The organism is Pseudomonas sp. SWRI111 (assembly GCF_014268555.1).
Taxonomy (GTDB): domain Bacteria; phylum Pseudomonadota; class Gammaproteobacteria; order Pseudomonadales; family Pseudomonadaceae; genus Aquipseudomonas; species Aquipseudomonas hamedanensis.
In genome coordinates this window covers 1-230,686 of the sequence record NZ_JABWQQ010000003.1, presented here as the reverse complement: position 1 = coordinate 230,686, position 230,686 = coordinate 1, and the positions used below count along the sequence as shown (strand labels likewise).

Here is a 230,686-nt window from a genome sequence, read left to right as displayed (position 1 = left end):
GGCCGAAGAGCACGGTCAAAACCCGGCGCTGGTCGAGCGCGCGGCACAGATGCGTCACGCCTTCGACTGGGTGCCGGTGCGATTGCTCGCGGCGAGCCTGGCCCTAGTCGGCAACTTTGTCGCGGTCAGCCGGGTGATGCTGCATGAACTGCTCAACTGGAACATCAGCGCGGCGCAGCTGATAAACAAGGTCGGCCTGGCGGCCGGAGAAATCCCGCCACCGGTGGCCGGTCCGGAAGGCATCACCACCCTCGATTGCCTGTGGGAATTGCTGCTGCGCGCGGCGGTGCTGTGGTATGCCGGGTTTGCCCTGTGGACTGTTCTGGTTCACTGATTACATCAAGATCAAAAGATCGCAGCCTTCGGCAGCTCCTACAATGGGAACGCATTTCCCTGTAGGAGCTGCCGAAGGCTGCGATCTTTTCGCTCTTGACGGTGGGGATCACTGCATTGCCATTAACCTTAAGTTACAAAACCTCCCTTCGATTTGAGCTATACAGAGATAGCGCCCGATAGTGGCTATCTGCTGTCGCCCTGCGCCTGCCAATAAAAACAAGAAAAACCAAGGGAGACTCCCCGTGAAGAGCTTGCTCTATCCCGCCGTCTCGCTGATGAACCGTCTGAGCTTCGGCATGAAGTTCAGCCTGATCAGCGTGCTGTTTCTGGTGCCGATGCTGGTGACCAATTTCTATCTGGTGCGCGACTCCTATCGCGAATTTCAAGGCACCCGCGTCGAACTGCAGAGTCTCGACCTGCTGGGCAGCAGCCTGAGCCTGCGCCGGGATCTGGAAACCTTGAACAATCTGGTACAGATCGACGTCACCCTCGGTCAATCCGGCAAGGCGGGTGATGTCGAGGCGCAGATCGGCACGCTCGAACAAGCCCTGTTGGCACGCCTGCAAGGGCTGACAGCAATGACCGAGGACCCTGAACAGATCAAAGTGTTCGACGCCAAGCGCGATGAGATGATTGCTGCGTTCAAGGCCCAGCAGGCGGAAAGCTCGCTGCAAAGCAAAAGCGCCTTGATCGGCAAGCTACTGGCCAGCGCGCAGATTTTCAGCCAGATCATCACCAGCCAGGCCGGCTTGAGCCGAGACAACCAGAGTGACATCCGTCAACTCAGCGAACTGCTGACCCTGGTGACGCCGACGGTCACACAAACCCTCGGCGAAGGTCGCGCCATGGGCTCGTATTCGTTGGGGCAGGGCTTTCTCAACAGCGCATCGAGTACCCGTTTTGATGAACTGTTGGCGCAGATTGAAAAACTCCAGGCCGAGTACGCCTTGAAACTGCACGACGCCCTCGGTTCCAGCAGCGCAGCGCGCGACACCCTCAGCGCACACGCCGACAGCAGCAAGGCCTCGCTCAAGCAAGCGAGCGAGCTGTTCGAAGAGCAAGTGGTCATGGCCGACACTCTCGATGCGCCGTGGCAGGCGTTCTACGATCAGGTCACGGTGCTGATCGACAAGACTTATCAGCTCAACGAAGCGACCCTGAAATTCCTCGACCGCCAATTGCAGCAACGCCTGTCGCAGAACCGCACGCACATGATTCTGCAGGCGTCTGCACTGTCGGTAGTGTTCGTGCTGATTTTTTATCTCTACGGCGGTTTCTACGCCTCGACCCGCACCACCCTGAAAAGCCTTGGCGCGATGATGGACAAAGTGGCGGCGGGGGACATGACGGTCAACTTCAAGGCCAGCAGTCGTGACGAACTGGGTGAGCTGGGCGAGGTGTTCAACGGCACGGTGAAGAAAATTCACGACCTGATCGAGCGGGTGGGCCAGACCGTCGGCGAGGTCGAGCGTCAGGCAGGGCAGGTCGAAGTGGTGTCGGCGCAAAGCAACCTGGCCGTTGCCGGGCAGCGCACGCAGATCGAGCAAGTGGCGACGGCGATGAACCAGATGTCAGCGACGTCGCTGGAGGTCGCGCGCAGCGCCGCCGCGGCGGTGAACAGCGCCCACAGCGTCAACGACGAGACCCTCAGCGGTCGCGGTCTGGTGCAATCGCAACAAGGCAGCATTGCCGCACTGGCCAGCGAGATCGATCAGTCGGTGCTGGTGATCAATCAGCTTGCCAGCGACAGCCAGTCGATCAGCCGCGTGCTCGAAGTGATCAAGAGCATCGCTGAGCAAACCAACCTGCTGGCGCTCAACGCCGCGATCGAAGCGGCCCGGGCCGGTGAGCAGGGACGCGGTTTTGCCGTGGTCGCCGACGAAGTGCGCACCCTGGCCAAACGCACTCAGCAATCGACCGAAGAGATTGAGCAGATGATCGCCAAATTGCATGGCGGTGTCAGCGCGGCGGTGAAGGCCATGGGCGTCAGTCATCAGATGGCCAACGGCACGGTGGGGCAATCGGAAAAGGTGCAGCAGGCGCTGGAAAACATTCTTGGCGCCGTGGGCATGATCGTCGATCAGAACCAGCAGATCGCCGCTGCGGTGGAGCAGCAAACCGCGGTGGCCCATGACATCGATCAGAACATTGTCGAAATCAACCGCGCCGGCGAGCGCACCGCGCAGGGGGCACACCAGACCGAAGATGCGAGCCGCGCATTGTCGGTGCAGGTGGTTGAACTCAAACAGCTGATCAGCGCGTTTCGCGTCTAAGTCCCACACAAATCCCTTGTAGGAGTGAGCCTGCTCGCGATAGCGGTCTGTCTGAAAAAATATCGGTAACTGACACACCGCTATCGCGAGCAGGCTCACTCCTACAAGGGCATCGGTTACCAGCCGAAGACTTCGCAGCAGTTGGCGGTGCTGGCAGCGGCGAGTTGTTCAGGAGTGATATTCATCAACTCAGCCAGCGCTGCGCAAATCGCCGGCAAATGCGCCGGGCTGTTGCGCTGGCCGGGGAACATCGCGGGCGCCATGTCCGGCGAGTCGGTTTCCAGCACCACTGACGCCAGCGGCAGTTCAGGCAAGACCCGATGCATACGCAACGCCTGCGGCCAGGTCGGTGCGCCGCCAAGACCCAGTTTGAAACCGAGCTTGATGTATTCCCGCGCTTCCTCGCGACTGCCGGCGAAGGCGTGGATGATCCCGGCGCGTTTGAGCTTGAAGCGTTTGAGCGTGGCAATCACCGCCGCGTGGCTGCGGCGCACATGGATCAGCGGCGGCAGCTCAAAGTCCGCCGCCAATTGCAGTTGCGCCTCGAAGAGCGCCTGCTGCCGCTCGCGGTCCAGGGTTTCGATGAAGTAATCCAGGCCAATCTCGCCCACCGCGCACAACTGCCGATGACCGCGCAGCCGTGTCAGCCAATCACCGAGCGCGTTTAAATCGTCGGGGCGATGCTGATCGAGAAACACCGGGTGCAAACCGAATGCGGCATACAAATCCGGATCGCTTTGCGCCAGATCCCACACCCGTTGCCAGTTATCCTCATACACGCCCAGCACGACGATGCGCCGCACGCCGAGGGCGCGACTTTCGGCGAGCAACTCTGCGCGATCGGCGTCGAAGTCGGGAAAGTCGAGGTGGGTGTGACTGTCGATCAGCTCCACGATTCAGTCCTGATGAATACGCTGCTTGAACGTACGGGCGATGGCCTGCACGCCGGGTTTGTAGTGCGACTGCTCGACGGCGGCGAGCGCCAGTTCAAGCGCCTTGTCGGCGATCAACTGGTGTTGCTGAGCCATGGCGTTGACCGGCAGCGGCAGGAAGTCCAGCAACTGCGTGTCGCCAAAGGTGCCGAGGCGCAGCGGGCGGGACTTCAGCGGGAAGTCATGCAGCGCATCGAACACGCCTTGCAGCAGCACGTAGGACGTGGTCACCAGCGCATCCGGCAAATGCCCCAGACGCTGCAAGAGTTCTTCCATCAATTGCTTGCCGCACTCGCGACTGAACGACTCGGCGTGTTCGACCAGCACTTCGCCTTTGAAGTCGCTGAGCGCTTCGCGGAAACCGGCCGCACGTTCCTGGCTGATGCTCAGCTCGGGGCGGGCACCGAGCAGCACGATCTGCTTGAGCTGCGGGTCGAGCAGACTTTGCGTCAGGTGCAGGCTGGCCTCGCGGTCGTCGCTGATCACCGAACAGAAGTGCTCAGGCTCCATGACCCGGTCAATGGCGATGATTGGCAGTCCCTTGTCTTGCAACTGACGGTAACTGTCATCGCCAGCGGGCAGGCAACTGGCGACGATCAGCGCATCGCAACGACGGGCGCGGAACAGTTGCAGCAACTGCCGCTCGCTGTCCGGCGCATCGTCGGAACTGGCGATCAGCAATTGATAACCGCGCGCCCGTGCGCCTTGCTCCAGCAGCTTGGCGATCCGCGCGTAACTGGGGTTTTCCAGATCCGGCAGGATAAAACCCAGCGTGCGCGTGTGCCGGCTGCGCAGGCCGGCGGCTTGCGGATTGGGCGTGAAGCCATGCAAATCGACCACCGCGCGCACGCGCTCGACGGTCGCATTGCTGATGCGTTGCTGTTCGGCCTTGCCGTTGATGACGTAGCTGGCGGTGGTGACGGACACGCCGGCCAACCGTGCGATATCACTGAGTTTCAACCCGGGATTTCCTTGTTTTTTCGAGCATGCCGCGAGATTTTCGCCAATCCTACCCGATTAGGGCAGGCGACTTATGGCCTACGCGCATCCGACAAGTTGGACTTCAAGGATGGGACATTATCGAGTAACGTGCCGATCAATCTAGATTAAACGTTTCAGCAAGCGTATTTTCTACGTTTCGGACGCTTTTGGCCGGTCCTGCCGTGAAACCGCCAAAACTGCCGCTGAAAAGCGCGGCAGAGCGCCTAAGCTGTGACCATTCAAAACAATACCTGGCGTTGAACTGCGCCAAAAAGGAGATCGCATGCTCGAGCTCACTATAGAGCAGATATCCATGGGCCAGTCGGCCGTGGATAAACCCGCCGCCCTGCAATTGCTCGCCAGCCATCTGGTCGCCGACGGTCTGGTCGCCGATGGCTACCTCGCCGGCCTGCAGGCCCGGGAAGCCCAGGGCTCGACCTTTCTCGGTCAAGGCATCGCCATTCCCCACGGCACCCCGCAAACCCGCGATCAGGTGTTCGCCACCGGTGTGCGCCTGATGCAGTTTCCCGACGGCGTCGATTGGGGCGATGGCCAGATCGTTTATCTGGCGATCGGCATCGCGGCCAAATCCGACGAACACCTGCGCCTGCTGCAACTGCTGACCCGCGCCCTCGGCGAGACCGATCTGGGCCAGGCCCTGCGTCGCGCCAGTTCCCCCGAAGCGCTGCTGAAACTGCTGCAAGGCGCGCCGCAGGAACTCGCACTGGACGCTCAAATGATCGGCCTCGGTGTCTCGGCCGACGATTTCGAAGAGCTGGTCTGGCGTGGCGCGCGTCTGCTGCGACAGGCCGATTGCGTGAGCAACGGGTTTGCCGGCGTGTTGCAGCAAGTCGAAGCGCTGCCACTGGGCGATGGCCTGTGGTGGTTGCACAGCGAGCAAACCGTGAAACGCCCCGGTCTGGCGTTCGTCACCCCGGACAAACCGATGCGCTACCTCGGTCAACCGCTCAGCGGTCTGTTCTGTCTGGCGAGTCTGGGCGAAGCGCATCAGGCATTGCTTGAGCGTTTGTGTGCGCTGTTGATCGAAGGTCGCGGCCATGAACTGGGCCGCGCCACCAGCAGTCGCAAAGTCCTCGAAGTGCTTGGCGGCGAGTTGCCCGCCGACTGGCCGAGCGCGCGCATCGCGCTGGCCAACGCCCATGGTTTGCATGCGCGCCCGGCGAAGATTCTGGCGCAACTGGCGAAAAGCTTTGACGGCGAAATTCGCGTGCGCATCGTCGACAGCCAGGACAGCGCCGTGTCGGTGAAAAGCCTGAGCAAACTGTTGAGCCTCGGCGCCCGGCGCGGTCAGGTGTTGGAGTTGATCGCCGAACCCAGCATCGCCTCCGACGCCTTGCCAGCCCTGCTCGCGGCAATTGAAGAAGGCCTTGGTGAAGAAGTCGAGCCGCTGCCGGCCGTGAGTCAGCAGCGCGAAGTCATTGCCGATATCGCCGAAGTGCTGGTCGCCCCAGCCTCCGGTAGCCAGTTGCAAGCGATCCCGGCAGCCCCCGGCATCGCCATCGGCCCGGCGCATATTCAGGTGCAGCAAACCATTGATTACCCGTTGCGTGGCGAGTCCGCCGCGATCGAGCGCGAGCGTCTCAAGCAAGCGCTGAGCGACGTACGCCGCGACATTCAGGGCTTGATCGAACGGAGCAAGGCCAAAGCGATTCGCGAAATCTTCATCACCCACCAGGAGATGCTCGACGACCCGGATCTGACCGACGAAGTCGACACCCGCCTCAAGCAAGGCGAAAGCGCTGAGGCGGCGTGGATGGCGGTGATCGAAGCGGCGGCGAAACAACAGGAATCGCTGCAGGACGCCTTGCTCGCCGAGCGCGCGGCGGATCTGCGTGATATCGGCCGTCGTGTGCTGGCGCAGTTGTGTGGCGTACAAACCGCGAGCGAGCCTGAGCAACCTTACATTCTGGTGATGGACGAAGTCGGTCCGTCCGATGTGGCGCGGCTCGATCCGGCGCGTGTCGCCGGGATTCTCACCGCGCGCGGTGGTGCCACCGCGCACAGCGCCATTGTTGCGCGCGCCCTCGGTATTCCGGCATTGGTCGGCGCGGGTGCGGCGGTGCTTTTGCTCGAACCGGGCACGCCGCTGCTGCTCGATGGCCAACGCGGCCGTTTGCATGTCGATGCAGATGCCGCGACATTGCAACGCGCTGCCGAGGAACGCGACACTCGTGAACAACGCCTGAAAATCGCCGCCGAACAACGCCATCAACCGGCACACACCACCGACGGCCACGCCGTCGAAGTGTTCGCCAACATCGGCGAAAGCGCCGGCGTGACCAGTGCGGTGGAGCAGGGCGCCGAAGGCATCGGCCTGCTGCGCACCGAACTGATTTTCATGGCCCACCCGCAAGCGCCGGATGAGGCGACCCAAGAAGCTGAATACCGTCGCGTCCTCGATGGTCTGGCCGGGCGACCGCTGGTGGTGCGCACGCTGGACGTTGGTGGCGACAAGCCGTTGCCGTATTGGCCGATCGCCAAGGAGGAAAACCCGTTCCTCGGCGTGCGCGGTATTCGCCTGACCTTGCAGCGTCCGCAAATCATGGAAGCGCAGTTGCGTGCCTTGCTGCGCTCGGCCGACAACCGTCCGCTGCGGATCATGTTCCCGATGGTCGGCAGCGTTGATGAATGGCGTCAGGCCCGTGATATGACCGAGCGTCTGCGTCTGGAAATTCCGGTCGCTGATCTGCAACTGGGGATCATGATCGAAGTGCCGTCAGCCGCATTGCTTGCGCCGGTACTGGCCAAGGAAGTCGACTTCTTCAGCGTCGGCACCAACGACCTGACCCAATACACCCTGGCCATCGATCGTGGTCATCCAACGCTGTCTGCACAAGCGGACGGCTTGCATCCGGCGGTGCTGCAACTGATCGACATCACCGTGCGCGCGGCCCATGCCCATGGCAAGTGGGTCGGTGTCTGCGGCGAACTGGCGGCCGATCCGCTGGCGGTGCCGGTGCTGGTCGGCCTCGGTGTCGACGAGCTGAGCGTGTCCGGTCGCAGCATTGCCGAAGTCAAGGCGCGCATCCGCGAACTCAGCCTGACCCAGGCGCAAACCCTTGCTCAACAGGCCTTGGCCGTGGGCAGCGCCAACGAAGTGCGCGCATTAGTGGAGGCCCTGTAATGGCCAGGATTCTTACTCTGACCCTCAACCCGGCGCTCGACCTCACCGTCGAGCTGGCGCGGCTGGACGCCGGTCAGGTCAATCGCAGCGACGAGATGCACACCCATGCCGCCGGCAAGGGCGTGAACGTCGCGCAGGTGCTGGCCGACCTCGGCCATCAAGTCACCGTCAGCGGCTTTCTCGGTGAGGACAACCTGCAAGCCTTCGAAACCCTGTTTGCCAAACGCGGTTTTGTCGATGCGTTTATTCGCGTGCCGGGCGAGACCCGCAGCAACATCAAAGTCGCCGAGCACGACGGACGCATCACCGACATCAATGGTCCTGGGCCCAACGTTGACGCGGCGGCGCAGCAGGCGTTGCTCGATCGCCTCTTGCAGATCGCACCGGGGCACGATGCGGTGGTGGTCGCCGGCAGCTTGCCGCGCGGCGTCAGTGCGCAATGGTTGCGTGCGTTGATCGAAAAGTTGAATGAGCTTGGCTTGAAAGTCGCCCTCGACTCCAGCGGCGAAGCCTTGCGCGCCGCGTTGCAGGCCCGCCCCTGGCTGATCAAGCCGAACACCGAGGAACTGGCCGATGCGCTCGGTTGCGAAGTGGTTTCGCCGACCGCCGAAGCGCAAGCCGCTGCACGCTTGCATGCGCAGGGCATCGAGCACGTGGTGATTTCCCACGGCGCCGACGGGGTGAACTGGTTCAGTGTCGGCTCGGCTTTGCATGCCTCGCCGCCGAAAGTCAGCGTCGCCAGCACAGTCGGTGCCGGTGACTCGTTGCTGGCCGGCATGCTCCACGGGTTGCTCAGTGCCGACACACCCGAGCAGACCCTGCGCACGGCCACGGCGATTGCCGCGATGGCGGTGACCCAGATCGGTTTCGGCATCAACGACGCCGCGCACCTGGCGCAGCTCGAACAGGGTGTGCGCGTACGCCCCCTGACAGAACAATAAGAGGGTTTGTCATGAAGTTAGCCATTGTTACGGCTTGCCCCAACGGCATGGTCACCAGTGTCCTGTGCGCGCGTCTGCTCGATGCGGCGGCGCAGCGTCAGGGCTGGAGCACCAGCGTGGAAGTGGTCGATCCGGCGCACCCGGAACGTGAATTGTCGGCGGCGACGATCGAAGCCGCCGAGTGGGTATTGCTGGTGAGTACGGGGACGGTGGACATGACCCGCTTCGTCGGCAAGCGGGTGTTCCAGATTGCGCCGGCGCAGGCGTTGCAGGAGGTCGAAGCGGTGCTGCGGCGGGGCGCTGAAGAAGCTGAAGTCTACGTCGCCAGCGAAGTCGAACCGGCGATTGATACGCCGCGTGCGCCGCGCATCGTCGCCGTTACGGCATGCCCGACGGGTGTCGCGCACACCTTCATGGCTGCCGAGGCTTTGCAGCAGACCGCCAAGCGCCTGGGTTATGAATTGCAGGTTGAAACCCAAGGCTCGGTCGGCGCGAAAACTCCGCTCAGCGCAGCGGCCATCGCTGAAGCCGACGTCGTGCTGCTGGCGGCGGATATCGACGTCGCCACCGAGCGTTTTGCCGGCAAGAAAATCTATCGCTGCGGCACCGGGATTGCACTCAAGCAGTCCGAAGCCACGTTGAAAAAAGCCTTGGCCGAAGGTGCTGTGGAAAGCGCAGCAAGCGACGGCAAGGCCCCGGCCAAGTCAGAAAAAACCGGCATCTACAAACACCTGCTGACCGGTGTGTCGTACATGCTGCCGATGGTCGTGGCCGGTGGTCTGCTGATCGCATTGTCGTTCGTCTTCGGCATCACTGCCTACAAGGAAGAAGGCACGTTGGCGGCGGCGCTGATGCAGATCGGCGGGGAAACCGCGTTCAAACTGATGGTGCCGCTGCTGGCCGGTTACATCGCCTATTCGATTGCCGACCGTCCGGGCCTCGCGCCGGGGATGATCGGCGGGTTGCTGGCAGGCACCCTGGGCGCCGGGTTCATCGGCGGGATCATTGCCGGTTTCATCGCCGGTTACGCCGCCAAAGCCATCGCCCGCTATGTGAAATTGCCGCAGAGTCTGGAAGCGCTGAAACCGATTCTGATCATTCCGTTGCTCGCCAGTCTGGTCACTGGTCTGGTGATGATTTACGTGGTCGGCAAACCGGTCGCTGGCATGCTTGCCGCACTCACGCAGTTCCTCGACAGCATGGGCACCACCAACGCGATTCTGCTCGGCGTGTTGCTTGGCGGGATGATGTGTGTGGACCTTGGCGGGCCGATCAACAAGGCGGCCTATGCATTCTCGGTGGGGCTGCTGGCCTCGCAGAGTTACGCACCGATGGCCGCGACCATGGCCGCCGGCATGGTGCCGCCGATTGGTTTGGGCATTGCCACGTTTATCGCGCGGCGCAAGTTTGCCCAGACTGAGCGCGAGGCCGGCAAGGCGGCCTTCGTGCTGGGCCTGTGCTTCATTTCCGAAGGAGCGATTCCGTTTGCCGCGAAAGATCCGCTGCGGGTGATTCCGGCGAGCATCGCCGGCGGTGCGCTGACCGGTGCACTGTCGATGTACTTCGGCTGCAAGCTGATGGCGCCGCACGGTGGACTGTTTGTGCTGGCCATTCCGAATGCGATCAACCATGCGCTGTTGTACCTGCTGGCAATTGTCGCAGGGAGCCTGGTGACGGCGGTGGTGTATGCGCTGCTCAAGCGGCCTGAGACTGTCGAGCTGGCAGTCGAACCCGTCAACGCCTGACAACGCCATCTCCCTGTAGGAGTGAGCCTGCTCGCGATAGCGGTGTGTCAGTTAGCATTGATGTTACTGACCCACCGCTATCGCGAGCAGGCTCACTCCTACATTTGAATTGCGGTGTGGCCGATGTCATGGCGGTTTCACACAGCCATGCTTAAGTTTTCCCTTTTGCAGGGAGAACACCATGAGCGATTTCAACCTCGGGCGCCGTCGCGTCGTGCAAGCCGTCGGTGCCGGTCTGTTGCTGCCGGGGCTGGCGCCGGCAGTGATTGCCTCGGTCAAGGATCGCCCGCAACTCACCGACGGCGTGCAGTCCGGCGACCTGCTCGGCGACCGCGCGATGATCTGGAGCCGCAGCGACCGCCCGGCACGGATGGTGGTCGAATGGGACACCCGCAGCCTGTTCGGCAACCCGCGTCGTCTCGTCTCGGCCCTGGCCGATGCCCGCACTGATTTCACCGCCCGCGTCGAACTCAGCGGCCTGCCCGCCGACCAGGCAATTTTCTATCGCGTGCACTTCGAAGACGCGCAAAGCGGCGTTCCCAGCGAGCCATGGTTCGGTCATCTGCGCAGCGTGCCAACGTCAAAGCGTGACTTGCGTTTTGTCTGGAGCGGCGACACCGTCGGCCAAGGCTTCGGCATCAATCCGGACATCGGCGGCATGCGCATCTACGAAGCCATGCGCCTGCGCCTGCCGGACTTCTTTATCCACAGCGGCGACACGATCTACGCCGACGGCCCGGTGCCGGCACAGCTCACCACCGAAAACGGGCGTATCTGGCGCAACATCACCAGCGAAGCCAAGAGCAAAGTCGCGCAGACCCTCGATGACTATCGTGGCAATTACCGCTACAACCTGATGGACGAAAACGTCCGACTCTTCAATGCCCAGGTGCCGCAGATCTGGCAGTGGGACGACCACGAAGTGGTCAACAACTGGTCGCCGGGCAAGCAGCTCGACGAGCGCTATCAGGAGAAAGATATCCACAAGCTGGTTGGCCGTGCGCGACAGGCCTGGCTCGAATATGCACCGATGCGTTTACAGGCGGCGGACGGTGGCGGGCGAATTTATCGCAAGCTGAGTTACGGGCCGATGCTTGATGTGTTTGTGCTGGATATGCGTAGCTATCGTGAGGCCAACGATGACAACCTGGGTGCGGCAAAGCCGTTCCTGGGACGTGAGCAACTGGACTGGCTCAAGCGTGAGTTGAAAGCGTCGAAGGCGCAGTGGAAAGTCATTGCGGCGGACATGCCCATCGGCCTTGGCGTGCCGGACGGCGAGGTCAGTCCGGGTGTTGCGCGTTGGGAAGCGGTGGCCAACGGCGACCCCGGTCCGGCGCAGGGGCGTGAATTGGAAATCGCCGAACTGCTTGGCTATCTGCGGGCACAGCAGGTGCGTAATTTCGTCTTTCTCACGGCGGATGTGCACTACTGCGCCGCGCATCACTATCACCCGGATCGCGCGGCGTTTCAGGATTTCGAACCGTTCTGGGAATTCGTCGCGGGGCCATTGAACGCAGGTAGTTTCGGGCCGAATCCGCTGGACAAGACGTTTGGGCCTGAGGTGGTTTTCGAGAAAGCGCCTGCCGAACAAAACACCTCGCCGTTTGCCGGGTTTCAGTTTTTTGGCGAGGTGAATATTGAAGGGCAGAGCGGCGAGATGAGTGTGGTGTTGCGGGATCTGGATGGGGTGGCGGTGTTCGAACAGAAACTACAACCGGTCTGAACGCCGCGCCCTCTGTGGGAGCGAGCTTGCTCGCGAAAGCGGTGTGTCAGTTGATAGATATACCGACTGACACGACCCCTTCGCGAGCAAGCTCGCTCCCACAGTTGGGTGTGAATAATGTCAGTAAACGTCGCGGCGATAGCGGCCCTGTTCGATCAGACGTTCGACTTCAGCGCTGCCGAGGATGTCGGTGAGTGCCTGGTCCACGCCTGAGGCCATCCCTTGAAGGCTGCCGCAGATATAGATGACGGCACCATCAGCCAGCCATTGCTTGAGCTCATCCGCCGACTCACGCAAGCGATCCTGCACATAAACCTTCTCGGCCTGATCCCGCGAGAACGCCAGGTCCAGCCGTGCCAGATCACCGTTGATCAACCACTCCTCCAGTTCGGCGCGGCAGAGGAAATCGTGTTCGCGATTGCGCTCGCCAAACAGCAGCCACTGGCGCTGCTGGCCGTCGGCAATGCGTGCTTTGAGCAAGCTGCGCAAACCCGCCAGACCGGTGCCGTTGCCCAGCAGAATCATCGGCAGCGGCTCGTTCGGTAGATGGAAACCACTGTTGCGTCGCACGCGCAGGCTGATACTGCCGCCCACTGGCGCATGCTCGGTGAGCCAGCCAGAGCCGACGCCGAGGCTGCCGTCGCTGTGCTGTTCCTGGCGCACGATCAGCTCCAGCACGCCATCGGCGGCGATTGAGGCGATCGAATATTCGCGCATGGCCAGCGGCACCATCGCATCGACCAGCGCTTGCGCATGCAGGCCGACCAGATGCGCGCGGTGTTCCGGTAGCTGGCGCGAGGCCAGGGCCACTTCCAGCGGCTCGTCGAGGCCGTTGACCTTGACGATGGTCTCGCCTCGGATGCCGAGGCCGTCGAGGAAATGTTCGATGGCCCACGGACAGTTGCGCGGCAGCACTTCGACCAGATCGCCGGCCAGCCAACTGCTGGTGTCCGGCGCTTTTAGACCGAGCAGGTAAACCGGCGCACCGCTGCTGTCGGGGTTCATCAGTTCGCGGCGCAGCAGCGTCCAGTTGGCGTAGCTGGGCGCTTGCCAGGTTTCGGCCGGTGCTTGGCCAGTGAGCTGGCCGAGTTGCGTCTGCCAGTGGCGCAGGGCGTAGGGATCGCCGCTGTCGACTTCCACCGGAGCAAACAGCGACTTGCCACCGTGTTCGCTTAGCCACTGGTGCAGGCGTTTGGCGAAGCCGCAGAAGTGCTGATACTGACGATCGCCAAGACCCAGCACCGCATAATTCAGGCTGTCGAGCGCAGAGGCCTTACCGAGAACCTTGCGCTCAAAACCGCGCGCACTGTCCGGCGCTTCGCCGTCACCGAAGGTGCTGACCACAAACAAGGCGTTGCTCGAATCACGCAAATCCTGCTCGCTGACATTGGCCAGCGGCTGCACCTTCACCGGCAACCCGGCGGCCTGCAATTGGCCGGCGGTCTGCCACGCCAGTTGCTCGGCGAAACCGCTTTGGCTGGCGAAGCCGATCAGCCACGCCGAAGCCTCGCTGGCCGGTTGTTCAAGACCTTTTCGTGCGTCCTTGATGTGCTTTTTCTTGCGCCGACGGTCGAGATACAGCAGCCATCCGGTGATGAAGAACAGCGGCATGCACACCGCTGCCAGCGTGACGATGATGCGTCCGACCAGACCGAAATAGCTGCCGACGTGCAGCGCATAAATGCTGGTCAGCAGTTGTGCCTTGAAGCTTTTTTCCGCATAGCGATCAACGCGTTTGACCACGCCGGTTGCCGGGTCGAGGGTGATCTGGTTCAGCGCGCGGTCGTGGGGCGAACTGTCGAGCAGATAGAACACCGTCGCCGGTTGGCCGGCCACCGCCGGCATGCGAATGTTGTACGCGGCCAGGCCGGGGCCGGCGGCGCTGTAGATGCTGCTCCACATCGCTGCGTAGTCGGCCGTCGGCGCCGGGCCTTCCGGCGCCGGGCCGCGACCGCCGCGCACGCGCTCATTTTGCGGCGCGTCGGAAAGCAGCCGGGTCAGGCCCTTGTTGTACCACTCGTACGACCACGACAACCCGGTCAAGGCCAGCAGCAGATACACCAGCAGACACCAGGTACCGGCCACCGAGTGCAGGTCCCAATTGAACGCGCGACCCTTCTTTTTCCAATCCAGCGTCAGCCACACGCGCCAGCTGTTCCACTGACGTGGCCAACGCAGATACAAACCGGAAAGGCAGAAGAACAGCAGCATCAGGGTGCAGGCGCCAGTGATGTTGCGCCCGGTATCACCCATCGCCAGAAAGCGGTGCAGTTGCAGCATCAGGCCGAAAAAGTCCTGACCGGTGGCGTCGCCCTTGAACTCGGCGGTGTACGGATCGAAGTAGCGCATCTCGCCACGCCGTTCACCCTTGGGCGGGGTGAAGAACACCCGCGCGGCGTGGCCGCTGTCGGTCTCGACCCAGAGCATCGCGACTTTCTTGCCGGATGCGGCTTCGATGCGTTCTACCAGTTCAACCGGCGGCAGGACCCCGGCGACCTGTTTTTCCACCTGCAGCACTGACGGATTGAGCGCCCGCAGGATTTCGTCCTGAAAGGAATAGGCTGCGCCGGTGATGCCCATCAGGGCCAGCACCAGGCCTGCGGTGATGCCAAAAAACCAGTGCAACTGGAACAGGGTTTTCTTCAACACGTCACTCGCCGTCCGTTCGGAAATTGTCATCACGGCGCGCATTATGCCGTGGGTTATCGAGAAGCGTTCTTTCTTACGCACAAAAGCCCCGTTCAATTGAATGAACGGGGCCGGAGCTGTTGAACCTATCTCCTGTGGGAGCGAGCTTGCTCGCGAATGCAATGGATCAGTGACATTGATGCTGACTGACCCACCGCTTTCGCGAGCAAGCTCGCTCCCACAGGTTTCCAAAGCGATCAGAAGTGGAAATTGGTGCTCAACAGCGCCGTCCGGCCCGCCGCCTGGTTGGCGAAGTGGGTCGAGAAGGCTTTGTCGTAATAGGTTTCGTCGGTCAGGTTTTGCACGTTGAGTTGCAGGTCGACGTTCTTCGTCAGCTTGTAGGCTGCCATTGCGTCGTAACGCACATACGAGTCGACCATGGTGGTGTTTGCCGTACTGCCGTAGACGTCGTCGACATAGAACGCGCCACCACCGATGGTCAGCTTCGGCGTGACCTGATAGGTGGTCCACAGGCTGGCGCTGTTTTTCGGTGTGTTCGGCAGGTCGTTGCCGTCGTTGGCGCGACCGAACGGGCCACCATCAACCTGCTCGCTGTCCATGAACGCGTAACCGGCAAACACCTGCCATTTATCGGTGAGCTTGCCGCTGGCCGACAGTTCGAAGCCTTGCACGCGGGTCTTGCCGGCGTTCTCGTACGAGCTTGTGTCGACCTGCACGCGGGCGTTTTCTTTCTCGGTGCGGAAGATGTCAGCGGTCAGCGACAGGCGATCGTTGAGCAGATCCCACTTGGTGCCGATCTCGTAGTTCTTGGTGGTTTCCGGCTCCATGTCGCTGCTCAGCAGGTTGCCGCTGCGATCCGGTGTACCGCCCAACGGGTTGCCTTCCTGGCCTTCGCCGAGGGTGTTGCCCGGCGGGGTCGCGGAGGTGGCGTAGGAGGCATAGATGCTGCCGTTTTCCGCCGGCTTGTACACCACGCCGAACTGACCTGTAACGAACTCGCTGGTGTCATCGCCCTTGGAGGTGGTGCGGCCGGCGGCGTTGTAGGTTTTGTAATCGGTATCGAAATGGTCGTAACGCAGGCCCATGTTCACCAGCCACTGCTCGGACAACTCCAGCGTGTCGAACACGTACAGCGCGTAAGTGTCGGCCTGAGTGTCGGTGCCGGCGTAGTTGCGCGAGATCGCACCGTTCCACGGATCGTTCGGGTTCGGGTTCGACAGCGAGGTGCAGTTGTAACCGCTCGGCGCGCCGATCAGGCCCGGGTTGCAGTTGGTGGTCACAGCGCCGGTGCGCGGCGTGGTGTCAGTGTTGACGTTGTACGAGGATTTCTCGCTCTGCTCGCGGGTGTATTCGACACCGGTGGAGAAGCTGTTCTTGAAGCCGGCCACGTAGAAGGTGCCGAACAGGTCGGTCTGGTTGGTGGTGGTCTCGGTGTTGCTCACCCGAGTATTGGCGCGACGCCAGACGCTGCCGTTGTTGACGTTGCCCTTGCTGTCGTCCGGCTGAGTGAGGATGTAATCCTGCATGCTGGTGCCGTGGCGCAGAGTGTTCTTGATCGTCAGCGCGTCGTTCAGGTCATGCTCGATGGCGAACGTCGCGGTGTCGGTGCGGCCCTTGCGGAAGTCGCGGTCCAGACCGTAGAAGTTCTCATGGTCACCGCCGGCGTACGGCTTGTCCGGATTGGACTTGGTGCGCGGGTTCGACAGCGTATACGGAATGCCCGAATCCGGAGTGTCGTTGCTTTCCAGGTGGTAGTAATCGAGGTTGACGCGGGTGTCGGTGCCCAGGCCGAACGCCAGAGACGGTGCGATACCCCAGCGGTCGTAGTCGACCTTGTCGCGACCGGCGACGTTGCTCTCGTGGCTCATCAGGTTGAGGCGGCCGGCAGCGCTGTCGCTGAACTGATAATTGCCGTCGAGGGTGTAGCGCTGGGTCTGGTCGGAGCCGTAGGTGAAGCCGCCGTCGAACGAGTTGCCCAAGTGGGCCTTCTTGCTCACCAGGTTGATGCTGCCGCCGGCTGCGCCACGGCCGCCAATGGCCGAGTTCGGACCTTTGCTGACTTCGATGTTTTCGACGGCGAAGATCTCGCGGCTCTGCGCACCGGTGTCGCGCACGCCGTCTAGGTAGGTGTCGCCCTGGGCGTCGAAGCCGCGAATGAACGGACGGTCGCCCTGCGGGTTGCCGCCTTCACCGGCGCCGAAAGTGATGCCCGGCACGGTGCGCAGCGCGTCCTGCATGTTCAGGGCGCCGGTGTCTTTGAGCACCTGTTGTGGAATCACGGTGACCGAGCGCGGCGTGTCAACCAGCGGGGCGGTGTACTTGGGCGAGGAGGCTTTTTCGACCTGATAGGACGTCGGGTCCTGAGCTTCGCCGGTGATGGCGGTAGCGTCCAGGGCGATGGCATTGCCGGAAGCTTTGCTCTCGGTTTTTTCCGCAGCGAATACCATCTGGCCAGCGGACCCGGCGGTGATTGCCACACCGATCGCAGAAGCGAGCAGACGTGGTGAACTGACCGGTAATTGAGCGTGTAGACGTGCCATTTTTATTCCCCTCCCCAAGGATTTGAGGCGGCGGAATATAGGGTAAACAGGTATTCGTATCAATTGCGAAACATTGCTAACTGCACTGAATTTACATTCTTTACAATTTCACCTTACGGTTTTTGCCCTTTCGTTCGTCTCCCGGGTTTTACACAGCCAATAAGAATCAATACCATTGGCGACTCTTTGCCATCAGGTGACATTGCCATGCTGCTGCACATCCCCGGACTGTTCGCAAAAGAAGAGGTGCAGCGCATTCGCCAGGCTCTGGAGCAGGCGGATTGGGCCGATGGCAAAATCACTGCGGGCTTTCAATCGGCCAAGGCCAAGCACAATCTGCAACTGCCTGAAGGCCATCCACTGGCCAAGGAAATCGGCGCGGCAATGCTTGAGCGGCTTTGGAAGAATCCGTTGTTCATGTCTGCCGCGCTGCCGCACAAAGTGTTTCCGCCGTTAGTCAACTGTTACACCGCGGGGGGCAGTTTCGATTTCCATATCGACAACGCCGTGCGCCAGCCCAAGGGCAGCATCGAGCGGGTGCGCACTGATCTGTCGGCGACACTGTTTTTCAGCGAGCCGGAGGATTACGACGGCGGTGAGCTGGAAATTCAGGACACCTACGGCACGCAACGGGTGAAGCTGCCGGCCGGCGACATGGTGTTGTACCCCGGCACCAGTTTGCACAAGGTCAACGCCGTCACCCGTGGCGCGCGTTATGCCTCGTTTTTCTGGACGCAAAGTCTGGTGCGCGAAGACAGCCAACGCGCGTTGCTGTTCGAGATGGACAGTGCGATTCAGCAACTGACTCAGGACGTTCCCGATCACCCTTCGTTGATTCGCCTGACCGGCACGTATCACAACCTGCTACGGCGTTGGGTCGAGGTATGACTTTCCAGTTACGCCGCGAAGAAATCCTTGATGCAGCCGGGCTGGCGGCGATGCTTGAAGAAAGCCCCGCCCGCGCCGCGCAGGCGATTTTGCTCGCGGCGGGCGAGGGCGAAGTGGAAGCGCAGGCCTTGCTTGGACAGATTCTGCTCGACGGCCATGGGATCGCACAGGATCAACCCTTGGCACTGCGCTGGTTCGGCATCGCCGCCGGACGCGGGCATCTGATGGCGCGCAACATGCTTGGGCGCTGTCATGAGCATGGCTGGGGTTGCGCGGCGGATGCCTCGGTTGCCGCGCAGCATTATCGAATCGCCGCGCAGGCCGGGCTGGATTGGGCGATGTACAACCTCGCCAATCTGCTCGCGACCGGGCGCGGTGTGACGGTGGATTATCGGCAGGCGCTGGCGTTGTATCGGCGCGCGGCTAAGTTGGGCCATGCGAAATCGATGAATCTGCTCGGGCGCTATCTGGAGGAAGGGCAAGTGTGTCCGGCCGATCCTGCTGCGGCGCGCGACTGGTATCGGCGCTCGGCTGAGGCTGGGGATTTTCGTGGGCAGTTCAGTTATGCGGCGGTGTTGGCGGGCGAGGGGAGTATCGATGAGGCCGTTCTCTGGCTTGAGAAGGCCCTGGCCGGCGGTAATCTGAATTTCCTGCGAGTAGCTAGCCAGACGCTCGCTGATGCGACAGATCCGATGATCCAAGCCCTGGCGACCCGATATCAGTTGCGTGCAGATGAACTGAGCCGCACCGCATAACCCTGTGGGAGCGGGCTTGCTCGCGAAGGCGCTGGGTCATTGCAGACGATGCTGACTGACACGACGCTTTCGCGAGCAAGCCCGCTCCCACAAAGGGATCTTCATGTGTCCATCACATACAAAAAAGCCCATGACACGTCATGGGCTTTTGACTTGCAGCCAGCAGCTTGAAGCTCGAAGCTGCTTCTTAAACGTAAAACGACTTCAACGGCGGAAACCCGTTGAACTCGACCGCGCTGTAACTGGTGGTGTACGCACCGGTCGACAGCCAGTACAGACGATCACCGATCGCCAGGTTCAGCGGCAAGCCGTACTTGTAGTTCTCGTACATGATGTCGGCGCTGTCGCAGGTCGGGCCGGCGATCACGACTTCTTCCATCTCGCCTTTTTTCTCGGTCCAGATCGGGAACTTGATCGCTTCGTCCATGGTTTCGATCAGGCCGGAGAACTTGCCCACATCGGTATACACCCAGCGCTCGACGGCGGTGCGCGACTTACGCGCAACCAGCACCACTTCGCTGACCAGAATACCGGCGTTGGCGATCAACGAACGGCCCGGCTCCAGGATGATTTCCGGCAAGTCATCTCCGAAGTCTTCTTTGAGGAAACGGATGATTTCCTCGGCGTAGGTTTCCAGGCTGTTGGTGCGGGTGATGTAGTTGGCCGGGAAGCCACCGCCCATGTTGATCAGCTTCAGGTGGATGCCGTCTTCTTCTTTCAAGCGCTCGAAGATCACTTTGACCTTGGCGATCGCCGCGTCCCAGACGCTGATGTCGCGCTGTTGCGAGCCGACGTGGAACGAGATGCCGTACGGCACCAGGCCCAAGTCACGGGCGAGGATCAGCAGGTCCATGGCCATGTCGGTCTGGCAACCGAACTTGCGCGACAGCGGCCAGTCAGCGGTGGTCGAGCCTTCGGTGAGGATGCGCACGTAGACTTTCGAACCCGGTGCCGCCTTGGCGATGTTACGCAGGTCGGCTTCGGAGTCTGTGGAGAACAGACGCACGCCCTTCTCATAGAAGTAGCGGATGTCCTTGGATTTCTTGATGGTGTTGCCGTAGCTGATACGGTCAGCGCTGACGCCGCGATCCATTACTTTGTCCAGCTCGTAGATCGAGGCGATGTCGAAGCTCGAACCTTTGTCTTTGAGCAGGTCGATGATCTCGACGGCCGGGTTGGCCTTGACCGCGTAGTAGACCTTGGCGAATTCGAAACCGGCGCGCAGGTCATCGTAGGCCTGGGCGATCATCGCGGTGTCGATCACCACGAACGGGGTTTCCTGTTTGTCGGCGAACGCCTTCATTTTGTCAAAAGTGGCGCGCGCGAAATAATCTTCGACGTTGATCGACATGCTGGGAGCTCCTATGGGCAAACTCTAAAAAACAATGGGTGCAAATGAACGCCCTCCGTATCCCCACTTTGGTTCGCCTACTTCCCAAGGCATGTCGCCGAAAGCAAAAAGGCCACGGGAATGAAGCTTCCCTTGGCCTTGCTGTCTCGTCGTCAGTACTTGAGCCGGATGGATCGTTTCCAGCATGGACGTTCGGCGCGAACTTTAGGGCGTGAGGGGCCTGAGATCAACTAAAAATGTCGCGTTTCTGCACGCTTCTGACGTGCGTCACGGATATCACTCTTTGTAGCCGACCGAGATGACGGGAAGATGTTCCCGGAGAATTTGCCGGTGTTAAATATGCCTGCACGTTCAAGGCTGTTGTCAGCCAAGTTGCTGATAAGTGTGATAGCGGCAACATCGGCGATGTTGGCGGCGAGGGAGGGTGGCGCAGGGGATTTTGGAAGGAGCAAGGCGTGAATCTGTACGGCTTTTACGGGGTCGATTGTTGAGATTCTTTGCCACCTTGTGAATATCAAAATTTCACACCGATCCCTGTAGGAGTGAGCCTGCTCGCGATAGCTTTTTCCCAGACAACATATCCGTCGGCCGGGGTTACGCCATCGCGAGCAGGCTCACTCCTACAGGGGATTGCATTTCAATCCGGCAATAATGGGTTAAGCGATCACCGCCTCAGCCGGCGAGACGATATTGGTCTTCATCCCCCGCGAACGCCCCGAGCTCAGGTAAGCCGCGATCGACTCCTGCGTCACCTCGCCAAGGAACACCCGCTCGGCATCCATCACCGGCAGCCAGGAACGGTTGAACTCGTACATGCGCGACAACAGGATGCGCAGGTGCTCGTCGTACGCCGCCGTGGCGTTGAACTCGCGCAGGAATTGCGCGCAGGTGCCGGTCTGGCGGTGCAGGTCGCGACGGCGCACGTAACCCAGTGCCTTGTTCTCGGCGCAGGTGACCACCACATAGCGGCGATCGTGCTCATCCATCAATTCCAGCGCATCGGCAACCGGGGTTTCCGGGCTGACCGACGGCGCGTTGTCCGCGGCGTCTTCGGCCTTCACCAGCAGAAGGCGCTTGAGGGTGCTGTCCTGACCGACGAAGTTGCTGACGAAGTCGTCCGCCGGATGCGCGAGCAGGGTGTCGGGATGATCAATCTGCAGCAGTTTACCAGCGCGGAAGATTGCGATCTTGTCGCCCAGTTTGATGGCTTCGTCGATGTCGTGGCTGACCATGATCACGGTCTTGTTCAGCGCCCGCTGCATCTCGAAAAACTCGTTCTGGATCATCTCGCGGTTGATCGGGTCGACGGCGCCGAACGGCTCGTCCATCAATAGCAGCGGGGCGTCGGCCGCCAGGGCGCGGATCACACCGATACGCTGTTGCTGGCCGCCGGACAACTCGCGTGGATAGCGATGCAGATACTGCTTGGGTTCCAGCTTGATCATGCTCATCAGCTCGCGGGCGCGGTCGTGGCATTTCTGTTTGTCCCAGCCGAGCAGTTTCGGCACGACGACGATGTTCTCTTCGATGGTCATGTTCGGGAACAGACCGATCTGCTGGATCACGTAGCCGATGTTGCGACGCAGGGTCACTTCGTCCAGATCGGTGGTGTCTTCGCCATTGATCAGGATCTTGCCCGAGGTCGGTTTGATCAGGCGGTTGATCATTTTCAGCGTGGTGCTTTTGCCGCAACCCGATGGCCCGAGGAACACGCAGATCTCGCCTTCATTGACGGTCAGGCTTACCGAGTCCACGGCTTTGACATCTTTGCCGTTGCTTTGGAAAGTTTTGCTGAGGTTTTGAAGTTCGATCATTTGAGGAGTCCTGTGTAGGGGGTGTTCGCCGCAAATGGCGGGCGCGTTGGAGCTGTGATGCCGCCGGGCAAGGCGTGGGACGCAGGAAATGTCGTTTCCTTTTCAAGTCCCACAACGCAGCCCGGCGGCATCACAGCTCCAACCCGGAGGGCCGCGCCCCACAAAGCGCAATACGTCGTTACTCGTCGTTCATTTGAAGAAACCAAATCTCTCTCCTCGCGCCTAGTCTTGCGCTTTGTGGGGCGGCGGCGCGCCCGCCATTTGCGGCGAACACCCCCTACTGGTCAACGAGCGTTGCAGCCATTGGAGAAACAGGTCGGCGAAGATCGCCAGAAGACTGACCAGCAGCGCGCCGACGATGAGCATCGACATGTCACTGCGGCTGATGGAGGCGAGGATCAACACGCCGAGGCCGCCGGCACCGATGGTGGCGGCGATGGTCATCACGCCGATGTTCATCACCACGGCGGTGCGCACGCCAGCGAGGATCACCGGCACCGCGATCGGCAGCTCAACCATGCGCAGGCGCTGGCCGAAGGTCATGCCGATGCCGCGCGCGGCTTCGCGGATGCCCGGCTCAACGCCGGTCAGGGCGAGGTAGGTGTTGCGCATGATCGGCAGCAGCGAATAAAGGAACACGGCGGTGATTGCCGGCAGCGGCCCGAGGCCTTGGCCGAACTTGGAGTAAAACGGCAGCAGCAGGCCGAACAGGGCAATCGACGGCACGGTCAGCAGCACTGTGGCGCTGGCTTGCAAAGGACCTGCGAGGCTGGGAAAGCGCGTCATCAAAATGCCCAGCGGCACGCCGATGACAATCGCCAGAGTCACGGCGATGCCGACCAGAGTGATGTGCTGCCAGGTCAGGTGCAGCACCTGCTGCCAGTCGAGATGGGAAAAGGCGTTCAGAAATTCCATGACTTCTCCTCTCTTAATTCAGTGGATGCTGGCGCAGGAAATCGGCGGCAACGGACGATGGGCTTTCATGATCGACATCGACCCGCGCGTTGAGCTGGCGCATGGTTTCGTCGTCGAACAGTTCGGCCAGCGGCTTCAGTTGTTCGGCCAGTTTCGGGTTGGCGTCCAGCGTGGCCTGACGCACCACGGGAGCTGCGGTGTAGTCGGGGAAGTAGTGCTTGTCGTCTTCCAGCAACTTCAGACCGAAGGCATTGAGACGACCGTCGGTGGTGTAGACCAGGCCGGCAAACACCTGGCCGTTACGCAGCGCGGTGTAGACCAGGCCGGCGTCCATCTGGCGGATGTTCTTGCGGGTCAGGTTCATGTCGTAGAGATCAACCATGCCGATCAGACCGTCGGAGCGGTTGGCGAACTCGGTGTCCAGCGCCACCAGGTGATTGGTCTTGGCCTCGGCGCGCAGCACTTGGTTGAGCTGGCTGATGTTGCCGATCTGCGGATATTGCTCAGCGACTTTTTTCGGCAGGGCGAGGGCATAGGTGTTGCTGAATTTCGACGGGGTCAGCCAGATCAGGCCTTTTTTCGCGTCGAGTTCCTTGACCCGGGCGTAGGACTGCGCGCTGTCGAGTTTTTCCGTGACATGGTTGTAGGCCACCAGCGACACGCCGGTGTATTCCCAGAGCAGGTCCAGTTGCCCGCTTTCGTGGGCGCTGCGGGCGAGGTTGCTGCCCAGGCCGCCGGTAATCTGCGCGTCGTAGCCTTTGCTGCGCAGGTACTGTGCGGTGATTTCGGCGAGCAGGGTTTGTTCGGTGAATACCCGGGCGCCGAGGCGAATGAGCGGTTTTTCAGCGGCTTGGGCGATGCCTGCGAACAGCAGGACGCAGCCCGCTATCAATCCCAAAGGCAAGCTAAATCGTTTCATAAATATTCCTTCGCAAGAGCCTTAAGACGGGCGCAAACCGCGTTCCAGCCAGAGACGGCTGGCGAGGGTGACGACGCCATCGAGCAACAACGCCAACAGCGCGGTGCACGCGGCGCCGAGCAGCAGTTGCGGCTGATTGTTCAGGGCGATGCCGGGGAAGATCAGGCTGCCAAGGCTGTTGGCGCCGATCAGGAACGCCAGCGGTGCGGTGCCGACGTTGATTGCCAGTGCGACACGCACGCCGCCGACGATGATCGGCACGGCGTTGGGCAATTCGACTTTCCAAAGTACCTGACGCGGGGTCATGCCGATGCCGACGGCCGCTTCTTTCAGCGATCCTTGGACATTTTTCAGCCCTTCGTAGGTGTTGCGCACAATCGGCAGCAGGGAGGCGAGGAACAGGGCGAAGATCGCCGGGCCACTGCCGATGCCGAGAATGCCCAGCGCGATCGCGAGCACGGCCAGCGGTGGCACGGTGTTGCCGATATTGAAGATCTGCATGAAGCGTTCGGCGCGGCCGACCATGGTCGGGCGGCTGAGGAAGATGCCGGCGGGGAGGCCCACGACAAGGGCGGCCAGCATGGAAGCGAGGACAAGAATCAGATGAGCTTGCAGGTAAAACAACAAATCGTCGCGGTAGTGTTCGATCGTGTTGACGCCGATCCAGTGGACCAGCAGGGCCAGGAGCGCGATCACCACCGCACCTCCCATCAGCCCTTTGCCATAGCGGATAGCCACAGGCGGACTCCTTTTTTTGTAGTCGGCGAGCGCAGTCCCGAGTGGCATGCCAAGCCTTGGCTGCCGGGAAAGTCATTCGCGAAAAGTAGCCGTTTTTCAGCACCGGCCAAGCGGCGTGAAAGCGAGCCATGAGCGCAGCCTCGTCAGGCTAACTTGCTGATTTTTCAGCCCCTGACGAAAGTTCGTAACAGGGGATGGACGTCTCCGTGCTTTAAAAGGTTCCCATCTGCGGCAGCATTTGGCCACCCTTAATGTGCTCAACGGTTCGGTTATTGCAGCGAGTTGGGCTATAATCGCGGCCCTTTTTTGAATCACCGCCAGGCGATTTCCCATGACCCAACAGGCCGCCGAAGTCGCGAAACGCCGCACTTTCGCCATTATTTCCCACCCCGATGCCGGTAAAACCACGATCACCGAAAAGCTCCTGTTGATGGGCAAGGCGATTGCAGTGGCCGGTACGGTGAAATCCCGTAAATCCGATCGCCATGCGACCTCCGACTGGATGGAGATGGAGAAGCAGCGGGGTATTTCCATTACCACGTCGGTCATGCAGTTCCCCTATCGCGAACACATGATCAACCTGCTCGACACCCCGGGCCACGAAGACTTCTCCGAAGACACCTACCGCACCCTGACGGCGGTGGACTCGGCCTTGATGGTGCTCGATGGCGGTAAAGGTGTAGAGCCACGGACCATCGCGCTGATGGACGTCTGCCGTCTGCGTGATACGCCGATCGTCAGCTTCATCAACAAACTCGACCGTGACATCCGCGACCCGATCGAACTGCTCGACGAAATCGAAGCCGTCCTGAAGATCAAGGCCGCGCCGATCACCTGGCCGATTGGTTGCTACCGTGACTTCAAGGGTGTGTACCACCTGGCCGATGACTACATCATCGTCTACACCGCCGGTCACGGTCACGAACGCACCGAAACCAAGATCATCGAGAAGCTCGATTCGGACGAGGCGCGCGCGCACCTGGGCGACGAGTACGAGCGCTTCATCGAACAGCTGGAACTGGTGCAGGGCGCCTGCCACGAGTTCAACCAGCAGGAATTCCTCGACGGTCAGCTGACCCCGGTGTTCTTCGGTACTGCGCTGGGCAACTTTGGTGTCGATCATGTGCTGGATGCCGTGGTGGATTGGGCGCCGCGCCCATTGGCCCGGGTCGCCAACGAGCGCACCGTCGAGCCGGTGGAAGAGAAGTTCTCGGGCTTCATCTTCAAGATCCAGGCGAACATGGACCCGAAACACCGCGACCGCATTGCCTTCATGCGTATCTGCTCGGGCAAGTACGAGAAAGGCATGAAGATGCGCCACGTGCGCACCGGCAAGGACTTGCGCATCGGCGATGCCCTGACGTTCTTCTCGTCCGAACGTGAACAGCTCGAAGAAGCCTTTGCCGGCGACATTATCGGCTTGCACAACCACGGCACCATTCAGATCGGTGACACCTTCAGCGAAGGCGAAGCGCTGAGTTTCACCGGCATCCCGCACTTCGCCCCGGAACTGTTCCGTCGCGTGCGTTTGCGTGATCCGCTGAAGTCCAAGCAACTGCGTCAGGGTCTGCAGCAGTTGGCCGAAGAGGGCGCGACGCAGGTGTTCTTCCCGGAGCGCAGCAACGACATCATTCTCGGCGCCGTCGGTGTGCTGCAGTTCGATGTGGTCGCCAGTCGTTTGAAAGAGGAATACAAGGTTGAATGCTCGTATGAGCCAATCACTGTGTATTCCGCGCGTTGGATCGAGTGCAGCGACAAGAAGAAGCTTGAGGAGTTTTCCAACAAGGCGGTGGAGAACCTGGCGCTGGATGGCGGGGGGCATTTGACCTATCTGGCGCCGACGCGGGTGAATCTGGCGTTGATGGAAGAGCGCTGGCCGGATGTGAAATTCCGTGCGACGCGGGAACATCATTAAGGTTTGAGTTGTTTTTCTGAAAGCCCCTGAGGTGTAGGCCTTGGGGGCTTTTTTATGGGCGGCCGGTTTTGGTCTTGGCCTTTGGGCCGACCATAGCCTTTCCCATAACGTGCGCTGGGTTAGAGAACAATACGTCGCTTGAAATCCATTTTGGAGACACGACATGCGCACATGTCGTCGTCAGCGACATGAGATCAAAACGTGTCGTCAAAATCTCAAAAAAGCGACACGTAGGGCGCACATGTTTACACTGACGCCATAAAGGGGGCGCATACAGGTGTCCTTACCTTAAATGTTTATCCCAAGGATCAGGCCCTTCATCCATGACCATACACGCACTTCCTTGGACGGCGGACAAGCCGTATAACCAACTTCCGACCTTACCACCCAAAGCAGAGCTGGAGACTCGGGCAGTGCTCAAGCGCTGCATCGAGGCCCGCACAGCGCTTGCGGAGTTGAAACAGGCAGCCGAGCTCATTCCGAACCAAACGGTGTTGATCAACACCATCCCATTGCTGGAAGCGAAGGACAGCTCAGAAATCGAAAGCATAGTCACCACCACGGATTTGCTCTTTCAGCACGCCCAGGATGGCGAAAATCACGCTGACCCCGCTACTAAAGAAGCTCTGCGCTATCGCAAGGCTCTCCATCATGGTTACCAGTCTTTGGCCGAACGCCCACTTTCCACTGGTACGGCAGTCGAGATTTGTCGCACTCTCAAAGGTGTGGATATGGACATACGCCGTGTGCCCGGTACTCAGTTAGCCAACGACCGTACAGGCGAGATCATCTACACGCCTCCCGAAGGCGAAGATCACCTGCGTGATCTGCTCGCTAATTGGGAGCGCTTCCTGCACAACGAGACGGATCTGGATCCACTGGTGCGTATGGCCGTTGGGCATTACCAGTTCGAGGCGATTCACCCGTTTACCGATGGCAACGGCCGTACCGGACGAGTGCTCAATACTCTGTACCTCATTCAAGAAGGTTTGCTGAACCTGCCGATCCTCTACCTCAGCCGTTACATCATCGCGCACCGCGCCGACTACTATCGATTGCTGCTCGATGTCACCCGCGAGCAAGCATGGGAACCCTGGCTGCTTTACATGCTCAGCGCTGTGGAGGAAACCGCCCGCTGGACCAGCGCCAAAATCGCCGCCATCCGCAGCCTGTCCGAGCACACCACCCAGTTTGTTCGAGAGCAACTACCAAAAACATATTCCCGCGAGCTGGTGGACGTCATTTTCGAGCAACCCTACTGCCGCATCAGCAACGTCGTTGATAAACAGATTGCCCAGCGTCAAGCCGCCTCCCGCTACCTCAAAGAGCTGGTCGCCATTGGCGTTCTGCAAGAAGTGCAGGTCGGTAAGGAAAAGCTGTTCATCCATCCCAAACTGATGCAATTACTGATTCGCGACAGCAACGACTTCAGGGCCTATGCCCTATAACGTCGTTGCGTCTCCAGGCAGTTGCGTCAGGGCCTGCAGCAGTTGGCGCAAGAGGGCGCGACGCGGGTACACAGCCTTCCGAAGTCGCCCATGGAGCAAGAGCAAGAGCGGTACTCGAGCTTGCGCTCATTGTGTGTAGGAGCTGCCGAAGGCTGCGATCTTTTGATTTTGCTGTTCTGTGGGCGCGAGCCTGCTCGCGAAGACGGGCTCCTGGCCGACGCCTATCTACCTGTTGTACTCAATTCCTGTGGGAGCTGGCTTGCCAGCGAAGGCGGCCTGGCAGCCGACCGTTTTGCAGCTGAGTGCACTCGGTCGATCTGAGTTGCCGGTTGTAGGGCAAATCCTTTTTTCGTGGTTTTGGTGTGCTCTGTGCGACAACCGTTGCTCTGACCGTTAGTGTTTCAGTCCCCTGCAAGTCGTTTGAAGAGGTCAATGGAGTGACAAGTCGACTAAACCACCTGCTACGCCTCAAAGGCTATTTCACCCCCATGGCCTGGGTCCTCGCGGCCTTGTTGTTCATCAATCGTCTCAGCGCCATGGTCAAGCTGTTCATGGCGTTGTACCTGCGTCAGGAGTTGGGGCTGGCGATTGAAACCGTCGGCTGGTTGCTCTCGGCCTACGGCGCAGGGTTGCTGGTCGGTTCGATGCTTGGCGGCTGGCTCAGTGATCATGTGCGCACGGCGCGGCTGACGGCGGGGTTGTTTTTCGTTTCGGTGTGGGTGCTGATGCTGTTGGGGCTGGTCACGAAAGTGCCGTGGCTCGGCGGTCTGTTGTTGCTCAGTGGTGTTATCGACGGGGCGATTCGTACGCTGCATCAACGCTTGATCATGGAGTATTGCGAGGTCGCGCAGCGTTCCCGCGCGCAAGCGCTGAGCCGGGTCGCGCGCAACCTGGGCATGGCGGCTGCCGGGGTGGCGGGTGGGGTGTTGGCGCAGGCGGATTTTCGCTGGGTGTTTTTCGCCAGTGCGGCGATGACGATGCTGGCGTTGCTGTGGTTTGTGCGTACGACTTGGCGGCGGCCAGTGCTGGTGCTTGAAGAAAAATCCGTCGATGGCTCAAGCGTGCCGTATCGCGACAAGCCGTTCCTGTGGTTGCTGGCGGCGACGGCCGTATTGGGCATCGCTTTTGACACGGTCTACAGCACGCTGGGCAATTATCTGCGTGATTACTACCACTTGAGCACCGAAGCGATCGGCTGGCAGTTCGGGCTCAATGCGCTGCTGGTGATCGCGTTGCAGATCCCGCTGTCGCATTCAGTCGAGCGCTGGGGCTCGCGTTGGCAGATGCTCGTCGGCAGTGTGCTGTTGGCCTGTGGGCTGGGCATGTTGCCGTTCGGTTCCGGGTTGGCTTTCGTCTGTTTGTCGACGCTGATCTGGACGCTGGGCGAAGCGTTGTTCATGCCGCCATTGAACGTGCTGGCGATGCAGTTTGCCCAGAGCGGCAAGAGTGGTCAGTACTTCGGGTTGTTCTTCATGAGTTGGAGCGCCAGCGCGCTGTTGTCGCCGGTGCTCAGCGGTCAGCTCTATGGTCAGTTTGGCGGGCACAGTGTCTGGCTGATGAGTGCGCTGTTGGTGCTGATCTCCATCCCGCTGACCTGGCAGGCCACGCGTGGCACTTAGCTGTTTCGGTTATTGGCGTTATTCGAAAGCAGTCTGTCCATCGATGGCATTTCTGCCTGCTCGTTCGCGTCCTAAGTGGTGAGCCGGGCGGATCGCAACTAGATTTCATGCGAAGCCAGTCCGGCAAGCACGTCATAGCGCAACAGGATGGAGTGGGCCATGAAAAGCAGAATGCTACGGGTTTTGATGTTGTTGAAAGTGATGGTGATGCTGTCCCTCGGCACCGCAACGGCCTGGGCCGAGTGCGAGGACCACGATTCGCAGGCGTTTAATGGGCAAGTCGGGCACAGCGGTGTGATGCTCGCCAAGTCCGAATCGGAGCCAGGGGATCAGGGGCAGGGTGGCAGTGCCGATGATGACGACACGATGACCGATGATCCGGACTCGGATGAAGAAGGCGATAGCCAGACGTAGATAACCGGCGAAAGAAAACCCCTTCTGCCTCGATTGATGCGCAATCAAGGTGGAAGGGGTTCTGGTTGAAGCCTGAATCCCTGAATCAACTCAAATCCCCTGTAGGAGTGAGCCTGCTCGCGATGGCGGTGTGTCAGTCGTTGAAAATGTTGACTGAATGACCGCTATCGCGAGCAGGCTCACTCCTACAGTGGGTTTTGCGTACGCCTGAGGATTTGCTTACGCCGCGCCATCCAGGAACTGCTCGGCGTAGTGGCAAGCCACTTGCCGATTATCCAGCTCACGCAGCAGCGGCTCTTCCGTGCTGCAACGCTCGGTCGCGTACGGGCAGCGCTTGTGAAAAGCGCAGCCCGGTGGCGGGTTCAGCGGGTTGGGCAGTTCGCCGACGATCTTGATTTTCGGCTTGTTCGGGTCCGGGTGAATGGTCGGGGTCGCCGACAGCAGCGCCTGGGTGTAAGGATGCAGCGGGCGCTCGTAGATGGCGTTTTTCGGGCCGAGTTCTACCGGGCGACCGAGGTACATCACCATCACGTCATCGGCGACGTGCTGCACCACCGCGAGGTTGTGCGAGATGAACACGTACGCAGTGTTGAATTCCTGCTGCAGGTCCATGAACAGGTTCAGCACCTGGGCCTGAATCGACACGTCCAGCGCCGAGGTCGGTTCGTCCGCCACCAGCACTTTCGGTTGCAGCATCATCGCGCGGGCCAGGGCGATACGCTGACGCTGACCGCCGGAGAACATGTGCGGATAACGCTGGTAGTGCTCGGGACGCAAGCCGACCTGCTTCATCATCGCTTGGACTTTCTCGCGACGTTCAGTGGCCGACACCTTGGTGTTGATCAACAGCGGCTCGGCCAGTTGATCACCGACTTTCTGCCGAGGGTTCAACGAGGCGTACGGACTCTGAAACACCATCTGCACGTCTTTGCGCAGTTGCTTGCGTTGGGCCTTGTCGGCACCGGCGACTTCCTGGCCGGCGATTTGCAGCGAACCGGACGACGGCTCTTCGATCAGTGTCAGCGCACGGGCGAGGGTGGATTTGCCGCAGCCCGACTCACCTACAACGGCGAGGGTCTTGCCGGCCTCCAGTTCGAACGACACGCCGTTAAGTGCACGCACGGTCGCGTGGCCCTTGAACAGGCCACGGGAGACTTCGTAGTGACGGGTCAGGTCGCGGGCGGTAAGTACGACGGCCATTACGCCACCTCCTGGTTCAGCGGATAGAAGCAGCGCGCGAGGCTGTTGCTTTTCGGATCGAGGCCTGGACGCTGGGTACGGCAATTGTCTTGCACGTACGGGCAGCGCGGCGACAACAGGCAGCCCTGCGGACGGTCGTAGCGGCCCGGGACGATGCCCGGCAAGGTCGCCAGGCGTGAGGCGCCGAGGCTGTGCTCGGGAATCGCCTTGAGCAGCGCTTCGCTGTACGGGTGCGCCGGGATGTCGAACAGTTGCGGCACCTGGCCGACTTCAACCGCCTGGCCCGCGTACATGACGCAGACGCGCTGGGCGGTTTCCGCGACGACGGCGAGGTCGTGAGTGATCAGCACCAGACCCATGTTCTGCTCTTTCTGCAACGCCAGCAGCAGGTCCATGATCTGCGCCTGAATCGTCACGTCGAGTGCGGTGGTCGGTTCGTCGGCGATCAGCAGTTTCGGCTCGCCGGCAATTGCCATGGCGATCGCAACGCGTTGGCTCATGCCACCGGAAAGTTGATGCGGGTAGGCGTCCATACGGCTGGCAGCGCCCGGGATTTCAACTTTTTCCAGCAGTTCGATCGCACGCTTGCGCGCTTGCTTGCCGGACATTTTCAGGTGCAGACGCAGCACTTCCTCGATCTGGAAGCCGACGGTGTAGCTCGGGTTCAGCGCGGTCATCGGGTCCTGGAAAACCATCGACAGGTCTTTGCCGACGATTTGCCGACGCTGACGGTTGCTCAGTTTGAGCATGTCCTTGCCGTCGAAGCTGAGCGAGTCGGCGGTAACGATGCCGGGATGCTCGATCAGGCCCATCAGCGCCATCATGGTCACGGATTTACCCGAACCCGACTCGCCAACGATGGCCAGCACTTCGCCCTTGTCGACTTTGAGGTCGAGACCGTCGACAACCGGCGTGGCGGTCTTGTCGCCGAAGCGAACGTTGAGATTCTTGATTTCCAACAGTGACATGTGAATCTCCTCAGGCGGCGTTCTTGAGTTTCGGGTCTAGCGCATCGCGCAGGCCGTCGCCCATCAAGTTGATTGCCAGCACGCTGAGCAAAATGGTCAAACCAGGCAGACTTACCACCCACCAGGCGCGTTCGATGTAGTCGCGGGCAGAGGCCAGCATGGTGCCCCACTCCGGGGTTGGCGGTTGTACGCCGAGGCCGAGGAAGCCCAGAGCAGCGGCGTCGAGAATCGCCGAAGAGAAGCTCAGGGTCGCCTGCACGATCAGCGGCGCCATGCAGTTGGGCAGCACGGTGATGAACATCAAACGTGGCAGACCGGCACCGGCCAGACGCGCGGCGGTGACGTAGTCACGGTTCAGTTCGCCCATCACGGCGGCACGGGTCAGACGCACATAGGACGGCAGCGAAACCACGGCAATCGCGATCACGGTGTTGATCAGGCCAGGGCCGAGGATGGCGACGATCGCCACCGCCAGCAGCAGCGACGGCAGGGCCAGCATGATGTCCATCAGACGCATGATGGTCGGGCCGATCATCTTCGGGAAGAAACCGGCGAACAGACCCAGCAGGATCCCCGGGATCAGCGACATCACCACCGACGACAAGCCGATCAGCAGCGACAGGCGCGAACCCTGGATCAGACGCGACAGCAGATCGCGGCCCAGTTCATCGGTGCCGAGCAGGAACTGCATCTGCCCGCCTTCGAGCCACGCCGGCGGCGTCAGCAGGAAGTCACGGTATTGCTCGCTCGGGTTATGCGGCGCGACCCACGGCGCGAAAATCGCGCAGAAGACGATCAGCAGCATAAACAGCAGGCCGGCCACTGCGCCCTTGTTCTTGGAGAACGCTTGCCAGAATTCTTTGTACGGCGACGGGTACAGCAGGCTTTGATCCACGGCGGACGTGGCGGTGGCTACTGAGGAAGTTGGAGTGCTCATGGGTATTGACCTCAGCGCTGATGACGGATGCGTGGGTTGGCAAAGCCGTAGAGGATGTCCACCACGAAGTTGACCAGAATCACCAGGCAGGCGATTAACAGGATGCCGTTTTGCACCACCGGATAGTCCCGGGCGCCGATGGCTTCGATCAGCCATTTGCCGATGCCCGGCCAGGAGAAGATGGTTTCGGTCAGGACCGCACCGGCCAGCAATGTGCCGACTTGCAGGCCGACCACGGTCAGCACCGGAATCAGCGCGTTACGCAGACCGTGCACGAAGACCACGCGCGATGGCGACAGGCCTTTGGCCTTGGCGGTGCGGATGTAGTCCTCACGCAGCACTTCGAGCATCGATGAACGGGTCATCCGCGCGATCACCGCCAGCGGAATGGTGCCGAGCACGATAGCAGGCAGAATCAAGTGATGCAGCGCATCGAAGAACGCGCCGGTGTCATCGGCCAGCAGCGTGTCGATCAGCATGAAACCAGTACGCGGCTCGATGTCGTAGAGCAGGTCGATCCGGCCGGAAACCGGGGTCCAGCCCAGGCTTACCGAGAAAAACATGATGAGGATCAGGCCCCACCAGAAGATCGGCATCGAATAGCCCGCCAGGGAGATGCCCATCACCCCGTGGTCGAACAGCGAGCCTCGCTTGAGTGCCGCGATCACCCCGGCCAGAAGGCCCAGAATGCCGGCGAACAGCAGGGCGGCCATGGACAGTTCCAGGGTCGCCGGGAAGAGGGAGGTGAACTCGGTCCACACGCTTTCACGGGTGCGCAGGGATTCGCCGAGGTCGCCCTGAGCCAGTTTGCCGATGTAATCCAGATACTGGGCATACAACGGCTTGTTCAGTCCCAGGCGTTCCATTGCCTGAGCGTGCATTTCGGGGTCGACCCGACGTTCGCCCATCATCACTTCCACGGGGTCGCCAGGAATCATGCGAATCAACGCGAAAGTCAGCAAGGTGATGCCGAAGAACGTGGGGATCAACAACCCCAGTCGGCGGGCAATAAAACTAAACATCTTGTGTGGTACCTCATCAGCCGGTTAGGCGTACGCGGTGGCCCTGGGGTCAGGGCCACCACGCGTTTCTTATCTACTTCACCTGGGTGGTGGCGAAGTTATTGGTGGTGAGAGGGCTGATGTAATAACCCTCTACGTTATTGCGCATTGCGGTAAACATCCGAGTATGGGCCATGCTGATCCATGGCTGATCCTGATTAAACAGCACCTGGGCCTGTTCGTAGAGTGCGGCGCGTTCGGCCGGATCTACTTTAGCCCGTGCTTCATCCAGCAGTGCCTGGAATTTCTCGTTGCACCAGCGTGCGTAGTTTTCGCCGTTCTTGGCGGCCTCGCAACTGAGCATAGGCGTCAGGAAGTTGTCCGGGTCACCATTGTCGCCGGCCCATCCGGCCGAGACCATATCGTGCTCGCCGGCCTTGGCGCGTTTAAGCATCTCGCCCCATTCCATCACGCGGATGTCGATCTTGATCCCGACTTTCGCCAGGTCAGCCTGCATCATCTGCGCGCCGAGCATCGGGTTGGGGTTGGTCGGGCCGCCGCCGTTACGGGTAAACAGGGTGAACGTGGTGCCTTCCGGAACCCCGGCTTCCTTGAGCAAGGCGCGTGCCTTGTCGAGGTCGCGTGGCGGGTTTTTCAGGTCGTGGTTGTAGCCCAGCAAGGTCGGCGGGTAGGGGTTGACCGCCACCGAAGCGTTGCCCTTGCCGAACAACGCGTTGACGTAGGCTTCCTTGTCGAACGCGATGTCGATGGCCTTACGCACGCGCACGTCGCTCATGTACTTGTGCTGAGTGTTCATGGCGATGTACGACACGGTCATCGCGTCCAGCTCGTCGACTTTCAACTTGCTGTCTTTCTTGATGCTCGGAATGTCATCGGGCTTGGGATACAGCGCGATCTGGCACTCGTTGGCCTTGAGTTTCTGCAGGCGCACGTTGTTGTCGGTGGCGATGGCCAGAATCAGCGCATCGGCCGGTGGCTTGCCACGGAAGTAGTCCGGGTTGGCCTTGAAACGCACTTGCGCATCCTTGGCGTAGCGCTGGAAGACAAACGGGCCGGTGCCGATCGGTTTGTTGTTGAGGTCGCCGGTCTTGTTGGCCTTGAGCAACTGGTCGGCGTACTCGGCCGGATAGATCGCGGTGAACGGCATGGCGACGTCGGCCAGGAATGGCGCTTCACGACGGGTCAGGGTGAATTTGACGGTGTAGTCGTCAACCTTTTCCACGTTTTTCAGCAGTTCCTTGAAGCCCATGCTTTCAAAGTACGGGAAGCCCACGCTCGACAGTTTGTGCCACGGGTGATTGGGGTCCAGTTGACGCTGGAAGCTCCAGAGCACGTCGTCGGCGTTCATCTCGCGGGTCGGCTTGAAATAATCGGTGGTGTGAAACTTGACGCCTTTGCGCAGGTGGAACGTGTACGTCAGACCGTCATCGCTGATTTCCCAGGACTCGGCCAGCGCAGGCACCACGTCGGTGGTGCCTGGCTTGAAGTCGACCAGACGGTTGAACACGGTCTCGGCCGCCGCGTCGGCGGTGACTGCAGTTGTGTACTGGACCACATCGAAGCCTTCCGGACTGGCTTCGGTGCAGACCACCAAGGGTTTGGCCGAGACGCCCATGGCGGCGCTCAGCAACGCAGCCGCGATGGCCGCACGTAGGGGAAGCATTTTCATCGATAACCCTCTGCAATCGGTTGAAGACAAAAAACCGAACGGCCGACTCATCATGAGTCAGCCGCCGGTTGGCGTTTTTACAGAATGTTGAACGGGATGGTGGTCACGAGACGGAACTCGTTGATGCTGCCGTCAGCCTGGTTTTCGCTGGCACGGTGAGCGGTGTAGGTGCCGCGAATGGTCGTGGCCTTGAGCGGGCCGCTCTGTACCGCGTAGGTTGCACCGACGCCGTATTCATAGTGGTGCTCGCCGTCCATTGCCTGCACGCCGTCGTAGCCGCCACCCTTGTAGTGAGTGCCGTCGATGCCCCAGCCGCGCGCCTGGTAGATGTTGAATTTCAGGCCTGGCACGCCGTACTCGGCCATGTTGAGGCCGTAGGACACCTGGAAGGATTTCTCGTTCGGGCCGTTGAAGTCCGAGAGCAGGGAGTTGGCCAGGTAGATACCGTTGGTTTCGTGCAGGTAGTCGAAGTACTCGTTACCGTTCACTTCCTGGTAGGAGAAGGTCACGGTGTGCGCCTGATGCGTCAGGCCGAACGACAGCGAGTAAGTGTCGTTGTCGATGTCGCCCAGCAGCTTTTTGCCTTCGTCGACGGTTTTGTAGTAGTTCAGGCCGGTGGTCAGGCTCAGCACCGAGCTGTCGCCCAGCACATGGGTGGCGCCGAAGTAGTATTGGTTCCACAGGTCTTCGGCCTGGGTGCCCCACAGGCTGGTCGTCAGGCTGGCGAACGGCTGGTAGGAAATACCGGCAGTGTTGACGTGATCGGCTTCGGCATTGATGTCGCCGTATTCGGAGCGGAACTTGCTCAGGCTTTCTTCGGTACGTGGCGAAACGCGGTCGAAGGTGGCGACGTCGAACGCCAGGTTGTTCAGCTCTTCGCTGTGGATCGCAATACCTTCGAAGCTCGATGGCAGCGGACGGTTACCGATCACATCGACCTGCGGGCTGCTGAAGTTCATGCGGCCGGCGGTCAGTGTGGTGTTGGAAATGCGCGCCTTGACGTTGGCCAGGCCCAGTTTGCTCCACTGGCCTACTGCGTCACCGCCTTCACGGGTCAGGGTCCGGTTGTTGCCTGCGCCTGGACGAGTGCCCGGAGCGCCGCCGTTGTTGGCGGCGAGGTTTTCGCGGTCACGCTCCAGCGCGATCGCGTTGTAAGCCGCCACTTCAGTGCTGAAACCAACAGTACCTTCGGTGAAGCCCGAGTTGTACTTGACGATCGTGCCTTGAACCCAGTTGATGCGGCGATCGGTTTCGGTGGACTGGCCGTTCTTGCGGTAAGCGAACTTGCCGCCGCGCTTGAGTTGTTCGTTGGCGTACCAGTTACGGGTCGAACCGCTGATCGATTGCCCTTCGAGGAAACCGGTGGCTTCGGCCTGGGCGCTCTTCTCGTTGACGGTCACTGGAGTGAACGCCTGGCTTTGGGTTTCCGCATAAGCCGTGGCGGTAATGCTGCTGATGGCCAGGGCCAGTATCGCGGTGCTGCTCAGTTTCATGGGTGAAGCTCCTTTACTTTCTTTTTATCCCGGCTTTTTTTGGTATGCCGGTTATTGGTTTAGAACTCGTTCACACATCGCAAACGTTTGCAAAAAGCCGGATTGGCGAATTTCGGCAAAGCGCTTGCGTGGGGGGAGTAGACGGCTCCCCCCAGCGTTGCGGCTAATCGGTTGGTTTAATCGATACTGACACCCGAGAACACGTTGCGGCCGAACGGGCTGACTTTGAACCCTTCGACTTTGGCGCTTAACGGCTGGTTGACCGTCGAGTGAGCGACAGGCGTGATCGGCACTTGCTGTTTAAGCAATTGCTGGGCCTGTTTATAAAGCACGGTGCGCTGGTCGCGATCGGTGACGACCTTGGCTTCTTTGATCAGCTTGTCGTAAGCCGGATCGCACCACATGGAGTAGTTGTTGCCGCCAATGGCATCGCAGCTGTACAGCGTGCCCAGCCAGTTGTCCGGATCCCCATTGTCGCCGGTCCAGCCGATCAGGCTGATGTCGTGCTCGCCGTTCTTGGTGCGCTTGATGTACTCGCCCCATTCGTAGCTGACAATCTTCACTTTCAGACCGATTTTGGCCCAGTCGGACTGGAGCATTTCGGCCATCAGTTTGGCGTTCGGGTTGTACGGACGCTGCACCGGCATCGCCCACAGGGTGATTTCGGTGCCTTCTTTCACACCGGCAGCCTTGAGCAGCTCCTTGGCTTTTTCCGGGTTGTAGGCGGCGTCCTTGATCGTGTCGTCGTAGGACCACTGGGTCGGCGGCATGGCGTTGACGGCCAGTTGGCCGGCGCCTTGATATACAGCGTTGAGGATCCCCTGTTTATTCACCGCCATGTCCAGCGCCTGACGCACTTCCAATTGATCGAAAGGCTTGTGGCGCACGTTGTAGGCGATGTAGCCGAGGTTGAAGCCCGGCTTGGAAATCAGTTGCAGCTTCGGATCGGCCTTTAGCGCTTCTACATCGGCAGGGCGCGGGTGCAGGGTGATCTGGCACTCGTTGGCCTTGAGCTTCTGCACGCGCACCGAGGCATCGGTGTTGATTGCGAAAATCAGGTTCTTCAGCTTGACCCGGCTCGGGTCCCAGTACTCGCTGTTGCCGGTGTAACGGATGTTCGAGTCTTTCTGGTAGCTCTTGAAGACGAATGGCCCGGTGCCAATCGGCTTCTGGTTGATGTCGCTCGGCTTGCCTTCGGTCAGCAGTTTGTCGGCGTATTCGGCGGACAGAATCGAGGCGAAGCTCATGGCGATGTTCTGGATAAACGCGGCGTCAACACTGTTGAGTGTGAACTCCACGGTCAGCGGCCCGGTTTTCTCGACCTTGGCGATGTTCTTGTTCAGACTCATCCCGTTGAAGTACGGAAATTCGGTGGGATAGGCCTTACGGAACGGGTGCTGCGCGTCGAGCATGCGATTAAACGTAAACAGTACGTCGTCGGCGTTGAAATCGCGGCTCGGCTTGAAGTAAGGGGTTGTATGAAATTTCACGCCTTCACGCAGGTGAAAGGTGTATTTCAGGCCATCTTCGGAAATATCCCATTGGGTCGCCAGGCCGGGTACGACATTGGTCGCGCCTTTTTCGAACTCGACCAGGCGGTTGTACAGCGGTTCGGCGGCGTCGTTGTCGGTGGCCGTCGTGTATTGCGCGGTATCGAAACCCGCCGGGCTGCCTTCGGAACAGAACACCAGACTGTTGCTGGCGGCGTAACTGGCGGACGTGGCGGCCAACAGGCCGGCGCCCAGCAATGCGGAAAAAACCAAGGTATGGCGCATGACGCTCCCTCTTTTTTTAGTGTTGTGCAATGCGCCGCGGTCTCCATCCAGAGACGTTGTGGTCGCATCGAGCTCAATCCAATACGTACGGCAAAACCGATAGCCCACGCAGCCACTGGTCAGTAAGCGACGGTAGGGACCGTACTACTGGCAGTAAATGCGTAATTGCCTGAATACTCGTAGGAAAAGGCGACACGTTCTATGCGATGCAGTTATCTGCAACAGAAGTTGGTGTAGGCAATTTCCTAATTCACGGCAGGTAAAACAACGGCGACGTCAGAAACGTCGCCGTTGCAGTGCCTTATTTGCTGACGCTGACGCCGTAGAAGGAGTTCAAGCCGAACGGGCTGATCTTGAAGTCCTGCACGTTGGCGCGCATGGGTTGATACACCGTCGAGTGAGCGATAGGTGTCATTGGAACTGCATCTTTGAGGACGTGTTGCGCCTGTTTGTACAGCTCGGTGCGCTTGCCCTGGTCGGTGGTACGTTTGGCTTCTTTCACCAGGCCGTCGAACTTCTTGTCGCACCACTTGGAGAAGTTGTTGCCGCTCAGCGAGTCGCAGCCGAACAACACGTTGAGCCAGTTGTCCGGGTCACCATTGTCACCGCTCCAGCCAATGATCATGGCCTGGTTCTCGCCACCTTTGGAGCGCTTGATGTACTCGCCCCATTCGTAGCTGGTGATCTTCACTTTCAGACCGATCTGGGCCCAGTCGGACTGGAGCATTTCGGCCATCAGTTTGGCGTTCGGGTTGTACGGACGCTGGACCGGCATCGCCCACAGGACGATCTCGGTGCCTTCCTTGACGCCAGCTTCCTTGAGCAGCTGTTTGGCTTTCTCAGGGTCGTACTTGGTGTCTTTGATGGTGGTGTCGTAGGACCACTGGGTCGGCGGCATGGCGTTGACGGCCAGTTGGCCGGCGCCCTGGTAAACCGAATCGATGATCTGCGGCTTGTTCACGGCCATGTCCAGCGCCTGGCGTACACGCAGGTCAGCCAGCGGGTTTGGCTCGTTGCTGCCCTTGACCTTGTCCATCACGTTGTAGGCGATGTAGCCGAGGTTGAAACCGGCCTGGTCAGGCATCTTCAGCGACTTGTCTTCTTTCAGCGCTTTCAGATCGGCCGGACGCGGGAACAGGGTGACCTGGCACTCGTTCTTTTTCAGCTTCTGGATACGCACCGACGGGTCGGTGGTGATGGCGAAGATCAGGTTGTCGATCTTCACGTCATCCGGCTTCCAGTAATCCTTGTTGCCGGTGTAACGGATGTTCGAGTCTTTCTGGTAGCTCTTGAACACGAACGGACCAGTGCCGATCGGCTTCTGGTTGATGTCGGCGGCTTTGCCATCCTTGAGCAACTGGGCAGCGTACTCGGCGGACTGCACCGAGGCGAAGCTCATGGCCAGGTTCTGGATGAACGCGGCGTCGACTTCTTTCAGGGTGAACTTGACGGTGTGGTCGTCGACTTTATCGATCTTGGTGATGTTGGTGTCCATCCCCATGTCGGTGAAGTACGGGAATTCGGTCGGGTACGCCTTACGGAACGGGTCGTCCTTGTTGATCATGCGGTTGAACGTAAACAGCACGTCGTCGGCGTTGAATTCACGAGTCGGCTTGAAATACGGAGTGGTGTGGAACTTGACGCCTTCGCGCAGGTGGAAGGTGTAAGTCAGGCCATCGTCGGAAATGTCCCATTTGGTCGCCAGGCCAGGAATCACGGCGGTGCCGCCGCGCTCGAACTGGGTCAGGCGGTTGAACATGGTTTCGGCTGAGGCGTCGAAGTCGGTTCCGGTGGTGTACTGGCCTGGGTCGAATCCGGCCGGGCTCCCTTCGGAGCAGAACACCAGGTTAGTCGCAGCGGCTGCGAAGGGTGCGGAGGCTAACAAGCCTGCGCCGACTAGAAACGGAATGACCGCGTGTTTAAGCATGTTGGCCTCATGATTTGTTGTCATTTTTTAGTTGTGAGGTACGACCTCGTGAGTCGTGCCTGCGGATACTTATGCAGGCCCCATACCCAATGCAAGATCCAGAGCGGTCGGCGGCGTTAAACGGTGGCACGAACGTACCTTAATGTCGCATCCGTATAACTTTTGACGCATTTGACCGTTTGCGGGTGGTTTTTGCGGTGCATTCGTGGCACCAAAGTGGTGCGCCGGTCACGTTGTGTGCGCTGGGCTGGGGCTTGGTGTTACTTATTTATACCGTTCGGTAGGGGCGGGCTTGAGGGGTTTCCGGGGTTGGCTGGGGTGGGGTGGTTTGGGGCGCGGGATTGGCGAGTTTTACTTGGTGCAACTGGGTGTTTCGATTGGTGGCACCTTTGGGGCTTGGCGGCCTTTGGGCCGACCAGGCTCTTGGGGGTTTGGGGTGAATATCCGTTGCTTCGGTAGCGGCTGCTGGCGGTTTCGCCCTTACGGCGACTCACTTTTTTTCAAACGCCAAAAAAAGTAAGCAAAAAACGCTTGCTCCTGCGTTCGGCCCTCGCAGGCTCGGGTTCCTTCGCTGCGGGATTGATCCGGGCGCAGCGGCTCCGGTTTGCTTCGCTGCACCTCCTTCCGCTGTGTACGACTGCGTCGTACGGTCGCTGCGCTCCCACGCCCGGATCAATCCCTCCGCTCAGCCTTCCGAAGTCGCCCGTGGATCAAAAGCAAGATCAAAAGCACGCGAGCTAACGCTCATTGTTGAGTGGGGCGGCTTCGCCGCGGGCAGCTACGCTGCTTTGCTTTTCTGTGGGAGCGAGCCTGCTCGCGAAGGCGGCCTGACAGCCGACCTGATTTTGGTGATGTACTCGATCCCATTGTAGGAGTGAGCCTGCTCGCGATGAGGCCCTTTCAGGCAACCGATGACTTGGGATTGTTTAAATCCGATGCGAAATTACCCGAACCTTCCCACAAGGTTTTCAGGTTGTCCGTCGGACGTCCGCTCTCTAGGCTTGGGTTGTCGCTGAAGTCTCAGCGATCGGGTGTGAGAACCCGGAAAATTAGTGATTCAGTGCGCATGTCCGCATAATTGCCGCCAGCTCTTCAGTTGTCTGCAATTGCGTTATGGCGGCTGTGTGCGGGCAGACTTCGGTCTGGCCGGTTTTCCTATTTTTCCGGTTTCTCACCCCGCACATAGCTGCCACCCACTTCGCCGCGTGAGAAACAGCAGGTGATGGCGTTCATTTAGCAAAGTAGGGCTATCCAATGACCAAACCAGTCCCCGATCCACCCCTAGAATCCGCAACTCCCCTAGAAGAAGCCATCCGCGCCGACGATCAGGCGAAAAACCGCGAAGCCATAAAGCGTGCCCTCGATTTCTATCTCTGCCCTCCACCCAGCAAACCCCATCCACCCAGCACAATGTTCGTGATCCAGCCAGACATCGACACCGAAAGCTTGCTGGCCCATGCCTGTGAATCCCTCGCTTCAGCCAACACGCTGGCCAGCGATTTCGCCGATCAGCTCGGTCGCCCGCAGCGCAATACGGCGCTGGCGATTCAGCAGATCATCATGTTGGCGGAGCTGGCAGTGAACCGGGCGCTGGATCGGGTTGATCCGCATACCTGAGCGGATACTGCGTCATCGTTTTTCGCGAGCAGGCTCACTCCTACAGGGGAATGCATTCCAAATTGTAGGAGTGAGCCTGCTCGCGAAGGCGATTGACCAATCACCACAAGTCCCAGGCACAAAAAAAACCGGCAACCATCTACTGATTGCCGGTCCTTCATTCAGCCAAATTCAAATCACTGCATCAGCACTTCAATCGAACCATCAGCGGTCATGCTGACCTGGCTGGTGCCCGCTTCAACTTCCGGAGTGACCGGTGCGGAGTCCATCGCTGCCGCTTTCATCATCATCGGCGCACGCAGATACGGTTGTGGATAACCGTTGCTGTTGAGGTTCAGGTTGACGATCTTGTAGCCCTTGCCGCCCAAGGCGTCGGTGGCCAGTTGCGCGCGGGCCTTGAAGGCGGTGACGGCTTCTTTGAGCAACTGGTCTTCGCTGGCTTTGCGGGTCGGGTCGGCGATGGCGAAGTCCATGCCGCCCATTTTCAGGTCGGTCAGCAGCTCGCCGGTGAGTTTGGACAGGGCGGCGAAGTCGGTGCTTTCCAGGCGCAGTTCGGCGCGTTCGCGCCAGCCAGTGATTTTCTGGCCCTTGGTGTCGTAGATCGGGTAGCTGTTGCGGCTGCCGGTGCGCAGGGTGATGTCTTTGACTTGCTTGGCCTGGGCGGTTGCCTTGTTCATGGTGGTGCTGATGGCGGCGGCGAGTTTGGCCGGGTCGGTGTTTTGCTCTTCGGTGTAGAGCGTCACGATCATCTGGTCGCGGGCCACTTCCTGGCTGACTTCGGCGCGCAGGGAAATCTGGTTGTAATGCAGCTCATCGGCGGCCAGGGCCGGAAGGCTGGCGACGCTGCCGACGGTCAGGGCGAGGAGGGCGGCGCTGCGGCGAAAGGTGTGCATGAAGGCTCCTTGAATGAGGCGCAGGTGTCGGGTCGGGCCTGCGTGAACCATCAGACTCTAGCTTTTATGATCCGGTTCGCCCAGTTACAACTTCTATACAGATGCCGCGGCCCACCGCAGAACCTGAGTCGAATGAGCTTTTGTGGCGAGGGGATCTATCCCCGTTCGGCTGCGCAGCAGTCGCAAATCCGGCTGATGCGGTATGTCTGATTAAATGAGGTCGCATGATTTGGGGCGGCTCCGCCACCCAGCGGGGATAAATCCCCTCGCCACGCTTGATCTCCGATAGCCCTCGGAATTTTCTTCAACTCAGATGAATTCTCCATCGTCGCCATGTGGTCGTTTGCCGCACTTTCGCCTCTCACGCCCGCGCCTTGGTTATACTCCGTGCGATCCGCCTGGAGCGCTCATCAGGAGAGCTCATGCTCGCCCCCGTACAACTGACTTCCGCCACTCGCCAGAATCTCTGGCGGCTGACTTTCATCCGCACCCTGGTGCTCGCCGCGCAGGCCGGGTCCGTGGGCCTGGCCTACTGGCTGCAATTGTTGCCGTTGCCGTGGGTGCAATTGGCGATGACCCTGGGCTGTTCGATTCTGCTGTGCGCGTTCACCGCCGTGCGGCTGCGCACGTCGTGGCCGGTGACCGAGCTTGAATACGCGCTGCAACTGGCCTGCGATCTGGTGATCCACAGTGCGCTGCTGTATTTCTCCGGCGGTTCGACCAATCCCTTCGTTTCTTATTATCTGGTGCCGCTGACCATCGCGGCGGTGACGCTGCCGTGGCGTTATTCGGTGATCCTGTCGGGTATCGCGCTGGCGTTGTACACCGTGATGCTGACGCGGTTTTACCCACTGGAAACCTTGCCGGTCGCCCGTGAGAATCTGCAGATCTATGGCATGTGGCTGAGCTTCGCGCTGGCCGCTGCGGTGATCACGTTTTTCGCCGCGCGCATGGCCGAAGAGCTGCGCCGGCAGGAAGAATTGCGCGCGATTCGTCGAGAGGAAGGTCTGCGTGATCAGCAGTTGCTTGCCGTTGCGACCCAGGCCGCCGGTGCGGCGCATGAGCTGGGTACGCCGCTGGCGACCATGAGCGTGTTGCTCAAGGAAATGCAGCAGGACCACCCGGACCCGCTGTTGCAGGACGACCTGAAAGTGCTGCAGGATCAGGTCAAGCTGTGCAAGGAAACCTTGCAGCAACTGGTCCGCGCCGCCGAGGCCAACCGACGTCTGGCTGTGGAAATGCAGGACGTGACTGACTGGCTCGACGAAGCGCTGAACCGCTGGCACTTGATGCGCCCGGAGGCCAGTTACCGCTTCCAGCGTCTCGGTCAGGGCACCGTGCCGCGCATGGCGCCGCCGCCGGATCTGACCCAGGCCTTGCTGAATCTATTGAACAACGCCGCCGATGCTTGCCCGGAGAATCTTCAGGTCACGCTCGACTGGGATTCGGAAACCCTGACCATCAGTATCCGTGACCACGGCGCCGGTGTGCCGCTGGCCATTGCCGAGCAGATCGGCAAACCGTTTTTTACCACCAAGGGCAAAGGTTTCGGCCTGGGCCTGTTTTTGAGCAAGGCCAGCGTGACACGCGCCGGCGGCTCAGTGAAACTCTATAGTCATGAGGAAGGCGGCACGCTCACCGAGCTGCGCCTGCCTCACGGCGCCCGAGGAGACCAACATGAGTGACGAAATCCAAGTCGAAGGCGAAGAACTGCCGCACCTGCTGCTGGTCGACGACGACGCGACCTTCACCCGCGTCATGGCCCGCGCCATGGCCCGCCGTGGCTTTCGCGTCAGCACTGCCGGTTCCGCCGAAGAAGGCCTGACCATTGCCCAGGCCGACCTGCCTGATTACGCCGCGCTGGACCTGAAAATGGACGGCGACTCGGGTTTGGTGCTGCTGCCCAAGCTGCTGGAACTTGATCCGGAAATGCGCGTGGTGATTCTCACCGGTTATTCGAGCATTGCCACTGCGGTCGAGGCGATCAAGCGCGGCGCCTGCAATTATCTGTGCAAACCGGCCGATGCCGACGACGTGCTGGCCGCGTTGCTCTCCGAACACGCCGACCTCGACAGTCTGGTGCCGGAAAACCCGATGTCGGTCGATCGCCTCCAGTGGGAACACATCCAGCGCGTGCTCACCGAGCATGAAGGCAACATCTCCGCCACGGCGCGTGCGCTGGGCATGCATCGCCGCACCTTGCAGCGCAAACTGCAGAAGCGCCCGGTTCGTCGCTGAACCTGCGCTGAACGACTATCGCCAGCCCTCGCGATGACACGCACCGATCATCTATGATCGGTGCGTGTCTGTTGTTTTCTTTATCGAGCCTTATTCATGAATCAGAACGCTGAATATTCCGCGGTCAACGATGCTGTGCGCGGGCAGTTTTTTCGCAAGGTGTGGGCGATCATCACGCCGTACTGGCGCAGTGAAGAGAAGGGCATGGCCTGGACGCTGCTGATTGCAGTGATCGCGCTCTCGCTGCTCAGCGTGGGGATCTCGGTGTGGTTCAACACTTGGTACAAGGATTTTTACAACGCTCTGCAAAAGAAGGACGAAGCGGCGTTCTGGCAATTGATTCTGTATTTCTGCGGCATCGCGGCCGTGGCGATTATCGGTGCCGTGTACAGGCTTTATCTGACCCAGATGCTGACGATTCGCTGGCGCGCCTGGCTCACCGAAAAGCATTTCTCTCGTTGGCTCGCCGACAAGAATTACTACCAACTGGAGCAGGGCGGTTATACCGATAACCCGGACCAGCGGATTTCCGAAGATTTAAACAACTTCACGTCCAACACCCTTGAGCTGGGTATCGGGCTGCTGCGCAATATCGTCAGCCTGGTATCGTTCTCGATCATTCTCTGGGGCGTTTCGGGCAGCATCGAAGTCTATGGCATCACCATTCCCGGTTACATGTTCTGGTGTGTGTTGGTGTATGCGGTGGTGGGTAGCTGGCTGACGCATTTGATCGGTCGCCGCTTGATCGGCCTGAACAACCAACAACAACGTTTCGAAGCAGACCTGCGTTTCTCCATGGTGCGGATTCGCGAAAATGCCGAAAGCATCGCGTTGTACAACGGCGAGCCGAACGAAAACCGACGGTTGAGCGCCCGTTTTGGCAACGTCTGGCACAATTTCTGGGACATCATGAAGGTGTCCAAGCGCTTGACCTTTTTTACTGCCGGTTACAGTCAGGCGGCGATCATTTTCCCGTTTATCGTTGCCTCGCCGCGTTACCTTGCCGGCAAGATCGAACTCGGTGAACTGATGCAGATCAGCTCGGCATTCGGCAACGTTCAGGAGAGTTTCAGCTGGTTCATCAGTGCGTACCAGAGCCTCGCCTCCTGGCGCGCCACCTGCGATCGTCTGTTGAGTTTCCGTCAGGCCATGACTGACAACGAGCAGCGCACCCCGGCCATCGACGTGCAGAATCAGGGCAGCGAATTGCAGGTGCACAATCTCGGCCTGGACCTGGCCGATGGGCGTCATCTGCTGACCGATGCAGACATGACCGTGGAGCCGGGCGAGCGGGTGATGCTTAGCGGTCGGTCCGGCAGCGGAAAATCGACATTGCTGCGGGCGATGGGCCACTTGTGGCCAGCGGGGCACGGCAACATCCGTTTGCCGGCCGCACGTTATCTGTTCTTGCCGCAGAAACCCTATCTGCCGATTGGCACCCTGCGTGAAGCATTGAGTTATCCACAGTCCGGCGACATCTACGCGCCGGAGCGTTATGCACAGGTACTGGAGACCTGCCGCTTGCCGCATCTGGTTGCGCGGCTCGACGAAGCCAATCACTGGCAGCGCATGCTTTCGCCCGGTGAACAACAACGTCTGGCCTTCGCCCGCGCGCTGTTGTTTGCGCCGCAATGGCTGTACATGGATGAAGCGACTTCGGCGATGGATGAGGAAGACGAGGCGACGTTGTATCAGGCGTTGATCGATCAGATTCCCGGGTTGAGCATTGTCAGCGTCGGCCATCGAAGCAGTTTGAAACGATTCCATCCGCGGCATGTGAGGATCGACAGCGGGCGTCTGGTGGAGCAACCCGTGACTGCCTGACACCCACACAACCCCCTGTAGGAGTGAGCCTGCTCGCGATAGCGTCGGCATATTCAACATTGATGTGACTGACAGAACGCCATCGCGAGCAGGCTCACTCCTACAAAGGGCGATGTGATCTGAGCAGTGATCGTACAACCCGCTTGAGCTATGATGGCCCCAAGCCGAACTTTCGAGACAAGATGCAGACCATGGAAAAGCTGATGGACACCCCGCGCCTCCCCCGCAAGCGCCGCAGCCTCGCCCAGGAATTGGTGACGGTGCTGAGCGAGCAGATCCGCGATGGCCTGCTCAAGCGCGGCGACAAATTGCCGACCGAGTCGGCAATCATGGAAGCCCATGGCGTCAGCCGCACCGTGGTGCGTGAGGCGATTTCCCGTCTGCAGGCGGCGGGACAAGTGGAAACCCGCCACGGCATCGGCACTTTTGTCCTCGACACGCCCAGCCCGAGCGGTTTCCGCATCGATCCGGCCACCGTTGTCACCCTGCGTGATGTGCTGGCGATTCTCGAATTGCGCATCAGCCTCGAAGTTGAATCCGCCGGCCTCGCCGCGCAACGCCGCACGCCTGAGCAACTGGCAACCATGCGCGCCGCCCTCGACGCGCTGAACGAAAGCGCCTCGCATGCCAGTGATGCGGTGTCGTCAGACTTCGCTTTCCATCTGGAAATCGCATTGTCCACCGGCAACCGTTACTTCACCGACATCATGACCCACCTGGGCACCAGCATCATTCCGCGTACACGGCTTAACTCGGCGCGACTGGCTCACGATGACCAGCAGCACTACATGGGGCGCCTGAGCCGTGAGCACGAAGAAATCTACGACGCAATTGCCCGTCAGGATTCCGATGCAGCGCGGGCGGCGATGCGGTTGCACCTGACCAATAGCCGCGAAAGACTGCGCCAGGCCCATGAAGAGGCTCAGGCGCAGGGTTAACAGAGTAATTTTTTATTCCACTACGGACAGTTCATGAGCGAGCGATGTCACTACGGTGCCCTCTTTGGTTATCACGATATAGAACAAGCTCACCTTTGCTGTTGCCAAATGTTCTTCGAAGAAACTCTTGGGGAGGGCTAACTCAAGAATTTGTGGAGGGGTGCTGATTTCTCCAGACGCCGTAAAAATAGCTTCGCCCATCGTCGCAAAGAGATGCACTTTTCCTGTAGGAAAGTGCGACTCAACTGCAATGATCTGAGCGGTAACCACATCATTCGTGATAACACTGAGCTTCAGTTGATTGGCTATCGCTTCTTTGACGATGGGCGCGGTCAGCGCTTTTTTTTGAGCATTCATATTTATGTTCCTTCTCGAAAAAGATCCATGAGCTGCCTGAACCGTGAGCACGAAGAGATCTACGACGCAATTGCCCGTCAGGATTCCGATGCAGCGCGGGCGGCGATGCGGTTGCACCTGACCAATAGCCGCGAAAGACTGCGCCAGGCCCGTGAAGAGGCGCAGGCGCAGGGGTGACGGGTAATTATCGTTCGAGGTGGACCTTCAGTTCTTTGGAGATTCCGATCAACTGATCAAATCGTGCCACGACGTAGTGAAGCTCGGCGGTGGCATTTGGAACGAGATTCTTCTCAAAAACCTCTTTAGGGATAGCGAAAACCAATGGCCACAGCGGCTCGGTGGTCAACGTGAATCTGTATTCCCAGGCGTTCCCGGTAGAAGTTTTTACCTTCAGCGTGATTGCGTCGCCGGTCTGCGCATTGTCGTAGCCGTCTACGCTACCGTTCGCGATCTTATCCAGGCTGCTAACCTTCAGTACTCCCTTCTCGGCGTCCAACAGAGCAGGTGGCAGCAATGTTGTTTGTGTCATGGTCAAGTCCTTTTCACAGTCCAGTTAAACCGTCGAAAAAGCGCAGGTTGTCGCCTTACGCTGGCGGAGCCGGTTTATGCACTCCAGGAAACATTAACGCCGGGTTAGGCGCTCTGGAGCACCTGTAAGAAATACCAGTCCCGACGAGCGGTGCGCTTGTAACACGTGCTCACCTGGCGGCCAATTCAACAGACGGCTACGAAACTCAGCTTTCAACCCGCAACCTCAACGCCTGCGAATACGGCTCCATACTCGACTCATCTGCAAACTTGTAACGCAATTCAACCTCCCTGTTCAGGTACGGGCGCAGCGCCTCCTTGGGGACCTGCAATTCGATTCCGGTGAGTTTCTCCATCTCATCTTCAGCGTCGTCCCAGGCGCCGGTATCCACTTCTTCACCTTGCCATTCCGGCTCTTCCGGATCGTCGCCCAGAATCGCGTAGACGCTCCAGTTCGCCGCAAAATCGCTGGAGTCCGGCACCTGCACGGTGAGGATGTCTGGCAATTGCGAGAGCTGGAGCGTCACGCAATCGTCCTGCGAAGGGGCGACGTGGGTGAGGGTGGGGGCGGCTAAATGCATCGACATATCGGCTTCCTTTGAAAGGTCCGCCACGATCCTTCGTGGCAGTCGCCGTACTTTACGAGCAGCTCGGCCGGCGATGATTAAACGAATCCAGACCAGATATTTCTGCCAGCGAAAGCGTCAAGCACGGGCCTTGCGACGATTTCCGAAACTACAAAAGACGATCCTGTCAGACAAAAAATCGCCACCAACGATGAAATGCAGTTGACGGTAATTTTTTAAGTTGTACGATGACCTACAACTTCGGCGAAGGCTGAACGGTCCACTCACAATAAAACGTTGCTACCAGGGTGTTCGAATAATGAATCCACAAGAACTGAAGTCCATCCTCTCTGCCGGCCTGCTGTCTTTCCCGGTGACCGATTTCAACGCGCAGGGCGATTTCAACCGCGCGGGCTACATCAAACGCCTGGAATGGCTGGCTCCGTATGGCGCTTCAGCATTGTTCGCCGCCGGTGGCACCGGTGAGTTCTTCTCCCTGGCCGCCAGCGAATACTCGGAAATCATCAAGACCGCCGTCGACACCTGCGCCACCAGCGTGCCAATCCTCGCCGGCGTTGGCGGTTCGACCCGTCAGGCCATCGAATACGCTCAGGAAGCCGAGCGTCTGGGCGCCAAAGGCCTGCTGTTGCTGCCGCACTACCTGACCGAAGCGAGCCAGGACGGTGTTGCCGCTCACGTTGAAGCCGTGTGCAAATCGGTGAAGATCGGTGTGGTCGTCTACAACCGTAACGTTTGCCGCCTCACCGCGCCGCTGCTGGAACGTCTGGCCGAGCGCTGCCCGAACCTGATCGGCTACAAGGACGGCCTGGGCGATATCGAGTTGATGGTGTCGATCCGTCGCCGCCTCGGTGATCGCTTCAGCTACCTGGGTGGTCTGCCGACCGCCGAAGTCTACGCCGCTGCCTACAAGGCGCTGGGCGTGCCGGTCTACTCCTCGGCGGTGTTCAACTTCATTCCGAAAACCGCGATGGACTTCTACCACGCGATCGCTCGTGAGGATCACGCCACCGTCGGCAAGATCATCGACGACTTCTTCCTGCCGTACCTGGACATCCGCAACCGCAAGGCCGGTTACGCCGTGAGCATCGTCAAGGCCGGTGCAAAAATCGCCGGCTATGACGCAGGTCCAGTGCGTGCGCCGCTGACCGACCTGACCGGCGAAGAGTACGAAATGCTCGCCGCGCTGATCGACAAGCAAGGCGCGCAATAAACGAGAAGAACGAAGCCGCTGAGCAATCAGCGGCTTTTTGCGTAAAGGCTTTAGAGTTGAGGGCTGCCCTGTGACAACTGCAAAACGCTACGACAACTTCATCAACGGCGAATGGGTCGCCGGTGCCGACTATTCGGCCAACATCAACCCGTCGGAACTGAGCGACAACATCGGCGACTACGCCAAGGCTGACCTGACTCAGGTCAACGCCGCCATCGACGCCGCCCGCGCGGCGTTCCCGGCCTGGTCGACCTCGGGTATTCAGGCCCGTCACGATTCGCTGGACAAGGTCGGCACGGAAATCCTCGCCCGTCGCGAAGAGCTCGGCACGCTGCTGGCCCGCGAAGAAGGCAAGACCCTGCCGGAAGCGATTGGCGAAGTGACCCGCGCCGGCAATATTTTCAAATTCTTCGCCGGTGAATGCCTGCGTCTGTCCGGTGACTACGTGCCGTCGGTGCGCCCGGGCGTCAACGTTGAAGTCACTCGCGAAGCGCTGGGCGTGGTCGGTCTGATCACCCCGTGGAACTTCCCGATTGCCATCCCGGCGTGGAAAATCGCCCCGGCCCTGGCTTACGGCAACTGCGTCGTGCTGAAACCTGCCGACCTGGTCCCGGGCTGCGCCTGGGCACTGGCTGAAATCATCTCCCGTGCAGGCTTCCCGGCCGGTGTGTTCAACCTGGTGATGGGCAGCGGTCGTGTGGTTGGCGATGCCCTGGTGCAGAGCCCGAAAGTCGATGGCATCAGCTTCACCGGTTCCGTCGGCGTTGGTCGGCAGATCGCGGTCAACTGCGTTTCGCGCCAGGCCAAAGTACAGCTGGAGATGGGCGGCAAGAATCCGCAGATCATTCTCGACGACGCCGACCTCAAGCAAGCGGTCGAGCTGTCGGTGCAGAGCGCGTTCTACTCCACCGGCCAGCGTTGCACGGCGTCGAGCCGACTGATCGTCACCGCCGGCATTCACGACAAGTTCGTCGAGGCCATGGCCGAGCGCATGAAGTCGATCAAAGTCGGCCACGCGCTGAAAGCCGGCACCGACATCGGTCCGGTGGTGTCCCAGGCGCAGCTTGAGCAGGACATGAAGTACATCGACATCGGCCAGTCCGAAGGTGCTCGTCTGGTCAGCGGCGGCGGTGTGGTGACGTGCGATACCGAAGGCTACTTCCTCGCGCCAACCCTGTTCGCTGACAGTGAAGCATCGATGCGCATCAGCCGCGAAGAGATTTTCGGCCCGGTGGCCAACGTTGTTCGCGTGGCCGATTACGAAGCCGCGCTGGCGATGGCCAACGACACCGAATTTGGCCTGTCGGCCGGCATCGCCACCACTTCGTTGAAGTACGCCAACCACTTCAAGCGCCACTCCCAGGCCGGGATGGTGATGGTCAACCTGCCGACCGCCGGTGTGGATTACCACGTACCGTTCGGTGGCCGTAAAGGCTCATCCTATGGCTCCCGCGAGCAGGGCCGCTATGCGCAAGAGTTCTACACGGTCGTGAAGACCAGTTACATCGGTTCCTGATCTGTGGGAGCTTGCCTGCAAGCGATGGCATCACTGCGGTGTGACTGACAAACCGAAGTGATGCCATCGCCGGCAGGCCAGCTCCCACAAAAGCAAGACCAAAGAAGCTTCACCCCGCATAAAAATAATCAGTGGGAGTACATCTGCATGCAATCCTCCAAGCCGACTCACGTCCGCTATTTGATCCTGCTCATGCTGTTTCTGGTGACCACGATCAACTACGCCGACCGTGCCACGATCGCCATTGCCGGCTCCAGCCTGCAAAAAGATCTGGGCATTGACGCCGTCACCCTCGGCTACATCTTTTCCGCATTCGGTTGGGCCTACGTCGCCGGGCAAATTCCCGGTGGCTGGCTGCTCGATCGTTTCGGCTCGAAAAAAGTCTATGCCCTGAGCATTTTCACCTGGTCGCTGTTCACCGTGCTGCAAGGCTTCGTCGGTGAATTCGGCATGTCCACAGCGGTGGTTGCGCTGTTCATGCTGCGCTTCCTCGTGGGCCTGGCCGAAGCGCCATCGTTCCCCGGCAACGCGCGGATTGTTGCCGCGTGGTTCCCGACCGCTGAGCGCGGCACCGCTTCGGCGATCTTCAACTCGGCGCAATACTTTGCCACCGTGTTGTTCGCGCCGCTGATGGGCTGGATCGTCTACAGCTTCGGCTGGGAGCACGTGTTCATCGTCATGGGTATCCTCGGCATCATCTTCTCGCTGGTCTGGCTGAAAGTCATCTACAGCCCGCGCGAACACCCGCGCATCAACGACGCCGAGTTCAAGCACATTGCTGACAACGGCGGCATGGTCGACATGGATCAGAAAGGCAAAAAGTCCGACGGCCCGAAATGGGACTACATCCGCCAGTTGCTGACCAATCGCATGATGCTCGGCGTGTATCTGGGCCAGTACTGCATCAACGGCATCACCTATTTCTTCCTGACCTGGTTCCCGGTGTACCTGGTGCAAGAGCGTGGCATGACCATTCTCAAGGCCGGTTTCATCGCTTCGTTGCCGGCGATCTGCGGCTTTATCGGCGGCGTGCTCGGCGGGGTGATTTCCGACTATCTGCTGCGCAAAGGCCACTCGCTGACCTTCGCTCGCAAGGCGCCGATCATTGCCGGTCTGCTGGTTTCGAGCAGCATCGTCGCGTGCAACTATGTTGACGTGGAATGGATGGTCGTCGGTTTCATGGCCCTGGCCTTCTTCGGCAAAGGCGTTGGCGCACTGGGCTGGGCAGTGGTCTCCGACACTTCGCCGAAACAGATCGCTGGTCTGAGCGGCGGGCTGTTCAATACCTTCGGCAACATCGCTTCGATCACCACGCCGATCGTGATTGGCTACATCATCAGCTCCACCGGTTCGTTCAAATGGGCGCTGGTGTTTGTCGGTGCCAACGCACTGGTCGCGGTGTTCAGCTATCTGGTCATCGTCGGCCCGATCAAACGTGTGGTGCTCAAAGAGCCGCCAGCCAAGGGCGGTAATGAAGTCACCGGCAATTTGTCTCAAGCGCATTCCTGAGGAGCGGCGTCATGCAGTTGATTGAACATTCCGACTCGCCGCGCTACATCCGCCTGCACGAGCGGGATAACGTTGTGGTGGTGGTCAACGATCAGGGCGTACCGGCCGGTACCGAGTTTGCCGATGGCCTGGTGACGCTGGATTTTGTCCCGCAGAGCCACAAGGTCAATCTCGAGGATATCGCCGAAGGTGGCCCGGTGATTCGCTACGGGCAGATCATTGGCTACGCGTTGCAGCCGATCCCTCGCGGCAGTTGGGTCAAGGAAGATCAACTGCGCATGCCGACCGCGCCGCCGCTGGACAGCTTGCCGCTGTGCACCGATGTGCCGGCCGCGCAGGCTCCGCTGGAAGGTTTTACGTTCGAGGGTTATCGCAACGCCGACGGCACGGTCGGCACGCGCAACATTCTCGGTATCACCACGACCGTGCAGTGCGTCACCGGCGTGCTCGATCACGCGGTCAAGCGCATCAAGGAAGAGCTGCTGCCCAAGTATCCGCACGTCGACGACGTGGTCGCGCTGACCCACAGTTATGGCTGTGGCGTGGCGATCACCGCCACCGACGCCTACATCCCGATTCGTACCGTGCGCAATTTGGCGCGCAACCCGAACCTGGGCGGCGAAGCGCTGGTAATCAGTCTGGGCTGCGAGAAATTACAGGCCGGACAAGTGATGCACGAGGACGACGCGTCGGTGGATCTCAGCGATCCGTGGCTTTACCGCTTGCAGGATTCCAGTCACGGCTTCACCGAAATGATCGAGCAGATCATGCAGCTGGCCGAAGTGCGCCTGAAGAAGCTCGACCAGCGCCGCCGCGAAACCGTGCCGGCGTCAGAGCTGATTCTGGGCATGCAGTGCGGCGGCAGTGATGCGTTCTCTGGCATCACCGCCAACCCGGCGCTGGGTTATGCCTCTGATTTGCTCCTGCGCGCGGGGGCGACGGTGATGTTTTCCGAAGTCACCGAAGTGCGCGATGCGATCTATTTGCTGACCTCACGGGCACAGACGCAAACCGTTGCCGAGGAACTGGTGCGCGAAATGGACTGGTACGACCGTTACCTGGCCAAGGGCGAAGCGGATCGCAGCGCCAACACCACGCCGGGCAACAAAAAGGGCGGCTTGTCGAATATTGTCGAGAAGTCGCTAGGCTCGATCGTCAAATCCGGCAGCAGCGCGATCAACGGCGTGCTCGGCCCGGGCGAGCGTTTCAAGCAGAAGGGGCTGATTTTCTGTGCGACGCCTGCGAGTGATTTTGTCTGCGGCACCCTGCAACTGGCGGCAGGAATGAACCTGCACGTGTTCACCACCGGGCGTGGCACGCCTTACGGGCTGGCCATGGCGCCGGTGGTGAAGGTTTCGACGCGGACTGAACTGGCGCAGCGCTGGCCGGACCTGATCGATATCGACGCCGGGCGCATCGCCACCGGGCGCGCGACCATCGAGGAACTGGGCTGGGAGTTGTTTCACTATTACCTGGACGTTGCCAGTGGCAAGCAACAGACCTGGGCGGAGAAGCACAAGCTGCATAACGACATCACCTTGTTCAACCCGGCGCCGATTACCTGAGACTGTGGCGAGGGAGCTTGCTCCCGCTGGACTGCGTGGCAGTCCCGTCTTTTGGGGCCGCTTTGCGCCCCAGCGGGAGCAAGCTCCCTCGCCACAGGTGTTCATCCCGCACTCGGGTGGGAACGATCAGGGTGAAAGTGGCTTATCATTAGCCTACTAATGACGCTCACCCAAGGCTCCCCGGCATGCTGGCAATCTTCCTCGAAACCCTGAACATCACCGCGCCGGTGTTTGCCATGCTGTTTCTCGGTGTGCTGCTCAAGCGCATCGACTGGATCAACGACAACTTCATTCACACGGCCTCGTCGCTGGTGTTCAACGTCACCATGCCGGCGCTGTTGTTTCTGGGCATCCTGCATGCCGATCTGCACGCCGCGCTGCAACCGTCCCTGCTGATTTACTTTTCCCTCGCCACACTGGTGAGCTTTGCCGTGGCTTGGGGCTGGGCGATTTTCAAGTGTCCGCGTGAAGATCGCGGCATTTATACCCAGGGGGCGTTTCGTGGCAATAACGGCGTGATTGGTCTGGCGCTGGCCGCGAGCATGTACGGCGATTACGGGATCTCCCTCGGGGCGATTCTCGCGGCGCTGGTGATCCTGTTTTACAACACGCTGTCGACCATTGTGCTGGCGGTGTACAGCCCGGTGATCAAGTCCGATCCGTGGAGCATTTGCAAAAGCGTGTTCAGCAACCCGCTGATCATCAGCGTGATTGCGGCGGCGCCGTTTGCTTATTTCAAGATCGGCTTGCCGGGTTGGCTGGAAACTTCCGGCCAGTATCTGGCACAGACCACCTTGCCGCTGGCGCTGATTTGCATCGGCGGCACGCTGTCGCTGGCGGCGTTGCGCAAGAGCGGCAAGATGGCGCTCAGTTCCAGTCTGGTGAAAATGGTCGGTCTGCCGTTGCTGGCGACGCTCGGCGCATGGTTGTGGGGCTTTCGCGGCGCGGAGCTGGGGATTCTGTTTCTCTACTTTGGCAGCCCGACGGCAGCGGCGAGCTTCGTCATGGCCCGGGCGGCGCAAGGCAATCATGAGCTGGCAGCGGCGATTATCGTGATGACCACATTGATGGCGGCGATTACCACCAATGTCGGGATCTTTGTGTTGCAGTGGGGTGGGTGGATCTGACTGTGGGATTTGTAGGGAATGGACCGGCCCCATCGCGAGCAGGCTCACTCCTACATTTGGAATGCGTTCTCCTTGTAGGAGTGAGCCTGCTCGCGATAGCTATTTCAGCCGCGCCGAATCATTCCGGTTTCTGGTAGCTGTCGATCACTTCCTGCGCCGCGCGAAACGCATCGATCGCCGCCGGCACCCCGGCATACACCGCGCAATGCAGCAGCGCCTCGCGAATTTCTTCCACCGTGCAGCCATTGTTCAGTGCGCCGCGCACGTGACCCTTCAATTCCTGCGGGCACTTCAACGCGGTCAGCGCTGCCAGCGTAATCAGGCTGCGGGTCTTCAGCGGCAGGCCGTCGCGGTTCCACACCCCGCCCCAGGCATGCTCATTGACGAAATCCTGCAACGGCTGGGTGAACTCGGTGGCGTTGCCCAAGGCTCGGTCAACAAACGCATCGCCCATTACCTGGCGGCGGATTTCAACCCCGGACTGCTTCGCTTCGGTCATGGCATATCCCTCTTGTGGTGCTGGCGGCGCCAGGCGCGTATCGACGTGAACAGCAGAAACATCAACAGCGGCGGCAAGACATAAAACAGCATCAGCCGCTCAAGCTTGCCAGCCAGCGGCATGCCGGTGGTGAACGACACCACGTGCAGCCCGTAGACCAGATACAGACCGAGCAGCAGCAAGCCTTCGGCGCGGGTCACGCGGTAGCCGGAATAGAACACCGGCAGGCACAGCGCGGCCACGCCGAGCATCACCGGCAGATCGAAATCCAGCGCATTGGGTGACACCGACAGCGGCATGGGCGCGATCAATGCGGTGAGGCCGAGCACACCCAGCAAGTTGAACAGGTTGGCACCGATCACGTTGCCCACGGCGATATCCCGTTGCCCGCGCAACGCCGCGATCAGCGAAGTGGCCAGTTCCGGCAGGGACGTGCCGACCGCCACCACCGTCAGGCCGATCACCCGTTCCGAAAGCCCCAGGTCGGTTGCCACGGCCACGGCAGCGCCGAGCAACAAATGTCCCGCAAACACCAGCATGGCGAGGCCGCCAAGGATCATCAGCGCGCTGATCAACCAGGATTGCTGCGCATTCTGCGGTCGTTCGGTGTGGGGGCGGGCCGAGTGCCGCGACTGGCGAAACAGCAAACCGAGGTACAGCGTCAAGGCGCCAAGCAACAGAAGGCCGTCGAAGCGTCCGATGTCTTTGTTCCACGCCAGGACGAACACCAGCAGGCTGGCGCCGATCATCAGCGGAATATCGAGGCGTACCAATTGCCGGGACACGCGCAGCGGAATGACCAGCGCGGAGAGGCCGAGGGTCACGAGGATATTGAAGATGCTGCTGCCGACCACACTGCCGACCGCAATATCAGGGTTATTCGCCATCGCCGCTTGCAGGCTGACCGCCATTTGCGGCGCACTGCTGCCGAGGGCAACGATGGTCAGGCCGATGATCAGCGGGCGCACATGCAGACGTGCGGCCAGACGCACGGCAGCGCGCACCATCAACTCGGCGCCAATGATCAACAGACACAGGCCGCTGAGCAATTCGATGACGTTGATCAGCGGTAAATCGGCTAATCCGAAAATGGTCGGCGCTCCATCAGTCGAGGGCCTGCACGCGAACCCGTGCGGTGCCGCTGCGCAGCATGCCGATCTGGTCGGCGGCTTCGCGGGACAGGTCGATGATGCGCCCGCGCGTGTGCGGGCCGCGATCGTTGATGCGGACCACGACGGACTCATCGTTTTTCAGGTTGGTGACCTTCACCCGTGTGCCGAACGGCAGTTGGCGGTGGGCGGCGGTCAGGGAATGCTGGTTGAACGCTTCGCCGCTGGCGGTGCGTTTCCCGTGGTGCCTGGCTCCGTAATAGGAGGCGACGCCGGTCTGGTCGTAACCGTGCGGGTCGATGGTGTCGGTGCTGGCGCAACCGGCCAGCAAGGCGAGCAGGGCGCTGCTCAGGAACAGACGCTTCATTCAAAGGTATCCCGGATCAAATGTAGGAGTGACCTGTGGCGAGGGGATTTATCCCCGTTGGACTGCGCAGCAGTCCCAAAACTGAGAACTCGGTTTATCTGGTGCAAATCAAGCTCAGCAATTGGGGCCGCTTCGCGGCCCAACGGGGATAAATCCCCTCGCCACAGGTCACTCCTACAGGGGATGGAGCCAGGCTTTGGATCTGGCTCCATTTTGTGGTCAGCCTTCGAGCTTGCTTTTCAGCAGTTCGTTCACCTGCTGCGGGTTGGCCTTGCCTTTGGAGGCTTTCATAGCCTGGCCGACAAAGAAGCCGAACATCTTGCCGCGTTTGGCTTCGTCAGCCGCGCGGTACTGTTCGACCTGCTCGGCGTTGGCCGCGAGCATTTCGTCGAGTACGGCGGAGATCGCGCCCGTGTCAGTGACCTGCTTGAGGCCGCGCTTTTCGATGATCTCGTCAGCGCTGCCTTCGCCGTTGGCCATCGCTTCGAACACAACCTTGGCGATCTTACCGGAGATGGTGTTGTCCTTGATGCGCTGCAACATGCCGCCCAGTTGCTCGGCGGACACTGGCGATTCCTCGATGTCCAGGCCTTGCTTGTTGAGCAGGCTGCCCAACTCGACCATCACCCAGTTCGCCGCCAGTTTCGCGTCGCCACCAATGGCCGCGACTTTCTCGAAGTAATCCGCCTGCTCACGGCTGGTCGCCAACACGTTGGCGTCGTAGGCCGACAGACCGAACTGGCTCTGGAAACGCTCGCGCTTTTGCGGTGGCAGTTCCGGCAGAGTTGCACGCACCTCGCCGAGGAACGACTCTTCGATGACCACCGGCAGCAAGTCCGGATCGGGGAAGTAACGGTAGTCGTTGGCTTCCTCTTTCGAACGCATCGGACGGGTCTCGTCCTTGTTCGGATCGTACAGACGGGTTTGCTGAATGACTTTGCCGCCGTCTTCGATCAGCTCGATCTGCCGCTGGATTTCGGAGTTGATCGCCTTCTCGATGAAGCGGAACGAGTTGACGTTCTTGATCTCGCAGCGCGTACCGAACTCGGCCTGGCCCTTCGGACGGATCGACACGTTGCAGTCGCAACGCAGCGAGCCTTCGGCCATGTTGCCGTCGCAGATGCCCAGGTAGCGCACCAGCGCGTGGATTGCCTTGACGTAAGCCACGGCTTCCTTGGCGCTGCGCATGTCCGGCTCGGAGACGATTTCCAGCAGCGGCGTGCCGGCGCGGTTCAGGTCGATGCCTGTGGCACCGTTGAATTCTTCGTGCAGGCTCTTGCCGGCGTCTTCTTCCAGGTGCGCGCGGGTGATGCCGACGCGTTTGACCGTGCCGTCTTCCAGCGCGATGTCCAGGTGGCCCTTGCCGACGATCGGCAGTTCCATCTGGCTGATCTGGTAGCCCTTCGGCAGGTCCGGATAGAAATAGTTTTTACGGGCAAACACGTTGTGCTGGCCGATCTCGGCGTCAATCGCCAGACCGAACATCACCGCCATCCGCACGGCTTCCTGGTTGAGCACCGGCAGCACGCCCGGCATGCCCAGGTCGATCAGGCTGGCCTGGGTGTTCGGCTCGGAACCGAAGGTGGTGGAACTACCGGAAAAGATTTTCGACCGGGTGGTGAGCTGAGTGTGAATCTCCAGCCCGATCACGACTTCCCATTGCATGTGTGTCTCCTCAGAAGCCGGTTGGGGTGCGAGTGTGCCAGTCGGTATTCAGCTGGTACTGGTGCGCAACATTAAGCAAACGGCCTTCCTGGAAGTACGGTGCGAGCAATTGCACGCCCACCGGCAGACCGTCGACAAAACCGGCCGGCATCGACAGGCCCGGCAGGCCGGCGAGGTTGGCGGTGATGGTGTAGACGTCTTCCAGATAGGCAGCGACCGGGTCGCTGTTCTTCGCGCCGAGCTTCCAGGCCGGGTTCGGCGTGGTCGGGCCGAGGATGATGTCGACCTCATTGAAGGCCGCCATGAAGTCGTTTTTCACCAGACGACGGATCTTCTGCGCTTTCAGGTAGTAGGCGTCGTAATAACCGGCGGACAGTGCGTAGGCACCGACCATGATCCGGCGCTGTACTTCGGCACCGAAGCCTTCGCCTCGGGAGCGCTTGTACAGGTCGATCAGGTTTGCCGGGTTCTCGCAGCGATGGCCAAAACGCACGCCGTCGAAACGCGACAGGTTGGAAGACGCTTCTGCCGGGGCGATCACGTAGTACGCCGGAATCGCGTGCTGCATGTTCGGCAGGCTTATTTCCTTGATCACCGCACCGAGCTTCTGCAACTGCTGGATGCTGTTCTGGATCAACTCGGCGATGCGCGGGTCGAGACCGGCGCTGAAGTATTCCTTCGGCACGCCGATGCGCAGGCCTTGCAGCGAATCGCCGAGGCTGGCGGAGTAATCCGGCACCGGCTCATCGATGCTAGTCGAATCGTTCGGGTCGAAGCCGGCCATGCCTTGCAGCAGGATCGCGCAGTCTTCGGCAGTGCGCGCCAACGGGCCGCCCTGATCGAGGCTGGACGCGTAGGCAATCATGCCCCAGCGCGAAACGCGACCGTAGGTCGGCTTCAGGCCGGTGAGGTTGGTGAAGGCGGCTGGCTGGCGGATCGAGCCGCCGGTGTCGGTGGCGGTCGCGGCAGGCAACAGACGCGCGGCCACAGCCGCCGCCGAACCACCGGACGAACCGCCCGGTACGTGTTCCAGGTTCCACGGGTTTTTCACCGCGCCGTACCAGCTCGACTCGTTGGCCGAACCCATGGCGAATTCGTCCATGTTGGTCTTGCCCAGGGTCACGGCGCCGGCGGCGGCGAGTTTCGCCACCACGGTGGCGTCGTACGGTGCCTTGAAGTTGTCGAGCATCTTCGAGCCGCAGCTGGTGCGAATGCCCTGGGTGCAGAACAGGTCTTTGTGGGCGATCGGCGCGCCGAGCAGGGCGCCGCTCTCACCGCTGGCCCGGCGCGCATCGGCGGCTTTCGCCTGCTCGAGGGCCAGCTCTTCGGTGAGGCTGATGAAACTGTTGAGCTGCGGATCGAGCTGGGTAATACGCGCCAGCAGGACTTTGGTCAGCTCTTCGGAGGAAAACTTTTTATCGGCGAGACCGCGGGCGATCTCGGCCAGAGTCATTTGATGCATTGCAGGCTCTTTCCCTTTAGTCGATGACTTTCGGAACCAGGTACAGGCCGTTTTCGACCGCTGGTGCGATGGACTGGTAGGCCTCGCGGTTATTCGTCTCGGTCACGACGTCGGCACGCAGGCGCTGACTGGCTTCCAGAGGGTGGGCCAAAGGCTCGATACCGTCGGTATTGACGGCCTGCATCTCGTCGACCAGCCCGAGAATGCTGTTGAGGGCGGAAGTAATGTGTGGAAGATCGGCATCGTTGAGGCCAAGGCAGGCCAGGTGCGCGATTTTTTCCACGTCGGAGCGTTCTAGCGCCATCGGGATTCTCCAGTGGAAAACAGAACGGACGGCGTCCGTGTGTTAGATTGTCGGAACACTACCGCACTTCTACGGTCATAAGGCCGCGATTGTGGGGCTTGGTGCACAGAAAAGCGGCCAATTTAACATATTGGCGCCTTGCCCAAAATCCCTGTCGTTGTTAGAGTTTGCCGCACTTTTTTACCCACGCGTTGCCTAGGGTCCCTTTCCCATGTTCAAGAAACTGCGTGGCATGTTTTCCAGCGATCTTTCCATTGACCTGGGCACTGCCAACACCCTTATTTACGTGCGCGAGCGCGGTATCGTCCTGAATGAGCCATCGGTTGTGGCCATTCGGACACACGGTAACCAGAAAAGTGTCGTCGCTGTCGGCACCGAGGCCAAGCGCATGCTCGGCCGTACGCCGGGCAACATTGCTGCCATTCGTCCGATGAAGGACGGCGTGATCGCCGACTTCAGCGTCTGCGAAAAGATGCTGCAGTACTTTATCAACAAGGTTCATGAAAACAGCTTTCTGCAGCCCAGCCCTCGTGTGCTGATCTGCGTTCCCTGCAAGTCCACCCAGGTTGAGCGTCGTGCCATCCGTGAATCGGCCCTTGGCGCCGGTGCCCGTGAAGTGTTCCTGATCGAAGAGCCAATGGCCGCTGCGATCGGTGCCGGTCTGCCGGTTGAAGAAGCCCGCGGTTCGATGGTCGTGGACATCGGTGGTGGTACCACCGAAATCGCCCTGATCTCCCTCAACGGTGTGGTCTACGCCGAATCCGTACGTGTGGGCGGCGACCGTTTCGACGAAGCGATCATCACTTACGTGCGTCGCAACTACGGCAGCCTGATCGGTGAATCCACCGCTGAGCGCATCAAGCAGGAAATCGGTACGGCCTACCCGGGCGGCGAAGTGCGCGAAGTCGATGTTCGCGGTCGCAACCTGGCCGAAGGCGTTCCACGTGCATTCACCCTGAACTCCAACGAAGTGCTGGAAGCTCTGCAAGAGTCGCTGGCCACCATCGTTCAGGCCGTGAAGAGCGCGCTGGAGCAGTCGCCGCCGGAACTGGCTTCCGACATCGCCGAGCGCGGCCTGGTGCTGACCGGTGGTGGCGCGCTGCTGCGTGACCTCGACAAGTTGCTGGCTCAGGAAACCGGTCTGCCGGTGATCGTTGCCGAAGATCCGCTGACCTGTGTGGCTCGCGGCGGTGGCCGTGCGCTGGAAATGATGGATAAGCACACCATGGATCTGCTTTCCAGCGAGTAATTCGTTGGTTGCAATACGTGGGTGAACGCACAGGCAGCACTTTGCAGTGCTGCCTGTTGGCGTTTATCTTCTGTCAGTCTTCATCCAGGCCGGTTTGATGCCGTATGAATAAACAGAACATTTGCCTGGGAGGAGCGGCTTATTAAACCGCTTTTCGCCAAGGGCCCTTCGTTGGGCGTGCGCCTGTTGGTGCTGGCCGTGCTGTCGGTCGCGCTGATGGTGGTCGATGCGCGTTTCGACCTGCTCAAGCCCGCGCGCAAGCAAGCGTCGCTGGTGCTCATGGATGCCTACTGGATCACTGACCTGCCCGGCCGGTTGTGGGAAGGGGTCGCCAGTCAGTTCGGCAGCCGCACCGAGCTCGTCGCCGAAAACGAAAAACTCAAGACCGAGAACCTGCTGTTGCAGGGGCGCATGCAAAAGCTCGCGGCCCTGACCGAGCAGAACGTTCGGCTGCGCGAGTTGCTCAATTCCTCCGCACTGGTCAACGAAAAGGTCGAAGTGGCCGAGTTGATCGGCATGGACCCCAACCCTTTCACCCATCGCATCATCATCAACAAAGGTGAGCGCGACGGCGTGGTGCTCGGCCAGCCGGTGCTCGATGCACGCGGGCTGATGGGCCAGGTGGTTGAATTGATGCCATACACCTCACGTGTCCTGTTGTTGACCGACACCACCCACAGCATTCCCGTGCAGGTCAACCGCAACGGTCTGCGCGCGATTGCCAGCGGCACCGGCAACCCGGAGCGTCTGGAATTGCGCCATGTCGCTGACACGGCGGACATCAAGGAAGGCGATCTGCTGGTCAGCTCCGGCCTCGGCCAGCGCTTTCCGGCCGGTTATCCGGTGGCCACGGTCAAGGAAGTCATCCACGATTCCGGCCAACCGTTCGCCATCGTCCGCGCCGTGCCAACCGCCGCCCTGAACCGCAGCCGCTATCTGCTGCTGGTGTTCAGCGACAGCCGTACCGCCGAAGAGCGCGCCAATGACGCCGCCCAGGCCCAGGAAGCGCTCGACGCGCATGGTGGCGGTCCGATGTTGCCGGCCAGTGTGCCGAAACCGCTGATCATGCCCGCGACGCCGTCGACAGCACCAGCTCCTGCCGCCGAAGCCGCAGCGCCCGCAGTCACACCCGCCGCTGCCAAACCACCGGCAGCCAGCAAACCACCGGCGAAACCGCCAGCGACTACCGGGGGACGAGAATAATGGTCGGCGCGAAAAAATCCGGAAACGGCTGGATGATCTGGCTGACGTTCTTCGTCGGCATCCTGCTCAGCGTTTCACCGCTGCCGATCTTCATGGAAATCCTCCGCCCGCTGTGGCTGGCCCTGCTCGTGACCTTTTGGGCGCTGTACATGCCGCACACGGTTGGCATGGTCACCGCATTCTGTCTGGGGCTGGCCGAAGACGTGCTGCAGGGCGACCTGCTCGGGCAGAACGCGCTGATCCTGACCCTGATCACCTTCCTCGTCCTGTCACTGCAACAGCGTCTGCGCATGTTTCCGATGTGGCAGCAGTGTCTGGTGATCCTTGTGATCTTCGGCCTCGCGCAACTGGCGCAACTGTGGCTAAGCGCCTTGACCGGCAATCGCCAGCCAACCCTGGCGCTGGTCCTGCCGGCGCTGGTCAGTGCCTTGCTCTGGCCGTGGGTCAGCTTCGCCCTACGCGGAATGTGCCGACGCTACAGAATCTATTGAACCGGTGAGGCAGGGCACTGAACAGGGAGATGGTTTGATGAAACTGCTTTACCTCGCCTCCGGATCGCCACGTCGCCGTGAACTGCTCGCGCAGATCGGCGTGCGGTTCACCGCCATCAGCGCGGACATCGACGAAACCCCGCTTCCTGACGAATCGCCCTCGGCCTATGTCGAACGCCTCGCGCGTGGCAAGGCTGAGGCCGGACGCCGCGCGGTCGTCGCCGACCAGCCGTTTTGTGTACTGGGGGCCGATACCGCAGTGGTGCTCGACGGCAAAATTCTCGGCAAACCGGTGGACGAAGCCGACGCATGCGCCATGCTGATGATGTTGTCCGGCAACGAGCACGAAGTGCTGACTGCCATCGCCATTGTCGAAGGCGAGCGCTGCGAGTCGCGGGTGGTGCGCAGTCGTGTGCGCTTTCGCCCGATCAGCCGCGATGAGGCCGCCGCCTACTGGGTCAGCGGCGAACCGCGCGACAAGGCCGGCGGCTACGGCATTCAGGGCCTCGGCGCGGTGTTTGTCGCCGGACTCGATGGCAGCTATTCGGCCGTGGTCGGCCTGCCGCTGTGCGAAACCTCTGAGGTGCTGGGCCATTTCGGCATACCCTGTTGGCAAAACCTGAACACGCCCTGAGCGTCGTACGAATCCAGATGCGGCCACTATCGTGAACATGCCTGAACGAGATCCTGCCATGAGTGAAGAGATTCTGATCAACATCACGCCGATGGAGTCGCGCGTGGCAGTGGTCGAAAACGGTGTGCTGCAAGAAGTCCACGTCGAGCGCACGCAAAAACGCGGAATAGTCGGCAACATTTATAAAGGCAAGATCGTCCGGGTACTGCCGGGCATGCAGGCAGCGTTCGTCGACATCGGCCTGGACCGCGCCGCGTTTATTCACGCCGCTGAAATTTCCTTGCGTGAAGGGCCGGCGGTGGAAAGCATCAGCTCGCTGGTGCACGAGGGCCAGAGCCTGGTGGTACAAGTCACCAAGGACCCGATCGGCTCCAAAGGTGCGCGTCTGACGACGCAGCTGTCGATTCCCTCGCGCTATCTGGTGTACATGCCGCGCACCGCGCACGTCGGGATTTCGCTGAAGATCGAAGACGAAGCCGAGCGCGAACGCCTCAAGCAGGTGGTCAGCGATTGCGTGGCAAAAGAAGGCATCAAGGAGGCCGGCGGCTTCATTCTGCGCACCGCCGCCGAGGGCGCGGGCGCTGACGAGATCCTCATGGACATCCGCTACCTGCGCCGCCTGTGGGATCAGATCAACGAACAGATCAAGACCATTGCCGCGCCGAGCGTGATATACGAAGACCTCGGCCTGGCCCTGCGTACCCTGCGCGATCTGGTCAATCCGAAAATCGAGAAAATCCGCATCGATTCCCGGGAAACCTTCCAGAAAACCACGCAGTTCGTCGCCGAACTGATGCCGGAAATCGCCGATCGTCTGGAACACTACCCGGGCGAACGGCCAATCTTCGACCTGTATGGCGTCGAAGACGAAATCCAGCGCGCGCTGGAACGCAAGGTACCGCTGAAATCCGGCGGCTATCTGGTGATCGACCCGGCGGAAGCCATGACCACCATCGACGTGAACACGGGCGCCTTCGTCGGCCATCGCAATCTCGAAGAAACCATTTTCAAGACCAACCTCGAAGCGGCCACGGCGATTGCCCGGCAGATGCGCCTGCGCAATCTGGGCGGGATCATCATCATCGACTTCATCGACATGGAAGATGAAGAACATCAGCGGCAAGTGTTGCGCACCCTGGAAAAACAGCTGGAGCGTGATCACGCCAAGACCAACATCATCGGCATCACCGAGTTGGGTTTGGTGCAGATGACGCGCAAGCGCACCCGCGAAAGCCTCGAACAAGTGCTCTGCGAACCGTGCAGCAGTTGTCAGGGACGGGGCAAATTGAAGACCGCCGAAACCATCTGTTACGAGATCTTCCGCGAGATTCTGCGCGAGGCGCGGGCCTATCAGGCCGAGGGTTATCGGGTGCTGGCCAACCAGAAAGTGGTCGATCGCCTGCTCGACGAAGAGTCCGGTAACGTCGCCGAGCTTGAAGGCTTCATCGGTCGCACCATACGCTTCCAGGTAGAAACCATGTATTCCCAGGAACAATATGACGTGGTGCTGCTCTGAAGCCCTGCGTCACCTTTCATTCAACGCGGCTGGCCTCAGCTTTTCGCAGTATTTTTGCCATGGGAGCCAACTGACATGGAGCGTCTGACACGCATTTTGGCCGCACTCACCCGTTGGGGGCTGGGCCTGTGCGCGTTGGTTCTGGTGTTGATGGCTCTGTACGTCAGTCTGGGCCGCGAGCTGACCCCACTGGTGGCCGAATACCGCGCCGATCTTGAAGACAAGGCCAGCGCCGCCCTCGGTATGCCGTTGCAGATTGGCGAGCTGGAAGGCAACTGGAGCGGTTTCGCGCCGATCCTGCTGGCCCATGACGTGATGGTCGGCGACGGCGCCAACGCGTTGCGGCTGGACCGCGTGCGGGTGGTGCCGGACCTGTGGGCCAGTGTGCTGGCCCGCGAAGTACGCCTCGCGCATATCGAACTCAACGGCCTGAAGATCAGCCTCAAGGAAGCCGAAGACGGTAGCTGGGCACTGGAAGGCCTGCCGGTGCAGAAGGATCAGCCGTTCGATCCGGTCCAGTTGTTCCAGCGTTCGCAGATGATCAAACAATTGTCGGTGCTCGACAGCCAGGTCACTTTGCAACCGCTCGATCACCCGCCAATGACGCTGACTTATGTCGGGCTGAATCTGCACACCGGCGCCAGCCGCCAACGTCTCGATGCCCGTTTGACCCTGCCTGACGGCCAGCCTGTCGCGCTGAACCTGCGCACGCGGATTCGTCCCGATCAATGGCAGAACAGCGCCATCGAGGCATACGCCAGTCTGCCGCAGAGCGACTGGTCCAAGTGGTTGCCCGAGCGTCTGACACAACAGTGGAATTTTTCCCGGATCAAGGCCGGCGGTGAGTTGTGGGTCAATTGGGCCGAAGGCGCCCTGCAAAGCGCCGCGCTACGCCTGAATGCACCGCAAGTCACCGGTGCCTACGCCGAGCGCAAACCGATCCAGATCGACAATCTGGCGCTGAATGCGTATTACCAGAACAGCCCCAAAGGCGCGACGATCACCCTCGACTCGCTGGCGATGAGCTTCGGTGAAACCCGCTGGGAGTCCCGCGTTCAGGTACAACAGACCCGGGCGAGCGACACGGTTGAAGAGCTTTGGCATTTGCAGGCCGACCGCCTCGACCTGACGCCGATCACGCCGCTGCTCAATGCGCTGGGACCGTTGCCACAGGGTGTCGCCACGGCGGTTGAGCGCTTGAAGGTGACCGGCGGCTTGCGCAATGTCCTGCTGGATTTCCGCCCGAACGCCACCGACGGCAACAAATTCGGCTTTGCCGCCAACCTGGATAACGTCGGTTTCGACGCCTACCACGGTGCGCCAGCGGCGCGAAATGTCAGTGGCAGCCTCGCCGGCAATCTCGACGGCGGCGAGCTGCGCCTGGACAGCAAGGATTTTGTCCTGCACCTCGACCCGATTTTCGCCAAGCCGTGGCAATACCTGCAGGCCAATGCGCGGCTGACCTGGAAGCTCGACAAGGACGGTTTTACCCTGATCGCGCCCTACCTGAAAGTGCTGGGCGAGGAGGGCAAGATTGCCGGCGACTTCCTGATTCGCCTGCACTTCGACCATAGCCAGGAAGACTACATGGACCTGCGCGTCGGCCTGGTCGAGGGCGACGGTCGCTACACGGCCAAATACCTGCCCGCCGTGTTGAGCCCGGCGCTGGATCAATGGCTGCGCACGGCGATTCTCAAGGGCGCGGTGGATCAGGGTTTCTTCCAGTATCAGGGATCACTGAGCAAGAATGCCGGTGAGGCCGACCGCAGCATCAGCCTGTTCTTCAAGGTGCATGACGCCGAGCTGGCGTTCCAGCCGGGCTGGCCGCACGTGAGCAAGGTCAGCGGTGACGTGTTCATTGAAGACAGCGGCGTGCGCATCTGGGCCAGCAAGGGCCAGTTGCTCGATACGCAAGTCAGCGATGTCTTCGTCAATATTCCCCACGTGCCCGCCGGGCAGAACACGCACCTGCGGCTCGATGGCGCATTCGCCGGTGGTCTGGGCGACGGTTTGAAAATTCTTCAGGAAGCGCCGATCGGTACGGCCGAAACCTTTGCCGGCTGGGAAGGCGCCGGTGATCTGAGCGGCAAGCTCAAACTGGACGTTCCGCTGGCCAAGGGCGATCAGCCGAAAATTCTCGTTGATTTCAAGACCGCCAACGCACGACTGAAGCTGGCCGAGCCGACGCTGGAGCTGACCCAGCTCAAGGGCGATTTTCGCTTCGACAGCGCCAAAGGCTTGAGCGGGCAGAACATCACCGCGCGGGCTTTCGACAAGCCGGTGAGCGCGCAGATTTTTGCCGACGGCAGCCCCAACAAGCTCAGGACCCGCGTCGCAGCGTCGGGGCAGGTTGAAGTCAAGAAACTCACCGACTGGCTTGGCGTGACGCAGCCGTTGCCGGTGTCGGGGACGATTCCGTATCAGTTGCAATTGACCCTCGACGGCGCCGACAGCCAGTTGATGGTCAATTCCAGCCTCAAGGGCGTGGCAGTGGATCTGCCTGCGCCGTTCGGCATGGCCGCCGATGTCGGGCGCGACACCGTGTTCCGCATGACCTTGCAGGGCCAGGAGCGGCGTTATTGGGTCAGCTACGATCAACTCGCCAGTTTCACCTTCGCCGCGCCGCCGGCCAGTTTTGCCGACGGTCGGGGCGAGTTGTTCCTCGGTGCCGGCGAGGCGCTGCTGCCGGGATCCAGAGGCCTGCGCATACGTGGCGTGCTGTCGGAACTCGACGTCGCGCCGTGGCAGGACGTGCTGAATAAATACGCCGGACAGGATGTCGGTGGCAGCGCCAACAAGCTACTCAGCAGTGCGGACTTCAAGGTTGGCAAGCTGACCGCGTTCGGCACCACGCTGGATCAGGCTTCGGTGCTGCTCAATCGCAAGCCGGCAGCCTGGAACCTGGCGCTCGACAGTCAGCAAGCCAAAGGCACGGCCAGCCTGCCGGACGCCAAGGGCGTGCCGATTGCAGTGAACCTGCAATACGTCAAGCTGTCCGCCCCCGACCCGGCGGTGCAGGCCGACGAAAACGCGCCTGACCCGCTGGCCTCGGTCGATCCGACGAAAATTCCGGCACTGGATATCACCCTCAACCAACTGTTCCTCGGCCCGGATCTGGTCGGTGGCTGGTCACTGAAAGTGCGGCCGACCGCCAAAGGCATCGCCCTGAACAACCTCGACATGGGCCTCAAAGGCATCCTGTTGCAAGGCAATGGTGGCTGGGAAGGCGCGCCGGGATCGACCAGCAGTTGGTACAAGGGCCGCATTGGCGGCAAGAACCTCGCTGACGTGCTCAAGGGCTGGGGTTTCGCACCGAGCGTGACCAGTGAAGAATTCCACATGGACGTCGATGGCCGCTGGCCGGGCTCGCCGGCGTGGCTGGCGACCAAGCGCTTCTCCGGCACTCTGGATGCCTCGCTGAACAAGGGCCAGTTCGTTGAAGTGGAGGGCGGCGCTCAGGCGCTGCGGGTGTTCGGCCTGCTCAACTTCAATTCGATCGGCCGGCGTCTGCGCCTGGACTTCTCCGACCTGTTCGGCAAGGGCTTGAGCTATGACCGGGTCAAAGGTCTGCTGGTGGCGAATAACGGCGTCTATGTGACGCGAGAACCGATTCGCCTGACCGGCCCTTCGAGCAATCTTGAGCTGGACGGCACACTGGATCTGGTGGGTGACAAGGTGGATGCGAAATTGCTGGTGACCTTGCCGGTGACCAACAACCTGCCGATCGCCGCGCTGATCGTCGGCGCACCGGCGGTCGGCGGTGCGTTGTTCCTGATCGACAAGCTGATCGGTGACCGCGTGGCACGCTTCGCCAGTGTGAAGTACACCGTCAAAGGCCCATGGAAAGAGCCGAAAATCACCTTCGACAAGCCTTTTTGAACGGCCCGGCCTTGAAGCGATGGAGTAGCATGGCCACCTACCTCTTTGGGAGTTCGCCATGTCTTTAGCGGTGATTCAAATGGTCAGCCAGAGTGACGTGCTGGCCAATCTGGCTCAGGCCCGGCGCCTGCTTGAACAGGCGGCCGCTGGCGGGGCGAAGCTCGCGGTACTGCCGGAAAACTTCGCCGCCATGGGCCGTCGCGACGTCGCCGATATCGGCCGCGCCGAAGCCTTGGGCGAAGGGCCGATCCTGCCATGGTTGAAACAGACCGCCCGCGACCTCACCTTATGGATAGTCGCCGGCACATTGCCGTTGCCGCCGCTGGGGCAACCCACGGCCAAGGCCAATGCCTGCTCGCTGTTGATCAACGAACACGGCGAGATCGTCGCGCGCTATGACAAGCTGCATCTGTTCGACGTCGACGTGGCGGACAATCGCGGCCGTTACCGCGAATCCGATGACTATGCTTATGGCAGCAATGTAGTGGTGGCGGACACGCCGGTGGGTCGCGTCGGACTGACGGTGTGTTACGACTTGCGCTTCCCGGAGCTGTACAGCGAATTGCGTGCCGCCGGTGCCGAATTGATTACCGCACCGTCGGCGTTTACTGCCGTGACCGGCGCCGCGCATTGGGATGTGCTGATTCGCGCGCGTGCCATCGAGACTCAATGTTATGTGCTGGCGGCCGCACAGGGCGGAACCCACCCGGGACCGCGCGAAACCTTCGGTCATGCGGCAATTGTCGACCCGTGGGGGCGCGTGCTGGCCCAACAGGATCAAGGCGAAGCGGTGTTGTTGGCCGCTCGCGACAGCGATGAACAGGCGTCCATTCGGGCGCGCATGCCGGTGACGCGTCATCGGCGGTTTTTCTCGCAGGGCGCCCAGCGACCTGCTTCAGAACACGAATTTAAGGCGTAAACCTATGAGCGAGTTGTTGTCCTCAGTCAGTGATCATCTATTGGCGCCCGGTGGCGTGACGATCGAGAGCCTGCAAGGTGTGCTCGGCGATCTCGCCGGCCCTGGCATCGATGCCGCCGATCTGTATTTCCAGGGGCAGATTTCCGAATCGTGGTCGCTGGAAGACGGCATCGTCAAGGAAGGCAGCTTCAACCTTGACCAGGGCGTTGGCGTGCGCGCGCAGTCCGGTGAAAAAACCGGTTTTGCCTACAGCAACGCGATCACCCTCGAAGCCCTCGGCGCTGCGGCCCGCGCGGCGCGCTCGATCTCCCGCGCCGGGCAGAACGGCACCGTGCAGGCGTTCAGCACCCAGGATGTCGCGCAACTGTATGCGCCGGACAACCCGCTGGAAGTGCTGAGCCGGGCCGAAAAAGTCGAATTGCTCAAGCGCATCGACGTCGCCACGCGCGCGCTCGATCCGCGCATTCAACAAGTCAGCGTGAGCATGGCCGGTGTCTGGGAACGGATTCTGGTGGCATCTACCGACGGTGGCCTGGCCGCCGATGTGCGACCGCTGGTGCGTTTCAACGTCAGTGTCATCGTCGAGCAGAACGGCCGTCGCGAGCGTGGCGGACATGGCGGCGGCGGACGTACCGATTACCGTTATTTCCTCGCCGAGGACCGCGCGATGGGCTATGCCCGGGAAGCGTTGCGTCAGGCGCTGGTCAATCTGGAAGCGATCCCGGCGCCGGCCGGTACGCTGCCGGTGGTACTGGGTTCAGGCTGGTCCGGCGTGCTGCTGCACGAGGCGGTCGGTCACGGTCTGGAAGGCGATTTCAACCGCAAGGGCAGCTCCGCCTACAGCGGGCGCATGGGCGAAATGGTTGCCTCGAAACTCTGCACTATCGTTGATGATGGCACGTTGAGCGGGCGTCGCGGTTCGCTGAGTGTCGACGACGAAGGCACCCCGACCGAGTGCACCACGCTGATCGAAAACGGTGTGCTCAAGGGTTACATGCAGGACAAGCTCAATGCCCGTCTGATGGGGGTGGCGCGCACCGGTAACGGTCGCCGCGAATCCTACGCGCACCTGCCGATGCCACGGATGACAAACACTTACATGCTCGGCGGCGAAAGCGATCCGGCGGAAATCATTGCTTCGGTGAAGAAAGGCATCTACTGCGCCAATCTCGGCGGCGGTCAGGTCGACATCACCAGCGGCAAGTTCGTGTTCTCCACCAGCGAGGCCTACCTGATCGAGGACGGCAAAATCACCGCGCCGGTCAAAGGCGCGACGTTGATCGGCAACGGCCCCGAGGCGATGAGCCGGGTGTCGATGGTCGGTAATGATCTGGCGCTGGACAGCGGTGTGGGCACGTGCGGCAAGGATGGGCAGTCGGTGCCGGTGGGTGTCGGTCAGCCAACGCTGAAAATCGATGCGATCACCGTGGGTGGCACGGGCGCATAAGAGGACGTGGAGCTTCGGGTGGCGCGCAGGGCGGCCACCCGGTGGCGAATATCAACGCAGGCCGCGTTGTGTATCGTCCAGCTCGCGGATGTATTTGAAGATCTTGCGGCTGGAAGCAGGAGGTTTGTTTTGCGCAACCTCGTGCTGGGCCTGGCGGATCAGGGAGCGTAGCTGTTGACGGTCGGCGTCCGGGTACTCGACGACGAATTTCTCCAGCACGGCGTCATCGCCCGCGATCAGGCGGTCACGCCAGCGTTCCAGATTATGGAAACGCTCGTTGTACTGGCGAGTGGAGGCATCGAGTTGATCGAGCAACGTCAGAATCGCGTCCGTGTCCTGGTCGCGCATCAGTTTGCCGATGAACTGCAAATGCCGTTTACGCGCAATGTTCGCGGTGTGCTTGGGCGCATCGGCCAATGCCCGACGCAAAGCGTCGGTCAACGGCAGTTTTGCCTGCAAGTCGGGCTTGAGTGTGGTCAGGCGCTCGCCAAGGTCAACCAGAGCATGCAGCTCGCGTTTGACCTGAGATTTGCTTTTTTCTCCCGTATCGAGGGAGTCGTCGTAAGAATCAACCATGGTGGCAGTCCGCAAAGAAACGCCGCCATGATAACCAGTCGGGGGCCGCTTGTCCGGCCCGGTCGCTCGATGACCCCAGCCGAAAGCAGAATTTGAGTGGAGATGAGCATGAGTGCAGTTCAAAGCGTCGGCCCGCAGGCATTGCCGGCACTGCAGGAACAGGTCGAGCAGATCATCGCCGAAGCCAAGCGCCAGGGCGCCAGCGCCTGTGAAGTTGCGGTGTCGCTGGAGCAGGGCCTGTCGACTTCGGTGCGTCAGCGCGAGGTCGAAACGGTCGAATTCAACCGCGATCAGGGCTTTGGCATCACCTTGTACGTCGGCCAGCGCAAAGGCTCGGCGAGCACCTCGGCCACCGGGCCAGAGGCGATTCGTGAAACGGTCGCGGCGGCACTGGCGATCGCCAGGCACACCTCCGAGGACGAAGCGTCAGGCCTTGCCGATGCGGCATTGATGGCCAAAGACATCAAGGATTTCGACCTGTTCCACGAGTGGGATATCACCCCGGAGCAAGCCATCGAGAAGGCCTTGCTCTGCGAGGCGGCGGCTTTTGATGCCGATGCGCGGATCAAGAACGCCGACGGCACCACGCTCAGCACCCATCAGGGTTGCCGTGTTTATGGCAACAGCCACGGTTTCATCGGTGGTTACGCATCGACGCGGCACAGCCTCAGTTGCGTGATGATCGCCGAAGCCGACGGCCAGATGCAGCGTGATTACTGGTACGACGTCAGCCGTCAGGGCAGCTTGCTCGCCGATCCGGTGAGCATCGGCCAGCGTGCCGCGCAGCGAGCAGCGAGCCGTCTGGGCGCGCGCCCGGTGCCGACTTGCGAAGTGCCAGTGCTGTTTTCCGCTGAACTGGCGGGCGGTTTGTTCGGCAGTTTCCTGTCGGCAGTATCGGGCGGCAGCCTGTATCGCAAATCTTCATTTCTGGAAGGCTCGCTGGGGCAGAAGCTGTTCCCGGAATGGTTGACCATCGACGAACGCCCGCACCTGATGCGCGCCATGGGCAGCGCTTCCTATGACGGCGACGGCCTGGCGACCTATGCCAAACCGTTCGTCGAAAAAGGTGAGTTGGTGTCTTACATCCTGGGTACGTACTCCGGACGCAAACTGGGCATGCCGAGCACCGCCAACGCGGGCGGCGTGCACAACCTGTTCGTTACCCATGGCGATGAAGATCAGGCAGCGCTGTTGAAACGCATGGGCCGTGGATTGCTGGTCACCGAGTTGATGGGGCATGGCCTGAATATGGTCACCGGCGACTATTCGCGCGGGGCGGCGGGTTTTTGGGTCGAAAACGGCGAAATCCAGTTCGCGGTGCAGGAAGTGACCATCGCCGGCAACATGCGCGACATGTTCAAGCAGATTGTCGCGGTGGGGAATGATCTGGAACTGCGCAGCAACATCCGCACCGGTTCGGTGTTGATCGAGCGGATGACTGTCGCGGGCAGTTAAGCCCGGCCGTTACACAAATAAGGCGCGCCACCTCAACGGGTGGTGCGCCTTTTTTTATGCTTGCACAAACCTCCTGTGGGAGCGGGCTTGCTCGCGAATGCGGTCTTTCAGTCACAACATCTCTGGCTGACACACTGCATTCGCGAGCAAGCCCGCTCCCACAAGGTTGCGTGCATGCAGGCTTGTTTTGGTTCTCATTATCATATAATAATGAATCTCATCTCCGCACGAGTCCCGGATCATGAGTTCTGCCTTGCACGAGCAGCCCTACCTCGAAAGCTGGCGCTGGATGAGTCGCCAGATCCGTTGCGCATTGAATCCTGACGAGCCACGCCTGATCGAACACTACCTTGCCGAAGGGCGCTATTTGTCCTGTTGCACGGCAACCTCGCCCTGGACCGTCGCCGGAACTTCTTTCCGTCTGTTGCTCGATACCGCCACTGATGTGGCCTTGCCGTGGCACTGGCGCAGCCTCTGCCTCGATCAGGCCTGGCGGCCGTTGCGTGACATGGAGCGCTTGGCGCTTTGCCAATGCCGCCTCCAGCGCTGGCAGCGCTACACCTGGCAACTCGCAACATGCGAGTTGCAACCCTCGATCCCTCTTACTGAATTGCTGCAAGGACACTCGCATGACCAAGACACGTATTGAGCGCGACAGCATGGGCGAACTGCAGGTGCCGGTCGACGCGCTCTACGGCGCGCAAACCCAGCGCGCGGTGAATAACTTCCCGATCAGCGGCAAGCCGATGCCGCGCCAGTTCGTCCGCGCACTGATTCTGGCCAAAGCCGCTGCCGCTCGCGCCAACGTCGAGTTGAACCAGATCAGCGCGGCGCAAGGCAAAGCCATCAGCGATGCCGCGCAAGGACTGCTCGCAGGCAATTTCATGCAGCATTTCCCGGTGGATATTTTCCAGACCGGTTCCGGCACCAGCTCGAACATGAACGCCAATGAAGTGATCGCTACGCTGGCCAGCCGTCTGCTTGGCGAGTCGATCAATGCCAACGACCACGTCAACTGCGGCCAGAGCAGCAACGACATCATCCCGACCACCATCCATGTCAGCGCCGCGCTGGCCTTGCATGAACAATTACTGCCGGCGCTGCTGCATCTTGTGCAAGTCATTGAGCACAAGGCCGGGCAAGTGCATCACCACGTCAAGACCGGCCGCACGCATTTGATGGACGCGATGCCAGTGCGCATGAGTCAGGTGCTTAATGGCTGGGCGCAGCAGCTCAAGGCCAATATCGGTCATTTGCAGGATTTGTTGCCCAGCCTGCAATCGCTGGCGCAGGGCGGTACGGCGGTCGGCACCGGGGTCAATGCGCACCCTGAATTCGCGGCGCGTTTCAGCCGGCATTTGAGCCAACTGACCGACGTGCAATTTACCCCGGGCAAGGATCTGTTCGCGCTGATCGGCTCGCAGGACACCGCCGTCGCCGTTTCCGGTCAGCTCAAGGCCTGCGCCGTGACGCTGATGAAGATCGCCAACGACCTGCGCTGGATGAACTCCGGCCCGCTCGCCGGTCTCGGCGAAATCGAGCTCGAAGCCCTGCAACCCGGCTCGTCGATCATGCCGGGCAAGGTCAATCCGGTGATACCGGAAGCCACGGCCATGGTCGCTGCGCAGGTGATCGGCAACGATTCGGTGATCACCGTCGCCGGTCAGTCGGGCAACTTCGAACTCAATGTGATGCTGCCGATCATCGCCGACAACCTGCTGAGCAGCATTGAGCTGCTGGCCAATGCCAGCCGCCTGCTCGGTGACAAGGCCATCGCCAGCTTCAAAGTCAACGAGGCGCGCCTCAAGGAAGCGCTGTCGCGTAATCCGATTCTGGTGACTGCGCTCAATCCGATCATCGGCTACCAGAAAGCCGCCGAAATCGCCAAGCAGGCCTACAGGGAAGGTCGCGCGGTGATCGACGTCGCGCTGGAACACACCGACCTGTCACGCCGCCAGCTGGAAGAGTTGCTCAACCCCGAGAAACTCACCGCCGGCGGCGTGTAAATCCCGCAACCGCTTTGGAGATTCATCATGGAGCACTGGAAACGCACGATCGAACGGGCCAATCGCTGCTTCATGCTGGGCGAGTTGATCGATGCCCGCGAGGCTTACCTGCAAGCCCTGGCCCTGGCGCAAGTGTTGTTCGAACGCTGGGCGGACGCCGACGAAGCGGTGGCGGCCTGCGTCGTCTCTCATCACAACCTCGCCGATTTGCACCTGCGCCTGAATCAACCGGAGGAGAGCGCCGAGTATCTGTGCGCCATCCACCAACGGTTATTGCAGACCATGCAGGATGAACGCTTGCGCCCGGCCCTGCGTGAAGCGGCGTTGCGCCAGAGCAGCAAGACCTACGTCGAACTGCTGAATTTCATCAGCGAGCACGGCGAATACCCGCGCACCCAGCGTCTGCTGCACCCGGACACCGGCAATGCACGTCGCGCCTCAGCCCCTCACCACCATGGAGTCCATTGAAATGGCTTTTACCTTGCCTGCCTTGCCTTACGCCTACGATGCCCTCGAACCGCACATCGATGCGCAAACCATGGAAATCCACTACACCAAGCATCACCAGACCTACATCAACAACCTTAACGCCGCCGTGGAAGGCACCGAGTTTGCCGAGTGGCCAGTGGAAAAACTTGTCGCCAGTGTGCAGCAGTTGCCGGAAAAGCTTCGCGCAGCGGTGATCAATCAGGGCGGCGGTCACGCCAACCATTCGCTGTTCTGGGAAGTGATGGTGCCCAACGGCGGCGGCGAGCCCGACGGTGCTTTGGCCAAAGCCATTGATGAACAACTGGGCGGACTCGACCGTTTCAAGGAAGCGTTCACCAAAGCCGCGCTGACCCGTTTCGGCAGCGGCTGGGCCTGGCTCAGCGTGACCCCGGAGAAAAAGCTGATCGTGGAAAGCAGCGGCAATCAGGACAGTCCATTGATGAACGGCAACACGCCGATTCTCGGTCTCGATGTCTGGGAACACGCTTATTACCTGCGGTACCAGAATCGCCGTCCGGAATACATCAATGCGTTTTACAACGTGATCAATTGGCCTGAAGTCGCTGCGCGCTACCAGGCCGCACTGGCCTGAGTTTCCGATAACAACAATCCAAGGCTGACTATGGGCACTGAGACACTGGCGATCACAAGTGGGCGTATGTTTCGTTACGCCGTGGGATCGCTGTTGCTGTTGGCGGGCATGACCTTGCTGGTCGGGCACGGGCTGCAATGGCTGGATCTTGCGCCGAGACTGTCCAGAGCCTTGCAGGGTGGTGCGATCTGCGCCCTCGGCACGGCGCTCGGGGCGGTCCCGGTGCTGGTGATCCGGCGCATGCCGCAAGCGCTCAGCGACACCTTGCTGGGGTTCGGTGCCGGGGTCATGCTGGCGGCGACAGCGTTCTCGCTGATCGTGCCGGGCATCGCCGCTGCTGAAAGTCTGGGCCTGACTCCGTGGACGGCCAGCGGACTGATCTGTATCGGCATTTTGCTGGGGGCGCTCGGTCTGTACCTGGTTGATCGCAGACTGTCGGGGGCTTCGCCGCAAATGCTCATCGGCACGCTGGAGCATCCGGTGATTCCACCGCGGATCTGGCTGTTCGTGTTCGCCATCATCGCGCACAACATTCCGGAAGGCATGGCGGTCGGTGTGTCTGCTGGCGGCGGTATGCCGGAAGCGGACAGCCTGGCGATGGGTATCGCCTTGCAGGATGTGCCGGAGGGGTTGGTGATTGCGTTGGTGCTGGCCGGGGCGGGGATGTCGCGTGTCAGGGCATTCCTGATCGGCGCGGCGTCAGGTCTGGTCGAACCGGTGTTCGCAGTGTTGTGTGCCTGGCTGGTGAGTCTGGCGCAAGTGCTGTTGCCTCTGGGATTGGCACTGGCGGCGGGGGCGATGTTGCTGGTGGTCACTCACGAAGTCATCCCGGAGTCGCGCCGTCATGGTCATGACAGGCTGGCGAGTCTCGGTTTGTTGATCGGGTTTTGTCTGATGATGGTCATGGATACGGCGTTGGGTTGAGCTGTGGTGTGGGAGCTTGCTCCCGCCGGGCTGCGAAGCGGCCCCGCTGGATTTTTTCCAGCTGCACCGCACTGACGACTGCTGCGCAGCCGAGCGGGAGCAAGCTCCCTCGCCACAGGGTCACTCGCCTTCGTCGAAGTAGTTGTTGATCAGCTCTACCAAGGCGTCCATGGCTTCCTGGGCTTGCTCGCCCTCGGTGCTCAAATGGATTTTGGTGCCCTTGCCCGCCGCCAGCATCATCATTGCCATAATGCTTTTACCGTCCACTGTGCTCTCGGGCGTGCGGCCCACTCTTATCGTCGTGTTCGGAAATTTGCCGGCAACGCCGACGAACTTGGCCGACGCTCGGGCGTGCAGCCCCAATTTGTTGATGATTTCGATTTCACGAGCAGGCATCGCGGTGTGAATCCTTTAGGTGAGGTCGCGGTGGCGAACCTGGACGTTCTTCAAGGTTTTTTGCAGGGCCTGACCCAGGCGTTCGGTCAGGTAGACAGAGCGGTGGTGCCCGCCGGTGCAGCCAATAGCAACGGTGACGTAGGCGCGATTGCTCGCGGCGAAACGCGGCAGCCACTTGTGCAGGTAGGCGAAGATGTCCTGATACATTTCCTCGACATCCGGCTGTTCCGCCAGGTACTCGGCCACCGGCGCGTCGAGACCGGACTGCTCGCGCAGCTCCGGTTTCCAGTACGGGTTGGGCAGGCAGCGCACATCAAAGACCAGGTCGGCGTCGACCGGCATGCCGCGCTTGAAGCCAAACGACTCGACCAGAAACGCCGTACCCGGCTCCGGCTGGTTCAGCAGACGCAACTTGATGGTGTCGCGCAACTGATAGAGGTTCAGATGCGTGGTGTTGATCTTCAAGTCAGCCAGATCGGCAATCGGGCCGAGCAGGGCGCTTTCATCCTTGATCGCCTCGGCCAGCGAACGGTCGGCGTTGCTCAGCGGGTGACGACGGCGCGTTTCGGAGAAACGCTTGAGCAGGGTTTCTTCGTCGGCATCCAGATACAGCACATCGCACTGAATGTGCTTGCTCCGGGCATCTTCGAGCAGTTCAGGGAAGCGCGACAGGTGGCTCGGCAGGTTGCGCGCATCGATCGATACGGCCACCAGCGGCTGTGCCAGTTCGGTGTGGATCAGCGCGCGTTCGGCCAGTTCCGGCAGCAGGCCAGCCGGCAGGTTATCAATGCAGTAATAGCCGTTGTCCTCGAGGACATTCAGGGCGGTACTTTTACCCGAGCCCGAACGGCCGCTGACGATGATCAAACGCATGATTAGTGCCCGTTCTGCTCGTCCAGGACGACCTGGTACAGCGCTTCGTTGCTTGGCGCGCTGCGCAGTCTGTCGCGCACTTCCTTGCGATCGAGCATGCTGGCGATCTGGCGCAGCAATTCCAGGTGTGCATCGGTCGCAGCTTCCGGTACCAGCAACACGAACAGCAGGTCCACCGGGGCGCCATCGATGGCGTCGAAATCAATCGGGGCTTCAAGGTGCATCAGCGCGCTGATCGGCGACTGGCAACCCTTGAGGCGGCAGTGGGGAATGGCGATGCCGTTGCCAAAACCGGTGGAGCCGAGTTTTTCACGGGCAACCAGGGCCTCGAAGACATCCTGCATCGCCAGATCCGGCACTTCGCGGTGGATCAGGTTGGCAATCTGTTCGAGGGCTTTTTTCTTGCTGCCGCCCGGCGCGCTCACTTGGGAGCGGCCGGGGGTCAGGATGGTTTCAAGTCGGATCATGGGATAGGGGGGTTAACGACCGGTAGCGCCCTGGAGGAGGCTCTGGGTCTTTTCCTTATGCTTTTTGAGTTGGCGATCCAGCTTGTCGGTCAGCAGGTCAATCGCGGCATACATGTCTGTGTGCTCTGCGTTGGCAACTACTTCTCCGCCGGGTATATGCAGTGTGGCTTCGATCTTCTGCAGCAGTTTTTCGACGCACATCGTGACTTGCACGTTGGTGATTTTGTCGAAATGCCTCTCCAGTCGGTCAAGTTTCTCACCGATGTAGGTGCGCAGGGGGTCGGTCACTTCCAGTTGGTGTCCACTGATGTTGACTTGCATACAGCTTCTCCTTCGTTGCCAGTGCATAAAGCGGCAGGCCGAAAAGCCTGCCACTGGAACGCTGTAACGTGGCTTACATCAACCGTTTGCGCTCGCTCGAAGGCGCGATCCCGAGGGATTCGCGGTACTTGGCGACCGTGCGGCGAGCCACCTGAATGCCTTGTGCCTCCAGTAAACCAGCGATCTTGCTGTCGCTCAACGGCTTTTTCTGATTTTCCGCGGCAACCAGTTTTTTAATGATCGCGCGGATCGCCGTGGACGAGCATTCGCCGCCTTCGGAGGTGCTGACGTGGCTGGAGAAAAAGTATTTCAGTTCATAAATACCGCGTGGGGTATGCATGAATTTCTGCGTGGTCACCCGGGAAATCGTCGATTCATGCATGCCTACGGCTTCGGCGATGTCATGCAGGACCAGCGGCTTCATCGCTTCGTCGCCATATTCCAGGAAGCCGCGTTGGTGCTCGACAATCTGCGTGGCCACTTTCATCAGGGTTTCGTTGCGGCTTTGCAGGCTCTTGATGAACCAGCGCGCTTCCTGCAACTGATTGCGCATGAAGGTGTTGTCGGCGCTGGTGTCGGCGCGCTTGACGAAGCCGGCGTACTGGGCGTTGACCCGCAGACGCGGTACGGATTCCTGATTCAGCTCGACCAGCCAGCGTTCGTTGTCCTTGCGCACGATAACATCGGGGATGACGTACTCGGCTTCGGTGGACTCGATCTGCGAGCCCGGACGCGGATTAAGGCTCTGCACCAGTTCGATGACCTGGCGCAGCTCATCTTCCTTGAGCTTCATGCGGCGCATCAACTGGCTGTAATCGCGGCTGCCCAGCAGGTCGATGTAATCGGTGACCAGACGTTTGGCCTCGGCCAGCCACGGCGTCCGGGCCGGCAACTGACGCAGCTGCAGCAGCAGGCACTCGCTGAGGTTGCGGGCGCCGATGCCGGCGGGTTCGAACTGCTGGATGCGGTGCAGGACGGCTTCGATTTCGTCCAGCTCGATGTCCAGTTCCGGGTCGAATGCTTCAAGGATCTCGTCGAGGGTTTCGTCGAGATAGCCCTGATTGTTGATGCAATCGATCAGCGTCACGGCGATCAGCCGGTCGGTGTCGGACATCGGCGCGAGATTCAGTTGCCACAGCAGATGGCTTTGCAGGCTTTCGCCAACCGATGTGCGGGTGGTGAAATCCCACTCGTCGTCATCGCTGCTGGGCAGGCTGCTGGCGCTGGTCTGGTAGACGTCTTCCCAGGCGGTATCGACCGGAAGTTCGTTAGGGATGCGCTCGTTCCATTCGCCTTCCTCGAGGTTATCCACCGTCGGGGCGGCTTCCTGGTAGGACGGTTCCTGAATTTCGGCGGGCTTTTGTTCGGTGCTGTCGGCCAGCGGGTCGGAATTGTCGAAGTCGTCGCCTTCTTCCTGGCGTTCGAGCATCGGATTGGATTCCAGGGCCTCCTGGATTTCCTGTTGCAGATCCAGGGTGGACAATTGGAGCAGGCGGATGGCCTGTTGCAGCTGCGGTGTCATCGTCAGCTGCTGGCCCATTCTCAAGACTAGCGATGGTTTCATGGCAGGGGCTTAACACCTTATTCGCCGGCGCTATGCGCCATCCACTACAGGGCGCCGGAGCGCCAAACTTAAGCAAATTATATGCCTGAAACTGAAGTGTTTGCCTAGAGCGCTGTAACAATTAAAGCGTATTAAATCCTGCTTGAATCGATACGGCGCCCGGGCGGCTCACCCGGCACTGTCGCTTACAGGCGGAATTCGTGACCCAGATACACTTCCTTGACCAGATCGTTGGCCAGAATGGTTTGCGCATCGCCTTCAGCGATCAGTTGGCCATCGTTGACGATATAGGCGGTTTCGCAGATATCGAGGGTCTCGCGGACGTTGTGGTCGGTGATCAGCACACCGATGCCCTTGGCCTTGAGATGGTGAATGATCTGCTTGATGTCGCCGACCGAGATCGGGTCGACACCGGCGAACGGTTCGTCGAGCAGGATAAATTTCGGCGCGGTGGCCAGGGCGCGTGCGATTTCCACCCGGCGACGCTCACCACCGGACAGGCTCATGCCGAGGTTGTCGCGAATGTGGCTGATGTGGAATTCCTGCAGCAGGCTTTCCAGCTCCTTGCGACGGCCGGCCTTGTCGAGTTCCTGACGGGTCTCGAGAATCGCCATGATGTTGTCGGCCACCGACAGTTTGCGGAAGATCGACGCTTCTTGCGGCAGATAGCCGATACCGGCCTTGGCGCGACCGTGCATTGGCTGGTGACTGACGTCCAGATCATCGATCAGCACGCGGCCCTGATCGGCCTGCACCAGGCCGACGATCATGTAAAAGCATGTCGTCTTGCCGGCGCCGTTCGGACCGAGCAAGCCGACGATCTGGCCGCTGTCGATCGACAGACTGACGTCACGCACGACCTGACGGCTTTTATAGGCCTTGGCCAGGTGCTGAGCTTTCAGAGTTGCCATTACTGGGTTTTCTCGTCGGTTTTCTTCTTCGGCTGGATCACCATGTCGATGCGCGGACGCGCTTCGGTGACTTTGCTGCCCGTGGCGCGACCGGCGCTGGCGAGTTTCTTCACGGTGTCGTAGACGATTTTCTCGCCCTGAGTAACGTTGCCGTCCTTGTCGACGACCTTGGCCTTGTCGATCAGCACGACGCGGTTTTGCTGGGCGTGGTACTGAATCGTCACGCCGTAGCCTTGTACCGGTTTGGTGTCGCCCTGGGTTTGCAACTGTTCGAAGTAAGCCAGGTTGCCCACGGAGGTCACAACGTCGATGTCGCCATTCGGCGCGCGAGTCATGGTCACCGTGTTGCCTTTGACGATCATCGAACCCTGAGTAATGATCACGTCACCTTTATAGGTGGCAATGCCATTCTTGTCGTCCAGTTGGGCGTCGTCGGCCTGAATGCGGATCGGTTGCTGCTGATCGTTCGGCAGGGACCAGGCGCTCACGCTTCCCAGTGCTGCGCCCAGACTGAGCAAAATAGGGAGGGTTTTAACGAGCCTCATACTGTCCTCTTACGTTCGATTGCAGGTGTATCCTGCTTTCCTTCAGGTACGCTTTCATTCCGACGCCAGTCGATACACCGCCAGCGCCCTCGATTCTAACGGGTTGCGCGGTCTGCGCATATTCTTGCTGCGGGAACACGGTCATGCGGGTGCTGGTGATCAGGGTGCCGCGATTTTTCTCATCGGTACGCTGTACGCGCACCGAGTCGATCAATTCCACTTCGGTACCGCCCGAATTCACTTCGCCGCGCTCACTGGTCACGTGCCATGGGAAGTCGGTGCCGCGATACATGTTCAAGTCCGGTCTGGTGACCAGAGTGACGTCGGTGGCCTTGACGTGCTCGGCCTTGTCGGAGGTCATCTCGTACTGCACTTTGCCGTCCGGCAGATACTGAATGGTGTGCGTGTTGGTCGCGTACCAGTCGATTGGATTTTCGGCGGTCGACACCGGCGGCTTGTCGAGAAAGCGCTCCGGGCTGATATTCCAATAGCCGACCGCAGCGAAGATCGCAGCGATGCAGCCGAACAGCAGGAAGTTGCGAAACTTTTTGCTAAACATGGTCAGGCTCACAGGTACGCGGCGTTGGCCGCATCGAGGCGGCCCTGGGCGCGCAGGATCAATTCGCAGAACTCGCGGGCGGCACCTTCGCCGCCGCGGGCGCGGGTCACGCCGTGGGCATGTTCGCGGACGAAATCGGCAGCGTTGGCAACGGCCATGCCCAGGCCCACGCGGCGGATCACCGGCAGGTCAGGCAGATCGTCACCGAGGTAGGCGACCTGTTCATAGCTTAGGCCCAGTTGCGCCAGCAGGCCGTCGAGAACGACCAGTTTGTCCTCGCGCCCCTGAAACAGATGAGGGATACCGAGGTTTTTTGCGCGGCGCTCGACCACCGGGGTTTTGCGGCCACTGATGATAGCCGTCTGCACGCCGGCATTCATCAGCATTTTGATGCCCTGGCCGTCGAGGGTGTTGAACGTCTTGAACTCGCTGCCGTCTTCGAGGAAATACAAACGTCCGTCGGTAAGGACGCCATCGACGTCGAAGACTGCCAGTTTGATCGCTTTGCCGCGTTGCAGCAGATCGTTGCTCATTACATGACTCCTGCGCGCAGCAGATCGGAGAGGTTGAAGGCGCCGATCGGGCGATCCTCCTCGTCGACGACTACCAGGGCGTTGATTCGATGGTCTTCCATGATTTTCAGGGCTTCGGCGGCGAGCATCTCGGGCCGGGCGGTCTTGCCGTGCGCGGTCATCACCTGGTCAATGGTGGCGCTGCGGATATCGATGGCGCGATCCAGGGTGCGACGCAAGTCGCCGTCGGTGAAGATCCCGGCGAGCTTGCCGTCGGCTTCAAGGATGACGGTCATGCCGAGGCCCTTGCGGGTCATCTCCATCAGCGCGTCCTTGAGCAAAGTGCCGCGTTGCACTTGCGGCAGCTCCTGTCCGGCGTGCATGACGTTTTCCACTTTCAGCAGCAGACGACGCCCAAGCGCTCCGCCCGGATGAGAGAAGGCGAAGTCTTCAGCGGTAAAGCCGCGCGCCTCCAGCAGCGCAACCGCGAGGGCATCGCCCATGACCAGCGCTGCCGTCGTCGAAGAGGTCGGCGCCAGGTTCAGCGGGCAGGCTTCGTGCTCGACGTGGACGTTGAGATTGACCTCGGCGGCCTTCGCCAGCGGCGACTGCGGGTTGCCGGTGAGGCTGATCAACTGGATGCCCAGGCGTTTGATCAGGGGCAGCAAGGTCACGATTTCATTGGTCGAGCCGGAGTTCGACAGGGCCAGGATCACGTCGTCGCGAGTGATCATGCCCATGTCGCCGTGGCTGGCTTCGGCCGGGTGCACGAAAAACGCCGGGGTGCCGGTGCTGGCCAGGGTGGCGGCAATCTTGTTGCCGATGTGCCCCGATTTGCCCATGCCGACCACGACCACACGCCCCTTGCTGGCCAGAATCATCTCGCAGGCGCGCACGAAATCGGCGTCGATATGGGGCATCAAGCCTTGGACGGCTTCCACTTCGAGGCGGATGGTGCGTTGTGCCGATTGAATCAGGTCGCGGGTTTTGCTCATGTCAGGAATCGTTTAGCCCGATGAAAAGGCGGCGATTATAGCGGTTTAGTTGCAAAGCCTCACGCAAGTTCGTCGTGCTTTGTCATTACTCGTTACCAAAACCCTCTAAAAGTAGCGGCGACCCTCTCATGTCGCTGATCTGCGAGGGGTTCAGGCTTGGGCGCTTGGCCTTTGCAGTGATATAGTTCGCCGCCAGTTCGGCCTGCCCGGGATGTAGGTGCTTTCCACTGAAAGCCTGGCATCCAAGTGAGAGGCTGCATCGCAAGGAGTTTAGATGAGTGCCGATAACGCCTACGCGGTCGAGCTGAAGGGAGTTTCCTTCAAGCGCGGTGCGCGCAGCATTTTCAATAACGTCGATATTCGCATCCCGCGCGGCAAAGTCACCGGCATCATGGGGCCTTCCGGGTGTGGCAAGACCACGCTGTTGCGCATGATGGGCGCGCAGTTGCGCCCGTCCAGCGGCGAAGTCTGGGTCAACGGCCAGAACCTGCCGACGCTGTCGCGCAGTGATCTGTTCGATGCGCGCAAGCACATGGGCGTGCTGTTTCAGAGCGGCGCGCTGTTTACCGATCTCGATGTCTTCGAGAACGTGGCGTTCCCCCTGCGTGTGCATACCCAACTGCCGGAAGACATGATTCGCGACATCGTTCTGCTCAAGTTGCAGGCGGTGGGTTTGCGTGGCGCCATCGATTTGATGCCCGATGAACTGTCCGGCGGTATGAAGCGCCGTGTGGCACTGGCGCGTGCCATCGCGCTGGACCCGCAGATTCTCATGTACGACGAGCCCTTTGTCGGCCAGGACCCCATCGCCATGGGCGTGCTGGTGCGCCTGATCCGTCTGCTCAACGATGCGCTGGGGATTACCAGTATCGTGGTCTCCCACGACCTGGCAGAAACCGCGAGCATCGCCGACTACATCTATGTCGTGGGCGACGGCCAGGTGCTGGGGCAGGGCACGCCGGACGAGTTGATGAACTCGCAAGAGCCGCGCATTCGTCAGTTCATGACCGGCGACCCCGATGGCCCGGTGCCGTATCACTTTCCAGCGACGGATTACCGCGCAGATCTTCTGGGGAAGCGCTGATGCGCAGAATTTCATTGATAGAACGCGTGCGCCGGTTTGGCGAAGCGGCGATCGACGCCGTTGCGGTGTTTGGTCGTGCGACCTTGTTCCTGTTTCATGCCTTGCTGGGTCGCGGCGGCATCAGCGGCGGTTTTGGCCTGCTGGTCAAGCAGCTGCATTCGGTAGGCGTCATGTCGCTGGTGATCATCGTGGTCTCCGGCATCTTTATCGGCATGGTCCTGGCCCTGCAGGGCTTCAGTATTTTGTCGAGCTATGGTTCCGAGCAGGCGGTGGGGCAGATGGTCGCCCTGACGCTGTTGCGCGAGCTGGGTCCGGTGGTCACAGCGTTGCTGTTTGCCGGGCGCGCCGGTTCGGCGCTGACAGCCGAAATTGGCAACATGAAGTCCACCGAGCAGTTGTCCAGCCTGGAAATGATCGGTGTCGATCCGCTCAAGTACATCATCGCCCCGCGGCTGTGGGCCGGTTTCATTTCCCTGCCAGTGCTGGCGATGATCTTCAGTGTGGTGGGCATCTGGGGCGGTTCGTGGGTGGCCGTCGACTGGCTGGGCGTGTATGAAGGCTCCTACTGGGCGAACATGCAGAACAGCGTGAACTTCGTCGACGACGTGCTCAACGGCGTGATCAAAAGCATCGTTTTCGCCTTTGTCGTGACCTGGATCGCCGTATTTCAAGGCTATGACTGTGAGCCCACTTCCGAGGGGATCAGTCGTGCCACTACCAAGACCGTGGTGTTTGCCTCGCTGGCAGTGCTCGGCCTGGACTTTATTCTGACCGCTTTGATGTTTGGAGATTTCTGATGCAAAACCGCACCCTGGAAATCGGTGTCGGCCTGTTCCTGCTGGCAGGGATCCTGGCTTTGCTGCTGCTCGCCTTGCGGGTCAGTGGCCTGTCTGCGACTTCGTCCACCGACACTTATAAACTGTATGCCTATTTCGACAATATCGCCGGTTTGACGGTCAGAGCCAAAGTGACCATGGCCGGTGTGACCATCGGCAAGGTCACGGCGATCGATCTGGATCGCGACAGCTTTACCGGTCGGGTCACCCTGCAAGTGGATAAAAAGGTCGACAACCTGCCGGTTGATTCCACAGCGTCTATCCTGACCGCGGGTCTGCTGGGCGAGAAGTACATCGGTATCAGTGTCGGCGGCGAAGACACTCAGTTGAAGGATGGCGGAACCATCCACGACACGCAGTCGTCACTGGTACTGGAAGACCTGATCGGTAAATTCCTGCTCAATACCGTTAGCAAAGACGCCAAATGAGGAGCTTTTGAATGATCTCTATCTTGCGACGTGGCCTGTTGGTGTTGCTCGCGGCACTGCCGTTGATGGCTAACGCTGCGCCGGGACAATCGGCACATGATCTGATTCAGGACACGACGAACCGGATGCTTGCCGATTTGCAGGCCAACAAAGAGAAATACAAGCAGGATCCACAGGACTTCTACACCGCGCTGAACAACATCGTCGGCCCTGTGGTAGATGCCGAAGGCATTTCCAAGAGCATCATGACCGTGAAGTATTCGCGCAAGGCGACGCCCGAGCAGATGCAGCGCTTTCAGGAAAACTTCAAGCGTGGCCTGTTCCAGTTCTACGGCAACGCGCTGCTTGAGTACAACAACCAGGGCATCACCGTCGATCCTGCCAAGGACGAGTCGGGCGATCGGACCAGCGTCAACATGACCGTCAAGGGCAGCAATGGCGCGATCTATCCAGTGCAATACACGCTGGAGAAGATCGGCGGCGAGTGGAAACTGCGCAACGTGATCATCAATGGCATCAACATTGGCAAGCTGTTCCGTGATCAGTTTGCCGACGCGATGCAGCGCAATGGCAACGACCTCGACAAGACGATCAACGGTTGGGCCGGTGAAGTGGCCAAGGCCAAGCAGGAAACCGACAAAGCTGCTGCGAAGCCAGCGCAATGAGTGAGGCGGCAGTGCGTATGAGTGATGTCGACGAGCTTGTGCTCAGTGGCGTGCTGGATTATCGCACCGGCCCCGACTTGCGCAAGCAAGGGCAGGCGTTGATCAAGTCCAGCAAGGCGACGGCGCTGGTGATCGATTGCTCGGCAGTGAAGAAGTCCAGCAGCGTCGGCCTGTCGTTGCTGCTGTGCTTCATGCGCGATGCACAGGCGGCCGGCAAAGCTGTCAGCATCCGCGCAATGCCGGAAGACATGCGCGAAATCGCTCAGGTCAGTGAGCTGACCGAACTGTTGGCGCACCCCTGAACGCACATCTATTAAAAGCCCCCCGTCAGAGTCCTGCGTTGCGGGGTTCGCAGGCGCGGGGCTTTTTTGTATGATGTCCGACCCGTGCGCACAGGGCGCCGATTGAGGTTGAGCATGCAGGCCAACGAAGTAAAGAGCTTCCTTGAAGAAAAGCTGGCAGACGGCTTTCCACAAGTGCAGGTTGAAGTTGAAGGCGAAGGCTGCAACTTTCAGCTGAACGTGATTAGCGATGAACTGGCGGCGTTGAGCCCGGTCAAGCGTCAGCAGAGCATCTATGCCCATTTGAACCCATGGATCGCTGATGGCAGCATCCATGCGGTCACTATGAAATTTTTCAGCCGCGCGGCCTGGGCCGAGCGCACCTGAGCCCTAGGGCGTCGAGATACTAATGGATAAATTGATTATTACCGGTGGCGCTCGCCTTGATGGCGAGATCCGCATTTCCGGCGCGAAAAACTCCGCCCTGCCGATCCTGGCCGCCACCCTGCTGTGCGATGGCCCGGTGACCGTTGCCAATCTGCCGCACCTGCACGACATCACCACCATGATCGAGCTGTTCGGTCGTATGGGCATCGAGCCGGTCATCGACGAGAAACTCAGCGTCGAAATCGACCCGCGCACCATCAAAACCCTGATCGCACCGTACGAACTGGTGAAAACCATGCGTGCGTCGATCCTCGTACTGGGGCCGATGGTCGCGCGTTTCGGTGAAGCCGAAGTCGCACTGCCTGGCGGTTGCGCCATCGGTTCGCGTCCGGTCGACCTGCACATCCGTGGTCTGGAAGCGATGGGCGCGATCATCGACGTCGAAGGCGGCTACATCAAGGCCAAGGCGCCTGAAGGCGGCCTGCGCGGTGCGCACTTCTTCTTCGATACCGTCAGTGTGACCGGTACCGAGAACATCATGATGGCCGCCGCTCTGGCCAAAGGCCGCAGCGTGCTGCAGAACGCCGCCCGTGAGCCTGAAGTGGTCGACCTGGCAAACTTCCTCAACGCCATGGGCGCCAAGGTTTCCGGTGCCGGCACCGACACCATCACCATCGATGGCGTCGAGCGTCTGGGTTCGGCTTTCTATAAAGTCATGCCTGACCGTATCGAAACCGGTACCTACCTGGTCGCCGCCGCCGTGACCGGTGGCCGCGTCAAGGTCAAGGACACCGATCCGACCATTCTCGAAGCCGTGCTGGAAAAACTCCGTGAAGCCGGCGCAGAAATCACCTGCGGTGAAGACTGGATCGAGCTGAACATGCACGGCAAGCGTCCGAAAGCCGTGAACGTGCGCACCGCGCCGTACCCGGCGTTCCCGACTGACATGCAGGCGCAGTTCATCTCGCTCAACGCCATTGCCGAAGGCACCGGTGCAGTGATCGAGACGATCTTCGAAAACCGTTTCATGCACGTGTACGAGCTGCACCGCATGGGCGCCAAGATCCAGGTCGAAGGCAACACCGCGATCGTCACCGGCACCGAGATCCTCAAGGGCGCGCCAGTGATGGCTACCGACCTGCGGGCTTCGGCCAGTCTGGTGATCTCGGCACTGATGGCCGAAGGCGACACGCTGATCGACCGCATCTACCACATCGACCGTGGTTACGAGTGCATCGAAGAAAAACTGCAGATGCTGGGCGCCAAGATCCGTCGCGTTCCGGGCTGATTGCTGCATTGGGACACAGGGACGTGTCCGCTGAGTTTTCGAGTCGAGCCGGTTACCGGCTCGATGTGTGTCCGGCGCCGATTGCGACCGGGCATGAGTACCTTGATAAGGACTGACGTTTCCCATGTTGACCATCGCACTGTCCAAGGGCCGCATCCTTGACGACACCCTGCCGCTTCTCGCCGAAGCGGGCATCGTGCCGACCGAGAATCCGGACAAGAGCCGCAAGTTGATCATCCCCACGACCCAGGACGACGTGCGTCTGCTGATCGTGCGCGCCACCGATGTGCCGACCTATGTCGAGCATGGCGCGGCCGACCTTGGCGTTGCCGGCAAGGACGTGTTGATGGAATACAGCGGCCAGGGCCTGTACGAGCCGCTGGACCTGCAGATCGCCCAGTGCAAGCTGATGACCGCTGGCAAGATCGGCGCGGTCGAGCCCAAGGGCCGTCTGCGCGTGGCGACCAAGTTCGTTAATGTCGCCAAGCGTTACTACGCCGAGCAGGGCCGTCAGGTCGACATCATCAAGCTTTACGGTTCGATGGAGCTGGCCCCGCTGATCGGTCTGGCCGACAAGATCATCGACGTGGTCGACACCGGCAATACCCTGCGCGCCAATGGCCTGGAACCTCAGGAACTGATCGCCACGATCAGCTCGCGCCTGGTGGTCAACAAGGCTTCGATGAAGATGCAGCACGCCCGAATCCAGGCGTTGATCGACACCCTGCGCAACGCAGTGGAGTCTCGACACCGCGGCTGATTCACCTGCGCGGCCCGAGGCCGCGCCGTCTATCCGCCTCATAGCCAGAATTCTCAGGTGCCCAAGCGGATCGAATGCCAGTATCGGGCGCCTGAGTTATTTGCCATTCCTATGAGGCTCTCGCTATGACCGCACCGACTGCAATTCGCCGACTCAACGCTGCTGACCCGGATTTCGCGCATCATCTGGATCATCTGCTGAGCTGGGAAAGTGTGTCTGACGACTCGGTCAATCAGCGCGTGCTGGACATCATCAAGGCGGTGCGCGAGCGCGGTGACGCGGCGCTGGTCGAATTCACTCAGAAGTTCGACGGTCTGGAAGTGGCGTCGATGGCTGATTTGATCCTGCCGCGCGAGCGCCTCGAACTGGCGCTGACCCGGATCACGGTCGAACAGCGCGAGGCTTTGGAAAAAGCCGCAGCACGGGTGCGCAGCTACCACGAAAAACAGAAGCAGGATTCCTGGAGCTACACCGAAGCCGACGGCACGGTGCTGGGCCAGAAGGTCACACCGCTGGATCGCGCGGGTCTTTACGTGCCAGGCGGAAAGGCATCGTATCCGTCGTCAGTGTTGATGAACGCGATTCCGGCCAAGGTCGCTGGCGTGACCGAAGTTGTCATGGTCGTGCCAACGCCGCGCGGTGAAATCAACGAACTGGTGCTGGCCGCTGCCTGCATCGCCGGGGTTGACCGCGTGTTCACCATCGGTGGCGCGCAAGCGGTTGCCGCATTGGCTTACGGCACCGAGAGCGTGCCGAAAGTGGACAAGGTGGTTGGCCCGGGCAATATCTATGTCGCCACCGCCAAGCGCCACGTGTTCGGTCAGGTCGGCATCGACATGATCGCCGGACCTTCGGAAATCCTCGTGGTGTGCGACGGCCAGACCGATCCGGACTGGATCGCCATGGACTTGTTTTCCCAGGCCGAGCACGACGAAGACGCTCAGGCGATTCTGGTCAGTCCGGACGCCGAGTTCCTCGACAAGGTCGCCGCCAGCATCGACAAACTGCTGCCGACCATGGATCGCGCGACCATCATCGAAACCTCGATCAATGGCCGTGGTGCGCTGATCCAGGTAAATGACATGGCTCAGGCCATTGAAGTCGCCAATCGCATTGCCCCGGAACACCTGGAATTGTCGGTCGCCGATCCACAGGCCTGGCTGCCGCAAATCCGCCACGCCGGTGCGATCTTCATGGGCCGCCACACCTCCGAGGCACTGGGCGACTACTGCGCCGGTCCGAACCACGTGCTGCCGACTTCCGGCACCGCGCGCTTCTCCTCGCCGCTGGGCGTGTATGACTTCCAGAAACGTTCATCGATCATCTTCTGCTCCGAGGCCGGGGCTTCGGAGCTGGGTAAAACCGCCTCCGTGCTCGCCCGTGGCGAATCGCTGAGCGCTCATGCGCGCAGCGCCGAATACCGCATCAAAGACCAAGACTTTTTGAAAGGGCAGGGGGAGTGAGCATGAGTAAATTCTGGAGCCCGTTCGTCAAGGATCTGGTGCCGTATGTGCCGGGCGAACAGCCGAAGCTGACCCGACTGGTCAAGCTCAACACCAACGAAAATCCCTACGGTCCGTCGCCAAAAGCACTGGCGGCGATGCAGGCCGAACTCAACGACAACTTGCGTCTGTACCCGGATCCGAACAGTGATCTGTTGAAGAACGCTGTGGCCAACTATTACGGCGTACAGACCAATCAGGTGTTCCTCGGCAACGGTTCGGACGAAGTGCTCGCGCACATCTTCCACGGGTTGCTGCAACACGATCAGCCGCTGTTGTTCCCGGACATCAGCTACAGCTTTTATCCCGTCTATTGCGGTCTGTACGGGATCGAATTCGACGCGGTGCCGCTGGATGCGCAATTCCAGATCAACCCGGCCGACTACACCAAACCGAATGGCGGGATCATCTTCCCCAACCCGAACGCCCCGACCGGTTGCCTGCTGGCGCTGGAGGCGGTAGAGCAAATCCTCAAGGCCAGCCCGGATTCGGTGGTGGTCGTTGACGAAGCGTATATCGACTTCGGCGGTGAGACGGCCATCAGTCTGGTGGATCGTTACCCGAACCTGCTGGTGACCCAGACCCTGTCCAAGTCCCGTTCACTGGCGGGCCTGCGTGTTGGTCTGGCAGTGGGGCATCCGGATCTGATCGAAGCGCTGGAACGGATCAAGAACAGCTTCAACTCCTATCCGCTGGATCGTCTGGCGAATGTCGGGGCGGCGGCAGCGTTTGAAGATCGCGCCTACTTCGACAAGACCTGCCGTCTGGTCATCGAGCACCGTGAATGGGTGGTCGGGCAGTTGCAGGCCAAGGGCTTCGAAGTGCTGCCCTCTGCGGCGAACTTCATCTTTGCCCGCCATCCGCAGCATGACGCGGCAGGGCTGGCGGCCAAGCTGCGCGAGCAGGGCGTGATCGTGCGCCACTTCAAACACGAGCGGATCGCGCAGTTCCTGCGGATCTCGATCGGTACGCCGGAGCAGAATCAGGCGCTGATCGACGGCCTTGGGGATCTCTGACCAGCTCTGCTTTCTGTAGGAGTGAGCCTGCTCGCGATTGCGCCGGGTCAGCCAACATCAATGTTGAATGTCCCTCCGCTATCGCGAGCAGGCTCACTCCTACAGGGGATTTGTAGCGTTTATTCGTGATGCGGCTCGCCCAAGAATGTCAGCGAACTGAACAACCCACGACTGTCCACATCCACATTGTCCTTCACCGGCACCTCGACCTGCGCCGCAATCACATTCAACCCTTCATTCCTCACCAGCACTTGCGCACGCCCATCCTTGTCCGTCTCGGTGCTCAGCGTGTTCGGCGCGCTGCGATAGTCGCCAATCAACTTCACCCCGGCCGCCGGTTTGCCATCGAGCAATACTCGCACCGGCAACGATTTGCCTGGCCCTACAGTCAGCGGATCGACCTCCGGCAGGATCAGCAGTTTGATCTGATCAAGCTTCGGCAGCTTCGCCCCCGGCTGATAGATCGCCAGGCTGTATTTGAAGGTTTGCGTAGCCTCGGTGGCGCCGGGCACTTTGCTGCGTCCTTCGTTGACCCATTTTTTGTCCGCCGTCTGCGACCACATGCCATTGTTCAGTGCCACGGCCATCACCGCCGGTGGCTTTAACGGTTTCAGCCGTGCGTGATCGGCCAGACGCTCGACGCTGACCGGGATCATCTTGCCGCCCGCGTCATACGCCCAGGCGCCACTGATTTTCTGCGCCTTGAACGCGTTGTCTTCGGCGCCGTGACCGTAGACCACTTCGGTATTGCCGCGGCGTTGTTCGGTCCACAGGCCATGGGCCGAGGCGTGGCCGGCGAACAAAGCGGCGAGGATCATGAGGGTTTTGCCGTAGTGCATGGGGACGTCCTTTTACAGGTTGAGTGTCAGGCTGACGGTGAAGTTGCGCGGCTCGCCGGGGTTGACCCAGTAGTTGCTGTAGGCGCGCTCGTAGTATTTCTCGTCGAAGATATTGTTCAGGTTCAGGCCGACCGTGACGTTGTCGCTGGCCTTGTAATGGGCGAGCAAGTCCACGGTTTGATAGGCAGGCAATTCGAAGTCGCTACCGGACTCGCCCGAGCGATCGCCTACATAGGTGAACGCTGCGCCGACATCTGAGCCGCGCAGATGGCCATCCTGAAATTCATAAACACCGAGCAGACTGCCGCTGCGTTTGGCCACGCCGAGGATGCGGCTGCCAGTGGGAATGCTCGCATCGCCCTTGGTGACTTCGGCGTCGATGTAAGCGAAGGCGCCGATCACCCGCACGGCGTCGGTCACCTGGCCGGTGATTTGCCAATCGAACCCCTGACTGCGGGCCTTGCCCATGGCGCGGCTGGTGTCGGTTCCCGGATCAAGGGCAAGGACGTTTTCCTTGTCGATGTGGAAAAAGGCGAGGGTGCTGCTTACACGCTCGTCGAACAGCTCGTTCTTGATGCCGACTTCGTAACCGACGCCTTCTTCCGGGTCGAAGGATTTCCCGGAGGCATCCAGGCCGTTGTTCGGTTTGAATGAGGTCGAGGCGTTGGCGAAGAGGCCGGTGTTCGGCGTCAGTTGATAGAGCAGGCCGGCGCGTTGAGTGAGAGCATCGTGACGCTGCTGGCTTTTGGCGTTACGGCTGTGATCGTCGATGCGCTGATCGAAATGCTCGAAGCGCGCGCCGACCATGCCGCGCAGTTTGTCGGTAAAGATGATCTGGTCCTGCAGGTTCAGCGCATGACTTTCGACGTGCTCGAAGAAGTCGGTGCCTGAGCGAGCGCCGTTGGGTTTCGGCTGACCGTAAATCGGCTTATAGATGTCGATGGCGTAGGGGCCGCCAGCAATAGTGGTGACGCGCTCGTCCTTGCGGTAATTCTCGTACTCGGTGCCAACCAGCAATTCATGCTGCCAAGGCCCAAGGTCGAACAGCCCGCGCAGTTCCAGTTGGGTGATGCTGTCGTGCCAACTCGTATCGCGTTCACGCAAGCGGCGGTTGACCGTGTGGCCGTCGGCGTTCAGCGCCCGTTGTTCCGACGCATCGCCCCAGAGTTTGCCTTCCTTGTAATGGCTGGCCAGGCGCAATTTCCAGCTGTCGTTCAGATGGTGTTCAAGGGTGGCCTGGAGCAGGTTGTTGTGGTTGTCGATGTCGCCGTCGTTGGGCTCGCCGAGGAAGGTCGAACGCGAGACACCGCTCCATTTATTGTTCGGCGCGACGATGCCGCGATCGAATGTCGAGCTGTGACGGACGATTTCACTTTCTACCAACAGCGACGTGTCCGGGTTCAACTGCCAACTGATCGACGGCGCAACGAATACGCGCTTGGCGTCGACGTGATCGCGGAAGCTGTTGTTGTCCTCGACGGCGAGGTTGATGCGCGAGAGCACATTGCCCTGTCCATCGAGAGGCGTATTGACGTCCAGCGCGGTGCGATAGCGATCCCAACTGCCAGCGCTGGTTTGCAGGGTGGTGAAGGCTTCGGGTTGGGGTTTCTTGGTCACGATGTTTACCGTGCCGCCCGGATCACCGCGGCCATACAGGCTGGCGGCCGGGCCTTTGAGCACCTCGATGCGCTCGATGTTGGCCGCGTCAGGGGTACTGGGATAGCCGCGATTGGCGCTGAAGCCGTCCTTGTAGAACTCCGACGTGGTAAAGCCACGCACGCTGTATTCGTAAAGCGTCAGGCCGCCGAAATTGTTCTGTTTCGATACGCCGCCAGCAAAATCCAGCGCGCGCTCCACGCTGGTGCTGCCCAGGTCGTTGAGGACGCTGGCCGGCACCACGCTGATGGCTTGTGGGATGTCGCGAATCGCCGTGTCGGTTTTGGTCGCGCTGGCGGAGCGCGTCGCACGATAGCCTTTGACTGGACCGGTGGGCGATTCGTAGTCGGAGGTGACGCTGATGGCGTCGAGCTCCAGCGGCTGCGGCTCATCGGCGAAGGCGGGATCGCAGAGCAAACCCAGGGTCAGGCCCAGCAGTGAGGCCTTTTTGCGAGACGACATGTTATGTTGTTCCAATTGCCATAATTGAAACAATATAACATGCCCGTTGAGAATGTCTGTTATTCACGCCACTGGCGCGAATACATTTTTATTCTTCTTTTTCTTTCACCGGAGCGGGCGGTGGACGCAGGCCGATTTCAGCGGTCAGCTTCAGCTCTTTGCCGTTGCGCATCACCTGAATCGTGACTTTGTCGGTCGGTTTGATCCGCGCGACCTGGTTCATCGAACGGCGGCCATCGCCGGCCGGTTCGCCATCGATACTCAGAATCACATCGCCCAGCTGCAACCCGGCTTTCTGCGCCGGGCCATCGCGGAAAATCCCCGCGACGACAATGCCCGGACGTCCGGACAAGCCAAACGACTCGGCCAGTTCCTGGGTCAGCGGTTGCACTTCGATGCCCAGCCAGCCACGAATCACCTGGCCGTGCTCAATGATCGACTTCATCACCTCCATCGCCAGTTTTACCGGAATGGCAAAACCGATGCCTTGCGAGCCGCCGGACTTGGAAAAGATCGCCGTGTTGATGCCGGTGAGGTTGCCGTTGGCATCGACCAGTGCACCGCCGGAATTGCCCGGGTTGATCGCCGCGTCGGTCTGGATGAAGTCTTCGTAGTTGTTCAGGCCCAACTGGTTGCGCCCGGTGGCGCTGATAATGCCCATGGTAACGGTCTGGCCGACGCCGAACGGGTTACCGATGGCCAGAGCCACGTCGCCGATACGGATGCTGTCGGAGCGGCCGACGGTGATTGCCGGCAGGTTTTTCAGGTCGATTTTCAGGACGGCAAGGTCGGTCTCGGGGTCGCTGCCGATGACCCGGGCCAGGGTTTCCCGGCCATCCTTCAATGCCACGACGATCTGGTCGGCGCCGCTGGTGACGTGGTTGTTGGTCAGGATGTAGCCTTCCGGGCTCATGATCACACCGGAGCCGAGGCTGGATTCCATGCGCTTCTGCTTGGGCGAGTTGTCGCCGAAGAAGCGCCGGAATTGCGGATCCTCAAACAAAGGATGTGCCGGTTTGTTGATGACCTTGGTGGTGTACAGGTTGACCACCGACGGTGCCGCGATGCTCACCGCGTCGGCATAGGACACCGGGCCCTGCTGCACGATGGTGGTTTGCGGGGCCTGCTGCAGGTTGACGTCAAGGCTCGGCAGCCCGACCCACTCGGGGTAACGCTGAATAATCAACAGAGCGATAAGCACACCGGCCAACAGTGGCCAGCCGAAAAAACGCAGCGCCTTGAGCATTAAGCACGTCCTGGAAAGGTTGCAGGCGGGGTCAGACCGCCCATAATGTCGCGCATTATACGAGGCCGCGCGCGCCTCTGAACGGGATATTTAGGAGTCTTTCATGGCCGTCGCCCTCAGCACCCTCGTCGCAGAAGCCGACCGTTACCTTGGCAGCGCCAAAATCGCCGATTATTGCCCCAACGGCCTGCAGGTCGAGGGCCGCCCGCAGGTGATGCGCATCGTCAGCGGTGTCACCGCCAGCCAGGCATTGCTCGACGCGGCGGTCGAGGCGGGCGCCGATCTGGTGCTGGTGCATCACGGCTATTTCTGGAAGGGCGAGAACCCGTGCATCACCGGCATGAAACAGCGCCGGCTGAAAACCCTGCTCAAGCACGACATCAGTCTGCTCGCCTACCATTTGCCGCTGGATCTGCACCCGGACGTCGGCAATAACGTGCAGCTGGCACGCCAACTGGACATCACGGTTGAAGGGCCGCTGGACCCGGACAATCTGAAAATCGTCGGTCTGGTCGGCTCCTTGACCGAACCGATGACCGCGCGCGATTTTGCCCGCAAGGTGCAAGACATCATGGGCCGTGAGCCGCTGCTGATCGAAGGCAGCGGCATGATTCGCCGGGTCGGCTGGTGCACAGGCGGTGGCCAGGGGTATATCGATCAAGGCGTGGCGGCAGGCGTCGATCTGTTCATCAGTGGCGAGGCCTCCGAGCAGACCTTTCACAGCGCGCGGGAAAACGACATCAGCTTCATCGCTGCCGGCCATCACGCCACCGAACGTTATGGCGTGCAGGCGCTGGGCGATTACCTGGCAAAACGCTTCGCCCTCGAACACATCTTCATCGATTGCCCGAATCCGATCTGAACGCATCATAAATCCCTGTGGGAGCGAGCCTGCTCGCGAAGGCGTCAGACCTTCAATGCAAAGGTGCCTGACACACCGCTTTCGCGAGCAGGCTCGCTCCCACATTCGGCCCTGGCGGGCCGAACTGGCAGGCATATTCATATGCCCTTTCGTTCTAGTTGGCGTCCTGATTAGAAGAGGTCGCTGTGCTAGGATTCCCCGCTCGAACACGGCCCGCTGGCCGTTCATAAGAAAGCTTTCGTGAGTAGCCATGGTCGACAAACTGACGCATCTGAAACAGCTGGAGGCGGAAAGCATCCACATCATCCGCGAGGTGGCCGCCGAGTTCGACAACCCGGTGATGCTGTACTCCATCGGTAAAGACTCCGCCGTGATGCTGCACCTGGCACGCAAGGCGTTCTTCCCGGGCAAACTGCCGTTTCCGGTGATGCACGTCGACACCCGCTGGAAATTCCAGGAAATGTACAAGTTCCGCGACAAGATGGTCGAGGAACTGGGCCTGGACCTGATCACCCACATCAACCCCGATGGCGTGGCGCAGAACATCAACCCATTCACCCACGGCAGCGCCAAGCACACCGACATCATGAAAACCGAGGGCCTGAAACAGGCACTCGACAAGCATGGTTTTGACGCAGCGTTCGGCGGCGCCCGTCGCGATGAAGAGAAGTCCCGCGCCAAAGAGCGTGTGTACTCGTTCCGCGACAGCAAGCACCGCTGGGACCCGAAAAACCAGCGTCCCGAGCTGTGGAACGTCTACAACGGCAAGGTCAACAAGGGCGAATCCATCCGTGTGTTCCCGTTGTCGAACTGGACCGAACTGGACATCTGGCAGTACATCTACCTCGAAGGTATTCCGATCGTGCCGCTGTACTTCGCCGCCGAACGCGAAGTGATCGAGAAGAACGGCACGCTGATCATGATTGACGACGAGCGCATCCTCGAGCACCTGTCTGATGAAGACAAAGCGCGCATCGTCAAAAAGAAAGTGCGGTTCCGCACCCTTGGCTGCTACCCGTTGACGGGCGCGGTGGAGTCCGAGGCCGAAAGCCTGACGGACATCATTCAGGAAATGCTCCTGACGCGAACTTCCGAGCGCCAGGGCCGGGTCATCGACCACGATGGCGCAGGCTCGATGGAAGACAAAAAACGTCAGGGTTATTTCTAAGGGGCTGTCATGTCGCACGTATCTGATTTGATCAGCGAGGACATCCTCGCCTACCTGGGCCAGCACGAACGTAAAGAGCTGCTGCGCTTTTTGACCTGCGGTAACGTCGATGACGGCAAGAGCACCCTGATCGGGCGCCTGCTGCACGACTCGAAGATGATCTACGAGGATCACCTCGAAGCGATTACCCGCGACTCGAAGAAAGTCGGCACCACCGGTGACGACATCGACCTGGCTTTGCTGGTCGATGGCCTGCAGGCCGAGCGTGAGCAGGGCATCACCATTGATGTTGCCTACCGCTATTTCTCCACCGCCAAGCGCAAATTCATCATCGCCGACACCCCCGGCCATGAGCAGTACACCCGCAACATGGCCACGGGTGCGTCCACCTGTGACCTGGCGATCATTCTGGTCGACGCCCGTTACGGCGTGCAGACCCAGACCCGTCGTCACAGCTTCATCGCTTCGTTGCTGGGGATCAAACACATCGTCGTCGCCATCAACAAGATGGACCTGAAAGACTTCGACGAAGGCGTGTTCGAGTCCATCAAGGCCGACTACCTGAAGTTCGCCGAAGGCTTGAAAATGAAGCCGACCAGCATGCACTTCGTGCCGATGTCTGCCCTCAAGGGCGACAACGTGGTGAACAAGTCCGAGCGCTCGCCGTGGTACACCGGCCAGTCGCTGATGGAAATTCTGGAGACTGTGGAAGTCGCCGGCGACCGCAACTTCACCGACCTGCGTTTCCCGGTGCAGTACGTCAACCGCCCGAACCTGAACTTCCGTGGTTTCGCCGGCACCCTGGCCAGCGGCATCGTGCACAAGGGCGACGAAGTCGTCGTGCTGCCGTCGGGCAAAAGCAGCCGCGTGAAGTCCATCGTCACCTTCGAAGGTGAGCTGGAGCACGCAGGCCCCGGTCAAGCCGTAACGCTGACCATGGAAGACGAAATCGACATCTCCCGTGGCGATCTGTTGGTGCATGCCGATAACGTGCCGCCGGTCACCGACAGCTTCGAAGCGATGCTGGTGTGGATGGCTGAAGAGCCAATGCTGCCGGGCAAGAAATACGACATCAAACGCGCCACCAGTTACGTGCCAGGCTCAATCGCCAGCATCGTCAACAAGGTCGACGTCAACACCTTGGAAGAAGGCCCGGCGAGCGCATTGCAGCTCAACGAAATCGGCAAGGTGAAGATCGCGCTCGACGCGCCGATTGCTCTCGACGGTTACGAAAGCAACCGCACCACCGGCGCGTTCATCGTCATCGATCGTTTGACCAACGGCACCGTTGGCGCCGGCATGATCGTCGCCCAGCCTGTGACGCATGGCACCGCCACGCACCACGGCAAACTGGCCCACGTTGCGACTGAAGAACGTGCCCAGCGCTTCGGCCAGCAACCGGCGACCGTGCTGTTCAGCGGTCTGTCGGGCGCGGGTAAAAGCACGCTGGCTTATGCGGTCGAGCGCAAGCTGTTCGACATGGGCCGTGCGGTGTTTGTGCTGGACGGACAGAACCTGCGTCAGGATCTCAACAAAGGTTTGCCGCAGGATCGTGCCGGTCGCACCGAGAACTGGCGTCGTGCGGCGCACGTGGCGCGTCAGTTCAACGAAGCGGGCCTGCTGACCCTGGCCGCGTTCGTTGCGCCAAGTGCCGAAGGTCGCGAGCAGGCCAAGGAGCTGATTGGCAAGGATCGCTTGCTGACGGTCTACGTGCAGGCATCGCCAAGCGTGTGCGCCGAGCGTGATCCGCAAGGTCTGTACGCCGCTGGTGGCGACAACATTCCGGGCGAATCCTTCCCGTACGACGTGCCGCTGAATGCCGATCTGGTGATCGACACGCAGTCGCTGAGTGTGGAAGAAAGCGTCAAGCAAGTGCTGGAACTGCTGCGTCAGCGTGGCGCCATTTAAGCGATAAAGCAGCGACAAGCTTCTAGCTGCCAGCTGCAAGAAAAAGCCCGCCGATGAGCAATCATCGGCGGGCTTTTTATTTCAGGCCAACGCGGTCAAAACTGTGGGAGCGGGCTTGCTCGCGAATGCGGTGTGTCAGTTCATATTGAGGCTGACTGATCCACCGCCTTCGCGAGCAAGCCCGCTCCCACAGGGTTAATGTTTGGTTGGGAATTCGCGGTGCATTTGTTCGAGCAACGCATCCTTGTCCAGCCACAGCTGATTGATCCAGCCCTGAAACTGCAAACGGTACTCGCCGTCCTGGTCGTAGTTCTTGCCGATGAAGGCCGGCGGGATTTTGATTTCTTCAAAATGCACCACCACATCGCGCACGTTGCCGCACAGCAGATCCCAGAACCCCGGACGCCCGGCCGGGTAGTGAATCGTCACATTGACGATCGACTCCAGCTGCTCGCCCATCGCATCCAGCACAAAGGCGATCCCGCCGGCCTTGGGCTTGAGCAGGTATTTGAACGGCGACTGCTGCTGCGCATGTTTACCCTCGGTAAAACGCGTGCCTTCGACGAAGTTGAAAATCCCCACCGGGTTATGGCGAAACTTCGCGCAAGTCTTGCGTGTGGTTTCCAGATCCTTGCCTTTCTTTTCCGGGTGCTTTTCCAGATACGCCTTGGAATAGCGCTTCATGAATGGAAAGCCCAACGCCCACCACGCCAGACCGATCACCGGCACCCAGATCAGCTCTTGTTTGAGAAAGAACTTCAACGGCTGAATGCGCCGGTTGAGCACGTATTGCAGGACCAGAATATCCACCCAGCTCTGATGGTTGCTGGTGATCAGGTACGAGTGCTGATAGTCGAGACCTTGCAGGCCGCTGACGTGCCAGCGCGTGCGCCGTACCAGATTCATCCAGCCCTTGTTATTGCTGATCCACGCTTCGTGGGTGTGGCTCATCAGCCAACCGGCAATGCGCTGAGTCAAAGCAAATGGCAGCGCTTTGACCAGCGCCACACAGAACAGAAATGAACACAGCGCAATGGTGTTCAGCGCCAACAGCAGCGAGGCGATCACGCCGCGCAGCGGTGCAGGGAGAAAGTCCAGCATTTACACATCCATAGGTCGGTTGGCGGCTTGAATCGCCGTGAGGGCGATGGTGTAGACGATGTCATCGACTTGCGCACCGCGCGGCAAATCGTTCACCGGCTTGCGCAGGCCTTGCAGCATCGGCCCGAGGCTGACGCAATCGGCGCTGCGCTGTACAGCTTTGTGCGTGGTGTTGCCGGTGTTCAGATCGGGGAACACGAATACCGTAGCGCGTCCGGCGACCTGACTGTTCGGCGCCAGTTGTCGGGCGACATCGGCGTTGGCGGCGGCGTCGTACTGCAACGGGCCGTCGATCAGCAACGAGTGCTGTTGCTCGTGGGCCAGCAGGGTGGCTTCGCGGACCTTTTCGACTTCTTCGCCGCTGGCCGAGTCGCCGCTGGAGTAGCTGATCATCGCCACCCGCGGGGTGATACCGAAGGCTGCCGCCGAGTCGGCGCTTTGCAGGGCGATTTCCGCCAGTTCCGCAGCGCTCGGGTGCGGATTCATCACACAGTCGCCGTAGACCAGCACTTCTTCGGGAAAGAGCATGAAAAACACCGACGACACCAGCGTGCAGCCCGGTGCGGTCTTGATCAGTTGCAGGGCCGGGCGGATGGTGTTGGCGGTGGTGTTGATCACCCCCGACACCAGGCCATCGACCTCATCCAGCGCGAGCATCATGGTGCCGATCACCACGGTGTCTTCCAGTTGCTGCTCGGCCATCGGCGCATTGAGGCTCTTGGTCTTGCGCAGGGCGACCATCGGCTCGACGTAGCGCTCGCGGATGTGATCCGGATCGAGAATTTCCAGCCCCGGCGGCAACACGATGCCTTGCGCGCGCGCCACCGCTTCGACGTCTGCAGGTTTTGCCAGCAACACGCAACGGGCGATCCCGCGTTCCTGACAGATCGCTGCTGCTTGCACGGTAAACGGTTCGCTGCCTTCGGGTAGAACGATGCGTTTGTTCGCCGCCTGCGCGCGCTGGATCAATTGATAGCGGAACACCGCTGGCGACAGGCGCATTTCCCGCGGTGTGCCACAGCGCTGGTGCAGCCAGTTGGCGTCGAGGTGGCTGGCGACGAAGTCGGTGATGATTTCTGCGCGCTCGCGGTCGTCGATCGGGATTTCCTTGTTCAAACCGTTGAGCAGGTTGGCGGTGTCGTAAGAACCGGTGCTCACCGACAGCACCGGCAAACCGGCCTGCAAGGCGCCACGGCACAAGTCCATGATGCGCGGATCGGGCAGGGTGTCGCTGGTCAGCAGCAGGCCGGCCAGCGGCACGCCGTTGATCGCCGCGAGACTGACAGCAAGGATGATGTCGTCGCGATCACCCGGGGTCACCACCAGCACGCCCGGTTTGAGCAGTTCGACGGTGTTGCGCATGGTGCGTGCACAAATGATGATTTTGCTCATGCGCCGGGTTTCGTAATCGCCGGCATTGAGCACCTGCGCGCCCATCAGGTCGGCGACATCGCGGGTGCGCGGCGCATTGAGTTCCGGCTGGAACGGAATGCAGCCGAGCAGACGAAAATCGCCACTGCGCAGCAACGGCGAATGCTCCTTCAGGCGCGCGGCGAACTCGTCCATGCTCTCCTCGGTCTTGACCTTGTTGAGGATTACGCCGAGGACTTTCGGATCTTTCGGGCCACCAAACAATTGCGCCTGCAGTTCGACGCGTCCGGAGAGTTCGGCGAGCACTTCGTTTTCCGGCGCCGAGACCAGAATCACTTCGGCATCGAGGCTCTTGGCCAGGTGCAGATTGACCCGCGCGGCGTAGCTGGCGCTGCGGGTTGGCACCATGCCTTCGACCACCAGCACGTCCTTGCCGACGGCGGCCTGTTGATACAGTGCGATGATTTCCTCGAGCAGTTCGTCGAGCTGACCGTCGCCGAGCATTCGCTCTACATGCGCCAGACCCAACGGTTGCGGCGGTTTCAGGCCGTGGGTGCGCGCCACCAGTTCGGTGGAGCGCTCAGGGCCGGTGTCGCCCGGGTGCGGCTGGGCGATCGGTTTGAAGAAGCCGACTTTAAGCCCGGCTCGCTCCAGTGTGCGCACCAGCCCGAGGCTGATGGAGGTCAGGCCCACACCAAAATCGGTGGGTGCGATAAAAAAAGTTTGCATGGGAATTCTCTATGCAAGGGCGTCAGCCTATGTCTGGCGGACTACCGAAATTCAGTCGCCAAGGTTATCGCTAACCGAGCCTTGTGCGCACCAACCGCAGGCAAAGGGTTGGCCTATTTTTTCAATACGTTGCGCCGGATCCAGGACCCAGGCGCGCGATTGCCAGGGCGGCTGGTGACGCAGGTGCTGGGTGTGGCCGCAGGAAAGCTCGGCGACCCAGTGACCTTCCTCGTCCTGATGAAAGCCGGTGATGGTCGAAACCCGTTTGTCCGGGTTGTGGTCGCTTTCACGCGATTGCTTCGCTAAACTTGGCCTTTCTATATTCTTATGCAAAAGGTCTCGCCCCATGCTGATCGCCGCCAATAAGGCTGTCTCCATCGACTATACCCTGACCAACGACGCTGGTGAGGTCATCGACAGCTCCGCCGGCGGCGCTCCGCTGGTCTACCTGCAAGGCGCAGGCAACATCATCCCGGGTCTGGAAAAAGCCCTCGAAGGCAAAGCTGTCGGTGACGAGCTGAAAGTTGCCGTTGAGCCGGAAGACGCTTACGGCGAATACGCCGCGGAACTGGTCAGCACCCTGAGCCGCAGCATGTTCGAAGGCGTTGACGAGCTGGAAGTCGGCATGCAATTCCACGCGTCGGCGCCCGATGGCCAGATGCAAATCGTGACCATTCGTGACCTGGACGGCGATGATGTCACCGTCGACGGCAACCACCCGCTGGCCGGTCAGCGCCTGAACTTCGACGTAAAAATCGTCGATATTCGTGACGCCAGCCAGGAAGAAATCGCTCATGGTCACGTCCATGGCGAAGGTGGCCATCACCACTGATTTTCTGCGCTAAGCTTCGAGTACTGGAGAGGCGCCCGTGGGCGCCTTTTTAGTCCGCGGCTGTCCTTGGTGGCCCCGCCAAGTGGCTGTTTCGAGTAGAACACGAGAATCCTGGAGTTCGGTATGAGTGCTTTTCACGACCTTAAGCTGACAGCCCTGGATGGACAGGAGCTACCGCTGTCGCCGTTCAAGGGCCAAGTCGTGCTGGTGGTCAACGTCGCCTCCAAGTGCGGCTTGACCCCACAGTACGCGGCGCTCGAAAACCTGTATCAGCAGTTCAAAGCCAAGGGCTTCAGTGTGCTGGGCCTGCCGTGCAACCAGTTTGCCGGCCAGGAGCCGGGCACTGAACAGGAAATTCAGGATTTCTGCAGCCTCAACTATGGCGTGACGTTTCCGTTGTCGAGCAAGCTTGAAGTCAATGGCCACGAGCGCCATCAGTTGTACCGCCTGCTGGCAGGAGAGGGCGCCGAGTTCCCCGGTGACATCACCTGGAATTTCGAGAAATTCCTGCTCGGCAAGGATGGTCGGGTACTGGCGCGATTCTCGCCGCGCACGGCGCCGGATGATCCGAGCGTGATTGCCGCGATCGAAAAAGCGTTGGCCTGAAGCAGGATCAAGAGATCGTCCGATCGCGGCCCGAGCCTTCGGACGATCTTTTGCCTTTGATCTTTTAACCCTTAATCACCCCAATCAATAATGCTGTTCAGCGTCTTCGACTCTCCATATTATCTTCGTCATAAAGTCCTCTCTGTGGAGCCTCGCCGATGCCCGTTCAAGCCCTGTTCAAACCGTTCCACCTCGGTGCCCTCGAACTGCCGACCCGTGTGGTCATGGCGCCAATGACCCGTTCGTTTTCCCCTGGCGGCGTACCGAATTCAAAAGTCATTGAATACTATCGTCGTCGCGCAGCGGCCGGTGTCGGCCTGATCATCACCGAAGGCACCACGGTCGGCCATATCGCCTCCAACGGCTACCCGAACGTGCCGCAGTTTTTCGGTGAAGCGCCGCTGGCAGGCTGGAAAAAAGTCGTCGACGCGGTCCACGCTGAAGGCGGCAAGATCGTCCCGCAACTGTGGCACGTCGGCAGCGTGCGCCGCCTCGGCACCGAGCCGGACGCCAGCGTTCCGGGCTACGGTCCGTCGGAAAAGCTCAAGGATGGTCAGGTCGTGGTGCATGGCATGAGCAAACAAGACATCCAGGACGTGATTGCCGCGTTCGCCCAAGCTGCCAAAGCTGCGCAAGACATCGGCATGGATGGCGTGGAAATCCATGGCGCCCACGGTTATCTGGTCGACCAGTTCTTCTGGGAAGGCAGCAATCAGCGTACCGATGAGTACGGCGGCAGTCTGGCCAACCGCTCGCGTTTCGCCATCGAATTGATTCACGCGGTACGTGCGGCAGTCGGCGAAGGTTTTCCGATCATCTTCCGCTTTTCGCAATGGAAGCAGCAGGATTACACCGCGCGTCTGGTACACACTCCTGAAGCGTTGGGTGAATTCCTCAAGCCGCTGTCTGACGCAGGTGTGGATATTTTCCACTGCTCGACGCGACGTTTCTGGGAGCCGGAGTTCGACGGCTCCGAACTCAATCTGGCGGGCTGGACGCGTAAGCTGACCGGCAAACCGACCATCACCGTCGGCAGCGTGGGCCTGGATGGCGAGTTCCTGCAGTTCATGGTCAACACCGACAAGGTTGCGCAGCCGGCGAGTCTGGAGAATCTGCTGGAACGGCTGAACAAGGAAGAATTCGATCTGGTGGCGGTGGGGCGCGCGTTGCTGGTCGACCCGGACTGGGCGCAGAAAGTTCGCGAAGGGCGTGAGCAGGATATTTTGCCGTTCAGCCGTGAGGCGTTGATGACCCTGGTTTAAGCGGCGCTTTCATTGATGCTATCGCGAGCAGGCTCACTCCTACAATTGGAATGCGTTTCCCTTGTAGGAGTGAGCCTGCTCGCGATAGCGGTCTCCAAGCCAGCCATGACTCAGGGCAATGTCTGCGCATTCGGCACTACCAGCTCCCCCTGACAAGCCCCCCGCAAATACCGTTCAAATTGCTCGATAATTGCCGCCCAGCCCTGCCGGCTGCCATGCTGTCGCGCATTCAGCCGCACACAACGCAACCGCTCATCTTCCTCCAGCAACCACGCCGCCGCCTCGCAAAAAGCCTGCTCATCGCCGGGCATCGCTGATACGCCGTTGTAGCCATGGCGGATATGCTGCGCCGCCGCGGCCTGGTCATAGGCCACCACACCCAACCCCGAGGCCAAGGCTTCCAGCACCACGTTGCCAAAGGTTTCCGTCAGGCTCGGAAACACAAACACATCTCCAGAGGCATAGTGCGCCGCCAGGGCTTCGCCACGCTGGGCCCCGCAGAAAATAGCCTCGGGCAGGTCCTTTTCCAACGCTGTGCGCTGTGGACCGTCGCCCACCACAATCAGCTTCAGATTGCGCTGTGGATAAGTCTGGCGAAGTTTTTCGAAACAGCGTTTGAGCAGACCGAGGTTTTTCTCCGGTGCGAGTCGTCCTACGTGAATCACGGCTATATCGCGTTCAGCCAGCCCCCATTGCTGACGGAGTGCGTTCAGCCGTTTGCTGGGGTGAAACAACTGGCTGTCCACACCGCGGGATAGCAGGGCGAGTCGCTCAAAATGCCGGCGTTCCAGCTCCAGGCGTTGGCTGACACTTGGCACTAGCGTCAACGCCGAACGATTGTGAAACCAGCGCAGGTAATGCGTGAGCATCCGTGTCAGTAAACCGAGGCCGTATTGGCTGGTGTATTGCTGGAAATTGGTATGAAAACCGCTGACCACCGCAATGCCCAGGCGTCGTGCCGCCCGCAGCGCCGACAACCCCAGCGGACCCTCGGTGGCGATGTACAGCACATCCGGGCGCTGATGCTTCCAACGCCGCAGCAGTTTATGCATCGATGACTGGCCCCATTGCAGGCCGGGATACCCCGGCAATGGCCAGCCGCGACACAGCAACAATTCGTCATCGCTACGTTGCTGATCGCCGGCCTGACGCGGGCGCACCAGGTCAACCTGATGCCCGCGCGCGCGCAGTCCATCGCACAAGCGGCCAAGGGTATTGGCCACGCCGTTGATTTCCGGTGGGAAGGTTTCGCTGATCAGGGTGATGTGTAGAGCTGTCGTCATGACCTCAGTGTCGGCTGAGGCCATGTCGACGATGTGACGGTTGGATGATGGATTTGTGACTGGGTCAGTTTTGCGTAACGAGGTTCTCCGCCCCACGCTCACGCACCCAGAACAACGTCGCCCCGGCGACCGCCGCCGGCATCATCAGGATGTTGACCACAGGAATCAGCAACACCAGATACACGCTGCCGCCGAAACTCATGCTCTGCCAGCGCTTTTGCCGCAGCCAGGCGAGCATCTCGTTCCAGCCCAGTTTATGGTTGTCCGCCGGGTAGTCGATGTACTGGATCGCCATCATCCATACGCCGAACAGCAGCCATAGCGGCGCGGCGATGATATTGACCACGGGAATGAACGAAAGGATGAACAGGCCGATCGCCCGCGGCAGGAAATAGCCAAGCTTGCGCATTTCCCGGGCGAATGTACGCGGAACCATGGCGATCAGCTCGCCCCAACTGAACGCCGGGAAGTCGTCGGTGCCACGCACCACCACTTCGACTTTTTCCGCAAGGAAGCCATTGAACGGTGCGGCAATGATATTGGCGAGCAAGGTGAAGCTGAAAAACACCATCAGCACCACCAGCACCACGAACAACGGCCAGAGGATGTAGCTGAGGAAGCTCAGCCATTCGGGCAGTGACGGCATCAGCGTGTCGACCCACAGACTGAACTGATGGCCGGCCAGATAGATCAAACCGACAAACAGCACCAGATTGATCGCCAGCGGCAACAGCACGAACAGGCGCAGGCCTGGGCTGAGAACCAGTTTGAGGCCTTCGCGCAGGTATTGCGGGCCGGAAAGAACGGGGGCGGGCATAAGGTGCTCCGAGCAAGGGAAAACGCGCCGACCTTACCGGCTTTGCAGCGGTGGTGAAAGCGCGGCAGATTAATCGACATGCACTGTAACAAAGACGTCCATCAGGTCAGTCGCTCGGCATAGAGACCACCTATGAGCTGGATTGTTAAACCGTATTTCCTTAATCTTGCCCCCCTCGATACGCTGCACCCAACTTTTTACAGGACTGTCGAGTTCAAGCCTTCCCCAAGGTCATCCACGGTCCTTTTTTATTCCCGCCGGCAGTCCGGCGATCCGTGCCCGTTTTTCGGCCCGGTCAACAGGAGCAGGTCATGTCTGAAGTCCGTCATTCGCGAGTGATTATTCTCGGTTCCGGCCCTGCCGGTTACAGCGCTGCGGTCTACGCGGCCCGTGCCAACCTCAAGCCATTGCTGATCACCGGCATGCAGGCCGGCGGTCAACTGACCACCACGACCGAAGTCGATAACTGGCCGGGCGACGTGCACGGTCTGACCGGTCCGGTGCTGATGGAGCGGATGCGCGAGCACGCCGAGCGTTTCGAAACCGAGATCGTTTTCGATCACATCAACGCTGTGGATTTCGCTGCCAAGCCGTACACCTTGACCGGTGACAGCGCCGTCTACACCTGCGACGCGCTGATCATCGCTACCGGTGCCAGCGCCCGTTACCTGGGCCTGCCTTCGGAAGAAGCGTTCATGGGCAAGGGTGTGTCGGCCTGCGCGACCTGCGACGGTTTCTTCTACCGCAACAAGCCGGTAGCGGTGGTGGGCGGCGGCAACACCGCGGTTGAGGAAGCACTGTATCTGGCCAACATCGCCAGCACCGTAACGCTGGTTCACCGTCGCGAAACCTTCCGTGCCGAGAAGATCCTCATCGACAAGCTCAACGCCCGCGTGGCCGAAGGCAAGATCATCCTCAAGTTGAACGCCAACCTGGACGAAGTCCTCGGCGACAACATGGGCGTGACCGGTGCGCGTCTGCGCAACAACGATGGCAGCTTCGACGAAATCAAGGTCGACGGTGTGTTCATCGCCATCGGTCACACCCCGAACACCTCGCTGTTCGAAGGCCAGTTGACGCTCAAAGACGGTTATCTGGTGGTGCAGGGCGGCCGTGAAGGCAACGCCACTGCCACTAGCGTCGAAGGTGTCTTCGCGGCCGGTGACGTGGCTGACCACGTTTACCGTCAGGCCATCACCTCGGCGGGCGCCGGCTGCATGGCGGCACTCGATACCGAGCGTTACCTGGACGGTTTGCAGAACGCTACGTTCTAAATCGCAGGCACAAAAAAACCGGCCAGAGAATGGCCGGTTTTTTTGTGCCCGTTATCCGGGCCTCCACAACTCGAAATGTGGGAGCGGGCTTGCGTTGCTGCAGAGGTTAGCGGCGGGTCAGCGGCTGGCCTTCAAGTTTCACACCGGCCAGGCCGTGTTTGATCAGCGCGCGAATATTGCCGTGATCGTTGCCCGCAGGCGTTGCGACGACCGAGCGGTAATGCTCGCCGAATGCCAGCAGCGCTTCTTCATCACTCAAGCCTTCCAGCAGCGCCAGGCCGAGCGTCTTGCATGAGCCTTCATTCTGCCCGGCGGCATTTTCCACGCCACCGTTGTTGAAGGCCTGCGGCTGATAGTCGTAACCGGCGGCGATGAACGCGAGGGTGTCGGCAAAAGCGTGTTCGCCGCTCTTCAGGCTGGCCCGCAGGATGTTCAGATCAGTCATGGGTTTTTTCCTTTGGCGAACGCCGCTTGTTGTTCGGCGCTGGCTTCTTGCTGATATTGCGCTTTCCACTCGGCGTATGGCATGCCGTAAACGACTTCGCGGGCGTCATCAAGGCTGACCTCGATCTGACGCTCATCGGCTTCGGCCTTGTACCACTTGGACAGGCAGTTGCGGCAGAAGCCGGCGAGGTTCATCAGGTCGATGTTCTGCACATCCTTGCGGCTGTCCAGGTGGGCGACCAGCCGGCGGAAGGCGGCGGCTTCGAGTTCGAGGCGTTGTTGCTCGGTCATAGGGGTCTCTGCGAGACAGCTTCAAGCGGCGCGCTTCAAGCTGCAAGATGGGGTGACAGTGAGCGAAGTTTACAGCTTGCGGCTTGAAGCTTGAAGCTTAGCGGCTTGCCGCGAGCGTTATCGAGACCGACTCGGCGAAACGCAGCGCGTGCGGTTTGTCGACTTCGACTTCGGCGTACAGCACCGAGTCGTTGGTCATCACCAGATCGAGCAGTTCCTGGGTCAGACGCTCGAGCAGCGCGAAGCGGTTGCCCTCGACATGGGCGATGATCGCCTTGGTGATGGTGCGGTAATTCAGCGCATGGTCGATGTCGTTGTCACGCACCGCTTCCTGCGCGGCATACAGAATGGTCAGGTTGATCAGCACATCCTGTTTGTTGAGGATCTCATCCTCGTTGATCCCGATAAAGGTGCGCAAGCGCAAATCCTTGACCCGGATGCGTGCCATTCCTGGTTGAAGTTGTGGCATTTACTTGCTCCGTCCAATCAATTGCAGAAACTCCTGGCGGGTGGTGCTCGAGTCGCGGAAGGCGCCGAGCATGACCGAGGTGTTCATGGTCGAATTCTGTTTTTCGACACCGCGCATCATCATGCACATGTGTCTGGCTTCAATGACCACCGCGACGCCGGCGGCATCGGTGACCTGCTGCACCGCATCGGCTATTTGCCGGGTGAGGTTTTCCTGAATCTGCAGGCGCCGGGCGAACATGTCTACCAGTCGGGCGATCTTCGACAATCCCAGCACCTTGCCTGTTGGAATATAAGCCACATGGGCCTTGCCGATGAAGGGCAGCAAGTGATGTTCGCACAATGAGTACAACTCGATGTCGGCGACGATGATCATTTCATCGCTGTCAGAAGCAAACAGCGCACCATTGACGATGGTTTCGACGCTCTGTTCGTAACCGTGACACAGGTACTGCATGGCCCTGGCCGCGCGCACCGGTGTATCGAGCAACCCTTCTCGGTCGGGATCTTCACCGAGGCCGATCAAAATGTCGCGGTAATGTTCGGGCAGGGAGCGGTTCATGGACAGCCTCGCAGCAGGACGTTATTTGACGTGCCGCCCGCCGTTGACGGTCAGGGTCGTGCCGGTGACGTAGGGGTTGTCGAGCAGATAACGCAAGCTCTGGTAGATCACTTCGCTGCCGGGCTCGATCCCCAGCGCCGATTTGGCCAGGGCCTTGGCGCGGTACGCCGCATCGTCGTCGGCATTGAACAATAGCAGGGCCGGGGAGATCCCGTTGACCTTGATCGCCGGCGCATAGCGGGCGGCAAAAGACAGCGTCAGGCTGTCCAGCCCGGCTTTGCTGGCGCAGTAGCCGATGTGTTTGCTGCTGCCTTTGCGCGTGACGTCATCACTGATATGGACGATGTCGGCGGGCGCCGAGCGCCGTAGCATGTCGGCGCAGTGCAGGTTGATCAAATATGGCGCGAGCATGTGCACATTGAACAGCCGAGCAAAGGCCTGGGCCTCGTTGCCCGGGGTTTCGGCCAGCCATTCGGAGGCGTTGTGCACGATGGCGCGCAGGCTGTCGGTGTGCGATTGCAGTTCGGTGATAAAGGCGAGGATACCGGCTTCACTGGAGAAGTCTGCGAACAGGCCGATGGCGCCCAGGTCGCGCAGCGCTTGCACGCCGGGGCGTTCCGTGCGGTAGGTGAAAATCACGCGGCGGCCGTCTTCGAGCAAGCGCTGGGCACAATGCAACCCGACACGCTGGCCGGCACCGGTGATGAGGATCGGGGCTACGCAATCAGGCATGAACAGCTCGCATCGCAGGGGGAGCAAAAACTATAACAGCGGCGTGAGCGGTATACCTATTACTGGTGATACCACCTGCGTGTGGAGCGAGCCTGCTCGCGAAAGCGCTGCATCAGTCGATATCCAGGTTGGACGACGGTCAGCATTCGCGAGCAGGCTCGCTCCCACCAAGGATCAGCGGTTTTGCGTAGACGGTGTCACCGGCAACGGCCGTGTCGGGGGGCTGTTCAACCAGTTCGCCAGCAAGCGCGTCGACAGCGGAATAAAGAGGTAAACCATCAGCGGTGTCAGGCATGCTGTACTGATCAGCACACGGGGCAGCAAGCTCAGTTCGGCGAGTAATGGCCCGAGGATAAAATTGAACAACAGCGACACCGGAAAAAAGGCCAGCCAGATCGCCACGGCCTGTTTCCAGCGCGGTGGCCGCTGGCCCGCGGCGCCGAACCAGCCCTCGATACCGCTGACGCGGTGTTCCTGCGGATGGGCGAACAGATCGCTGCCACGGCTCAACCAGGCGGTGCGCGATGCCGAATGCTCCCAGGCATGCAGCGTCTGCTCGTCGACAAAGCGAAAAATAATCTGGAATTCGTTATCGCCCGGTGGTGGCGCAAGTACGCCGGAGCCCAGGTAACCGGGAAAGTCAGTGGCCAGTTGTTCACCTTCGCGCAGCCAGGCGATCAGATCCTGATAGCGGCCATCGGCGACGCGACGGGCTACCATTAGCGTGACGGGGGCAGTAGACATTGTGTATCTCCATGTTTCGGTGCTCCGCTCCGGGTAGGAGTTTCGCCTGACGCAGGGCCGGGGTAGAGGTCTGCGCTTTTCGACAAGCAAGGATTATTCCTGTTTTTGCCGATTAAACCAGCGGCTTTCGTCGCATTTAAGCACTTGAATGTCGATAGGACATGGAGGGTAGAATGGGATCCAATCGAGCCGACATGGAAGTTGAGTGCCCTATGCCTGTCATCACGGACGCAAGCCCTGCTTTACAGGTGTCTGCTGCGGTCGAACGCGCAGATCTGTTCCCCATCCGTGAGGTCGCGCGGCTGACCGGCGTCAACCCGGTAACCTTGCGCGCTTGGGAGCGGCGCTATGGATTGATCCAGCCGACGCGCACCGAAAGTGGTCATCGGCTGTATTCGATGGCCGATATCGAGCGTGTTCGCAGCATCGTCGACTGGATCGATCGCGGTGTTGCCGTGAGCAAAGTCGGCAAGATTCTGGCCCGGACCGAGCCGCTTAAAGTGCTGGCGCACCTCATCTCCGACGACCTGGTACAGGCCGATTATCGGCAATGGCAGGAGCAGATCCAGCAGGCGGTCAGCGCATTCGACGATCAGCAGCTGGATCGGGTCTACGGGCAGATCTTCTCTTCCTACGCACTGTCGGTGGTGTTTCAGGAGATTCTGATGCCTTTGTGGCGGCAATTGCTGCAACGTCAGGATGCGTTCGGACAAACCAGTGAGTGGCTGTTCTTCGATGGCTTCCTGCGGGTGCGGGTGCTGCAACGGATTGTCATGCTGCGCGGCTCTCAGCCACGGCGGATCATCGTCAGCGCACTGGCCGGGCAATGTCGTGAACTGGAGTTGCTGGTGGCCGCGCTGTTTCTCAGCGGCAACGATTGCGGCGTACGCCTGCTGCCCACCGGCCAGCCGTTCGATGAGCTGACGCTGGTCTGCGAAAAGGTCCGTCCTGAAGCACTGGTCGTGTTTTCAAACCACGCGCCCGGCACCGAATTGCCGCGGCGCCTGAAACGGCTGGCGCTGAGCCTCGATTGTCAGTTGATGCTGGCGGGCGACGCGTCGGATCTGGCGCAGGAGAGCCTGGCCGGATCCTCTATTGCGTGCCTGGGGAACGAAGGGACGACCATGCGGCAGCGCATGCTGCAGTTTCTGGCCGGGACGCTGGATACCTGACGCTCAGGCGTGCAGGGCCGGATGCGTCAGGCGATGTTGCTGCAGGATGTACTGACGCAGGCGCTCGGTTTCATCGGTGTCGGTCTGGCTCAATTCGTAGGCGTAGAAACCGTTTTCGGTTTCCCGTTCGAAATTGCCGCGCAATGAAATCCGCTCGTAACCCGAAGGACTGAACCACAGCGCAAAATGCTTGGGTGGTTTGGTCTTGTTGCGCACTTCCAGCAGCACGCCTTTGTGCGAAACCTCGTGGACCCACAACGTGCCGGGTTGTCCCTTGACGTTCTCCAGGGCGACCGGCTCTTCGAGCACCAGCCGCCAAGGCCGCACCATTGGACCATCTTCGTAAATACTCGGCACGCCGAGGCGCAGGTGCAACGCGTGGAATTCGTCTTCGACCAGATGCAAGGGGAAGGTCATCTGCTGGTTTTCGAAGCTGGCCTGGATAGTCACCTGCTCATGAGCGGCCAGACGCGTGAGCAGGTCGCGGATCTGCGAACCACCGTTAACCAGCAGACTCGACGTTGCATCCCGCACATTCAGTTGCGGGTTGTGCTGCATGGTCTGGATGAAGTCCAGCTCATCCTGGGTCAGGAGGGCGTCGCGTTGCATGGCGTGCTCGAAAGGTATAATTACAAAGTCATTGGTGATTGTAGTTAATGACCGTTAGTTCGCGGTTTTGTTTGCGCCGTTCGTCGCTTTGACCGCTGCCAGTTCGGCTTCCAGAGCCGCGACCTGGGCTTCGAGCTGAGCCACTCGTTGCTGAGCCTTGACCTGAACCGTTACATCCTTTTGCACCCCGACAAAATAAGTCTGCCCGTCGTCCGCGTTTTTTACCGTCGAAAGCGACAGCTCGTTCCAGAACGGCGTGCCATCCTTACGGTAGTTACGCAGGATTTCCCGACATGCGCCTCCCTCGCGCAGGGTGTCGCGAATCAGGCTCAGATTGTCCTGGTCACGGTCTCCGGCCTGGAGAAACCGGCAGTCCTGATAAAGGATCTCTTCGCTGGTGTAGCCGGTCAGACGCTCGAATGCCGGATTGACGTAAATCAGAATGTTGTCCTGTTCGCCTTCCTTTTCCGCCACCACGATCCCGTCGTTCGATGCGTTTATTACCATTTGCAGCAAGCTGGCATTAATCATCCTTGAAGCCCTTTGCGAGTTATTGTCGGCTGCATTCTAGAAGAACCTTCGGTGCTGTCTACTGGCTATCGTCGCTTGTTGAGATTCGATCGCAGCGCAGCGCGTCAGACTGTTACTATCGGCGCTCTTTTTTTCAGTTTCAGGATCAGATTGATGAAAGTCGCCATCCTCTCCGGTTCGGTCTACGGCACCGCCGAAGAAGTCGCTCGCCACGCCCAGAACCTGCTGAAAGCCGCTGGCTTTGAAACCTTCTACAATTCGCGCGCCACGCTGGCCGATATTGACGCGTTCGGCCCTGAAGCTTTCCTCGCCGTGACCTCGACCACAGGCATGGGCGAGCTGCCAGACAACCTGCAACCCTTGTATTCGGCTATCCGCGATCAATTGCCCGCTGCGTGGCGCGGCTTGCCGGGGGCGGTGATTGCCCTCGGTGATGCCAGTTATGGCGACACCTTCTGTGGCGGTGGCGAGCAGATACGTGAACTGTTCGCTGAACTGGGGGTGCGCGAAGTGCAAGAAATGCTGCGCATCGACGCCAGTGAAAGTGTTACCCCGGAAACCGATGCCGAGCCTTGGCTGGCAAAACTGATCGACACACTCAAGGGCTGATTGCGATATTCAACAGGCGTCAAAAAGCGCCTGCTCACTCGGTTTACAGCAGATTCGCTGGCGTCGATGCTTTGACAGGACGCCAGCGGTTTGCACCGCTGACTCGTTCAGTCATCAAGCTGGCTGCGAATGCAACTACGCGATGGCCTGCGTCTGACTAGACTGCTGACACCAGCAGAACAAGAAGAACGCAGAGGTGCACACAGTGAGCGTAGCCCCCGTCCCGTCGTCCCTTGATGTCAAAGACCAGGTCAGTGCTGCTGAGTGGCAGACCCGTGTTGATCTCGCCGCCTGTTATCGGCTGGTCGCCCTGCATGGCTGGGACGACCTGATCTTCACGCACATATCCGCCAAGGTGCCGGGCACCGAAGATTTCCTGATCAATCCGTTCGGTCTTATGTTTCATGAGATCACCGCCTCAAGCCTGGTGAAAATCGACCAGGCCGGCAACAAACTCATGGCCAGCCCCTACGAAATCAACCCCGCCGGCTACACCATCCACAGTGCGGTACATGAGGTTCGGCACGACGTCGTCTGTGTCTTGCATACCCATACCGCGTCCGGTGTCGCGGTGTCGGCGCAACAGCAGGGCGTGTTGCCGATCAGCCAGCAATCATTATTCGTGCTGTCGAGCCTGGCCTACCACGCCTACGAAGGAGTGGCGCTGAACCATGAAGAGAAGGCGCGGCTGCAAGCTGATCTTGGCGATAACAATTTTCTGATGCTGCACAACCACGGTCTGCTGACCTGTGGTGGCACCATCGCCGACACTTTCCTGATGATGTTCACCTTTCAGCGCGCCTGCGACATCCAGGTCATGGCGCAGTCAGGCGGTGCGCAGCTGATTGCCATCGAACCGCAGATTCTTGCGGGCGCCAAGGCGATGATTGCCGGCGTGACCAAAAGCGCTCAAGGCATGGGCGGCGCGCTGGCCTGGCCGGCGCTGCTGCGCAAACTCGATAAACAAGACCCCGGATATAAACTCTGATGCCTCTTGCCGAGATTCCTCTGTGTGTCTGGCGTAAACGCAGCCGGACGTTTGTCTTTCAGGGCCAGCCGATCCGTTACTGGGTGGCCGGGCAGGGCGAGCCGCTGCTGCTGATCCATGGCTTTCCGACTGCCAGTTGGGATTGGCATTACCTGTGGCAACCGCTGGCCCAGCGCTATCGGGTGATCGCCTGCGACATGCTCGGTTTCGGTGATTCGGCCAAACCGCTCAATCACCGCTACAGCCTGCTGGAACAGGCCGATCTGCAGCAGGCATTACTCAGCCATTTGCAGGTCGAGCAACCGGTGCATGTCCTTGCCCATGACTACGGTGACAGCGTCGCGCAGGAACTGCTCGCGCGGCACTACGAGGCGCGAATCGTCGTCGCCAGTTGCGTGTTTCTCAACGGCGGTCTGTTTCCGGAAACCCATCGCCCATTGTTGATGCAAAAACTGCTGCTAAGCCCGCTGGGCTGGCTACTGGGCCGCGCGTTCAGTCGCGAGGCCCTGGTCAAAGGTTTTCAGCGAATATTCGGCCCGCAGAGCCAGCCGAGCGAAAGCGAACTGGACGATTTCTGGAGTCTGGTCGACAGCAACCGCGGGCCACGCATCATGCACAAACTGATTACCTATATCCCCGAACGCCGGGTGCAGCGCGAGCGCTGGGTGGCCGCCATGCAGCGCGGGGATGTTCCCCTGCGCGTGGTCGATGGTGCGGTCGACCCGATCTCCGGCGTGCACATGGTGGAGCGTTATCACGAGCTGATCCCTGACGCGGACACGGTAGTGTTACCGGGCATTGGCCACTATCCGCAGATCGAAGCGCCGGTGCAGGTACTCGAGCACTATCTGGCGTTTCGCAGCCATCTTGTATTGCCACCGCGCAAAGTCGCTTGTTCGTGATAATGCCGTGAGGACTCTGGATCATCCCCCTGCCTTATCGTGCACCATTCAGCCTCAGTCGTATTCGTTGTGACCCGAAGCGCGGTGCCTGACACTCGGGATCATTATCCCTTGGCCAGCTGGAGTTGCCGCGATGAACGAGCCTGTGCGTTTCGAAGATAAAGTCGTGATTGTCACCGGAGCCGGTGGCGGACTCGGACGTGCTCACGCGTTGTTGTTCGCAAAACAGGGCGCCCGGGTGTTGGTCAATGACCTCGGCGGCTCGACTCAGGGCGAAGGCGCCAACGCGTCTGCTGCCGACCGCGTTGTCGCCGAAATTCGCGCCGCGGGAGGCACTGCCGAAGCCAACCATGACTCGGTCACCGACGGCGACAAACTGGTGCAGAACGCTCTCGATGCGTTCGGCCGCGTCGACGTGGTGGTCAACAACGCCGGGATCCTGCGCGACAAATCGTTTCACAAGATGGAGGACACGGATTGGGATCTGGTCTATCGCGTGCACGTCGAAGGCGCCTACAAAGTCACCCGTGCTGCCTGGCCGCATTTGCGCGAGCAAAACTACGGTCGGGTGATTTTCACTGCATCAACTTCGGGCATCTACGGCAACTTCGGTCAGTCCAACTACGGCATGGCGAAGCTCGGGCTGTACGGTTTGACGCGCACATTGGCAATTGAAGGTCGCAAGAACAACATCCTCGTCAACGCCATTGCCCCAACGGGCGGCACGCGCATGACCGAAGGCCTGATCCCGCCGCAAGTGTTCGAGCAACTGAAGCCGGAGCTGGTCAGTCCACTCGTAGTTTACCTGGCGAGTGAGCAATGTCAGGAAACGTCCGGGTTGTTCGAAGTCGGCGGGGGGTGGATGGGCAAAGTGCGCTGGGAGCGCAGCCTCGGCGCCGGGTTTGATCCGCGCGAGGGGTTTTCACCGGAAGATGTGGCAGCGCACTGGCAGCAGATTTGTGACTTCGAAGGGGCGGCGCATCCGCAGGACAATATTGAGGCGTTGAAGGAAATGATGGCGAATTTGCAGAAGTATTCGCTCTAGGTATCAAACCACCCGGCTAATGAAGTGATAGTCGGGTGGATTTTTCTGTTTTAGTCGTAGCGTTTATCCGTCATGAACGCCGGCGGTGTCCAATTAGGACCTTTGATGGTTTTCCCGTTTTCATCGTAGGACAAGACGCCATTTCTGAACAGCGATTGGTATGTGTCTATAAATACACGATGGGTAACAGTGTCTTTGCAGTATTGCGCATACATTTGATCGATGCGCATGGTGTGAAAACACAGTGCAAAGAGTGAAATGACGTCCGCAATCGGTTCGTTCTTTACGATTCTCTCGACAGTATTCATTGACCGAAATTCCTCATTTCATTTTCATATTCTCGTTGCACTTGGGTACTCATCGCGCTAATTGCTCGTTCGCTGTAGAGCAGGGCTAACTCGCTTCCGAGTTTGTAGTCCTCGAGAGTTGCTGTATGTGCGTTATTCCATATTGGAGATTCATTAGAGGGGGATGCATCGTCGCTGTAACCGAAAGCCCTGTATCGCTCCAGTTCTCTGATCTCATGGGTGTAGTAACGCAGATCAGTGTCAGTGAAACTCAGGTCTCCCTTCAAAATTTTCTCTAGGCGGTCAATCATGATGTCGTTCGCGTCCGATTGGTTGAGCCTTGCTACGTGTAACTTCACAGCATTGATTCCAGATTGGGTGACGGTCGCTCCCCTCCAGTCCAGATCGAGTATTGGCCCACCGGATTGCTCTGGGTTGTAAATACGGCCGCTGTATTTTCCTTTTACATAAGCTCCTTCATAAGGGTCGCTGAACACCACATACAACGGCGCAATCCCCGAGTCATCGGGAAACACGATGATGAATCTTTCCCAGCCTTCAACCAGAATCGGATTCAGATCCAGCCGGCCTTCAAGTGGAACAATCGGAGCACCTGAATAGGCAGGAGAGTCGGTGTCGACCATGGGGGACTCGGTCGAGCTGTCCCCCGGTGAGGTGGCCGGTGTCCAAGTCAGAAAGTCCGTCGGCGAATGCGGTAGCGCGAGTTCATACACGTCGTTGAGCAAGTCGTAAGCCGCGTTCAGAACCAGCACACTTGAGCGAATATGAAAATTGTCGCTCGAGGCCACGAACACTTCCGCGCCAGTACCGCTTGGCCTTACGCCCAGACCCACGGCCATTTCCAGTGCGCCTTGGCGATCGGCTATTTCGCGCAGTGTTTGCGCAGACTCCGATGACAGTTCGGAAAATGGCACGCTCACGACAAACCGCTCGCCGTTGCCCAGGCGTGATGGCATCAGCACCGCCGCGAAGCCAATCAGCACCGGACTGCCGAACAGTGCGGCTCCCGTCGCGGTGACAGTCATTAACGCCGTGCGCATTGCGGTGAGAATGGCGGAGGACGTTGCCGGACTGAGGCGAATGGCGGCTGAGGCGAAGGAGAACGCCGGAGCGGTGGAAACCACTGGTCCTGACGCCGGGTACACCTGTTGCATTTCGGCGGGATGAAGGCTTTGCTGCTGAGTCGCGTCGATGCGCTGTTCCATTTCAGTCTGAAGACGACTCTGTTCTGCGGCAGACGCCTGTGCTGCGGCTGCAGCCCGGGCCTCCGCTTCTGCCTGCGCTGCTTTCAAGGCAGCTGTTCGTACTTTTTCCTGAGCTTCAGCTTCAGCATTGATTCGTGCCGTTTCGGCAGCGGCACGCGCCTGCTCGGCAGCCAGGCGCCGTTGCTCCGCCAGTGCAGCCAGCCGTACCTGCTCACGTGCACGGATTTCTGTCTGTTCCTGCTCAAGGCGTGCAGCTTCGACGAGGTCTTTCTGGCGTTTCTGTTCAGCGGCTATGCGCGCTTGCTCGGCTGCCACGCGCTGTTGCTCCGCGAGTGCAGCCAGCCGAGCCTGCTCCCGCGCGCGGATTTCTGCTTGTTCCCGCTGACGACGTGCAGCTTCGGCGATGTCTCTCTGGCGTTGCTGCTCGGCGGCGATTCGCGCTTGCTCGGCAGCCTGGCGCGCGGCCTCTGCCGCAGCGGCCTGGGCATGGTCGTTGGCTTGCACGGCAGCCAGCCAGTTGTGCACGTTGACTTGCTGCTCGTGCAAAAGCGCCAGTTGCCGGGTCAGCAGTTTTGCTTGCAGGGCTGCGCGGTAGGATTGTTTCCACAGGGTCATGCCCGGCCCGTCGGGCCTTAGGGTTTTATCAATAACCAGTGCGCGGGAAAGGAATTGATCGGCGCTTTTATTGGTAGGGTCGCTTCCATAAAAACTGTGGGACAGGTGGGTCTGATGTTGCAGTTCCGCGCTTTTACGCTGGATAAGTTTGTTGCGCACGCCAAGCTCGCGGATTATCGCGGCCGCCGGTGGCAGTGGATGAGTCGACTCCTCCTGGCGTGTCGCGGCTAATTGCGCTTCAAGGGTCTGGGGGATCTGGGCAGTACTGGTCTGGAATTCTCTTTCCAAAATGCCGATGTGACTTTGCAGGATCGGTTGATAACGCGCGGAGTTGCGGGTTGTACTAAAAGTGCCGTTGTAACGATGGCTACCTATTGAAGGCCTCGCGGGAATAATGTGGTCCGGTGCGATAGCTGTCGTGTGAACAGGTTCAGTTAATTCCCACGGCGGAGGCTTTTGCATATTCATATCCTTTTGAATGTGCGTGACAGATGCGCAGAACGCGATGATCCATTGCTGGTTTATAAGCGCCATCAGCGGATAGTTGATGCGTTTCAAGTTACAACAGATCCGCAGGTAACGAATCCGAGAAAGTTGTCAGTAAGAGGGAGTTGGTTTGAAGGTGCTTTCGCTGTTTTTTAACAGCGAGCTAATTGTTCTTCGGCAAGAAGAGAAATATCTGATAGTGGTCTCGGAAACGTTGTAGGACCAAAGTTTCCATATTTTCAGAAGGCATAAAAAAGGCCGCTGCAAACGCAGCGGCCAAAGTAAGACGTTGGATCAAGGAGCTACAAATCAACGTCAGTGAACAGCGGGCGACAAAGCGAAATCATCGATTCATCTGAAATCTGTCAGCGGCGGCTTGAGTTACGCAAAGGCCAGCGCTTCGTGCTTTTCGGCTTACCCGTGAAAGCGCGCCCAGAATACGGTCTCAGTCCTGTAGGAAAAATACCGATTCCGGACATGCACTGTTACGGGGCATGCAACAGTCCGCCGGCCCCGGACTGCACCATGGACCTGACTGATGATTGTGCATCCAGCCGGTCCATGGACGGCGCAATGGCGCGCCTTGGCAGGGCATTCATCCTTTCGAGCGACAACGCGAATACCTCCTTGGTGCGCTTATCGACCTGACCGCCCGGCAGTAGGGTGGGGCCTTCTGTCACTCACCGGGGAAGACGCATGACAAAAACAACAATGCGCGCCATCTTCACACCGCAGGCGCTGGCAGCCGCGGTGACGCTGGGCTGCTGCTCCCAGGCGCACGCGGTTGCATTCAATATCGGCGAAATCGAGGGGACGTTCGACTCGTCGCTGTCGATCGGGGCCAGTTGGGGCATGCGCGATGCCGACAAGTCGCTGGTCGGCACGGTCAACGGTGGCACCGGGCAATCTTCGACCGGTGATGACGGACGCTTGAACTTCAAGAAGGGCGAAACCTTCTCGAAGATCTTCAAGGGCATTCACGACCTTGAATTGAAATACGGCGATACCGGCGTATTCATACGTGGCAAGTACTGGTACGACTTCGAACTCAAGGACGAAGATCGCGAGTTCAAACAGATCAGCGACAGCGGCCGCAAGGAGGGCGCCAAGTCCTCTGGCGCGCAGATTCTTGATGCCTTCGTCTACCACAACTACACCATCGCCGATTTGCCGGGCACGGTGCGTGCCGGCAAGCAGGTGGTGAGCTGGGGCGAAAGTACCTTCATCGGCAACTCCATCAACAGCATCAACCCGATCGACGTTTCCGCATTCCGTCGCCCGGGTGCCGAGATCAAGGAAGGTCTGATCCCGGTAAACATGCTGTTTGGTTCACAGAGCCTCACCGACAAACTGTCCATCGAAGGTTTCTACCAACTGGAGTGGGACCAGACTGTCCTCGACAACTGCGGCACCTTCTTCGGCGTTGACGTGGCGGCGGACGGCTGCAACAACGGCTATACCGTCGGCAATCCGGCCATTGCCCCGCTGGTGCCGTTGACCACCGCGTTCGGCCAGGGCATTCAGGTCACCCGTGAGGGCGTGGTGATTCCCCGTGGCGGCGATCGTGATGCGCGTGATTCCGGGCAGTGGGGCACGGCGCTGCGCTGGCTTGGCGAAGACACCGAGTACGGCCTCTATTTCATGAATTACCACAGCCGCACACCAAACGTGGGCACCACCACCGCGGGCCTTTCGACCCTGGCGGCGCTGCCGCGCATGGTCGGCATCGCCAACGGCCTGGCGCCGGGCAGCGGTGCCGGTCTGGCGCAGAGTGTGATGCTCGGGCGCGGCAGCTACTACCTCGACTACCCGGAAGACATTCGCCTGTATGGCGCCAGTTTCTCCACCACGCTGCCGACCGGCACCGCGTGGACCGGCGAGATCAGCTACCGCCCCAACGCACCGGTGCAGGTCAGCACCAACGACCTGACCCTGGCGCTGCTCAATCCGATTGCCGGCGGCACGGCGTCGCCACTGGCCACCGCGCCAGGTGCTGACAACAAGGGCTATCGCCGCAAAGAAGTGACGCAAGTGCAGAGTACCCTGACGCACTTCTTCGATCAGGTCCTGGGCGCCGAACGCCTGACTGTCGTCGGCGAAGCGGCGGTGGTGCATGTCGGTGGCCTGGAGTCGCGCAGCAATCTGCGTTACGGCCGCGACTCGGTGTACGGCCAGTACGGGTTCGGCGGCGACACTGACGGTTTCGTGACCTCGACGTCGTGGGGCTACCGCGCCCGCGCCATCCTCGATTACGCCAACGTGATTGGCGGGATCAACCTCAAACCCAACCTGTCCTGGTCGCACGATGTCGCCGGCTATGGCCCCAACGGCCTGTTCAACGAAGGCGCGAAAGCGATCAGCGCCGGGATCGATGCCGACTACCGCAACACCTACACCGCGAGCCTCAGTTACACCGATTTCTTCGGCGGCGATTACAACGTCCTTGAAGACCGTGACTTCGTGGCCCTGAGCTTCGGCGTGAACTTCTGATCTGCCCGAGAAGGATGACTGCAATGCGCAAAATGATTCTGCAATGCGGGGTGTTGGCCCTGAGTCTGCTGGCGGCCAATGTGATGGCGGCGGTGTCGCCGGACGAAGCGAACAGACTCGGCACCAGCCTGACCCCGCTGGGTGCCGAGAAGGCCGGCAACGCTGACGGCTCGATTCCCGCGTGGACCGGGGGTATCCCGAAAAACGCCGGCGCGGTGGACAGCAAAGGCTTTCTCGCCGACCCGTTCGCCAATGAAAAACCACTGTTCACTATCACCGCAGCGAACGTCGATCAGTACAAAAGCAAGCTCTCCGATGGCCAGGTGGCGATGTTCAAGCGCTACCCCGAAACCTACAAGATCCCGGTCTACCCGAGCCACCGTACTGTCGCCGTGCCGCCGGAAATCAATGAATCGGCCAAGCGCAGTGCACTGAATGTGACCACCATCAACGACGGCAACGGCTTGGCCAATTTCACCGGCAACCGCTACTACGCCTTCCCGATTCCGAAGAATGGCGTCGAGGTGCTGTGGAACCACATTACCCGTTATCACGGCGGCAACCTGCGCCGGATCATCACCCAGGTCACGCCACAGACCAACGGCAGCTACACACCGATCCGCTTCGAAGAAGAGATCGCCGTGCCGCAACTGATGAAGGAAATCGACCCGGAAAAAGCCGCCAATGTGCTGACGTTCTTCAAACAGTCGGTGACCGCGCCGGCGCGCCTGGCGGGCAACGTGTTGCTGGTGCACGAAACCCTCGATCAGGTGAAGGAGCCACGGCTGGCCTGGATCTACAACGCCGGCCAGCGCCGGGTACGCCGTGCGCCGCAGGTAGCGTATGACGGGCCGGGTACGGCGGCGGACGGTCTGCGCACGTCGGACAACTTCGATATGTTCTCCGGCGCGCCGGATCGCTATGACTGGAAACTGGTCGGCAAGAAGGAAATGTACATCCCGTACAACAGCTACAAGCTCGACTCGCCGAAGCTCAAGTACGACGACATCGTCAAGGCCGGGCACATCAATCAGGACCTGACACGCTATGAGTTGCACCGCGTGTGGGAAGTGATCGGTACGGTCAAGCCCAACGAGCGGCATATCTACGCCAAGCGCCACATGTACATCGACGAGGACAGCTGGCAGGTCGCACTTGTCGACCACTACGACGGGCGCGGCCAGCTGTGGCGAGTAGCAGAAGGGCATGCTCAGTTCTATTACGATCACCAGACGCCGGCCTACACCCTTGAAGCGCTCTACGACATCATTGCCGGCCGCTACATTGCCCTGGGCATGAAGAACGAAGAGAAGCACAGCTTCGAATTCGGCTTCGAAGCCAAGGCCGCCGATTACACACCTTCGGCGTTGCGCGCCGAGGGCGTGAGGTAACTGCTCTGCGACGAAGCTACAACAAGGCGACCGCACGGTCGCCTTTTTTATGGCCGTCAATCAGCGCGCTGAATACTCGTCAACAAGGGCCGTGGAGAGGGCTAGGGTGATCGCACAACGATAAGAAGGCTGACGCGATGACCGCCATGACTCCGTGCCTGGATCGCCCCGGATTTCTCCCCAGGCTTGCTTCCCATCATCAGCCGCGCGCGCGTCTGTGCCAGCCATTGCTTGAGTCGCAGGCACGGGTCCGGCTGATTTGCGCGCCCGCCGGCAGCGGCAAAACCGCGCTACTCACCGAGTGCCTGCTTATGGCCCCGGCAGGCTGCGAGACGATCTGGTTACCGTTGGCCGGCGTGGCGCTCAGCCGTACAGAATTCTGCCAGCGACTGACCCGCGCGCTCGGGCTGAGTGAAGACCTTGGCGAGGCGCAACTATTGGCGACGCTGGCGGCGTGGTCCAGGCCCGCCTGGCTGTTTATTGACGACTACAGCCGTCTGCCGAATCCGGCGCTGGATGCTCTGCTTGATCTGCTACTGACGGCCAGCAGCGCGGCGCTGACCTTCTGGATCAGCAGCCGGCGTCGACCACAGTGCAACTGGCCGCGCCTGTTGCTGGATGACGAACTATACGAATGCGAGCGCGCCAGCCTGGCCCTGACACACGATGAAGTTACCTCGGTGTTGCACCACTTGCCGCCAGAGCAGGCTGCCCGCGTCGCGGCCGGTATTCTCCAGAGCACCGGCGGCTGGTGCGCCGGTGCGCGCATGGCGCTGCTGCAAAAGTGCGACTGGGCGCAACACCTTCAGCCCCGGCAGCGTGTCGATACATTGCTCGATTATCTGCAACACGAACTTTTCGCCAGTCTGACGCCGGAGCAAGCCGAAGCATGGCGTGTGCTGGCTCATTTGCCGCGCTTCAACGCGCCGCTGTGTGAACATTTGTTTGGCGCCGGAGAGGGCGCGCAGCTGCTGCACGATCTGCAAGTGCTCGGATGTTTTATCGAACCCTGGCACGAGGCGGGTGACTGGCTGCAGGTGTTCCCCCCATTGTCGCGAATCATGCAGGCGTCGCATTGGCCGTGCGCGCGCTCCTGGCATCGGCGAACCTGCCAATGGTTGACCGCGGCGCGGGATTGGCGGGCGGCCTTCGAGCAGGCGTTGCTGGCCGAAGAATACGAGACTGCCGTGAGCGTGTCGCAGCACCTGAGCTGTGAAGACCTGTTTGAAGACCAGACGGTTGTCCTGTTGTTGCGATTACATGAGCACCAGAGCCAGGAGCTGACGCTGATGACCCCGCACTTGATCGGGCTGGTCACTGGCGCCTTGCTCTTTGCCGGTCGTTTCGAACAGGCCGCACACTGCATGGCTCACCTTTCACGCTTCCTGCCACAGCCTGCGGCGCAGCTGGAACAGCAACTGCTGGCGCGCTGGCAGGCGCAACAAGGGTGGCTTTTGCACCTGCAAGGGCGTATGGCAGCGGCGCGCGCCTGCTTTCAGGAGGCGTTGGCCGCGCTGGCGCCCGATGCCTGGCAGGCGCGTGTGTTGTGCCTGTCGGGAATGACTCAGCAAGCATTACTGTGCGGTGAACTTGATCAGGCCCATGCCATCAACCGCGAGGCCTTGTGCCTGGCGCGTGCTCAGGGTTCCTTGCTGTTCGAGGCGGTGCTTGAACTTGACCATGCGCAATGGCTTGAACAGCGCGGAGCCCCTGTGCGGGCTGAAAGCCTACTCATGGATATCGAGCAGCTACTGCGTCAGCGCAGGGTTGTCCCCACGCCGTTGCTTGGCCGCATTGCTTTACGGCGAGGGCGGCTGGCGCTGTGCATGGGGCGCGAAGAGCGGGCTGCGCAGTTGTTCACCCAAGGCCTTGAAGACTGCTTGCGCAGTGCCGACAAGCGCGTGTTGTATGGTTATCTGGGCCAGGCCCAATTGGCAGGTAATCGCGGCGATTACGCCGGTGCGTTCGAACGTTTGCGTGAGGCCGAGAGGGTCATGCAGCAGCGACAGATTCCCGATACGGTCTATCGCGGCGTCGTGCTGCAAATCAGTAGCCAGTTCTGGTTGCAGCAAGGCCGACCGCAGCTGGCGCATGAGGCGTTGGCACGGCTGCTACGGCATTACCGCGGTCCGTCTGCGCTCCAGGCGCCACCCGCGACGTTCGAGCTGATCACCCGTGTCGAATACCTGTTGGCCTGCGCCAGTGCGCAATTGAATCCAGACGAAGACGCTCTCCCGACTCTGGAACGGTTATTGGAGCAGGCCCAGGCCAAGGGCTTGCTGACCATGGAAACGGAATTACTGCTGGCCGCTGTGCAACTGGCAGAGTTGAACGGCGATAGCGCCTTGGCGCAACAGGCATTGCAGCGGGCTCGAATGCTGGTTGAGCGCTGTCATTTGCATCAAGCCATGCGCGAATGGCAGTTACGCCGAGGCAGTGCTGGCACAGAGTCCGTCACGGCTGTTGCGGCGCCGCAGTCCGAGAGCAGTAAGCTGGCGCCGTGCCTGAGTCGCCGTGAGTGCGAAGTACTGATGTTGATTGCCCAAGGCGCATCGAATCAGCAAGTTGCAGAGCAACTTTTCATTTCCTTACATACAGTCAAGACCCACGCCCGGCGAATCAACGGGAAGTTGGGTGTGGAACGCCGGACCCAGGCGGTGGCGAAAGCAAAAGCCATGGGCATACTGGATTGAGATTGTTTGAAGTTAGTAGTCAGTAGTAATGAAAGGCTGTATGTCTTTTTGTTGTGCATGCTTTGTAAAGTATTTGGGCTTCTTGCTAATTAAAAAAATCATTACCTTGCAACTATCTGCAGTGGCTGCAAACGCAGCTCTGGATAGTAAGGCAGGATATTGCATGCGTAAGTTATTCAAAAGTTTAATGCGTGACACAGTAGGTGATCAAGTCACGTGGACAGAGGAGTGGGAGAAGGCAAGCCGGGCAAAGGCCGAACTTTTTGCAATTATCGACGCGATGCCGAGCGTGCACGATATCTTGCGTAATATGCTTGAAGCGGAATTGAAACGCTTGGGTAAAACGGTTGATATCGATAAGGTATATATCAATACGGACCCTGCTTTTGCGCCCAGTGATAACCGTCCGTCGGGCTCTCTTTGGCAGGTGACGCTTTATTGCGTGGACAATAATGTTACCCCCGGCTACATCATGGGCGGTGACGGGGTATTTGTGCTGCCGGACACGTTGGACAATCAATTCAAAGTCAGCGGGCTCACTATTTTTGTTGTCGAAGATCTGATCGCGGCAGTGACTGCCGGACTGGAAAAAACGCTGCGAGCCGAGATCGGGAAGTTTTGGGCGGCAGCGGTTAAATCCATACGCTCTGAAGCGCTATCGCTGACCAACAAGCAGGCGTTCATTCAGGCGTACGCTTCGGTGGCAAGTGCAGAGCTATCGCTGTCGGTCATGGCGAACAATTTCGATGCCCACTGGGGCGAGCGATTCGCTTCTCTGCTCGACGCGGAGACAGGCCGCGGGATGTTTGAAGTCAGCCTGCAACCACGACAGGATTATCTCGATTCGCTCCAGCCCTGTTTCGTTCTCGACAACGCTGAGCGCTCGGATGCAGAGATGAAGCTGCTCAACGAGTCGACTTGCTACCTCATGCACACGCCTGAGAACGGCTTTGAGTTTTTTGAGAAAAATACCGACTTGCATCGCCAGCTTCAGGCTCGATTGTCCTTGCAAAGCAACCAGATCAACTACCCAAAAGCCATGCAGAATCCTCATGCCTACTGTGTTGAGGTTCATCTCAAAGGTCAGTTGGAGAGCGTATCGTTACTTTCCAATAGCCGTGATCAACTGGAAACCACGCTGACTTCCGTGCTGCAGGATAATCAAGGCATGCAGGTGCTGCGTTACGGTATCAACACTCGCTTTTATTTGCTGTGGGCGGCTTTGAAACGGACGGAGTGGCCGCTTTGGCTGAAGCAAGCGAACGCTGATATACAAGTGCGCTACACCGAACTTGAGGCATCGAAAGATCAATACCTGGTGGATTATCAAAGCGCATCCGAGGCATGCTTTTCGTTTAAAGATTATGTGCTGCGTACGTTTTCGGAGTGGGCCGACAGGGTGCTTGGTGAACAACTGGACCCGCAATCCATCACCGTGCGGAGCTCGTACACCCTGCAGGTCGCAGGCCGCACCATTGACCACGAAGAAACCCGAACGCTGACCGAGTTCATTGTTTTCGGTCTGCATGATAACGGTTATCGCGCCAGTCTCAGCATCACAGGCGTACCCAGCGCAAGCCGGCTGACGCCCGCTGCGCTTGAGCAATGGTTGGTGCAGCGCAATCTGCGTCTGGATTTTGTCAGCGATCTTGCATCGTCTCCTTCTGTTGCATATCAGCAAGCCTATCGTGATTATTTCTTCGGTCAGATGCAGTTCGAGTTGTTTGTTGCTCGACACTCAGGTGACCTTACCGACACTGACGCCAGGATTATTGCCCGGGCAATGGCCAGTGATTCGTCGGTTGCCATTCGCGGATTGAAAATCAGGCTACAAGCGCCAGCCTTGAAAGATGTACTTGTTTTCACCGCAGAAGGGTACTCGGGGTGTCTGCTGTTCTTGCGCAGTCCCGAAGGTCCGTTCAAGCTGCACAAGTTCGCCGACGTTTTTGCCATGAACCGCTGGATTGAGGCTGCGTTGTCCGCAAGCCGCGAATACGCAGCATTATTGGTTCACCCGGAGTATTTGCATGACGCAGGCGTCTTGCTCAATGGCACCGGCGCTAAACTGAGCTATCGGTACGAACTGGATACCACACTGGCCAATCTCGACCTCGATGCCAAAACACCATTGGTTGATTATGTAAACGTCGCTTACCGGGCCGAGGTTGCCCAACACAAGGCAATTGCGCCGACAGGTTATCGGGCGCTGGGGTTTCAAGGTCGCATGCGCTATTCCCGGTTGACCACTGAACTCAAGGCTCTTTCAACCGTCGATGCACGAGACAACGGTTTTCCATCGTTCGAGCAGTTCACCCATGATGCAGTGAAAGCTCAGATTGAAGAAATTTTGCGCACTCGTGGGAGCGACGTTACTGTTGATCCTGATCGGATTATTGTTCAGACCGAAACGTTTCGTAAGAGCGTTACCGATCTCTTGCTTGAAGGAATCGCGTTTGAGGCGGTCGCTCCCGCCTACGAAACCAAATACAGCCCGAAATATTATTTGCTGAGTAATCACCCGGCGGTGGACAAGCTGGATATTCGTGATCTGTCTTCGCTGTCGAAAACCTTTCGACCCGGCGATAGATATACAGCGATGCTGAAAGAAAAGTTCCAGAACAAGGCGCATCCTGACTACGTATTCATACGTGCTGTACATGCTCGGAAAATCCGCTGTGAAATGCACCTGAATGCAGTCGCCGATTTTGTTGGCGGCAAGTTATCGTCCGAGATTTTTTCTGCTGTTCAGCAGGTGATCGATAGCCTGAAAGAGAGCGGCGCTTATCAGCCGATTGCGAACGATATCTCTGAAGGCGACGTGGGTTTATATAAATTCAACATCGGTTCGCTCGGTTTGACGACGGCTTGGGATCGCACGGTAGGAGGCGTTTATATATTCCGCGTGAAACGGACCTCGGGCTTTATGAACTTGCTCTATACACCCGACGCGCCAGATCTTGTCAGTTTCCGGCCAATCGCAGAATTCGTTCCCTCGATTCGCTTTCGACTCGGACCATTCAGGGAGTATTACAGCAAGCGAATATTGCTCACCGATCAGAAGGTGATCAACGACTATTTCGACAACCTTGTCGCAACCGTGGACAGCAAACCGCAGATCGGGACGCAGAATCGCGCGAAGCTGCCGGATCTCTACACCTTCCATGATGAGCGGGTGCGGCGGGTATTGAGTGATATCGACGAGCGCACTACCAGTTTGAATGAATTGATTGCCGGTCTTGTCTACGACAATCTATTGAAGGCTGCGAATATCGTCAGTTTGCTGGTGCCTCCGGTGGGAACGGTTGTAGTCGCCGTCCAGATGATGAAAAGCATCTATGACGCCTCGCAGTCGCACAGGCGAGGTGATTATGCCGCTGCACTGGGGCATGTAAAAGAAACCCTGACCGGACTGTTGACGCTGGGCAAGGCAGCGGCGGCGGGTGCGCCCGTCAAAGAAATTACCCATGCACAACGCTCGTTTCTCAGTCTGTTTGAAGACGCGCGCACGGTCGCCGAACTGGTTACCTATTACACTGGCCAGGAAGAACCCAAGGAGATGTTGATCGAGTTCTTCAAGACATTAATGGAGGGCGCCGAGTACGGGCTGAGTAAAACAACGGTGCGTTGATCGTTACTGAGCACTTACGCGCTCGTTTACTCATTCGATACGCTGCTGTTCATACCCCATTCGCCAACTTACGGCCCGCGTCGCCGCCAGTAACCGCTGCGCCGCCGGGCCGTTTTCGTCGGCGTGAAACAGCGAGGTCGGGCCGACGATGGTCAGCACGGCGGCGATCTGCCCGACCGCGTTGAACACCGGTGCCGAGAGCGCATCCACACCCGGCATCAACAAACCATGCACATGATGCAGACCGCGTTCGCGGATCTGCTGACACAGCGCTGTATAGGCTTTTTCGTCTTTGAGCGGATGTTGCTCAACGCTGGTCTCCTGCTCGCGCAGTTCATCGGTTTCCCGGTGCGGCAGGTAAGCACTGAACACCAGCCCCGTGGAAGAACTGAGCAACGGCAGCACCGACCCCAACTGCGTCACTACCGTCACTGCGCGCACCGCCGGTTCGATGTGCACAACGGTTGCGCCCTGATTGCCCCACACCGCGAGGAAGCAGGTTTCGTTGAGTTCATCGCGCAGATCGGACAAGGGCAGGGCGGCGACTTTCAACACGTCCATGCTATTGAGTGCGGCCAGACCCACGCGCAGCGCCTCGCGGCCGAGACCGTAGTGGTTGGTGGCGGCGTTTTGCTCGGCAAAACCCGAGGCAATCAACGCCTGCAAATAGCGATGCACCTTGCTCGCCGGCATCTGTACGTGTTCGGCCAGGCGCGACAGCGAAGTGGACGGCGACAACTCGGCCAGGGCCTTGAGGATGTCGGTGCCGACTTCGGCGGAGCGGACTTTCTGTTTGCCGTTGCTGTCGCTGGTTTTTTCCATGGTGCTGGCGGGTTCCGGTTCGAATGGGCGTCTTTATAGCTTGACGCTGGATAGCGAGCAAATTACGTTATGCGTAATCAAATTACGATAATAACAACCCCGGCGTGCCGAAACCTCTGAGCCAGAGCGATGGGCCACTGCCGACTCCCTGTTCAGGAGGCTCCATGAACCTCGATTCAACCGCGCAGGGCCTGGCTTATCAGTCCGGCTTCGGCAACGAATTCAGCACTGAAGCGTTGCCCGGCGCGCTGCCCGTTGGCCAGAACTCCCCGCAAAAAGCTCCTTACGGTCTCTACACCGAACTGTTCTCCGGCACCGCATTCACCATGGCCCGCAGCGAAGCGCGGCGCACCTGGATGTACCGGATCCAGCCGTCGGCCAATCACCCGGCATTCGTCAAACTGGAGCGGCAACTGGCGGGAGGGCCGTTGGGTGAAGTGACCCCCAATCGTCTGCGCTGGAATGCGCTGGACATCCCTGCCGCGCCAACCGATTTTGTCGACGGCCTGGTGAGCATGGCCGCTAACGCCAGCGCCGAAAAACCGTCCGGCATCAGCATCTACAGCTATACCGCCAATCGATCGATGGAGCGGGTGTTTTTCAACGCTGACGGTGAAATGCTGTTGGTGCCACAACTGGGTCGTCTGCGCATCGCCACCGAACTGGGTGTGCTGGAGGTAGCGCCGCTGGAAATCGCCGTGCTGCCACGCGGGCTGAAATTTCGTATCGAACTGCTCGACCCGCACGCGCGCGGCTACGTCGCCGAAAACCACGGTGCACCGCTGCGCCTGCCGGATCTGGGGCCGATCGGCAGTAATGGCCTGGCCAATCCGCGGGACTTCCTGACGCCGATCGCGGCCTACGAAAACCTCCAGCAACCGACCACCCTGGTGCAGAAATTCCTCGGCCAGCTATGGGCCACCGAACTCAATCATTCGCCACTGAACGTGGTCGCCTGGCACGGCAACAACGTGCCGTACAAATACGATCTGCGCCGTTTCAACACCATCGGCACGGTCAGTTTCGATCACCCGGACCCGTCGATCTTCACCGTGCTGACGTCGCCGACCAGCGTGCACGGTCTGGCCAATCTCGACTTCGTGATCTTCCCGCCGCGCTGGATGGTCGCCGAAAACACCTTCCGGCCGCCGTGGTTCCACCGCAACCTGATGAACGAATTCATGGGCCTGATTCAGGGCGAGTACGACGCCAAGGCCGAAGGTTTCGTGCCCGGTGGCGCCTCGCTGCACAGCTGCATGAGTGCGCATGGCCCGGACGGCGAAACCTGCACCAAAGCAATCAATGCCGAGCTCAAGCCCACGAAGATCGACAACACCATGGCCTTCATGTTCGAGACCAGCCAGGTGCTGCGCCCAAGCCGCTTCGCCCTCGACTGCCCACAACTGCAACCCGATTACGACGCCTGCTGGGCCACGCTGCCCGCCACGTTCGACCCGACCCGGAGATAACCCATGACTCAGCCTTCCATTACCCGCAGTTGGGTCGCTTCGGCCAACGGCCACAGTGACTTCCCGTTGCAGAACCTGCCGCTGGGGGTGTTCAGCATCAACGATTCGGCGCCGCGCGCGGGCGTGGCGATTGGCGAACATATCTTCGATCTGCAAGTAGCGCTCGAGGCCGGTCTGTTCGATGGCGTTGCGCGCAGCGCCGTCGAAGCCATGCGCGGAGGGCAGTTGAACGCGTTCTTCGAACTGGGCCGTGCGGCGCGTGTTGCTCTGCGCTCGCGCCTGCTCGAACTGTTCAGCGAAGGCAGTACCCTGCGTGGCAACATCGAAGCACAAGGCGCGAAACTTCTGCCGCTGGCTGCCGATTGCCAGATGCACCTGCCGGCCCGGATCAGCGATTACACCGACTTCTACGTTGGTATCGAGCACGCGCAGAACGTCGGCAAACTGTTCCGCCCGGACAATCCCCTGCTGCCCAATTACAAGCACGTGCCGATCGGTTATCACGGTCGGGCCTCCACCGTGCGAGCCTCCGGCACCGCGGTGCGTCGACCGAAAGGCCAGACCCTGCCGGCCGGCCAGAACGAGCCGACTTTCGGCCCCTGCGCGCGCCTGGACTACGAGCTGGAGCTGGGCATCTGGATCGGCCCGGGCAACGAGATGGGCGAGCCGATCGCCATCGGCGATGCGGCCGAGCACATTGCCGGTTTCTGCCTGCTCAACGATTGGTCGGCCCGCGACATCCAGGCCTGGGAGTACCAGCCGCTGGGGCCGTTCCTGTCGAAGAGTTTCATCACCAGTGTCTCGCCATGGGTGGTCACGGCCGAAGCGCTGGAGCCATTCCGCACGGCGCAGCCGGCGCGCCCCGAGGGCGATCCGCAGCCGCTGCCCTACCTGTTCGACAAGCGTGATCAGGACGGTGGCGCCTTCGACATCGAACTGGAAGTGCTGCTGCTCACCGAAGCCATGCGCGAGCAAAATCTGCCGGCCCATCGCCTGACCCTCAGTAACACTCGCTACATGTACTGGACTGTCGCGCAAATGGTCGCGCATCACAGCGTCAACGGATGCCAGTTGCAGGCCGGCGACCTGTTTGGCTCGGGTACCTTGTCCGGCCCTGAAAACGGTCAGTTCGGCAGCCTGCTGGAAATCACCGAGGGCGGTAAAAAGCCTATCGACTTGGCCTCCGGCGAGGTGCGCAAATTCCTTGAAGACGGTGACGAAATCATCCTGCGCGCGCGTTGCGCCCGCGACGGTCATGCCTCGATCGGCTTCGGCGAATGCCGTGGCACCGTGATCGCGGCGCGCTGAAGGAGCCGCTCATGGATCTCTATACCTACTACCGCTCGACCTCGTCGTACCGGGTGCGAATCGCGCTGGCGCTCAAGGGCCTTGATTATCAGGCGTTGCCGATCAACCTGATCGCGCCGCCGGGTGGCGAGCATCGGCAAGCGGCGTACCTGGCGATCAATCCACAGGGCCGGGTGCCCGCCTTGCGCAGCGATGACGGCGAATTGCTGATCCAGTCACCGGCGATCATCGAGTACCTGGAGGAGCGTTATCCACAGGTGCCGTTGTTGCCGGACGATCTGGTGGCGCGTGCGCAGGTGCGCGGTGTCGCGGCGGTGATCGGCTGCGACGTGCACCCGCTGCATAACGTCAGCGTGCTCAATCGCCTGCGTCAGTCAGGGCACGACGAAGCGCAGGTGACGGCGTGGATCGACCACTGGATTGCCCAAGGGCTGGCGACGGTGGAGCAATTGATCGGTGATAGCGGTTTCTGTTTCGGCGAGTGGCCGTGCGTGGCGGATGTGTACCTGATCCCGCAGTTGTATGCGGCTGAGCGGTTTAATGTCAGCCTCGACCATTATCCGAAAATCCGCGGGGTCGCCGCGCTCGCGGCCGAACACCCTGCGTTCATCAAGGCCCATCCCGCCAACCAACCTGACACCCCGAGATAACCCTGTTGGAGATAACCCTGCAGGAGATAACCCTGTTGAGGATAACCCTGTGGGAGCGAGCCTGCTCGCGAAGAACGCTAACGCGGTCTGCCAGTCAGACCGAGGCGTCCGCTTCGCGAGCAGGCTCGCTCCCACATTGATTTAGGTTGGGGCCCACAACAGTATTTCAGTGGACGACGGAGTTGGGCGGCAGGTGGCCGAGTCGTTCGGTCAGGCGCAGGCGCTGGATCGGATCGTCACTGAGCAGCAACGCATGCTCCAGGTCGAAGCGTTCGGCATTCGGGCAATCAAGGCGTTGATACAGACTCGCCCGGGCCAGATAGTCGGCGGCAGTGGCGTCGCCGAGTTCGAGTACGCGCTCGGCGTCGATCAGGGCGGCGATGAAGTTATCGTGGGTCAGGTGCAGCTGGCGCAGGTTGCGCGACAGACGCTGGAGCATCTGCACCGGTGTCGCGGTCAGCAGGTGCTCGGCTTTTAGTTGCAGGTTCGGCCCGTACTGGCGCTGCAACAGTTCACGACAGTCATTGGGGTACAGGCGGCGCCCACCGCAGGGATCGAGCAGGTGATCGGCACCGGGTACGCGCAGCAGGAAATGCCCGGGAAAGTTGACCCCGACCAGCGGTATTTCCAGGCCGCGGGCCAATTCCAGCGCAATCAGCGCCAATGCCAACGGCTGGCCACGTTGCGTCTCTAACACGCGATGCACCAGCGCCGCCTGTGGGCGCAGCGGCAGGAAGTCGTCCTGAGCAAATCCCAGATCGACCATGCGGCGCAGCAGCGGTTGCGCCAGTTCGCTGACCGGCAGCATTGGCAACCCGTAACTGATCCGTTGGTGCAGTGCCTTGAACGCTTGCAGCAGTGCTTGCGGTTCCACCGCTTTGTCGTGCTCGGCGGCGATCCACAGCGCGGCTTCCAGCAGCGCCGGCGGCGAACGGTGCAGACACTCGAAAAAACCTTGGCGCGGACTCATCGAAATCTCCCTCGAATGCCTCGTTTTAGCCCCGTCCGTGGCGTTCGTCCAGTCGCCGGCGGCGTGGCATGCCGGATATGCCGCAAAGGCAGTTTGTGCAGGGTCGCTTATTCCGGCGCGCTCCAGCAATTTTCAGGGGCAAGCCTATACTGGCGTTCTACAAGAAGTGATTCGGGAGCCCGATGATGTTCGCTCTCATGCAAAGCACTCGCCTGGAATCGCTGCACCTGAGCGTGGACCCGGTCTCCGGGTTGAAGGCGGTCATTGCCATCCATAACAGCCGTCTCGGGCCAGCCCTGGGCGGATGTCGTTACCTTGCCTATCCCGATGACGAATCAGCCGTCGAGGACGCCATTCGCCTGGCCAAAGGCATGAGCTATAAAGCGGCGTTGGCCGGTCTGGCACAGGGCGGCGGAGTCGCGGTGATTGTGCGCCCGGTCCATGTAGAAAACCGTGGAGCGTTGTTCGAAGCATTCGGCCGTTGCATCGACCAGCTCGATGGCCGTTACATTACCGCCATCGACAGCGGCACCTCGGTGGCCGACATGGATTGCATCGCCCAACAGACGCAACACGTCACCAGCACCACTTCTGCGGGCGACCCTGCGCCCCACGCGGCGATGGGCGTGTTCACCGGCATTCGCGCCACGGCCATGGCGCGGCTGGGCAGCGATAATCTCGAAGGGTTGCGCGTGGCCATCCAGGGCCTGGGTAATGTCGGCTATGCGCTGGCCGAGCAACTGCACGCGGCCGGGGCCGAGCTGCTGGTCAGCGACATCGACCACGGCAAGGTGCAATTGGCGATGGAGCAACTCAACGCCCACCCGATTGCCAATGATGCGCTGCTCAGCACACCCTGCGACATTCTCGCGCCCTGCGGCCTGGGCGGTGTGCTCAACAGCCACACAGTCGCGCAACTGCGCTGCTCGGCCGTGGCCGGCTCGGCGAACAATCAACTTTCGCATCTTGATGTGGCTGACCAACTGGAGCGGCGCGGCATTCTCTATGCGCCGGATTACGTGATCAATGCCGGCGGCCTGATCTACGTCTCGCTGAAACATCGCGGTGAAGAATTGCCGACCATTACCGCGCACCTGTCGAAAATCAGTTCGCGATTGACCGAAGTCTTCGCCCACGCGCAAGCAGAAAAGCGTTCGCCGGCGCGGGTGGCGGATGAGTTGGCCGAGAAGGTTTTGTATCGATAAATGTCAGGCATCAAAAAGGCCCTGAGCGTTTCGACTCAGGGCCTGTTCAATTCGGGCTCGATTACTTCGCTGCCTTTGCCGCTTTGACCGGTTTCACCGGCGCTTCTGCCGCTTCAGCCTCGTCCGCTTTCTCGACCGGTTCAGCCGGCGCGTTGATCAGCTCCGACAGCGCATCGGGCTGGCTCTTGAACGCCCGGGCGAACACATCGCGATTCTTCGCCATGTAGATCCCGGCTTCTTCCACTTGCTGTTCGGTCAGGGACGGAACGGCTTTTTGCAGCACATCGGCCAGATATTCGGCCAGTTCGAGCATTTTGTCATGACGGTCAGCTTCGGCTTTATCCATGAACAAGCGCTCCAGATCTCGGCTGCTGCGGTATACCACTTCGACGGCCATTCACCACCTCACATGCCTTCACGTTAAGTTGTCTTGACGACTACTGTATCCATATACAGCGAAAAGGATAAGCGAATCCCAGCGCCATGGGTAGTGGCTTTTCAATGTAGACCGGATTTTCGGTTTGTCAGGGGGCGTGTCATTGGCATTCGCGAGCAGGCTCGCTGCCACAGGCGGTGCGACCAAACGCCACGGCGCGGGATCTGCAACGGATCGCCATGATGCATGGCCCTGAATCTGCATGAAAAAATCGCAGAAGGGCCTATGCGCAAAACCGTCACGTCCAACACGCATCATCCGCTCGAATCGGGCTAAGGAACATCATCGTGAGAATCAACTGGGCCGAGAAACTGCGGCAAAACGTGCACCAACTGGCCGAGTCCCTGGGCAACCTGTTCGTCGAGACCTTTCACTACCTGGCGCTGTTCGCCATCGGTGCGGTGACGGCGTGGGCGGCGGTGATGGAGTTTCTCGGGATGCTCGAGGAAGGCCACATCAAGATCGATGACATCCTGTTGCTGTTCATCTATCTGGAACTGGGCGCGATGGTCGGGATTTATTTCAAGACCAACCACATGCCGGTGCGCTTCCTGATCTACGTGGCCATCACCGCGCTGACCCGTCTGCTGATTTCCAATGTCTCGCACCACAACCCGCCGGACATGGGCATCATTTACCTGTGCGGCGGGATTTTGCTGCTGGCCTTCGCCATCCTTGTGGTGCGTTACGCTTCGTCGCAATTCCCTTCGGTGAAGATTGAAAAACCGCAACGCAAACTGGGCGCCGGTTCCAGCGAACATCCCGAAGTCGAGAAAGGCGAGCTTTAAAGGCCCGCCGCCTGGCCCGACGGGCCTTTGGTTCGAGGCGGCGGCGGGGTGAGCCCGGCGCCGCGGGTCATGGCTTCGAGAATCGTCATGGCGCTGTGGCCCTGCTCGATGGCGATGCCGAACTGGATGCTCTGCACCAGCCGTTTCAACCTTTCCGGATCGTTGCGCTGTTCGGCGCTGATCATGCGTTTGGCCACGATTCGGCCGCTGTTGGACAGGGTCAGCATGATGCTGCCGTCCAGACCCTGAATGCTCAGGTTGATTTGATAGTCCGGCGCGAAGGCATCGGTAATGATCTGAAAGGGGTTGTCCATGATGCGTCACCGCCTGATTGAACGTGCAGTTGTTGACCGGCCATGATCTGATTTGGTTCGCCAAACCGGATCACCGGCATTCCGTGGCCTGTAGCGTTGCTTCATATTGGGGGCTGTCGAAGGCTGCGATCTTTTGCTCTTGGCTGTGTTGATTTCGATCAGGTGACTGAAATCAGTGCAGTCTTTCGGTGCTCCAGCAGGGAAGTAGCAAGGGCTGTGCCGAGAAAATTGTCGAACAATGAACACGGGCATGAAAAAGGCGAACCGCCGAGGTTCGCCTTTTTTATCTGGCCTGTTTCAGGGCAGAAATGAGTAGATGATCGCTGACAGTGCAATCAGGCCGATCAGCACCACAAACACATTGGATACCTGGCCCGAATACTGGCGCAAGGCCGGCACGCGGCGGATTGCGTACATCGGCATGAGGAACAACAGGCAGGCAATCACCGGGCCGCCGAGGGTCTCGATCATCCCCAGAATGCTCGGGTTGAACGTGGCTACGGCCCAGCAACTGAGGATCATGAACAGCGCGGTGGCGCGGTTTAGCCAGCTCGCCGACATCACCCGGCCACGGCTGCGCAGGCTTTTGACGATCAGGCCCTGAAAGCCTTCGCTGGCGCCGATGTAGTGGCCGAGGAAGGATTTGGTGATTGCTACCAGCGCGATCAGCGGTGCGGCATAAGCGATGACCGGTGTCTGGAAGTGGTTGGCCAGGTACGACAGGATCGAAATATTCTGCGCTTTCGCTGCCGCCAGATCCGCCGGTGACAGCGCCAGCACGCAACTGAAGCAAAAGAACATCACCGTGACGACCATCATGCCGTGGGCCATGGCGAGGATGCCGCTGCTTTTGCGTTCGGCCTGCGCGCCATAACGCTGTTTCTGATCGACAGCGAAGGCGGAAATGATCGGCGAATGGTTGAACGAGAACACCATCACCGGAATCGCCAGCCACAGTGTCTTGAGCAATACCGACAGCGGCATGGCCTCCTGAGCGCTGGCGAAGAAGGCGCCGTTCCAGTTCGGGATCAGGCTGAACGCCAGCAGCAGTAAGGCCGCGACAAACGGATAAACCAGCACGCTCATGGCTTTGACGATGACACGCTGGCCGCAGCGCACGATAACCATCAGACCGAGGATCAGCGCCAGCGACAAGGCTGCCCGTGGCGGCGGGGCGATCTGCAGTTGGTGTTCGAGGAAGCTGCTCAGGGTGTTGGTCAGCGCCACGCTGTAGACCAGCAGGATCGGGAAGATCGCAAAGAAATACAGCAGCGTGATCAATTTGCCGGCGCCGATGCCGAAGTGTTCTTCAACCACTTCGGTGATGTCCCCGGAGCGTCCGGACAACACGAACCGCGTCAGGCCCCGGTGCGCGAAGAAGGTCATCGGGAAGGCCAGCACGGCCAACAGCAGTAACGGCCAGAATCCACCGACTCCGGCGTTGATCGGCAGGAACAAGGTGCCGGCACCGATGGCGGTGCCGTACAGACCCAGCATCCAGGTAGTGTCGAATGTGCTCCAGCCCTTGTCGGCCGTTTCTGTCTTTTCTGTGCGCGGTACAGCGGGATTTTCGGCAGCAGGTGTACGTACATCGGTCATCGGTATCGCCTCGTTATTATTCTTGCTCGGGCTCACGTGTTACGGACGGCAGGGGAGGCTCCTCAGCACTCCACCCAGCTCACGGCCAGGCCGCCCCGTGAAGTCTCTTTGTATTTGTCGTGCATGTCGGCGCCGGTGTCGCGCATGGTGCGGATCACCCGGTCGAGGGAAATGAAGTGGTTGCCGTCGCCGCGCAGGGCCATTTGCGTGGCATTGATGGCTTTCACCGCCGCAATGGCATTGCGCTCGATGCACGGCACCTGAACAAGGCCGCCGACCGGGTCGCAGGTCAGGCCCAGGTTATGTTCCAGGCCGATTTCGGCGGCGTTTTCCAGTTGTTCCGGGGTGGCGCCAAGTACGTCGGCCAGGCCGGCGGCGGCCATGGCACAGGCCGATCCGACCTCACCCTGACAGCCGACTTCGGCGCCGGAGATAGAGGCATTTTTCTTACACAGAATGCCGACGGCGGCCGCGCCGAGAAAAAACGCGACGACGTCATCCTCAGACGCATCCGGATTGAATTTCATGTAGTAATGCAGAACCGCCGGAATGATCCCTGCGGCACCGTTGGTCGGCGCGGTCACCATGCGCCCGCCGGCAGCGTTTTCCTCGTTGACGGCGAGGGCGAACAGGTTGACCCACTCCATCGCCGACAGCGTCGAACTGATGACATTCGGTTTGCCGATTTCCAGCAGGCTTCGGTGCAGTTTCGCCGCACGACGCGGAACATTCAGGCCGCCGGGGAGGATGCCTTCGTGGCGCAGGCCTTGTTCGACGCACTCGCGCATCACTGACCAGATGTGCAAAAGGCCTTGGCGAATCTCGGTATCGCTGCGCCACGCCCGCTCGTTAGCCATCATCAGCTCGGACACGCGCAGATTGTGTTTTTTACACAGCGAGAGCAGTTCGGCGGCGCTGGAAAAGTCGTAAGGCAGCACCACGTCACTGGCCGGCGCGACGCCGGATTCGGCTTCGGCCGCTTCAATGATGAAACCGCCGCCCACCGAGTAGTACGTTTGCTCGCACAGCTTCGCGGTTTCGCCAAAGGCTGTCAGAGACATGGCGTTGGGATGGTAGGGCAGGCTCTCGTCCAGCAGCAGGAGATCGTTTTGCCAGTTGAAGGCAATCGAGTGCTGGCCGGCCAGGCGAAGTTGACCGTCCTCGCGCAGTTGCCGGATGCGCGGATCGATGGTCGACGGATCGATGCTGTCCGGCCATTCGCCCATCAATCCCATGACTGTGGCGCGGTCAGTGGCATGGCCGACGCCGGTAGCCGACAGCGAGCCGTACAGACGGATTTCCACACGCCGTACGTCGTTGAGCAAACGTTGATCAATCAAGGCTTGGGCAAACGTTGCGGCGGCGCGCATCGGGCCGACGGTATGGGAACTGGACGGACCGATGCCGACTTTGAATAGATCGAAAACGCTGATAGCCATGCTAAACCCTGACAAGCAATGGAAGAGGAATCGCTGCCATTTTTTGTAGGACAAGCGCAATGTCGGCGATACTGCCTGCCTCGGTCCTACGTGACCAACGAAATTTCCTAAGAAAGCCTTTAGCAGGACTAAACAATGAGTCGTCAATTGCACGCGCAGACCTACGTCTGGCTGCAGGTGTTCTCCTGTGCCGCGCGGCACCTGTCGTTCACCCGTTGCGCGCAGGAGTTGCACATCACCCCGGGCGCGGTCAGCCAGCAAATCCGCCAGTTGGAAGAGCGCCTGGGTTTCCGGCTGTTCCATCGGCGGGCACGTGGCGTGGAGCTCAGTGCAGAAGGGCAGCGGCTGGCGATGACGGTCAACGAGGCTTACGGCAGTATCGATGCCGAACTGCGTCGGCTGGACGCCGGCATGATCAGCGGGATTTTGCGGGTGCGTTCGATTCCGTCGTTTCTCAGCAAATGGTTGACCCCGCGCTTGCCGCGCCTGCAACAGCGCTACCCGGACATCCAGTTGCGCCTCGTGGCGGAGGACAGCAGCGTGCCGTTGCACGAGGGCGATTTCGATCTGGCGATCGACCTGAACGATGGCAGCTATCCGGGATTGTTATCCACAGCCTTGCTTGATGAGCAGATCTTTCCGGTGTGCGCGCCGAGTCTGCTGCGCGGACGACCGCCACTGCACGGGCCGGCGGATCTTGGGCATTTCCCGTTGCTGCACGACATCACTGCCTGGCGCGGCAGTTACGAATATGCGGAATGGGAATTCTATTTGAATGCGATCGGTTTCGAGGGCGCCGACGTCCGGCGTGGTCACACCTTCAACCGCAATCACCTGACCATCGAAGCCGCCATCGCCGGCATGGGCGTGGCGATCGCACGACGTACCTTGCTCAACGATGAGCTGGAACGCGGCACGCTGATGGTGCCGTTCGGGCTGTCCGTGCCCAATCACAAACGCTATGTGTTGCTGTATGCGCCGGGGGCGTTGAGCCATCCGGGCGTGCGTGCGGTGCATGACTGGGTGGTAGAAGAGGCGGGCATTTTTCGCAGTTTGCACCCGCTGAATGACGGGCAGTCATGAGCAGATTTTGCCAAGCGGCGAGGCGACCCGACTCCCGACCTTACCAGCGCTTCGCTCGGTTGTCCGGCTTTTTTTGCGAATGAATATTTATCTTTTTTCAGGGGTTGAAATGTTCGCCGCTCGGGCCGATTGTTGTAATCAAGGGGTCACGAAATCCTGTTCCAGGCCCCTTGCGAGCTAGCTGAAATAAGGGATGAACTATGCAAATCCAAGTCAACAGCGATAACCATATTCAAGGCAGTAAGCGACTGGAGGAGTGGGTACGTACAACTATTGAGAGCACGCTCGAACGTTATGAAGAAGACCTGACCCGTGTCGAAGTTCACCTGAGCGACGAGAACGGTGAGAAACCAGGTCCCCATGACTTGCGCTGCCAACTGGAAGCGCGGCCAAAAGGCCACCAACCGATTTCCGTGACCCATAAAGCCGATTCGCTGGAGCAGGCGATCGACGGCGCTGCCGAGAAGCTCGAGCACGCCCTGGAACACCATTTCGGCAAAAAACGAGGCAAACCACGCGCCGCTGTAGTGCCATTCGAGCGCAAAGCGAATGACCGGTTGCTGGAGGAAGAATTTCTCGAAAACGAACAGGCAGCGATCAACAGTTGATGCGCTGATTTCATAAGCCACCCCAATGAGAACGGGCCTGCGATTGCAGGCCCGTTTTTGTTTTTTGCGGCTGGATTTAGAGTCTGGCGTGATAAAGCAGACCCCCACCCCAGCCCTCTCCCAGAGGGAGAGGGGGCCGAACTCGATTGCTTTCTAAACTTGAGTTCGGCTCGATATCTCATGTCGGCGTAACTCGCTAAAACAACGCGGTCAGTCCCCTCTCCCTCCGGGAGAGGGCTAGGGTGAGGGCGCTTTTCGATTCGCTGCAATTCTTATGATCTGTTCCAGCACATCGTCCATTTGCTGCATCACTTCGAGATTGCTGAAACGTACGACTTCAATACCCTTTTGATTCAAATAACCCGTCCGGCGCCGGTCATGGATCACTCCCGGCGATTCATGGTGTTGGCCGCCATCAAGCTCGATCGCCAACTTCAGTTCGGCACAGTAAAAATCGAGCACATAGGGCGGGCAGGGATACTGACGACGAAATTTCAGATTGGCGATTTGCCGGGCGCGAAGCTTTTGCCAGAGCAGGAGTTCGCAGTCGGTTTGTTTGACGCGTAGCTGGCGGGCGAATCGGGTGAGGGTGGGGCGATTTTGCATGCTTCACGGTCCTTGTGAAGTGGTTTGATATTTAACTGTAGCCCAGAACCCTCACCCCAGCCCTCTCCCGGAGGGAGAGGGAGCCGACCACGTTGTCAGCGGGATGTATGTCGACCTGACATACCGCGTCGATCATGGATTCAAAATAGTACTCTCAGATCGACACATCTTTGAAATTCCCCCCAATCAGTCCCCTCTCCCTTTGGGAGAGGGTTAGGCGGGCGGCGTTCCGATGAGGGGCTTTTGACGTTGATTTTTTCGGTCTCAGAACGCCACAGACGTTTGCACATAAACCGTCCGCGGTTCCCCCACATACTTGCCCTTGTTGTTGTCATCGAACGAACGCGTGAAGTACTGCGTGTTGAAGATGTTCTTCACCCCCACCGCCACGTTCAGATCCGACAACTGCGGCCCGAAGTCATAACCCGCGCGGCTGCTGAACAGCATATAACCGGGGATCTTGCCGGTGCTCCCATCAGCACTTTCCCTGGACGTGTTGGCGTTGTCGGCAAACTGGTCGCTCTGGAAGCTGCTATCCAGGTTCAGTTTCCATGGCCCTTCGGTATAACCGACGCCAACCGTGCCTTTGTGTTTAGAGGAAAACGGCACGCGGTTGCCCTTGTTCGGTCCGTCTTCGCGGATGGTTGCGTCGACGTAGGCGTAGCTGGCGTAGACGTTAAAGCCGGCCAGCGCCGGGCTCACGTCATCCAGTGCATAGTTGACACTGGTCTCGATGCCCTGATGCCGGGTCTCGCCACGGGCGATCACCGAGTCGTTGGTCTGGTTGCTTTCGTACTGGTTGTCGAAGTTGATCAGAAACGCGCCGATTTCCGCCCGCAGCGCACCGTTGTCGTAACGCGTGCCGAGTTCCCAGGTGCGGGCTTTTTCCGGTTTCACTTCACCGCTGGTCACGCGGTTGGGCATCTGACTGTACTGCACGCTGCCGAACGAGCCTTCGGTGTTGGCGTACAGGTTCCAGCTGTCAGTCAGGTGATAGAGCACGTTCAGCGCCGGCAACGCGGTGTTGTAGTCGCCCTTGTATTTGACGTTGGTCAGGTTGTTGGTCTGCTGCGACTCGATCATTTCGTAGCGCACGCCGGGGGTGATGGTCCATTTGCCGATATCGATGCGATCATCGACGAAGAACGCATTGGCTTCGGTGCCGCCACGGGTGTCGCGGTCGTTGCGACTGCTGGTGGTCGGGTATTCGTTGGCGCTGATCGGCGTGCGATAACGCAGCTCATGGCCGGCCTCGTTGATGTAGCGGTAGCCGACGCCGACTTCATGGCTGCTCGAACCGAGGTCGAAGCCCTGGGCGAAACGGGTTTCCAGACCGCGCACCCAATATTCGCGCGGAGACAGCGAAAGGAATGTGCCCTGATCGAGATAACCGCTGCGCAGTGTCTTGGTGAAGAAGGTGTTGGCGGTGAACTCGCGGCGATCTTCCTGATAGCGATAACCGAAGTTGAACATCGTCCGGCGACCCCAGAACTGGTCTTTCGGGCGCGTCGACTGATACGGATCGGCATCGTAGTCGGCAACGTTCAAACCGCCGGGCATGTCGGCCTTGCCTTCGTAATATTGGGCCATGGCGTTGAAGCTGTTGGCCTCGTCGAGCTGGTATTTGCCCTTGAGGATAAGGTCGTCGATCTCGGTATCGCTGTGTTCACGCCAGTCGCCGCCGCGTGTGCCGGAATACAGCAATGCGCCGCCCAGACCATTGGCATTGGTGCCGCCGGCCAGCAGGTTGGCGCTGGTCTTGAAACCGTCATGGCTCGACGATGGACTGGTTTCGGTCTGGAAGCCGCCCTTGACCGTTGGTTCGTCGGGGATCGCCCGGGTTACGAAGTTGACCACGCCGCCGACGTTCTGCGGGCCGTAACGCACCGCACCGCCGCCACGCACCACGTCCACCGCATCCATGTTGCCCATGCTGATCGGTGCAAACGACAACTGTGGCTGACCGTACGGCGCGAACGGCACCGGGATGCCGTCCATCAGAACGGTCGAGCGCGCGGCAAGGCGTGGATTCAAACCACGGATGCCGAAGTTCAGCGCCATGTCATGGCTGCCGGTGCCGTTGTTTTCTGGTGCGTTAACGCCCGGAATGCGGTTGAGCACGTCGCGGGCCTGCGTCGCGCCCTGACGCTCGAATTCTTCGCGGCGGATCACATCGCGCGCACCGGGGTGTTCGAAAACGTTGATCTGCGCCGCATCGCCAAGCCAGTCGCCGACGACTTTCGAGGTGTCCAGCTCCAGCGCCGCATCTGCCACCGGTTGCAGGCTGAACGCATTATTGCCCTCGGCGCGAGCTTGCAGGCCTGTGCCTTCGAGCAGGGCATCGAGGCCTTGTTGCGCGGTGTAATTGCCTTCCAGGCCTCGACTCTGCACGCCGCTGGTGACTTGCGAGCCGAAGGAAATCAGCACGCCGGCTTCACGGCCAAACTGGTTGAGCGCGGTTTCCAGCGACGCAGGGGCGATGTGATAGACCTTGGTCTCGGCGGCCAGTGCGGCGGGCAGGGCGGTCAGACTCAGGCTGGCGCCGAGGACGAGATTGCGCAGGCTGCGGGCCAGTGGCGTAAGGCGGGTGGGCTGCATGTCGAATGATCCTGAGAAGGTGGAATCAAGGGGGCTTTCCTTCTCTGTCACGCCAGATCTGAAAAACGGCTCACTGTTTACGAATATTTTTCAGCGACTGCTGTTCTGGCGAGGGCGCTTGCTCCCGCTGGGTCGCGCAGCGGCCCTTCCTTTCAAAATGGCCCTGCTGCGCAGTCCAGCGGGAGCAAGCTCCCTCGCCACAATAATTTTTGCCTCACGCCCGGGCTTCGACGGTCACCCAATAGCGAGTAAAGCGCTTCACTTTGACCGGAAGACTGATCTGCAACAGCTCAAGAATCCGTTCGCTGTCATCCAGAGGGTACGTCCCGGAAATCAGCAGATCGGCGACTTGGCTATCGCAACTCAACTGGCCGCGACGGTAGCGGCCAAGCTCTTCAAGAAAATCGCCCAAGCGCATGTGTGCGGCGACCAGCATGCCGTCTGTCCAGGCTCCGCTGTTGGCATCCAGCGGTTTAGCCTCACTGACGGAGGTCGTGGTGAAATTCAGTTGGCGCGCGACGGGCAACATCAGCGGCGCGCGTTGACTGCCGGTCAATTCGACTCGCCCTTCGAACAGCGCAACCTGCGTGCGATCGGCAAACTGCCGGACATTGAGGCGTGCACCTTGGGTTTTCAGCACGCCTTGCGCCGTGCTTATCTCGAACGGTGTCGCAGCGCTCAAAAGCATTTCGCCCTCCAGCAGCCGAATCGATCGACGCGCGGCATCGACATCGACCGAGCTGGCGGTATTGAGCTGCAACGAATCGGCGCCACCTAGCGCAATCTTGCGCCGTTGCCCGATCGGCGTACGGTAATCGGCGAGCAGTGACGGCAGCGGCGTGTGCTCGCGCAGGCTCCAGGTCAATGCGGAACCGGCACCGAGAATCAGCAGCAGTTTCAGCGCCTGCCGGCGGCTGGTGGACTTCGGCCCGTTCAACGCCGCGTGGGCCAGCGGTGACGACACTCCGCGCAAGCGCTGGTTGACCCGTTGCATGTGTTCCCACGCCCGGCGGTGTTCGCTGTGTGCATCCAGCCATTGTTGCCAGGCCTGTTGCTGGCGCGGCGTCAGCGTGCCCTGCTGCATTTCCAGCAGCCAGTGCACCGCCTGTTCGGCGACCTGCGCGGAGAAATCCGGCGCGCGATTCACAGGGCGAAATAGCAGCGCATGGCCGCTTTGTTCAAATGGCGCTTGACCGTGGCCACCGAGATACCCAGTTCAGCGGCGATCTGTGGATACGTCAGGCCATCGACCTGAGCGAGGAGGAAGGCGCGCTTGACCTGGCGCGGCAAACCGTTGAGCAGATCATCGAGTTCGACCAATGTCTGCAGGATGATCGCTTTGTGTTCTTCCGACGGCGCGACCATCTCTGGCAGCTGCGCCAGTGTCTCGAGATAGGCGCGCTCCAGATCCTGACGGCGGTAGTGATTGAACAAGACGCGCTTGGCCAGGGTGGTGAGAAAGGCGCGCGGTTCGATGATGACAGGCGGTTCGCGCGCGGTGAGCACCTTGATGAACGTGTCCTGAGCCAGGTCCGCCGCGCTGTCCGGGCAGCCGAGCCGGCGCCGCAGCCAGCCGGTGAGCCAGCTGTGGTGGGCGTGGTAAAGCGATTCGACAGGATGGGCGGGCGGCAACGAAATGACTCCGGACGCAATGCTTGCGTAGAGAACGTGCGTTAGAGAACAAGAACGGTTCGCATTGTAGGGGCTGGAGGTCGTCCCCGGCAATCAGATGCTTTTGCGTATGAGAATATTTATCATTAATATTGCTCGCCTGTCGTTCGGCTTGTCGGCCGGGCGTTTTTCGTTTCAGGGTCGAAACATGAAAGGCAAACTCGCCACGCTTCCCATGTCCTATCGTCTGGCGCTCACCTCGCGGGTGCTGGCGGCGATTTTTGGCGGCTATCTGGTCGCGGCGCTGGCCAGCGTCGCCCTGACGCTGTGGCTGCCGTTGAACCGCGCCGAGGCGGTGGTGACCGGCATGACCGTATCTTTTCTGGTTTATCTGGTCGCGGTGCTCTGGTGTTTTGTCTGCCGCAGCGCCTGGTCAGCGTGGGTCGGCTTGCTGGTGCCGAGCGTGATTCTCGCCACCGTCTCCGGCGTTGTGCGCGGCCTGGGGCTGGCATGAAAGAGGGCTTCCTGCAGGCGATGGCCTGGGCGCAGTGCTGAGATGCTGATTGGTCTGCCGCCGGAATCGCGCGACGACGAGCCGCGTGGCGCCCGTGCGCATTTTCTCCAGGTGTTCCTGTCCCAGCGTGCGCAAATGGAAGCGCTGGTGAACCGGCGTGTCGGCTGCCGAGCGACGGCGGCGGATCTGGTCCAGGATCTGTTTCTGCGTTTCTGGCGCCGGCCACTGGTGCAGGTCGAGGAGCTCAGCACTTATCTGCTGCGCTGCGCTGGCAACATTGCCATCGACCATTTGCGCAGTGAAGGCACGCGGGCCCGCGTCAAGGAAGGCTGGCAGCCGGACGAACCCGACAGCCACGGCAGCGAGCCGCAAGCGGCACTGGAGGCGGGCAACGACCTGCGCCATGTCGAAGCTGCACTGCGCGCCTTGCCTGAGCGTACCCGGCAGATTTTTCTGCTCAATCGCATTCACGGTCGCAAGTACGCCGACATCGCCAAAGCCATGGGCCTGTCCCAAAGCGCCGTGGAAAAACATATGATGCGCGCCCTCGAGGCCTGCAAGGCCAGCCTGCGCGAACCCGCGCCACGCCTGCCAGGGAAAGCACCGTGAACCGATCCGATTCCGTCTCCCCGACCCCCGCTCAGGAGCAAGCCGCTCTCGCCTGGCTGAGCCTGTTGCATGATCGGCCGAGCGCCGGCGATCAACTGACCTTCAGCCGATGGCTGCGCGCCGATCCGGCCCACGCCGAAGCGTATGCGCAGGCGCAGGTCGTCTGGGAATTGAGCGAAAGCCCGGCGCGCTCGCTTGCCGCTGAAGAAGCGGCTGCACTGCAAGGGTATCTCGACGCAATGGACCGACCGCGGCGTCCGCGATTCCTGCGTGGTGCGGGAGTGCTGGCGATAGCCGCATGTTTGTTGCTGATGGTCAGCCTTGGCACGGGTTGGCAACCGCAGCGCTGGGTCGATGATCTTGGCGCCGATTACGTGTCGGCGCCTGGCGAAATTCGCACGGTGACGCTGGCCGATCAGTCGCAAGTGACCCTGGATGCCGACAGTGCGATTGCCGTTGATTTCAGTCACGGTCAGCGGCGCGTGCAACTGATCCGGGGGGCCGGTTTCTTTAGCGTCAGCCACACCGGCGATCCGTTTGTGGTCGCGGCGCAGCAGGGCGAGGCGCGGGTGCTCGGCACCCGGTTTGAAGTGCGTTTGCAGCCTCACGGTGCGCAGGTCACGGTGATGTCCGGGCGCGTCGGCGTGTCTGCCAGTCGTGACGGCGAGCAGCAGATTCTCACTGCCGGTCAACAGGTCGCTTACGCTGACGGAACGGCGCAAAAGCTCCATGCGGTGGACAGTGAAGCGCAACTGGCCTGGCGCCAGGGTTGGCTGACGTATTACAAATCGACCTTGGCCGATGTGGTGGAAGATTTGCGTCGCTATTACCCGGGACGGATTGTTGTGCTCAATGACGAGTTGGCGGCGCGCAAGGTCAGCGGCAGTTTTCCGAGCAAGGATCCGCAGGCGGTGCTCAATTCGTTGCAGGGGGTGTTGGGGTTTGAGCAGCATCGGGTGTTGGGGCGTCTGATCATTTTGCAGTGAGGCTGCCGGCCTCTTCGCGAGCAGGCTCGCTCCCACAGGGGGAGCGCAGTTCAAATGTGGGAGTGGGCTTGCTCGCGAAGGGGCCAGAACAAACAACACAACACTCCCGAAAAATAATTTCGAAATCTTGGTGAGGTAACTCCGAGCCCCATCCGTGTAGTGACTGAAACTGCGATTCATTCGCATCCGTTGCGGTTCTACACAGGTCGTCAAGCAATGAAGTCCAAGGCAAAGTCGGGTTCGGTCAAACAGTGGTTAAGCGTGTCGGCGTTGAGTTTTCTCGCGTTGGCACTGTTGCCGATGCGGGTGGCAGTGGCCGCTGAGGCGGTCAGTAATCAGCCGCAACAGCAGTTCAATTTTGCCCTCGCCGCAAAGCCGTTGCCACAAGCCTTGAATGACTTCAGCCGCGTCACCGGGCAGAGCGTGGTTTACACCGATGAAGCGCCGTACGGCCTTAATGCCCGGGCGGTCACTGGTCGGATGAGCGCCGAACAGGCACTGCAACGCTTGCTCGGCAACTCCGGCCTGAGCTTCCGCCGCACTGACCCGCATACCTTGGCGCTGGAACCCCAGCCGACCGAAGGCGCGCTGAACCTCGGTGCCACAACGATCACCTCGATGCGCGATGAATCGATGAGTTATCAGCCGCCGCAGACCAGTTCGGTGATGCGTTCTTCGGCCTCGTTGCAGGAAATTCCGCAGACCGTCAACGTCATCCCGGCGCAGGTCATTCGCGATCAGTCGCCACGCAATCTCGATGACGCGCTGGCCAACGTCAGCGGCATCACCCAAGGCAACACCTTGGGCAGCACTCAGGATTCGGTGATGACCCGCGGTTTCGGCGACAACCGCAACGGTTCGATCATGCGCGACGGCATGCCGCTCGTGCAGGGCCGTGGCATGAACGCCAGTGTGGATCGCGTCGAAGTACTCAAGGGGCCGGCCTCGTTGCTCTACGGGATTCAAGACCCCGGCGGCGTGGTCAACCTGGTCAGCAAAAAGCCCGAACTCACTCAGTACAACGCCCTGACCCTGCGCGGCTCGACCTACGGCGACGGCAAGAATGGCAGCGGCGGCGCGTTCGACAGCACCGGTGCATTGGGCGATTCCGGATTCGCCTATCGCATGGTCCTCGATCATGAAGACGAAGATTACTGGCGCAATTTCGGCACGCACCGCGAGACGCTGATTGCGCCGTCGCTGGCCTGGTACGGCGAGCGCACCAAGCTGTTGTTTGCCTACGAGCACCGCGAATTCCTCACCCCGTTCGACCGTGGCACTTTGATCGATCCGCGCACCAATCATCCGCTGGATATCTCACGCAAGGAGCGTCTCGACGAGCCGTTCAACGACATGGAAGGGCGTTCGGACCTTTACCATTTCGAAGCCGATCATGAGCTAAACGACGATTGGAAAGCCCACTTCGGTTACAGCTGGAACCGCGAAACCTACGACGCCAGCCAGGTCCGCGTGACCGCGATCAATACCAGAAACGGCACGCTGACGCGCAGCATGGACGGTACGCAGAACGCGATCAGCACCGATCGTTTCACCACCGCCAGCCTCGAAGGCAAGGTCAATGTGCTGGGCATGCAACATGATCTGGTGTTCGGCGTCGATGACGAGTACCGCAAAATCTACCGCGAGGATCTGATCCGGCAGAAAAGCCTGACCACTTTCAGTTACCTCAATCCGGTCTATGGCCGCGAAGTGATGGGCACGACGGTGAGCGCGCCCGACAGTGCGCAGACCGATGAACTGCGCAGCGACTCGGTGTTCCTGCAGGACTCGATTCACCTCAACGAGCAGTGGATTCTGGTCGCTGGCGGACGCTTTCAGGAATACGACCAGTACGCCGGCAAAGGCGTGCCGTTCAAGGCCAACACCGACAGCAACGGCCAGAAGTGGGTGCCGCGCGCAGGTCTGGTGTATCGCTACACCGATGCCTTGTCGTTCTACGGCAGCTACACCGAATCGTTCAAACCCAACTCGACCATCGCCCCGCTGAGCGGCAGCAGCACTGTGCTCGACGGCAGCATTGCGCCCGAGGAAGCCAAGTCGTGGGAGCTGGGCGCGCGGCTGGATTTGCCGGGCAGCATCACCGGTAATATCGCGCTGTTCGACATCAAGAAACGCAATGTGCTGGTGGCCAACTCCGAAGGCCCGACGACAATCTACAGCGCGGCGGGCGAAGTGCGTTCACGCGGGCTCGAAGTGGATTTGAGCGGCCAGCTCAGCGAGCACTGGAACCTGATCGGCAGCTACGCCTACACCGATGCTGAAGTGACCGAAGACCCGGAATACAAGGGTAAGCGCCTGCAAAACGTAGCGAAAAATTCCGGCTCGCTGTCGGCGGTGTATGACTTCGGCAGTGTGTTCGGCGGCGATCAATTGCGTGTCGGTGCCGGCGCGCGTTATGTCGGCGAGCGCGCCGGGAACGCGGTGAATGATTTTGACCTGCCGAGCTATACCGTGGCCGATGCGTTTGCGACTTACGACACTAAAGTCGAAGGGCAAAAGGTCAAGTTTCAGTTGAACGTGAAGAACCTGTTTGATCGCACCTATTACACGTCATCGGCGAGCCGCTTCTTTGTGTCGATGGGCGATTCGCGGCAGGTTTCCTTGTCGAGCACTCTGGAGTTCTGATCCAGAATCGCATCATTGTTCTTCGTCGGAGCGCCGCCCGGAGTCAGGCTCGCTCTCACAGGAAGCTACATTCCAAGGTGGGAGCGAGCCTGCTCGCGAAGGGGCCAGTACCGAGGACAAGGTGCGAGGCCTTAGCGCAAAAACGCCTGCCGATACTCCCCCGGCGTCCCACCCAGAACCTGGCGAAACCGGTTGGTGAAATGACTGGCACTGGCAAACCCGCACGCCAGCGCAATCTCGCCCAGCGGCAGCGCCGTCCCGCGCAACAACTCGCGCGCGCGGCTCAGGCGGCGCGCCAGCACATACTGATGCGGCGGCAGCCCGAAGCTGACGCGGAACATCCGCGCAAAGTGATATTCCGATAGCGCACACAGCCCGGCCAATTGGCCGAGGCTGATCGGTTCGGCCAACTGATTGGCGATGAATTCCATCAATTGTCGGCGTTGATGCGGCGCCAATCCGCCCTTCAAACGCAGGCCTTGCCGCACGCCAACCTGGCTGAGCAGGGTGTGGCTGATCAATTCGTGGGCGAGGCTGCTGGTCAGCACGCGCTCGGCCGGTTCGTCCCAGTTCAGGGCCAGCAATTGCCGAAAGCGCTGCGCCTGCTGCGGGTCTTCAAGAAAGGTCTGTTCACGCAACTGCATCTCGCGTGGTTCGCGGTCGAGCAAAGTGACGCAGCCAAGGGCGAATTGCTCGGCGCTGAAATACAGGTGCGCCAGACGAATATCGCCGTTGATCACCCAGCCCGATTCATGATCGGCCGGCAGGATGCACAGCTTGTCTGGCCCGCCCTTGTGGCCCGGCTGGCCACGGCGGAATGTGCCGGTGCCGCCGGCGATGTAGCAGGAGAGGGTGTGATGACTCGGCGCTTCGTATTCCTGGGCGTCGTGGTGGTTGGTCCACAAAGCCGCAGACAAACCGTCACCGAGCTCGGCGCTGTGCACCAGGCGTGCATTCGGCGAGCGGTTGAGGGCTTGAAAGACTTGCAGGGTATCAATGGCGGCCATGTTCGTTCTCTCCAACGCCTTGCATCCTACTCCGTAGGCACCGCGCTGCCAGCCTGTCGGCAGACAAAAGCGCAAGATTCTGCAAGCGCTCAAGGCGACCCCGGGCGGACACTCAAGGCCTGTTTTAGGAGCGTTTGTCATGAACCTGTCGTTGTATCTGCTGACCGTGCTGATCTGGGGCACCACCTGGATTGCCTTGAAATGGCAATTGGGCGTGGTCGAAATTCCAGTGTCGATTGTCTATCGCTTTGGTCTTGCTGCGCTGGTGTTGTTTGCGCTGTTGCTGCTCAGTCGGCGCCTGCAACCGATGAATCGACGCGGGCATTTGATCTGTGTGGCTCAGGGATTGTGTCTGTTCTGCGTGAATTTCATGTGCTTCCTGACGGCCAGTCAGTGGATTCCCAGTGGGCTGGTGGCGGTGGTGTTTTCGACGGCAACGTTGTGGAACGCGCTGAATGCGCGAGTGTTCTTCGGCCAGCGCATTGCGCGTAATGTGCTGATGGGCGGCGCGCTCGGTCTGTCCGGTCTGGGGCTGTTGTTCTGGCCGGAGCTGGCTGGGCATCAGGCCAGTCCGCGAACCTTGCTCGGCCTCGGTCTGGCGTTGTGCGGCACCCTGTGTTTTTCGGCGGGCAACATGTTGTCGAGTCTGCAGCAGAAGGCCGGCCTGAGGCCGCTGACCACTAACGCCTGGGGCATGGCCTATGGCGCGGCGATGTTGTCGGTCTGGTGTCTGCTCAAAGGCATTCCCTTCGACATGGACTGGTCGTCGCGTTATGTCGGTGCGTTGTTGTATCTGGTGATTCCCGGCTCGGTGATTGGCTTCACCGCGTACTTGACGCTGGTCGGGCGCATGGGGCCGGAGCGTGCCGCTTATTGCACGGTGCTGTTCCCGGTGGTGGCGCTGAACGTATCGGCGTTCGCCGAAGGTTATCAGTGGACCGCACCGGCGCTGGCCGGGCTGGTGTTGGTGATGCTGGGCAACGTGTTGGTGTTTCGTAAACCGAAAAAGCTGTTGTCTGCCCGTCAGGGAAAGTTGGCTTGATAAAACGAGCGCTGTGGTTCAGCGCTCAACTTTCAATGTGATGTAAATCATTACCGGGAAAATGAAATCGACAATATGTCTTGCCCAGTCCTTGGCATTCCATGATTGCGAAGTGTCCATGTCGAACCACTCCACACCGACAGTTTGCAGGCAAACGTAATAAATGAAGAGGGCGACCAATATGCCCATGATCGAAAATTTCTTGGCTTCATGAAATGCCGCAGCCGATGCATCGATGTAGCGATATAACTGGTAAGTACCGATGATGCAGAGCACCGTATACGTGACTTCCATGGTAATGATGAACCAGTAGATCCGGTGATGGATCATCGGCGAGTCAATCGCCCGATACATGATGTTCTCGCTGGCATTGGTGGTGTCCATGCTCAGGATGTGCGCGACGTATGTGTAGTTGGATTCGTAGTCGGTAAAGTTGTGGATCATCACCAGCAGGCCAAAGAAGCTTATATAAGCCATCAAGATGACTTTGCTGTAACGAATGAGTTTGTCAGTGGTCAGGGTGTTCACGGGATTTTGCTCTCCTTGCCATTAATCAATCAATAAATTGATAAGTGCCGAGAGCTTATATCGCAGTTGCCTGATTTGGCTTTGCTGTTCGGTTGCAAGTTATGTATCGGGAGTAAGTCCAGGGCCAGCGCTTTGTTGCGCTGGCCCGGTTTTTTATCCGCGCCAGACTTGCGGGTTGACCAGATCCTGCGGCCGTTCGCCGAGCAGGGCGCTGCGCAAGTTGGCCAGTGCGCGATTGGCCATGGCTTCGCGGGTCTCGGTGGTGGCCGAACCGATGTGCGGCAGGGTGACGGCGTTTTTCAGCTGGAACAGCGGCGACTCGGCCAGCGGTTCTTTTTCGTAGACGTCCAGCCCGGCGCCACGGATGCGGTTGTTTTGCAGGGCTTCGATCAGCGCCGGTTCGTCGACAACCGGGCCACGAGAGATGTTGACCAGAATCGCGCTCGGCTTCATCAGCGCCAGTTCGCGATGGCTGATCAGGTGGCGGGTCTTTTCGCTGAGTGGCACCACCAGGCAGACGAAATCGGCTTCGGTCAGTAGCTCATCGAGGCTGCGGAACCGGGCACCGAGTTCCTGTTCCAGATCGGGCTTGCGGCTGTTGCCGCTGTAGATGATCGGCATGTTGAAGCCGAAACGGCCACGACGGGCGACGGCCGCACCGATGTTGCCCATGCCGACGATGCCGAGGGTTTTGCCGTGCACGTCGCTGCCGAACAGTGGGGCGCCGACGCTGGCCTGCCATTGCCCGGCCTTGGTCCAGGCGTCGAGTTCGGCGACGCGGCGGGCACTGCTCATGATCAGCGCGAAGGCCAGATCCGCTGTGCTTTCGGTGAGTACGTCGGGGGTGTTGGTGAGCATGATCCCGCGTTCGTTGAAGTAGTCGAGGTCGTAGTTGTCGTAGCCGACCGAGACGCTGGAGACCACTTGCAGTTTTGTTGCGGTTTCCAGTTGGGCTTTGCCGAGTTTGCGGCCGACGCCGATCAGGCCGTGGGCGTGGGGCAGGGCTTCGTTGAACTGGGCGTTGATGTCACCGTTCTTGGGGTTGGGGACGATGACGTCGAACTCTTCTTGCAGGCGTTCGATCATGGGCGGGGTGATGCGGCTGAAGGCCAGGACTGTTTTTTTCATTGGGTTTGGACTCGTCGGGCTTGATTGCAAGCACGCTAACATTTTCTCGCTCGGGTTGTCTTGGCGGCCTCTGGGCCGGCCATGCCTTGGGTTTTTCGGGTGTGAATATCCGTTGCTTCGGTAGCGGCTGCTGGCGGTTTCGCCCTTACGGCGAGGCACTTTTTCCAGACGCCGAAAAAGTACCCAAAAAGGCTTGCTCCTGCGTTCGGCCCTCGCAGGCTCGGGTTCCTTCGCTGCGGGATCGATCCGGGCGCAGCGTTTCCGGTTTGCTTCGCTGCACCTCCTTCCGCTGTGTACGACTTCGTCGTACGGTCGCTGCGCTCCCACGCCCGGATCAATCCCTCCACTCAGCCTTCCGACGTCGCCCGTGGATCAAAAGCAAGATCAAAAGCACGCGAGCTAACGCTCATTGTTGAGTGGAGCGGCTTCGCCGCGGGCAGCTGCGCTGCTTTGCCTTTGCTTTTGTAGGAGTGAGCCTGCTCGCGAAAGCGTCTTCACTGCCAACCTATCTCTGCCAGATTCACCCTGCCCCTGTGGGAGCTGGCTTGCCAGCGAAGGCGGCCTGGCAGCCGACCTGTTTCTTACTGGCGTATGCATTCCAACTGTAGGAGTGAGCCTGCTCGCGATGACGCCCTCATAGCCAACCTATCTCTGCCAGATTCCCCCTGTCCCTGTGGGAGCTGGCTTGCCAGCGAAGGCGGCCTGACAGCCGACCTGTTTCTTACTGGCGTATGCATTCCAACTGTAGGAGTGAGCCTGCTCGCGATGACGCCCTCATAGCCAACCTATCTCTGCCAGATTCCCCCTGCCCCTGTGGGAGCTGGCTTGCCAGCGAAGGCGGCCTGGCAGCCGACTCATATCTTGCTGATGTGCACGATCCAGAATTGTGGGAGCGAGCCTGCTCGCGAAAGCGGTTTATCAGACACCCGAATGTTGAATGCGCCGAAGCCTTCGCGAGCAGGCTCGCTCCCACAGAGACTTAATTGTGTGTCGGCGATTGCTGGATTTCGTAATTATCCAGCACCCGGTTCACTGCCAGTTCCGCCAGCATGATCACTTGTTGGATGGCCAATATCGTGTGCCGCTGCGGGCTGTCGACGTAGGCGGCGATGTCGCTGCTCATGATGCTGGCCGAGGCGAGGGATTCGCAGGCGTGGGCCAGCAGGCTTTCGTTGTCCTGGTCCGGGGCGACCTGGAACATGGTGCTGGGTTTGTGGCTTTGCTGCGCGCTGGCGGACGGTTTGAGGTAGTGGTCCAGCGCACGCTCGGCGGCGTCGTGGAGTTTTTTTGAATCGGGGGATTGGTAAGGGGAGGTGCTTTCTGATTCGGGTGGATTGGGTGTCGGTTTGAACATGGCAAAGATCCTTTTGGATTAATGGAGCTGCCATTTTTTCGTTTTCCAGGCGAAAGGGGTGGCAGCTGTACGCGGACTGGAAAAACCGGCAAAGGATCAAACCCGGCAGACCCGAAGGTCTCCCACGTACAGCCGCCATAACTTGAATACCGGCGCTGAAAGAGCGCGGCATTATGTCATGCGCTGTGATCCTGCGGGTTTTCCAGACCCGGTCGCTGATTCGTCAGCAACCGCCAAATCCTAGCCAGCGCACTTCCGACGGACAACCTGCAAAACCTGTCGGAAACTTCCGTGAAAACAATGCGATGTAGGAGCTGCCGTAGGCTGCGATCTTTTGATTTTTAAACAGCAAGATCTAAAGATCGCAGCCTCGTTGCACTCGTCAGCTCCTACACGAAACCTGCGGGTGTTTAAAACTCAGGTGGCGACGCGGACGCCTGCCAGACTCCCACTCAATTCATACGCCGCCAATTCCGCCTGATGCGCCGCCAATATCTCCGGCAACGATCCGCGCAAATACTCCACCCACGTCTTGATCTTCGCATCCAGATACTGCCGCGACGGGTAGATCGCATACAGATTGAGTTCCTGCGAGCGGTAGTTCGGCATCACCCGCACCAGCGTGCCGTTGCGCAGGCCTTCGATCGCGGCGTAGACCGGCAGCACGCCGATGCCCATGCCGCTGGTGATGGCGGTTTTCATCGCGTCGGCGGAGTTCACCAGGAATGGCGAACTGTTGATGGTGACCATTTCCTGGCCGTCCGGGCCGTCGAAGGCCCATTTTTCCAGCGGGATCACCGGGCTGACCAGGCGCAGGCAGGCGTGGTTGAGCAGGTCGCTGGGTTTCTGCGCGGCGCCGTTGGCTTTCACGTAGGCCGGGGAGGCGCAGACGATGCTGTAGGTGATGCCCAGGCGCTGCGAGACAAAACCTGAGTCCGGCAATTCGCTGGCGAGCACGATCGATACGTCGTAACCCTCGTCAAGCAGGTCCGGCACGCGGTTGGCCAGGGTCAGGTCGAAGGTCACGTCGGGGTGGGTCTTGCGATAGCGCGCGATGGCGTCGATGACGTAGTGCTGACCGATGCCGGTCATGGTGTGCACTTTCAATTGCCCGGCCGGGCGCGCGTGGGCGTCGCTGGCTTCTGCTTCGGCTTCTTCGACGTAGGCGAGGATCTGTTCGCAGCGCAACAGGTAGCGTTTGCCGGCCTCGGTCAGGGCGATGCGCCGCGTGGTGCGATTGAGCAGGCGGGTTTGCAGGTGGGCTTCGAGGTTGGAAACCGCGCGCGAGACGTTGGCGGTGGTGGTGTCGAGTTGCACGGCGGCGGCGGTGAAGCTGCCGGCTTCGGCGACACAACTGAAGGCGCGCATGTTTTGCAAAGTGTCCATGGGGTGCTCTCAAGGGAGATGGCAAATTGTGACACGAAGTTTCAGGGGCTGAGACCCCCGACCAAGGGATTATCTCGTTAACCGTAACAAAGATTCACAGAAATCCCAGCTTATCGCCGTCAGGGCAGCTCCATAGAATTGCGCCGTTGTGGGAGCGGGCTTGCTCGCGAAGGCGATCTTACCTGCAACGTGTCTGTCGGCTGACAGAACGCTTTCGCGAGCAAGCCCGCTCCCACAGGGTCTCGGTTCTTCCCCTCTCTCAGGAATTCGCAGCTGTGCCGCGTCGCATCAACAGAGCGCTTTTGCCGCTCAGTGTTCTGGTTTTTTCCCTGGCTCTCGGCGGCTGCATCTCAACCCAAGGCATTGCCCCGCAAGGCAAGGCGTTGCAGGCCGATTCACTGGCCACCGATGCAGCCATTGCCGAGGCCGCCAAAGACGCCCACTGGCCCACTGCGCAATGGTGGCAAGCGTTTGGCGACCCGCAACTCAATCGCTGGATCGACCTCGCCGTGCAGGGCAGCCCGAGCATGGCCATGGCGGCGGCGCGGGTGCGTCAGGCCAGGGCGATGGCCGGTGTCGCCGAAGCGGCCGAATCATTACAAGTAAGCGGCGAATCGACGCTCAAGCGCCACAACTGGCCGACCGATCAGTTCTACGGTCCGGGTGAGCTGGCCAACAGCACGACCTGGGACAACAACGCCGCGCTGGGCTTGAGCTACGGCCTTGACCTCTGGGGCCGCGAAAGCAATGCCAGCGAACGCGCGGTGGATCTGGCGCACGTGAGCGCCGCCGAGGCGCGGCAGGCGCAGCTGGAGTTACAGAACAACCTGGTCCGTGCCTACATCGAGCTGTCGCTGCATTACGCTCAGCGCGACATCGCCGCGGCGACGCTCAAGCAGCAACAGCAGATTCTCGACCTGGCGCAGAAACGCCTGAGTGGCGGCATCGGCACTCACTTCGAAGTCAGCCAGGCCGAAGCACCGCTGCCGGAAACCCATCGACAACTCGATGCGCTCGATGAAGAAATCGCCCTCAGCCGCAACCAGATTGCCGCGCTGGCCGGAAAAGGCCCGGGCGCCGGTGCGCAGTTGCAGCGCCCGACTTTATCCCTCGCGGCACCGTTGAAGTTGCCGTCGGCACTGCCCGCCGAACTGCTCGGGCAACGCCCGGACGTGGTCGCCAGCCGTTGGCAAGTGGCGGCGCAAGCCCGTGGCATCGATGTCGCTCATGCCGGTTTCTATCCCAACGTCGATCTGGTCGGCAGCCTCGGCTACATGGCCACCGGCGGCGGGGTGCTGGAGTTCTTGACCGGCAAGAAGCTCAACTACAACGTCGGCCCGGCCATTTCCCTGCCGATCTTCGACGGTGGGCGTCTGCGCGCTGAACTGGGTGAAGCGGCGGCCGGATATGACATCGCCGTGGCGCATTACAACCAGACGCTGGTCAACGCGCTGAAAAATATCTCCGACCAGTTGATTCGCCGCGAGTCGATGGACAAACAGCAGGCGTTCGCCGCCGAGTCCGTAGCCGCAGCGCAGAAGACTTACGACATCGCAATGATCGCTTATCAGCGCGGGCTGACCGATTACCTCAATGTGCTGAATGCGCAGACTTTGCTGTTCAAACAGCAACAAGTGCAGCAGCAGGTGCAGGCGGCGCGCCTGAGTGCGCATGCCGAGCTGGTGACGGCGCTCGGCGGTGGACTGGGTGCCGGTAATGACGTGCCGACGGCCGAGCAAACCCAGGCCCCAAAAAAACCGGCACTCCTGCGTTGAACACACAACCCCCTGTAGGAGTGAGCCTGCTCGCGATAGCGTTGTGTCAGGCAAAGCAAATGTCAGCTGACACACCGCTATCGCGAGCAGGCTCACTCCTACAGGGACCGTGTCATGCCCAAATTTGAGCGCTAACGAATGACATCTTTACCCGCCCCCCTGCGCTGGCTCTACTCCCTTGAATGGCGTCGTGGGTTCTTCGACTGGGCACGCAGCGATGGCGTGACCTGGGTGTATATCTTCAAGGTGCTGATCGCAGCGTTCCTCACGCTGTGGCTGGCGATGCGTCTGGAATTGCCGCAGCCGCGCACGGCAATGATCACCGTGTTCATCGTGATGCAGCCGCAGAGTGGTCAAGTGTTTGCCAAGAGTTTCTACCGCTTTCTCGGCACGTTGGCCGGGTCGGCGGTGATGGTCACGCTGATCGCCTTGTTCGCGCAGAACACCGAACTGTTTCTCGGCGCGCTGGCGATCTGGGTCGGCCTCTGCTCGGCCGGTGCCGCGCGCTGCCGTAACTTTCGCGCCTACGGTTTTGTGCTCGCCGGTTATACCGCGGCGATGGTCGGTTTGCCGGCGCTCGCGCACCCGGACGGCGCCTTCATGGCGGCGGTCTGGCGGGTGCTGGAAATCTCGCTGGGGATTCTTTGCTCGACGCTGATCAGCGCCGCGATCCTGCCGCAAACCGCCAGTGCGGCGATGCGCAACGCCTTGTATCAGCGCTTCGGCGTGTTCGCGTTGTTCGTCACCGATGGCCTGCGTGGGCGCAGCAAAGCCGAGTCTTTCGAAGCCAGCAACGTGCGCTTCATCGCCGAAGCGGTGGGCCTGGAAGGGCTGCGCAGCGTGACCGTGTTCGAAGACCCGCACATGCGCCGACGCAACGGTCGCCTGAGCCGTTTGAACAGCGAGTTCATGGGCATCACCACGCGGTTCAACGCACTTCATCAATTGCTCGAACGCCTGCGCGGCAACGCTGAAGAACACGTGGTGGCGGCGATCAGACCGGGGTTGCAGGATCTCGCCGAAGTGCTCGACGGCTTTAGCGGTCGTGCCTTGACCAGCCCCGATGCGGCACGCTTGGCCACGGCGCTTGCGACGTACAAGGAAGGCTTGCCGGCACGCGTGCGCAGCTTGCGCGGGATTTTTCAGCAGAGCCAGCCGAGCGAGGCCGAGCAGCTGGATTTTCACACCGCTTATGAATTGCTGTATCGCTTCGTTGATGACCTGCACAGTTATGCACAGACCCACGCGTCGCTGGCCGATCACCGCCACGAACGCGAACGCTGGGACGAACCCTTCACCCCGCAAACCAACTGGTGGGCGGCCGCGGCTTCGGGGATTCGTGCTTCATTCATCCTGATCGTGCTGGGCAGTTACTGGGTCGCCACCGCGTGGCCGAGCGGTGCCACCATGACCCTGATTGCCGCGGCGACTGTCGGCTTGTCCGCGGCGACGCCAAACCCGAAACGCATGGCCTTCCAAATGGCCTGCGGGACTTTTCTCGGCGCCTTGATCGGCTTCGTCGAGATGTTTTTCATCTTTCCGTGGATCGATGGTTTTCCTTTGCTGTGCGTGATGCTCGCACCGGTGATCGTGTTCGGCTCGTTCCTCGCTTCGCGTCCACAATACGCCGGTGTCGGCCTCGGTTTGCTGATCTTTTTCAGCACCGGTTCGGTGCCGGACAACCTGACTGTTTACAACCCTTACACCTTCATCAACGATTACATCGCGATGGTCATGGGCATGCTGGTGTGCGCGGCCGCCGGGGCGATTATTCTGCCGCCCAACAGCCGCTGGTTGTGGCAACGCCTGGAGCAGGACTTGCGCGGGCAAGTGGTCTATGCGATCAGCGGCAAGCTTAAAGGCCTGGCCTCGAGTTTCGAGAGCCGTACCCGCGATTTGCTGCACCAGGCTTATGGCCTCGCGGCCGGGCAACCGAAGGTGCAGAAACGTCTTCTGCGCTGGATGTTCGTGGTGCTGGAAGTCGGCCACGCGATCATTGAATTGCGCAAGGAACAGGCGATCCTGCCGGTGCACCCGGCCTATGCCGAGTCGCAGCCGTGGCGCCAGGCAATTCGTGTGATGGGCCGGGCGCTGGTGCGTCTGTTTCTGCAACCCAACGCGAGCAATCTTGAGCGCGCACTGGTCGCCGTCGATCATGCCATCAGCCGCGTCGCCGCCACCGATGAGCCGTTCGCGCCGCACTTCGACACGTCGGCGTTGCGCCGGGTGAAAAGCTATCTGCATTTCATCCGCACCTCGCTGCTCGACCCGCAATCACCGCTCGCCGAATTCGCTCCCGCCAGGCCCGAAGGACTTGCCCATGCCTCGTGAAATCGCCTTCCACGGCGTGTACATGCCGACCATGACCCTGATGTTTTTCATCGCTGCGGCACTGGCCTGGGCGGTGGATCGGTTTCTTTCGGGGTTCGACCTGTACCGCTTTTTCTGGCACCCGGCGCTGCTGCGCCTGAGCCTGTTTACCTGTCTGTTTGGCGCCATGGCGCTGACTATCTACCGTTGACTCTCTGTCTCTAAAGAAGGCTCTGATGAAAAAGTTTTTCAGCCTGCTCGCGACCCTGCTGGTGCTGGCCCTGGCGCTGTGGATCGGTCGCACCTTGTGGGAGCACTACATGAACACGCCGTGGACCCGCGACGGCCGCGTGCGCGCCGACATCATCAACGTCGCCGCCGACGTTACCGGCGAAGTGGTCGAAGTGCCGGTGCGTGACAATCAGTTGGTGAAGAAGGGGGACTTGCTGATGCGCATCGATCCCGAGCATTACCGCATCGCCGTCAAGCAGGCGCAGTCGCTGGTCGCTTCGCGCAAGTCGACCTGGGAGATGCGCAAGGTCAACGCCCATCGCCGCGCCGATCTGGACAACCTGGTGATCTCCAGGGAAAACCGCGACGACGCCAGCAACATCGCCGACGCCGCGCTGGCCGATTACCAACACGCCCAGGCGCAACTGGAAGCCGCCGAACTCAACCTCAAACGCACCGAAGTGCGCGCCGCGGTGGACGGCTACGTGACCAACCTCAATGTGCATCGCGGCGACTACGCGCGCATCGGCGAAGCAAAAATGGCCGTGGTCGACATGAACTCGTTCTGGGTTTATGGCTTTTTCGAAGAGACCAAACTGCCGCACGTTCGCGTCGGTGACAAAGCCGACATGCAGTTGATGAGCGGCGAAGTGCTCAAGGGCCATGTGGAGAGTATTTCCCGCGGTATCTATGACCGCGACAACCCGGAAAGTCGCGAGCTGATCGCCGACGTCAACCCGACATTCAACTGGGTGCGGTTGGCCCAGCGAGTGCCGGTGCGGATTCACATTGACGAAGTGCCGGAAGGGGTATTGCTGGCGGCGGGGATTACCTGCACGGTGGTGGTGAATCAGACTCCGGCGAACCTCTGACAGACCGAGTCGCCTCCTTCGCGAGCAGGCTCGCTCCCACACGCGATCTGCGTCACACCGAAAACCCCTGTGGGAGCGAGCCTGCTCGCGAAGAGCCGGCGCATCCTGACTCACCTGTGGCTGATCCACTACTTTCGCGAGCAGGCTCACTCCTGCAGGCGATCTGCGTCACACCGAAAATCCCTGTGGGAGCGAGCTTGCTCGCGAAGGGCGCGACGCGGACTCAGAGTTTCGCGCGCAGGCCGAAGCGCTTCATCAGTGTGGATTCCAGCAAACCCTTGGGCACTAATGCCGCCAGCAACGGCAACGCCCGGCTGCCGTTACCGATGCGGATCAGCCGTGGCGGCTTGTTCCGCTGCACGGCTTGCAACAACTGCGCAGCAAACTCAACCGTCGGTGTCGGTTTGTCCTGCGAGGCCTTGGCTCGTGCGCGAATGCCTTCACGCAAGGGAAACCACGGCGATTGCTCATTGATCAACTGTTCCGCTTCATGTCCGGCGTTTTTCGCGAAGCTCGATTCGATCGCGCCGGGCTGCACTTCCATCACACGGATACCGAATGGCGCGAGTTCCATGCGCAGGGCATCGCTCAACGCATGCACCGCCGCTTTCGAGGCGCAGTAGGCACCGGCAAATGGCGTGACCAGCACGCCGGACACGCTGCCGATATTCACCACCTGACCTTTGCTCCGGCGCAGCAGCGGAAACAGCGCGCGGGTGACGCCGACGATCGAGAACACGTTGGTTTCAAACTGCCGCTGCATGGCCGCCACGCCGCCATCGAGCAACGGCCCCATCGCGCCATACCCGGCATTGTTGATCAACACATCGAGGCCGCCATGTTGCTGGTTGAGGCGCTCGCCGAGTTGTTCCAGCGCTTTGCCATCGTTGACGTCCAACTGGACCGCAGTGAAACCGGCGACGCTGAGCGCGGCCACGTCTTCAGGCTTGCGCGCAGTGGTCCAGACTTCGTAGCCGGCCATCTTGAAAGCATCGGCGAGGGCGCGGCCGATGCCGCTGGAACAACCGGTAATCAACGCAACGGGCATGGCGCATTCCTTGTGCAAAAGAAGGTGGGAGAGGACATCAGTCGGAGAAACTACCCTGCAAATGCTCGGCGCGAAACTCCAGGGTTTGCGGGCGATAACCGGGGCGCAGCGGCGGCAGTGGCAAACAGTCTTCCCAGGTGCCGCCGGCCTGCAATTCGCCCGGGCCACGGTAACGTGGCGCGGTGTATTGATTGTCGGCCAGGTTGACCGTGTCGCCGGGAGCATAGGCCGCAATGCGCCAGCGCAATTCGGTCAGGGGCACGCTATTGCCATTGCTCAGTTTCAGTTGTAACGGGCGATCCGCCGGGCACTGCTCGGGCACATAGGCGATGCGCAGGTCCAGGCGCGCCAGTTGCTTGATTTCGCGATGGTCCAGCCACACCACCCACATCGCCACGAAGCCCAGGCCAATCGCCGCCGCCACCGAAACAGGCAGGGCCTTGGCCGGATAGCGCAGCAACAGGATCAGCCAGGTGATGACCAGCAGGATGCCGATGAACATGCTTGAACGCTCCGTCGGTGAATGAGCCCCATCCTACCGAAGGCGTCGCACAATGGATATTCGCGGCGGTTACCCGCACACCGTCCGTCGGAACTGTAATTTCTGACAGTGGGCGTCCCGGCCCGTTATTGTTCTTATGGACAAAGGCACTCAGGGGCGTTGACGGACTATGGGCATCCACAGCAACACGCCAACGCTTGCGGTGAGCGACCCGCGCGGGCTGGACATCACGACAGTAAATTACTGGCGGGCTGAGGACACTCAAACCAGTGCAACCCGGATCGAGCGGACCTTGCGCGACGCTGGCGGGCGTGCGGTCAAACAATGGGATGCGCGCCTGTGGGCGCTGCAAGCGACTGATCCGCAGGCACCTGCCAGCCTCCGCGCCGTCCATGGCTTGAACGATAGGCTTCTGCGCTCGGACAGTACCGATGCGGGAACTCACGTCCAGTTGCATGGCTTGGCTGGCGAGATGCTGTTTGGCTGGGATGGCCGGGGCACGCTTCGCGAGATTGAATACGATGACTTGCTGCGACCGGTCGCTGTGTTCGAGGCAGGCATTGGCGTGCCGCGCCACTGTGCCGAGCGTTTTACTTATGGCCGCCCGGGCGCGGGCGACCCGCTGTGCAATCAGCTCGGTGAGTTGATTCGCCATGACGACCCGGCGGGCAGCGTCCTCTTCGCGCAGTTTGCAATCACCGGGCCGTGCAGCGAAAACACCCGTCACTTCAGCGCCGAGTTGGTTGCCCCGGATTGGCCTGAAACCGTGGCTGATCGGCAGAAGCTGCTTGAAACCGGAGCAGGGGCAACCACACAGTGGCGCTTTGCGCCGCAGGGGTCGCTGCTCGAACAGGTGGATGCCTGTGGTCATCGGCAGAGCTTCGCGCTGACCCTCGATGGGGGGCTGCGTGCGGTTGATCTGCAGCTCGAACCTCAGACCGAGGGGCATACGCTGGTCAGCGATATTTGCTACAACGCCGAAGGGCAGGTCACCCAGGAACGGGCGGGCAACGGTGTACTGACCGCGCTGAGTTACCGTCCCGAAGACGGCCGGTTGCTCACGCGTCATGCTCAGGACCGACTGGGCACCGTATTGCAACACTTGCTGTATGCCTATGACCGGATGGGCAATGTAACAAGCATTGAAGACCTGGCATTGCCGGTTCGCCACTTCGCCAACCAGCGCATCGAGCCGATCAGTCGTTTCCGCTACGACACGCTTTACCAGTTGCGCCAAGCCACGGGTTGGGAGGTCGGCGCGGGTGGTGGCGGGCCGACAGCCGTGGCCAATTACACGCAGAACTATCGTTATGATGCCGGCGGCAACCTGCTCACGCTGACCCATGTCGGCGCGCAAAGTCCCGGTCATGATATGCAGGCCGCGCGCTACAGCAATCGTTGCCTGCCATGGCGCAACGGCGAGCCGCCCGATGAGGCAGAGATCGGCGCAGCGTTCGACGCACTTGGCAATTTGCTGGTGCTGGATCAGGGACGCCAGTTGCAGTGGAATCTGCGCAATCAACTCCATTCAGTGGTAACCGTGCAACGTCAATCAGGCGCGGACGATTGCGAAAGCTATCGCTATGACGGCGCCGGTCAGCGGGTATGCAAAACGTGCACGACACAGACGGGCGCGCGCAGTCTTCTGGCGCAGGTGCGTTATCTGCCTGCACTGGAGCTGCGCACGGACACTGGCACGGGTGAGAGTCTGCAAGTAATCACCGTCCAGACCGGCCTCAACAGCGTCCGCGTTCTGCACTGGGCAAGTCCGCCACCGGCGGGCGCCAATGATCTCTACCGATACAGTTTCAGCGATCATCTGGGTTCGCTCAGCCTTGAGCTGGACGCTGATGCACAGCTGATCAGCCGCGAGCACTTCTATCCATTTGGTGCGACTGCATGGGCCGACGAGCCTGATGTCAGCTACAAAACCGTGCGTTACTGCGGTAAGGAACGCGACGCCACCGGGCTTTATTACTACGGGTATCGCTATTACATGCCGTGGCGCCAGCGCTGGTTGAATCCCGATCCCAAAGGGTTTGTCGATGGGCCGAACCTTTACCAAATGGTCGGCAACTCGCCCATCCGCTACGTGGACAGTGATGGCGGCGGCAAGGCCGATACCTCAGCGCTGGCAGGCAGTGCACAGAAGCAAAGCGCTTTGCTCGAGTCAATGACTTCGGCAGCCGCTGACGTCAGAAACGCGTTGCTCAACCATACCCAGGCGCGACACCGCTTTCGGGCGCTTGGCAGGCGAGTCGTTACGCAGTTGGCCAGCCACGCGGTGAGCGCGGGCGCTCAAACGTTAGGCGGGGCTATAGGCGGCGGATTGGGTGGCGCGCTCGGGCCGATGGGCGGTGCGCTGGGGACGAAGCTGGGTACGCAAGCCGGCGGCAAGTTGGCGGACGCTGCCATTGGTAAAGTCGTGGATACCTATCAGTTGAACCGCTCGATCAACTTCACAGGGCGGGAGATGAACCCCAAGGCTTTCGTCGAAAGCGTCGAACCCAAAAAACAGCAAAGTCTTGCCCAAGTGAAACTGCAACTGGTCGCACATGATCCTCGTACGCCAGAGGGACGATCAAGGCTGGTAAAAATCGCTCGCACCAAGGCTGAGGACAAGCTGATGTCGGTCGTCGGCGACACGCTTGGATCGCAGGCACCGGGGCTGATGAAGACGGGGCGCGAGTTTGCCCTTGCAGCCCGAGGACTGAATGCAGAGGCGTTGAGTCAAACGTGGGAACACATTCCGGCAGACATTGATATGGCAACCTTCCGAACGCAGGCCATCGCGACCGAGCTGGCAACTGCCGGCAATCCGGACGCTGAGCTCTTCGAAGCGGTATCCGACCTGTCCATTCAAACATTGAGCACCGTTCAAGCGCTGGAGCGTACGCAGGACTTCATTGGCCTGGTGGCGCCAAAACCCTACGCGGGGAGGCAGCAATCAATGGGCGGCTATGCCCGGCCAAAACCACGACGGCAGAACACCCACAGCTGAAAAAGCCCCACTCAGCCGACAGCGGGCAGGAAAAGATTATTGACTATCAACGGATATGACCCGGCGTGCGTGACCGGATCTGCAAGGGGCGGGTTGCCCGAGGAGCTCTCAACAATGCCGCAAGCCATGCTCATTCATTGCCTTACGCCACAGGTAACAGCCTTCGACCCACGCCGCTTGACGATTCGTGCCGTGGATTATTGGCGTCAGGACAGCCGTCCCGCGCAGGCGCGGATCAATCGCGTGGCCCATGATTCGCTCGGTCGAATGACTGCGCAGTGGGACCCACGGTTCGCGCAGGCAGTGCAGCCGAATGTGGTCACGGTGAACTCGTTGTCTGCGAAGGTTACGGGCAGACTCTCGGTCGATGCCGGATGGCGTGTCGGCTTATGGGGCGAGAGTGGCCAGTTGCTGGAGGAGTGGGATGGCCGCGGCACCTGGCGCAAGCTTGAGTATGACGACCAGATGAGACCGGTTGCGATTACCGAAAATGGAGCAATCACTGAGCAGCTTGCCTATGGCGATGCAGCGTTAAGTGAACGCAACCAATGTGGACGCTTGATCCGCCACGAGGATCCGGCGGGCACGTTACTGTTCAACGATTACGGATTGACCGGCGCGGTGTTGGAGCAGGAACGCCGTCTCACCGCAGGGGCGACTGCCGGTTTCGTCAGCCGCATGCGCATGAGTCCGCTGGGCAATGTGCAGTCGCAAACCGATGCCCAGGCTAACGAGCAGCGATTCAGTCATTCGCTGGACGGCGAGTTGGCCGCCGTGGATTTACGTTTGGGTGGAACCACGCAGTGGTTGCCGATGGTCGGCGCCATTGCCCGCAACGCTGCCGGTCAGGTTGAGACACAGGTGGCGGGTAACGGCGTAGTGACCCTTCTTGAATACGACGCTGAAAACGGCCGGCTGCGACGGTTGCTGTCCCGGCTCGGCCAGCAGGCACCGGTGCAGGACCAGCGTTTCGAGTACGATGCGCTCGGCAATGTGCTGAGCATCGAAGAAGCGGCGCTGCCGATCCGTTATTTCGCCAATCAGCGTATCGAGCCGACTCGCCGTTTTGTCTACGACACGCAGTCGCAACTGATTAAGGCGACCGGGTTTGAGGCGCTGACGTCCACTCACGGCCCTCTGTCCGAGCGCTCGGACAGTCTGGCCAATTACTGCCAGACCTACCGCTATGACGAAGGTAACAATCTCCTTGAACTGACCCACGTCGGAGCGCAAAGCCCCGGCCACCGGCTGGTCGCCGATGTCCGCAGCAACCGCTGTTTGCCCGTACGCGAAGGCGTGGAACCGAGCGAAGAAGACTTTCGGAACGGTTTCGACGGCAATGGCAATCTGCTCAGTCTGCAACCGGGACAAGCACTGTATTGGAACCTGCGAAACCAACTCAGCGAAGTGCGCACAGTCGTGCGCAATGACAGAGCGGAGCGAGCTGACGATAACGAATGCTATAGCTACGACGCCGCAGGCAAACGCGTGCGCAAGCTCCGTTCATTGCTGAGCAAATCGCAAACCAATTTCATCGAAACTCTTTACTTGCCAGGTCTGGAAATACGCACCCATAGCGGCACGGGTGAAAACATGCAGGTGATTGACGTGCAGACCGGGCGCGGGAGTGTACGAGTGTTGCACTGGGTGACGAAAAGGCCGGAGCAGCTTGCCAACAATCAACAACGTTTCAGCCTGACGGATCATCTGGGTTCAATCACGCTGGAGCTCGATCAGGACGCCAAGATCATCTCGCGGGAAGCCTATTACCCGTTTGGCGGCACCGCGTGGGTGGACGGCGATGCCGTGCAAGTCAGTTATAAAACGGTGCGCTATTCGGGCAAGGAGCGGGATGCAACGGGGCTTTATTACTATGGGTTTCGCTATTACCTGCCTGAATGGCAGCGATGGCTGAATCCGGATCCTGCCGGAGCGGTGGATGGATTGAATTTTTTCGCAATGGTTACGAATAACCCAGCCAGCAAAGTGGATGCTGAAGGACTGGTCGGTGAAAGATGGCGACACGTCCGTGACGTACTGCTTCCCGAAACGCGACCCGCTGCCTTGGTCCATCCCATGTTGGGCATAAAGCGTCGGGCTGAGTTTGTCGCTGAGAATATCTCAGACCCGTCACGCACACGGCCGGCCTCTCGCCAGTATCAAGGGGTGCATTATATGTCGCGAGAAGAACGTGCGGCCCACACCGTTTCGATAAAGGATAAGCGTATATATGCAACCTCGCCTTCAGGCGAAACAAGCCTTTTAACTTCTTCGGCCGAGTTCATCCATCGAGGAAAGGTTCTGACGGGAGAAACACCCAAAAAGACCAACGCGGATAATTGGAAATATTCGCAAATGAATTATGTACTGGGCTGGAGCGAAGAAGCACCGCATGACAAACAGCTTGTGATTTTCAGAAGGCAGGATAATAAAGTCCACCACAGCAGTGCTTTTGGTGGCGGCAGAGTTCTGGATGCAGGTCTGATGACACTTTATGAGGGACGCATAGCATTCATCGAAAATAAGAGCGGTCATTATAAGCCCCACATGGAGCAGAAAATTCACACGTTACAGTTTCTGCAACAAGCGGGCATGGACCTCTCGGATACATTCATATCGGACTTTGTGCCAATGATTCCGGCCGACCCCAAGGATCCGCATTCTTTTCCAACTCCGGATTTTGAAGGGGGGGATGTCTTTCGGGCAGATGACTTTTATAAAAAGAGAGGGGAAGGGAATATTTTCAAAGCCCCGGATTTCGACCCTGAGGATCCCAAGAGATTTACTACGCAAACACAGGTGTATTGGCCGATGCGCTAAGTAAAAAAGCCCCCGCCCAACCCGCTGCGGATAGGGGACGCAACGGGCTGGACGAGGGCTTCTTGTTTCAGCGAGCGATTACTGCGCGATGGTTTTCACCGACACGCCGCGTTCGATCGGGGTGGAACGGCCGTAGATATCTTCGAAGCGTTCGATATCGTCTTCGCCCAGGTAGCTGCCCGATTGCACTTCGATGATTTCCAGCGGGATCTTGCCCGGGTTGCGCAGGCGATGCACCGAGGCGATCGGGATGTAGGTCGACTGGTTTTCACAGAGCAGAAACACGTTGTCGTCGCAGGTCACTTCGGCGGTGCCGCTGACCACGATCCAGTGTTCGGCGCGGTGATGGTGCATCTGCAGCGACAGGCACGCGCCCGGTTTGACCGAGATGTGCTTGACCTGGAAACGCCCGCCCATGTCCACCGAGTCGTAGGAACCCCACGGACGATAGACTTCGCAGTGGTTCTGGGTTTCGCTGCGGCCCTGGGCGTTGAGGGTGTTGACCATCTGCTTGACGCCCTGGACCTTGTCCTTGTGGGCAATCATCATCGCGTCCTTGGTTTCGACCACGACGATGTTTTCCAGGCCGATCACCGACACCAGTTTGCCGTTGCCGTGGATCATGCAGTTCTTGCTGTCCTGGATCACCACATCGCCTTTGCTGACGTTGCCGTTGGCGTCTTTCTCGTTGACTTCCCACAGCGACGACCAGCAACCGACATCGCTCCAGCCGGCAGTCAGCGGCACGACGCAGGCGCGCTGGGTTTTTTCCATCACCGAGTAGTCGATGGAATTGTCCGGGCAGCAAGCGAAGGTGGCTTCGTCGAAGGTGATGGTGTCGGCGTCCTGCTGGCTGCGCTCAAGGGTCAGCAGGCAGGTGTCGTAGATATCCGGATCGTGTTTTTTCAGCTCTTCGAGGAAGCGGCTGGCGCGGAACAGGAACATGCCGCTGTTCCAGTAGTAGCCACCGGATTCGACGTATTCGGTGGCACGTTTGACGTCCGGCTTCTCCACGAAGTGCGCGACCCGGCTGACGCCTTCAGGCAGCAGCGAATCGGCAGTGGACTTGATGTAGCCATAGCCGGTTTCCGGTTTGGTTGCCGGCACGCCGAACAGCACCATTTCGCCGTTCTCGGCAGCGACGGTGGCCAGGGCGAGGGCGCGTTGCAGGGCTTTCTGGTCTTCCAGCACATGGTCGGCCGGCAGCACCAGCATCAACTCGTCGCGACCTTCATTGACCAGCATCATCGCGGTCAGCGCCACGGCCGGCGCGGTGTTGCGCCCGAACGGCTCCATCAGGATGCGCTGGCATTCCAGATTGCGGTTGGCCAACTGCTCGTTGACGATAAAACGGTGATCCTTGTTGCAGACCACGATCGGGGTGTCCATGCCTTCGAACACCAGGCGCTCGAGGGTTTGCTGGAACAGCGTGTGTTCGCCGGTCAGGGCGAGAAATTGCTTGGGGAACTGCTTGCGCGAAAGAGGCCACAGACGCGAACCGCTACCACCTGACAAGATCACCGGAATCATAATGTTTACTCCATAAAATCGATTTGGTTAGAGCCCTGTGGGAGCGAGCCTGCTCGCGAAGGCGATGGCTCAGTCGACATTGATGTTGCATGTCAGACCGTATTCGCGAGCAAGCCCGCTCCCACAAGGGGTACTGCGTCAGTTCGGGAAAAGGGTTAGCGCGTCGACACCGGGCGTTTCACCCAGACTGGCGACAGGTTGCTGCCGGTGCCGGTGACGTACAGCACCGCTGCTTCACCGCGCTCCAGGGCGACCGGTTTCACGTCGCCGACTTTCTTGTCGCCTTCGTACAGCGCCAGGCTGACTTTCACCGGGTTGATTTCACGTTCGCCACGGCCCTTGGCAGCGACGTTCGGCACCACTTCGGTCTTGCCGTCGGCGGTTTTCAGGGTCAGTGGTTTGTCGCTGAGGTTCTGCACGCGCACCAGGGATTTCTGCTTGTTCTTGAAGGGCGGTTCTTCGATCAGTTGCGGCGCGCCGGAAGCGTTGTTGACCAGGGTGTAGTAGTGATCACCGGCGAGTTTCACCGGCAGGGTCTGGCTACCGACCTTGGCGCTGTAATCGCCGCCCGGCATGAAGCTGAAGTCGCTGCTGGCCAATGGCGCAACGTCGCTCAGGCTGGTGCTGCCGACCGTGGCGCTGACTTCAGTGTTGCTGGCGTTGTAGATGCGCACGAAGGTCGAGCCTTTCGGTGCGGTCGGGCCGTACAGCGCGGCGTCGCCGCCGGCGAAGGCTGGGACGGAAAGCACGCTGAGGCCAGCAACCAGTGCGAAGCTTTTAGCGAGACGACGAGGAGTTGTAGTGAAAGTCATGGTGTACCTCTCTTTCAGTTTTGCGCCCGATCGGGCGTCTCGGATTTAGTGTTGATGGCTACGTTTTGTTGGCGGGCGCCGGCTTGTTTAAGCTCTGCGACCCACTGCGGGTCGGCGTCGCCGATTTCGTTGTTCACAGGCAGATATCGTTCAGGAAACTCCCAGATCAGCACTTGCGGCGGGCTGTTCTTGAAGTCATCGCTTTTCAGGTAGCTGAGCATTGGCAGAATCGGGCCGTGGCCGTCTTCGGCGTAGTTGACGACGTCGCTGTGCAGCGCCTGTTTCAGCGCTCCGACGAAATTCCAGTTGGGGTTGGCGCTGTAGCTGGTGCCGATCAGCGCCACCGGCACTTCGCTGTTGGCGAACAGGGCGTCGTCACCGGCAGGTTGCTCGGCGGCAACGGTGTTGCGTTTCAGCAGCGGCTCAGGCGCCGGCATCATGTTTTCGAACAGCGGATCGAGCGGCAGGAACAGACGCAGATCGCCCTTGTGCGTGACTTTCTCCGCCGGGGTGGTGACGAAGCGCTGCGGCTCGCCGCTCAGCGGGGATTGCTCGGCGATGGTTTTCGCCAAGGCATTGGCCGCGATTTCGGCGCCTTCTGGAGTCCAGTGGGTGTCGGTGCGCAGGAACACTTGCTGGCCGTTCTGCTTGGCCTGTTGCAACGGGCCGAGCAGGTCAGGGGCGAGGATCTTGTCGGCCGCGACGCGGGCGTGGAAGTCCTGATAGAGGTTCTGGTGAATGCTCGAAGGCTTCACTTCATCCAGATGCTCCGGATACAGACGCACCTTGGCCGGCACGATCGCCATCACCAGTTTCACGCCTTTCTCTTTCAGGGTCTGGCGCACGCCTTCGACCAGCGCGTAGTTGCCTTGCAGGTTCAGCTCTTCATTGACGATCGGGTTGAATTCTTCATCGCTGTACAGCCACTGGTCGCGACCGAGCACGACGCCCGGACGGCCTTCGTTGAACAGTTTGAAATCCAGCGCGGCCCAGAGGTTGGTGCCCAGACGCTTGATCGGGAATTCCTCGTCATAGTGGGTCTCCACAGCCTTGGTCCAGCGGCCGTTGAGCACCGTCGCGTCGGCGTTGGTGCTGAAGCCGAAGAAGCTGCGAATCGACCACAGACCCAGGACCAACAGCGTCACCAGGAACAGGGCGATGTAGAAGATGCGTAATGAGCGGGTCATGTCAGATCCCTCAGAACTGGAAGTAAAGGAACGGCGAGAAGCTTTGCGCCGAGAGTTTGAGAATCGAGGCGATGAACAGCAGCAGGATCAGCCCGCGCATCACATAGCGCGACCAGTCAGCGGTCCAGTAGGCCGGCTGCACCTGGGCTTCGACGCCAACGGTGTAGCCAGGCTCGTGGATGGCCGCCGGGTTTTCGCCGGGGGCTGCCTTGATCATTCCCGGGGTCGCGGTGGCAGGGCCATCGGCCTCGACGTTGACGTCGGGTTTGGTCTTGGCGGGCGGCTGATTGGTGTAGAGGTCACGCAGGCCGAAGAACGCCAGCGTCACGTAAGCCACCACCAGGGTCGCCACTTGCAGACCGGTGAGGCTGGCCTGATTGAGTTCCGACAGCGACCAGTCGCCGAAGCTGAACATTGCGCCGTACATGCGGCCGGCAACGTGCAGGTTCTCGGCACGGAAGATCACCCAGCCCATCACCACCAGCAGGAAAGTCAGCGCCCAGCGGATCGGGTTGAGGCTGCGCGGCGAGGTGTTCAGCCCCAGCGCTTTCTCGATTGCCAGCCACATGCCGTGCCAGGCGCCCCAGATGATGTAAGTGATGTTCGCGCCGTGCCACAGACCACCGAGCAGCATGGTCAGGAACAGGTTGCGATAGGTCATCAGCGTGCCTTTACGGTTACCGCCGAGGGTGATGTAGAGGTAGTCACGCAGCCAGGTCGACAGGCTGATGTGCCAGCGGCGCCAGAACTCGGTGATCGACTGGCTGATGTACGGCTGCTTGAAGTTTTCCATGAAGCGGAAACCCATCATCAAGCCCAGGCCGATGGCCATGTCGCTGTAACCGGAGAAGTCGAAATACAGCTGCGCGGTGTACGCCAGCGCGCCAAGCCAGGCATCGCCCGTGGTCGGGTTCTGCAGGGCGAAGCAGTGGTCGGCGACCACGGCGAGGGTGTCGGCGATGAAAACTTTCTTGATGAAACCCTGCATGAACCGCGTGCAGCCCTCGGAGAACTTGTCGAGGGTGTGCGTGCGGTTGTTGAACTGGTCGGCCAGATCGCGGAAACGCAGAACCGGACCGGCAATCAGGTGCGGGAAGATCGCCACGAATGCCGCGAAGTCGATCAGGTTACGCGTGGCCGGAGTATCGCCACGGTACACGTCGATGATGTAGCTGATCGATTCGAAGATGTAGAACGAAATACCGATCGGCAGCAGCACATGGGTGAGGATGAACGGCTCAAGACCCACCGACGTCATCATCGCGTTGATGCTGTCGACACCGAAGTTGGCGTACTTGAAGTAGCCGAGGATGCACAGGTCGACCGCCACGCCGAGCAGCAGCCAGCGCTGCGCCGGTTTGGTTCTGACACCGGCGGCACCGACTTTCAGGCCGATCCAGTAGTTCCACAGCGTGACGGCTGCGAACAGCGCGAGGAAGTCCACCCGCCACCAGGCGTAGAACACGTAGCTGGCGATCAGCAGCAGCAGATTGCGATAGCGTTGCCCGCTCAAGTAGTACAAGCCGAGAAAGATCGGCAAGAACAGAAACAGGAACACGTTGGATGAAAATACCATCCCGATCTCTCCATGTTTGAATCAACAGTCAAGGGCCAAAGCCCCCCCAAACCCCCCACGAAAAACCGGAGGGCTAACTCACAAATCTCAAACCTGACACTGACCCCTGTGGGAGCGAGCCTGCTCGCGAAAGCGTCGTGTCAGTCGACATCACTTTTGGATGTCAGACCGTATTCGCGAGCAGGCTCGCTCCCACAGGTTTTGCGTTCAGTCTTACGAGCCTTTGTTGCCCTTTTCATGCGCCGGGTCGTAGACCTTGGTCAGGTCGCCGCCGAGGCGGAAGGTCTTGAACGGTTGCATGTCGCGCTTCTTCTCAATCACATCCGGCGCACAGGTGTAGAGGGTGCAGTACGGTTCGAGCCAGGCGAATTTCATGTCCTCTTTGAGATCGGTCATGTCCTGTTTCTTGCCGTTTTTCTCTTCGAACGCGTCCGGGTCTTTCACCCCCGACAACACCCGATCACCCAGACGCTTGAGCGCGCCGTTGTTTTCCTGACGCAAATCCACACCGTTGACCTGGGCGAAACTGGCGATCATCGCCAGCGGCGGCAGGGCGTAATTGTGATAGGCGAGGGCGCGTTGCTGACGCTTGAGTTCGTTGGGCAGGTAGCCGTCGGCATCGACTTGATTGACGCCGACCTTGTATTCCTTCACAGCCCAGTCAAACAGGTCGCGGCGATTGGTTGCGACGGCAGTCGCCATCACCGACCAGGCGGCCCAGTACGAGTGGTTGTTGGTTTTTTCCAGCGGCAGGTTGTCCCAGTCGCTGACCACCTGATCGGCCATTTTGCTGAACCAGGCCTCGATCAGCTGCGCTTGCTGCTGATGCTCGGCCAGTGGATGCGAGTCGGAGAACTTCAGGTGAAGGTACGAGGACGCCATGCTGCCCAGCGCCCATTTGCGCATCGACTTGCCGGTGTGGTTGAAGTCTTTCGACATCAACGCATCGGCCTTGGCCCACGCGGTCAGCCAGTCGAGCGTGCAGTCGAGCTGCTCCGGGCGACCGTCGCGCATGAATTGCATGACGCGCTTGGCGGTGCCGCGCTCCAGCGTAGTGATGTCCTTGGTGGTGTCGCGGAAGGCTTTTTCCGACTGCACGTTCAGCGTTGCGCGTGCCTTGTCCGAACCTTCGTACTTGCTGCGAAATTGCAGCGGACCGGTGTAGGGCGTCGGCATCGCGTCGCAGCCTTCGCTCTTGTCGCCGGTCTTGAATTTATCCACCGGTGCAAAGTAGCCCTGCGGTGGACGCAGTGGCGCGGCGGCCTGGGTGGCCCCGGCGAACATCGCCAGGGTCAGCAGGGATGGCGCAAGCAGGTGTTTGATCGTTCGATTTCGCATAGCAGACCTCATTGCCCGAGCTGCGCGGTTTGTTGACCGGCGCCCGGGAATACGTTGCGTTTGCAGATTTTCGCTTCGACTTTCTGTGGCGCGGCGCCGGGCTTGGCTTCAGGCCCCTGGACTTCAACGGCGAGCAGGTTTTGCGAGGCCCAGTCTTCGTCCGTGCGCAGCTCAAAGGCGAAACGACCGTCGGTGTCGGAGGTTTCCGGTTTCTCGATCTTGATGTCCTCGTGGCGACCGTTCATGTACCAGAGGGTGGCTTGCAGGGTTTTCACCGACGTGTCGGCGAAGCGGATGTCGACCTGATGGTTGCCGTTCTGCAGGTTGAGGTTTTTGCTGTTGACCATCAGTTCCTGTTTGCTGCCCGGCTTCAGCGTGGCGCTGCCGGACATCTGTGCATCTTTGCCTTCGCAGCCGTTATCGAGCAGCGCCATCATCTGGCGATAGATGGTTTCCTGGTCGAGGCGATACAGCGGCGAGAATTCCCATATGAGAATCTTCGGCGGGGTTTTCTGGAATTCCTCGCTGCCCAGGTACTGCAACATCGAACCTTCGAAACCGCCACCGGGGAACGCAACGTTGAGAATGTCGGCACCGATGGCTTCTTCGAGGAACCCGGCGAAGTTGTAGTTCTTGCCACTGTGCGAGGTGCCGACCAGGGTGATCTGCGGATTGCCGGAATCGCCGAACAGGTCGCCGTCGCCTGCCTCGCCTTTCGGCTCGGTGGTGAACTGGTCCATGTACTGGATCGCGTAGCTGGTGCCGCACAGTTGCCCGGCCATGTTGTGCAGGGTGCCGGTCTTGCCCATGCGCCCGGAGCGCTTGGTCTCGAATTCACGCTTGGGAATGTCGGCGAAGGCCGGGATCTGCTTGACCTTCTCGGCGACGATTTTCGCCGTGCGCTGGGCCCCGTATGGCGTCCAGTGCTGGTCGCCGCGGAAGTAGAAATCGTGAGCGGGCAGGGTCTCCGGCAGCGATTCGTTGGTCAGCGGCGACAGGTCCGGCACCACGTAACCCATCTGGGCGAAACGGCCGAGCATGGTCTTGTAGTTGCTCAGCGCTTTGTCGTAATCGAACGCGGCTTTCTCCTGCGGGTTGAGCTTGTTGCGGTTCACCAGGCCACGGGTCGGCTGGTAGACAATCACCAGCTCGACGCCTTTGCTCTTGAACGCATCGTGCAGCTGTTGCAGGCGCTTGTAGCCGGCCGGAGTGGTGTTGAACTCGGTGCGCAGGTCTTCCTGGGTACGGAACAGCCAGTCGCCTTGCGCCTGCACCAGGGTGGTGAAGTTCTGCTGATAACGCGTGGTGTAGTTCTTCGCGTCATGGGCCGCCGGGCACAGGTTGCAGCATGGCTCGGCGGTGAATTTCGGTGGCGCGGCAGTTGCCCCGCCAGCGTCGGCGCGCGCATTGCCGGCGGCGAGAATGCCAAGGGTCAGGGCCGAGAGGCTGAGCAGTTTGATCATGTGTGGGTGCATAAAATTATCCTCAGTCCTGCATTTCGGTCTGGCGTTCGACAGGGTCGATCAGCACGGCTTTCTGCTGGCGCACCAGCAGGTCGAGAATTTCATCCTGGCGCTCGCCGAGGATGCCGTTAAAGCTGATGCCGCTGGATTTGGTCGGCGCCAGCATCGATACGCGATACAGCTCGACACTCAACGGCGAGTCGATCGACAGCGGGCCGCTGCCATTGGCCGCCAGTTCACCGCCGACGACGATCAGCGACACTTGGGCATCGAACGGGTCGAGCTTGATGTCACGGTCGGTGTCGGTCAGGTCCTTGATGTGGCCGTAGACACCGGTCAGGCCGTTGGCCATGGCAATGTTTTCGTAGAGGCGGATGTTCACGCTGTTACGAATACGGATGCCGTGGCGCTGGTTGCTGATGACCTTGTTGCCCCACAGCAGGTTGTCGGCGGACTCGTAAAGGGTGATGCCGTCGGTGTGGTTCTTGTAGATCTCGTTGTAGGCAATGATGTTGTTGACGCTGTTACGGTCGATCACCAGGCCCGACAACTTGTTGTCGAAACTCTTGTTGTTGAAGATGAAACTGTCGTTGACCTCACGGGAAATAATGATCCCGTGCTTCTTCTTCGTGCCGTAAACGGTGTTCTCGGCAATGATCAGACCGTGCGAACGGTCGTGCGGGTCGATGCCGTAGACGATGTTGTCTTTGTAGGTGCTGCCCTTGACCACGAAGTCGCGGGTCTCGTAGCAGTAGAAGCCGTACCACATGTCCGAGAACTCGGAGCCGACGATCCAGCCGGTCGGCTCGGGACGCTTGAGGACCTTGGCCATGTTCGGCGTGTACTGGGAAATACTCACCCCGTACGACTTACTGTTGGCGTAGCCGAAGCTGGCCATCTTGCTGTTGACGATGTAGGTCTGCGTGCCGCCCCAGGCGAGCAGGAACGGGCGGAATTCCTTCGGCGAACGGAAGGTTGCCGGGCCGTTGTCCTTCTCGCGCCAGCCAGTGACTTTGGTGTCACGCACAAACAGCTGGCCGTCGTTGACCAGGAACGCACCGGCCTCTTGCGAGAGGCGCAGTTCCTGAGTCTGACCGTCGATGTCGAGGATGCCTTTCTCGCCGACCACGATCGGCAGTCGGGCCAGGTACACGCCCGGCGAGGTCTCGCTGAAATACTGCTTGGGCAGTTTTTTCGCCAGATCCTTGAGGTTCATGTAGCCGTCGTCGATGAAGATCGCCTGTGGGATGCCGTGCTGACGCACCACCCACTCGGCCATCTTGTTATCGCCGCCGATAAAGTCCTTCAGGGCGTTTTCCTGCATCATCCGGCGCACGCTGATCTTGCCCGCTTTGCTGCGCACGATCTTCGCGGCCGCGGCCTCGGCGGTGTAGCCCGACAGGTCGGGCAGTTTCGGCTTGGCCAGTTCCAGCGCTTCGGTCGGTGCACTGCTGACCGTGTAAGTCTTGGCCTGCTGCAGCTCTTTGGTCATGGTCGCGGGCTTGCCTGGTTGAGGCGCAGCGGCCTCAACGTTGGCGAAGGCGCCAGCGCTGGCCAGCAGCATCGCGCCGGCCAGCAGGCTGAGTGAGCCTGTCCGGGTGCTGATCATGTCGGGCACTCCCTTGGCGGCTCGCATCAGAAGCGCCAGATCACGTCGATGAACGCACGGTGCATGTACGAATCCACCTGGCTGCCATAGGCATCGCCCGGTTTGAACACACCGCCACGGAAGCGCACCAGCGCCGAAGGCTCGTCGATCGACTGGCTCAACGCCGCCGGCAACAGGCCTTGCTTGAAGTACTTGGTGACCACCAGGTCCATCTCCTGACCCAGGTCCTTGTTGCCGTCTTCAAGCGGCAGCGAGGTGCTGGAGAGGATCGCGCCGGTGACGTCGTCGGTGTTGTTTTCCACGGCGTTGATGCCGTTGCTGCCCACCGGCTTGTTGCCGTCGACACGCCAGAACTTGTGGTAGATCAGGCTGGCGTCGTATTCGTCGTTGACCATCCACGAACCGAACAGGGTGGCGGTCTGCATGTTGTTCATTTCGCCACGGAACGCTTCGCCGAAACGGTGCACGCGCGAACGGGTGCCGGTGTAGTTGGAGCGGTTGCTCTCCAGACCGTTCTGTTCGTAATCGGCACTGGCACGGGCATAGGCACCGCCGACTTGCCATTGCGGATCGAGGCGCAGACGCACACCGACATCGGCCGCCCAGCCGCTGATGTCATCACTGCGTTTGGCCTGTGCAGGGCGGCTGCCATCGGCGTTCAGCGCGTTGACCGTGTCGCGGTCGCCGCTCATGCCGGTGATGCTGCCCCAGTAGTTGACGGTGTTGGTGTTGCGCCAGTTGTAGGCGTCGCTGTCGGCGGTCAGACCGATCCAGCTGATGTCGCCGTTCTCGGTCTTGTCCAGCGAGTCGCGTGGGACGCCCGGCTCGGCGTAATCGAGTTTGCCGTCATCGTGGGTGTGATGACCACGAATGCCGACCCACTGGCCCGGCGTCCACTGATAGGCCGCATCGGCGTAGGCGTGCAGACGATCCTTGTCTTTGGGCGCCAGTTCTTTGAGGTCGGTGCGGTATTCGCTGAAGCGCTCGGCGACACCGGCGTTGGCACGCAGCAGGGTGGTATCGAAGGTCCAGTTCAGCGCTTCGATGTTGGTGTCGCGCCATTGGCCGTCGTCATTGCGCAGGCGCTGGCGACCGAACTTGAGGATCTCGCCGGGGTAGGGCGTGAAGCCGCTGTAGCCGACCCAGAACTCGCGCATCGCCAGGTAGTTTTTCTTGGTTTCGCGATCACCGCTGTCGGTGGCTTGCGCACCGTCGGATTGTTGCAGGGTGTCGGTCTCGATGATGTCGGTCGAGGTCACGGCCTGGCCCATGGCGTAGGCGCTCCACGCGCCGCTTTCGCCGTAGACCCACGGACGCAGGTCGAGGCCGACGCCATTGACGTCGCCGCCACGGGCGGTGCCGAGGTCGCGGTCGTCTTCGGACTGGCCGGTGAGTTTCACTTCCAGGCCGAAGTTCTTGCTTTCAGTCATCGCGGCGAGTGTCGGGCAAGACCAGATCAGCGCGAACGTGAGGCCAATGCCAGCCTTCACAAATGGATTCAACTTCATAATTTTTCCTCGCCGTCTTCTTCTTGCAGGGCGTGCAGTTGCAGCGTGTTCGGGTTCAGGGCGCCGCGGCTGGCTTGCTCTTGTTGCAGCAGGCGGCGGGCTTCGGGCAGGCGCTCGGGCGGCAATTGCGCCTCAAGCGTGGCCGCCAGTTCATCGGCTTGCGGGGTGTTTTGCGCCTTGGCCAATTGGCTGAACACGTAGGCGTTCAGCGGGTCGGGCCTGGTGCCCTTGCCTTGGGAAAACAGCTGGGCGATGGCGAAATCGGCGCTGTTCTGGCCGTTGCGCGCAGCCGTCAGCAGATGATCAAGGGCCTTCTGCGGATAGACCTTGCCCAGGTAACCACGGCGGTAGATCTGGCCGAGGTAATAGTCGGCAGCGACCTCACGGCCAACGGCTTTCTGGAAATGTTCCTCGGCGACTTTGGCATCTGCCGGAACCACTTTGCCTTCGTAGTAAACCTTGCCCAGCAACAGCTCGGCGCGGGGCTGATCGGCGGCACGGCCGTTGTCCAGGTACTTCATCATCTGGTCGACATCGCCCAGTTCGGGGAAGTCGTAGAGCAGTTGCGCAAGGGTGACCCATGACGCCGGGTAGCCCGGAGCGATCGGCTCGAGCAGCGACTGCGCGGTTTTCTCGTCGGTCTTGCCCAGGGTCGAATCAGCCAGCACGCGGGCCACGGAATCGACCCGTTGCGCGGTGACGGCGCCACGGCTGTAACCGGCCTGCATCTGCTTGATCAGCTCGGCCTGTTGCTCGGGTTGGCCGCGTTTCTGATAGACCGTGGCCAGTTCGACATAGCAGATGTCGGTGGTGGCGAGCGCGGCCTTGCAGATTTTTTCCACGTCATCCAGATGCTGATCGTAAGTGCCCTGGGTGCGATACAGCAGCACTTGGGCCAGACCGGCTTCCGGGTAACCGGCCTTGCGCCACTGATCGATTTGCTGCTGGGCGTTGACGTTGGGGAAGCTGTGCGGGTACTGCAAATAGAGCATCGCCAGCGGGATCAACGTATTGCCTTCGCCGTTGGCGGCAGCTTTTTTCAGCAGGGTTTCGGCTTCGTGGTGCTCGGCTTCGGTGGCGCCCGGTTTGGCCACGAGCAAGCGACCGAGACGGGCCTGGGCGCGCGGCGAAACACTGGCGGCGGCGCGGTAAGTCGCTTCGGCCTGTTTCATCTGCGCCGGGTCGCGGCTGTCGACCTGGATATCGGCCAGGCCGACTTGCGCTTCGCTGTAACCCAGATCAGCCAGTTGCTGGTAGTTCTGCGCCGCGGTGGCGGTGTCGCCACGCTTGAGCGCTTCGTTGGCCAGACGCTGGTCGGGCAGACCGGCGCAACCGGCCAGACTCACAGCCAATGCCAAGGCACACACCGTCCCGATGTAGGAGTGAGCCTGCTCGCGATGCAAGCGACTCGGTACATCAGACACACCACGGCGATCCTTTCGCGAGCAGGCTCGCTCCCACAGGGTCGGCGGTGTGTTCAAGTTATGAGTAGTCACAGGCATGTCCTCGACTTAAAGACCGGCAGCCATGGCTTTGTCGATCAGCCAGTTCAGGTTCGGGCCACGGTCGCTGTTCACTTCCACCGGGCGGCCGGCGAAGCTGCTGTCCAGCGGCTCGTCAGGCTGAATCTGCACACGGATGTCGGAAGACAGGTCGGCGCTCTTCAGGCTGGTGCTGCTGACGATCTTGCCGGTGCGGGTCTTGTCTTCGCCGGCGATCTGGAAGCTCACCGGGGTGCCCGGACGCACGTCGCCGAACTGGCGATAGGAGAAGCGCGCATCGACGGTGGCCTGGGTGTTGCGCGGCACCAGTTGGAAGATCACGTCGCCCTTGCTCGCGTACTGACCGTCAGCCACCAGTTGCTGGGCCACGGTGCAGTCGCACGGCGAGGTCAGGGTGCCGGTCATTTGTTTGCCGAACAGTTCTTCAACCTTGGCCGGGGCCAGTTGATCTTCCGCCAGATGCCCCTTGAGGACGTCGAGCATGCTGGTGCTGAAGGTTGCCAGCGGGGCGCCTTTGGCGGCGACGCCGTCCGACTTGATCAGGCTCTGCACGGTGCCGTCGCGGGGCATGGTGATGTTCATGCCCGGCACGCTGACCAGACCGGCCTGGGCGTGGCTGACGAAGTACATGCCGTACACCGACTTGAAAATGAAACCGGCCGCCACCAGACCGACGGCGAAAATGCCGGCGCTGAAGGTCACCGCTTTCAGGCGTCCGAACGCGGTCATGCCATTGCCGCTGTCCTTGTTCTTGCGCGCCTTGGTGAAGTTGTCGCGCTGCAGGGTCGCCAGTACTTCGCCGATGCTGACGATGTCGCCGGCCAGGTGCGAAGTGATCAGGTGGCGCAGGGTGGAAATGTCCTGCGGCTCCAGGTTCTGGAACTGGCAACCGGTGCGGCCGGTCTGGCGATCGAAGGAGCGCACTTGCAGCTCGACGTCCATGGCGATGCCGAGGTTGTCGATGACAAATTGCAGGCGCGCCTTGTACACCTGGCCGACCGTCAACTGCAGCTGTCCGGCGTTGAACGCCAGACCACCGGCAGACAGGTCGATGACCCGAGCTTCGACCGGCGTGCGGTCAGGACCGAAAAAGCGCAGCTTGGCCGGGATTTTGACCCGGGCGTGTTGGCGCTGGGCTTCGGATTCATGCACTACGTTGACGTTGACGGCGGTATTCATAGGGGCGATTTCCTTGTTAATTCAATAGGGGCGGTTCAGACCATCATCAGCAACACGGCGACAAAAATGCTGCCGGCGGAGAAGGTCATGGTCCGAGACGACCAGGTGTTGAACCAACGTTGAAAGCTGGCGAGATCACGGGTCAGGGCGGTCGGTTGGCGAGTCCAGGACTGTTGGTCGAGACGGAAGAACACGTAGATCTTCACCAGCGCGCCAACGATCTGGTTGTAATACAGAATCGCCGGATAAGCCGGGCCGATGCGGTGACCGGAGCACGACAACAGCAGCGTCAGAATCAGCCGCGTGATGCCGATCCACAGCAGGTACACCAGGATGAACGCGGTGCCGTACTTGAAGCTGGCGATGATTGCCACGGTCAGGCCGAGCAGCGAGGTCCACATCGACACGCGCTGATCAAACAGCACCACCGAAGTGAACGCACCGAGACGGCGGATACCCAGGCCCAGCGCGCGCGAGTTCTGGCGCAGGTTGTTGCCGTACCAGCGGAACATCAGCTTGCGACTGGCCTTGATGAAGCTCTTTTCCGGCGGGTGTTCAACCGTGTTGATCGCCGCGTCCGGCACGTAAAAGGTGTCGTAGCCCAGGCGCATCAGGCTGAACCAGCTCGACTTGTCGTCGCCGGTGAGGAACTTGAAGCGGCCCAGACGCCAGTGCTGCAGCGAGTCGCTTTCGACGTCGGCGATGAATTCCGGGTTGGTCACTACGGACGCTTTGAACACCGACATACGACCGGTCATGGTCAGCACGCGCTTGGACAGGGCCATCGAGCACATGTTGATGTGGCGCTGGGCGAAACGCAGCTTGTGCCATTCGCTCATGATGTAGCCGCCGCGCACTTCGCAGAATTCGTTGGTGGTCAGGCCACCGACGTTGCCGAACAGCTGGAACCACGGCACGGTCTTGCGCACGACGCCTTCGCCGAGCACGGTGTCGCCGTCGATCACGGCCACCACGGCACGGTCGTCCGGCAGGTGGCGGGAGATGGCGCGGAAACCGAAGGCCAGACCATCGCGCTTGCCGGTGCCGGGAATGCGCACGAAGTCGAGCTTGACCCGCTCCGGCGGATTCATCCGCGCCCACAGCGCCTTGACCAGCAACTCGTCGGACATTTCCACGATCGAGCAGACAATGGTGGTCGGCAGTTCGCAGTCGATGGCTTCGCGGATCACCGAGCTGTAGACCTGCGCTGTGGTCAGCGCGTCGATACGAAAACTGGTGACCATCAGAAACACATGCGACGGGTCGGCCGCTTTACCCAGCTTGCGCACTTTGCGGCGCAGGTGCGGGTAAACGATGTAAAGAAAAATCATGCCGCGCACAAAGTGCGTAGCACCCATCGAGTAGCGCCAGATTCCCACGGCGCCAATCAGGAAAATGAAGTCCTTCGACTCGGCGTCGAATGTGGACGTGGGCAGCATCAAGGCCAGGCCCATCAGCAGACTGAGATAAAAAAGCCAGCCGGCTGATTGCAGAAAAAAATGTTTGAGCTTGGTCATAACCGTCATCCGAAGGTGGGAAGGCTTCAAGCCGCGAGCTGCAAGCTGCAAGCGAAACGCTTTGGCTTGCAGCTCGAGGCTTGTCGCTCAGGGCTGCTTTACCAGCAGATACCTTCGGTGCGGCTACCGGCGCTGGTGGCCTTGGACATGAAGCCCACCAGGTCGATGACCTGCTTGCCCTGCGGCGCTTCCTGGGCCAGCGCACGGAATTTCTCGTCGCGGTTGCCGAGGATGATCACGTCGGAGTTGTCGATCACCGAGTCGAAATCCGAATTGAGCAAGGACGACACGTGCGGAATCTTCGATTCGATGTAGTCCTTGTTCGCACCGTGGACACGGGCGTACTCGACGTTGCTGTCGTAGATGCTCAGGTCGTAGCCTTTGCCGATCAGCATTTCGGCCAGTTCCACCAGCGGGCTTTCGCGCAGGTCGTCGGTGCCGGCCTTGAAGCTCAGGCCGAGCAGGGCGACTTTGCGTTTTTCATGGCTTTCAACGATGTCGAAGGCGTTCTGCACTTGCGATTCGTTACTGCGCATCAGCGAGTTGAGCAGCGGCGCTTCGACGTCCAGGGAACCGGCGCGGTAGGTCAGGGCGCGCACGTCTTTTGGCAGGCACGAACCGCCGAAGGCGAAGCCCGGGCGCATGTAGTACTGGGACAGGTTCAGCGTCTTGTCCTGGCAGACCACTTCCATCACTTCACGGCCATCGACGCCGACCGCTTTGGCGATGTTGCCGATCTCGTTGGCGAAGGTCACTTTGGTGGCGTGCCAGACGTTGCAGGTGTACTTGATCATCTCGGCAACGGCGATGTCCTTGCGGATGATCGGCGCGTCGAGCTCTTCGTACAGCGATTGCAGAACGTCGCCCGACGCGGTGTCGAACTCACCGATCACAGTCATCGGCGGCTGGTCGTAGTCGGCGATGGCGGTGGATTCACGCAGGAACTCAGGGTTGACCGCAACGCCGAAGTCGACGCCGGCTTTTTTGCCCGAGCAGTCTTCGAGAATCGGGATGACCACGTTGGCCACGGTGCCCGGCAGGACGGTGCTGCGCACGACGATGGTGTGGCGAGTGGTTTTTTCACGCAGGACGAAACCGATCTCGCGGCATACCGCTTCGATGTAATTCAGTTCCAGGTCGCCGTTCTTTTTGCTCGGCGTGCCGACGCAAATCATCGACAGGTCGGTATCACGAATCGCCTCGGCGAAGTTGGTCGTACCGCGCAGACGACCGGTCTGGATTCCTTGTTGCAGAAGTTCTCCCAGGCCCGGTTCAACAATCGGCGATTTACCGGCGTTGATCATGTCGATCTTGTCTTTGGCAACATCGACGCCAACTACGTCATGGCCCCGTGCAGACAGGCAACCGGCACATACTGCGCCAACGTAACCCAAACCAAATATGCTGATGCGCATCGCAATTACCTCTGTATATATCAGGCCAAAGAGGCCGGAGTTAATGGTGTTCAGCGGACACTAGTGCACCCGAAACTGTGGCTTACAGGCGCCACAATGCCGTGTGCAGGCATACTAAGTTTCGAGTGTCTAAATAAGTGCACTCAAGATGTGCGCAACCAGGCCTTATAGTTATGACTTGCCCTGTTATGCAGCGGATCTTCTTTTCGGAAGACTCTTGTGCAATCGTCTTGCACGCTTGATGCGGGGATGAAAATCCCTGTAAATCAAGCGGTTCAGTGCTCAGGCGAGCACATTTAAAGGGGTGCGACCATGGCCTTTGTAGGGGATATCAATGGTGCGTATCTCCTGTCCATCGTTTCGTTTTGAGACCCGTTAGTCACGTAGTCAAGTTGCTGTGGCAACTTGGTTACATGGCTATCTGCTCCGCGTAAGTTATCTCGTACATACTCGCCGAGAATCGTTACCGGTGGTATGAGCTACGCATTTGGACATAGTTCCTGTCCGCTCATCGTGCCAACTGAAATTTTTTGAAATATTGGGAAAGATGGCACTGCTTTCAAATTGATAGCACGCTCGCTTTCGCCCTTTAGTTTCGGGCCTTAAAATGCGCTAGATAGTTTTGTGCCACTACCTGAAAAAAATTTAGGTGCCACTACTGAAAAAACTGACGAGTGTCGAGTGAAACTAATCTTAGAAAAAACAGGGATGTTTTTTTGGCGCCATTAAACTGGCGAAATGCGGCGGGGAATTTTTGAGATCGTGCGCGGTGCACGACTCTTGCTGAAAAGAGTCGTGCAAACGGCATGCTTTATTCGGGGGCGTGGTCGCGCAGAAACACCAGATTGTCGGGTTTCGACTGTTCGGCGCTGTAGCGATAACCCTGCATGTCGAACTGCTTGAGTTTGGCCGGATCGTTGATTTTTTCCTGAATCACGAAACGGCTCATCAAGCCGCGGGCCTTTTTCGCGTAGAAGCTGATGATCTTGTACTGGCCGTTCTTCTGGTCCTTGAACTCGGTGTTGATGATCCGCGCGTTCAAGGCGCTACGCTTGACCGCTGAAAAGTATTCGTTGGAAGCAAGGTTGAGCAGGACATCGTCGCCTTGATCGGCCAGCGCTTCATTGAGCCATTCGCTGATGCGCGTGCCCCAGAACGCGTACAGATCCTTGCCGCGTGCATTGGCCAGTTTGGTGCCCATCTCCAGACGATAAGGCTGCATCAGGTCAAGCGGGCGCAACAGGCCATAGAGACCTGAAAGCATGCGCAGGTGTTTCTGCGCGTAATCGAACTCGGCTTCGCTGAATGATTGCGCATCGAGACCGGTGTAAACGTCGCCCTTGAATGCCAGCAGTGCCTGCTTGGCGTTCTCCGGGGTGAACGCCGGCGTCCAGCTGCCGAAACGCGCGGCGTTGAGGCCGCCGATCTTGTCGGATACGTGCATCAGCTCGCTGATTTGCGCCGGGCTCAGTTCGCGCAGTTGCTGGATCAGCTCCTGGGAATGGTCGAGGTACTGCGGCTGGGTAAAGCGCTGGGTCGCCGGCGGTGTTTCGTAATCGAGGGTCTTGGCGGGGGAAATCACCATCAGCATGAAGTCGTCTCCTTTAATCGTGGGGGCGATTCTAGGGGGTTGGCCGGGTTGACTCCAGCTATCAAGTCCATAGCTGATCGACGGCTCAACAGATTTCCCAGTGTGGGAGGGGGCTTGCTCCCGAAGGGGGCGTGTCAGGCTATTCGTTTGCTGATGACCCACCGCATTCGGGAGCAAGCCCCCTCCCACAATGGATTCGTCTGGCTGCGGGAATCGATGGCTTATCAGCTATAGTGCCGCGCGGGTTTTGTTATGGAGACATCCCTTTGCGCATTGTTCTTTTATTCACCGCGTGGCTGCTGAGCGCCGGTGCCGTCGCGGCGCCAGGTGATGTGGCGACGCTGGACCGCAGCACCTGGCCGGAGGCGCTCGGCAATCCGACCCTGTTCGACGTTGCGTCGCGAGCGGAAATTCTGATGTTCGCCCGCGGCCTGCTGGGCAGCGAGGCGCTCGACGAGGCGGCCCTGGCCCAGCGCCTGGGCTTGCGCACGGTCAATATCGATGCGGTCAATCAGTTGCGCCTGCGCCTCTGGCAGCGTCTGTTGGCCAATTACAACCATGCCCAGCAAAGTTGTGATCAGGACGCTTCCTTCTGCTTCCTCGTCGAAGACCTGCCTACTCTGCGCGCGCAGGCCGCGAAGTTCGTGGTCAGTGACGACAGTTATTACACCCAGTGGGCGGAGCCGAGCCGGATCTTCCATTTGCACTACCTGGACGAGCTGCTGCGCAAGGCCGCGCTGTTCCCGCAGACCAGCAGCGAAATCGATCGTTTCGGCGACTACGAGCGCAATGGCGATGACATGCACGACCGCTTGTTTTTGCTGACCTTCGACAGCGCCGCCAATGTGCAACCGGACAACACCGGCTGGCTCACCGAATACCTGCGCAAGTCGAACCTGAGCGGTACGTTCTTTGTACTGGGCAAGGATATTCAGGCGCGCCTGAGCGATCGTTCGGTCAGCAGCCTGCAGGCGATGTTTTCACAGCAATGCGTCGGCGTGCAGGGCTGGGAGTTTCGTTCTCACAGCCACTGGCAGGACTGGCAGGACTCGGTGCGCCGCAGCGCCGATCTGGTGAAAAACAAATTGCCGGAAAACTACGTGCCGCTGTTCCGTCCGCCGGAAGGACAGCGACGCAGCGATGCTCAGGGTTTCTTCAACGCACAGGGCCTGCATGTAGCGCTGTGGGACATCGATGCCCAGGACAGCGCCGGCAAACTCAAGGGCGCAGCGAGTGCGCAACGGGTACTGACGCTGATGCTGTTGTGGCGCCACGGGGTGATCAGTTTCAACTTGAAACAGGACGCGGTGAAGACTTCGTTGCCGTGGCTGCTCTCGCAAACCGCGCAGAGCGGCATCGGTTGGGAAGACTGTCAGGACGGGTTTCGCTGAAAAACGGAAAAGGCCCGGAAACGTTGGGCTTTGGCTGATTTTTTCGGAAGATTCGATGCAGGCGGACTTCCGACTTTAGCGGGGTCTGGGGAGTCCGCCAAGGGCTTTTCGTCACTCTGCAAAATAAACTTAAAAAAACCGTCAAAGTACTTTTTTATGTCATGGGTTTTGGAGTATTACCAAGACAGACCGCCGAAACCTGCAACACAGGTGGCGTCTTCCAAGACCCGTTTGTTTGCAGTCACTTGAATCTCCGCAGGTGGGAGTTCGGCAGTCACTTCGAGGCGCAGCACCGCTCAGGTATTGCGTCTACTGGCTCTGACAAAGGTGACCGAGTATGGATGATCACGGACGTAGCCCTTCCTCCAACCAGCCAATCCTTTATGTACTCGATACCAACGTATTGATTCACGATCCAAACGCCCTGCTTAACTTTGAAGAACACCACGTCGCGATTCCGATGACCGTGCTTGAAGAGCTGGACAAGCTCAAAAGCGGGCATCACAGCGTGGCCGCTGAATGCCGTCAGGCCATCCGGCTGATCGACAAGACCCTGGGCGATGCGTCCCCGGAAGACGTCGAACTGGGTGTGCCGATCCAGCGCGGCAAGGGTGGGCCAAAGGGCTTGCTGTCAATTCTGATGAGCAAGCAAGCCGAATCGAACCTGATTCTGCCCGAGCACCTGAACGACAACAAAATCATCAACCAGTTGATCGACCTGCACAGCCGCGATCCGAAAAAGCCCGTGGTGCTGGTCACCAAAGACATCAACATGCGTCTGAAGGCGCGTGCCTGTGGCATCGATGCCGAGGACTACAGCACCGACCAATTGGTCGACGACGTGTCCCTGTTGCCCAACGGCTATCACAACATGACCGGCTCTTTCTGGGACCGCGTGAGCAAGGTCGAAACCCGTCAGGACCACGGCCGCACCTGGCATCAGGTGCAACTGATCGACAACTTGCCGGCGGTGCACATCAACGAGTTCATCATCGACGAACAAGGCTTCGTCGGCTGGATCAAGGAAATTCAGCAAGACAAGCTGCTGATCCTCGACCTGCACCAGGAACCGCTGCTGCATCAAGAGGCCTGGGGGCTCAAGCCGCGCGACATCTATCAGAGTCTGGCGTTGTACGCGCTGCTCGATCCGGACATTCATCTGGTCAACCTGTCCGGCGCCGCAGGTTCCGGTAAAACCATTCTGGCGCTGGCCGCGGCTATCGAGCAGACCATGGTCAGCAAGCGCTATCGGCGCATCATCGCCACCCGCAGCGTGCAGGGCCTGGACCAGGAAATCGGCTTCCTGCCCGGTACTGAAGCGGAAAAAATGGAGCCGTGGCTGGGCGCCATCACCGACAACCTCGAAGCCTTGCACATGGATGACGAGAACACCCATGGCAGCGTCGACTACATCCTCAGCAAAGTGCCGTTGCAGTTCAAATCGCTTAACTACATTCGCGGTCGCAGCTTCCAGCAGAGCCTGATCCTGATCGACGAATGCCAGAACCTCACGCCGCACCAGATGAAAACCATCATCACCCGCGCCGGCGCCGGTTCCAAAGTGGTGTGCCTGGGCAACCTGGCGCAGATCGACACCCCTTACCTGTCCGCGACCAGTTCCGGGCTGACCTACCTGACCGAACGCTTCAAGGATTTCCCCAACGGTGTGCACATCACCCTGCAAGGGGTGCCGCGCTCGATCCTGGCCGAATACGCCGAATCACATTTGTAACCCATCCCACAAAAACGGGCGGCCTGACAGCCGCCCGTTTTTTATGAATGAAAAGAATCCCAATGTGGGAGCGAGCCTGCTCGCGAAAGCGGTGTGTCAGGCAATATCAAAGGTGACTGACATACCGCTTTCGCGAGCAAGCCCGCTCCCACAGGGGATTTGCGTCATGGCGGTAATCGCGCTCGCGAATATCTGACCCACAGGTTTACAATCCACGCTCCTGATCAGGAGTAATCCCGTGCTGACTCATCTCGATTCCCAAGGCCGCGCCAACATGGTCGACGTCACCGAAAAAGCCGTGACGTTCCGTGAAGCGACGGCCCAGGCGCTGGTGCGCATGCTTCCCGAAACGCTGCAAATGATTGTCAGCGGTGGCCATCCCAAGGGCGATGTGTTCGCCGTGGCGCGCATCGCCGGGATTCAGGCGGCAAAGAAAACCAGCGATCTGATTCCCCTCTGCCATCCATTGATGCTGACTGGCGTGAAAGTCGAGCTGAGCGCCGAAGGTGACGACAGCGTGCGTATCGTCGCCCGCTGCAAACTCTCCGGGCAAACTGGTGTGGAGATGGAAGCGCTGACCGCCGCCAGCGTCGCCGCGCTGACCATCTACGACATGTGCAAAGCCGTCGATCGCGGCATGACCATCGAAAGCGTGCGCCTGCTGGAGAAGGTCGGCGGCAAGAGCGGCCACTTTCAGGCAGAGCAACCATGAAGCTGAAGGTGAGGTTTTTCGCCCGTTATCGCGAAGCGCTCGGCGTCGATTCGCTGGAGGTTATGGGCGATTTCGCCACGGTCGACGACGTGCGTGCACTGTTGGCGCAACGAGATGGCGCCGAAGTGCTGAGCGAGCAGAACCTGATGTGCGCCCGCAACGAAGAGCTTTGCCAACTCGACGAGCCGGTGGTCGACGGCGATGAAGTGGCGTTCTTTCCTACCGTGACCGGAGGCTGAGCATGGCGATTCGGGTGCAGGCCACGCCGTTCGATCCGGGCGCTGAAGTCAATGCGATGCACGCGGCTGATGTCGGCGTTGGTGCAGTGGTGAGTTTTGTCGGTTACGTGCGCGACTTCAATGACGGCCGCGACGTGGCCGGAATGTTCCTCGAACACTACCCGGGCATGACCGAAAAAGCCCTCGGCAAAATCGCCGTCGAAGCCGAACAGCGTTGGCCGCTGCTGAAACTGGAAGTGCTGCACCGCATCGGCGCGCTGGAGCCGGGCGAGCCGATCGTCTTCGTCGGCGCCGCCAGCGCCCATCGCCAGGCCGCGTTCGACGCCTGCGCCTTCGTCATGGACTACCTGAAAACCCGCGCGCCGTTCTGGAAGAAAGAAAACACCCGCGACGGACCGCGCTGGGTTGAAGGGCGCGACAGTGATCATGCGGCGGCGGATCGCTGGAAGAAATAAGTTCTGTAGCGCCCTCAATTCAGTCTTCGCGAGCAGGCTCGCTCCCACAGTTGAAATGGGTTCCCTGTGGGAGCGAGCTTGCTCGCGAAGAGGCCATCCGCAGCACCAAAATCCTTCCTGTTTCCCCGATTGACGATTTGTACATGTGAGTCCAATATGGATTTACAAGTACAAAAACAGCTTCTGTCTTGCCGCTTGTAGCTGCTCTTCTTCGCCAAACCAACAACAACCCGCGAGAGAACGAACATGAAGAAACTCCCCCTCATCACCGGCCTGGCCCTTAGCCTGTTGGCGTCGACCTGTGTGTTCGCCGCCGAGAAAACCCTACGCATTGGCATCGAAGCGGCTTACCCGCCGTTCGCTTCGAAAACCGACAAAGGTGAAATCGTTGGCTTCGACTACGACATCGGCAATGCCTTGTGCGCGCAGATGAAGGTCAAGTGCGTGTGGGTCGAAGGTGAATTCGATGGGCTGATTCCCTCGCTGAAAGTGAAAAAAATCGACATGGCCCTGTCGTCGATGACCATTAACGAAGACCGCAAGAAATCGGTGGATTTCACCCACAAGTACTATTTCACTTCGTCGCGCCTGGTGATGAAGGAAGGCGCCAGCGTCGACGATCAGTACGCCAGCCTCAAAGGCAAGAATGTCGGTGTGCAGCGCGCGACTACCACGGATCGTTTCGCCACTGAAGTGTTTGAACCCAAGGGCATCAACGTCAAGCGCTACAGCAACAACGAAGAAATCTACATGGACCTGGCGGCGGGGCGTCTCGATGCGATTTTCGCCGACACCATTCCGCTCAATGACTTTCTGACGATGCCGCGCGGCAAGGGCTATGCGTTTGTCGGACCGGAGCTGAAGGATCCGAAGTATGTCGGCGAGGGCGCGGGGATCGCGGTGCGCAAGGGCAATGCCGAGCTGGTCAGCCAGTTGAACAGCGCTATCGACGGAATTCGCGCGAGTGGCGAATATCAGAAGATCTCCGAGAAGTATTTCAAGTCCGACATTTACGGCGACTGATATACCGCTATCGCGAGCAGGCTCGCTCCCACAGGGGTAACGCATTCCAAATGTGGGAGCGAGCCTGCTCGCGAAGAGGCCAGCGCTAGCGATGCAAATCTTCAGCCCTTCAATTCCTTCAAATGCTTGTACACCGTCGCCCGCCCCATGTTCAGCACATTGGCCACATAGTTCGAGGCGCTCTTGCCCTTGAACGCGCCCTCGGCATGCAGTGCCAGCACCAATTCACGCTTGTGGTCGCGGGTCAGCAGATTCAGGCTCAGTTGCCGTTCGCGCAGCCAGGCGTGGAGGAAAGTGTTGATGCGTTCCTGCCAGTCATCACGAAACAGCGAGTCCGGTTGTGCAATCAACTTGCTCGGCGACAGAAACAGATCCAGCGCAGCCTTGGCATTCTCGAACAGCGAAATATTCAGATTGATGCACAGCACCGCCAGCGGCAGGCCCTCGCTGTCGCGCAGCACGCTGCTCAGGCTGCGAATTTTCTGACCATCCCAGTTGAGCTTTTCGTACGGGCCGATGTTGCGCTCGCTGACGTCCTCGCTGAGCATGTCCTCCAGCGAAGAGTCGTCGCCGATCTCGCGCTTGGACAGGTTGTTGGCAATGTAGTCGACCTTTTGCGTGCGCAGGTCGTGCAGCACCACCTCGGCATGGGGAAAGAACAGCGTGGCGATGGCATCGGCGATGGCGCGGAAGTTATCCAGCGCCGGGTCGAATTCAGAGGCGGTCATGACAGTGGAGCTCCAGGCAGCGTCAGCGCCCCGTGAGCAGGGGCGCTGCGAGTGTGCCGCAATCTTTTCGGTGAGTCATCCGCAGGTGCGTTCAGGACAGCCGGGCAGGGGAGAGCATTGCGCTGTCGAGCCCGAATTCTTGCAAGTGCTCGGGCAACGGTTCGCCGCGCACCAAAGCCGCACTGGCCTGGCCCATCGCTGGTGACGTCTGGATGCCGTAGCCGCCCTGCGCGGCGACCCAGAACAGCCCCGGCACCTGCGGATCGAATCCGCTAAGCAAATCGCCATCGGCGACGAAACTGCGCAGGCCCGCCCAGGTGCGGGTTGGCCGGCGGATGGTCAGCGTGGTGGCTTCTTCGATTTGATAAATGCCCATCGCGATGTCGAGTTCTTCCGGCTGCACATCGTGAGGCTCGACCGGGTCGGCATTGGCCGGGGAGCCGAGGAACATACCGGCATCGGGTTTCATGTAGAACGATTCGTCGAGGCTGACCAGCATCGGCCATTGGTGAATATCCACGCCTTCGGGGCCGGCGAAGATGAATGCAGCGCGACGTTTCGGTTGCAGGCCCAGCGGCTGCGCGCCGGCCAGTGCGCCGATCTGGTCGGCCCAGGCACCGGCGGCATTGATGATCACGGGCGCGCTGAAGGTCCGGCCATTGCTCTGCACCTGCCATAGACCGTCGTCGTTACGGCTCAAGCCGAGCACCTCGCAATCGGTGTGGACTTCGCCGTGGTTGCGACGGATGCCGCGCAGATAGCCTTGATGCAGCGCGTCGGTATCGATGTCGCAGGCTGTTGGGTCATAGATCGCACCATGGACTTTTTCCCGCCGCAGGATCGGCAGTCGCGCACAGGCTTCGTCGGCGCTGAGCAACTGCATCTGCGGCACGGTGGCTTTGGCGCTGAGGTATTGGTTGTTCAGTTCGGCTGGGTCACCGATGAAATCCACGGTCATTTCGCCGCGCGGGGTCAGCAGCGGGTGTTCGCAAAAGCCTGTCGGCGGATGGTCGAAAAACGCCCGGCTGGCCTGGGTCAGCGCCCGTACTTGCGGCGTGCCGTAAGCCGCCGTGAACAGCGCGGCGGAGCGTCCGGTGGAGTGATAGGCCGGGTGGGATTCGCGTTCGAGCACGATCACCCTGGCGTGCGGCGACAGCCAGAAACCGGTGGAAGCGCCGGCAATCCCGCCGCCGATGATGATGAAATCTGCCTGGCTCATGAAGGTCTCCGATGTGTACACAATATCCAGAAATGACGCCGACCCCTGTAGGAGTGAGCCTGCTCGCGATAGCGGTCTATCAGCCGACATCAATATTGAATGTCAAACCGCTATCGCGAGCAGGCTCACTCCTACAAGGGATTTGTGCTGAGGTGATAAACCGCATTGGCCAGGGCGATGTCTTCCAGGCCCAAACCGATCGAGCGGAAAAACACGTGGCGGTCGTAATCCGGACGCGGGACTTTTTCGCTGAGCAGCTCGGCGAGGTCGCCAACGATCGAGTCCGGGTGCCAGCCATGCAGCTCGGCAGCAATCAGCATTTCACCCGCCGACCCGGGTGTGGTCAGGCGATAGTCGCAAAACACCCGCATAGCGTTAAGGCGCTGCGGCGGGATTTCGTGGGCGCGGGGGGCGTTGGTGCTGATGGAGGTGATCAGCGCCGGTTTGCTTAAATGTGCAGGATCGATCACCGGCCCGGCCGACGAGGTGCAGAGCATGATCACGTCAGCATCGGCGATGGCGGTCTCGCGGCTGTCGGCAATCTTCAGATCTGGCGCGATGGCCTTCAATACGGCCTGTGTTTCGGCATCCTCCAGCAGGGACGGCGAATACAGGCTGATGCTTTGCCAGTCGCGCAATGACTTCACGTAGTGAAGATGCGCCTGAGCGACCTTGCCGCTGCCGATGATCGCCAGCCGTCGGGCGTTCAGCGGGGCGAGGGCATCGACCGCTACCGCTGTGGTTGCCGCGGTGCGCGCGGTGGTCAGTTCACCGGCATCGCAGAGCAACAGCGGCTGGCCGGTTTTCATCGACATCAACAGCGTCCATGCGGTCACCAGCGCGCCTTGTTCGCGAACGATGTACGGCGAGGTCTTTACGCCGTAGACGCCGTCCCCGGCCAGCACACCCAGATAGTTGATGAAGTCGCCGGCACCCTGCGGAAACTCAACCAACTGCTGCGTCGGTTGCACGGCGTTGCCTGCCGCGAGATCGCGAAACAGCTTGCGCAGGATCTGCGGCACGTCGATGCGCGCCAGCATGTCTCGGGCCTGAGCTTGATCGATCACGTAGGGCGTACTGGACATTTCGCGCTCCAAAACTAAACTTATTTTTCCATTATGGACTTTTAGTTCTGTTGAGCAACCTTCGGGCGTAAAAAAAGCGCAGTCCGTTTCCGGCTGCGCTTTTTCGTTGAGTGGCGCTTACTGTGGACGCTTGCGCTCAACCGCACGCAGCAGATGCGTTGGCGGCGTTTCGCAGCTGATCTTGCGACCGAGCTTTTCTTCGATGGACGGTAACTGGTAGGAATCGTCCTCACCGGCGAAGCTGATCGATACGCCATCGGCGCCGGCACGACCGGTACGGCCGATGCGGTGCACGTAATCGTCCGGGACTTCCGGCAGGGTGAAGTTGATCACATGGCTGATGCCGTCGATGTGGATACCGCGACCGGCCACATCCGTGGCCACCAGCACGCGTATCTTGCCTTCGCGGAAACCTTCCAGGGTCTTGATGCGTTTGTGCTGCGGCACGTCGCCTGACAGCTGCGCAGCGTTCACACCGTCGCGCACCAGGCGTTCTTCGATACGGCGTACTTCGTCCTTGCGGTTGGCGAACACCATCACGCGCTCCCAACCGTTGTCGTTGATCAGGTTGAAGAGCAGCTTGTACTTGTCGGCACCGGCAACGGCATAGATGTGCTGCTCGACGTTGTCGCTGGCGACGTTGAGTGATTCGATCTCGACGATGGACGGGTCGGTGGTCCATTGCTTGGCCAGGTTCATCACGTCTTCGGTGAAGGTCGCGGAGAATAGCAAAGTCTGGCGCTCGGCCTTCGGCGGCGTCTGGCGAATGATCTGCCGTACTTGCGGGATGAAGCCCATGTCGAGCATGCGGTCGGCTTCGTCCAGCACCATCACTTCGACCATGTCCAGGTGCACGTCGCCGCGCTGGTTGAAGTCGAGCAAGCGACCCGGCGTCGCGACGAGGATGTCGCAATGGCGCGCTTCGAGGTGCTTGAGCTGCTTGTCGAAGTCCATGCCACCGACGAACGTCATCACGTTGAGGCCGGTGTACTTGGTCAGGTCAGCGGCGTCCTTGGCAATCTGCACCACCAGCTCGCGGGTCGGGGCGATGATCAGTGCACGCGGCTCGCCCATGTAGCGTTCTTTCGGCGGCGGGGTCTGCAGCAGTTGAGTGATGATCGAGATCAGGAACGCGGCGGTCTTGCCGGTGCCGGTCTGCGCGCGGCCGATGGCGTCTTTGCCGGCGAGGGTGAAGCCGAGCACCTGCGCCTGGATCGGTGTGCAATATGGAAAGCCCAGGTCCTGGATGGCGTGCATCAGTTCGGGGGCGAGCTTGAAATCATGGAAGCGGGTTTTGCCTTCCTGCGGTTCGACGACGAAGTCTTCGAGTTTCCACGGGATGACGGCAGGCTTGGGCTTCGGTTCGCGACGCGGTTTTACCGCTTTCGGCGCTTCGCTGCGAGCCGGTTCGGCGGCGTCTGGCGCGGTCGTGGCAGGTTCTGGCGAGTGTTTCGGGGTGGCGACGGGAGCGGGGCGGTCGGCTGCCGGGGCATCGTTGCGATGACCGGGGGCGTGCGACGGTGCGCTGGAAACTGGCGCGAGCTGCTCAGCCTCGCTTTTACCGAACATTTTCTTGAGTGCTTTGAGCACGGTCATCTCATCAATTGGTTAAGGAATGTACGCCGGCCAGTGTAATGCAAGAAACGGGCGCGGCGTAGTAGGAGGGATCAATGGGCCGACATTGGCCGCGAAATCAGCGCAAGCGTTCGCTCAGCCAGGTACCGATGTCGCGAATCTCTTCAGGTAACACTTCGTGCTCCATTGGGTATTCCTGCCATGTCACGGTGACACCATGCTTCTTCAAATGCTCATAAGCGCTGCGTCCCATCGAGTTCTGTACCACGTTGTCGAACTGACCGTGCAGGCAAAGCACCGGAATGCGCTGCTGGCTGGCAGCTAATTTGAGTTCATCGCTGAAGGTCGGCGCGTACGTCGACAACGCCAGAACCCCACCCAAAGGCCCCTGCCACTTCAGGAATGCGGTGTGCAGCACCACCGCGCCACCTTGGGAAAAACCGGCGAGGAAAATCCGCGAGGCGTCTATTCCGCTGGCGCGCTCGGTTTCGATCAATTCGATGATGCGATCCGCCGACGCTTCGAGCTCGTTGCGGTCGATTGCCCGGGCCGGGCTCATGGCTTTGATGTCGTACCAGCTCGGCATGGCATATCCGCCATTTATCGTCACCGGACGCGTCGGTGCCTGCGGCAGCACAAAGCGCGTGCTCAACAGACTTTCCTGCAGCGCTTCGGCCACCGGCAGGAAGTCGTAACGGTCGGCGCCGAGGCCGTGCAGCCAGATCACGCAGGCATCTGCGGGCTTAACAGGCTGAAGAATCAAGGGCTCGGTCATGTTTGCTCCAAAAATGTGCGGGCGCTCTCATTGAGTGCGTGATCTGAGTGCGCGCCCGGTTGATCCGTTAAGAAGATGTCGCAAGGTTACAAGTTTTGCTATTGACGTGTGCAGGAATCAACTTCGCAAGCGGTGTGGTACGGGCTTTGCTATGGGCTTTGCGTACGAAGCGTCCTACGCGTGGCGGTAACACTATCAGTGTCAGTCGCGCGATGGGATAGCAACGAATCCGGTGATGGATGTTCGCCAATGGCCGCTACGGGCTTAGCGAACGTGAAAGGGCTACAGCCCGTTCGGCCGATTGGTGAGAAGTGAGTGATCCATGATGTGGATTTTCTCCTACTAGACTCATAGCGAAGGTCTTACGTCGGTTGACCCCAAAAAAAGCCAACACGGGTCAACAACGCCTCAAAAGGGTGCGACTGGACTCAAGCTCCGACACAACAAGAGCAAAACTGGAGGTTTGAATGAAGATGTTGAAATCCACTCTGGCGGTCGTGACTGCTGCAGCAGTACTCGGCGTCAGCGGGTTCGCTCAGGCGGGTGCAACCCTGGATGCGGTACAGAAGAAAGGTTTCGTGCAGTGTGGCGTGAGCGACGGTCTGCCGGGCTTCTCGGTACCGGATGCAACCGGCAAGATTCTCGGCATCGACGCCGACGTCTGCCGCGCTGTGGCCGCTGCCGTTTTCGGTGACGCAACCAAAGTCAAATTCAGTCAGTTGAACGCCAAGGAGCGCTTCACCGCGCTGCAATCGGGCGAGATCGACATCCTGTCGCGCAACACCACCATGACCAGCTCCCGTGACGCGGGCATGGGCCTGAAATTCCCGGGCTTCATTACCTACTACGACGGCATCGGCTTTCTGGTGAACAACAAGCTTGGCGTGAAGAGCGCCAAGGAACTGGACGGTGCAACCATCTGCATCCAGGCCGGTACCACCACCGAGCTGAACGTTTCCGACTACTTCCGTGGCAACGGTCTGAAATACACCCCGATCACCTTCGACACCTCCGATGAAAGCGCCAAGTCGCTGGAATCCGGTCGTTGCGACGTGCTGACCTCCGACAAGTCCCAGCTGTTCGCCCAGCGCAGCAAGCTGGCCTCGCCGAAGGACTACGTGGTTCTGCCGGAAACCATTTCCAAGGAACCACTGGGCCCGGTCGTGCGTAACGGCGACGACGAGTGGCTGGCCATCGTGCGCTGGACTGGCTACGCGCTGCTCAATGCCGAAGAGGCCGGTATCACTTCGAAAAACGTCGAAGCTGAAGCCAAGTCGACCAAGAACCCGGACGTGGCCCGTATGCTCGGCGCTGACGGCGAATACGGTAAAGACCTGAAATTGCCGAAAGACTGGGTTGTGCAGATCGTCAAGCAAGTCGGCAACTACGGTGAAATCTTCGAGAAAAACCTCGGCAAGAGCACTCCGCTGGAAATCGACCGTGGCCTGAACGCCCTGTGGAACAACGGCGGCATTCAGTACGCACCACCAGTGCGCTAATGGTTCTATCACCCGGCGGGCCAACCGCCGGGTGATGTTCTTGTTCCATTTCATCCGGGGCACTTCATGCAAAATTCTATCGGCGCACCAAAGCAGAGGCTCAGCCTCAGCGATCCACGAGTGCGTGCGTGGCTATTCCAGATCATCACTGTTGTGGCGGTGGTCTCGCTTGGCTGGTACCTGTTCGACAACACGCAAACCAACCTTCAGCACCGGGGTATCACCTCCGGTTTCAGCTTTCTGGAGCGCAGTGCCGGGTTCGGCATCGCTCAAACCCTGATCGACTACACCGAAGCGGACAGCTACGCGCGGGTGTTTGTCATCGGCCTGCTCAACACTCTGTTGGTGACCTTCATCGGCGTGATCCTGGCGACGATCCTCGGTTTCATCGTGGGTGTAGCGCGGCTGTCGCAGAACTGGATCATTGCCAAACTGGCGACGGTGTATGTGGAAGTGTTCCGCAACATTCCGCCGCTGCTGCAAATCCTGTTCTGGTATTTCGCGGTATTTCTGACCATGCCGGGGCCGCGCAACAGCCATAACTTCGGCGACACTTTCTTTGTCAGCAGCCGGGGCCTGAACATGCCGGCCGCACTGGCCGCTGATGGCTTCTGGGCGTTCGTGACCAGCATCGTGCTGGCCATCGTCGGCATCGTGCTGATGTGCCGCTGGGCCAACAAGCGCTTCGAAGAAACCGGCGTGCCGTTCCACAAGTTCTGGGTCGGCCTGGCGATTGCGCTGGTCATCCCGACCTTGTGCGCGCTGATCTTCGGCGCCCCGCTGCACTGGGAAATGCCTGAGCTCAAGGGCTTCAACTTTGTCGGCGGCTGGGTGTTGATCCCGGAACTGCTGGCGTTGACCCTGGCCCTGACCGTGTACACCGCGGCGTTTATCGCCGAGATCGTGCGTTCGGGGATCAAGTCGGTCAGTCACGGCCAGACCGAAGCGGCGCGTTCGCTCGGCCTGCGCAACGGCCCGACCCTGCGCAAGGTGATCATTCCGCAAGCCCTGCGCGTGATCATCCCGCCGCTGACCAGCCAATACCTGAACCTGGCGAAGAACTCCTCGCTGGCCGCCGGTATCGGTTACCCGGAAATGGTTTCGCTGTTCGCTGGCACCGTGCTCAACCAGACCGGTCAGGCCATCGAAGTGATTGCCATCACCATGAGCGTGTACCTGGCGATCAGTATCAGCATTTCCTTGCTGATGAACTGGTACAACAAGCGCATTGCGCTGATCGAGCGGTAAGGAAAAGCGCATGAGTACTCATACTTTCAAACCCGACATGCCACCACCAAACAGCAGTATCGGTGTACTGGCGTGGATGCGCGCGAACATGTTCTCCAGCTGGCTCAACACCCTGCTGACGCTGTTTGCGTTCTACCTGATTTACCTTGTCGTGCCGCCGATCCTCAGCTGGGCCATCGTCGATGCCAACTGGGTCGGTACCACGCGCGCCGACTGCACCAAGGAAGGCGCCTGCTGGGTGTTCATTCAGCAGCGTTTCGGCCAGTTCATGTACGGCTACTACCCGACGGAACTGCGCTGGCGCGTCGACCTGACCGTGTGGCTGGCGGTCATTGGCGCAGCACCACTGTTCATCTCCCGTGTTCCGCGTAAAGCGATCTACGGACTGAGCTTCCTGGTGCTGTACCCGATCATCGCCTTTATCCTGCTGCACGGCGGTTTCGGCATGACCACCGTGCCGACCAGTCAGTGGGGCGGTCTGATGCTGACCCTGGTGATCGCCACCGTCGGCATCGCCGGCGCCTTGCCGCTGGGGATCGTTCTGGCGCTGGGGCGTCGTTCGAACATGCCGGCGATTCGTGTGGTCTGCGTGACCTTCATCGAGTTCTGGCGCGGCGTGCCGTTGATCACGGTGTTGTTCATGTCCTCGGTGATGCTGCCGCTGTTCCTGCCCGAAGGCATGAACTTCGACAAGCTGCTGCGGGCGCTGATCGGCGTGATCCTGTTCCAGTCGGCGTACGTCGCCGAAGTGGTGCGCGGCGGTCTGCAAGCGATTCCCAAGGGGCAGTACGAAGCGGCTGCGGCGATGGGCCTCGGTTACTGGCGTTCGATGGGCCTGGTGATTCTGCCGCAAGCCCTGAAGCTGGTGATCCCCGGCATCGTCAACACCTTCATCGCGCTGTTCAAGGACACTAGCCTTGTGATCATCATTGGCCTCTTTGACCTGCTCAACAGCGTCAAGCAAGCCGCTGCCGACCCGAAATGGCTGGGCATGGCCACCGAAGGCTACGTGTTCGCCGCCCTGGTGTTCTGGATTTTCTGTTTTGGTATGTCGCGCTATTCCATGCATCTGGAACGCAAGCTCGACACTGGCCACAAGCGTTAGGAGTTCTCTGTAAATGAGCGAAGCAATCAAAAAGCCAGTGGGTCCGGAAGGCATCATTCAGATGCAGGGCGTGAATAAGTGGTACGGCCAGTTCCACGTACTCAAAGACATCAACCTCAACGTCAAGCAGGGCGAGCGTATTGTCCTGTGCGGCCCGTCGGGATCCGGCAAGTCCACCACGATTCGCTGCCTGAATCGTCTGGAAGAACACCAGCAGGGCCGCATCGTTGTCGATGGCGTGGAACTGACCAACGACCTCAAGCAGATCGAGGCGATCCGCCGTGAAGTCGGCATGGTGTTCCAGCACTTCAACCTGTTCCCGCACCTGACCATTCTGCAGAACTGCACCCTGGCGCCGATGTGGGTGCGCAAGATGCCCAAGCGCAAGGCCGAAGAAATCGCCATGCATTACCTGGAACGCGTACGCATTCCGGAACAGGCGCACAAGTACCCGGGGCAATTGTCCGGCGGTCAGCAACAGCGTGTGGCGATCGCCCGCGCCCTGTGCATGAAACCGAAAATCATGCTGTTCGACGAGCCGACTTCAGCCCTCGATCCGGAGATGGTGAAAGAGGTTCTGGACACCATGATCGGTCTGGCTGAAGACGGCATGACCATGCTTTGCGTGACCCACGAAATGGGCTTCGCCCGCACCGTGGCCAATCGCGTGATCTTCATGGACAAGGGTGAGATCGTTGAGCAGGCGGCGCCGAACGACTTCTTCGATAATCCGCAGAATGACCGGACGAAGCTGTTCCTGAGTCAGATTTTGCATTGATGGTTTATGTGTAAAAAACCAACCCGGCCACGTGCCGGGTTTGTTTTTTTTGGGGGGGTCAGGAAGCAGTGAGGGATTGGCGCTTTACGTGCTCGGTGAACGTAAATGCTCCTCTCAAGTCAGCCCCTTCTGCCAAGACTCTGGCATCCGCCAGCAAGTGTGGATAGCGATCCAGCAAACGCATGAGCAGCATTAACGCCTTCGGCGGTAGTACCTCGCCGCGTTCGTAGCGTGAAAATGCATTGTGTCCGCCGCCTGACAGCAGTTGCACCGCTTCCTTTTGTGTCAGATGCAGCTTGCGGCGAATCTTTTTCATCTCGTTGCCGACCATCTTCCTGCTGGCGATAACAAGCTCATCGCATGCGTCCGAGTAGCGCTGCCCGCACACTTCATCGAGTTGGACTTCTCCGCACTTCTGGCACTCCCAACCCGACAAGTCCTCAACTCGGCGCTTCATTCCCTTTACGCTTATCGTTTCGCCTCGACCTTCAAAATGCACCATTCCTTCAGCTGCACCGCAACTGAAGCACTGTTGCGTATTCATGATTTGTTCTCCTTGAAGGAGATCACGGGCGGGCGTCTGTCGTTGTGATATGACACCTTTATGTAAATCTCCAGACCCTGTGAATTGACGTGATAGACGTCCTGCCAGATACGGTGGTTGTCATAGGTCGTCATCGACTTGTAGAGCATGTTGCGCTGCAGCATGAAGACGACTTCCTGCATGTCTGCAAGCGTCAGCTCCATCTCGGAACCGGTTCTTCTCGCTGTGTGTGTAAATGCCCTCCAGCCTAGTCTTCTGACATCCGCCTTGATCACCGCCAAGTCGTAATGGGGTGTGTTCTTCTCCATAAGAAACCAAAACCCGTCCCTGAAATTACCCTTAAAGGGTAATTTTGACCAATCGAAAATGCCGCTTCATGTGTCTCCGATTGACCCTAGGTGGTTGCCGTCCTACATGGGTCTGACTAACATGTCAGGAAATTCATCCTATGATTGGATGAAAAGGCGAGGCTCATGTCTGAAATTTCTCCTCTGGTTAAACGATCCCTGGTCGATCAGGCCCTGGATCAATTGCGCCAGCGCATCAATAGCGGCGCCTGGCAGGTGGGCGAACGTTTGCCGACCGAGCCTGAGCTGTGCGCCGAGTTGGGCATCAGCCGCAACACTGTGCGCGAGGCCATGCGCGTTCTGGCGTTTTCGGGCTTGATCGAAATTCGTCAGGGCGACGGCAGTTATCTGCGCGCGGTGGTCGATCCCTTGGACATGCTCAAGGCGCTGTCCCGCTGTTCGCTGGAACAGGCCCGGGAGACCCGGCACATTCTAGAAGTGGAAGCCATCGGCCTGGCGGCGCTGCGCCGCACCGATGAGGACCTTGCCGCCCTGCGTGAAGCGCTCGGCACCAGCGGCAGTCACTATCATGGCGATCTCGACACCTATATCGCCTGCGATCTGGTGTTCCACCGCCGTCTGGTCGATGCCGCACACAACCCGACCCTCAGTGAGTTGTATCGCTATTTCTCCAGCATCGTCGGCGCGCAATTGCGCCAGACCTTGAATATCTCCCCGCGCCGTCAGGAAGTGTTCGACCTGCATATCGACTTGCTCGATGCAGTCGAGCAACGCGACCCGGAACGGGCCAAAGCCTTGTCGAGGCAGTTGATCAATGAATCTTGAAACCGAGAAAACCATGTCCCGCACTGAGTTATCCACAGCATCGAAGCGCACCACCGAGCTGGAAGAGCTGTTGATCGATGCCGAGGCCGATGATGAGCAAGTGCAGCAAAGCCAGCCGCTGGTAAAACGCCCGTGGCTGTTGCTGCTCGGACTGATTCTGGTGGCGTTGAACCTGCGCCCGGCATTGTCGAGCATGGCGCCATTGCTCAGCGAGGTCTCCAGAAGTCTCGGACTGTCTGCGGCGCAGGCGGGACTGCTGACCACGCTGCCGGTGCTGTGCCTGGGCTTGTTCGCACCGTTGGCACCGATTCTGGCGCGGCGCTTTGGCGCTGAACGGGTGGTCCTGGGGATTTTGCTGACCCTGGCCGGCGGCATCATCCTGCGCAGCAACTTCGGCGAGATCGGCCTGTTTGCCGGCAGCGTGCTGGGCGGCGCCAGCATCGGCATCGTCGGCGTGCTGCTGCCGGGCATCGTCAAACGCGATTTCTCCAAACACGCCGGCACCATGACCGGCGTCTACACCATGGCCCTGTGTCTGGGCGCGGCGATGGCGGCGGGTTCGACCGTGCCATTGAGCGAGCACTTCGATAACAGCTGGGCGATGGGCCTGGGTTTCTGGGTGATTCCTGCATTGGTGGCTGCAGTGTTCTGGCTGCCGCAGGTCGGGCCGAAGCACGGCGCGCACAACGTGGCTTATCGCGTGCGCGGACTGCTGCGAGATCCGCTGGCCTGGCAGGTAACGTTGTATATGGGGCTGCAATCGTCACTGGCGTACATCGTATTTGGTTGGTTGCCGTCGATTCTCATTGGGCGGGGCTTGACCCCGACCCAGGCCGGTCTGGTGCTGTCCGGTTCGGTGATCATCCAGCTCGCCAGTTCTCTGGCCGCGCCATGGCTGGCGACCCGTGGCAAGGATCAGCGTCTGGCGATCGTCGTGGTCATGGCGCTGACATTGGGCGGTCTGTTCGGCTGTCTGTACGCGCCGATCGAAGGGTTGTGGGGCTGGGCGATTCTGCTGGGGCTGGGGCAGGGCGGCACGTTCAGTCTGGCGCTGACCCTGATCGTGCTGCGCTCGCGCGACTCACATGTAGCGGCGAACCTGTCGAGCATGTCGCAGGGCTTTGGCTACACGCTGGCGTCGATGGGGCCGTTCGCGGTCGGCGTGGTGCATGACTGGACCGGCGGCTGGAATGCCGTGGGCTGGATTTTCGGCATTATTGGCGCGGGTGCGATCCTTGCTGGGCTGGGTGCCGGGCGTGCGTTGTACGTCCAAGTGCAAAGCGAAAAAATCTGAATTCACGGATTTCAAATGTGGGAGCGAGCCTGCTCGCGAAAGCGGTGTCTCAGTCAACATGGATGTTGAATGTTAAATTGCCTTCGCGAGCAGGCTCGCTCCCACAAGGGTTTTGCGTATTGCCGATAGTGTTTCTCCGCTCCGCAGATTATGGTGCTGGCAATCTGTACCTCTTTTCTTTGGAGATTGCCTTGAGCGAAGCCCATAGTGCCATGATCACGCGTTTCTACCAGGCTTTCCAGCGCCTCGACGCCGAAGCCATGACCGCCTGCTATACGGACGACGTGGTGTTCAGCGATCCGGCGTTCGGCGAACTGCGCGGCCGCGATGCCGGCGACATGTGGCGCATGCTCACCACTCGCGCCAAGGATTTCTCACTGACCTTCGACAACGTCCGCGCCGACGAGCGCACGGGCGGCGCGCATTGGGTGGCGACCTACTTGTTCAGCCAGACCGGCAACGTCGTGGTCAACGATATCCAGGCACGCTTCGTGTTTCGCGACGGCAAGATCTGCGAACACCACGATCATTTCGACCTGTGGCGCTGGTCGCGTCAGGCGCTGGGATTCAAAGGTCTGCTGCTGGGCTGGACGCCGCTGGTGCGCAATGCTGTGCGGGCTCAGGCGCGTAAGGGACTGAAGGCATTTCAGGCTGGTCGCTGATAAGATCGCGGCCTGTCTTCTGCATGTCTTGATTTCGAAGTGACCAGCCTTATTGAAAAATCTGTCGATGTTGCCGAACCGGTGAGCAAATCCTGGTTCGTCTATCTCGTGCGTGCAGCGAATGGCTCGTTGTACTGCGGGATCAGCGACGATCCGGTGCGGCGTTTTGCCAAGCATCAGAGCGGCAAGGGTGCGCGTTTCTTTCTCTCCAGCCCGGCCATGGCCCTCGTCTACACCGAGCGCTGCCTGGACAAAAGCGATGCGCTGCGTCAGGAACGGTTGATCAAGAAGCTGCGCAAAAGCGCCAAGGAATGTCTCGTCGCGTCTTATCAATCTGACTGATTGGTTCCCATCAGGCAGATCTGTAGGCCTGTCCGGCAATGCACGCTAAGCTGCGGATTCATTTTTCCAGCGGCGGAGCCGAGCATGTCCGAGTTGATTCTGCACCATTACCCGACCTCTCCATTTGCCGAGAAGGCCCGCCTGCTGCTGGGTTTCAAGGGACTGTCATGGCGCTCGGTGCATATCTCGCCAGTAATGCCGAAACCGGACCTCACCGCTCTGACCGGTGGCTACCGAAAGACGCCGGTGCTGCAGATTGGCGCCGATATTTATTGCGACACGGCACTGATCGCGCGTCGTCTGGAACAGGAAAAAGCCCTGCCGGCGTTCTTTCCCGAAGGTCAGGAAATGACCAGCGCAAGCTTTGCGACGTGGGCGGACTCGGTGGTGTTTCAACATGCGGTGAGTCTGGTGTTCCAGCCAGAATCGGTGGCGGTGCGTTTCGGCAAGTTGCCGCCGGAAGCGATCAAGGCCTTTCTGGCTGACCGCGCCGGGTTGTTCAGCGGTGGCAGCGCCACGCGACTGTCTGCCGAGCAGGCCAAGCACCAGTGGCCGACGATCATGGCGCGGCTGGAGCAGCAGTTGCAGCGCGAGCAGGGCGACTTCCTCTTTGGCGAACCGTCGATTGCCGACTTCGCCCTGGCGCATCCGCTGTGGTTCCTCAAGGCGACCCACGTGACGGCACCGTTGGTGGATGAATATCCTGCGGTTGCGGCATGGTTGGGTCGAGTGCTGGGATTCGGCCATGGTGCGGCGAGCGAGATGTCTTCCACCGAGGCGTTGGAGGTCGCGCGTAACGCGACGCCGGCGGCATTGCCGGAGGAGCGGTTCGTTGATCCGAATGGTTTTGAGGCAGGGCAGCAAGTGGCGATCGCTGCTATCGATTACGGCGTCGATCCGGTGGTAGGTGAGCTTTTGTTTGCCGGGCGCGAGGAATTGATTGTCCGTCGTGAAGACGAGCGGGGTGGCGTGGTGCATGTGCACTTCCCGCGCTTTGGTTTCCGTATCGAGGCGCGCTGATTTATCAAATCAGCTGCAAAACCTTGTAGGAGTGAGCCTGCTCGCGATAGCGGTGTACCAGTCAGCGGATTCATCGACTGAAACGCCGCAATCGCGAGCAGGCTCACTCCTACAGATTATTCCAGGGCGGCGAGGATTTCTTCCGGGTCAAACCCGCGAATCAACGTGCCGTTTACATCAATCAGCGGAATCCCGCGCCCGCCCAATGCCTCGTACGCCGTGCGCGCCTCGGCATCCTTCTCGATATCGAACTCCTTGAACGGTATGCCCTTGCTGTCGAGAAAGCGTTTGGTCTGCTTGCAGTAGCCACACCAGTCGGTGGCGTAGAGCACGACACTGGCCTGCGCCCGCGTTTGTTCCGAGACCATTTGCGAGGGATTGAACACCCGCTCGATCTTGCCCCAGTTCTGGTAAACCACGACCACCAGCAGAACCAGGGCAACCTTCTTCAGCACCTTGCCGAGCATCAGTTGCGCCGCTTCAACTGATCGGTCAGCGAAGTCGGCAGACCCTTGATGATCAGCGTGCCGTTTTCTTCGTCGTACTCGATCTTCGAACCCAGCAGGTGCGCTTCAAAGCTGATCGACAGGCCCTCGGCGCGGCCGGTGAAGCGGCGGAATTGATTGAGGGTGCGTTTGTCTGCCGGAATCTCTGGCGACAAACCGTAATCCTTGTTGCGGATGTGATCGTAGAACGCCTTCGGCCGCTCTTCGTCAATCAGCTCCGACAGTTCTTCAAGCCCCATCGGTTCGCCGAGCTTGGCCTGGCTGCTGGCGTAATCGACCAGGGTCTTGGTTTTCTCGCGGGCAGATTCTTCCGGCAGGTCTTCGCTTTCGACAAAGTCGCTGAAGGCCTTGAGCAAGGTGCGGGTCTCGCCGGGGCCGTCAACGCCTTCCTGGCAGCCGATGAAGTCGCGGAAGTACTCCGAGACCTTTTTACCGTTCTTGCCTTTGATGAACGAAATGTACTGCTTGGACTGCTTGTTGTTCTGCCATTCGGAAACGTTGATCCGCGCCGCCAGGTGCAATTGGCCAAGGTCGAGATGGCGCGACGGCGTGACGTCCAGCTCTTCTGTCACCGCCACGCCTTCGCTATGGTGCAGCAGCGCGATCACCAGGTAATCGGTCATGCCCTGCTGGTAGTGGGCGAACAGCACGTGGCCGCCGACCGACAGGTTCGATTCTTCCATCAGCTTTTGCAGATGCTCGACCGCGACTTTGCTGAAGGCGGTGAAGTCGCGACCGCCTTCCATGTATTCCTTCAGCCAGCCGCTGAACGGGAACGCGCCGGATTCCGGATGAAACAGACCCCAGGCTTTGCCCTGTTTGGCGTTATAGCTCTCGTTGAGGTCGGCGAGCATGTTTTCGATGGCTGCGGACTCGGCCAGCTCAGTGTCACGTGCGTGCAGAACTGCGGGCGTGCCGTCGGGTTTTTTGTCGATCAGGTGGACGATGCAATGACGGATCGGCATGGGCTTCTCGGCTGTTGGAAGGGAGGAGGGCGGGCTCCCCCGAAAAAGCGCTCAGTGTACCGCAACCACTGGTTTTGGCGTGGGTTGCAGGGCGAAACCGGGGCGCGGGCCCGGCCTTATGCAGTTTTTTACCGATTTAGCGCAATAAAGCTGACCAAATGGGTAGCTAGAGGCGGATATTTAACAGGCGTTGTGCTAGTTTTGCCCGGTCTTACGCGAAGTCACTGCGTTAAGCGTGCATTCAGCATTTGTCAGGTCGAACCAAACCCTGATTTCGGCATCTATAACCCGACTCGTCGTGGTTATCGCCGAGGGTGCCAGATCCAGAAGATCGGGCTCGATGGCTGACACTGCACTCTGCAATCCATATGAATTTGATAGGGAAGGAACACTACATGGCTCTTACTAAAGACCAACTGATCGCCGACATCGCTGAAGCTATCGACGCGCCGAAAACCACCGCGCGTAACGCTCTGGACCAACTGGGCCAAATCGTTGCCGATCAGCTGGAAAATGGCGGCGAAATCACCTTGCCAGGTATCGGCAAGCTGAAAGTGACCGAGCGTCCTGCCCGCACCGGCCGTAACCCTTCGACTGGCGCTGCCATCGAAATCCCTGCCAAGAAAGTGATCAAGCTGGTTGTGGCCAAAGGCCTGACCGACTCTGTGAACAAGTAAGACGCAGCGAAAAAAAACCGTGCTTCGGAGTGATCCGGGCACGGTTTTTTTGTGTCTGTGATTTGGCGACTGACTCGCTGGGCCAAAAGTGGGAGCGGGCTTGCTCGCGAAAGCGGAGTGTCAGTCGACATGTTTAGTGACTGACCCACCGTATTCGCGAGCAAGCCCGCTCCCACATTCAGTCTCGCATTCCTTCAGAAATAGCTTGGTTTAGCGCACCCAGCGCTCGCGCCGCCAGATCTGCTGCTCGGATTTGGTCTGGAACGTCCACGCCACGAAGCGGCTCTGCTTCTGGCCCTGCGACATCTCCACCACCTGGCTTTCCAGCACCCCAGCCTTCTTCAGCGCGGTTTCGATAGCCGGCAGGTTTGAAGCCTTCGACACCAGCGTGCTGAACCACAACACCTTGTGCTGAAAGTTGGCGCTCTCGGCGATCAGTTGCGTCACGAAGCGCGCTTCGCCACCTTCACACCACAGCTCCGCTGACTGTCCGCCGAAGTTCAGCACCGGCAGTTTGCGTTTCGGGTCGGCCTTGCCCAATGCGCGCCATTTGCGCTCGCTGCCCTTGGTCGCTTCGTCCATTGAGGCGTGAAACGGCGGGTTGCACATGGTCAGGTCAAAGCGCTCGCCCGGCTCCAAAAGGCCGATCAGGATGTGCTTGCGATTCTCTTGCTGACGCAGCTGGATGACCTTGCTCAAATCGTTGGACTGGACGATGGCTCTGGCGGCCGCCACGGCTGTCGGATCGATTTCCGAGCCGAGGAAGTGCCAGCGGTATTCGCTGTTGCCGATCAGCGGATAAACGCAGTTGGCGCCCATGCCGATGTCCAGCACATTGACGATCGCCCCGCGCGGGACCTTGCCGTCGTTCATGCTCGCCAGCAGGTCGGCGAGAAAGTGCACGTAATCGGCACGGCCCGGAACCGGAGGGCAGAGGTAATCCGCCGGGATGTCCCAATGCTGGATGCCGTAGAACGCCTTCAGTAGCGCCCGGTTGAACACGCGCACCGCGTCGGGGCTGGCGAAGTCGATGCTTTCCTTGCCGTACGGGTTAGTGATCACGTACTTCGCCAGTTCTGGCGTGGTCTTGATCAGCGCCGGGAAGTCGTAACGACCCTGATGGCGATTGCGCGGGTGCAGGCTGGCCTTCTCGCGTGGCTCGACGGCTTTGCTCGGGGTCGCGGCGTCAGGCTTCTTGCGCGCAGGTTTGGGAGTGCGGGGGGCGTTCATGGGCGTGGTCGATTCGGGTATGGCTGAAAGTGGCGGGTATTGTCCCACATCTAAAGGCAACACCGTTCAAACTGTAGGAGTGAGCCTGCTCGCGATAGCGGTGTGTCAGGCGAAGATATGGCAATGGATAGACCGCGATCGCGAGCAGGCTCACTCCTACAAGGGATTTGAGGTGTTGCAGAAATAAAAAAGGGAGGCCACTTGGGCCTCCCTTTTTCATTGCGATCCGCCGTTACAGACTGGCAATCCGCGCATGCTGCTCGGCCAGCTTGCCCAGGGCCTGTTCAGCCTCGGCCAGTTTGGCGCGTTCCTTGTCGATGACTTCGGCCGGAGCCTTGTCGACGAATCCGGCGTTGGACAGCTTGCCGCCCACGCGCTGAACTTCGCCCTGCAAACGCAGGATTTCCTTGTCCAGACGCGCAAGTTCTGCGCCCTTGTCGATCAGACCGGCCATCGGCACCAGCACTTCCATCTCGCCGACCAGGGCGGTGGCCGACAGCGGTGCTTCTTCGCCTGCCGCCAGCACGGTGATCGATTCCAGACGCGCCAGCTTTTTCAGCAGCGCTTCGTTCTCGCTCAGGCGGCGCTGGTCTTCGGCGCTGACATTCTTCAAGTAGATCGGCAGTGGTTTGCCCGGGCCGATGTTCATTTCGCCACGGATGTTGCGCGTGCCGAGCATCAGTTCCTTGAGCCATTCGATGTCGTTTTCCGCCGCCGGATCGATGCGCTCTTCATTGGCCACTGGCCAAGGCTGCAGCATGATCGTCTTGCCCTGAATACCGGCCAGCGGCGCAATACGCTGCCAGATTTCTTCAGTGATGAATGGCATGAACGGGTGCGCCAGACGCAGCGCCACTTCCAGTACGCGCACCAGCGTACGGCGAGTGCCACGCTGACGCTCAACCGGTGCGTTCTCGTCCCACAACACAGGCTTGGACAGTTCGAGGTACCAGTCGCAGTACTGGTTCCAGATGAACTCGTACAGCGCTTGTGCAGCGAGGTCGAAACGGAACTGGTCCAGTTGACGGGTCACTTCGGCTTCGGTGCGTTGCAGCTGCGAGATGATCCAGCGATCGGCCAGCGACAGCTCGTAGGCTTCGCCGTTCTGGCCGCAGTCTTCGCCCTTGTCCAGAACGTAACGCGCGGCGTTCCAGATCTTGTTGCAGAAGTTGCGATAGCCTTCGACGCGGCCCATGTCGAACTTGATGTCACGTCCGGTCGAGGCCAGCGAGCAGAAGGTGAAGCGCAGGGCGTCGGTACCGTAGCTGGCGATGCCATCGGCGAATTCGTCGCGGGTCTGCTTCTCGATCTTTTTCGCCAGTTTTGGCTGCATCATGCCGGAAGTGCGTTTCTGTACCAGCGCTTCCAGTTCGATGCCGTCGATGATGTCCAGCGGGTCAAGGACGTTGCCCTTGGACTTGGACATCTTCTGGCCTTGGCCATCACGCACCAGACCGTGCACATAAACCGTTTTGAACGGTACCTGCGGCGTGCCGTCTTCGTTCTTCACCAGGTGCATGGTCAGCATGATCATCCGGGCAACCCAGAAGAAAATGATGTCGAAACCGGTGACCAGCACGTCGGTGGAGTGGAATTTCTTCAGGAATTCGGTCTGCTCGGGCCAGCCGAGAGTGGAGAATGTCCACAGGCCGGAACTGAACCAGGTGTCGAGGACGTCGTTGTCCTGTTGCAGCGCCACGTCCGGGCCGAGGTTGTGCTTGGCGCGCACTTCGGCTTCGTCACGACCGACATAGACCTTGCCCGACTCGTCGTACCAGGCCGGAATCCGGTGGCCCCACCACAGCTGACGGCTGATGCACCAGTCCTGGATGTCGCGCATCCACGAGAAGTACATGTTTTCGTATTGCTTGGGCACGAACTGGATACGGCCGTCTTCGACGGCAGCAATCGCAGGCTCGGCCAACGGCTTGGTCGACACGTACCACTGGTCGGTCAGCCACGGCTCGATCACGGTGCCGGAGCGATCGCCTTTCGGCACTTTCAGGTTGTGATCGTCGACGCTGACCAGCAGGCCGGCGGCGTCGAACGCAGCGACGATCTGTTTACGCGCTTCGAAACGCTCAAGACCGGCGTATTCGGCCGGGATCTTGCCGTCGATGCTGTCGTTCAGCGTACCGTCGAGGTTGAACACTTGTGCCGCAGGCAGCACGTTGGCGTTCTTGTCGAAGATGTTCAGCAGCGGCAGGTTGTGACGCTTGCCGACTTCGTAGTCGTTGAAGTCGTGGGCCGGGGTGATTTTCACGCAACCGGTGCCGAATTCAGGATCGCAGTAATCGTCGGCGATGATCGGAATGCGGCGGCCAACCAGCGGCAGCTCGACGAATTTGCCGATCAGGGCTTTGTAGCGCTCGTCGTTCGGGTTAACCGCGACGGCGGAATCGCCGAGCATGGTTTCCGGACGGGTGGTCGCGACGATCAGGAAATCATTGCCTTCAGCGGTTTTTGCGCCGTCGGCCAGCGGGTACTTGAGGTTCCACAGGAAACCTTTCTCGTCGTGGTTTTCCACTTCGAGGTCGGAAATCGCCGTGTGCAGCTTGGTGTCCCAGTTGACCAGGCGCTTGCCGCGATAAATCAGGCCGTCTTCGTGCAGACGCACGAATGCTTCCTTGACCGCTTCCGAGAGGCCGTCGTCCATGGTGAAGCGCTCGCGGCTCCAGTCCACGGACGAGCCGAGACGGCGAATCTGACGACTGATGTTGCCGCCGGACTGATCCTTCCACTCCCAGACTTTCTCGAGGAATTTCTCGCGACCGAGGTCGTGACGATTCTGGCCCTGGGCTTCGAGTTGACGCTCCACCAGCATCTGCGTGGCGATACCGGCGTGGTCGGTGCCCGGCTGCCACAGGGTGTTGCGCCCCTGCATGCGGCGGAAACGGATCAGGGCGTCCATGATCGCGTTGTTGAAACCGTGGCCCATGTGCAGGCTGCCGGTGACGTTCGGCGGCGGGATCATGATCGTGTAGGAATCGCCCGCGCCTTGCGGTGCGAAGTAGTTCTCGGACTCCCAGGTCTTGTACCAGGAAGTTTCAATGGCGTGCGGCTGGTAGGTCTTATCCATGCGCGGCGGGACCCTATTGGCATTTATTCAGGAAAAGCCGGGAAGTATAGCGGGGCATGGGGCCGAGGGCGAGCGGGGGAGGACCGTGCGGTTCAAATGTGGGAGCGGGCTTGCTCGCGAATGCGGTGTGCCAGGCGACACATCGGTGACAGACACACCGCATTCGCGAGCAAGCCCGCTCCCACACTGGAGGTGTTGTTATTCGTACTGGCTGAGCAGCCGTTCCATCCGCGCTTCGAGGCGGCGTTTGATTTCGGTTTCGATGTGCGGGGCGAAGTCGTCGATCACGTCTTGCATGATCAGTTGCGCGGCGGCGCGCAGTTCGCTGTCCAGGTGGAGCAGGGCGTCCGGGCCTTTGTCGGCGGGCGCGGCTGTCGGTGCGGGCGCCTGTGCGGGTTCGACGGCGGGAGGCTCGGCCCCGACCGGATCGAACAGCATCGGAATCTGTTCCTGTTCGCTGTCATCGACCGTATCGGTCAAGAGCGGCGGTTGCAGGTTGTCAGCGCCGAGCAACTGACGGATCGATTCGAGATCGTCCAGCAGGTGTGCGGACTTTTGCTGCGGTTTCGGAGTGTCCATTGGAATGCTCAGAGTCGCTGTAAACGGTGGTCTTGCAGAGGATAGCCCTGTTCGCGGTAGAAACGGAAACTCTCCCGCGCGGCAGCCCGAATGGTCGGATCTTCAACGACAACTTCCGCCACGCGGGCGAATCTGCTGGCGAAAGCCGGGACTTTCAGGTCGAGATTGACCAGCAGATCCTGATGCTGACCGCAGTCATCGCCCAGTCCCAGGACAATCAAGCCGTCCGGTTCACTCTCGGCCGGGCCGTGGGGCACAAAGCTTTCGCCCTTGAACGTCCACAGCCGCGCATCAAGCGCCTCACGCTGGGTGGCATCGCTGCAATGCAGGTAGATGCGATGGCCCATGCGCCAGGCTTTCTCGGTGAGCTTGCAGGCGAAGTCCAGGCGAGCCGAAGGGTCGGCGCTGGGCAGGATATAGAAGTCGACTTTGGTCATTGCGGTTCCAGGGCAGCGAGCGGCGTCATCTGAAGTGACGCCGCCCGTCAGCGGGTTCAGGCTTTGGCGCGATCCAGCAGATACTGGGTCAGCAGGGGCACCGGACGGCCTGTGGCGCCCTTGTCCTTGCCGCCGCTGGTCCAGGCGGTGCCGGCGATGTCCAGGTGCGCCCAGTTGAGGTTCTTGGTGAAGCGCGACAGGAAGCATGCCGCAGTGATGGTGCCGGCCTTCGGCCCGCCAATGTTGGCGATGTCGGCGAACGGGCTGTCCAACTGTTCTTGATACTCGTCGAACAGCGGCAGTTGCCAGGCGCGGTCGTCAGCTGCCTTGCCGGCACTGAGCAGTTGCTCGATCAGTTCGTCGTTGTTGCCCAGCAGGCCCGAAGTGTGTGCGCCCAAGGCAACCACGCATGCGCCGGTCAGGGTGGCAATATCGATGACGGCCTGCGGCTTGAAACGCTCGGAATAAGTCAGTGCATCGCACAGCACCAGACGGCCTTCGGCGTCGGTGTTGAGAATTTCAACGGTCTGGCCGCTCATGGTGGTGACGATGTCGCCCGGACGCGAAGCGTTGCCGCTCGGCATGTTTTCGGCGCAGGCGAGGATGCACACCAGGTTGATCGGCAGCTTCAGTTCCAGCACCGCACGCAGGGTGCCGAACACGCTGGCAGCGCCGCCCATGTCGTACTTCATTTCGTCCATGCCGGCGCCCGGCTTCAGGCTGATGCCGCCGGTGTCGAAGGTGATGCCCTTGCCGACCAGTGCGTAAGGCTTCTCGGATTTCTTGCCGCCGTTATATTGCATGACGATCAGGCGCGGCGGCTGGGCGCTGCCCTGGCCCACGGCGTAGAACGAGCCCATGCCCAGCGCTTTGATCTTCTTCTCGTCGAGGACTTCGACTTTCAGGTCCTTGAACTCTTTACCGAGGTTTTTCGCCTGCTCGCCGAGGAACGTCGGGTGGCAGATGTTCGGCGGCAGGTTGCCCAGGTCGCGGGTGAAGGCCATGCCGTTGGCGATCGCGGTGGCGTGGTTCACGGCCCGCTGCACTTCGGCTTGTGCAGCCTTGATGGTCAGCAGGGTGATTTTCTTCAGCGCGCGCGGTTCGGCCTTCTGGCTTTTGAATTGATCGAAGGTGTATTGGCCATCCAGCAGGGTTTCGGCCAGCAGACGGGTTTTGCCGTAGCTGTCGCGCCCTTTGACGATGACTTCGTCCAGCGCGAGTACGGCGTCGCTGCCGCCCAGGCCTTTGAGGGTGCCGAGGGTGCCGGCAACGATTTTGCGGAACGGACGGTCGCCCAGTTCTTCGTCCTTGCCCACGCCGACCAGCAACACGCGCTCGGCTTTGAGGCTTGGCAGGCTGTGCAACAACAGGCTCTGACCGACCTTGCCGGCCAGGTCGCCACGCTTGAGTACGGCGCTGATCGCACCGCCGCTCAGTTCGTCGACCAGTCTGGCGGCGACGCCAAGTTTACGGCCTTCGCCGATGGCAACCACCAGGGTGGCGGTTTTCAACGTTTCCGGGCTAACGCTTTTTACAACCAGTTCCATGTGCGGATCCCTGAATGAATGGTCAACACGCAGGCGCTCGACGGTGGCCGCAATCGCCTGCTTATAAAGAGAAGAGGCGCAGGCCAAAGCCTGCGACAAGGGCCGCAGTTTGAACCCCGCTCCCCGCGCCTGACAACCCTCGGTTGTACGATCTGCAACGGATTACAGATATGGATGAGTGCGCGCAGTGACAGGCGCACCCAATCACAGGATAATGCCGCATCTTTTTCGACGGCTCTGCGTTGCGGGCCGGTCGATGTGTTTGCTTGTTTGGCCGCCTTAGCCTGACAACCCTGGAGTGTCTGGTTTGATCGTCTTCCGCTATCTGTCCCGCGAAGTCTTGTTGACCCTCAGCGCCGTGAGTGCCGTGCTGCTGGTTATCATCATGAGCGGTCGTTTCATCAAATACCTGGCCCAGGCCGCTGCCGGCCAGCTGGATCCGGGCTCGCTGTTCCTGATCATGGGCTATCGCCTGCCGGGTTTTCTGCAGCTGATCCTGCCACTGGGGCTGTTCCTCGGCATCCTGCTGGCCTACGGTCGCCTGTACCTGGAAAGCGAGATGACCGTGCTTTCGGCCACGGGCATGAGCCAGCAGAAGCTGTTTCGCATCACCCTGTTTCCGGCGACCCTGGTCGCGCTGGTGGTGGCATGGCTGAGCCTGGGGCTTGCCCCGCAAGGGGCCAATCAGTTCCAGCTGTTGCTCAACAAGCAGGATGCCCTGACCGAATTCGATACGCTTGAGCCGGGTCGCTTTCAGGCGCTGCGTGACGGTACGCGTGTGACCTATACCGAATCCCTGAGCGACGATCGCGTCAATCTGGGCAACGTGTTCATCTCGCAGAAGAACCTCGGCGCCGATCAGAAGGACCGTGGGATTTCCGTGCTGGTGGCCGAAAAGGGTCGTCAGGAAATCCGCCCCGACGGCAATCGCTACCTGATTCTCGATAACGGCTACCGCTATGACGGCAGCCCGGGGCAGGCCGACTACCGCGCCATTCATTACGAAACCTACGGCGTGCTGCTGCCCAAGCCGGACGTCAGCGAAGAGGTGACTGACCGCGACGCGATGCCGACCTCGAGTTTGCTGGGCAGTGATGACATTCGTTCCAGAACCGAACTGCAATGGCGCCTGTCCCTGCCGCTGCTGGTGTTTATCGTGACCCTGATGGCCGTGCCGCTGGCACGGGTGAATCCGCGCCAGGGGCGTTTCCTCAAGCTGCTGCCGGCGATTCTTCTTTATATGGCTTATCTGACGATCCTGATTGCCGCGCGCGGCGCCCTCGAAAAAGGCAAGATCCCGCCGGCCCTGGGGCTGTGGTGGGTGCACGGGATTTTCCTGTTGATCGGTCTGGGCTTGCTCTATTGGGAGCCGCTGCGCCTGAAAATGGCCAGTCGCCGTGCCGCTGCGCTGGAGGTGGCTCGTGGTTAAACTCGACCGTTACATCGGCAGCAGCGTGTTCATGGCGATCATCGCCGTGCTGGCGATCATCCTCGGCCTGGCGACCCTGTTCGCTTTCATTGATGAAATGGGTGACGTCAGCGATACCTACACCCTGGTCGATGTGCTTGGCTTCGTCCTGCTGACCGCGCCACGCCGTCTCTACGAAATGTTGCCGATGGCGGCGCTGATCGGCTGCCTGATCGGCCTCGGCAGCCTGGCCAGCAGCAGCGAACTGACCGTCATGCGCGCCGCGGGCGTGTCCATCGGCCGGATCGTCTGGGCTGTCATGAAGCCCATGCTGGTGCTGATGCTCGCCGGCGTCCTGATTGGCGAGTACGTCGCCCCGGCCACCGAGAGCATGGCCCAGGCCAATCGCTCGCTGGCACAGGGCAGCGGCGACGCGCAGAGTGCCAAACACGGTATGTGGCACCGCCAGGGGGAGGAATTCATCCACATCAACGCGGTGCAGCCGAACGGCCTGCTGTATGGCGTGACGCGCTATCACTTCGACAAGGAGCGCCATCTGCTCAGTTCCAGCTTCGCCAAGAAGGCGGAGTTCGACGGCGATCATTGGCAGCTCAGCGAAGTTTCGACCACGTTGTTCAAAGATCGCAGCACTGAAGTGGTAAACACGCCGACCGAGCGCTGGGACGTAGCGTTGAGTCCGCAATTGCTCAGCACCGTGGTGATGGCACCGGAATCGCTGTCGATCAGCGGACTGTGGGGCTACATCCACTATCTGGCCGAGCAGGGCCTGAGCAACGGGCGTTACTGGCTGGCATTTTGGGTCAAGGTGTTGCAACCGCTGGTGACTGCCGCGCTGGTGCTGATGGCGATCTCTTTCATCTTCGGCCCGCTGCGTTCGGTGACCCTCGGTCAGCGTGTCTTTACCGGCGTGCTGGTGGGCTTTACCTTCCGCATCGTCCAGGACTTGCTCGGTCCGTCGAGTCTGGTGTTCGGTTTCTCGCCGCTGTTCGCGGTGCTGGTACCGGCCGGGGTCTGTGCGCTGGCAGGTGCATGGCTGCTTAAAAGAGCCGGCTGATGGGCGTATTTTTGCCTGTGCTGTAACTTTGAGAACGCCTCGATCGACCGATCGGGGCGTTTTTGCATGTCATCCGGGTGACAGGCGAACGTGACGCTTGCGCCGTGTATCAGGTACAATTCCCGGCTATTTTTCGGCGGGCCAAGCCTGCAGCCTTTTTGAGTGTTGATCCGTGAGTGATTTGAGTCATATCCGCAATTTCTCCATCATCGCCCACATTGACCATGGCAAGTCGACGCTGGCTGACCGTTTCATCCAGATGTGCGGCGGCCTGGCCGAGCGTGAAATGGAAGCCCAGGTACTGGATTCCATGGATCTTGAGCGTGAACGCGGGATCACCATCAAGGCCCACAGCGTTACCCTCTATTACAAAGCCCGCGACGGCATCACCTACCAGCTGAACTTCATTGACACCCCCGGCCACGTCGACTTCACCTACGAAGTCAGCCGTTCCCTGGCGGCGTGCGAAGGTGCCTTGCTGGTGGTCGATGCGGGGCAGGGCGTAGAAGCCCAGTCCGTGGCCAACTGCTACACCGCCATCGAGCAGGGCCTTGAAGTCATGCCGGTGCTGAACAAGATCGACCTGCCGCAGGCCGATCCTGATCGCGTAAAAGACGAAATCGAGAAAATCATCGGCATTGATGCCACCGACGCCGTCACCTGCAGTGCCAAGACCGGCCTGGGTGTCGACGAAGTGCTCGAGCGTCTTGTCCATACCATTCCTGCGCCGACCGGCAACATCGAAGATCCGCTGCAAGCGTTGATCATCGACTCCTGGTTCGACAACTACCTGGGCGTTGTCTCCCTGGTGCGTGTCCGTCACGGCCGGGTGAAGAAGGGCGACAAGATTCTGGTCAAGTCCACCGGCAAGATCCATCTGGTCGACAGCGTTGGTGTGTTCAACCCGAAACACACCGCCACCGTCGATCTCAAGGCCGGCGAAGTGGGCTTCATCATCGCCAGCATCAAGGACATCCACGGTGCGCCGGTCGGTGACACCCTGACTCTGAGCTCCACGCCAGACGTTCCGGTGCTGCCGGGTTTCAAACGCATTCAGCCACAGGTTTACGCCGGTCTGTTCCCGGTCAGCTCCGACGATTTCGAGGATTTCCGCGAAGCTCTGCAGAAGCTGACCCTGAACGACTCGTCGCTGCAGTACACCCCGGAAAGCTCCGACGCCCTGGGCTTCGGCTTCCGTTGCGGCTTCCTCGGCATGCTGCACATGGAAATCATCCAGGAGCGCCTCGAGCGCGAGTACGACCTGGACCTGATCACCACCGCGCCGACGGTAATTTTCGAGCTGGTGCTGAAAACCGGTGAAACGATTTACGTTGACAACCCGTCGAAGCTACCGGATGTCTCGGCCATCGAGGACATGCGTGAGCCCATCGTGCGCGCCAATATCCTTGTGCCGCAAGAACACCTGGGCAACGTCATCACCCTGTGCATCGAGAAGCGCGGTGTTCAGGTCGACATGCTGTTCCTCGGCAATCAGGTCCAGGTGACCTATGACCTGCCGATGAACGAAGTGGTCCTGGACTTCTTCGACCGTCTCAAATCCACCAGCCGCGGCTATGCTTCGCTGGATTACCATTTCGATCGTTACCAATCGGCTAATCTGGTGAAACTGGACGTGCTGATCAACGGCGACAAGGTCGATGCCCTGGCGTTGATCGTGCACCGTGACAACTCGCACTTCAAAGGTCGCCAGTTGACCGAGAAGATGAAAGAACTGATTCCTCGTCAGATGTTCGACGTGGCGATTCAGGCCGCCATCGGTGGTCAGATCGTCGCCCGGACAACCGTCAAGGCGCTCAGAAAGAACGTATTGGCCAAATGCTACGGCGGTGACGTCAGTCGTAAGAAGAAACTGCTCGAGAAGCAGAAGGCCGGTAAGAAACGCATGAAACAGGTCGGCAACGTGGAAATTCCACAGGAAGCCTTCCTCGCCGTGCTCAGGTTGGAATAATCAGGTCCTATGTCGCTAAATTTCCCGCTGTTGCTGGTCATCGCCGTGTTCGTCTGCGGCCTGTTGGCGTTGCTCGATCTGCTGTTCCTGGCGCCGCGTCGGCGTGCTGCCATTGCCTCCTATCAAGGCAGTGTCAGCCAGCCGGAAGCCGTGGTCGTCGAGAAACTGAACAAAGAGCCGCTGCTGGTTGAATACGGCAAGTCGTTCTTTCCGGTGTTGTTCATCGTACTGGTCCTGCGTTCGTTCCTGGTGGAACCGTTCCAGATTCCGTCCGGCTCGATGAAGCCGACCCTGGACGTTGGCGACTTCATTCTGGTGAACAAGTTTTCCTACGGGATTCGCCTGCCGGTGATCGACAAGAAGATCATCGACGTCGGTGATCCGCAGCGCGGCGATGTCATGGTGTTCCGCTACCCGAGCGACCCGAACGTCAACTACATCAAGCGTGTGGTCGGCCTGCCGGGCGACACCGTGCGTTACACCGCCGACAAGCGTCTGTTCGTCAATGGCGAATCGATTGCCGAGAAAATGGTCGGCGCCGAGCCGGGCACCCTGGGCAGTGCAGAACTGTACAAGGAAAAACTTGGCGCAGCCGAGCACCTGATCCGCAAGGAAATGAGCCGCTACCGCGCCACGCCGGATCGCTCGTGGACAGTGCCTGCCGGGCACTACTTCATGATGGGCGACAACCGCGACAATTCGAATGACAGTCGCTACTGGGATGATCCGAACATTCCCAAGGATCTGCTGGGCATGGTTCCCGACCGCAATATCGTCGGCAAGGCCTTCGCGGTCTGGATGAGCTGGCCGGAGCCGAAACTCAGCCACCTGCCGAATTTCTCGCGGGTCGGCCTGATCAAGTAATTACACACGGCGCTGTTGACCACAGCGCCGAATGCATTTCTGGAGCCGGCACAAGCGGCTTCGCAATCGCCAGGATCTCATTTTTGAACACAGCGTTAATTGTCCCAGGCCTGCGCCGTATCCCGGCGATGGCAGTGGAATCCAGCCACGAACTCAGCGTGGGTAAACCGTGAGCGTTTCTCTAAGCCGTCTCGAGCGCCAGCTCGGTTACACCTTCAAGGATCAGGAGCTGATGCTGCTGGCCCTCACCCACCGCAGTTTTGCCGGGCGCAACAACGAGCGCCTGGAATTCCTCGGTGATGCCATCCTCAACTTCGTCGCTGGCGAGGCGCTGTTCGATCGCTTCCCGCTGGCCCGCGAAGGCCAATTGTCGCGTTTGCGCGCACGCCTGGTGAAAGGTGAGACGCTGGCCGTGCTGGCTCGCGGTTTTGACCTCGGCGATTACTTGCGCCTCGGTTCTGGCGAACTGAAGAGCGGCGGTTTTCGTCGCGAATCGATCCTGGCCGATGCCCTTGAAGCCTTGATCGGTGCAATCTACCTCGACGCCGGCATGGACGTCGCTCGCGAGCGCGTACTGGCCTGGCTGGCCGGCGAGTTCGAAGGCCTGACGCTGGTCGACACCAACAAGGATCCGAAGACCCGCTTGCAGGAACACCTGCAATCGCGCGGCTGCGAGCTGCCGCGCTACGAAGTGGTGGATATCCAGGGCGAGCCGCACTGCCGAACCTTCTTCGTCGAGTGCGAAGTGGTCCTATTGAACGAAAAAAGCCGAGGTCAGGGTGTGAGCCGTCGTATTGCCGAACAGGTAGCGGCCGCCGCAGCACTGATTGCCCTGGGCGTGGAGAATGGCAATGACTGATACAAACGCAACTCGCTGTGGCTACGTTGCCATCGTCGGCCGTCCCAACGTCGGCAAGTCGACGCTGCTCAACCATATTCTCGGCCAGAAGCTGGCGATCACCTCGCGCAAGCCGCAGACCACCCGCCACAACATGCTGGGCATCAAGACCGAGGGCGACGTGCAGGCGATCTACGTCGACACTCCCGGCATGCACAAGGGCGGCGAAAAGGCCCTCAACCGTTACATGAACAAAACCGCTTCGGCGGCGTTGAAAGACGTCGACGTGGTGATTTTTGTCGTTGACCGCACCAAGTGGACCGACGAAGACCAGATGGTCCTCGAGCGTGTGCAGTACGTCACCGGTCCGCTGATCGTCGCGCTGAACAAGACCGACCGCATCGAAGACAAAGCCGAGCTGATGCCGCACCTGAGCTGGTTGCAGGAACAACTGCCAAACGCGCAGATCATTCCGATTTCCGCGCAGCACGGGCATAACCTCGAGGCGCTGGAAAAGGTCATCGCCGACCATCTGCCGGAGAACGATCATTTCTTCCCGGAAGACCAGATTACTGACCGCAGCAGCCGTTTCCTCGCCGCCGAACTGGTCCGCGAAAAAATCATGCGCCAGATGGGCGCCGAGCTGCCATACCAGATCACCGTCGAGATCGAAGAGTTCAAGCAGCAGGGCAAGACCTTGCACATCCATGCCTTGATTCTCGTCGAGCGTGACGGCCAGAAGAAAATCATCATTGGCGACAAGGGCGAGCGCATCAAGCGCATCGGCACCGAAGCGCGCAAGGACATGGAGCTGCTGTTCGACTCCAAGATCATGCTCAACCTGTGGGTCAAGGTGAAGGGCGGCTGGTCCGATGACGAGCGCGCGCTGCGTTCGCTGGGTTACGGCGACCTGTAACAGTCCCGGTTTTCTCATACACCAGAGAACCCCTGTGGGAGCGGGCTTGCTCGCGAAGGCGGAGTATCAGTCGATACATTTTTCGACTGATACTCCGCC

General features: G+C 60.1%; 202 protein-coding genes and 3 pseudogenes (1 of these 205 cut by a window edge). 105 read left to right on the top strand and 100 right to left on the bottom strand.

From position 1 onward, the window contains the following. Both ampE and HU755_RS06550 read left to right on the top strand, forming a co-directional pair. On the top strand, window positions 1-334 hold the end of the coding sequence (ampE, locus tag HU755_RS06555; protein WP_186630986.1) for a regulatory signaling modulator protein AmpE. The gene continues 506 nt to the left of window position 1, outside the view; 334 of the gene's 840 nt are visible here — the last part of the coding sequence; its start codon lies off the left edge, out of view; its stop codon occupies window positions 332-334. A 244-nt stretch (window positions 335-578) separates the two neighbouring features. After that, window positions 579-2,609 carry a methyl-accepting chemotaxis protein gene (locus tag HU755_RS06550; RefSeq protein ID WP_186630985.1) on the top strand — a complete coding sequence of 677 codons (2,031 nt, stop codon included), beginning with the start codon at window positions 579-581 and terminating at the stop codon, window positions 2,607-2,609. Window positions 2,610-2,725: 116 nt separating this feature from the next. On the opposite strand, the gene HU755_RS06545 is transcribed toward HU755_RS06550, so the two are convergent. After that, window positions 2,726-3,502 carry a TatD family hydrolase gene (locus tag HU755_RS06545; protein ID WP_186630984.1) on the bottom strand — a complete coding sequence of 259 codons (777 nt, stop codon included), beginning with the start codon at window positions 3,500-3,502 and terminating at the stop codon, window positions 2,726-2,728. Between the two features lie 3 nt (window positions 3,503-3,505). Continuing rightward, window positions 3,506-4,501: a catabolite repressor/activator gene (gene cra / locus HU755_RS06540; RefSeq protein WP_186630983.1), complete on the bottom strand. Its 996-nt coding sequence runs from the start codon at window positions 4,499-4,501 to the stop codon at window positions 3,506-3,508. A 304-nt stretch (window positions 4,502-4,805) separates the two neighbouring features. Here cra and ptsP point away from each other — a divergent pair, with 304 nt between their 5' ends. The 4 genes from ptsP (at window position 4,806) to HU755_RS06520 (ending at window position 12,076) form a co-directional block, all read left to right on the top strand. Continuing rightward, window positions 4,806-7,667, top strand: a complete 2,862-nt coding sequence (gene ptsP, locus HU755_RS06535) for a phosphoenolpyruvate--protein phosphotransferase (protein WP_186630982.1) — start codon at window positions 4,806-4,808, stop codon at window positions 7,665-7,667. Further along, on the top strand, window positions 7,667-8,608 hold the full coding sequence (gene pfkB / locus HU755_RS06530; protein WP_186630981.1) for a 1-phosphofructokinase: 942 nt from the start codon (window positions 7,667-7,669) through the stop codon (window positions 8,606-8,608). Before ptsP ends, pfkB begins: the two co-directional genes overlap by 1 nt. An 11-nt stretch (window positions 8,609-8,619) precedes the next feature. Further along, complete coding sequence (locus HU755_RS06525) at window positions 8,620-10,353, top strand: PTS fructose-like transporter subunit IIB (protein ID WP_186630980.1); 1,734 nt, start codon at window positions 8,620-8,622, stop codon at window positions 10,351-10,353. Between the two features lie 181 nt (window positions 10,354-10,534). Beyond that, window positions 10,535-12,076 carry an alkaline phosphatase gene (locus tag HU755_RS06520; RefSeq protein WP_186630979.1) on the top strand — a complete coding sequence of 514 codons (1,542 nt, stop codon included), beginning with the start codon at window positions 10,535-10,537 and terminating at the stop codon, window positions 12,074-12,076. 120 nt (window positions 12,077-12,196) lie between these two features. Here the strand turns inward: HU755_RS06520 and HU755_RS06515 are convergent, their stop codons facing one another. Beyond that, on the bottom strand, window positions 12,197-14,725 hold the full coding sequence (locus tag HU755_RS06515; protein ID WP_186631022.1) for a PepSY domain-containing protein: 2,529 nt from the start codon (window positions 14,723-14,725) through the stop codon (window positions 12,197-12,199). A 236-nt stretch (window positions 14,726-14,961) separates the two neighbouring features. Further along, entirely contained in the window at window positions 14,962-17,265 is a 2,304-nt protein-coding gene (locus HU755_RS06510; protein WP_186630978.1) for a TonB-dependent siderophore receptor, read from the bottom strand. Between the two features lie 207 nt (window positions 17,266-17,472). Between HU755_RS06510 and HU755_RS06505 the strand changes: the two genes are divergently transcribed. Beyond that, window positions 17,473-18,153 carry a Fe2+-dependent dioxygenase gene (locus HU755_RS06505; protein ID WP_186630977.1) on the top strand — a complete coding sequence of 227 codons (681 nt, stop codon included), beginning with the start codon at window positions 17,473-17,475 and terminating at the stop codon, window positions 18,151-18,153. Continuing rightward, on the top strand, window positions 18,150-18,908 hold the full coding sequence (locus HU755_RS06500; RefSeq protein WP_186630976.1) for a tetratricopeptide repeat protein: 759 nt from the start codon (window positions 18,150-18,152) through the stop codon (window positions 18,906-18,908). The genes HU755_RS06505 and HU755_RS06500 overlap by 4 nt, the downstream gene beginning before the upstream one ends. A 187-nt stretch (window positions 18,909-19,095) precedes the next feature. Here the strand turns inward: HU755_RS06500 and HU755_RS06495 are convergent, their stop codons facing one another. The 5 genes from HU755_RS06495 to HU755_RS06475 all read right to left on the bottom strand — a co-directional run bounded on the left by HU755_RS06495 (window position 19,096) and on the right by HU755_RS06475 (window position 24,618). After that, the gene (locus HU755_RS06495; protein ID WP_186618655.1) at window positions 19,096-20,259 is read right to left on the bottom strand and encodes a type III PLP-dependent enzyme; all 1,164 of its coding nucleotides are present in this window, start codon (window positions 20,257-20,259) and stop codon (window positions 19,096-19,098) included. A 656-nt stretch (window positions 20,260-20,915) separates the two neighbouring features. Beyond that, window positions 20,916-22,073, bottom strand: coding sequence for a betaine/proline/choline family ABC transporter ATP-binding protein (locus tag HU755_RS06490; RefSeq protein WP_186618656.1), 1,158 nt, complete (start codon window positions 22,071-22,073; stop codon window positions 20,916-20,918). A gap of 222 nt (window positions 22,074-22,295) precedes the next feature. After that, window positions 22,296-22,988, bottom strand: a complete 693-nt coding sequence (locus HU755_RS06485; protein WP_186630975.1) for an ABC transporter permease — start codon at window positions 22,986-22,988, stop codon at window positions 22,296-22,298. Window positions 22,989-23,001: 13 nt separating this feature from the next. Further along, window positions 23,002-23,907: a glycine betaine ABC transporter substrate-binding protein gene (locus HU755_RS06480; RefSeq protein ID WP_186630974.1), complete on the bottom strand. Its 906-nt coding sequence runs from the start codon at window positions 23,905-23,907 to the stop codon at window positions 23,002-23,004. 21 nt (window positions 23,908-23,928) lie between these two features. Then, window positions 23,929-24,618, bottom strand: a complete 690-nt coding sequence (locus tag HU755_RS06475; protein WP_186547380.1) for an ABC transporter permease — start codon at window positions 24,616-24,618, stop codon at window positions 23,929-23,931. A 358-nt stretch (window positions 24,619-24,976) separates the two neighbouring features. On the opposite strand from HU755_RS06475, the gene HU755_RS06470 reads away from it, so the two are divergent. The 4 genes from HU755_RS06470 (at window position 24,977) to HU755_RS06455 (ending at window position 30,041) form a co-directional block, all read left to right on the top strand. After that, on the top strand, window positions 24,977-26,560 hold the full coding sequence (locus HU755_RS06470) for a peptide chain release factor 3 (protein WP_186630973.1): 1,584 nt from the start codon (window positions 24,977-24,979) through the stop codon (window positions 26,558-26,560). Between the two features lie 323 nt (window positions 26,561-26,883). Continuing rightward, a complete protein-coding gene (fic, locus tag HU755_RS06465) occupies window positions 26,884-28,008 on the top strand; it encodes a protein adenylyltransferase Fic (protein WP_186630972.1) in 1,125 nt (374 codons plus the stop codon). A 437-nt stretch (window positions 28,009-28,445) separates the two neighbouring features. Further along, window positions 28,446-29,627 carry an MFS transporter gene (locus HU755_RS06460; protein WP_186630971.1) on the top strand — a complete coding sequence of 394 codons (1,182 nt, stop codon included), beginning with the start codon at window positions 28,446-28,448 and terminating at the stop codon, window positions 29,625-29,627. 159 nt (window positions 29,628-29,786) lie between these two features. Next, the gene (locus tag HU755_RS06455) at window positions 29,787-30,041 is read left to right on the top strand and encodes a hypothetical protein (RefSeq protein ID WP_186630970.1); all 255 of its coding nucleotides are present in this window, start codon (window positions 29,787-29,789) and stop codon (window positions 30,039-30,041) included. Between the two features lie 219 nt (window positions 30,042-30,260). On the opposite strand, the gene HU755_RS06450 is transcribed toward HU755_RS06455, so the two are convergent. The 8 genes from HU755_RS06450 to HU755_RS06415 all read right to left on the bottom strand — a co-directional run bounded on the left by HU755_RS06450 (window position 30,261) and on the right by HU755_RS06415 (window position 41,032). Further along, the gene (locus tag HU755_RS06450) at window positions 30,261-31,241 is read right to left on the bottom strand and encodes a peptide ABC transporter ATP-binding protein (RefSeq protein WP_186630969.1); all 981 of its coding nucleotides are present in this window, start codon (window positions 31,239-31,241) and stop codon (window positions 30,261-30,263) included. Beyond that, window positions 31,241-32,209 carry an ABC transporter ATP-binding protein gene (locus tag HU755_RS06445; protein WP_186630968.1) on the bottom strand — a complete coding sequence of 323 codons (969 nt, stop codon included), beginning with the start codon at window positions 32,207-32,209 and terminating at the stop codon, window positions 31,241-31,243. The genes HU755_RS06450 and HU755_RS06445 overlap by 1 nt, the downstream gene beginning before the upstream one ends. Window positions 32,210-32,219: 10 nt before the next feature. After that, a complete protein-coding gene (locus HU755_RS06440; RefSeq protein ID WP_186547296.1) occupies window positions 32,220-33,146 on the bottom strand; it encodes an ABC transporter permease subunit in 927 nt (308 codons plus the stop codon). Window positions 33,147-33,157: 11 nt separating this feature from the next. After that, window positions 33,158-34,168 carry an ABC transporter permease subunit gene (locus tag HU755_RS06435; RefSeq protein WP_186547295.1) on the bottom strand — a complete coding sequence of 337 codons (1,011 nt, stop codon included), beginning with the start codon at window positions 34,166-34,168 and terminating at the stop codon, window positions 33,158-33,160. A 73-nt stretch (window positions 34,169-34,241) separates the two neighbouring features. After that, complete coding sequence (locus HU755_RS06430) at window positions 34,242-35,837, bottom strand: ABC transporter substrate-binding protein (RefSeq protein ID WP_186547294.1); 1,596 nt, start codon at window positions 35,835-35,837, stop codon at window positions 34,242-34,244. A gap of 77 nt (window positions 35,838-35,914) precedes the next feature. Next, the gene (locus HU755_RS06425) at window positions 35,915-37,330 is read right to left on the bottom strand and encodes an OprD family porin (protein WP_186630967.1); all 1,416 of its coding nucleotides are present in this window, start codon (window positions 37,328-37,330) and stop codon (window positions 35,915-35,917) included. A 176-nt stretch (window positions 37,331-37,506) separates the two neighbouring features. Continuing rightward, window positions 37,507-39,105: an ABC transporter substrate-binding protein gene (locus HU755_RS06420; RefSeq protein ID WP_186630966.1), complete on the bottom strand. Its 1,599-nt coding sequence runs from the start codon at window positions 39,103-39,105 to the stop codon at window positions 37,507-37,509. Between the two features lie 301 nt (window positions 39,106-39,406). Beyond that, window positions 39,407-41,032, bottom strand: a complete 1,626-nt coding sequence (locus HU755_RS06415; RefSeq protein ID WP_186630965.1) for an ABC transporter substrate-binding protein — start codon at window positions 41,030-41,032, stop codon at window positions 39,407-39,409. A gap of 1,254 nt (window positions 41,033-42,286) precedes the next feature. Here HU755_RS06415 and HU755_RS06410 point away from each other — a divergent pair. Next, complete coding sequence (locus tag HU755_RS06410; RefSeq protein WP_186630964.1) at window positions 42,287-42,649, top strand: DUF6124 family protein; 363 nt, start codon at window positions 42,287-42,289, stop codon at window positions 42,647-42,649. A gap of 176 nt (window positions 42,650-42,825) precedes the next feature. Here the strand turns inward: HU755_RS06410 and HU755_RS06405 are convergent, their stop codons facing one another. Next, window positions 42,826-43,542, bottom strand: coding sequence for an SIMPL domain-containing protein (locus HU755_RS06405; RefSeq protein ID WP_186547289.1), 717 nt, complete (start codon window positions 43,540-43,542; stop codon window positions 42,826-42,828). Window positions 43,543-43,964: 422 nt separating this feature from the next. Between HU755_RS06405 and HU755_RS06400 the strand changes: the two genes are divergently transcribed. The 4 genes from HU755_RS06400 to HU755_RS06385 all read left to right on the top strand — a co-directional run bounded on the left by HU755_RS06400 (window position 43,965) and on the right by HU755_RS06385 (window position 48,542). Beyond that, window positions 43,965-45,227: an ATP-binding protein gene (locus HU755_RS06400; protein WP_186547288.1), complete on the top strand. Its 1,263-nt coding sequence runs from the start codon at window positions 43,965-43,967 to the stop codon at window positions 45,225-45,227. Beyond that, window positions 45,220-45,780, top strand: a complete 561-nt coding sequence (locus tag HU755_RS06395) for a response regulator transcription factor (RefSeq protein WP_003221630.1) — start codon at window positions 45,220-45,222, stop codon at window positions 45,778-45,780. Before HU755_RS06400 ends, HU755_RS06395 begins: the two co-directional genes overlap by 8 nt. A gap of 96 nt (window positions 45,781-45,876) precedes the next feature. Next, entirely contained in the window at window positions 45,877-47,604 is a 1,728-nt protein-coding gene (locus HU755_RS06390; protein WP_186630963.1) for an ABC transporter ATP-binding protein/permease, read from the top strand. A gap of 191 nt (window positions 47,605-47,795) precedes the next feature. Continuing rightward, window positions 47,796-48,542 carry a FadR/GntR family transcriptional regulator gene (locus HU755_RS06385; RefSeq protein ID WP_186547286.1) on the top strand — a complete coding sequence of 249 codons (747 nt, stop codon included), beginning with the start codon at window positions 47,796-47,798 and terminating at the stop codon, window positions 48,540-48,542. A gap of 12 nt (window positions 48,543-48,554) precedes the next feature. Here HU755_RS06385 and HU755_RS06380 read toward each other — a convergent pair whose 3' ends face one another. Then, window positions 48,555-48,899: a hypothetical protein gene (locus tag HU755_RS06380; RefSeq protein ID WP_186618667.1), complete on the bottom strand. Its 345-nt coding sequence runs from the start codon at window positions 48,897-48,899 to the stop codon at window positions 48,555-48,557. Window positions 48,900-48,926: 27 nt separating this feature from the next. On the opposite strand from HU755_RS06380, the pseudogene HU755_RS06375 reads away from it, so the two are divergent. Further along, window positions 48,927-49,076 (top strand): annotated as a pseudogene (locus HU755_RS06375) (FCD domain-containing protein); the annotation flags it as partial. A gap of 7 nt (window positions 49,077-49,083) precedes the next feature. Here HU755_RS06375 and HU755_RS06370 read toward each other — a convergent pair. Both HU755_RS06370 and HU755_RS06365 read right to left on the bottom strand, forming a co-directional pair. Next, entirely contained in the window at window positions 49,084-49,428 is a 345-nt protein-coding gene (locus tag HU755_RS06370; RefSeq protein WP_186630962.1) for a hypothetical protein, read from the bottom strand. 205 nt (window positions 49,429-49,633) lie between these two features. Further along, complete coding sequence (locus tag HU755_RS06365) at window positions 49,634-50,014, bottom strand: hypothetical protein (RefSeq protein WP_186630961.1); 381 nt, start codon at window positions 50,012-50,014, stop codon at window positions 49,634-49,636. A 298-nt stretch (window positions 50,015-50,312) separates the two neighbouring features. Between HU755_RS06365 and kdgD the strand changes: the two genes are divergently transcribed. The 5 genes from kdgD to HU755_RS06340 all read left to right on the top strand — a co-directional run bounded on the left by kdgD (window position 50,313) and on the right by HU755_RS06340 (window position 56,941). Beyond that, window positions 50,313-51,224: a 5-dehydro-4-deoxyglucarate dehydratase gene (gene kdgD, locus HU755_RS06360; protein WP_039759443.1), complete on the top strand. Its 912-nt coding sequence runs from the start codon at window positions 50,313-50,315 to the stop codon at window positions 51,222-51,224. Between the two features lie 70 nt (window positions 51,225-51,294). Next, window positions 51,295-52,740 carry an aldehyde dehydrogenase family protein gene (locus HU755_RS06355; RefSeq protein WP_186630960.1) on the top strand — a complete coding sequence of 482 codons (1,446 nt, stop codon included), beginning with the start codon at window positions 51,295-51,297 and terminating at the stop codon, window positions 52,738-52,740. A 147-nt stretch (window positions 52,741-52,887) separates the two neighbouring features. Then, a complete protein-coding gene (locus HU755_RS06350; RefSeq protein ID WP_186618671.1) occupies window positions 52,888-54,249 on the top strand; it encodes an MFS transporter in 1,362 nt (453 codons plus the stop codon). Window positions 54,250-54,260: 11 nt separating this feature from the next. After that, window positions 54,261-55,814: a galactarate dehydratase gene (gene garD, locus HU755_RS06345; protein WP_186630959.1), complete on the top strand. Its 1,554-nt coding sequence runs from the start codon at window positions 54,261-54,263 to the stop codon at window positions 55,812-55,814. Between the two features lie 185 nt (window positions 55,815-55,999). Beyond that, on the top strand, window positions 56,000-56,941 hold the full coding sequence (locus tag HU755_RS06340; protein ID WP_186547280.1) for an AEC family transporter: 942 nt from the start codon (window positions 56,000-56,002) through the stop codon (window positions 56,939-56,941). A gap of 118 nt (window positions 56,942-57,059) precedes the next feature. Here HU755_RS06340 and HU755_RS06335 read toward each other — a convergent pair whose 3' ends face one another. The 6 genes from HU755_RS06335 to gatC all read right to left on the bottom strand — a co-directional run bounded on the left by HU755_RS06335 (window position 57,060) and on the right by gatC (window position 62,347). Continuing rightward, the gene (locus HU755_RS06335; protein WP_186547279.1) at window positions 57,060-57,440 is read right to left on the bottom strand and encodes a carboxymuconolactone decarboxylase family protein; all 381 of its coding nucleotides are present in this window, start codon (window positions 57,438-57,440) and stop codon (window positions 57,060-57,062) included. Then, window positions 57,437-58,504, bottom strand: a complete 1,068-nt coding sequence (locus HU755_RS06330) for a calcium/sodium antiporter (RefSeq protein ID WP_186631021.1) — start codon at window positions 58,502-58,504, stop codon at window positions 57,437-57,439. The genes HU755_RS06335 and HU755_RS06330 overlap by 4 nt, the downstream gene beginning before the upstream one ends. A gap of 40 nt (window positions 58,505-58,544) precedes the next feature. Continuing rightward, window positions 58,545-58,916 carry a septal ring lytic transglycosylase RlpA family protein gene (locus HU755_RS06325; protein ID WP_186547278.1) on the bottom strand — a complete coding sequence of 124 codons (372 nt, stop codon included), beginning with the start codon at window positions 58,914-58,916 and terminating at the stop codon, window positions 58,545-58,547. Window positions 58,917-59,135: 219 nt separating this feature from the next. Further along, window positions 59,136-60,581 (bottom strand): Asp-tRNA(Asn)/Glu-tRNA(Gln) amidotransferase subunit GatB, encoded by a 1,446-nt coding sequence (gatB, locus tag HU755_RS06320; RefSeq protein WP_186547277.1) that lies wholly within the window; start codon window positions 60,579-60,581, stop codon window positions 59,136-59,138. A 10-nt stretch (window positions 60,582-60,591) separates the two neighbouring features. Then, window positions 60,592-62,043 carry an Asp-tRNA(Asn)/Glu-tRNA(Gln) amidotransferase subunit GatA gene (gene gatA, locus HU755_RS06315; RefSeq protein WP_186630958.1) on the bottom strand — a complete coding sequence of 484 codons (1,452 nt, stop codon included), beginning with the start codon at window positions 62,041-62,043 and terminating at the stop codon, window positions 60,592-60,594. A 16-nt stretch (window positions 62,044-62,059) separates the two neighbouring features. Continuing rightward, window positions 62,060-62,347, bottom strand: coding sequence for an Asp-tRNA(Asn)/Glu-tRNA(Gln) amidotransferase subunit GatC (gene gatC / locus HU755_RS06310; RefSeq protein ID WP_007976465.1), 288 nt, complete (start codon window positions 62,345-62,347; stop codon window positions 62,060-62,062). A gap of 211 nt (window positions 62,348-62,558) precedes the next feature. Between gatC and mreB the strand changes: the two genes are divergently transcribed. The 8 genes from mreB to tldD all read left to right on the top strand — a co-directional run bounded on the left by mreB (window position 62,559) and on the right by tldD (window position 73,685). Next, entirely contained in the window at window positions 62,559-63,596 is a 1,038-nt protein-coding gene (mreB, locus tag HU755_RS06305) for a rod shape-determining protein MreB (protein ID WP_002555108.1), read from the top strand. Window positions 63,597-63,737: 141 nt separating this feature from the next. Then, window positions 63,738-64,799, top strand: coding sequence for a rod shape-determining protein MreC (gene mreC, locus HU755_RS06300; RefSeq protein ID WP_186631020.1), 1,062 nt, complete (start codon window positions 63,738-63,740; stop codon window positions 64,797-64,799). Next, window positions 64,799-65,290, top strand: coding sequence for a rod shape-determining protein MreD (gene mreD, locus HU755_RS06295; RefSeq protein ID WP_024011608.1), 492 nt, complete (start codon window positions 64,799-64,801; stop codon window positions 65,288-65,290). Before mreC ends, mreD begins: the two co-directional genes overlap by 1 nt. A 37-nt stretch (window positions 65,291-65,327) precedes the next feature. Then, window positions 65,328-65,924: a nucleoside triphosphate pyrophosphatase gene (locus HU755_RS06290; RefSeq protein ID WP_186630957.1), complete on the top strand. Its 597-nt coding sequence runs from the start codon at window positions 65,328-65,330 to the stop codon at window positions 65,922-65,924. 58 nt (window positions 65,925-65,982) lie between these two features. Beyond that, a complete protein-coding gene (gene rng, locus HU755_RS06285) occupies window positions 65,983-67,440 on the top strand; it encodes a ribonuclease G (RefSeq protein ID WP_016771696.1) in 1,458 nt (485 codons plus the stop codon). Between the two features lie 75 nt (window positions 67,441-67,515). Then, entirely contained in the window at window positions 67,516-71,319 is a 3,804-nt protein-coding gene (locus HU755_RS06280; protein ID WP_186630956.1) for a YhdP family protein, read from the top strand. Window positions 71,320-71,377: 58 nt separating this feature from the next. Then, window positions 71,378-72,238: a carbon-nitrogen hydrolase family protein gene (locus HU755_RS06275; RefSeq protein ID WP_186630955.1), complete on the top strand. Its 861-nt coding sequence runs from the start codon at window positions 71,378-71,380 to the stop codon at window positions 72,236-72,238. Between the two features lie 4 nt (window positions 72,239-72,242). Then, on the top strand, window positions 72,243-73,685 hold the full coding sequence (gene tldD, locus HU755_RS06270) for a metalloprotease TldD (protein WP_007961588.1): 1,443 nt from the start codon (window positions 72,243-72,245) through the stop codon (window positions 73,683-73,685). Between the two features lie 51 nt (window positions 73,686-73,736). Here the strand turns inward: tldD and yjgA are convergent, their stop codons facing one another. Beyond that, on the bottom strand, window positions 73,737-74,261 hold the full coding sequence (gene yjgA, locus HU755_RS06265) for a ribosome biogenesis factor YjgA (protein ID WP_025109468.1): 525 nt from the start codon (window positions 74,259-74,261) through the stop codon (window positions 73,737-73,739). Window positions 74,262-74,363: 102 nt separating this feature from the next. Here yjgA and pmbA point away from each other — a divergent pair, with 102 nt between their 5' ends. The 6 genes from pmbA (at window position 74,364) to HU755_RS06235 (ending at window position 79,727) form a co-directional block, all read left to right on the top strand. Next, complete coding sequence (gene pmbA / locus HU755_RS06260; RefSeq protein ID WP_186630954.1) at window positions 74,364-75,716, top strand: metalloprotease PmbA; 1,353 nt, start codon at window positions 74,364-74,366, stop codon at window positions 75,714-75,716. Window positions 75,717-75,957: 241 nt separating this feature from the next. Further along, window positions 75,958-76,365 carry a FagA protein gene (locus tag HU755_RS06255; RefSeq protein ID WP_186630953.1) on the top strand — a complete coding sequence of 136 codons (408 nt, stop codon included), beginning with the start codon at window positions 75,958-75,960 and terminating at the stop codon, window positions 76,363-76,365. Further along, on the top strand, window positions 76,346-77,722 hold the full coding sequence (locus HU755_RS06250) for a lyase family protein (protein ID WP_186630952.1): 1,377 nt from the start codon (window positions 76,346-76,348) through the stop codon (window positions 77,720-77,722). Before HU755_RS06255 ends, HU755_RS06250 begins: the two co-directional genes overlap by 20 nt. 27 nt (window positions 77,723-77,749) lie before the next feature. Further along, window positions 77,750-78,190: a hypothetical protein gene (locus HU755_RS06245; RefSeq protein ID WP_186630951.1), complete on the top strand. Its 441-nt coding sequence runs from the start codon at window positions 77,750-77,752 to the stop codon at window positions 78,188-78,190. A 1-nt stretch (window position 78,191) separates the two neighbouring features. Next, window positions 78,192-78,803 (top strand): superoxide dismutase, encoded by a 612-nt coding sequence (locus HU755_RS06240; protein WP_186630950.1) that lies wholly within the window; start codon window positions 78,192-78,194, stop codon window positions 78,801-78,803. Between the two features lie 30 nt (window positions 78,804-78,833). Beyond that, window positions 78,834-79,727, top strand: a complete 894-nt coding sequence (locus HU755_RS06235) for a ZIP family metal transporter (RefSeq protein WP_186630949.1) — start codon at window positions 78,834-78,836, stop codon at window positions 79,725-79,727. 120 nt (window positions 79,728-79,847) lie between these two features. Here HU755_RS06235 and HU755_RS06230 read toward each other — a convergent pair whose 3' ends face one another. The 10 genes from HU755_RS06230 to HU755_RS06185 form a co-directional block, all read right to left on the bottom strand. Beyond that, a complete protein-coding gene (locus tag HU755_RS06230) occupies window positions 79,848-80,123 on the bottom strand; it encodes an HPr family phosphocarrier protein (protein WP_186630948.1) in 276 nt (91 codons plus the stop codon). A gap of 15 nt (window positions 80,124-80,138) precedes the next feature. Further along, window positions 80,139-80,996 (bottom strand): RNase adapter RapZ, encoded by an 858-nt coding sequence (gene rapZ / locus HU755_RS06225; protein ID WP_186547265.1) that lies wholly within the window; start codon window positions 80,994-80,996, stop codon window positions 80,139-80,141. Between the two features lie 2 nt (window positions 80,997-80,998). After that, window positions 80,999-81,463 (bottom strand): PTS IIA-like nitrogen regulatory protein PtsN, encoded by a 465-nt coding sequence (gene ptsN, locus HU755_RS06220; protein WP_186630947.1) that lies wholly within the window; start codon window positions 81,461-81,463, stop codon window positions 80,999-81,001. A gap of 12 nt (window positions 81,464-81,475) precedes the next feature. After that, the gene (gene raiA, locus HU755_RS06215) at window positions 81,476-81,784 is read right to left on the bottom strand and encodes a ribosome-associated translation inhibitor RaiA (protein ID WP_186618687.1); all 309 of its coding nucleotides are present in this window, start codon (window positions 81,782-81,784) and stop codon (window positions 81,476-81,478) included. 73 nt (window positions 81,785-81,857) lie between these two features. Further along, complete coding sequence (locus HU755_RS06210; RefSeq protein WP_186630946.1) at window positions 81,858-83,348, bottom strand: RNA polymerase factor sigma-54; 1,491 nt, start codon at window positions 83,346-83,348, stop codon at window positions 81,858-81,860. 185 nt (window positions 83,349-83,533) lie between these two features. Then, the gene (lptB, locus tag HU755_RS06205; protein ID WP_186547262.1) at window positions 83,534-84,259 is read right to left on the bottom strand and encodes an LPS export ABC transporter ATP-binding protein; all 726 of its coding nucleotides are present in this window, start codon (window positions 84,257-84,259) and stop codon (window positions 83,534-83,536) included. Then, window positions 84,259-84,804: a lipopolysaccharide transport periplasmic protein LptA gene (lptA, locus tag HU755_RS06200; RefSeq protein WP_186618689.1), complete on the bottom strand. Its 546-nt coding sequence runs from the start codon at window positions 84,802-84,804 to the stop codon at window positions 84,259-84,261. The genes lptB and lptA overlap by 1 nt, the downstream gene beginning before the upstream one ends. Continuing rightward, window positions 84,791-85,363: an LPS export ABC transporter periplasmic protein LptC gene (gene lptC, locus HU755_RS06195; protein WP_186631019.1), complete on the bottom strand. Its 573-nt coding sequence runs from the start codon at window positions 85,361-85,363 to the stop codon at window positions 84,791-84,793. The genes lptA and lptC overlap by 14 nt, the downstream gene beginning before the upstream one ends. Window positions 85,364-85,371: 8 nt before the next feature. Next, entirely contained in the window at window positions 85,372-85,896 is a 525-nt protein-coding gene (locus tag HU755_RS06190) for an HAD family hydrolase (protein ID WP_186547259.1), read from the bottom strand. After that, a complete protein-coding gene (locus HU755_RS06185; protein WP_186618692.1) occupies window positions 85,896-86,870 on the bottom strand; it encodes a KpsF/GutQ family sugar-phosphate isomerase in 975 nt (324 codons plus the stop codon). Before HU755_RS06185 ends, HU755_RS06190 begins: the two co-directional genes overlap by 1 nt. 274 nt (window positions 86,871-87,144) lie before the next feature. Here HU755_RS06185 and HU755_RS06180 point away from each other — a divergent pair, with 274 nt between their 5' ends. The 10 genes from HU755_RS06180 to hisC all read left to right on the top strand — a co-directional run bounded on the left by HU755_RS06180 (window position 87,145) and on the right by hisC (window position 95,117). Continuing rightward, window positions 87,145-87,954: an ATP-binding cassette domain-containing protein gene (locus tag HU755_RS06180; RefSeq protein WP_186547257.1), complete on the top strand. Its 810-nt coding sequence runs from the start codon at window positions 87,145-87,147 to the stop codon at window positions 87,952-87,954. Next, window positions 87,954-88,751 carry a lipid asymmetry maintenance ABC transporter permease subunit MlaE gene (gene mlaE, locus HU755_RS06175; RefSeq protein WP_186547256.1) on the top strand — a complete coding sequence of 266 codons (798 nt, stop codon included), beginning with the start codon at window positions 87,954-87,956 and terminating at the stop codon, window positions 88,749-88,751. Before HU755_RS06180 ends, mlaE begins: the two co-directional genes overlap by 1 nt. Further along, window positions 88,751-89,218: an outer membrane lipid asymmetry maintenance protein MlaD gene (mlaD, locus tag HU755_RS06170; protein ID WP_186547255.1), complete on the top strand. Its 468-nt coding sequence runs from the start codon at window positions 88,751-88,753 to the stop codon at window positions 89,216-89,218. Before mlaE ends, mlaD begins: the two co-directional genes overlap by 1 nt. A gap of 11 nt (window positions 89,219-89,229) precedes the next feature. Beyond that, the gene (locus tag HU755_RS06165; protein WP_186547254.1) at window positions 89,230-89,883 is read left to right on the top strand and encodes a phospholipid-binding protein MlaC; all 654 of its coding nucleotides are present in this window, start codon (window positions 89,230-89,232) and stop codon (window positions 89,881-89,883) included. Further along, window positions 89,880-90,185 carry a lipid asymmetry maintenance protein MlaB gene (locus HU755_RS06160; protein ID WP_186630945.1) on the top strand — a complete coding sequence of 102 codons (306 nt, stop codon included), beginning with the start codon at window positions 89,880-89,882 and terminating at the stop codon, window positions 90,183-90,185. Before HU755_RS06165 ends, HU755_RS06160 begins: the two co-directional genes overlap by 4 nt. 114 nt (window positions 90,186-90,299) lie before the next feature. Next, window positions 90,300-90,551, top strand: a complete 252-nt coding sequence (locus HU755_RS06155) for a BolA family protein (protein ID WP_186618694.1) — start codon at window positions 90,300-90,302, stop codon at window positions 90,549-90,551. Window positions 90,552-90,573: 22 nt separating this feature from the next. After that, window positions 90,574-91,839: a UDP-N-acetylglucosamine 1-carboxyvinyltransferase gene (gene murA / locus HU755_RS06150; RefSeq protein ID WP_186618695.1), complete on the top strand. Its 1,266-nt coding sequence runs from the start codon at window positions 90,574-90,576 to the stop codon at window positions 91,837-91,839. A 124-nt stretch (window positions 91,840-91,963) separates the two neighbouring features. Then, window positions 91,964-92,599 carry an ATP phosphoribosyltransferase gene (gene hisG / locus HU755_RS06145; RefSeq protein WP_095180378.1) on the top strand — a complete coding sequence of 212 codons (636 nt, stop codon included), beginning with the start codon at window positions 91,964-91,966 and terminating at the stop codon, window positions 92,597-92,599. Between the two features lie 125 nt (window positions 92,600-92,724). Continuing rightward, window positions 92,725-94,062, top strand: a complete 1,338-nt coding sequence (gene hisD / locus HU755_RS06140) for a histidinol dehydrogenase (protein WP_186547251.1) — start codon at window positions 92,725-92,727, stop codon at window positions 94,060-94,062. Window positions 94,063-94,064: 2 nt separating this feature from the next. Further along, a complete protein-coding gene (gene hisC / locus HU755_RS06135; protein WP_186630944.1) occupies window positions 94,065-95,117 on the top strand; it encodes a histidinol-phosphate transaminase in 1,053 nt (350 codons plus the stop codon). A 119-nt stretch (window positions 95,118-95,236) separates the two neighbouring features. On the opposite strand, the gene HU755_RS06130 is transcribed toward hisC, so the two are convergent. From HU755_RS06130 to algW, 3 genes are all read right to left on the bottom strand, one after another. Next, window positions 95,237-95,956, bottom strand: coding sequence for a DUF4198 domain-containing protein (locus HU755_RS06130; protein ID WP_186630943.1), 720 nt, complete (start codon window positions 95,954-95,956; stop codon window positions 95,237-95,239). 12 nt (window positions 95,957-95,968) lie between these two features. Beyond that, entirely contained in the window at window positions 95,969-98,074 is a 2,106-nt protein-coding gene (locus tag HU755_RS06125; protein ID WP_186630942.1) for a TonB-dependent siderophore receptor, read from the bottom strand. Window positions 98,075-98,162: 88 nt separating this feature from the next. Continuing rightward, complete coding sequence (gene algW, locus HU755_RS06120) at window positions 98,163-99,320, bottom strand: Do family serine endopeptidase AlgW (protein WP_039759347.1); 1,158 nt, start codon at window positions 99,318-99,320, stop codon at window positions 98,163-98,165. A gap of 103 nt (window positions 99,321-99,423) precedes the next feature. On the opposite strand from algW, the gene HU755_RS06115 reads away from it, so the two are divergent. The 3 genes from HU755_RS06115 to cysN all read left to right on the top strand — a co-directional run bounded on the left by HU755_RS06115 (window position 99,424) and on the right by cysN (window position 103,258). Further along, the gene (locus HU755_RS06115) at window positions 99,424-100,182 is read left to right on the top strand and encodes a Nif3-like dinuclear metal center hexameric protein (RefSeq protein ID WP_186630941.1); all 759 of its coding nucleotides are present in this window, start codon (window positions 99,424-99,426) and stop codon (window positions 100,180-100,182) included. Window positions 100,183-100,432: 250 nt separating this feature from the next. Continuing rightward, window positions 100,433-101,350 carry a sulfate adenylyltransferase subunit CysD gene (cysD, locus tag HU755_RS06110; protein WP_007912374.1) on the top strand — a complete coding sequence of 306 codons (918 nt, stop codon included), beginning with the start codon at window positions 100,433-100,435 and terminating at the stop codon, window positions 101,348-101,350. Between the two features lie 9 nt (window positions 101,351-101,359). Continuing rightward, on the top strand, window positions 101,360-103,258 hold the full coding sequence (gene cysN / locus HU755_RS06105; protein ID WP_186630940.1) for a sulfate adenylyltransferase subunit CysN: 1,899 nt from the start codon (window positions 101,360-101,362) through the stop codon (window positions 103,256-103,258). 195 nt (window positions 103,259-103,453) lie between these two features. Here cysN and HU755_RS06100 read toward each other — a convergent pair whose 3' ends face one another. Genes HU755_RS06100 through HU755_RS06090 form a run of 3 tightly spaced genes read right to left on the bottom strand, consistent with a single transcriptional unit; the run spans window position 103,454 to window position 106,837 of the window. Continuing rightward, complete coding sequence (locus HU755_RS06100; protein ID WP_186630939.1) at window positions 103,454-104,359, bottom strand: acyltransferase; 906 nt, start codon at window positions 104,357-104,359, stop codon at window positions 103,454-103,456. Then, entirely contained in the window at window positions 104,360-106,459 is a 2,100-nt protein-coding gene (gene pta / locus HU755_RS06095) for a phosphate acetyltransferase (RefSeq protein ID WP_186630938.1), read from the bottom strand. It abuts the gene before it with no gap. 51 nt (window positions 106,460-106,510) lie between these two features. Next, the gene (locus HU755_RS06090) at window positions 106,511-106,837 is read right to left on the bottom strand and encodes a DUF3565 domain-containing protein (protein WP_186547242.1); all 327 of its coding nucleotides are present in this window, start codon (window positions 106,835-106,837) and stop codon (window positions 106,511-106,513) included. On the opposite strand from HU755_RS06090, the gene HU755_RS06085 reads away from it, so the two are divergent. The 3 genes from HU755_RS06085 (at window position 106,806) to HU755_RS06075 (ending at window position 109,159) form a co-directional block, all read left to right on the top strand. Continuing rightward, window positions 106,806-107,291: a peptidylprolyl isomerase gene (locus HU755_RS06085; RefSeq protein ID WP_186630937.1), complete on the top strand. Its 486-nt coding sequence runs from the start codon at window positions 106,806-106,808 to the stop codon at window positions 107,289-107,291. The two genes, HU755_RS06090 and HU755_RS06085, sit on opposite strands and share 32 nt — an antisense overlap. A gap of 123 nt (window positions 107,292-107,414) precedes the next feature. Beyond that, window positions 107,415-107,897 (top strand): glutathione peroxidase, encoded by a 483-nt coding sequence (locus tag HU755_RS06080; RefSeq protein WP_186547240.1) that lies wholly within the window; start codon window positions 107,415-107,417, stop codon window positions 107,895-107,897. Window positions 107,898-108,055: 158 nt separating this feature from the next. Further along, a complete protein-coding gene (locus HU755_RS06075; RefSeq protein ID WP_186630936.1) occupies window positions 108,056-109,159 on the top strand; it encodes an NADH:flavin oxidoreductase in 1,104 nt (367 codons plus the stop codon). A gap of 110 nt (window positions 109,160-109,269) precedes the next feature. Here HU755_RS06075 and HU755_RS06070 read toward each other — a convergent pair whose 3' ends face one another. Both HU755_RS06070 and cysZ read right to left on the bottom strand, forming a co-directional pair. Next, window positions 109,270-110,466 (bottom strand): glycosyltransferase family 1 protein, encoded by a 1,197-nt coding sequence (locus tag HU755_RS06070; RefSeq protein WP_186630935.1) that lies wholly within the window; start codon window positions 110,464-110,466, stop codon window positions 109,270-109,272. A 40-nt stretch (window positions 110,467-110,506) separates the two neighbouring features. Next, the gene (cysZ, locus tag HU755_RS06065) at window positions 110,507-111,259 is read right to left on the bottom strand and encodes a sulfate transporter CysZ (RefSeq protein ID WP_186547237.1); all 753 of its coding nucleotides are present in this window, start codon (window positions 111,257-111,259) and stop codon (window positions 110,507-110,509) included. Window positions 111,260-111,570: 311 nt separating this feature from the next. On the opposite strand from cysZ, the gene trxB reads away from it, so the two are divergent. After that, window positions 111,571-112,533, top strand: coding sequence for a thioredoxin-disulfide reductase (gene trxB, locus HU755_RS06060; protein ID WP_186547236.1), 963 nt, complete (start codon window positions 111,571-111,573; stop codon window positions 112,531-112,533). 106 nt (window positions 112,534-112,639) lie between these two features. Here the strand turns inward: trxB and HU755_RS06055 are convergent, their stop codons facing one another. From HU755_RS06055 to HU755_RS06030, 6 genes are all read right to left on the bottom strand, one after another. After that, entirely contained in the window at window positions 112,640-112,978 is a 339-nt protein-coding gene (locus HU755_RS06055) for a HopJ type III effector protein (protein WP_186630934.1), read from the bottom strand. Beyond that, window positions 112,975-113,268 (bottom strand): DUF1244 domain-containing protein, encoded by a 294-nt coding sequence (locus HU755_RS06050; protein ID WP_186630933.1) that lies wholly within the window; start codon window positions 113,266-113,268, stop codon window positions 112,975-112,977. Before HU755_RS06050 ends, HU755_RS06055 begins: the two co-directional genes overlap by 4 nt. 97 nt (window positions 113,269-113,365) lie before the next feature. Further along, window positions 113,366-113,737, bottom strand: a complete 372-nt coding sequence (gene folX / locus HU755_RS06045) for a dihydroneopterin triphosphate 2'-epimerase (RefSeq protein ID WP_186547233.1) — start codon at window positions 113,735-113,737, stop codon at window positions 113,366-113,368. Then, window positions 113,738-114,298, bottom strand: coding sequence for a GTP cyclohydrolase I FolE (gene folE, locus HU755_RS06040; protein WP_186547232.1), 561 nt, complete (start codon window positions 114,296-114,298; stop codon window positions 113,738-113,740). Between the two features lie 21 nt (window positions 114,299-114,319). Then, complete coding sequence (folM, locus tag HU755_RS06035) at window positions 114,320-115,030, bottom strand: dihydromonapterin reductase (protein WP_186630932.1); 711 nt, start codon at window positions 115,028-115,030, stop codon at window positions 114,320-114,322. A gap of 174 nt (window positions 115,031-115,204) precedes the next feature. Then, the gene (locus HU755_RS06030) at window positions 115,205-115,774 is read right to left on the bottom strand and encodes an antibiotic biosynthesis monooxygenase (protein ID WP_186547230.1); all 570 of its coding nucleotides are present in this window, start codon (window positions 115,772-115,774) and stop codon (window positions 115,205-115,207) included. Window positions 115,775-115,986: 212 nt separating this feature from the next. Between HU755_RS06030 and HU755_RS06025 the strand changes: the two genes are divergently transcribed. Next, the gene (locus tag HU755_RS06025) at window positions 115,987-116,946 is read left to right on the top strand and encodes a MerR family transcriptional regulator (RefSeq protein ID WP_186630931.1); all 960 of its coding nucleotides are present in this window, start codon (window positions 115,987-115,989) and stop codon (window positions 116,944-116,946) included. A gap of 3 nt (window positions 116,947-116,949) precedes the next feature. Here the strand turns inward: HU755_RS06025 and HU755_RS06020 are convergent, their stop codons facing one another. Both HU755_RS06020 and HU755_RS06015 read right to left on the bottom strand, forming a co-directional pair. After that, on the bottom strand, window positions 116,950-117,555 hold the full coding sequence (locus HU755_RS06020) for a hypothetical protein (RefSeq protein ID WP_186547228.1): 606 nt from the start codon (window positions 117,553-117,555) through the stop codon (window positions 116,950-116,952). A gap of 54 nt (window positions 117,556-117,609) precedes the next feature. Further along, window positions 117,610-118,086, bottom strand: a complete 477-nt coding sequence (locus HU755_RS06015; RefSeq protein ID WP_186630930.1) for a PAS domain-containing protein — start codon at window positions 118,084-118,086, stop codon at window positions 117,610-117,612. Window positions 118,087-118,239: 153 nt separating this feature from the next. Between HU755_RS06015 and HU755_RS06010 the strand changes: the two genes are divergently transcribed. The 4 genes from HU755_RS06010 (at window position 118,240) to HU755_RS05995 (ending at window position 121,630) form a co-directional block, all read left to right on the top strand. After that, window positions 118,240-118,695 carry a flavodoxin gene (locus HU755_RS06010; RefSeq protein ID WP_186630929.1) on the top strand — a complete coding sequence of 152 codons (456 nt, stop codon included), beginning with the start codon at window positions 118,240-118,242 and terminating at the stop codon, window positions 118,693-118,695. 205 nt (window positions 118,696-118,900) lie between these two features. Next, entirely contained in the window at window positions 118,901-119,683 is a 783-nt protein-coding gene (locus tag HU755_RS06005; protein WP_186630928.1) for a class II aldolase/adducin family protein, read from the top strand. Then, window positions 119,683-120,585, top strand: a complete 903-nt coding sequence (locus tag HU755_RS06000; protein WP_186630927.1) for an alpha/beta fold hydrolase — start codon at window positions 119,683-119,685, stop codon at window positions 120,583-120,585. Before HU755_RS06005 ends, HU755_RS06000 begins: the two co-directional genes overlap by 1 nt. Window positions 120,586-120,718: 133 nt before the next feature. After that, window positions 120,719-121,630, top strand: coding sequence for an SDR family oxidoreductase (locus tag HU755_RS05995; RefSeq protein ID WP_186618716.1), 912 nt, complete (start codon window positions 120,719-120,721; stop codon window positions 121,628-121,630). Between the two features lie 50 nt (window positions 121,631-121,680). Here the strand turns inward: HU755_RS05995 and HU755_RS05990 are convergent, their stop codons facing one another. Together HU755_RS05990 and HU755_RS05985 are read right to left on the bottom strand one after the other, a co-directional pair. Then, on the bottom strand, window positions 121,681-121,938 hold the full coding sequence (locus tag HU755_RS05990) for an immunity protein (RefSeq protein ID WP_186630926.1): 258 nt from the start codon (window positions 121,936-121,938) through the stop codon (window positions 121,681-121,683). After that, on the bottom strand, window positions 121,935-124,316 hold the full coding sequence (locus tag HU755_RS05985) for an S-type pyocin domain-containing protein (protein ID WP_238349960.1): 2,382 nt from the start codon (window positions 124,314-124,316) through the stop codon (window positions 121,935-121,937). The genes HU755_RS05990 and HU755_RS05985 overlap by 4 nt, the downstream gene beginning before the upstream one ends. Window positions 124,317-124,940: 624 nt before the next feature. Between HU755_RS05985 and HU755_RS05980 the strand changes: the two genes are divergently transcribed. From HU755_RS05980 to HU755_RS05965, 4 genes are all read left to right on the top strand, one after another. Then, complete coding sequence (locus HU755_RS05980; RefSeq protein WP_186630925.1) at window positions 124,941-126,734, top strand: DUF1302 domain-containing protein; 1,794 nt, start codon at window positions 124,941-124,943, stop codon at window positions 126,732-126,734. Window positions 126,735-126,757: 23 nt separating this feature from the next. Further along, on the top strand, window positions 126,758-128,125 hold the full coding sequence (locus HU755_RS05975; protein ID WP_186630924.1) for a DUF1329 domain-containing protein: 1,368 nt from the start codon (window positions 126,758-126,760) through the stop codon (window positions 128,123-128,125). Between the two features lie 137 nt (window positions 128,126-128,262). Continuing rightward, entirely contained in the window at window positions 128,263-130,818 is a 2,556-nt protein-coding gene (locus HU755_RS05970) for a LuxR C-terminal-related transcriptional regulator (RefSeq protein WP_186630923.1), read from the top strand. A gap of 163 nt (window positions 130,819-130,981) precedes the next feature. Beyond that, window positions 130,982-134,446 carry a DUF6543 domain-containing protein gene (locus HU755_RS05965; RefSeq protein ID WP_186630922.1) on the top strand — a complete coding sequence of 1,155 codons (3,465 nt, stop codon included), beginning with the start codon at window positions 130,982-130,984 and terminating at the stop codon, window positions 134,444-134,446. A 30-nt stretch (window positions 134,447-134,476) separates the two neighbouring features. On the opposite strand, the gene HU755_RS05960 is transcribed toward HU755_RS05965, so the two are convergent. Beyond that, entirely contained in the window at window positions 134,477-135,268 is a 792-nt protein-coding gene (locus HU755_RS05960) for an IclR family transcriptional regulator (RefSeq protein ID WP_186630921.1), read from the bottom strand. Window positions 135,269-135,432: 164 nt separating this feature from the next. Here HU755_RS05960 and hmgA point away from each other — a divergent pair, with 164 nt between their 5' ends. From hmgA to maiA, 3 genes are read left to right on the top strand one after another with little or no spacing between them, the layout of a single operon-like run. Beyond that, window positions 135,433-136,737 carry a homogentisate 1,2-dioxygenase gene (gene hmgA / locus HU755_RS05955; RefSeq protein WP_186630920.1) on the top strand — a complete coding sequence of 435 codons (1,305 nt, stop codon included), beginning with the start codon at window positions 135,433-135,435 and terminating at the stop codon, window positions 136,735-136,737. A 3-nt stretch (window positions 136,738-136,740) separates the two neighbouring features. Beyond that, a complete protein-coding gene (fahA, locus tag HU755_RS05950; protein WP_186630919.1) occupies window positions 136,741-138,045 on the top strand; it encodes a fumarylacetoacetase in 1,305 nt (434 codons plus the stop codon). A gap of 11 nt (window positions 138,046-138,056) precedes the next feature. After that, window positions 138,057-138,695 (top strand): maleylacetoacetate isomerase, encoded by a 639-nt coding sequence (gene maiA, locus HU755_RS05945; RefSeq protein ID WP_186630918.1) that lies wholly within the window; start codon window positions 138,057-138,059, stop codon window positions 138,693-138,695. 166 nt (window positions 138,696-138,861) lie between these two features. Here the strand turns inward: maiA and HU755_RS05940 are convergent, their stop codons facing one another. After that, the gene (locus tag HU755_RS05940; RefSeq protein WP_186630917.1) at window positions 138,862-139,665 is read right to left on the bottom strand and encodes a SirB1 family protein; all 804 of its coding nucleotides are present in this window, start codon (window positions 139,663-139,665) and stop codon (window positions 138,862-138,864) included. Between the two features lie 185 nt (window positions 139,666-139,850). Here HU755_RS05940 and HU755_RS05935 point away from each other — a divergent pair, with 185 nt between their 5' ends. Next, window positions 139,851-140,870 carry a Glu/Leu/Phe/Val dehydrogenase gene (locus HU755_RS05935; protein ID WP_186618725.1) on the top strand — a complete coding sequence of 340 codons (1,020 nt, stop codon included), beginning with the start codon at window positions 139,851-139,853 and terminating at the stop codon, window positions 140,868-140,870. A gap of 157 nt (window positions 140,871-141,027) precedes the next feature. Here HU755_RS05935 and HU755_RS05930 read toward each other — a convergent pair. Continuing rightward, window positions 141,028-141,267: pseudogene (locus HU755_RS05930) on the bottom strand (YebG family protein); the annotation flags it as partial. Between the two features lie 326 nt (window positions 141,268-141,593). Here HU755_RS05930 and HU755_RS05925 point away from each other — a divergent pair. Further along, window positions 141,594-142,094 (top strand): phosphate-starvation-inducible protein PsiE, encoded by a 501-nt coding sequence (locus HU755_RS05925; RefSeq protein WP_186547208.1) that lies wholly within the window; start codon window positions 141,594-141,596, stop codon window positions 142,092-142,094. Here HU755_RS05925 and HU755_RS05920 read toward each other — a convergent pair. The 3 genes from HU755_RS05920 to HU755_RS05910 form a co-directional block, all read right to left on the bottom strand. After that, on the bottom strand, window positions 142,091-142,408 hold the full coding sequence (locus tag HU755_RS05920; protein WP_186630916.1) for a DUF3509 domain-containing protein: 318 nt from the start codon (window positions 142,406-142,408) through the stop codon (window positions 142,091-142,093). The genes HU755_RS05925 and HU755_RS05920 overlap by 4 nt on opposite strands. Before the next feature lie 297 nt (window positions 142,409-142,705). Beyond that, a complete protein-coding gene (locus HU755_RS05915) occupies window positions 142,706-144,007 on the bottom strand; it encodes a serine/threonine transporter (RefSeq protein ID WP_186630915.1) in 1,302 nt (433 codons plus the stop codon). Between the two features lie 62 nt (window positions 144,008-144,069). Next, window positions 144,070-145,446, bottom strand: a complete 1,377-nt coding sequence (locus HU755_RS05910; RefSeq protein WP_186630914.1) for an L-serine ammonia-lyase — start codon at window positions 145,444-145,446, stop codon at window positions 144,070-144,072. Between the two features lie 135 nt (window positions 145,447-145,581). Here HU755_RS05910 and HU755_RS05905 point away from each other — a divergent pair, with 135 nt between their 5' ends. Next, window positions 145,582-146,529, top strand: a complete 948-nt coding sequence (locus HU755_RS05905) for a LysR substrate-binding domain-containing protein (RefSeq protein WP_186547204.1) — start codon at window positions 145,582-145,584, stop codon at window positions 146,527-146,529. A 200-nt stretch (window positions 146,530-146,729) separates the two neighbouring features. Next, a complete protein-coding gene (locus tag HU755_RS05900) occupies window positions 146,730-147,137 on the top strand; it encodes an HPF/RaiA family ribosome-associated protein (RefSeq protein ID WP_186630913.1) in 408 nt (135 codons plus the stop codon). A 237-nt stretch (window positions 147,138-147,374) separates the two neighbouring features. Here HU755_RS05900 and HU755_RS05895 read toward each other — a convergent pair whose 3' ends face one another. The 4 genes from HU755_RS05895 to HU755_RS05880 form a co-directional block, all read right to left on the bottom strand. Then, entirely contained in the window at window positions 147,375-147,743 is a 369-nt protein-coding gene (locus HU755_RS05895) for an endonuclease domain-containing protein (RefSeq protein ID WP_186618730.1), read from the bottom strand. A gap of 264 nt (window positions 147,744-148,007) precedes the next feature. After that, the gene (fecA, locus tag HU755_RS05890; RefSeq protein ID WP_186630912.1) at window positions 148,008-150,341 is read right to left on the bottom strand and encodes a TonB-dependent Fe(3+) dicitrate receptor FecA; all 2,334 of its coding nucleotides are present in this window, start codon (window positions 150,339-150,341) and stop codon (window positions 148,008-148,010) included. 214 nt (window positions 150,342-150,555) lie between these two features. Next, window positions 150,556-151,488 (bottom strand): FecR domain-containing protein, encoded by a 933-nt coding sequence (locus HU755_RS05885; RefSeq protein WP_186630911.1) that lies wholly within the window; start codon window positions 151,486-151,488, stop codon window positions 150,556-150,558. Continuing rightward, the gene (locus tag HU755_RS05880) at window positions 151,485-151,973 is read right to left on the bottom strand and encodes a sigma-70 family RNA polymerase sigma factor (RefSeq protein WP_186630910.1); all 489 of its coding nucleotides are present in this window, start codon (window positions 151,971-151,973) and stop codon (window positions 151,485-151,487) included. Before HU755_RS05880 ends, HU755_RS05885 begins: the two co-directional genes overlap by 4 nt. 187 nt (window positions 151,974-152,160) lie before the next feature. Here HU755_RS05880 and HU755_RS05875 point away from each other — a divergent pair, with 187 nt between their 5' ends. From HU755_RS05875 to HU755_RS05860, 4 genes are all read left to right on the top strand, one after another. Beyond that, window positions 152,161-152,466, top strand: a complete 306-nt coding sequence (locus tag HU755_RS05875; protein ID WP_186630909.1) for a DUF3649 domain-containing protein — start codon at window positions 152,161-152,163, stop codon at window positions 152,464-152,466. Window positions 152,467-152,508: 42 nt separating this feature from the next. Next, window positions 152,509-153,075: an RNA polymerase sigma factor gene (locus HU755_RS05870; RefSeq protein ID WP_186547198.1), complete on the top strand. Its 567-nt coding sequence runs from the start codon at window positions 152,509-152,511 to the stop codon at window positions 153,073-153,075. Next, entirely contained in the window at window positions 153,072-154,061 is a 990-nt protein-coding gene (locus HU755_RS05865; protein WP_186630908.1) for a FecR domain-containing protein, read from the top strand. Before HU755_RS05870 ends, HU755_RS05865 begins: the two co-directional genes overlap by 4 nt. A gap of 216 nt (window positions 154,062-154,277) precedes the next feature. After that, entirely contained in the window at window positions 154,278-156,707 is a 2,430-nt protein-coding gene (locus HU755_RS05860) for a TonB-dependent receptor (protein ID WP_186630907.1), read from the top strand. Window positions 156,708-156,838: 131 nt separating this feature from the next. On the opposite strand, the gene HU755_RS05855 is transcribed toward HU755_RS05860, so the two are convergent. Beyond that, the gene (locus HU755_RS05855) at window positions 156,839-157,714 is read right to left on the bottom strand and encodes an AraC family transcriptional regulator (RefSeq protein ID WP_186630906.1); all 876 of its coding nucleotides are present in this window, start codon (window positions 157,712-157,714) and stop codon (window positions 156,839-156,841) included. Between the two features lie 139 nt (window positions 157,715-157,853). On the opposite strand from HU755_RS05855, the gene HU755_RS05850 reads away from it, so the two are divergent. Then, a complete protein-coding gene (locus tag HU755_RS05850; protein WP_186630905.1) occupies window positions 157,854-158,756 on the top strand; it encodes a DMT family transporter in 903 nt (300 codons plus the stop codon). 18 nt (window positions 158,757-158,774) lie between these two features. On the opposite strand, the gene HU755_RS05845 is transcribed toward HU755_RS05850, so the two are convergent. From HU755_RS05845 to HU755_RS05830, 4 genes are all read right to left on the bottom strand, one after another. Further along, on the bottom strand, window positions 158,775-159,284 hold the full coding sequence (locus tag HU755_RS05845) for a DUF2165 family protein (protein WP_186630904.1): 510 nt from the start codon (window positions 159,282-159,284) through the stop codon (window positions 158,775-158,777). 153 nt (window positions 159,285-159,437) lie between these two features. Continuing rightward, on the bottom strand, window positions 159,438-160,412 hold the full coding sequence (locus tag HU755_RS05840; RefSeq protein ID WP_186630903.1) for a D-glycerate dehydrogenase: 975 nt from the start codon (window positions 160,410-160,412) through the stop codon (window positions 159,438-159,440). Window positions 160,413-161,391: 979 nt separating this feature from the next. Continuing rightward, on the bottom strand, window positions 161,392-161,766 hold the full coding sequence (locus HU755_RS05835; protein WP_186547191.1) for a DUF6124 family protein: 375 nt from the start codon (window positions 161,764-161,766) through the stop codon (window positions 161,392-161,394). A 417-nt stretch (window positions 161,767-162,183) separates the two neighbouring features. After that, entirely contained in the window at window positions 162,184-163,152 is a 969-nt protein-coding gene (locus HU755_RS05830) for a LysR family transcriptional regulator (protein WP_186630902.1), read from the bottom strand. A gap of 275 nt (window positions 163,153-163,427) precedes the next feature. On the opposite strand from HU755_RS05830, the gene HU755_RS05825 reads away from it, so the two are divergent. From HU755_RS05825 to HU755_RS05810, 4 genes are all read left to right on the top strand, one after another. Beyond that, on the top strand, window positions 163,428-164,927 hold the full coding sequence (locus HU755_RS05825) for an efflux transporter outer membrane subunit (protein WP_186630901.1): 1,500 nt from the start codon (window positions 163,428-163,430) through the stop codon (window positions 164,925-164,927). Between the two features lie 138 nt (window positions 164,928-165,065). Then, entirely contained in the window at window positions 165,066-167,258 is a 2,193-nt protein-coding gene (locus tag HU755_RS05820; protein WP_186630900.1) for an FUSC family protein, read from the top strand. Beyond that, window positions 167,248-167,448, top strand: coding sequence for a DUF1656 domain-containing protein (locus HU755_RS05815; protein ID WP_186551330.1), 201 nt, complete (start codon window positions 167,248-167,250; stop codon window positions 167,446-167,448). Before HU755_RS05820 ends, HU755_RS05815 begins: the two co-directional genes overlap by 11 nt. Window positions 167,449-167,473: 25 nt before the next feature. Further along, window positions 167,474-168,340: an HlyD family secretion protein gene (locus tag HU755_RS05810; RefSeq protein WP_186630899.1), complete on the top strand. Its 867-nt coding sequence runs from the start codon at window positions 167,474-167,476 to the stop codon at window positions 168,338-168,340. Between the two features lie 223 nt (window positions 168,341-168,563). On the opposite strand, the gene HU755_RS05805 is transcribed toward HU755_RS05810, so the two are convergent. Then, complete coding sequence (locus HU755_RS05805; RefSeq protein WP_186630898.1) at window positions 168,564-169,388, bottom strand: SDR family oxidoreductase; 825 nt, start codon at window positions 169,386-169,388, stop codon at window positions 168,564-168,566. 37 nt (window positions 169,389-169,425) lie between these two features. After that, the gene (locus HU755_RS05800) at window positions 169,426-169,890 is read right to left on the bottom strand and encodes a multidrug transporter (protein ID WP_186618748.1); all 465 of its coding nucleotides are present in this window, start codon (window positions 169,888-169,890) and stop codon (window positions 169,426-169,428) included. Window positions 169,891-170,059: 169 nt separating this feature from the next. On the opposite strand from HU755_RS05800, the gene HU755_RS05795 reads away from it, so the two are divergent. Next, complete coding sequence (locus HU755_RS05795) at window positions 170,060-172,891, top strand: RHS repeat domain-containing protein (protein ID WP_186630897.1); 2,832 nt, start codon at window positions 170,060-170,062, stop codon at window positions 172,889-172,891. 114 nt (window positions 172,892-173,005) lie between these two features. After that, a complete protein-coding gene (locus HU755_RS05790; RefSeq protein WP_186630896.1) occupies window positions 173,006-175,711 on the top strand; it encodes an RHS repeat domain-containing protein in 2,706 nt (901 codons plus the stop codon). Window positions 175,712-175,789: 78 nt separating this feature from the next. On the opposite strand, the gene HU755_RS05785 is transcribed toward HU755_RS05790, so the two are convergent. The 4 genes from HU755_RS05785 to HU755_RS05770 form a co-directional block, all read right to left on the bottom strand. Then, window positions 175,790-177,241 carry a mannose-1-phosphate guanylyltransferase/mannose-6-phosphate isomerase gene (locus tag HU755_RS05785; RefSeq protein WP_186551323.1) on the bottom strand — a complete coding sequence of 484 codons (1,452 nt, stop codon included), beginning with the start codon at window positions 177,239-177,241 and terminating at the stop codon, window positions 175,790-175,792. A gap of 155 nt (window positions 177,242-177,396) precedes the next feature. Then, complete coding sequence (locus HU755_RS05780; protein ID WP_186630895.1) at window positions 177,397-178,053, bottom strand: alginate O-acetyltransferase AlgF; 657 nt, start codon at window positions 178,051-178,053, stop codon at window positions 177,397-177,399. 14 nt (window positions 178,054-178,067) lie between these two features. Further along, window positions 178,068-179,240 carry an alginate O-acetyltransferase gene (locus tag HU755_RS05775; protein WP_186551321.1) on the bottom strand — a complete coding sequence of 391 codons (1,173 nt, stop codon included), beginning with the start codon at window positions 179,238-179,240 and terminating at the stop codon, window positions 178,068-178,070. Window positions 179,241-179,250: 10 nt separating this feature from the next. Continuing rightward, on the bottom strand, window positions 179,251-180,816 hold the full coding sequence (locus tag HU755_RS05770) for an MBOAT family protein (protein ID WP_186630894.1): 1,566 nt from the start codon (window positions 180,814-180,816) through the stop codon (window positions 179,251-179,253). An 84-nt stretch (window positions 180,817-180,900) separates the two neighbouring features. Between HU755_RS05770 and HU755_RS27420 the strand changes: the two are divergent. Then, window positions 180,901-181,017: pseudogene (locus HU755_RS27420) on the top strand (DUF4381 domain-containing protein); the annotation flags it as partial. A 12-nt stretch (window positions 181,018-181,029) separates the two neighbouring features. On the opposite strand, the gene HU755_RS05765 reads toward HU755_RS27420, so the two are convergent. The 9 genes from HU755_RS05765 to yaaA form a co-directional block, all read right to left on the bottom strand. After that, window positions 181,030-182,154: a mannuronate-specific alginate lyase gene (locus tag HU755_RS05765; protein ID WP_186630893.1), complete on the bottom strand. Its 1,125-nt coding sequence runs from the start codon at window positions 182,152-182,154 to the stop codon at window positions 181,030-181,032. A gap of 8 nt (window positions 182,155-182,162) precedes the next feature. Further along, window positions 182,163-183,629, bottom strand: a complete 1,467-nt coding sequence (locus HU755_RS05760) for an alginate O-acetyltransferase (RefSeq protein WP_186630892.1) — start codon at window positions 183,627-183,629, stop codon at window positions 182,163-182,165. Window positions 183,630-183,639: 10 nt separating this feature from the next. Further along, complete coding sequence (gene algG / locus HU755_RS05755) at window positions 183,640-185,226, bottom strand: mannuronan 5-epimerase AlgG (RefSeq protein WP_186630891.1); 1,587 nt, start codon at window positions 185,224-185,226, stop codon at window positions 183,640-183,642. A 26-nt stretch (window positions 185,227-185,252) separates the two neighbouring features. Next, complete coding sequence (locus tag HU755_RS05750) at window positions 185,253-186,734, bottom strand: alginate export family protein (protein ID WP_186618754.1); 1,482 nt, start codon at window positions 186,732-186,734, stop codon at window positions 185,253-185,255. Beyond that, complete coding sequence (gene algK / locus HU755_RS05745) at window positions 186,731-188,236, bottom strand: alginate biosynthesis TPR repeat lipoprotein AlgK (RefSeq protein WP_186630890.1); 1,506 nt, start codon at window positions 188,234-188,236, stop codon at window positions 186,731-186,733. Before algK ends, HU755_RS05750 begins: the two co-directional genes overlap by 4 nt. Before the next feature lie 9 nt (window positions 188,237-188,245). Then, window positions 188,246-189,415 carry an alginate biosynthesis protein Alg44 gene (locus tag HU755_RS05740; RefSeq protein ID WP_186618756.1) on the bottom strand — a complete coding sequence of 390 codons (1,170 nt, stop codon included), beginning with the start codon at window positions 189,413-189,415 and terminating at the stop codon, window positions 188,246-188,248. A 35-nt stretch (window positions 189,416-189,450) separates the two neighbouring features. Beyond that, the gene (alg8, locus tag HU755_RS05735; protein WP_186551313.1) at window positions 189,451-190,932 is read right to left on the bottom strand and encodes a mannuronan synthase; all 1,482 of its coding nucleotides are present in this window, start codon (window positions 190,930-190,932) and stop codon (window positions 189,451-189,453) included. A gap of 98 nt (window positions 190,933-191,030) precedes the next feature. Then, entirely contained in the window at window positions 191,031-192,347 is a 1,317-nt protein-coding gene (locus HU755_RS05730; RefSeq protein ID WP_186551312.1) for a nucleotide sugar dehydrogenase, read from the bottom strand. An 811-nt stretch (window positions 192,348-193,158) separates the two neighbouring features. Beyond that, complete coding sequence (gene yaaA, locus HU755_RS05725; protein ID WP_186630889.1) at window positions 193,159-193,938, bottom strand: peroxide stress protein YaaA; 780 nt, start codon at window positions 193,936-193,938, stop codon at window positions 193,159-193,161. A gap of 266 nt (window positions 193,939-194,204) precedes the next feature. Between yaaA and HU755_RS05720 the strand changes: the two genes are divergently transcribed. The 6 genes from HU755_RS05720 to HU755_RS05695 all read left to right on the top strand — a co-directional run bounded on the left by HU755_RS05720 (window position 194,205) and on the right by HU755_RS05695 (window position 199,490). Next, window positions 194,205-195,329: a polysaccharide deacetylase family protein gene (locus HU755_RS05720; RefSeq protein ID WP_186630888.1), complete on the top strand. Its 1,125-nt coding sequence runs from the start codon at window positions 194,205-194,207 to the stop codon at window positions 195,327-195,329. Between the two features lie 337 nt (window positions 195,330-195,666). Beyond that, on the top strand, window positions 195,667-197,061 hold the full coding sequence (locus HU755_RS05715) for a PhoH family protein (RefSeq protein WP_186551309.1): 1,395 nt from the start codon (window positions 195,667-195,669) through the stop codon (window positions 197,059-197,061). Between the two features lie 238 nt (window positions 197,062-197,299). Next, window positions 197,300-197,773 carry a cyclic pyranopterin monophosphate synthase MoaC gene (gene moaC / locus HU755_RS05710; RefSeq protein ID WP_007972660.1) on the top strand — a complete coding sequence of 158 codons (474 nt, stop codon included), beginning with the start codon at window positions 197,300-197,302 and terminating at the stop codon, window positions 197,771-197,773. After that, window positions 197,770-198,012 carry a molybdopterin converting factor subunit 1 gene (moaD, locus tag HU755_RS05705; protein WP_186630887.1) on the top strand — a complete coding sequence of 81 codons (243 nt, stop codon included), beginning with the start codon at window positions 197,770-197,772 and terminating at the stop codon, window positions 198,010-198,012. The genes moaC and moaD overlap by 4 nt, the downstream gene beginning before the upstream one ends. 2 nt (window positions 198,013-198,014) lie before the next feature. Next, window positions 198,015-198,467, top strand: a complete 453-nt coding sequence (gene moaE, locus HU755_RS05700) for a molybdopterin synthase catalytic subunit MoaE (protein ID WP_186630886.1) — start codon at window positions 198,015-198,017, stop codon at window positions 198,465-198,467. A 246-nt stretch (window positions 198,468-198,713) separates the two neighbouring features. Next, window positions 198,714-199,490 carry an ABC transporter substrate-binding protein gene (locus HU755_RS05695; RefSeq protein ID WP_186630885.1) on the top strand — a complete coding sequence of 259 codons (777 nt, stop codon included), beginning with the start codon at window positions 198,714-198,716 and terminating at the stop codon, window positions 199,488-199,490. Between the two features lie 101 nt (window positions 199,491-199,591). Here HU755_RS05695 and HU755_RS05690 read toward each other — a convergent pair whose 3' ends face one another. From HU755_RS05690 to HU755_RS05670, 5 genes are all read right to left on the bottom strand, one after another. Beyond that, on the bottom strand, window positions 199,592-200,218 hold the full coding sequence (locus HU755_RS05690) for a transcriptional regulator (RefSeq protein ID WP_186551305.1): 627 nt from the start codon (window positions 200,216-200,218) through the stop codon (window positions 199,592-199,594). A 91-nt stretch (window positions 200,219-200,309) separates the two neighbouring features. Then, a complete protein-coding gene (locus HU755_RS05685) occupies window positions 200,310-201,437 on the bottom strand; it encodes an FAD-binding oxidoreductase (RefSeq protein ID WP_186630884.1) in 1,128 nt (375 codons plus the stop codon). A gap of 131 nt (window positions 201,438-201,568) precedes the next feature. Then, entirely contained in the window at window positions 201,569-202,522 is a 954-nt protein-coding gene (locus tag HU755_RS05680; protein WP_186630883.1) for an ornithine cyclodeaminase family protein, read from the bottom strand. A gap of 117 nt (window positions 202,523-202,639) precedes the next feature. Then, on the bottom strand, window positions 202,640-204,118 hold the full coding sequence (gene rhlB / locus HU755_RS05675; protein WP_186618765.1) for an ATP-dependent RNA helicase RhlB: 1,479 nt from the start codon (window positions 204,116-204,118) through the stop codon (window positions 202,640-202,642). Window positions 204,119-204,215: 97 nt separating this feature from the next. Continuing rightward, the gene (locus HU755_RS05670) at window positions 204,216-204,872 is read right to left on the bottom strand and encodes an alpha/beta hydrolase (RefSeq protein ID WP_186618766.1); all 657 of its coding nucleotides are present in this window, start codon (window positions 204,870-204,872) and stop codon (window positions 204,216-204,218) included. 467 nt (window positions 204,873-205,339) lie between these two features. Between HU755_RS05670 and HU755_RS05665 the strand changes: the two genes are divergently transcribed. The 4 genes from HU755_RS05665 to HU755_RS05650 all read left to right on the top strand — a co-directional run bounded on the left by HU755_RS05665 (window position 205,340) and on the right by HU755_RS05650 (window position 209,502). Continuing rightward, the gene (locus HU755_RS05665) at window positions 205,340-206,371 is read left to right on the top strand and encodes an amino acid ABC transporter substrate-binding protein (protein ID WP_186551300.1); all 1,032 of its coding nucleotides are present in this window, start codon (window positions 205,340-205,342) and stop codon (window positions 206,369-206,371) included. A gap of 66 nt (window positions 206,372-206,437) precedes the next feature. Continuing rightward, complete coding sequence (locus tag HU755_RS05660; protein WP_186551299.1) at window positions 206,438-207,619, top strand: amino acid ABC transporter permease; 1,182 nt, start codon at window positions 206,438-206,440, stop codon at window positions 207,617-207,619. 10 nt (window positions 207,620-207,629) lie between these two features. Continuing rightward, window positions 207,630-208,724, top strand: a complete 1,095-nt coding sequence (locus HU755_RS05655; RefSeq protein ID WP_186630882.1) for an amino acid ABC transporter permease — start codon at window positions 207,630-207,632, stop codon at window positions 208,722-208,724. Window positions 208,725-208,737: 13 nt separating this feature from the next. After that, window positions 208,738-209,502 carry an amino acid ABC transporter ATP-binding protein gene (locus HU755_RS05650; protein WP_016771581.1) on the top strand — a complete coding sequence of 255 codons (765 nt, stop codon included), beginning with the start codon at window positions 208,738-208,740 and terminating at the stop codon, window positions 209,500-209,502. A gap of 58 nt (window positions 209,503-209,560) precedes the next feature. Here the strand turns inward: HU755_RS05650 and HU755_RS05645 are convergent, their stop codons facing one another. Together HU755_RS05645 and HU755_RS05640 are read right to left on the bottom strand one after the other, a co-directional pair. Continuing rightward, a complete protein-coding gene (locus HU755_RS05645) occupies window positions 209,561-210,046 on the bottom strand; it encodes a type II toxin-antitoxin system MqsA family antitoxin (RefSeq protein WP_186630881.1) in 486 nt (161 codons plus the stop codon). Further along, a complete protein-coding gene (locus HU755_RS05640) occupies window positions 210,043-210,354 on the bottom strand; it encodes a type II toxin-antitoxin system MqsR family toxin (protein ID WP_186630880.1) in 312 nt (103 codons plus the stop codon). The genes HU755_RS05645 and HU755_RS05640 overlap by 4 nt, the downstream gene beginning before the upstream one ends. A gap of 165 nt (window positions 210,355-210,519) precedes the next feature. Between HU755_RS05640 and HU755_RS05635 the strand changes: the two genes are divergently transcribed. The 5 genes from HU755_RS05635 to HU755_RS05615 all read left to right on the top strand — a co-directional run bounded on the left by HU755_RS05635 (window position 210,520) and on the right by HU755_RS05615 (window position 214,497). Further along, the gene (locus HU755_RS05635; protein WP_186630879.1) at window positions 210,520-211,179 is read left to right on the top strand and encodes a FadR/GntR family transcriptional regulator; all 660 of its coding nucleotides are present in this window, start codon (window positions 210,520-210,522) and stop codon (window positions 211,177-211,179) included. Continuing rightward, entirely contained in the window at window positions 211,169-212,473 is a 1,305-nt protein-coding gene (locus HU755_RS05630) for a CynX/NimT family MFS transporter (RefSeq protein ID WP_186630878.1), read from the top strand. The genes HU755_RS05635 and HU755_RS05630 overlap by 11 nt, the downstream gene beginning before the upstream one ends. Before the next feature lie 191 nt (window positions 212,474-212,664). Then, complete coding sequence (locus HU755_RS05625) at window positions 212,665-213,135, top strand: nuclear transport factor 2 family protein (RefSeq protein ID WP_186630877.1); 471 nt, start codon at window positions 212,665-212,667, stop codon at window positions 213,133-213,135. 39 nt (window positions 213,136-213,174) lie between these two features. After that, on the top strand, window positions 213,175-213,477 hold the full coding sequence (locus tag HU755_RS05620; RefSeq protein WP_186630876.1) for a GIY-YIG nuclease family protein: 303 nt from the start codon (window positions 213,175-213,177) through the stop codon (window positions 213,475-213,477). 84 nt (window positions 213,478-213,561) lie between these two features. Further along, window positions 213,562-214,497 carry a glutathione S-transferase family protein gene (locus HU755_RS05615; protein ID WP_186630875.1) on the top strand — a complete coding sequence of 312 codons (936 nt, stop codon included), beginning with the start codon at window positions 213,562-213,564 and terminating at the stop codon, window positions 214,495-214,497. Window positions 214,498-214,613: 116 nt separating this feature from the next. On the opposite strand, the gene HU755_RS05610 is transcribed toward HU755_RS05615, so the two are convergent. Both HU755_RS05610 and yejK read right to left on the bottom strand, forming a co-directional pair. Next, window positions 214,614-214,964, bottom strand: a complete 351-nt coding sequence (locus HU755_RS05610; protein WP_186630874.1) for a glutaredoxin family protein — start codon at window positions 214,962-214,964, stop codon at window positions 214,614-214,616. After that, window positions 214,964-215,968 (bottom strand): nucleoid-associated protein YejK, encoded by a 1,005-nt coding sequence (gene yejK / locus HU755_RS05605; protein ID WP_186630873.1) that lies wholly within the window; start codon window positions 215,966-215,968, stop codon window positions 214,964-214,966. The genes HU755_RS05610 and yejK overlap by 1 nt, the downstream gene beginning before the upstream one ends. 395 nt (window positions 215,969-216,363) lie before the next feature. Between yejK and HU755_RS05600 the strand changes: the two genes are divergently transcribed. Then, window positions 216,364-216,645 (top strand): HU family DNA-binding protein, encoded by a 282-nt coding sequence (locus tag HU755_RS05600; RefSeq protein WP_186551287.1) that lies wholly within the window; start codon window positions 216,364-216,366, stop codon window positions 216,643-216,645. Between the two features lie 210 nt (window positions 216,646-216,855). Here HU755_RS05600 and rlmF read toward each other — a convergent pair whose 3' ends face one another. Further along, complete coding sequence (gene rlmF / locus HU755_RS05595; RefSeq protein WP_186551286.1) at window positions 216,856-217,875, bottom strand: 23S rRNA (adenine(1618)-N(6))-methyltransferase RlmF; 1,020 nt, start codon at window positions 217,873-217,875, stop codon at window positions 216,856-216,858. Between rlmF and HU755_RS05590 the strand changes: the two genes are divergently transcribed. Next, the gene (locus HU755_RS05590; protein ID WP_186630872.1) at window positions 217,874-218,062 is read left to right on the top strand and encodes a hypothetical protein; all 189 of its coding nucleotides are present in this window, start codon (window positions 217,874-217,876) and stop codon (window positions 218,060-218,062) included. The two genes, rlmF and HU755_RS05590, sit on opposite strands and share 2 nt — an antisense overlap. Before the next feature lie 45 nt (window positions 218,063-218,107). Here HU755_RS05590 and HU755_RS05585 read toward each other — a convergent pair whose 3' ends face one another. The 4 genes from HU755_RS05585 to HU755_RS05570 all read right to left on the bottom strand — a co-directional run bounded on the left by HU755_RS05585 (window position 218,108) and on the right by HU755_RS05570 (window position 223,517). Further along, a complete protein-coding gene (locus HU755_RS05585) occupies window positions 218,108-220,954 on the bottom strand; it encodes a valine--tRNA ligase (protein WP_186618775.1) in 2,847 nt (948 codons plus the stop codon). Between the two features lie 198 nt (window positions 220,955-221,152). Then, entirely contained in the window at window positions 221,153-221,533 is a 381-nt protein-coding gene (locus tag HU755_RS05580; RefSeq protein WP_186630871.1) for a DNA polymerase III subunit chi, read from the bottom strand. Between the two features lie 8 nt (window positions 221,534-221,541). Then, entirely contained in the window at window positions 221,542-221,970 is a 429-nt protein-coding gene (locus tag HU755_RS05575) for a DNA polymerase III subunit chi (RefSeq protein WP_186630870.1), read from the bottom strand. 56 nt (window positions 221,971-222,026) lie between these two features. Then, window positions 222,027-223,517: a leucyl aminopeptidase gene (locus HU755_RS05570; protein ID WP_186630869.1), complete on the bottom strand. Its 1,491-nt coding sequence runs from the start codon at window positions 223,515-223,517 to the stop codon at window positions 222,027-222,029. A 307-nt stretch (window positions 223,518-223,824) separates the two neighbouring features. Between HU755_RS05570 and lptF the strand changes: the two genes are divergently transcribed. From lptF to era, 6 genes are all read left to right on the top strand, one after another. Then, a complete protein-coding gene (lptF, locus tag HU755_RS05565; protein WP_186630868.1) occupies window positions 223,825-224,946 on the top strand; it encodes an LPS export ABC transporter permease LptF in 1,122 nt (373 codons plus the stop codon). Then, window positions 224,939-226,000 carry an LPS export ABC transporter permease LptG gene (gene lptG / locus HU755_RS05560; RefSeq protein ID WP_186630867.1) on the top strand — a complete coding sequence of 354 codons (1,062 nt, stop codon included), beginning with the start codon at window positions 224,939-224,941 and terminating at the stop codon, window positions 225,998-226,000. Before lptF ends, lptG begins: the two co-directional genes overlap by 8 nt. Before the next feature lie 172 nt (window positions 226,001-226,172). Beyond that, window positions 226,173-227,969 carry a translation elongation factor 4 gene (lepA, locus tag HU755_RS05555; RefSeq protein WP_186551278.1) on the top strand — a complete coding sequence of 599 codons (1,797 nt, stop codon included), beginning with the start codon at window positions 226,173-226,175 and terminating at the stop codon, window positions 227,967-227,969. A 9-nt stretch (window positions 227,970-227,978) separates the two neighbouring features. Continuing rightward, window positions 227,979-228,833: a signal peptidase I gene (gene lepB / locus HU755_RS05550; RefSeq protein WP_186551277.1), complete on the top strand. Its 855-nt coding sequence runs from the start codon at window positions 227,979-227,981 to the stop codon at window positions 228,831-228,833. Window positions 228,834-229,002: 169 nt separating this feature from the next. Further along, the gene (rnc, locus tag HU755_RS05545; protein ID WP_024011703.1) at window positions 229,003-229,692 is read left to right on the top strand and encodes a ribonuclease III; all 690 of its coding nucleotides are present in this window, start codon (window positions 229,003-229,005) and stop codon (window positions 229,690-229,692) included. Beyond that, window positions 229,685-230,587: a GTPase Era gene (gene era / locus HU755_RS05540; RefSeq protein WP_016771562.1), complete on the top strand. Its 903-nt coding sequence runs from the start codon at window positions 229,685-229,687 to the stop codon at window positions 230,585-230,587. Before rnc ends, era begins: the two co-directional genes overlap by 8 nt. Window positions 230,588-230,686 lie beyond the last annotated feature (99 nt).

Excerpts from the sequence above, each read along its gene's own strand:
- rhlB (WP_186618765.1), bottom strand. The coding sequence starts at position 204,118 with ATGACCGTGCTCAAAGCACTCAAGAAAATGTTCGGTAAAAGCGAGGCT.
- yejK (WP_186630873.1), bottom strand. The coding sequence starts at position 215,968 with ATGCCGATCCGTCATTGCATCGTCCACCTGATCGACAAAAAACCCGAC.
- HU755_RS06055 (WP_186630934.1), bottom strand. The coding sequence starts at position 112,978 with ATGACTGATCTGAACATCCTGCGGGCCAGCCTGAAGAGCGGCGAACAC.
- HU755_RS06180 (WP_186547257.1), top strand. The coding sequence starts at position 87,145 with ATGAGTGCCGATAACGCCTACGCGGTCGAGCTGAAGGGAGTTTCCTTC.
- HU755_RS05870 (WP_186547198.1), top strand. The coding sequence starts at position 152,509 with ATGCTGATTGGTCTGCCGCCGGAATCGCGCGACGACGAGCCGCGTGGC.
- HU755_RS06100 (WP_186630939.1), bottom strand. The coding sequence starts at position 104,359 with ATGCTGGACTTTCTCCCTGCACCGCTGCGCGGCGTGATCGCCTCGCTG.
- HU755_RS06395 (WP_003221630.1), top strand. The coding sequence starts at position 45,220 with ATGAGTGACGAAATCCAAGTCGAAGGCGAAGAACTGCCGCACCTGCTG.
- rng (WP_016771696.1), top strand. The coding sequence starts at position 65,983 with ATGAGTGAAGAGATTCTGATCAACATCACGCCGATGGAGTCGCGCGTG.
- HU755_RS05730 (WP_186551312.1), bottom strand. The coding sequence starts at position 192,347 with ATGCGCATCAGCATATTTGGTTTGGGTTACGTTGGCGCAGTATGTGCC.
- HU755_RS06190 (WP_186547259.1), bottom strand. The coding sequence starts at position 85,896 with ATGAGCAACGATCTGCTGCAACGCGGCAAAGCGATCAAACTGGCAGTC.
- HU755_RS05590 (WP_186630872.1), top strand. The coding sequence starts at position 217,874 with ATGGGCGTGGTCGATTCGGGTATGGCTGAAAGTGGCGGGTATTGTCCC.
- HU755_RS06335 (WP_186547279.1), bottom strand. The coding sequence starts at position 57,440 with ATGACCGAAGCGAAGCAGTCCGGGGTTGAAATCCGCCGCCAGGTAATG.
- HU755_RS05600 (WP_186551287.1), top strand. The coding sequence starts at position 216,364 with ATGGCTCTTACTAAAGACCAACTGATCGCCGACATCGCTGAAGCTATC.
- HU755_RS05760 (WP_186630892.1), bottom strand. The coding sequence starts at position 183,629 with ATGCACCCACACATGATCAAACTGCTCAGCCTCTCGGCCCTGACCCTT.
- HU755_RS06090 (WP_186547242.1), bottom strand. The coding sequence starts at position 106,837 with ATGGAGACAGCCTTATTGGCGGCGATCAGCATGGGGCGAGACCTTTTG.
- HU755_RS06380 (WP_186618667.1), bottom strand. The coding sequence starts at position 48,899 with ATGAATGCTCAAAAAAAAGCGCTGACCGCGCCCATCGTCAAAGAAGCG.
- HU755_RS05875 (WP_186630909.1), top strand. The coding sequence starts at position 152,161 with ATGAAAGGCAAACTCGCCACGCTTCCCATGTCCTATCGTCTGGCGCTC.
- hisG (WP_095180378.1), top strand. The coding sequence starts at position 91,964 with ATGTTGACCATCGCACTGTCCAAGGGCCGCATCCTTGACGACACCCTG.
- HU755_RS06155 (WP_186618694.1), top strand. The coding sequence starts at position 90,300 with ATGCAGGCCAACGAAGTAAAGAGCTTCCTTGAAGAAAAGCTGGCAGAC.
- HU755_RS05795 (WP_186630897.1), top strand. The coding sequence starts at position 170,060 with ATGGGCATCCACAGCAACACGCCAACGCTTGCGGTGAGCGACCCGCGC.
- HU755_RS05805 (WP_186630898.1), bottom strand. The coding sequence starts at position 169,388 with ATGCCCGTTGCGTTGATTACCGGTTGTTCCAGCGGCATCGGCCGCGCC.
- HU755_RS05895 (WP_186618730.1), bottom strand. The coding sequence starts at position 147,743 with ATGCAAAATCGCCCCACCCTCACCCGATTCGCCCGCCAGCTACGCGTC.
- HU755_RS05815 (WP_186551330.1), top strand. The coding sequence starts at position 167,248 with ATGCCTCGTGAAATCGCCTTCCACGGCGTGTACATGCCGACCATGACC.
- HU755_RS05800 (WP_186618748.1), bottom strand. The coding sequence starts at position 169,890 with ATGTTCATCGGCATCCTGCTGGTCATCACCTGGCTGATCCTGTTGCTG.
- HU755_RS05580 (WP_186630871.1), bottom strand. The coding sequence starts at position 221,533 with ATGGACACTCCGAAACCGCAGCAAAAGTCCGCACACCTGCTGGACGAT.
- pfkB (WP_186630981.1), top strand. The coding sequence starts at position 7,667 with ATGGCCAGGATTCTTACTCTGACCCTCAACCCGGCGCTCGACCTCACC.
- lptB (WP_186547262.1), bottom strand. The coding sequence starts at position 84,259 with ATGGCAACTCTGAAAGCTCAGCACCTGGCCAAGGCCTATAAAAGCCGT.
- HU755_RS05855 (WP_186630906.1), bottom strand. The coding sequence starts at position 157,714 with ATGGCCGCCATTGATACCCTGCAAGTCTTTCAAGCCCTCAACCGCTCG.
- HU755_RS06015 (WP_186630930.1), bottom strand. The coding sequence starts at position 118,086 with ATGATTAATGCCAGCTTGCTGCAAATGGTAATAAACGCATCGAACGAC.
- murA (WP_186618695.1), top strand. The coding sequence starts at position 90,574 with ATGGATAAATTGATTATTACCGGTGGCGCTCGCCTTGATGGCGAGATC.
- HU755_RS06115 (WP_186630941.1), top strand. The coding sequence starts at position 99,424 with ATGGCCGTCGCCCTCAGCACCCTCGTCGCAGAAGCCGACCGTTACCTT.
- HU755_RS05615 (WP_186630875.1), top strand. The coding sequence starts at position 213,562 with ATGTCCGAGTTGATTCTGCACCATTACCCGACCTCTCCATTTGCCGAG.
- yaaA (WP_186630889.1), bottom strand. The coding sequence starts at position 193,938 with ATGCTGATGGTGATTTCCCCCGCCAAGACCCTCGATTACGAAACACCG.
- fecA (WP_186630912.1), bottom strand. The coding sequence starts at position 150,341 with ATGCAGCCCACCCGCCTTACGCCACTGGCCCGCAGCCTGCGCAATCTC.
- hmgA (WP_186630920.1), top strand. The coding sequence starts at position 135,433 with ATGAACCTCGATTCAACCGCGCAGGGCCTGGCTTATCAGTCCGGCTTC.
- HU755_RS05685 (WP_186630884.1), bottom strand. The coding sequence starts at position 201,437 with ATGAGCCAGGCAGATTTCATCATCATCGGCGGCGGGATTGCCGGCGCT.
- HU755_RS05665 (WP_186551300.1), top strand. The coding sequence starts at position 205,340 with ATGAAGATGTTGAAATCCACTCTGGCGGTCGTGACTGCTGCAGCAGTA.
- raiA (WP_186618687.1), bottom strand. The coding sequence starts at position 81,784 with ATGCAAGTCAACATCAGTGGACACCAACTGGAAGTGACCGACCCCCTG.
- HU755_RS06405 (WP_186547289.1), bottom strand. The coding sequence starts at position 43,542 with ATGCACACCTTTCGCCGCAGCGCCGCCCTCCTCGCCCTGACCGTCGGC.
- HU755_RS06490 (WP_186618656.1), bottom strand. The coding sequence starts at position 22,073 with ATGATCGAACTTCAAAACCTCAGCAAAACTTTCCAAAGCAACGGCAAA.
- HU755_RS06390 (WP_186630963.1), top strand. The coding sequence starts at position 45,877 with ATGAATCAGAACGCTGAATATTCCGCGGTCAACGATGCTGTGCGCGGG.
- algG (WP_186630891.1), bottom strand. The coding sequence starts at position 185,226 with ATGATCAGCACCCGGACAGGCTCACTCAGCCTGCTGGCCGGCGCGATG.
- HU755_RS06510 (WP_186630978.1), bottom strand. The coding sequence starts at position 17,265 with ATGGCACGTCTACACGCTCAATTACCGGTCAGTTCACCACGTCTGCTC.
- mreD (WP_024011608.1), top strand. The coding sequence starts at position 64,799 with ATGGTCGGCGCGAAAAAATCCGGAAACGGCTGGATGATCTGGCTGACG.
- HU755_RS06165 (WP_186547254.1), top strand. The coding sequence starts at position 89,230 with ATGATCTCTATCTTGCGACGTGGCCTGTTGGTGTTGCTCGCGGCACTG.
- HU755_RS05570 (WP_186630869.1), bottom strand. The coding sequence starts at position 223,517 with ATGGAACTGGTTGTAAAAAGCGTTAGCCCGGAAACGTTGAAAACCGCC.
- HU755_RS05980 (WP_186630925.1), top strand. The coding sequence starts at position 124,941 with ATGACAAAAACAACAATGCGCGCCATCTTCACACCGCAGGCGCTGGCA.
- HU755_RS06425 (WP_186630967.1), bottom strand. The coding sequence starts at position 37,330 with ATGAAACTGAGCAGCACCGCGATACTGGCCCTGGCCATCAGCAGCATT.
- fic (WP_186630972.1), top strand. The coding sequence starts at position 26,884 with ATGACCATACACGCACTTCCTTGGACGGCGGACAAGCCGTATAACCAA.
- fahA (WP_186630919.1), top strand. The coding sequence starts at position 136,741 with ATGACTCAGCCTTCCATTACCCGCAGTTGGGTCGCTTCGGCCAACGGC.
- HU755_RS05770 (WP_186630894.1), bottom strand. The coding sequence starts at position 180,816 with ATGGTATTTTCATCCAACGTGTTCCTGTTTCTGTTCTTGCCGATCTTT.
- lptC (WP_186631019.1), bottom strand. The coding sequence starts at position 85,363 with ATGTTTAGCAAAAAGTTTCGCAACTTCCTGCTGTTCGGCTGCATCGCT.
- HU755_RS06255 (WP_186630953.1), top strand. The coding sequence starts at position 75,958 with ATGAGTTCTGCCTTGCACGAGCAGCCCTACCTCGAAAGCTGGCGCTGG.
- moaD (WP_186630887.1), top strand. The coding sequence starts at position 197,770 with ATGAAGCTGAAGGTGAGGTTTTTCGCCCGTTATCGCGAAGCGCTCGGC.
- HU755_RS06240 (WP_186630950.1), top strand. The coding sequence starts at position 78,192 with ATGGCTTTTACCTTGCCTGCCTTGCCTTACGCCTACGATGCCCTCGAA.
- HU755_RS05915 (WP_186630915.1), bottom strand. The coding sequence starts at position 144,007 with ATGACCGATGTACGTACACCTGCTGCCGAAAATCCCGCTGTACCGCGC.
- HU755_RS05635 (WP_186630879.1), top strand. The coding sequence starts at position 210,520 with ATGTCTGAAATTTCTCCTCTGGTTAAACGATCCCTGGTCGATCAGGCC.
- HU755_RS05585 (WP_186618775.1), bottom strand. The coding sequence starts at position 220,954 with ATGGATAAGACCTACCAGCCGCACGCCATTGAAACTTCCTGGTACAAG.
- HU755_RS05835 (WP_186547191.1), bottom strand. The coding sequence starts at position 161,766 with ATGTTCAAACCGACACCCAATCCACCCGAATCAGAAAGCACCTCCCCT.
- HU755_RS06030 (WP_186547230.1), bottom strand. The coding sequence starts at position 115,774 with ATGTCTACTGCCCCCGTCACGCTAATGGTAGCCCGTCGCGTCGCCGAT.
- HU755_RS05780 (WP_186630895.1), bottom strand. The coding sequence starts at position 178,053 with ATGACTTTCACTACAACTCCTCGTCGTCTCGCTAAAAGCTTCGCACTG.
- gatB (WP_186547277.1), bottom strand. The coding sequence starts at position 60,581 with ATGCAATGGGAAGTCGTGATCGGGCTGGAGATTCACACTCAGCTCACC.
- pta (WP_186630938.1), bottom strand. The coding sequence starts at position 106,459 with ATGCAAACTTTTTTTATCGCACCCACCGATTTTGGTGTGGGCCTGACC.
- HU755_RS06160 (WP_186630945.1), top strand. The coding sequence starts at position 89,880 with ATGAGTGAGGCGGCAGTGCGTATGAGTGATGTCGACGAGCTTGTGCTC.
- hisD (WP_186547251.1), top strand. The coding sequence starts at position 92,725 with ATGACCGCACCGACTGCAATTCGCCGACTCAACGCTGCTGACCCGGAT.
- HU755_RS06070 (WP_186630935.1), bottom strand. The coding sequence starts at position 110,466 with ATGGCCTCAGCCGACACTGAGGTCATGACGACAGCTCTACACATCACC.
- lptA (WP_186618689.1), bottom strand. The coding sequence starts at position 84,804 with ATGAGGCTCGTTAAAACCCTCCCTATTTTGCTCAGTCTGGGCGCAGCA.
- HU755_RS06235 (WP_186630949.1), top strand. The coding sequence starts at position 78,834 with ATGGGCACTGAGACACTGGCGATCACAAGTGGGCGTATGTTTCGTTAC.
- maiA (WP_186630918.1), top strand. The coding sequence starts at position 138,057 with ATGGATCTCTATACCTACTACCGCTCGACCTCGTCGTACCGGGTGCGA.
- HU755_RS05765 (WP_186630893.1), bottom strand. The coding sequence starts at position 182,154 with ATGCGAAATCGAACGATCAAACACCTGCTTGCGCCATCCCTGCTGACC.
- HU755_RS05645 (WP_186630881.1), bottom strand. The coding sequence starts at position 210,046 with ATGAATACGCAACAGTGCTTCAGTTGCGGTGCAGCTGAAGGAATGGTG.
- HU755_RS06010 (WP_186630929.1), top strand. The coding sequence starts at position 118,240 with ATGAAAGTCGCCATCCTCTCCGGTTCGGTCTACGGCACCGCCGAAGAA.
- HU755_RS06350 (WP_186618671.1), top strand. The coding sequence starts at position 52,888 with ATGCAATCCTCCAAGCCGACTCACGTCCGCTATTTGATCCTGCTCATG.
- HU755_RS05840 (WP_186630903.1), bottom strand. The coding sequence starts at position 160,412 with ATGAAAAAAACAGTCCTGGCCTTCAGCCGCATCACCCCGCCCATGATC.
- HU755_RS06480 (WP_186630974.1), bottom strand. The coding sequence starts at position 23,907 with ATGAAACGATTTAGCTTGCCTTTGGGATTGATAGCGGGCTGCGTCCTG.
- HU755_RS06485 (WP_186630975.1), bottom strand. The coding sequence starts at position 22,988 with ATGGAATTTCTGAACGCCTTTTCCCATCTCGACTGGCAGCAGGTGCTG.
- gatA (WP_186630958.1), bottom strand. The coding sequence starts at position 62,043 with ATGCATCAAATGACTCTGGCCGAGATCGCCCGCGGTCTCGCCGATAAA.
- HU755_RS06280 (WP_186630956.1), top strand. The coding sequence starts at position 67,516 with ATGGAGCGTCTGACACGCATTTTGGCCGCACTCACCCGTTGGGGGCTG.
- HU755_RS06505 (WP_186630977.1), top strand. The coding sequence starts at position 17,473 with ATGCTGCTGCACATCCCCGGACTGTTCGCAAAAGAAGAGGTGCAGCGC.
- HU755_RS05670 (WP_186618766.1), bottom strand. The coding sequence starts at position 204,872 with ATGACCGAGCCCTTGATTCTTCAGCCTGTTAAGCCCGCAGATGCCTGC.
- HU755_RS06470 (WP_186630973.1), top strand. The coding sequence starts at position 24,977 with ATGACCCAACAGGCCGCCGAAGTCGCGAAACGCCGCACTTTCGCCATT.
- HU755_RS05690 (WP_186551305.1), bottom strand. The coding sequence starts at position 200,218 with ATGACCGCCTCTGAATTCGACCCGGCGCTGGATAACTTCCGCGCCATC.
- algK (WP_186630890.1), bottom strand. The coding sequence starts at position 188,236 with ATGCCTGTGACTACTCATAACTTGAACACACCGCCGACCCTGTGGGAG.
- HU755_RS06340 (WP_186547280.1), top strand. The coding sequence starts at position 56,000 with ATGCTGGCAATCTTCCTCGAAACCCTGAACATCACCGCGCCGGTGTTT.
- HU755_RS06185 (WP_186618692.1), bottom strand. The coding sequence starts at position 86,870 with ATGAGCAAAACCCGCGACCTGATTCAATCGGCACAACGCACCATCCGC.
- HU755_RS05740 (WP_186618756.1), bottom strand. The coding sequence starts at position 189,415 with ATGAATACCGCCGTCAACGTCAACGTAGTGCATGAATCCGAAGCCCAG.
- folE (WP_186547232.1), bottom strand. The coding sequence starts at position 114,298 with ATGAACCGCTCCCTGCCCGAACATTACCGCGACATTTTGATCGGCCTC.
- HU755_RS05575 (WP_186630870.1), bottom strand. The coding sequence starts at position 221,970 with ATGACCAAAGTCGACTTCTATATCCTGCCCAGCGCCGACCCTTCGGCT.
- garD (WP_186630959.1), top strand. The coding sequence starts at position 54,261 with ATGCAGTTGATTGAACATTCCGACTCGCCGCGCTACATCCGCCTGCAC.
- HU755_RS05660 (WP_186551299.1), top strand. The coding sequence starts at position 206,438 with ATGCAAAATTCTATCGGCGCACCAAAGCAGAGGCTCAGCCTCAGCGAT.
- HU755_RS06125 (WP_186630942.1), bottom strand. The coding sequence starts at position 98,074 with ATGTCGTCTCGCAAAAAGGCCTCACTGCTGGGCCTGACCCTGGGTTTG.
- gatC (WP_007976465.1), bottom strand. The coding sequence starts at position 62,347 with ATGGCGCTAGAACGCTCCGACGTGGAAAAAATCGCGCACCTGGCCTGC.
- HU755_RS05975 (WP_186630924.1), top strand. The coding sequence starts at position 126,758 with ATGCGCAAAATGATTCTGCAATGCGGGGTGTTGGCCCTGAGTCTGCTG.
- HU755_RS05860 (WP_186630907.1), top strand. The coding sequence starts at position 154,278 with ATGAAGTCCAAGGCAAAGTCGGGTTCGGTCAAACAGTGGTTAAGCGTG.
- HU755_RS06230 (WP_186630948.1), bottom strand. The coding sequence starts at position 80,123 with ATGCCTGCTCGTGAAATCGAAATCATCAACAAATTGGGGCTGCACGCC.
- lepB (WP_186551277.1), top strand. The coding sequence starts at position 227,979 with ATGTCGCTAAATTTCCCGCTGTTGCTGGTCATCGCCGTGTTCGTCTGC.
- HU755_RS06245 (WP_186630951.1), top strand. The coding sequence starts at position 77,750 with ATGGAGCACTGGAAACGCACGATCGAACGGGCCAATCGCTGCTTCATG.
- HU755_RS05610 (WP_186630874.1), bottom strand. The coding sequence starts at position 214,964 with ATGCTCGGCAAGGTGCTGAAGAAGGTTGCCCTGGTTCTGCTGGTGGTC.
- HU755_RS06085 (WP_186630937.1), top strand. The coding sequence starts at position 106,806 with ATGCTGATCGCCGCCAATAAGGCTGTCTCCATCGACTATACCCTGACC.
- HU755_RS06075 (WP_186630936.1), top strand. The coding sequence starts at position 108,056 with ATGCCCGTTCAAGCCCTGTTCAAACCGTTCCACCTCGGTGCCCTCGAA.
- HU755_RS05905 (WP_186547204.1), top strand. The coding sequence starts at position 145,582 with ATGAGTCGTCAATTGCACGCGCAGACCTACGTCTGGCTGCAGGTGTTC.
- HU755_RS05935 (WP_186618725.1), top strand. The coding sequence starts at position 139,851 with ATGTTCGCTCTCATGCAAAGCACTCGCCTGGAATCGCTGCACCTGAGC.
- HU755_RS06440 (WP_186547296.1), bottom strand. The coding sequence starts at position 33,146 with ATGAGCACTCCAACTTCCTCAGTAGCCACCGCCACGTCCGCCGTGGAT.
- HU755_RS06450 (WP_186630969.1), bottom strand. The coding sequence starts at position 31,241 with ATGGCCGTCGTACTTACCGCCCGCGACCTGACCCGTCACTACGAAGTC.
- HU755_RS05640 (WP_186630880.1), bottom strand. The coding sequence starts at position 210,354 with ATGGAGAAGAACACACCCCATTACGACTTGGCGGTGATCAAGGCGGAT.
- cysZ (WP_186547237.1), bottom strand. The coding sequence starts at position 111,259 with ATGCCCGCCCCCGTTCTTTCCGGCCCGCAATACCTGCGCGAAGGCCTC.
- yjgA (WP_025109468.1), bottom strand. The coding sequence starts at position 74,261 with ATGGTTGATTCTTACGACGACTCCCTCGATACGGGAGAAAAAAGCAAA.
- HU755_RS05995 (WP_186618716.1), top strand. The coding sequence starts at position 120,719 with ATGAACGAGCCTGTGCGTTTCGAAGATAAAGTCGTGATTGTCACCGGA.
- algW (WP_039759347.1), bottom strand. The coding sequence starts at position 99,320 with ATGCTCAAGGCGCTGCGTTTTTTCGGCTGGCCACTGTTGGCCGGTGTG.
- HU755_RS05820 (WP_186630900.1), top strand. The coding sequence starts at position 165,066 with ATGACATCTTTACCCGCCCCCCTGCGCTGGCTCTACTCCCTTGAATGG.
- HU755_RS06020 (WP_186547228.1), bottom strand. The coding sequence starts at position 117,555 with ATGCAACGCGACGCCCTCCTGACCCAGGATGAGCTGGACTTCATCCAG.
- ptsN (WP_186630947.1), bottom strand. The coding sequence starts at position 81,463 with ATGATCCGACTTGAAACCATCCTGACCCCCGGCCGCTCCCAAGTGAGC.
- mreB (WP_002555108.1), top strand. The coding sequence starts at position 62,559 with ATGTTCAAGAAACTGCGTGGCATGTTTTCCAGCGATCTTTCCATTGAC.
- HU755_RS06410 (WP_186630964.1), top strand. The coding sequence starts at position 42,287 with ATGACCAAACCAGTCCCCGATCCACCCCTAGAATCCGCAACTCCCCTA.
- HU755_RS06275 (WP_186630955.1), top strand. The coding sequence starts at position 71,378 with ATGTCTTTAGCGGTGATTCAAATGGTCAGCCAGAGTGACGTGCTGGCC.
- HU755_RS05785 (WP_186551323.1), bottom strand. The coding sequence starts at position 177,241 with ATGATTCCGGTGATCTTGTCAGGTGGTAGCGGTTCGCGTCTGTGGCCT.
- kdgD (WP_039759443.1), top strand. The coding sequence starts at position 50,313 with ATGAATCCACAAGAACTGAAGTCCATCCTCTCTGCCGGCCTGCTGTCT.
- hisC (WP_186630944.1), top strand. The coding sequence starts at position 94,065 with ATGAGTAAATTCTGGAGCCCGTTCGTCAAGGATCTGGTGCCGTATGTG.
- HU755_RS05965 (WP_186630922.1), top strand. The coding sequence starts at position 130,982 with ATGCGTAAGTTATTCAAAAGTTTAATGCGTGACACAGTAGGTGATCAA.
- HU755_RS05960 (WP_186630921.1), bottom strand. The coding sequence starts at position 135,268 with ATGGAAAAAACCAGCGACAGCAACGGCAAACAGAAAGTCCGCTCCGCC.
- moaE (WP_186630886.1), top strand. The coding sequence starts at position 198,015 with ATGGCGATTCGGGTGCAGGCCACGCCGTTCGATCCGGGCGCTGAAGTC.
- HU755_RS06325 (WP_186547278.1), bottom strand. The coding sequence starts at position 58,916 with ATGAAGCGTCTGTTCCTGAGCAGCGCCCTGCTCGCCTTGCTGGCCGGT.
- HU755_RS06250 (WP_186630952.1), top strand. The coding sequence starts at position 76,346 with ATGACCAAGACACGTATTGAGCGCGACAGCATGGGCGAACTGCAGGTG.
- HU755_RS06290 (WP_186630957.1), top strand. The coding sequence starts at position 65,328 with ATGAAACTGCTTTACCTCGCCTCCGGATCGCCACGTCGCCGTGAACTG.
- HU755_RS06000 (WP_186630927.1), top strand. The coding sequence starts at position 119,683 with ATGCCTCTTGCCGAGATTCCTCTGTGTGTCTGGCGTAAACGCAGCCGG.
- HU755_RS06025 (WP_186630931.1), top strand. The coding sequence starts at position 115,987 with ATGCCTGTCATCACGGACGCAAGCCCTGCTTTACAGGTGTCTGCTGCG.
- HU755_RS05830 (WP_186630902.1), bottom strand. The coding sequence starts at position 163,152 with ATGGACACTTTGCAAAACATGCGCGCCTTCAGTTGTGTCGCCGAAGCC.
- alg8 (WP_186551313.1), bottom strand. The coding sequence starts at position 190,932 with ATGACCAAGCTCAAACATTTTTTTCTGCAATCAGCCGGCTGGCTTTTT.
- trxB (WP_186547236.1), top strand. The coding sequence starts at position 111,571 with ATGTCTGAAGTCCGTCATTCGCGAGTGATTATTCTCGGTTCCGGCCCT.
- HU755_RS06400 (WP_186547288.1), top strand. The coding sequence starts at position 43,965 with ATGCTCGCCCCCGTACAACTGACTTCCGCCACTCGCCAGAATCTCTGG.
- HU755_RS06365 (WP_186630961.1), bottom strand. The coding sequence starts at position 50,014 with ATGTCGATGCATTTAGCCGCCCCCACCCTCACCCACGTCGCCCCTTCG.
- HU755_RS06455 (WP_186630970.1), top strand. The coding sequence starts at position 29,787 with ATGAAAAGCAGAATGCTACGGGTTTTGATGTTGTTGAAAGTGATGGTG.
- HU755_RS06520 (WP_186630979.1), top strand. The coding sequence starts at position 10,535 with ATGAGCGATTTCAACCTCGGGCGCCGTCGCGTCGTGCAAGCCGTCGGT.
- pmbA (WP_186630954.1), top strand. The coding sequence starts at position 74,364 with ATGAGCATGAGTGCAGTTCAAAGCGTCGGCCCGCAGGCATTGCCGGCA.
- HU755_RS05940 (WP_186630917.1), bottom strand. The coding sequence starts at position 139,665 with ATGAGTCCGCGCCAAGGTTTTTTCGAGTGTCTGCACCGTTCGCCGCCG.
- HU755_RS06210 (WP_186630946.1), bottom strand. The coding sequence starts at position 83,348 with ATGAAACCATCGCTAGTCTTGAGAATGGGCCAGCAGCTGACGATGACA.
- HU755_RS05715 (WP_186551309.1), top strand. The coding sequence starts at position 195,667 with ATGGATGATCACGGACGTAGCCCTTCCTCCAACCAGCCAATCCTTTAT.
- HU755_RS05970 (WP_186630923.1), top strand. The coding sequence starts at position 128,263 with ATGACCGCCATGACTCCGTGCCTGGATCGCCCCGGATTTCTCCCCAGG.
- HU755_RS06500 (WP_186630976.1), top strand. The coding sequence starts at position 18,150 with ATGACTTTCCAGTTACGCCGCGAAGAAATCCTTGATGCAGCCGGGCTG.
- HU755_RS05750 (WP_186618754.1), bottom strand. The coding sequence starts at position 186,734 with ATGAAGTTGAATCCATTTGTGAAGGCTGGCATTGGCCTCACGTTCGCG.
- HU755_RS05920 (WP_186630916.1), bottom strand. The coding sequence starts at position 142,408 with ATGGACAACCCCTTTCAGATCATTACCGATGCCTTCGCGCCGGACTAT.
- HU755_RS05900 (WP_186630913.1), top strand. The coding sequence starts at position 146,730 with ATGCAAATCCAAGTCAACAGCGATAACCATATTCAAGGCAGTAAGCGA.
- HU755_RS06130 (WP_186630943.1), bottom strand. The coding sequence starts at position 95,956 with ATGCACTACGGCAAAACCCTCATGATCCTCGCCGCTTTGTTCGCCGGC.
- HU755_RS06415 (WP_186630965.1), bottom strand. The coding sequence starts at position 41,032 with ATGCTTAAACACGCGGTCATTCCGTTTCTAGTCGGCGCAGGCTTGTTA.
- HU755_RS06050 (WP_186630933.1), bottom strand. The coding sequence starts at position 113,268 with ATGACCGAGCAACAACGCCTCGAACTCGAAGCCGCCGCCTTCCGCCGG.
- HU755_RS06385 (WP_186547286.1), top strand. The coding sequence starts at position 47,796 with ATGGAAAAGCTGATGGACACCCCGCGCCTCCCCCGCAAGCGCCGCAGC.
- HU755_RS05790 (WP_186630896.1), top strand. The coding sequence starts at position 173,006 with ATGCCGCAAGCCATGCTCATTCATTGCCTTACGCCACAGGTAACAGCC.
- HU755_RS05850 (WP_186630905.1), top strand. The coding sequence starts at position 157,854 with ATGAACCTGTCGTTGTATCTGCTGACCGTGCTGATCTGGGGCACCACC.
- HU755_RS05630 (WP_186630878.1), top strand. The coding sequence starts at position 211,169 with ATGAATCTTGAAACCGAGAAAACCATGTCCCGCACTGAGTTATCCACA.
- HU755_RS06435 (WP_186547295.1), bottom strand. The coding sequence starts at position 34,168 with ATGTTTAGTTTTATTGCCCGCCGACTGGGGTTGTTGATCCCCACGTTC.
- HU755_RS05680 (WP_186630883.1), bottom strand. The coding sequence starts at position 202,522 with ATGTCCAGTACGCCCTACGTGATCGATCAAGCTCAGGCCCGAGACATG.
- folM (WP_186630932.1), bottom strand. The coding sequence starts at position 115,030 with ATGCCTGATTGCGTAGCCCCGATCCTCATCACCGGTGCCGGCCAGCGT.
- cysD (WP_007912374.1), top strand. The coding sequence starts at position 100,433 with ATGGTCGACAAACTGACGCATCTGAAACAGCTGGAGGCGGAAAGCATC.
- rlmF (WP_186551286.1), bottom strand. The coding sequence starts at position 217,875 with ATGAACGCCCCCCGCACTCCCAAACCTGCGCGCAAGAAGCCTGACGCC.
- HU755_RS05650 (WP_016771581.1), top strand. The coding sequence starts at position 208,738 with ATGAGCGAAGCAATCAAAAAGCCAGTGGGTCCGGAAGGCATCATTCAG.
- ptsP (WP_186630982.1), top strand. The coding sequence starts at position 4,806 with ATGCTCGAGCTCACTATAGAGCAGATATCCATGGGCCAGTCGGCCGTG.
- HU755_RS06475 (WP_186547380.1), bottom strand. The coding sequence starts at position 24,618 with ATGGGAGGTGCGGTGGTGATCGCGCTCCTGGCCCTGCTGGTCCACTGG.
- HU755_RS06495 (WP_186618655.1), bottom strand. The coding sequence starts at position 20,259 with ATGTCGATCAACGTCGAAGATTATTTCGCGCGCGCCACTTTTGACAAA.
- HU755_RS05695 (WP_186630885.1), top strand. The coding sequence starts at position 198,714 with ATGAAGAAACTCCCCCTCATCACCGGCCTGGCCCTTAGCCTGTTGGCG.
- cysN (WP_186630940.1), top strand. The coding sequence starts at position 101,360 with ATGTCGCACGTATCTGATTTGATCAGCGAGGACATCCTCGCCTACCTG.
- tldD (WP_007961588.1), top strand. The coding sequence starts at position 72,243 with ATGAGCGAGTTGTTGTCCTCAGTCAGTGATCATCTATTGGCGCCCGGT.
- HU755_RS06445 (WP_186630968.1), bottom strand. The coding sequence starts at position 32,209 with ATGTCACTGTTGGAAATCAAGAATCTCAACGTTCGCTTCGGCGACAAG.
- era (WP_016771562.1), top strand. The coding sequence starts at position 229,685 with ATGACTGATACAAACGCAACTCGCTGTGGCTACGTTGCCATCGTCGGC.
- HU755_RS05655 (WP_186630882.1), top strand. The coding sequence starts at position 207,630 with ATGAGTACTCATACTTTCAAACCCGACATGCCACCACCAAACAGCAGT.
- HU755_RS05990 (WP_186630926.1), bottom strand. The coding sequence starts at position 121,938 with ATGAATACTGTCGAGAGAATCGTAAAGAACGAACCGATTGCGGACGTC.
- HU755_RS06430 (WP_186547294.1), bottom strand. The coding sequence starts at position 35,837 with ATGAAAATGCTTCCCCTACGTGCGGCCATCGCGGCTGCGTTGCTGAGC.
- HU755_RS06420 (WP_186630966.1), bottom strand. The coding sequence starts at position 39,105 with ATGCGCCATACCTTGGTTTTTTCCGCATTGCTGGGCGCCGGCCTGTTG.
- HU755_RS05810 (WP_186630899.1), top strand. The coding sequence starts at position 167,474 with ATGAAAAAGTTTTTCAGCCTGCTCGCGACCCTGCTGGTGCTGGCCCTG.
- rapZ (WP_186547265.1), bottom strand. The coding sequence starts at position 80,996 with ATGCGTTTGATCATCGTCAGCGGCCGTTCGGGCTCGGGTAAAAGTACC.
- mlaD (WP_186547255.1), top strand. The coding sequence starts at position 88,751 with ATGCAAAACCGCACCCTGGAAATCGGTGTCGGCCTGTTCCTGCTGGCA.
- HU755_RS06080 (WP_186547240.1), top strand. The coding sequence starts at position 107,415 with ATGAGTGCTTTTCACGACCTTAAGCTGACAGCCCTGGATGGACAGGAG.
- HU755_RS06370 (WP_186630962.1), bottom strand. The coding sequence starts at position 49,428 with ATGACACAAACAACATTGCTGCCACCTGCTCTGTTGGACGCCGAGAAG.
- folX (WP_186547233.1), bottom strand. The coding sequence starts at position 113,737 with ATGCCACAACTTCAACCAGGAATGGCACGCATCCGGGTCAAGGATTTG.
- HU755_RS05910 (WP_186630914.1), bottom strand. The coding sequence starts at position 145,446 with ATGGCTATCAGCGTTTTCGATCTATTCAAAGTCGGCATCGGTCCGTCC.
- mlaE (WP_186547256.1), top strand. The coding sequence starts at position 87,954 with ATGCGCAGAATTTCATTGATAGAACGCGTGCGCCGGTTTGGCGAAGCG.
- HU755_RS06525 (WP_186630980.1), top strand. The coding sequence starts at position 8,620 with ATGAAGTTAGCCATTGTTACGGCTTGCCCCAACGGCATGGTCACCAGT.
- HU755_RS05775 (WP_186551321.1), bottom strand. The coding sequence starts at position 179,240 with ATGACCCGCTCATTACGCATCTTCTACATCGCCCTGTTCCTGGTGACG.